181 protein-coding genes, 5 tRNA genes and 2 pseudogenes are annotated in these 205092 nt (G+C 67.1%); 95 read left to right on the top strand and 93 right to left on the bottom strand.

Features of this window, described 5'->3' with window-relative positions; genetic code table 11:
* The 3 genes from B0E52_RS15705 to B0E52_RS15695 all read right to left on the bottom strand — a co-directional run.
* A partial coding sequence (locus B0E52_RS15705; RefSeq protein WP_077485332.1) for a DEAD/DEAH box helicase occupies window positions 1-1531 on the bottom strand: 1531 nt, incomplete at its 3' end.
* On the bottom strand, window positions 1528-1827 hold the full coding sequence (locus tag B0E52_RS15700; protein ID WP_077485330.1) for a hypothetical protein: 300 nt from the start codon (window positions 1825-1827) through the stop codon (window positions 1528-1530). The genes B0E52_RS15700 and B0E52_RS15705, both read right to left, overlap by 4 nt.
* A gap of 833 nt (window positions 1828-2660) precedes the next feature.
* Window positions 2661-3377 (bottom strand): Crp/Fnr family transcriptional regulator, encoded by a 717-nt coding sequence (locus tag B0E52_RS15695; protein ID WP_077485329.1) that lies wholly within the window; start codon window positions 3375-3377, stop codon window positions 2661-2663.
* Between the two features lie 250 nt (window positions 3378-3627).
* Here B0E52_RS15695 and B0E52_RS15690 point away from each other — a divergent pair, with 250 nt between their 5' ends.
* The gene (locus tag B0E52_RS15690) at window positions 3628-3804 is read left to right on the top strand and encodes a CsbD family protein (protein ID WP_077485357.1); all 177 of its coding nucleotides are present in this window, start codon (window positions 3628-3630) and stop codon (window positions 3802-3804) included.
* A gap of 89 nt (window positions 3805-3893) precedes the next feature.
* Here B0E52_RS15690 and B0E52_RS15685 read toward each other — a convergent pair whose 3' ends face one another.
* Entirely contained in the window at window positions 3894-5195 is a 1302-nt protein-coding gene (locus tag B0E52_RS15685; RefSeq protein ID WP_077485327.1) for a sodium:proton antiporter, read from the bottom strand.
* On the bottom strand, window positions 5188-6471 hold the full coding sequence (locus B0E52_RS15680; RefSeq protein ID WP_077485326.1) for a fatty acid desaturase: 1284 nt from the start codon (window positions 6469-6471) through the stop codon (window positions 5188-5190). Before B0E52_RS15680 ends, B0E52_RS15685 begins: the two co-directional genes overlap by 8 nt.
* A gap of 376 nt (window positions 6472-6847) precedes the next feature.
* Between B0E52_RS15680 and B0E52_RS15675 the strand changes: the two genes are divergently transcribed.
* Entirely contained in the window at window positions 6848-7006 is a 159-nt protein-coding gene (locus B0E52_RS15675; protein WP_077485324.1) for a DUF3309 family protein, read from the top strand.
* A 600-nt stretch (window positions 7007-7606) separates the two neighbouring features.
* Here the strand turns inward: B0E52_RS15675 and B0E52_RS15670 are convergent.
* The 5 genes from B0E52_RS15670 to B0E52_RS15655 form a co-directional block, all read right to left on the bottom strand.
* Entirely contained in the window at window positions 7607-8014 is a 408-nt protein-coding gene (locus B0E52_RS15670) for a hypothetical protein (protein WP_077485356.1), read from the bottom strand.
* 395 nt (window positions 8015-8409) lie between these two features.
* Window positions 8410-9993 carry a phospholipase D family protein gene (locus tag B0E52_RS15665; RefSeq protein ID WP_077485323.1) on the bottom strand — a complete coding sequence of 528 codons (1584 nt, stop codon included), beginning with the start codon at window positions 9991-9993 and terminating at the stop codon, window positions 8410-8412.
* A gap of 162 nt (window positions 9994-10155) precedes the next feature.
* Window positions 10156-11442 carry a divalent metal cation transporter gene (locus B0E52_RS15660; protein WP_077485321.1) on the bottom strand — a complete coding sequence of 429 codons (1287 nt, stop codon included), beginning with the start codon at window positions 11440-11442 and terminating at the stop codon, window positions 10156-10158.
* A 140-nt stretch (window positions 11443-11582) separates the two neighbouring features.
* Complete coding sequence (locus B0E52_RS18450) at window positions 11583-11804, bottom strand: hypothetical protein (RefSeq protein WP_139351719.1); 222 nt, start codon at window positions 11802-11804, stop codon at window positions 11583-11585.
* Between the two features lie 208 nt (window positions 11805-12012).
* Complete coding sequence (locus tag B0E52_RS15655) at window positions 12013-12339, bottom strand: RcnB family protein (protein WP_077485354.1); 327 nt, start codon at window positions 12337-12339, stop codon at window positions 12013-12015.
* A 717-nt stretch (window positions 12340-13056) separates the two neighbouring features.
* On the opposite strand from B0E52_RS15655, the gene tkt reads away from it, so the two are divergent.
* The 12 genes and pseudogenes from tkt (at window position 13057) to B0E52_RS15595 (ending at window position 29149) form a co-directional block, all read left to right on the top strand.
* Window positions 13057-15117 (top strand): transketolase, encoded by a 2061-nt coding sequence (tkt, locus tag B0E52_RS15650; protein ID WP_077485319.1) that lies wholly within the window; start codon window positions 13057-13059, stop codon window positions 15115-15117.
* A 327-nt stretch (window positions 15118-15444) separates the two neighbouring features.
* The gene (locus B0E52_RS15645; RefSeq protein ID WP_077485353.1) at window positions 15445-16263 is read left to right on the top strand and encodes a PRC-barrel domain-containing protein; all 819 of its coding nucleotides are present in this window, start codon (window positions 15445-15447) and stop codon (window positions 16261-16263) included.
* Window positions 16264-16527: 264 nt separating this feature from the next.
* Window positions 16528-16947, top strand: a complete 420-nt coding sequence (locus B0E52_RS15640) for a hypothetical protein (RefSeq protein ID WP_077485318.1) — start codon at window positions 16528-16530, stop codon at window positions 16945-16947.
* Between the two features lies 1 nt (window position 16948).
* Window positions 16949-18436, top strand: coding sequence for an ATPase domain-containing protein (locus B0E52_RS15635; protein ID WP_077485316.1), 1488 nt, complete (start codon window positions 16949-16951; stop codon window positions 18434-18436).
* A gap of 19 nt (window positions 18437-18455) precedes the next feature.
* The gene (locus B0E52_RS15630) at window positions 18456-20000 is read left to right on the top strand and encodes a diguanylate cyclase (protein WP_168174206.1); all 1545 of its coding nucleotides are present in this window, start codon (window positions 18456-18458) and stop codon (window positions 19998-20000) included.
* 295 nt (window positions 20001-20295) lie between these two features.
* A pseudogene (locus B0E52_RS15625) lies at window positions 20296-21524 on the top strand (IS256 family transposase).
* Between the two features lie 333 nt (window positions 21525-21857).
* A complete protein-coding gene (locus tag B0E52_RS15620) occupies window positions 21858-24164 on the top strand; it encodes a cbb3-type cytochrome c oxidase subunit I (protein ID WP_077485313.1) in 2307 nt (768 codons plus the stop codon).
* Window positions 24165-24219: 55 nt separating this feature from the next.
* Window positions 24220-25059 carry a succinate dehydrogenase iron-sulfur subunit gene (locus B0E52_RS15615; RefSeq protein WP_077485311.1) on the top strand — a complete coding sequence of 280 codons (840 nt, stop codon included), beginning with the start codon at window positions 24220-24222 and terminating at the stop codon, window positions 25057-25059.
* Between the two features lie 6 nt (window positions 25060-25065).
* On the top strand, window positions 25066-25455 hold the full coding sequence (sdhC, locus tag B0E52_RS15610; protein ID WP_077485310.1) for a succinate dehydrogenase, cytochrome b556 subunit: 390 nt from the start codon (window positions 25066-25068) through the stop codon (window positions 25453-25455).
* 3 nt (window positions 25456-25458) lie between these two features.
* Window positions 25459-25881, top strand: coding sequence for a succinate dehydrogenase, hydrophobic membrane anchor protein (gene sdhD / locus B0E52_RS15605; RefSeq protein ID WP_077485308.1), 423 nt, complete (start codon window positions 25459-25461; stop codon window positions 25879-25881).
* A gap of 68 nt (window positions 25882-25949) precedes the next feature.
* The gene (locus tag B0E52_RS15600; protein WP_077485307.1) at window positions 25950-28760 is read left to right on the top strand and encodes an aconitate hydratase; all 2811 of its coding nucleotides are present in this window, start codon (window positions 25950-25952) and stop codon (window positions 28758-28760) included.
* A gap of 86 nt (window positions 28761-28846) precedes the next feature.
* Entirely contained in the window at window positions 28847-29149 is a 303-nt protein-coding gene (locus tag B0E52_RS15595; protein ID WP_077485305.1) for a DUF3247 family protein, read from the top strand.
* 147 nt (window positions 29150-29296) lie between these two features.
* Here B0E52_RS15595 and B0E52_RS18445 read toward each other — a convergent pair whose 3' ends face one another.
* The 10 genes from B0E52_RS18445 to B0E52_RS18735 form a co-directional block, all read right to left on the bottom strand.
* Window positions 29297-29698 carry a hypothetical protein gene (locus B0E52_RS18445; protein ID WP_139351718.1) on the bottom strand — a complete coding sequence of 134 codons (402 nt, stop codon included), beginning with the start codon at window positions 29696-29698 and terminating at the stop codon, window positions 29297-29299.
* Window positions 29695-30354, bottom strand: coding sequence for a nitrous oxide reductase accessory protein NosL (locus tag B0E52_RS15590; protein ID WP_174575579.1), 660 nt, complete (start codon window positions 30352-30354; stop codon window positions 29695-29697). The genes B0E52_RS18445 and B0E52_RS15590 overlap by 4 nt, the downstream gene beginning before the upstream one ends.
* A 10-nt stretch (window positions 30355-30364) precedes the next feature.
* Entirely contained in the window at window positions 30365-31198 is an 834-nt protein-coding gene (locus B0E52_RS15585) for an ABC transporter permease subunit (protein WP_077485304.1), read from the bottom strand.
* The gene (locus B0E52_RS15580) at window positions 31195-32124 is read right to left on the bottom strand and encodes an ABC transporter ATP-binding protein (protein WP_077485302.1); all 930 of its coding nucleotides are present in this window, start codon (window positions 32122-32124) and stop codon (window positions 31195-31197) included. Before B0E52_RS15580 ends, B0E52_RS15585 begins: the two co-directional genes overlap by 4 nt.
* Complete coding sequence (locus B0E52_RS15575; RefSeq protein WP_077485301.1) at window positions 32121-33395, bottom strand: nitrous oxide reductase family maturation protein NosD; 1275 nt, start codon at window positions 33393-33395, stop codon at window positions 32121-32123. Before B0E52_RS15575 ends, B0E52_RS15580 begins: the two co-directional genes overlap by 4 nt.
* Before the next feature lie 47 nt (window positions 33396-33442).
* The gene (gene nosZ, locus B0E52_RS15570; protein ID WP_077485299.1) at window positions 33443-35386 is read right to left on the bottom strand and encodes a TAT-dependent nitrous-oxide reductase; all 1944 of its coding nucleotides are present in this window, start codon (window positions 35384-35386) and stop codon (window positions 33443-33445) included.
* A gap of 6 nt (window positions 35387-35392) precedes the next feature.
* Window positions 35393-37606: a NosR/NirI family protein gene (locus tag B0E52_RS15565; RefSeq protein WP_077485297.1), complete on the bottom strand. Its 2214-nt coding sequence runs from the start codon at window positions 37604-37606 to the stop codon at window positions 35393-35395.
* Complete coding sequence (locus B0E52_RS15560) at window positions 37603-38670, bottom strand: FAD:protein FMN transferase (RefSeq protein ID WP_077485295.1); 1068 nt, start codon at window positions 38668-38670, stop codon at window positions 37603-37605. Before B0E52_RS15560 ends, B0E52_RS15565 begins: the two co-directional genes overlap by 4 nt.
* Before the next feature lie 46 nt (window positions 38671-38716).
* The gene (locus B0E52_RS15555) at window positions 38717-39781 is read right to left on the bottom strand and encodes an NAD(P)/FAD-dependent oxidoreductase (protein WP_077485293.1); all 1065 of its coding nucleotides are present in this window, start codon (window positions 39779-39781) and stop codon (window positions 38717-38719) included.
* A 222-nt stretch (window positions 39782-40003) separates the two neighbouring features.
* A complete protein-coding gene (locus B0E52_RS18735) occupies window positions 40004-40273 on the bottom strand; it encodes a hypothetical protein (protein ID WP_254426831.1) in 270 nt (89 codons plus the stop codon).
* Between B0E52_RS18735 and B0E52_RS18730 the strand changes: the two are divergent.
* Window positions 40194-40373: pseudogene (locus B0E52_RS18730) on the top strand (zinc-finger domain-containing protein); the annotation flags it as partial. The gene B0E52_RS18735 and the pseudogene B0E52_RS18730 sit on opposite strands and share 80 nt — an antisense overlap.
* A 459-nt stretch (window positions 40374-40832) precedes the next feature.
* On the opposite strand, the gene B0E52_RS15545 reads toward B0E52_RS18730, so the two are convergent.
* Complete coding sequence (locus tag B0E52_RS15545) at window positions 40833-42002, bottom strand: acetate/propionate family kinase (protein WP_077485291.1); 1170 nt, start codon at window positions 42000-42002, stop codon at window positions 40833-40835.
* Window positions 42003-42218: 216 nt separating this feature from the next.
* Here B0E52_RS15545 and B0E52_RS15540 point away from each other — a divergent pair, with 216 nt between their 5' ends.
* On the top strand, window positions 42219-44621 hold the full coding sequence (locus B0E52_RS15540) for a phosphoketolase family protein (protein ID WP_077485289.1): 2403 nt from the start codon (window positions 42219-42221) through the stop codon (window positions 44619-44621).
* 8 nt (window positions 44622-44629) lie between these two features.
* Here the strand turns inward: B0E52_RS15540 and B0E52_RS15535 are convergent, their stop codons facing one another.
* Window positions 44630-45841 (bottom strand): hypothetical protein, encoded by a 1212-nt coding sequence (locus tag B0E52_RS15535; RefSeq protein ID WP_168174205.1) that lies wholly within the window; start codon window positions 45839-45841, stop codon window positions 44630-44632.
* A gap of 62 nt (window positions 45842-45903) precedes the next feature.
* Between B0E52_RS15535 and B0E52_RS15530 the strand changes: the two genes are divergently transcribed.
* Window positions 45904-46626 (top strand): cyclic nucleotide-binding domain-containing protein, encoded by a 723-nt coding sequence (locus tag B0E52_RS15530; RefSeq protein ID WP_077485285.1) that lies wholly within the window; start codon window positions 45904-45906, stop codon window positions 46624-46626.
* Window positions 46627-46632: 6 nt separating this feature from the next.
* Here the strand turns inward: B0E52_RS15530 and B0E52_RS15525 are convergent, their stop codons facing one another.
* Entirely contained in the window at window positions 46633-48678 is a 2046-nt protein-coding gene (locus B0E52_RS15525; protein WP_077485284.1) for a PAS domain S-box protein, read from the bottom strand.
* Window positions 48679-49398 (bottom strand): response regulator, encoded by a 720-nt coding sequence (locus B0E52_RS15520; RefSeq protein WP_077485282.1) that lies wholly within the window; start codon window positions 49396-49398, stop codon window positions 48679-48681. It lies immediately after the preceding gene.
* A gap of 383 nt (window positions 49399-49781) precedes the next feature.
* Here B0E52_RS15520 and B0E52_RS15515 point away from each other — a divergent pair, with 383 nt between their 5' ends.
* The 3 genes from B0E52_RS15515 to cydX are packed head-to-tail and all read left to right on the top strand — an operon-like array spanning window position 49782 to window position 51981.
* Window positions 49782-50234 (top strand): universal stress protein, encoded by a 453-nt coding sequence (locus tag B0E52_RS15515; RefSeq protein ID WP_168174204.1) that lies wholly within the window; start codon window positions 49782-49784, stop codon window positions 50232-50234.
* 44 nt (window positions 50235-50278) lie between these two features.
* Window positions 50279-51826 (top strand): cytochrome ubiquinol oxidase subunit I, encoded by a 1548-nt coding sequence (locus tag B0E52_RS15510; RefSeq protein ID WP_077485279.1) that lies wholly within the window; start codon window positions 50279-50281, stop codon window positions 51824-51826.
* 29 nt (window positions 51827-51855) lie between these two features.
* Window positions 51856-51981, top strand: coding sequence for a cytochrome bd-I oxidase subunit CydX (gene cydX / locus B0E52_RS15505; RefSeq protein ID WP_077485277.1), 126 nt, complete (start codon window positions 51856-51858; stop codon window positions 51979-51981).
* A gap of 132 nt (window positions 51982-52113) precedes the next feature.
* On the opposite strand, the gene B0E52_RS15500 is transcribed toward cydX, so the two are convergent.
* Window positions 52114-52698, bottom strand: a complete 585-nt coding sequence (locus tag B0E52_RS15500; RefSeq protein WP_254426830.1) for a universal stress protein — start codon at window positions 52696-52698, stop codon at window positions 52114-52116.
* A gap of 284 nt (window positions 52699-52982) precedes the next feature.
* Between B0E52_RS15500 and B0E52_RS15495 the strand changes: the two genes are divergently transcribed.
* Window positions 52983-53171, top strand: a complete 189-nt coding sequence (locus B0E52_RS15495) for a hypothetical protein (RefSeq protein ID WP_077485274.1) — start codon at window positions 52983-52985, stop codon at window positions 53169-53171.
* Between the two features lie 40 nt (window positions 53172-53211).
* The gene (locus B0E52_RS15490; RefSeq protein WP_077485273.1) at window positions 53212-53649 is read left to right on the top strand and encodes a universal stress protein; all 438 of its coding nucleotides are present in this window, start codon (window positions 53212-53214) and stop codon (window positions 53647-53649) included.
* Between the two features lie 26 nt (window positions 53650-53675).
* On the opposite strand, the gene B0E52_RS15485 is transcribed toward B0E52_RS15490, so the two are convergent.
* Window positions 53676-54566 carry a universal stress protein gene (locus B0E52_RS15485; RefSeq protein WP_254426828.1) on the bottom strand — a complete coding sequence of 297 codons (891 nt, stop codon included), beginning with the start codon at window positions 54564-54566 and terminating at the stop codon, window positions 53676-53678.
* Window positions 54567-54592: 26 nt separating this feature from the next.
* On the bottom strand, window positions 54593-55165 hold the full coding sequence (locus tag B0E52_RS15480) for a GNAT family N-acetyltransferase (protein WP_077485271.1): 573 nt from the start codon (window positions 55163-55165) through the stop codon (window positions 54593-54595).
* Between the two features lie 223 nt (window positions 55166-55388).
* Here B0E52_RS15480 and B0E52_RS15475 point away from each other — a divergent pair, with 223 nt between their 5' ends.
* The 4 genes from B0E52_RS15475 to B0E52_RS15460 all read left to right on the top strand — a co-directional run bounded on the left by B0E52_RS15475 (window position 55389) and on the right by B0E52_RS15460 (window position 59493).
* Complete coding sequence (locus tag B0E52_RS15475; protein WP_168174203.1) at window positions 55389-56192, top strand: universal stress protein; 804 nt, start codon at window positions 55389-55391, stop codon at window positions 56190-56192.
* Window positions 56193-56502: 310 nt separating this feature from the next.
* Window positions 56503-57909, top strand: coding sequence for a bifunctional enoyl-CoA hydratase/phosphate acetyltransferase (locus B0E52_RS15470; RefSeq protein ID WP_077485268.1), 1407 nt, complete (start codon window positions 56503-56505; stop codon window positions 57907-57909).
* Between the two features lie 32 nt (window positions 57910-57941).
* Complete coding sequence (locus tag B0E52_RS15465; protein WP_077485267.1) at window positions 57942-58187, top strand: hypothetical protein; 246 nt, start codon at window positions 57942-57944, stop codon at window positions 58185-58187.
* A gap of 268 nt (window positions 58188-58455) precedes the next feature.
* Entirely contained in the window at window positions 58456-59493 is a 1038-nt protein-coding gene (locus B0E52_RS15460; protein ID WP_077485266.1) for a zinc-dependent alcohol dehydrogenase family protein, read from the top strand.
* Between the two features lie 187 nt (window positions 59494-59680).
* On the opposite strand, the gene B0E52_RS15455 is transcribed toward B0E52_RS15460, so the two are convergent.
* The 5 genes from B0E52_RS15455 to mgtA form a co-directional block, all read right to left on the bottom strand.
* Window positions 59681-60160: a host attachment protein gene (locus B0E52_RS15455; RefSeq protein WP_168174202.1), complete on the bottom strand. Its 480-nt coding sequence runs from the start codon at window positions 60158-60160 to the stop codon at window positions 59681-59683.
* Between the two features lie 35 nt (window positions 60161-60195).
* Entirely contained in the window at window positions 60196-61023 is an 828-nt protein-coding gene (locus tag B0E52_RS15450; protein WP_077485263.1) for a universal stress protein, read from the bottom strand.
* A gap of 302 nt (window positions 61024-61325) precedes the next feature.
* Window positions 61326-61979 (bottom strand): nitroreductase family protein, encoded by a 654-nt coding sequence (locus tag B0E52_RS15445; protein WP_077485262.1) that lies wholly within the window; start codon window positions 61977-61979, stop codon window positions 61326-61328.
* Window positions 61980-62090: 111 nt separating this feature from the next.
* Window positions 62091-62741 (bottom strand): BON domain-containing protein, encoded by a 651-nt coding sequence (locus tag B0E52_RS15440; RefSeq protein ID WP_077485261.1) that lies wholly within the window; start codon window positions 62739-62741, stop codon window positions 62091-62093.
* An 81-nt stretch (window positions 62742-62822) separates the two neighbouring features.
* Window positions 62823-65390, bottom strand: coding sequence for a magnesium-translocating P-type ATPase (gene mgtA / locus B0E52_RS15435; protein ID WP_077485259.1), 2568 nt, complete (start codon window positions 65388-65390; stop codon window positions 62823-62825).
* Between the two features lie 166 nt (window positions 65391-65556).
* On the opposite strand from mgtA, the gene B0E52_RS15430 reads away from it, so the two are divergent.
* The 4 genes from B0E52_RS15430 to polX are packed head-to-tail and all read left to right on the top strand — an operon-like array spanning window position 65557 to window position 69636.
* The gene (locus tag B0E52_RS15430) at window positions 65557-66000 is read left to right on the top strand and encodes an Hsp20/alpha crystallin family protein (protein ID WP_077485258.1); all 444 of its coding nucleotides are present in this window, start codon (window positions 65557-65559) and stop codon (window positions 65998-66000) included.
* A gap of 60 nt (window positions 66001-66060) precedes the next feature.
* Window positions 66061-66885 carry a universal stress protein gene (locus tag B0E52_RS15425; protein ID WP_077485256.1) on the top strand — a complete coding sequence of 275 codons (825 nt, stop codon included), beginning with the start codon at window positions 66061-66063 and terminating at the stop codon, window positions 66883-66885.
* Between the two features lie 27 nt (window positions 66886-66912).
* The gene (locus B0E52_RS15420; protein WP_077485254.1) at window positions 66913-67896 is read left to right on the top strand and encodes a zinc-dependent alcohol dehydrogenase family protein; all 984 of its coding nucleotides are present in this window, start codon (window positions 66913-66915) and stop codon (window positions 67894-67896) included.
* A gap of 21 nt (window positions 67897-67917) precedes the next feature.
* A complete protein-coding gene (gene polX, locus B0E52_RS15415) occupies window positions 67918-69636 on the top strand; it encodes a DNA polymerase/3'-5' exonuclease PolX (protein WP_077485253.1) in 1719 nt (572 codons plus the stop codon).
* A gap of 45 nt (window positions 69637-69681) precedes the next feature.
* Here the strand turns inward: polX and B0E52_RS15410 are convergent, their stop codons facing one another.
* The 3 genes from B0E52_RS15410 to B0E52_RS15400 all read right to left on the bottom strand — a co-directional run bounded on the left by B0E52_RS15410 (window position 69682) and on the right by B0E52_RS15400 (window position 75410).
* A complete protein-coding gene (locus B0E52_RS15410; protein WP_077485348.1) occupies window positions 69682-72000 on the bottom strand; it encodes a heavy metal translocating P-type ATPase in 2319 nt (772 codons plus the stop codon).
* A gap of 118 nt (window positions 72001-72118) precedes the next feature.
* Complete coding sequence (locus B0E52_RS15405) at window positions 72119-73417, bottom strand: cytochrome C (protein WP_254426827.1); 1299 nt, start codon at window positions 73415-73417, stop codon at window positions 72119-72121.
* A 568-nt stretch (window positions 73418-73985) separates the two neighbouring features.
* Entirely contained in the window at window positions 73986-75410 is a 1425-nt protein-coding gene (locus B0E52_RS15400) for a PLP-dependent aminotransferase family protein (RefSeq protein ID WP_077485250.1), read from the bottom strand.
* Window positions 75411-75516: 106 nt separating this feature from the next.
* On the opposite strand from B0E52_RS15400, the gene B0E52_RS15395 reads away from it, so the two are divergent.
* From B0E52_RS15395 to B0E52_RS15310, 18 genes are all read left to right on the top strand, one after another.
* Window positions 75517-76419 carry a DMT family transporter gene (locus B0E52_RS15395; RefSeq protein ID WP_077485248.1) on the top strand — a complete coding sequence of 301 codons (903 nt, stop codon included), beginning with the start codon at window positions 75517-75519 and terminating at the stop codon, window positions 76417-76419.
* 62 nt (window positions 76420-76481) lie between these two features.
* Window positions 76482-77108 (top strand): hypothetical protein, encoded by a 627-nt coding sequence (locus tag B0E52_RS15390; protein WP_077485247.1) that lies wholly within the window; start codon window positions 76482-76484, stop codon window positions 77106-77108.
* 507 nt (window positions 77109-77615) lie between these two features.
* The gene (gene rimP / locus B0E52_RS15385; protein ID WP_077485347.1) at window positions 77616-78155 is read left to right on the top strand and encodes a ribosome maturation factor RimP; all 540 of its coding nucleotides are present in this window, start codon (window positions 77616-77618) and stop codon (window positions 78153-78155) included.
* A gap of 236 nt (window positions 78156-78391) precedes the next feature.
* Window positions 78392-79897 (top strand): transcription termination factor NusA, encoded by a 1506-nt coding sequence (gene nusA / locus B0E52_RS15380; RefSeq protein WP_077485245.1) that lies wholly within the window; start codon window positions 78392-78394, stop codon window positions 79895-79897.
* 126 nt (window positions 79898-80023) lie between these two features.
* The gene (gene infB, locus B0E52_RS15375) at window positions 80024-82804 is read left to right on the top strand and encodes a translation initiation factor IF-2 (protein ID WP_077485244.1); all 2781 of its coding nucleotides are present in this window, start codon (window positions 80024-80026) and stop codon (window positions 82802-82804) included.
* 208 nt (window positions 82805-83012) lie between these two features.
* Window positions 83013-83384, top strand: coding sequence for a 30S ribosome-binding factor RbfA (gene rbfA / locus B0E52_RS15370; protein WP_077485242.1), 372 nt, complete (start codon window positions 83013-83015; stop codon window positions 83382-83384).
* Between the two features lie 10 nt (window positions 83385-83394).
* The gene (gene truB, locus B0E52_RS15365; RefSeq protein WP_077485241.1) at window positions 83395-84324 is read left to right on the top strand and encodes a tRNA pseudouridine(55) synthase TruB; all 930 of its coding nucleotides are present in this window, start codon (window positions 83395-83397) and stop codon (window positions 84322-84324) included.
* Between the two features lie 166 nt (window positions 84325-84490).
* The gene (rpsO, locus tag B0E52_RS15360) at window positions 84491-84760 is read left to right on the top strand and encodes a 30S ribosomal protein S15 (protein WP_077485239.1); all 270 of its coding nucleotides are present in this window, start codon (window positions 84491-84493) and stop codon (window positions 84758-84760) included.
* 135 nt (window positions 84761-84895) lie between these two features.
* Window positions 84896-87001 carry a polyribonucleotide nucleotidyltransferase gene (gene pnp, locus B0E52_RS15355; RefSeq protein WP_077485237.1) on the top strand — a complete coding sequence of 702 codons (2106 nt, stop codon included), beginning with the start codon at window positions 84896-84898 and terminating at the stop codon, window positions 86999-87001.
* A gap of 105 nt (window positions 87002-87106) precedes the next feature.
* Window positions 87107-88102: a poly(R)-hydroxyalkanoic acid synthase subunit PhaE gene (locus B0E52_RS15350; protein WP_077485236.1), complete on the top strand. Its 996-nt coding sequence runs from the start codon at window positions 87107-87109 to the stop codon at window positions 88100-88102.
* 11 nt (window positions 88103-88113) lie between these two features.
* Entirely contained in the window at window positions 88114-89181 is a 1068-nt protein-coding gene (locus B0E52_RS15345) for a class III poly(R)-hydroxyalkanoic acid synthase subunit PhaC (protein WP_077485234.1), read from the top strand.
* A 24-nt stretch (window positions 89182-89205) separates the two neighbouring features.
* Window positions 89206-89391: a PspC domain-containing protein gene (locus tag B0E52_RS15340; protein WP_077485233.1), complete on the top strand. Its 186-nt coding sequence runs from the start codon at window positions 89206-89208 to the stop codon at window positions 89389-89391.
* 29 nt (window positions 89392-89420) lie between these two features.
* Window positions 89421-90434, top strand: a complete 1014-nt coding sequence (mtnA, locus tag B0E52_RS15335; RefSeq protein WP_077485231.1) for an S-methyl-5-thioribose-1-phosphate isomerase — start codon at window positions 89421-89423, stop codon at window positions 90432-90434.
* A 211-nt stretch (window positions 90435-90645) separates the two neighbouring features.
* Window positions 90646-93255 carry a DNA gyrase subunit A gene (gene gyrA, locus B0E52_RS15330; RefSeq protein WP_077485229.1) on the top strand — a complete coding sequence of 870 codons (2610 nt, stop codon included), beginning with the start codon at window positions 90646-90648 and terminating at the stop codon, window positions 93253-93255.
* Window positions 93256-93440: 185 nt separating this feature from the next.
* On the top strand, window positions 93441-94460 hold the full coding sequence (locus B0E52_RS15325; protein WP_168174201.1) for a DUF535 family protein: 1020 nt from the start codon (window positions 93441-93443) through the stop codon (window positions 94458-94460).
* A complete protein-coding gene (locus B0E52_RS15320; RefSeq protein ID WP_077485226.1) occupies window positions 94457-95011 on the top strand; it encodes a sigma-70 family RNA polymerase sigma factor in 555 nt (184 codons plus the stop codon). Before B0E52_RS15325 ends, B0E52_RS15320 begins: the two co-directional genes overlap by 4 nt.
* On the top strand, window positions 95011-96024 hold the full coding sequence (locus tag B0E52_RS15315) for a FecR domain-containing protein (RefSeq protein ID WP_077485225.1): 1014 nt from the start codon (window positions 95011-95013) through the stop codon (window positions 96022-96024). The genes B0E52_RS15320 and B0E52_RS15315 overlap by 1 nt, the downstream gene beginning before the upstream one ends.
* A gap of 94 nt (window positions 96025-96118) precedes the next feature.
* Window positions 96119-98515, top strand: a complete 2397-nt coding sequence (locus tag B0E52_RS15310) for a TonB-dependent siderophore receptor (RefSeq protein WP_139351716.1) — start codon at window positions 96119-96121, stop codon at window positions 98513-98515.
* A gap of 27 nt (window positions 98516-98542) precedes the next feature.
* Here the strand turns inward: B0E52_RS15310 and B0E52_RS15305 are convergent, their stop codons facing one another.
* Together B0E52_RS15305 and B0E52_RS15300 are read right to left on the bottom strand one after the other, a co-directional pair.
* Window positions 98543-98956 (bottom strand): DoxX family protein, encoded by a 414-nt coding sequence (locus B0E52_RS15305; protein WP_077485223.1) that lies wholly within the window; start codon window positions 98954-98956, stop codon window positions 98543-98545.
* Between the two features lie 107 nt (window positions 98957-99063).
* Window positions 99064-99549: a peroxiredoxin gene (locus B0E52_RS15300; protein ID WP_077485221.1), complete on the bottom strand. Its 486-nt coding sequence runs from the start codon at window positions 99547-99549 to the stop codon at window positions 99064-99066.
* Window positions 99550-99674: 125 nt separating this feature from the next.
* Here B0E52_RS15300 and B0E52_RS15295 point away from each other — a divergent pair, with 125 nt between their 5' ends.
* Together B0E52_RS15295 and B0E52_RS15290 are read left to right on the top strand one after the other, a co-directional pair.
* The gene (locus tag B0E52_RS15295) at window positions 99675-100118 is read left to right on the top strand and encodes an Hsp20/alpha crystallin family protein (RefSeq protein ID WP_077485219.1); all 444 of its coding nucleotides are present in this window, start codon (window positions 99675-99677) and stop codon (window positions 100116-100118) included.
* A 102-nt stretch (window positions 100119-100220) separates the two neighbouring features.
* Window positions 100221-101129 (top strand): J domain-containing protein, encoded by a 909-nt coding sequence (locus tag B0E52_RS15290; protein WP_077485344.1) that lies wholly within the window; start codon window positions 100221-100223, stop codon window positions 101127-101129.
* A 73-nt stretch (window positions 101130-101202) separates the two neighbouring features.
* On the opposite strand, the gene pilH is transcribed toward B0E52_RS15290, so the two are convergent.
* From pilH to B0E52_RS15245, 9 genes are all read right to left on the bottom strand, one after another.
* Window positions 101203-101568, bottom strand: coding sequence for a twitching motility response regulator PilH (gene pilH, locus B0E52_RS15285; protein WP_077485217.1), 366 nt, complete (start codon window positions 101566-101568; stop codon window positions 101203-101205).
* Between the two features lie 69 nt (window positions 101569-101637).
* Window positions 101638-102633, bottom strand: coding sequence for an acryloyl-CoA reductase (locus tag B0E52_RS15280; RefSeq protein ID WP_077485215.1), 996 nt, complete (start codon window positions 102631-102633; stop codon window positions 101638-101640).
* A 14-nt stretch (window positions 102634-102647) separates the two neighbouring features.
* Complete coding sequence (locus B0E52_RS15275) at window positions 102648-103244, bottom strand: TIGR00730 family Rossman fold protein (RefSeq protein WP_077485213.1); 597 nt, start codon at window positions 103242-103244, stop codon at window positions 102648-102650.
* A gap of 292 nt (window positions 103245-103536) precedes the next feature.
* Window positions 103537-104961 (bottom strand): dihydrolipoyl dehydrogenase, encoded by a 1425-nt coding sequence (gene lpdA / locus B0E52_RS15270; RefSeq protein ID WP_077485211.1) that lies wholly within the window; start codon window positions 104959-104961, stop codon window positions 103537-103539.
* Between the two features lie 137 nt (window positions 104962-105098).
* Complete coding sequence (gene odhB, locus B0E52_RS15265; protein WP_077485209.1) at window positions 105099-106283, bottom strand: 2-oxoglutarate dehydrogenase complex dihydrolipoyllysine-residue succinyltransferase; 1185 nt, start codon at window positions 106281-106283, stop codon at window positions 105099-105101.
* A gap of 82 nt (window positions 106284-106365) precedes the next feature.
* Complete coding sequence (locus B0E52_RS15260; protein ID WP_077485207.1) at window positions 106366-109203, bottom strand: 2-oxoglutarate dehydrogenase E1 component; 2838 nt, start codon at window positions 109201-109203, stop codon at window positions 106366-106368.
* A gap of 399 nt (window positions 109204-109602) precedes the next feature.
* Window positions 109603-110112, bottom strand: coding sequence for a hypothetical protein (locus B0E52_RS15255; protein ID WP_254426826.1), 510 nt, complete (start codon window positions 110110-110112; stop codon window positions 109603-109605).
* Window positions 110109-111317: a cupin domain-containing protein gene (locus B0E52_RS15250; RefSeq protein ID WP_077485205.1), complete on the bottom strand. Its 1209-nt coding sequence runs from the start codon at window positions 111315-111317 to the stop codon at window positions 110109-110111. Before B0E52_RS15250 ends, B0E52_RS15255 begins: the two co-directional genes overlap by 4 nt.
* 160 nt (window positions 111318-111477) lie before the next feature.
* A complete protein-coding gene (locus B0E52_RS15245) occupies window positions 111478-112227 on the bottom strand; it encodes a sulfite exporter TauE/SafE family protein (protein WP_077485203.1) in 750 nt (249 codons plus the stop codon).
* A 158-nt stretch (window positions 112228-112385) separates the two neighbouring features.
* Between B0E52_RS15245 and B0E52_RS15240 the strand changes: the two genes are divergently transcribed.
* From B0E52_RS15240 to B0E52_RS15230, 3 genes are all read left to right on the top strand, one after another.
* A complete protein-coding gene (locus B0E52_RS15240) occupies window positions 112386-114209 on the top strand; it encodes an assimilatory sulfite reductase (NADPH) flavoprotein subunit (protein WP_254426825.1) in 1824 nt (607 codons plus the stop codon).
* Window positions 114210-114296: 87 nt separating this feature from the next.
* Window positions 114297-115982 (top strand): assimilatory sulfite reductase (NADPH) hemoprotein subunit, encoded by a 1686-nt coding sequence (cysI, locus tag B0E52_RS15235; RefSeq protein ID WP_077485199.1) that lies wholly within the window; start codon window positions 114297-114299, stop codon window positions 115980-115982.
* A complete protein-coding gene (locus B0E52_RS15230) occupies window positions 115979-116716 on the top strand; it encodes a phosphoadenylyl-sulfate reductase (RefSeq protein WP_077485197.1) in 738 nt (245 codons plus the stop codon). The genes cysI and B0E52_RS15230 overlap by 4 nt, the downstream gene beginning before the upstream one ends.
* A 201-nt stretch (window positions 116717-116917) precedes the next feature.
* Here B0E52_RS15230 and B0E52_RS15225 read toward each other — a convergent pair whose 3' ends face one another.
* Window positions 116918-117901, bottom strand: a complete 984-nt coding sequence (locus tag B0E52_RS15225) for a LysR substrate-binding domain-containing protein (RefSeq protein ID WP_077485196.1) — start codon at window positions 117899-117901, stop codon at window positions 116918-116920.
* 456 nt (window positions 117902-118357) lie between these two features.
* Between B0E52_RS15225 and cysG the strand changes: the two genes are divergently transcribed.
* Window positions 118358-119836, top strand: a complete 1479-nt coding sequence (gene cysG / locus B0E52_RS15220) for a siroheme synthase CysG (RefSeq protein ID WP_217316702.1) — start codon at window positions 118358-118360, stop codon at window positions 119834-119836.
* A 175-nt stretch (window positions 119837-120011) separates the two neighbouring features.
* Window positions 120012-120953, top strand: coding sequence for a cysteine synthase A (gene cysK, locus B0E52_RS15215; RefSeq protein ID WP_077485193.1), 942 nt, complete (start codon window positions 120012-120014; stop codon window positions 120951-120953).
* Between the two features lie 71 nt (window positions 120954-121024).
* Here cysK and B0E52_RS18440 read toward each other — a convergent pair whose 3' ends face one another.
* The gene (locus B0E52_RS18440) at window positions 121025-121687 is read right to left on the bottom strand and encodes a hypothetical protein (RefSeq protein WP_139351715.1); all 663 of its coding nucleotides are present in this window, start codon (window positions 121685-121687) and stop codon (window positions 121025-121027) included.
* A 100-nt stretch (window positions 121688-121787) separates the two neighbouring features.
* Window positions 121788-122171 (bottom strand): helix-turn-helix domain-containing protein, encoded by a 384-nt coding sequence (locus B0E52_RS15210; RefSeq protein ID WP_077485191.1) that lies wholly within the window; start codon window positions 122169-122171, stop codon window positions 121788-121790.
* A 173-nt stretch (window positions 122172-122344) separates the two neighbouring features.
* Between B0E52_RS15210 and gstA the strand changes: the two genes are divergently transcribed.
* Window positions 122345-122962, top strand: coding sequence for a glutathione transferase GstA (gene gstA / locus B0E52_RS15205; protein WP_077485190.1), 618 nt, complete (start codon window positions 122345-122347; stop codon window positions 122960-122962).
* Window positions 122963-123020: 58 nt separating this feature from the next.
* Here gstA and B0E52_RS15200 read toward each other — a convergent pair whose 3' ends face one another.
* Together B0E52_RS15200 and purB are read right to left on the bottom strand one after the other, a co-directional pair.
* Window positions 123021-123827, bottom strand: a complete 807-nt coding sequence (locus B0E52_RS15200; protein ID WP_077485188.1) for a TIGR04325 family methyltransferase — start codon at window positions 123825-123827, stop codon at window positions 123021-123023.
* A gap of 96 nt (window positions 123828-123923) precedes the next feature.
* On the bottom strand, window positions 123924-125291 hold the full coding sequence (gene purB, locus B0E52_RS15195; RefSeq protein ID WP_077485187.1) for an adenylosuccinate lyase: 1368 nt from the start codon (window positions 125289-125291) through the stop codon (window positions 123924-123926).
* A 251-nt stretch (window positions 125292-125542) separates the two neighbouring features.
* Here purB and B0E52_RS15190 point away from each other — a divergent pair, with 251 nt between their 5' ends.
* Window positions 125543-126925, top strand: coding sequence for a class II fumarate hydratase (locus B0E52_RS15190; RefSeq protein ID WP_077485185.1), 1383 nt, complete (start codon window positions 125543-125545; stop codon window positions 126923-126925).
* Window positions 126926-126951: 26 nt separating this feature from the next.
* Here the strand turns inward: B0E52_RS15190 and B0E52_RS15185 are convergent, their stop codons facing one another.
* The 10 genes from B0E52_RS15185 to B0E52_RS15140 are packed head-to-tail and all read right to left on the bottom strand — an operon-like array spanning window position 126952 to window position 133091.
* Entirely contained in the window at window positions 126952-127365 is a 414-nt protein-coding gene (locus B0E52_RS15185) for a DUF6326 family protein (protein WP_077485184.1), read from the bottom strand.
* A 55-nt stretch (window positions 127366-127420) separates the two neighbouring features.
* Entirely contained in the window at window positions 127421-128131 is a 711-nt protein-coding gene (locus tag B0E52_RS15180; protein ID WP_077485182.1) for a DUF4386 domain-containing protein, read from the bottom strand.
* A gap of 37 nt (window positions 128132-128168) precedes the next feature.
* Window positions 128169-128555 carry a PDZ domain-containing protein gene (locus B0E52_RS15175; protein ID WP_077485181.1) on the bottom strand — a complete coding sequence of 129 codons (387 nt, stop codon included), beginning with the start codon at window positions 128553-128555 and terminating at the stop codon, window positions 128169-128171.
* Window positions 128556-128586: 31 nt separating this feature from the next.
* Window positions 128587-129126 (bottom strand): DUF2884 family protein, encoded by a 540-nt coding sequence (locus B0E52_RS15170; RefSeq protein WP_077485179.1) that lies wholly within the window; start codon window positions 129124-129126, stop codon window positions 128587-128589.
* Window positions 129127-129149: 23 nt separating this feature from the next.
* Window positions 129150-129713 carry a DUF2884 family protein gene (locus tag B0E52_RS15165; RefSeq protein WP_077485178.1) on the bottom strand — a complete coding sequence of 188 codons (564 nt, stop codon included), beginning with the start codon at window positions 129711-129713 and terminating at the stop codon, window positions 129150-129152.
* A gap of 33 nt (window positions 129714-129746) precedes the next feature.
* Window positions 129747-130457, bottom strand: a complete 711-nt coding sequence (locus B0E52_RS15160) for a hypothetical protein (protein ID WP_077485176.1) — start codon at window positions 130455-130457, stop codon at window positions 129747-129749.
* 32 nt (window positions 130458-130489) lie between these two features.
* Complete coding sequence (locus B0E52_RS15155) at window positions 130490-131467, bottom strand: hypothetical protein (RefSeq protein ID WP_254426824.1); 978 nt, start codon at window positions 131465-131467, stop codon at window positions 130490-130492.
* Window positions 131464-132333 carry an ABC transporter ATP-binding protein gene (locus B0E52_RS15150; RefSeq protein ID WP_077485173.1) on the bottom strand — a complete coding sequence of 290 codons (870 nt, stop codon included), beginning with the start codon at window positions 132331-132333 and terminating at the stop codon, window positions 131464-131466. Before B0E52_RS15150 ends, B0E52_RS15155 begins: the two co-directional genes overlap by 4 nt.
* On the bottom strand, window positions 132330-132704 hold the full coding sequence (locus tag B0E52_RS15145) for a GntR family transcriptional regulator (protein WP_077485172.1): 375 nt from the start codon (window positions 132702-132704) through the stop codon (window positions 132330-132332). Before B0E52_RS15145 ends, B0E52_RS15150 begins: the two co-directional genes overlap by 4 nt.
* 3 nt (window positions 132705-132707) lie before the next feature.
* The gene (locus B0E52_RS15140; RefSeq protein WP_254426823.1) at window positions 132708-133091 is read right to left on the bottom strand and encodes a hypothetical protein; all 384 of its coding nucleotides are present in this window, start codon (window positions 133089-133091) and stop codon (window positions 132708-132710) included.
* A gap of 227 nt (window positions 133092-133318) precedes the next feature.
* Between B0E52_RS15140 and B0E52_RS15135 the strand changes: the two genes are divergently transcribed.
* From B0E52_RS15135 to B0E52_RS15120, 4 genes are all read left to right on the top strand, one after another.
* Window positions 133319-134284 (top strand): LysR substrate-binding domain-containing protein, encoded by a 966-nt coding sequence (locus B0E52_RS15135; protein WP_077485170.1) that lies wholly within the window; start codon window positions 133319-133321, stop codon window positions 134282-134284.
* A gap of 41 nt (window positions 134285-134325) precedes the next feature.
* Window positions 134326-135471, top strand: coding sequence for a pyridoxal phosphate-dependent aminotransferase (locus B0E52_RS15130; protein ID WP_077485169.1), 1146 nt, complete (start codon window positions 134326-134328; stop codon window positions 135469-135471).
* Between the two features lie 2 nt (window positions 135472-135473).
* Entirely contained in the window at window positions 135474-136271 is a 798-nt protein-coding gene (locus tag B0E52_RS15125; RefSeq protein WP_174575580.1) for an amidohydrolase, read from the top strand.
* 121 nt (window positions 136272-136392) lie between these two features.
* Entirely contained in the window at window positions 136393-137757 is a 1365-nt protein-coding gene (locus tag B0E52_RS15120) for an FAD-binding oxidoreductase (protein WP_077485166.1), read from the top strand.
* On the opposite strand, the gene B0E52_RS15115 is transcribed toward B0E52_RS15120, so the two are convergent.
* Window positions 137718-140237: a winged helix-turn-helix domain-containing protein gene (locus tag B0E52_RS15115; protein WP_077485164.1), complete on the bottom strand. Its 2520-nt coding sequence runs from the start codon at window positions 140235-140237 to the stop codon at window positions 137718-137720. The genes B0E52_RS15120 and B0E52_RS15115 overlap by 40 nt on opposite strands.
* Window positions 140238-140390: 153 nt before the next feature.
* Here B0E52_RS15115 and B0E52_RS15110 point away from each other — a divergent pair, with 153 nt between their 5' ends.
* Window positions 140391-140975 (top strand): hypothetical protein, encoded by a 585-nt coding sequence (locus B0E52_RS15110; RefSeq protein WP_077485162.1) that lies wholly within the window; start codon window positions 140391-140393, stop codon window positions 140973-140975.
* Window positions 140976-140988: 13 nt separating this feature from the next.
* On the opposite strand, the gene arsC is transcribed toward B0E52_RS15110, so the two are convergent.
* Genes arsC through B0E52_RS15090 form a run of 4 tightly spaced genes read right to left on the bottom strand, consistent with a single transcriptional unit; the run spans window position 140989 to window position 144600 of the window.
* Window positions 140989-141327, bottom strand: a complete 339-nt coding sequence (arsC, locus tag B0E52_RS15105) for an arsenate reductase (glutaredoxin) (RefSeq protein WP_077485161.1) — start codon at window positions 141325-141327, stop codon at window positions 140989-140991.
* 7 nt (window positions 141328-141334) lie between these two features.
* The gene (locus tag B0E52_RS15100; RefSeq protein WP_077485159.1) at window positions 141335-142765 is read right to left on the bottom strand and encodes a pseudouridine synthase; all 1431 of its coding nucleotides are present in this window, start codon (window positions 142763-142765) and stop codon (window positions 141335-141337) included.
* A 12-nt stretch (window positions 142766-142777) separates the two neighbouring features.
* Complete coding sequence (scpB, locus tag B0E52_RS15095; RefSeq protein WP_139351712.1) at window positions 142778-143623, bottom strand: SMC-Scp complex subunit ScpB; 846 nt, start codon at window positions 143621-143623, stop codon at window positions 142778-142780.
* A gap of 17 nt (window positions 143624-143640) precedes the next feature.
* A complete protein-coding gene (locus tag B0E52_RS15090) occupies window positions 143641-144600 on the bottom strand; it encodes a ScpA family protein (protein ID WP_077485157.1) in 960 nt (319 codons plus the stop codon).
* 720 nt (window positions 144601-145320) lie between these two features.
* On the opposite strand from B0E52_RS15090, the gene B0E52_RS15085 reads away from it, so the two are divergent.
* Window positions 145321-145683, top strand: a complete 363-nt coding sequence (locus B0E52_RS15085) for a PilZ domain-containing protein (protein ID WP_077485156.1) — start codon at window positions 145321-145323, stop codon at window positions 145681-145683.
* Between the two features lie 60 nt (window positions 145684-145743).
* Here the strand turns inward: B0E52_RS15085 and B0E52_RS15080 are convergent, their stop codons facing one another.
* Window positions 145744-147435, bottom strand: a complete 1692-nt coding sequence (locus B0E52_RS15080; RefSeq protein ID WP_077485339.1) for a long-chain-fatty-acid--CoA ligase — start codon at window positions 147433-147435, stop codon at window positions 145744-145746.
* Between the two features lie 167 nt (window positions 147436-147602).
* On the bottom strand, window positions 147603-150353 hold the full coding sequence (gene acnA, locus B0E52_RS15075) for an aconitate hydratase AcnA (protein WP_077485154.1): 2751 nt from the start codon (window positions 150351-150353) through the stop codon (window positions 147603-147605).
* Between the two features lie 204 nt (window positions 150354-150557).
* Between acnA and B0E52_RS15070 the strand changes: the two genes are divergently transcribed.
* The 3 genes from B0E52_RS15070 to B0E52_RS15060 are packed head-to-tail and all read left to right on the top strand — an operon-like array spanning window position 150558 to window position 152142.
* The gene (locus tag B0E52_RS15070) at window positions 150558-151463 is read left to right on the top strand and encodes a LysR family transcriptional regulator (protein WP_077485153.1); all 906 of its coding nucleotides are present in this window, start codon (window positions 150558-150560) and stop codon (window positions 151461-151463) included.
* Between the two features lie 38 nt (window positions 151464-151501).
* Entirely contained in the window at window positions 151502-151750 is a 249-nt protein-coding gene (locus B0E52_RS15065) for an AbrB/MazE/SpoVT family DNA-binding domain-containing protein (protein ID WP_077485151.1), read from the top strand.
* Window positions 151747-152142: a type II toxin-antitoxin system VapC family toxin gene (locus tag B0E52_RS15060; RefSeq protein WP_077485149.1), complete on the top strand. Its 396-nt coding sequence runs from the start codon at window positions 151747-151749 to the stop codon at window positions 152140-152142. Before B0E52_RS15065 ends, B0E52_RS15060 begins: the two co-directional genes overlap by 4 nt.
* 64 nt (window positions 152143-152206) lie before the next feature.
* On the opposite strand, the gene hflD is transcribed toward B0E52_RS15060, so the two are convergent.
* From hflD to B0E52_RS15045, 3 genes are read right to left on the bottom strand one after another with little or no spacing between them, the layout of a single operon-like run.
* Complete coding sequence (hflD, locus tag B0E52_RS15055; RefSeq protein ID WP_077485148.1) at window positions 152207-152830, bottom strand: high frequency lysogenization protein HflD; 624 nt, start codon at window positions 152828-152830, stop codon at window positions 152207-152209.
* A 20-nt stretch (window positions 152831-152850) separates the two neighbouring features.
* Window positions 152851-153963 carry a tRNA 2-thiouridine(34) synthase MnmA gene (gene mnmA, locus B0E52_RS15050; protein ID WP_077485146.1) on the bottom strand — a complete coding sequence of 371 codons (1113 nt, stop codon included), beginning with the start codon at window positions 153961-153963 and terminating at the stop codon, window positions 152851-152853.
* On the bottom strand, window positions 153960-154445 hold the full coding sequence (locus tag B0E52_RS15045) for an NUDIX hydrolase (protein WP_077485145.1): 486 nt from the start codon (window positions 154443-154445) through the stop codon (window positions 153960-153962). Before B0E52_RS15045 ends, mnmA begins: the two co-directional genes overlap by 4 nt.
* 115 nt (window positions 154446-154560) lie before the next feature.
* On the opposite strand from B0E52_RS15045, the gene clpS reads away from it, so the two are divergent.
* Complete coding sequence (clpS, locus tag B0E52_RS15040) at window positions 154561-154887, top strand: ATP-dependent Clp protease adapter ClpS (RefSeq protein ID WP_077485143.1); 327 nt, start codon at window positions 154561-154563, stop codon at window positions 154885-154887.
* A 64-nt stretch (window positions 154888-154951) separates the two neighbouring features.
* Complete coding sequence (clpA, locus tag B0E52_RS15035) at window positions 154952-157225, top strand: ATP-dependent Clp protease ATP-binding subunit ClpA (protein WP_077485142.1); 2274 nt, start codon at window positions 154952-154954, stop codon at window positions 157223-157225.
* 75 nt (window positions 157226-157300) lie between these two features.
* Here the strand turns inward: clpA and infA are convergent, their stop codons facing one another.
* Together infA and B0E52_RS15025 are read right to left on the bottom strand one after the other, a co-directional pair.
* A complete protein-coding gene (gene infA, locus B0E52_RS15030; RefSeq protein ID WP_077485337.1) occupies window positions 157301-157519 on the bottom strand; it encodes a translation initiation factor IF-1 in 219 nt (72 codons plus the stop codon).
* Between the two features lie 82 nt (window positions 157520-157601).
* Window positions 157602-157877: a polyhydroxyalkanoic acid system family protein gene (locus B0E52_RS15025; RefSeq protein WP_077485140.1), complete on the bottom strand. Its 276-nt coding sequence runs from the start codon at window positions 157875-157877 to the stop codon at window positions 157602-157604.
* Window positions 157878-158012: 135 nt separating this feature from the next.
* On the opposite strand from B0E52_RS15025, the gene B0E52_RS15020 reads away from it, so the two are divergent.
* The 6 genes from B0E52_RS15020 (at window position 158013) to B0E52_RS14995 (ending at window position 163743) form a co-directional block, all read left to right on the top strand.
* Window positions 158013-158780, top strand: coding sequence for an FHA domain-containing protein (locus B0E52_RS15020; protein WP_077485138.1), 768 nt, complete (start codon window positions 158013-158015; stop codon window positions 158778-158780).
* 64 nt (window positions 158781-158844) lie between these two features.
* Complete coding sequence (gene serC / locus B0E52_RS15015; RefSeq protein WP_077485335.1) at window positions 158845-159930, top strand: 3-phosphoserine/phosphohydroxythreonine transaminase; 1086 nt, start codon at window positions 158845-158847, stop codon at window positions 159928-159930.
* Between the two features lie 49 nt (window positions 159931-159979).
* Window positions 159980-161068 carry a prephenate dehydratase gene (gene pheA / locus B0E52_RS15010; RefSeq protein ID WP_077485137.1) on the top strand — a complete coding sequence of 363 codons (1089 nt, stop codon included), beginning with the start codon at window positions 159980-159982 and terminating at the stop codon, window positions 161066-161068.
* Window positions 161065-162375: a 3-phosphoshikimate 1-carboxyvinyltransferase gene (gene aroA / locus B0E52_RS15005; protein ID WP_077485135.1), complete on the top strand. Its 1311-nt coding sequence runs from the start codon at window positions 161065-161067 to the stop codon at window positions 162373-162375. The genes pheA and aroA overlap by 4 nt, the downstream gene beginning before the upstream one ends.
* Window positions 162376-162496: 121 nt before the next feature.
* Window positions 162497-163270, top strand: coding sequence for a 3-deoxy-manno-octulosonate cytidylyltransferase (gene kdsB / locus B0E52_RS15000; protein ID WP_077485133.1), 774 nt, complete (start codon window positions 162497-162499; stop codon window positions 163268-163270).
* The gene (locus B0E52_RS14995; protein ID WP_077485132.1) at window positions 163267-163743 is read left to right on the top strand and encodes a low molecular weight protein-tyrosine-phosphatase; all 477 of its coding nucleotides are present in this window, start codon (window positions 163267-163269) and stop codon (window positions 163741-163743) included. Before kdsB ends, B0E52_RS14995 begins: the two co-directional genes overlap by 4 nt.
* Before the next feature lie 7 nt (window positions 163744-163750).
* Here B0E52_RS14995 and B0E52_RS14990 read toward each other — a convergent pair whose 3' ends face one another.
* A complete protein-coding gene (locus B0E52_RS14990; protein ID WP_139351711.1) occupies window positions 163751-163957 on the bottom strand; it encodes a hypothetical protein in 207 nt (68 codons plus the stop codon).
* A 28-nt stretch (window positions 163958-163985) separates the two neighbouring features.
* Between B0E52_RS14990 and uvrC the strand changes: the two genes are divergently transcribed.
* The 7 genes from uvrC to B0E52_RS14955 all read left to right on the top strand — a co-directional run bounded on the left by uvrC (window position 163986) and on the right by B0E52_RS14955 (window position 167567).
* Window positions 163986-165812, top strand: a complete 1827-nt coding sequence (gene uvrC / locus B0E52_RS14985) for an excinuclease ABC subunit UvrC (RefSeq protein ID WP_077485129.1) — start codon at window positions 163986-163988, stop codon at window positions 165810-165812.
* A gap of 60 nt (window positions 165813-165872) precedes the next feature.
* Window positions 165873-166481 carry a CDP-diacylglycerol--glycerol-3-phosphate 3-phosphatidyltransferase gene (gene pgsA / locus B0E52_RS14980; protein WP_077485127.1) on the top strand — a complete coding sequence of 203 codons (609 nt, stop codon included), beginning with the start codon at window positions 165873-165875 and terminating at the stop codon, window positions 166479-166481.
* 59 nt (window positions 166482-166540) lie between these two features.
* Window positions 166541-166616 (top strand) — tRNA-Gly (locus B0E52_RS14975).
* Between the two features lie 115 nt (window positions 166617-166731).
* Window positions 166732-166807: transfer RNA gene (locus tag B0E52_RS14970), tRNA-Gly, on the top strand.
* Between the two features lie 81 nt (window positions 166808-166888).
* A tRNA-Cys gene (locus B0E52_RS14965) sits at window positions 166889-166962 on the top strand.
* Between the two features lie 133 nt (window positions 166963-167095).
* Window positions 167096-167182, top strand: a tRNA-Leu gene (locus B0E52_RS14960).
* Between the two features lie 199 nt (window positions 167183-167381).
* Window positions 167382-167567 (top strand): hypothetical protein, encoded by a 186-nt coding sequence (locus B0E52_RS14955; protein ID WP_077485126.1) that lies wholly within the window; start codon window positions 167382-167384, stop codon window positions 167565-167567.
* A 158-nt stretch (window positions 167568-167725) separates the two neighbouring features.
* Here the strand turns inward: B0E52_RS14955 and B0E52_RS14950 are convergent, their stop codons facing one another.
* Window positions 167726-168064, bottom strand: a complete 339-nt coding sequence (locus B0E52_RS14950; protein WP_139351710.1) for a hypothetical protein — start codon at window positions 168062-168064, stop codon at window positions 167726-167728.
* 29 nt (window positions 168065-168093) lie between these two features.
* Here B0E52_RS14950 and B0E52_RS14945 point away from each other — a divergent pair, with 29 nt between their 5' ends.
* Window positions 168094-169290 carry a serine hydrolase domain-containing protein gene (locus tag B0E52_RS14945; RefSeq protein WP_077485123.1) on the top strand — a complete coding sequence of 399 codons (1197 nt, stop codon included), beginning with the start codon at window positions 168094-168096 and terminating at the stop codon, window positions 169288-169290.
* A gap of 95 nt (window positions 169291-169385) precedes the next feature.
* On the opposite strand, the gene B0E52_RS14940 is transcribed toward B0E52_RS14945, so the two are convergent.
* Together B0E52_RS14940 and B0E52_RS14935 are read right to left on the bottom strand one after the other, a co-directional pair.
* Window positions 169386-169892, bottom strand: coding sequence for a PepSY domain-containing protein (locus B0E52_RS14940; protein WP_077485121.1), 507 nt, complete (start codon window positions 169890-169892; stop codon window positions 169386-169388).
* A gap of 222 nt (window positions 169893-170114) precedes the next feature.
* Window positions 170115-171881, bottom strand: coding sequence for an ABC transporter transmembrane domain-containing protein (locus B0E52_RS14935; RefSeq protein ID WP_077485119.1), 1767 nt, complete (start codon window positions 171879-171881; stop codon window positions 170115-170117).
* A gap of 174 nt (window positions 171882-172055) precedes the next feature.
* Here B0E52_RS14935 and B0E52_RS14930 point away from each other — a divergent pair, with 174 nt between their 5' ends.
* A complete protein-coding gene (locus tag B0E52_RS14930) occupies window positions 172056-173459 on the top strand; it encodes an alkaline phosphatase family protein (protein ID WP_077485117.1) in 1404 nt (467 codons plus the stop codon).
* Window positions 173460-173494: 35 nt separating this feature from the next.
* Here B0E52_RS14930 and B0E52_RS14925 read toward each other — a convergent pair whose 3' ends face one another.
* Together B0E52_RS14925 and B0E52_RS14920 are read right to left on the bottom strand one after the other, a co-directional pair.
* On the bottom strand, window positions 173495-174598 hold the full coding sequence (locus tag B0E52_RS14925; protein WP_077485115.1) for an acyltransferase: 1104 nt from the start codon (window positions 174596-174598) through the stop codon (window positions 173495-173497).
* A gap of 114 nt (window positions 174599-174712) precedes the next feature.
* Window positions 174713-175309 (bottom strand): YigZ family protein, encoded by a 597-nt coding sequence (locus B0E52_RS14920; RefSeq protein WP_077485113.1) that lies wholly within the window; start codon window positions 175307-175309, stop codon window positions 174713-174715.
* An 81-nt stretch (window positions 175310-175390) separates the two neighbouring features.
* On the opposite strand from B0E52_RS14920, the gene B0E52_RS14915 reads away from it, so the two are divergent.
* Together B0E52_RS14915 and B0E52_RS14910 are read left to right on the top strand one after the other, a co-directional pair.
* Window positions 175391-176149 carry a YdcF family protein gene (locus tag B0E52_RS14915; RefSeq protein ID WP_077485111.1) on the top strand — a complete coding sequence of 253 codons (759 nt, stop codon included), beginning with the start codon at window positions 175391-175393 and terminating at the stop codon, window positions 176147-176149.
* A gap of 50 nt (window positions 176150-176199) precedes the next feature.
* A complete protein-coding gene (locus tag B0E52_RS14910) occupies window positions 176200-176967 on the top strand; it encodes a YdcF family protein (protein WP_217316701.1) in 768 nt (255 codons plus the stop codon).
* Between the two features lie 33 nt (window positions 176968-177000).
* On the opposite strand, the gene B0E52_RS14905 is transcribed toward B0E52_RS14910, so the two are convergent.
* The 7 genes from B0E52_RS14905 to B0E52_RS14875 form a co-directional block, all read right to left on the bottom strand.
* On the bottom strand, window positions 177001-178428 hold the full coding sequence (locus B0E52_RS14905) for an aldehyde dehydrogenase family protein (protein WP_077485107.1): 1428 nt from the start codon (window positions 178426-178428) through the stop codon (window positions 177001-177003).
* A gap of 13 nt (window positions 178429-178441) precedes the next feature.
* The gene (locus B0E52_RS14900) at window positions 178442-180085 is read right to left on the bottom strand and encodes an acetolactate synthase large subunit (protein WP_077485106.1); all 1644 of its coding nucleotides are present in this window, start codon (window positions 180083-180085) and stop codon (window positions 178442-178444) included.
* 115 nt (window positions 180086-180200) lie between these two features.
* Entirely contained in the window at window positions 180201-180494 is a 294-nt protein-coding gene (locus B0E52_RS14895) for a type II toxin-antitoxin system RelE/ParE family toxin (RefSeq protein ID WP_077485104.1), read from the bottom strand.
* Between the two features lie 2 nt (window positions 180495-180496).
* Window positions 180497-180781: a CopG family transcriptional regulator gene (locus B0E52_RS14890; protein WP_077485103.1), complete on the bottom strand. Its 285-nt coding sequence runs from the start codon at window positions 180779-180781 to the stop codon at window positions 180497-180499.
* A gap of 173 nt (window positions 180782-180954) precedes the next feature.
* A complete protein-coding gene (locus B0E52_RS14885) occupies window positions 180955-182244 on the bottom strand; it encodes an MFS transporter (RefSeq protein WP_077485101.1) in 1290 nt (429 codons plus the stop codon).
* 100 nt (window positions 182245-182344) lie between these two features.
* Window positions 182345-183718 carry an exodeoxyribonuclease VII large subunit gene (gene xseA / locus B0E52_RS14880; RefSeq protein WP_077485100.1) on the bottom strand — a complete coding sequence of 458 codons (1374 nt, stop codon included), beginning with the start codon at window positions 183716-183718 and terminating at the stop codon, window positions 182345-182347.
* 92 nt (window positions 183719-183810) lie between these two features.
* Window positions 183811-185244, bottom strand: coding sequence for a phospholipase D-like domain-containing protein (locus B0E52_RS14875; protein WP_077485098.1), 1434 nt, complete (start codon window positions 185242-185244; stop codon window positions 183811-183813).
* A 118-nt stretch (window positions 185245-185362) separates the two neighbouring features.
* Between B0E52_RS14875 and ispG the strand changes: the two genes are divergently transcribed.
* On the top strand, window positions 185363-186622 hold the full coding sequence (ispG, locus tag B0E52_RS14870) for a flavodoxin-dependent (E)-4-hydroxy-3-methylbut-2-enyl-diphosphate synthase (RefSeq protein WP_077485096.1): 1260 nt from the start codon (window positions 185363-185365) through the stop codon (window positions 186620-186622).
* A 97-nt stretch (window positions 186623-186719) separates the two neighbouring features.
* Window positions 186720-187532 carry an HD domain-containing phosphohydrolase gene (locus tag B0E52_RS14865; protein WP_254426822.1) on the top strand — a complete coding sequence of 271 codons (813 nt, stop codon included), beginning with the start codon at window positions 186720-186722 and terminating at the stop codon, window positions 187530-187532.
* Here the strand turns inward: B0E52_RS14865 and aat are convergent.
* The 3 genes from aat to trxB are packed head-to-tail and all read right to left on the bottom strand — an operon-like array spanning window position 187517 to window position 190402.
* Window positions 187517-188254: a leucyl/phenylalanyl-tRNA--protein transferase gene (gene aat / locus B0E52_RS14860; RefSeq protein ID WP_077485092.1), complete on the bottom strand. Its 738-nt coding sequence runs from the start codon at window positions 188252-188254 to the stop codon at window positions 187517-187519. The genes B0E52_RS14865 and aat overlap by 16 nt on opposite strands.
* On the bottom strand, window positions 188251-189396 hold the full coding sequence (locus B0E52_RS14855) for a GNAT family N-acetyltransferase (RefSeq protein WP_174575578.1): 1146 nt from the start codon (window positions 189394-189396) through the stop codon (window positions 188251-188253). The genes aat and B0E52_RS14855 overlap by 4 nt, the downstream gene beginning before the upstream one ends.
* A 40-nt stretch (window positions 189397-189436) precedes the next feature.
* Window positions 189437-190402 carry a thioredoxin-disulfide reductase gene (gene trxB / locus B0E52_RS14850; RefSeq protein ID WP_077485088.1) on the bottom strand — a complete coding sequence of 322 codons (966 nt, stop codon included), beginning with the start codon at window positions 190400-190402 and terminating at the stop codon, window positions 189437-189439.
* 217 nt (window positions 190403-190619) lie between these two features.
* Between trxB and B0E52_RS14845 the strand changes: the two genes are divergently transcribed.
* Window positions 190620-192947 carry a DNA translocase FtsK gene (locus tag B0E52_RS14845; protein WP_077485086.1) on the top strand — a complete coding sequence of 776 codons (2328 nt, stop codon included), beginning with the start codon at window positions 190620-190622 and terminating at the stop codon, window positions 192945-192947.
* 12 nt (window positions 192948-192959) lie between these two features.
* On the opposite strand, the gene alr is transcribed toward B0E52_RS14845, so the two are convergent.
* Both alr and B0E52_RS14835 read right to left on the bottom strand, forming a co-directional pair.
* The gene (gene alr, locus B0E52_RS14840; protein WP_077485084.1) at window positions 192960-194036 is read right to left on the bottom strand and encodes an alanine racemase; all 1077 of its coding nucleotides are present in this window, start codon (window positions 194034-194036) and stop codon (window positions 192960-192962) included.
* Window positions 194036-195307 (bottom strand): D-amino acid dehydrogenase, encoded by a 1272-nt coding sequence (locus tag B0E52_RS14835; RefSeq protein ID WP_077485082.1) that lies wholly within the window; start codon window positions 195305-195307, stop codon window positions 194036-194038. The genes alr and B0E52_RS14835 overlap by 1 nt, the downstream gene beginning before the upstream one ends.
* 146 nt (window positions 195308-195453) lie before the next feature.
* Here B0E52_RS14835 and B0E52_RS14830 point away from each other — a divergent pair, with 146 nt between their 5' ends.
* The 3 genes from B0E52_RS14830 (at window position 195454) to B0E52_RS14820 (ending at window position 197416) form a co-directional block, all read left to right on the top strand.
* Window positions 195454-195933: an AsnC family transcriptional regulator gene (locus tag B0E52_RS14830; protein WP_077485080.1), complete on the top strand. Its 480-nt coding sequence runs from the start codon at window positions 195454-195456 to the stop codon at window positions 195931-195933.
* 112 nt (window positions 195934-196045) lie between these two features.
* Complete coding sequence (lolA, locus tag B0E52_RS14825) at window positions 196046-196708, top strand: outer membrane lipoprotein chaperone LolA (protein ID WP_077485078.1); 663 nt, start codon at window positions 196046-196048, stop codon at window positions 196706-196708.
* Between the two features lie 18 nt (window positions 196709-196726).
* Window positions 196727-197416, top strand: a complete 690-nt coding sequence (locus tag B0E52_RS14820; RefSeq protein WP_077485076.1) for a YoaK family protein — start codon at window positions 196727-196729, stop codon at window positions 197414-197416.
* 13 nt (window positions 197417-197429) lie between these two features.
* Here B0E52_RS14820 and B0E52_RS14815 read toward each other — a convergent pair whose 3' ends face one another.
* A complete protein-coding gene (locus B0E52_RS14815) occupies window positions 197430-200441 on the bottom strand; it encodes a ligand-binding sensor domain-containing diguanylate cyclase (protein ID WP_077485074.1) in 3012 nt (1003 codons plus the stop codon).
* A gap of 193 nt (window positions 200442-200634) precedes the next feature.
* Between B0E52_RS14815 and B0E52_RS14810 the strand changes: the two genes are divergently transcribed.
* From B0E52_RS14810 to B0E52_RS14795, 4 genes are all read left to right on the top strand, one after another.
* Window positions 200635-201972: a replication-associated recombination protein A gene (locus tag B0E52_RS14810; protein ID WP_077485333.1), complete on the top strand. Its 1338-nt coding sequence runs from the start codon at window positions 200635-200637 to the stop codon at window positions 201970-201972.
* A gap of 168 nt (window positions 201973-202140) precedes the next feature.
* Window positions 202141-203421, top strand: a complete 1281-nt coding sequence (gene serS / locus B0E52_RS14805) for a serine--tRNA ligase (protein ID WP_077485072.1) — start codon at window positions 202141-202143, stop codon at window positions 203419-203421.
* Window positions 203418-203795 (top strand): LrgA, encoded by a 378-nt coding sequence (locus tag B0E52_RS14800; protein ID WP_077485070.1) that lies wholly within the window; start codon window positions 203418-203420, stop codon window positions 203793-203795. The genes serS and B0E52_RS14800 overlap by 4 nt, the downstream gene beginning before the upstream one ends.
* A gap of 205 nt (window positions 203796-204000) precedes the next feature.
* Window positions 204001-204090, top strand: a tRNA-Ser gene (locus B0E52_RS14795).
* Window positions 204091-204340: 250 nt separating this feature from the next.
* Here the strand turns inward: B0E52_RS14795 and B0E52_RS14790 are convergent.
* Window positions 204341-204955 carry a hypothetical protein gene (locus B0E52_RS14790; protein WP_139351709.1) on the bottom strand — a complete coding sequence of 205 codons (615 nt, stop codon included), beginning with the start codon at window positions 204953-204955 and terminating at the stop codon, window positions 204341-204343.
* Window positions 204956-205092: the final 137 nt, after the last annotated feature.

Raw genomic sequence — 205092 nt, 5'->3', positions numbered from 1 at the left:
GGGCGACGTACGCCGTCTCGCGGATACGCCGTAGACCTGACCGCTCGGCGAAGTGACGGAAGTCGCCCATCGCACGGAGAGTGGCGGAGACCGCGACCGCGCCGAAGGCCTTCCGCCACACGACGTTCGCGAGCCACGCCGATGCGTCCACCGGGGACGCGTGGACCTCCACGACGCCCTGCGGGTCGCGGGTGAGCCAGCGCGCCACCGGTGCGTCAGCCTTGTCGTCGTCAAAGGAAAGCAGAGCAAGGGTGTCATGGCAGGACTGCAGCCAGGCCGATGCGTCGCCCAGCTCGCGTACGATGCGCGCCACCATCCCAGACCCCGCCCCCGCCGGCGGCTCCTTCGTCAGCTTCTCCTTCTCTCGCTCCACCTGGTCCAGCAGCACCTTCGCGCGGGAGGCGCCCAGCTCAAGATCCGAGCGCAGCCCGTCCAAGGAATGCGCGTGGAGGCGCGCTGAGGTCGCTGCGCCGAAGACGCGCCCGTACCGGCGTCCCGCCGCGACGCTGGCCTCGCTCGCCGGGAGGAGGGGAGTGATCACGCGGCCCAGTGCGTCCAAGACGGACGCGACGTCGCGCTCCGCTTCGGTCAGCCGGTCGAGGGCCGACGCACCCAGCACCTTCGCCCGTACGCCGCCGGCACGCTGGATGACCTCCATCGTCGCCTTCAACCGCTTGGCGTGTCCGCCTATGACGACACCGTCCGCCTGCGCCTCCACCGCCACGTCGGGCAGGTGGTGCGCCTCGTCCACGACAAGAATCGACTCGTCCAGGGGAGGAAGGATGGCACCGCCACCACCCTCCCGCTGGTCGGCCAGCAGCATCGCGTGGTTCACGACGACGACGTCGCTGTCGCGGATGGACCGGCGAGCGCGTAGGAGGCCGCAGCCGGTCGCGAACGGACAGCCGGCGCCGGCGCCGGCGCAGCCCTTCGACGTCGTGGTGAGCAACGGTCGCAGCCGGACGGAGAGGGGGCGCTGCCAGGTGTCGAGGTCGCCGTCCCACTCGCGGTCCTTCCGCGAAGCCCACGGTGCTCCTACCGCTTCTCGCTCCTCTGCTGTCGGCTTGAAGGGCCACTGCCCGCCGACGGTGGAGTCGCCGCCGAGGTCGAGGCCGAGCTGGTCCGGGTCCTCGCCGGACAACGAGGCGAGGTTGCGGTCGCAGAGGTACCGGCCGCGTCCTTTGACGATCGCCGTACGGACGGGAGTCGCGCCGAGACTGGCGATCGCGGTGAGGTCGTTCGCGAGCTGCTGTTGGAGCGCGACGGTGGCCGTACTGACGATGAGCGTCCTGCCGTGATGCTGAGCCGCAACGAGACCGGCGATGAGGTAGGCGATGCTCTTGCCGATCCCCGTAGGACCTTCGAGGGCGATCAGCCGTACGGCGTCCTCGTCCTCCGGTTCCAGTGCCCGCGCGATCGCGTAGATGGCGCGGTCCTGCTCTCGCCGCCGCTGGAATCCGGGCTTGCCGGACGCCAGCGTGGTGAGCCATTGCTTGATCCCGTTTACCGTACGACCGCTGAGGTTGCTCATGCGACGAGGATCGCCTGCGCGTGGCGGTGCTTGGCCAGGATCGGGCGAGGCAGCGGTACGCGGTCCGCCGGGGTGCCCTCCGCGGCCCACTGCTTCTCCATCGCCTGGCGAAGCCTGACCTGTGCCGGCATCAGCGGGCGCAAACCCGCCTGCATCAGAGCGCACGCGTCGTACTGGCCGGCGCGGTTCAGGGCCGCCTCCGGGTCGCGCGCGAACTCCTCGACCGTGACGCCCAGCTCTTCGAGATACGCAGCCTTGTAGACGCCGGGGAACGGATTGACGACGGTGGTGGTCATGGCGGACTCCTTGTCCTTTGGGTGACTTCACCCCTTCGATACCACTATCCGTCGTACGCGCAAGACCTCTACCCGATCCCCCTATCTCGGGTGACATCGCGGGCTTTGTGTCTCTACTTGGGCGCCTATTATCTACATAGATAGGCGCCCAAGTAGACGCGCGCAGGGTACTTGGGCGCCTATGTACTGGCGCCTTCCCCACCGTTGCGTTGATGGCCGCTTGGATGCCATAGCGCTACCCGTGATCGCGTGAGCTCGCGGCGCCGCATGCGCGGAACCCGACGTTGTCGGCGGCGGCGCTCCGTGCACGCGATAGCCCCTTCCTGGATACATGGGAAGGGCGCGTCGCCGGCAGTCAGCGGCCCACGACGAATCGGCTGTTGCGGGCCGGTGCGTGCGATCCACGCCGGAAAATGACTCCCGGTGGCGGCGCGGGACCATGAAATTTGCCGTTCTGCGCTTTCGTGCACCGCCGTGCTTCCGTGTGCATCCATCTGCATTCTCCTGCGTTTCCCGCGCACGCGGTTCTACACGATGTGCATCGATGTGCTTCTCCGTGCCATGTCCTGCATTTTCCGCCGCGATGTGCACTCTTCTGCGTTTGCATGCGTTCGCCTGCTTTTTTCTCGACCCGCGCGGCGATGGAGAGATGCGTCGTTGTGCATCGACATGCCTTTTCAACACACATGCGTTTTCGTGCATTCGGCGTGCACCCGAATGCGTCTCGAAGCTGGCGTTGAGTCACGATCCTATGGCTGTCGGTGATTAGCGACCGTTATCGGGGGTAACCTGAGTACGGATTTTCGGCTAATCAAGCGGTTGACTATGGTTAGTCACGGTGGCGGTTGTGGAAGCAGGCGGTCGTACTCTTTCTTGACCACGGCATAGCATTCGCAAGTGCGCTGCTCGAGTCCGGCGCGATCAATGACCGTGATGTGGCCGCGCTGGTAGCGGATCAACCCGGCTTGCTGCAGGTTGCCGGCGGCTTCAGTGACGCCCTCGCGGCGCACGCCAAGCATGTTGGCGATCAGTTCTTGTGTCATCGCCAACTCTTCGGAATTCAGCCGATCCAGGCTCAGCAGCAGCCACCGGCAGAGTTGCTGATCCAACGAGTGATGGCGGTTGCATACCGCCGTCTGGGACATCTGAGTGATCAGGGCTTGCGTGTAGCGCAGCAGCAAGTGGAGGACGGGGCCGGCACGATTAAATTCCTGCAGCATCAGGTCCGACTTGAGGCGGAATCCCTGGCCAGCGCTCTGTACCAGTGCGCGGCTTGGCGTCGACTCGCCGCCCATGAACAGCGAGATGCCGACGATGCCTTCGTTGCCGACGACCGCGATCTCGGCGGAGGCGCCGTCTTCCATCACGTACAACAGCGAGACGATCGAGGTCGTTGGAAAGTACACGTGGCTCAAACGACTGCCGGACTCGTAGAGCACCTTGCCGAGTGGCATGTTCACGGGCTCGAGGTGCGGCAACCAGCGTCCCCATTCGGCTTGGGGCAGAGCGGCGAGAAGTCGATTCCGTCGCGGATCGGAAGCTTCAACCATGGCTTTCCTCTATCGTTCCGGAAGTGAATTTCGGCGTCCCTTGGCGACGCAACTATTGGTACGGCCAAGTATGCCACCGGAAGAGGCGACGCTGTTGACGCGGGCTACCCCGGAGTCTCGCGCTCAGTACGGAAGCACGCCGGACATCATATCGGCGCCGACGTATGTGTGCCGTCGTACAGAGACGGGGCTGTTATGCGCGTAGGTTAGTCATGTCATTGAGGTCGCAATCCCGCGATGGGAGATGATCATGGACAAGAATCGCATCGAAGGTACCAAGCACGAAATCAAGGGTGCAGTGAAGGAGGCCGCAGGAAAAGTCACCGGCAATCCGGTGAAAGAGGCTTCCGGCCAAGCCGAGAAACAGGTTGGCAAGTTCCAGAAGGAAGTGGGCAAGAGCCGCGACGACTACAAGAAGCACACGTGAGCCATGGCCGGCGGCAGGCCATGTCTCCGCCGCCCATGAGTCCGCTGTAACAAACGGAAGCCCCCGGGACGGACCCCAGGGGCTTTCGCTTATGTCCCGGCATCATCGCCCAAGGGTCTCATATACCAGCGCATCAACGGCCGCATCGACGCACCGTGCACCAGGATGGAGACTGCCACGCAGACCAAGGTGAGCGTGACCAGTTTCTGTGCGAGCGGACCGTTCACCCCATGCCGGATCGCGAACAACAGATAGAACACGGAGCCGATCCCGCGAATGCCGAACCAGCCGATCATGGCGCGTTGGGGCAGGCCTGCGGATCTCCCGAGGGTGCCGGCGAACACGGCTGCCGGCCGTATCACCATGAACAGCAGCGGGATGAACCACCACAGGTCGCGCCACGGGGTCATGTAGGGGAGCATCGCGCCGACGAGCAGCACCATGGTCAGTTCGGCGAGCTTTTCCAGCTGGGCGTTGAAGCCGCGCACGGCATGCGTCATCGTCGCGCTCGCGTGGTGGGACGCACCGTAGGCATGCCGGTGGAACGGAGGGACCGTACCGAGCGACGTCGCCCCGGCCTGCGGATGTTCCTTCACCCGTTGCAGCGCCAGGCCTGCGGCGAATACGGCCAGAAACCCCGATGCGTGGCAAAGCTGCGCCACGCCATAGGTCACCGCGACGATACCCAGCGACACGAACTCGTCGAGCCCGGTCGCCTGTCCATGGCGCGTGCGCAGGTGCACGAGCAGCTTGCCGATCGCGGCGCTCAGCAGCGCACCAATGCCGAGCCCGCCCACGGTGGCCCACAACACGTCTATCGCCCACCAGTGCCATCCGTACGCACCGAGGGCATGCAGGCCCAACAAGCCGAGGCCAAGCAGCACGAAAGGGAAGGCGGTGCCGTCGTTCAATGCACCCTCGCCGGCAAGGCTGAAGCGGAGGCCATCGGGATTTGTTCCGCGCTCCGTTTTGACCCCCGAGGCAAGCACGGGATCGGTAGGTGCCAGGATGCCACCTAGCAACACCGCGCCACCCAACGAGAGCCCCAGTCCCCAGACCCCCGCCGCAGCGATGAGCCCGACCGTGATCGTCATGGAGACGAAGGCCAGTCGCAACGACAGTATCCAGCGTCGGTCGAGCAACGGCACCTCCATCCTCAGACCGACAGTAAACAGCGAGATGAGTAGCGCCATCTCGGCAATCCGCCCCAGCAGGTCCGGGTTGCTGCGTGGATCGGGTGCTATCAGGCCAAGCCAGGCAGGCCCCATGGCGTAGCCGATGACGAGATAAACCATCGCGCTGCTGAGCAGGATGCGGGCGAGCAGCGACCCGGTCAGCACCATGGCAATGAGCAACACGCCGAGCAGGAGCGACCACAACGGGTCAGACATGCGGATCCCGCCGTTGGCGGACGGCCGCGTCGCCCGTCGGGCGATGGATGGACGGGAAAACGATGTCGGCAGCTCCGGCTTGAGAACCTGGCACGGCCATGTTGGCGCCCATGGAGAGGGCGAACCCCTGCAGCGCGTCGATGCCGCTGGCTCCGGCCGCACGCACCCATTGCATCATCGACTCCGCCACATGGTCCGCACAGCGGCTTTCCATCAACGCGGCAAGCTGTGTTCGGAACCGGCAGATGGTGCGCAGGCGCGGCCGGGCATCGATCCACGCATCAAGGCGCCTCCGCTCGTCCGTCGACAGCCAGCGGCCGCCGTCGGCCAGCGCATGGCGCAGTCGTATCGAAAGTGACGGTGTGTGGCGATCCCTGTACCGGACTTCCTCGCGCACGACCGGCAAGGTGACCTTGCGGAAGAATTCCGTCATGACTTTCACCCGTGGCGCCAATGTCACCGGTTGTGCCTTGCGAATGGCCAGGTGGTTCGTCATGTTTGCCTGTTCGACGACGGCGATGCGCTTGACCTCCGCGAGCCCGAGTCTGGAAAGGGCCTGGATGACGAACCATCCCAGATCGAATTCGAAGCGGCGTACCGAGAACTTCGCCGAACCGGGAAAGGCGTGATGGTTGTTGTGCAGCTCCTCGCCACCGACCCAGATGCCCAGCGGCACGACGTTGGTGGACTTGTCCGCAGTCTCGAAATTGCGATAACCCCACCAATGGCCGATGCCATTGACCACGCCGGCGGCCCAGAAGGGAATCCACATCATCTGGACTGCCCATATCGCCATGCCGCCGACGCCGAACAGAGCCACGCTGATGAACGCCAGCAGCGTCGGACCCCAATTGCAGTGAGGCGTGTACACGTGGCGTTCGATCCAGTCATCTGGCGTGCCACGGCCGTACTTGGCCAGCAGCTTTCCGTCGTGGCGTGCCGCGGTATAAAGCTCGCTGCCTTCCCACAGCAACCGGCGGATGCCGACGATGTAAGGGCTGTGCGGGTCTTGCGCGGTATCGGCGTGCGCATGGTGCTTCCGATGCACGGCAACCCATTCGCGGGTGACCACCGCGGTGGTCAACCAGCTCCAGAAACGGAAGAAATGCGCGAGCGCGGGATGGAAATCGACCGAGCGGTGTGTTTGGCTGCGATGCAGATACAGGGTCACGGTGAATATGGTGAGCTGCGTCGTCACCAGCAGATAAAGCAGCACTGTCGTCGGCCCTGCGTGGAGCAGACCGTACGAAGCCGTGTCTAGCAGGTCGTCGAACATGAGGCTTTCTTATGGGGTCGGTGTGTCTTCTGCTGCGCCACCACAGGGCGGACGAGGCGGAGCAGCCGATGGTGCATCGGGCCGCGAAAAGCTCCTGGTCTTCAAGCGCACGGGGCGACCGATGCTTTCATCCCGATGCACTGGCGCAAGGTCATGATGCAGCGGGTGGTGTACGCCGTCTGTACCCGACCGCACACAGTCCATGGTGCCCATTGTCAAGGCTTCTCCGGAAGCCCCGACGTTCGTTATCGAACAGATATCGATCCACCACTTGGATAATGTGATTTGCGGCAAGGCACGCATGAAGAATCCTGCCATCCGAGGTCGAGGTTTCCGAGGTGCAGTGCTTGCTTCACCGATCCCAAGGAGAATCGAAATGACCATTGGCACCATTATTCTGGTGGTACTCGTCCTGCTGCTGATCGGCGCGATCCCACGTTGGTCGTACAACCGGCAATGGGGCTACGGTCCAACCGGTGGCCTGGGTCTCATCGTGCTTATCGTCGTCGTATTGATCTTGATGGGGCGAATCTAGCGTCTACGGGCCCGGGACTCGGCTTCACCGGCCATGTCCGCCGGAACTGCATGCACGAAGCACGCGCACAGGCAACGAAAGGACGGTATCGATCATCGACTGCTCCGTACGCCATATGCGCGTGCCAGCATGGGGGGCTGAGAGGTGACAGCAGGAATCCTTGCAGCCGGTTGCCGAGGGACTACCGCGCTGGTCGCTGGCCGCTGTCGCGGGAGGAGCGCAACAGGGCGGGATCGGCAGTCCCATAAGCCGGCGCCAACGAGCGCTCGACCGATCGAATCGGCACGCCTCCAGCGGAGAGGCGTCTAAGTTCGGCTCGCAGCGACTCGTTTTCCTGCATGAGTTGTTCATTGTGTTGCAGAAGAATGTCGAAGTCCCGTTCGAGACGGCTGTCGCCGTTGCAGGTTGTAGTCATGGCTTTTCCCGATAATCCGCACGGATGTAGAAAGACGGACACTGCGAAGCATGCGAACCGAATGCCGGAAGTAGCAGATGGTCACTGGTTGTCGATTGCCGCGTCTGCCCCCGGGCATCAAACCCTGGACATGGGCGACGCTGCCGTGGCCATTCCTGCATGCCACCAGAGCCGCCGCAGTTCCGTCACTTTGTCCGCGAGAGCGTGACCTCTCCGACGTCGACGCCAAGATCGATGCCTTTACCGGTGCCGGACAGCGCAAGGGAAACATCTCCCTTGGTGAGCACCTGCGCCTCGCTTGCGTTGCCGGCTCCCGCATGAGCTTCGGCGTCACCGTAGTGGCCGAGAATCTCCGATATCGAATGCACGTCGGTGAAACGGCCCGTTCCGTCGTCGATACGGGACTTGCCAACCGTCAGGCCACCGCCCCTGGCGACAATCTTGACGTGCATGGACTGGCCATCCCGGCAGGTGACGAAGCCGCGTCCCTCCGACTGCTTGTAGACAAGCGACCAGGTTGAAAGAGAGAACTGCATCGTGCAGTCCAGGTCGGCGGAATGTTGGGCGCGCGCCAGACCTGGATGAACGGCCATGGCCGTGACGATCAAAACCGAATTCAATGCGAGAAGATGGCGTTTCATGAGATGTGTCCTTTGTCTGCGTTGTCACTTGCCACGCCCATGCGCACGGAAGTGGTGACAGGGGGCGTTGGGTGGATGTCTGAACCGGGCCACTTTTGTGGCATTCCGGTCACTGGAGGTGCCTGTCCCGGGCGAACCGCCCGAGCTTTGGAGATTGTCGCGAAGTCGCGCCGAGAGCAGCGAGTGCACACAGGCATCATCGAATATCCCGTGCCGGCTGTATGTACGATGCGACACACAACATTTGCGGGGGCAGATACGCGATGTGGCGGGGCGGGCGAACCGATTGTGGATAGTGCGGCGGAGCCTGCCTGGTCCCCCGATTCGTTCTCGTCAGCCTTCTCTTCTCAGAGCATGCCCTCGATCGGCAACAGCCGGAGCGCCCATACTTCCAGCCGACGCATCATGCTGACGCCGGGATCGCGGTCGTAACTTACCGGCTTGCCGTCGTCGCTCGCCAGCCATCGCATCCGGCCGGCGTGCGGCAGGCCTCTCGCGACCAGGATCACCCGATAGGCGTTCGCCGGCCGGGTGGCGTTGTCGAAGAACTGCTTCACCGCGGCCGCCAATGCCGGGCTGTCGACGATGATGCCCATCTCGGTGTTCAGCAGCTTCGAGCGCTGGTCCATGTTCATCGAACCGATGAAGGTTTGTTGCCGGTCCACCACGATCGCCTTGGCATGCAGGCTGACGCCGGACGAGGTGCCCTTGGCGGTTGCCGGTTGCGGCGCGCCGACGGCGGGACGCAGTTCCCACAGCTGCACGCCGCCTTCCAGCAGTGCGCGCCGATGCCGTGAATAGCCTGCATGCACGGCCGGCTCGTCGGTGGAGGCGAGCGAATTGGTGAGTACCTTTACCGTCACGCCGCGTGCTACCAGGCCGACGAGATAACGCACGTCCTGCTTGCTGGGCACGAAGTACGGCGAGACCAGCAGCAGTTCGTGTTGCGCCCGGTCGGTCATCGCCCGGATCTGGGGGGCGATGCGCAGCGCCGGGTTGTCCTGATGTGGTTCGATCTTGGCCGGCTGGTCGGCGACCAGCCTCGCCGGCCCCCAGAACCACGCACCATGGCGGTCGCCCGAAGGGCCGTCGGGATAATCCTGCGCCGCCGCCTGCGCGTAATCCGTTTGCGCGAAGTGGCGTGCGTCGCGCCCGAGGTTGGCACGCAGTTGCGCCAGGTCGTAGTGGTTGGCACGCTTGCCGCGGAACGCCGTGACTGGGTAGGCGGCGGGGCAGTTCCAGTATTCGTCGAACGCGCGCGAGGCTTCCTTCACCACCGGCCCGATCGCGATCAGGTCGAGGTCGCGGAAGTCGGTGGTGCGGTCGACGCTGAAATAGTCGTCGCCGATGTTGCGGCCACCGACGATCGCCACGTTGTTGTCCACGATGAACGACTTGTTGTGCATGCGGTGGTTGAGCCGGCTCGGCGAGAACAGCAGCTGCACGGTCTTGGACAGCAGCGAGGGCTTGCGCGTGTGGAAGGGGTTGAACAGGCGCACCTTGAAGTTCGGGCTCGCGTTCAGCGCATCGAGCATGCCGACCTCGTGGCTCACGTTGATGTCGTCGATCAGCAGGCGCACGCGCACGCCGCGATCCGCCGCGGCCAGCAGGTGCTGCGCCACCAGCCGGCCGGTCGCGTCGTTCTTGAAGATGTAGTACTGCAGATCGACCGCGTGCTTGGCCTCGTCGATCAGCGCCACGCGGCTCATCAGCGCATTGGTGCCGTCGGTCATCAGGCGGAAGCCGGACTGCTGCGGATGCTGGTCCGCCGCGGCATGCACGTAGCGCGCGCTGGGCGTGCTGGTGGTCGGCGGCAAGGCATGCGACGGACGCTTCACGAAATCGGTGCGCAATGCCGAGCAGCCGCCGAGCGCCAGCCCGAGCAGCGCCAGCGCCGCGCAAGCGTTCGTACGTCGCAGCCAGACGTTCATGGGGTTGCCGCCGACGCGAAACGGAATCCAGGCGCCTTGCCTCGTTCCGCGTCCATGCCACTGGAGCGCCCGGATCAGGACGCCGGTCCGGTGGTGGAATCCCACCCGGACTCCCCGACTGTGCGCTGCGTGCCGTCAATATGGCGCGACAGCGGATGCTGCTCACTTGCCCCAGGTGACGAACATCACCGCCGCCGCGGCCGCCATCACCGCGGTGGCGAGCCAGCCGAACAGTTTCAGTGTCCAGTGCATGGTGAACGTGCCCATCACCTTGCGCCGCGAGCCCATCAGCATCATCACGACCATCAGTGGCGCTGCTACCACGCCGTTGATCACCGCACTCCAGTAAAGCGCCTTCACTGGATCGATCGACGTGAGATTGAGCGCCATGCCGGCGAGGCTGGCCACCACCAGTACGGCGTAGAAGAATTTCGCTTGGTGCAACTTGTGCTCCAGCCCGGAGCGCTGGCCGAACGCGCCGGCGGCTGCGTAGGCGGTGGCGCCGGCCAGCACCGGCACCGCCAGCAAGCCGGTGCCGATGATGCCCGCCGCGAACAGCGCGAACGCCAGCTTGCCCGCCAACGGCCGCAGCGCCTCGGCCGCCTCGGCGGAGGAAGTGATGTCGGTCTTGCCATGCGCGTGCAGCACCACCGCGGCGGTGAGGATGATGAAGAACGCGATCAGGTTCGAGAACAGCATGCCCACCGTGGTATCCACGCCGATCCGGCGCAGCGCGCCGGTGCCCTGCCAAGGCGTGTGCTTCAGTGCCTTGCGGCCACTGCCAACGCCCATCTCCTCCACCTCCTGCGACGCCTGCCAGCAAAAGAGATAAGGGCTGATCGTGGTGCCGAGCAGGGCCACCACGCCGACTGCGTACTTGGCGTTCCAGGTGATCGGCGGCATCACGATGCTCCTGAACACCGCTGTCCACGGCACGTGGATCACCATCACCGTGCCCACGTAGGCGAACAGGCTCAACGTGAGCACTTTCAGGATCGGCGAGTAGCGCGAGAACGGCATGAACAGCTGCAGCCCCAGCGACACCACGGCAAAGCACAGCGTGTAAAGCAGGGTCGGGCCGCCGATCAGCAGCTTCAGCGCCGCGCCCATGGCGCCGATATCCGCCGCCAGGTTGATCACGTTCGCCACCACGAGCGAGACCACCAGCGCATAACCCAGCGGGCGGGGGTAGTACTTGCGGATGCCGTCCATCAGACCCCGACCGGTGACCCGGCCGATGCCGGCGCTGACGCCTTGAATCGCGATCATCAGCGGCATGGTCAGCAAGATGCACCATAGCGTGCCGTAGCCGAACGCGGCGCCGAGCTGCGAATACGTGGCGATGCCGCTGGGGTCGTCGTCGGCGGCCCCGGTGATCAGGCCCGCGCTGAAGCGGCGCCACAGCGGCACGGCCGACTTGCCTTCCCCTGCGGGTGACTGTTCGACCATGGCCTTTGCTTTCGATAGGAGCCTGTTCAATAGCTCCCCGCAGCCCGTTTGGGGATCATCGGCAGGCTCCGGGTGCCTCCGCTCTTACGCCAGCGCTCGGTGTTGGTCTTCGGCGGATTTGCCGAAAGCCCGGCCTGCCATCATGCCTTCGCCGCCGGGGGCGTCTGATGCCGCCATGTTCCGCCTTCGTCAACAAAGCTGCCCGCCGCCTGGGAAAGGCTCCATGAGGCGAGCGCTTCGACGGTCAGGCTTATGGTTTTCTCGCAAGGCCGGGATGGATCGTTCGTGGCTGCGCGGGATTGCAAGTCGGATCCGGAGATGACGGCGCGTACACCGCCATCGTGCAAAATCATGGACTTCAAGAAGCACTCCTCTGGTGGAGCATGACACTGCTGTGGCCGGCATTATGCGTGTGCGCAGGCCCATTCACGAGGTTCGATTTCTCTCACCGGCCAACACTGAATGACCGGCATGATCTTGGTATCCAAATGTCTCTTGCAGAAAGATTGGGCGATCCAAGGCATGCACGGGGTCGCCTTTTTCATGTGATAGCTCGCCACCTATGGTGGATCAATGACTCAGGAGAATGCTGCTGATCACGCCGGTGGTCACGACAACGAGCAGGAAATCGCCATTGTCGCTGCGCACCCAATGGTATCCATGCGGCGGCTCGCGCAGGTGCTCGGAACGCCAGTCCGATACGACATAGCGGTTGTTGCGATAGTCATTGGGCATGACCCCGCCTTTCCTGTACCAGCCCTCGTGCGTGCCCCGGCCATGCATGACCGAACTGTTCTGGCGATGGCCGTTGTTGTCGTGGTCATGGGATTGGGATGCCATTGCCACATTGGTCATCAACAGGGGCGCGCAAATGGCCATGGCCAATTTCGTTTTCATGACGTACTCCTTCGTGAATGCCATGTTTGCGGGAATGCCGCAAACGGTGACAGTGGCATATGTCTGCGTACGTGCTGTCCAGCGGCAGATCGTTTCGAAGGCACGGCAACTGCAAGACGGTTATTGCATTGCATCGACCTGATGCACCTGGGCAAGATGGCGGCACGGCATCGATTTGCCGCCGTTGTTTTCGACCCGATCGCCGCGGTTGGTTTGAGCGGGTCGAGTATCGGGCCACGGCCATTTACGCAGAAAATCCGCGGATGATCCGTTCGGTCGCGCACAGACGACCAGAGTGTGCGCGGTGCAGTTTGGGCCGCCGAGTTCGGAACCGCCTTGCGCGGGATTGCGCGGTACTTAGGCTCTTGGCCGTGTTTGCGCACCCATCCTGCAACATCGGGGTGACGGCACCACGGACGCAAGTCTTCATCGAGTCGACTGGTCCGCCACCAAGGCAGCGGCCCGTCGCGCTGCCTCCGCCGCAGCACAGGGCCGCGGGCAGGCCTGCGGGAAGGTCGACGGGCATGGCCGATCACGCGCCGACCGGCGGCATCAAGGCGGCTTCCGCCAGTGGCATGTTTGTCGCACGGCTGCCCGGTGTCGGGAACATCGATCTGGGCCGGGATCTTCCACAGCCAGGCGCATCTTGCAGGCGATCTCCAAGGAAGCGCAGCACGCTGCCCGCGCGGCCGCGCCCCCTCCACCAGGAAGCAAGCCATGTCCGATGAACTCGACCAACAATGCGTCAATACCATCCGCTTCCTGTCTGTGGACATGGTGCAGAAGGCCGACAGCGGTCATCCGGGCCTGCCGCTGGACGCGGCGCCGATGGCGTACGCGCTGTGGACGCGCTGGCTGAAATACAACCCGCATAACCCGGACTGGATCGACCGCGACCGCTTCGTGCTTTCGGCCGGCCATGGCTCGGCGCTGCTCTACAGCCTGCTGCACCTGACCGGCTACGCGCTTTCGCTGGACGACATCAAGCAGTTCCGCCAATGGGGCAGCAAGGCGCCCGGGCATCCCGAGCGCGGCCACACACCGGGCGTGGAAACCACCACCGGGCCGCTGGGGCAGGGCATGGCCAACGCGGCCGGCATGGCGATGGGCGAGGCCCAACTGGCGGCGCGCTACAACCGGCCCGGCCATGCGGTGATCGACCACTACACCTACGCTCTCGTCAGCGACGGCGACCTGATGGAAGGCGTGGCCTCCGAAGCTGCCTCGCTGGCCGGGCACCTGCAACTGGGCAAGCTCACCTGCCTGTACGACGACAACTACGTGACCCTGTCCGCCGGCACCGACATCACCTTCTCCGAGGACCGCGCCGGGCGCTTCGAAGCCTATGGCTGGCACACGATAATGGTGAGGGACGGCAACGACCTCGCCGCGATCGACGCCGCCCTGAAGGCCGCTCGCGCGGAAACAGCACGGCCTTCGCTGGTCCTGGTGCGCACGCATCTCGGTTACGGCTCGCCCGAGCAGGACAGCTTCAAGGCACATGGCTCGCCGCTTGGCGTGGACGACGTGCGCGCGACCAAGCAGAAGCTTGGCTGGCCCCCCGAGCCGGCTTTCCTGATTCCCGATGCGGCACTCGCCCATTTCCGCGAGGCGTTGCAGCGCGGTGCGCAGGACGAAGCGGCCTGGGACGAGCGCATGGCCGCCTATGCCAAGGCCTTCCCCGAGCTGGCGCGCGAGCTGCAGGGCCGCCTGCGCGGTGAGCTGCCTGCGGGCTGGGACGCGAAGGCACCTGTGTTTCCCGCTGATGCCAAGGGGTTGGCCACGCGCGATGCCTCGGGCAAGATGATGAATGCCATCGCACCGTCGCTGCCCGCGCTGTGCGGTGGCTCAGCCGATCTCGATCCATCCACCAAGACCGCGTTGAAGGGGCAGGGCGATTTCAACCCACCGCCATCGCAAGGCGAAGATCAGCAAGGCTCCAGCGGCGGCGGCTGGAGCCGTGCCGGGCGCAATCTGCATTTCGGCGTGCGCGAGCACGCGATGGGCGCCATCGCCAATGGCCTGGCCGCACACGGCGGCTTCATCCCGTTCACCGCGACCTTCCTGATCTTCTCCGACTACATGCGCCCGCCGATGCGCCTGGCCGCATTGATGGGCCTGCACGTCGTCAATGTGTTCACCCACGACAGCATCGCGCTGGGCGAGGACGGCCCCACGCACCAGCCGGTGGAACAGCTGGCGAACCTGCGCGCGATTCCCAAGCTCATCGTGATCCGGCCCTGCGACGCCAATGAAACCGCCGTGGCCTGGAAGGTGGCGGTGGAAACGCGCGATCACCCGGTGGTGCTGGTGCTGACGCGGCAGGCGCTGCCCACGCTCGACCGCACACGCTGCGCGGCGGCGGACGGCCTGCGCCACGGTGCCTACGTGCTAAGCGATGCGCCCGACGGCAAGCCGAACCTGATCCTGATCGCCAGCGGTTCCGAGGTGAGCCTGATCGTGGCCGCGTCGGAACGCCTGCAGGCGCAGGGCATCGCCGTGCGCTGCGTGTCGATGCCGAGCTGGGAGCTGTTCGAGGCGCTGCCGCAGGCCGCGCGCGACGCGGTGCTGCCGCCATCCGTCGGCGCGCGGCTGGCAGTGGAGCTGGGTGTGCGGCAAGGCTGGGAACGCTACATCGGCGCGCACGGCGATATGCTCGGCGTGGAACGCTTCGGCGCCTCCGCACCGGCCGACGTTCTGCTGCGCGAATACGGGTTCACCGTCGACAACGTCTGCAAGCGAGCCGAGGCGTTGCTGGCCCGAAACGCATTGCGCTGAAGCCGGGAAGGATGAATCCGGGAAGGGAGCGTGCCGCCACCTCGCCGAAGCTTCCGGAGAGTTGGCTGGTGCGCGGCAAGGCTTTCATCACGGCCCTGCGTGCGCTGTCGCACCGACCGGGGGAGGGGCTGCAGGTCACTCTGGGACGAGGCTTGGAAGGACAGGCCAACGCGCTGGCGGAAATCGCGACTCGATCCGGGTCTCCATGGCCTGTCATGCCAGCTGCCAAGCCGGGGAGGTTTTCCACCGGAACATCGCCGTCGCCCGGACGCTCCACCTTCTTGAAGGCGCCGACGTCTGTCGGTGCTGGCCACGCAGGAGAAACACATGTTGCGCAGCATGAACGACCTGGAAAGCTACGCCATCCGTGCAACGGACGGCGACCTTGGCCATGTCAAGGATTTCTATTTCGACGACCGGGCATGGGTGATCCGTTATCTGGTGGTGGACACCGGCAACTGGCTCTCGAACCGGAAGGTGTTGATCTCGCCCATCGCGGTCGATCGCCCCGACTGGGCCGGCAAAGTGCTGCCGGTGTCGATCACCAAGGAACAGGTGCGGAACAGCCCCGGCATCGATACCGACAAGCCCGTTTCGCGGCAGCATGAAATGGACCATCTCGGCTATTTCGGCTACCCGTATTACTGGGGTGGCAGCGGGCTATGGGGAATGGGCGCACACCCGTCCTCGATGAGGACGATGGCTCATGACAGACCAGGTAGCGGCCGGGACGAACCGCGCGACAGAACAGGGTCCGGATCCGCGCTGGATAACAATGATCCACACCTGCGCAGTTGCCAGGAGATACTGGGTTATCACATCAAGGCGACCGACGGCGACATCGGTCACGTGCAAGGCCTGCTCGTCGAAGAAGACACGTGGGCCATCCGATACATCGTCGTGGAGACGAGTCACTGGTGGAGCGGGCACCTGGTTCTGATCGCGCCGGAATGGATCCGGCACGTGAGCTGGGCGGAGAACACGGTTGCCGTCAATCTCCGCCGTCAGGCGGTGAAGGGTGCACCACCGTACGACTCGGCCGTGGAACTGGACCGCATGCTGGAGATGGACATCTACAGGCACTATGGGCGCAACGGGTATTGGGCGGAGCACGAGGAACCCGAGTTCATGATATCCAAGCGATAGCTCCGCGACAGGCTGCAGCGCGCTGCGCAGCCTGCTGATCGGGAGGCAGGCGCCGTCAGGATGCGTGTGCAGAAGTTTTCTGAGACACGTGCCGGAGCGATGGCGACCGGCATGGGTCCTCCGGTTCGCTTGGCCATTTGACCCCGAGCGAGTACGCAAAGCGAGGCCAGAATCCATTTCACGTCGTTTGCCGGTGCCCATCGTTGCCAACAAGGGCGATGTAGACTGCGCAAGCCTGTACCTGCGGACACTCACGGATCACCGATGCAAGCTGAAGCGCAAGGGATCCAGCCGATGTTTGCGCATCTCGCAACCGAGAGCGCCGATGCCGTACGGATTGCGGAGATAGCCGTCTCAATCTGGGATGACGTGGGCGACGCATTGGCGCCGATCATCGGCCAGTCCGGTGTCGACGCGCTGATCAAGCGCAGTATTTATCTGACGCGTACCGCGCACCCATGCCTGCAGGCCATCAACGAGAACGCGTTGCCCCTCGATGGCTTGTCGGCATTAGGGGCGGTGCTGGCGCAACAGGACCGCATTGAAGCGATCGCGGTGAATGCTGCGCTACTGCAGAACTTCCATAAAGTACTGATCACACTGATTGGCGCATCGCTCACCGAACGACTGCTGCGTCCCGTATGGGAAACCCCACGAGCGGTGATGCCGCGCAGGAAAACATGACATGACCACTGCCAAAGCCACCATCAACCGGCTGCGCACCGGCGTGCCCGGACTGGACGAGGTGCTTGGCGGCGGCCTGCCGGAGTTCTCGTTCAATGTCATCGCAGGGCCACCCGGCTGCGGCAAGACCACGCTGGCACACCAGATGATGTTTGCGCTGGCCACGCCTGCACGTCCGGCGCTGTACTTCACCGTGCTGGGCGAGCCGCCGCTGAAGATGCTGCGCTACCAGCAGCAGTTCGACTTTTTCGACAACGACAAAGTCAATCACACGATCCACTTCGTCAATCTTGCCGAAGAGACCGCCACCGGTGACCTGACCCGGGTACTTGCGCGGATCGTCGCCGAGGTCGAAGCGCACGGGCCTGCCCTGGTGTTTGTCGACTCGTTCCGCTCGGTGATCCTGGCCGGGCAGGGCGGTGGCACGGAATTCATCAGCCTGCAGCAGTTCGTGCAGCAACTGGGCATGCTGATGACCAGCTGGCAAGCGACCACCTTCCTCATCGGGGAGTACTTCAGCGACAGCGACCCCAGTCCGATATTCACCGTGGCCGATGGTCTGATCTGGTTGCGCCAGAGCGTTCAGCGCAATTCGATGGTGCGCAAGCTCGACATCCTGAAGATGCGCGGCCAGTCCACGCTGCCGGGTTTGCATACGTTCCGCATCGGCATGGCGGGCCTGCAGGTGTTTGCGCCGCCACCGGTGGCCGACGTGTCGGCGAATCTTTCAAATCCGCCGTTCACTGAACGACTGTCGATGGGCGTGCCCGGACTCGACGCGATGATGGGTGGCGGCCTGCCGCGTGGCTATTCGTTGCTGGTGGCCGGGCCGTCCGGGTCGGGCAAAAGCATCCTGGCGGCGGCATTCCTGGTCGAAGGTGGCCGCCGGGGCGAAACCGGCGTGATTGCCGCCTTCGAGCAGCGCGCCACGCAGTCGCGCGGCCAGCAAGTAGCCGAATTGATCGAAAGCGGCCGTATCGGCGTGGTCGACACCAGCGCACCGGGCCTGTCGGTGGATGAGGTCGCCATGGTGCTCACCGCCGAAGTGCGGCGGCTCAAGGCCAGTCGTGTGGTGATCGACTCGCTGTCGGGCTTTGAACTCTCGTTGGCGCCCACTTTCCGCGAGGACTTCCGCGAAGCACTGGCGCGAATGGTGTCCGCGTTGGCCAGCACCGGCGTCACCGTGCTGATGACCTCCGAGCTTGAGGACCGCTACACCGAACTGCGCTTCAGCCCCTACGGCACGGCTTTCCTGACCGACGCAATCGTCGTTCAGCGCTACATCGAGGTGGAGAGCCGATTGCAGCGCATGATGGCGGTGCTCAAAGTCCGCGCCAGCATGCACTCGACCGAATTGCGCTTGTTCCACATCGACGACGACGGCATCAAGATCGACCAGATGCTGACCAACTACGAAGGCCTACTGGGTAGCAGCCCCACGCGCAGCCAGCCTGGATCTCGGCAGCGAAGCGGCCCTGACGATGGTTGAGCGCCGCGCCAGCACTGCCATGACCGACCAGGCAAAACCGACCGAGGCTGCCACGAAACACGCGCTGGCATTGCTTGAAAAGAAGGCGGCCCGGCTGCGCCACGAACTGGTGGAACTGCGGCGGAAACTTTCTCATGCGCGCCACTCTCTCAGTGAGAGCCACGCCATCCAATTGCAGGAAGCCAACCAGGAACTGGTGCTGGCGGCATTGCATGCTGACGATATCGCAGCCATGGCCGTTGCCGACCTGGCTACCTTGACCGCGGCCTTCCAGCGCGATGTCGTGACCGGGACGCTCAACCGTGCCTTCATGCTGGATCGGCTGGAACGTGCCCTGCTCATGGCCCGACGCGACGGGCGGCGCCTGGCGCTGGTGTTTATCGATCTCGATCATTTCAAGCCCATCAATGACCTCCTCGGGCACGCGGTTGGCGACGAAGTACTGCAAATCGTGGCGCGTTCGCTGCAATCGGTGCTGCGCGAATCGGATTCCGTGTGCCGCTATGGTGGCGACGAATTTCTGGTGCTGCTGCCGGCGATCGCGGCGCCCGCCGATGCAGAGCGGATCGCCGCCGAGATGCTGATGGCGCTCAGGACGCCTGTCAGCGTAGGGGGCGAGATACTGAAGCTTTCGGCAAGTCTGGGCATCAGCATCTACCCGGATGACGGTGAAGACTCGGTTACCCTCATCAAGCACGCCGATGCTGCCATGTACCGTCGCAAGCGCGCCGGGTTCGGCGATTTCCACCCCCACTTGGGAGCATGGCCTCAGGAGCCAACCCCATCGCTGCAGGATCTGCGTGAGGCCAACGCACAACTAGTGCTGGCCGCATTGAAAGCACAGGAATCCGCGGCGGATGCGACCGAAGCGCACCGCCAGCAGTTGAAGCACATGGCGATCGTGGCGCATGAATTGCGCAATCCGCTGACTCCGCTGCGCATCGCCGCCGGCCTGCTGATCAACCGCAACAGCACCGGCGAAATTCCGGTCGAGCGGCTTCAAGTGATCATCAATGGCCAGGTCACCTGCATGACCCGATTGATCGACGACCTGCTCGACGCCTCGCGCCTGAGTACCAGCACGCTGCGAATCGAGCGCAGCGACATCGATCTGGGCAGTATTCTCAACCAGGTGGCGGCGTCATGCCGGCCTGGCATGGAGCTTCGTCAGCAGCATTTCAGCATGTGTATACGGCCGGAGCCGATCCGCATGTTCGGCGACCCGATGCGGTTGGCGCAGATCTTCAGCAACCTGCTGGACAATGCCAGCAAGTACACGCCCGAGAAAGGCGAGATCGCGCTTGAGCTGGTGCTACTGGATACCTGTGCCGTGATCACCGTGCGCGACAACGGTATCGGCATTTCTGCCGAGGCTCTGCCGACGATATTCGACCTGTTTGTACAGGACGCCGACGCGTTGCCGCATTCCAGCGGTGGCCTTGGGGTCGGCCTGTCGGTGGTGCGTGATCTGGTGCGGGCACATGGGGGCAGCGTGGTTGCGCACAGCGCTGGTCGAGGTCGCGGTAGCGATTTCGTGGTAACTCTGCCTCTATCAGGCTGTTAGGAGCATCGTCCAGGAGCGTGTGCAGAATCTTGTGTAACCCAACAGAAGGTTGATCAGGCCGGGTTATCGGGGCTAGCGCGGAGCGGCTCCGACCCTATGCGGGCAGGTGGTCGACGCATCGTATCGAACGCTTTTTCGGGCAGGTGGCTTGCAGTGGAAACGACAGCGCAACCGCTCGACAAGACGTCGGCGCGGCTGACACGCGATCTGAACGATGCACTGCATAGAGGGGCGTGTCCTAGATTTTGTGTAAACGGGTCGCAGGCAGGAGACTGCCGCCAGACCCGGAGACACCATGAGCCCACGCAAGCACGATGTACCCGACGAGCTGCTTAGCCGTCTGTTGGCCAACTACCAGAAACCCGAAGACCTGATCGGCGAGAACGGCCTGCTCAAGCAGCTGACCAAGCTGCTGGTCGAGAAGGCCCTGGATGCAGAGATGACCGAGCACCTCGGTCACGAGAAGCACGAGCCGGTGGCCAACGCCGCCGGCAACACCCGCAACGGCCGCAGCCGCAAGACGCTCAAGGGCGAGTTCGGCGAACTGCCCATCGAGATCCCCCGCGACCGCGACGGCACCTTCGAGCCGAAGCTGGTCCCCAAGCACCAGACCCGCTGGACCGGCTTCGACGACAAGATCCTGTCGCTGTACGCCCGCGGCCTGACGGTGCGCGAGATCCAGGCGCACCTGGAAGAGATGTACGGCGCCGAGGTATCGCCCAGCCTGATCTCCTCGGTGACCGATGCCGTGGTCGACGAGGTGAAGACCTGGCAGAGCCGGCCGCTGGATCCGGTGTACCCGATCGTCTACCTCGACTGTATCCATGTGAAGGTGCGCGAGGGCGCGGTGCGGGTGAAGGCGGTCTACCTGGCCATCGGCATCACCACGGCCGGCGAGAAGGAGGTGCTGGGCTTGTGGCTGGCCCAGACCGAGGGCGCGAAGTTCTGGATGCAGGTGGTGACGGAGCTGCGCAACCGCGGCGTGCAGGACATCTTCATCGCCTGCGTCGACGGCCTGAAGGGCTTTCCCGAAGCGATCGAGGCGGTGTTCCCGCAGACGACGCGGTGCAACTGTGCATCGTGCACATGGTGGGGCACAGTCTGAACTGCGTGTCGTGGAAGCGGCGACCGGAGGTGGCGGCCGACCTCAAGCGCATCTACACCTGCGCCACCGCCGAGGAGGCCGAACTGCGGCTCGCCGAGTTCGAGGCGCGGTGGGACGAGGAGTATCCGCCGATCGGCCAGTCATGGCGGCGCAACTGGCCGCGGCTGGTCCCGTTCTTCGACTACCCGCCGGAGATCCGCAAGGTGATCTACACCACCAACGCCATCGAGTCGGTCAACTACGGACTGCGCAGGCTGACCAAGCACCGCGGTGCGTTCCCCAGCGACGAGGCGCTGATGAAACTGCTGTATCTCGCCCTGCGCAACATCAGCAAGCGGTGGACGTTGCCCATCCGCGATTGGAAGGCCGCGCTCAACCGCTTTACCATCCAGTTCGAGGACCGCATGCCTCAGCTGTAAACCCAATCCCGTTTACACAAAATTCTGCACACGCTCAGATGCCCTGGCGCGGGCCGTCGCCCTCTGCAAGCCTTGCCCCGAGCCGATCCTGCGCGCCGCGAGCAATTATCTCGGCTGGGGATCGACGCTAATCAGGTAGGGAATTTGTCGACTCACTTGTAGAAAATGATGTATACCAGACGCCGGCTTTGTTCGACTGCAGAAGTCGGCACGGATCGTCGGGCTCTCGTACCCACCTTATTGGGCGAACTGAAATGGGACGCCTCGTGGTTGATGGTTTTGTTTTCGGCATGTCGCGGCTTCCGGTGTTTCGGTTTGCCTTGGAGATGAGCGATGAATGAAGCAGCACAACCCTTGACCGAAGACGATTCCGAACTTTCACCGTGGTGGTTGCGAACGGTGGCGATCGTGATGATGATCGGCTTTGCCGGATTGCTGGCCATCACCTCGCTAGCCTACCGCAATGCGCCGCCGATCCCCTCGCAGGTGGTGGACGCTCAGGGCAGACTGCTGTTCAGCGGCGACGATATCCGTGCCGGTCAGGCGGTCTTTCTCAAATACGGCCTGATGGACAACGGCAGCATCTGGGGACATGGCGCGTATCTCGGACCGGACTATTCCGCCGAAGCGCTGCATCGTCTCGGTGAGGACACCGCCGAGGCCATGGCCGGCAAGCAGTATGGCAAACCCGTGGGCGCGCTGGATGCGCAGCAACGGGCAGCAGTGCATGCGGAAACGACGGTGACCCTGAAAACCAACCGTTACGATGGGCAGAGCGGCGTGTTGCGCCTTATCGAGCCCGAGGCGGTCGCCTACCGGCAGCAGATCGGCTACTGGGCGAACTACTTCAAGGATCCGACCAGGAATGGCGGGCTCAAGCCGAATCTGATCAGCGATTCCACCGAGCTGCACCAGTTCACCGCTTTCGTGACCTGGGCTGCGTGGGCTTCGGTGGCGACGCGGCCGGGTACGGATGCGTCGTACACCAACAATTTTCCCTACGACCCCAGCGTGGGCAATGTCGCCACCGGCAGTGCGCTGCTGTGGAGCGCGCTGAGCCTGCTGGTGCTGCTGGCCGGCATCGCGACCGTGCTGCTGGCGTTCGGCAAGTTCGATTACCTGGGATGGATCAGCCGCGGTCACCATGTGCATCCGCAGTTGCTGCCGGGACAATCGAGTCCGGGTCAGCGTGCGCTAGTGAAGTTCTTTGTCGTGGTGGCCTTGCTATTTCTGATGCAGACGCTGGTCGGCGGTGGCGTGGCGCATTTCCGCGCGGACCCGGGCAGTTTCTATGGCTTCCAGCTGGAGAACATCTTCCCCAGCAATCTCCTGCGTACTTGGCATTTGCAGACTGCGATCTTCTGGATCGCCACCGCCTACGTCGCTGCCGCCTTGTTCCTTGGCCGCTCCCTGCGCGCGCCGGATGACGAGCCGCGCTGGCTGGCCGGTTGGGTGCACGTGTTGTTTGCGGCCTTCGTGGTGGTGATCGGCGGCAGCCTGCTCGGCGTCTGGGCCGGCATCGAACAGAAGCTGGGCAACTGGTGGTTCTGGCTCGGTGACCAGGGCTGGGAGTACCTCGAGCTTGGCCGGATCTGGCAGTACCTGCTGGTGGTCGGCCTGCTGGTCTGGTTTGCCATCCTCTGGGTGCTCGCGCGTCCGCGCGCGGTGGCCAATCCGGCGGCACGACCGCTGGCGAAAATGTTCATGTTCGCGGCCGTCGCCATCCCGGTGTTCTACGTGCCGGCGTTGTTCTTCGGCGCCAAGACGAATTACACGGTGGTCGATACTTGGCGTTTCTGGATCATCCATTTGTGGGTCGAGGGTTTCTTTGAATTCTTCGCCACCACGGTGGTGGCGCTGACCTTTTATCAACTGGGCCTGACCCAGCGCAACGTAGCGTTGAGGGTGATCTACCTGGACGCGATCCTGTATTTCCTCGGCGGCCTGATTGGCACCGGGCACCATTGGTATTTCACCGGGCACACCAATTTCAACATGGCGCTGTCGGCCCTGTTCTCGGTTCTTGAGGTCGTTCCGCTGACCTTGCTGACGTTGGATGCCTGGGATTTCGTACGGACCACCCGCGGCGATTGCGAGATTTGCGGCAAAGCAGTCGCGGTGCCGCACAAGTGGGCGTTCTACTTCCTGATGGCGGTAGGTTTCTGGAACTTCGTCGGTGCCGGCATGTTCGGCTTCTTCATCAACCTGCCGATCGTCAGCTATTACGAGGTGGGCACCCAAGTCACACCGACCCATGGCCATGCCGCGCTGATGGGGGTGTTCGGCATGCTGGCCATTGCCCTGATGGTGTTCTGCCTGCGCCAGGCCAGCAGCGATGCGCGTTGGCCTGGAATCGAGAAGTATGTCAGGGTGGCGTTCTGGGGTAGCAATGTTGGGCTCGCGATGATGTTGGTGCTGAGCCTGTTTCCGAGCGGTGTGCTTCAGCTCTGGGACGTGGTGCAGCATGGTTACTGGCATGCACGCAGCGTCGAGTACATGAGCATGCCGCGCTCGCACGTGATCGAATGGATGCGGTTGCCTGGCGATCTGGTCTTCATTATCTTCGGCGCGGTTCCGCTGGTAATCGCGTCGACCAAGGGCTATCTGGGTATGCGTGCGGAAACTGCAGTGGGCCACTGAAACGCGCCGCTCCAGCGTTATAGCAGCACAGGTTTGATCATTGGAGGGAGGTGTCATGTTGATCAAAAACTCCAAGCAGATCTCGAGCTGGCGTCTTCCCAAACGTTTTCCAGTACCAGGAAACCTTGGTACATCCCCCACGTCGCGTATCGAAGAGGGTCGAGTCTGGCCCGAACCGACAAATGCGACGCGGGTCAAGCGTCTACGTATTTATCGTTACGATCCAGGCTCCGACCGCGGTCCCCATATCGACACCTATACCATCGATCGCGACAAATGCGGGCCGATGCTTCTAGATGCGCTGATCAAGATCAAGAACGAGGTCGACCCCACGCTCACGTTCCGCCGCTCCTGCCGGGAAGGCATTTGCGGTTCCTGCGCGATGAATATCGATGGCACCAATTGGCTCGCCTGCATCCGCTCACTGGACGAAATCAGCGATCCGGCGACGGTGTATCCGCTCAACAACATGGACGTGGTCAAGGACCTGGTCGGTGACCAGAGCCACGCATTGGCCCAGTACACCTCCATCAAGCCCTGGTTGCGAAGCAACACGCCACCGCCGACAAGCGAGCGTCTGCAATCGCCGGAGGAGCGCAAGAAACTCGATGGCGATTACGAGTGCATCCTTTGCTTCTGTTGCACCTCTGGCTGTCCCAGCCACTGGTGGAACGGCGATCGATTTCTGGGACCGGCCGTGTTGTTGCAGGCGCATCGTTGGCTGGTGGACAGCCGTGACGACGCGACCGAAGAGCGGCTGGACGATCTCGAGGATCCGTTCAAGTTGTATCGCTGCCACACCATCCTTAACTGTACGCGCACCTGCCCCAAAGGCCTGAACCCCGGCAAGAAAATTGCCGAGATCAAGCTGATGATGCAGCAGCGCTGCGGGTGACCGGCCGTGGCTATCCGTCCCCGCCCGCGATCACCCGATGTGCAGATCTACCGGCCGCAACTGACCTCGGTACTTTCAATCACCCACCGCGCCAGTGGCGTCTGGCTGGCGCTGGGCGCGTTTGCACTAGTCGGTTGGCTGATCGCCGTGGTCCAAGGTGGCCACACGTATGCGACGCTGGAAAGCTTAATGGGTTCGTGGATCGGACATGTCCTGCTGTTCAGCTGGACGCTTGCGCTGTTCTATCACCTGTGCAACGGCATCCGCCACCTGGCCTGGGACCTGGATTACGGGTTCGAATTGCGCAACATCTATCTCAGCGGCTGGTGTGTGGTGATGACTAGTGTGCTGCTGACCGGGGCCACCTGGGCAATAGCCTTGAGCATGGGGGCCTAGCACATGTCGGAATGGAAGCGACATGGCCCGCTGCAGCGCAGCGCCCCAGGCGATCGCGCCACGGCGCTGCACCGGGCCATTGGTCTTGGCTCGGCCAAGACCGGCGCCTCGCACTGGTGGCTGCAGCGGGCCACGGCGGTTGCGCTGATCCCGTTGCTCATATGGTTTCTGGCCGCGCTGATCAGCCATACCCGCGCCGGTCACGCCGAACTCGTGGCCTGGCTCGCGCGACCAGTGACGTCGGTGCCGATGATCCTGCTGCTGGTGGCGCTGTTTCAGCACCTGCGCTTGGGTCTGCAGGTCATCGTCGAAGACTATATGCATGCCGATCGCGTCAGGTTCGTCGTGGTGGCCGCCATTCACGGCATCTGTTACGCGCTAATGTCGGTCGGCATTTTCGCCGTGCTATTGATTAGTCTGCGCTGAATCCGATCGCGGACGCGCTCGTATTCAACACGGCACCTTAGTCGGCATTCACTTCTCGGGACCGACTCATGACCAACAACGGTTTCGCCACCCGCGACCGACTTGATGTCGATGGCGTCAGCTATGTCATCCATCGGCTGGAACGCATCAAAGGCGCACAGCGGCTGCCGTACAGTCTGAAGGTGTTGTTGGAAAACCTGCTGCGCAACGAGGATGGCCGCCTTGTAACGGCCAAGCAGATCGAGGCACTCGCCGGCTGGCATCCTGCCGCCGAGCCGACGCAGGAGATCCAGTACACACCAGCACGCGTACTGATGCAGGATTTCACCGGCGTGCCCTGCGTGGTTGACCTGGTGGCCATGCGCGATGCGATCATCGCACTGGGCGGCGACCCGCAATGCATCAATCCACTGGTGCCCAGTGAGCTGGTCATCGATCACTCCGTCATCGCCGACGTGTTCGGCAGTGCCGATGCCTTCGCCACCAATGCCCAACTGGAATTCCAGCGCAACATCGAGCGCTATCAACTGCTGCGTTGGGCACAGCAGGCATTCAACAATTTCAAGGTGGTGCCGCCGGACACCGGCATCTGCCACCAGGTCAATCTGGAATACCTGTCGCGCGTCGTATTCACCCGCGAAGGGCCCGACGGAATGATGGCCTATCCCGATACGCTGGTCGGCACCGACTCGCACACGCCAATGGTCAACGGATTGGGTGTGCTTGGCTGGGGCGTCGGCGGTATCGAAGCCGAGGCCGCGATGCTGGGCCAACCGATGAGCATGCTGATTCCGCAGGTGGTCGGGCTCAAGCTGACCGGCGAGTTTCCGCCCGGCACGACCGCTACCGACTTGGTGCTCACCGTGGCCGAGCTGCTGCGCAAGACCGGTGTGGTCGGCAAGTTCGTCGATTTCTACGGCCCAGGCGTGGCGCGTATTCCGCTGGCCAACCGCGCTACGCTGGGCAACATGAGCCCGGAATACGGCGCGACCTGCGCGATTTTTCCGATCGACGAGGAGACGCTTTCCTATTTGCGCCTGACCGGTCGCCCCGAGCATCAGGTGCGTCTGGTCGAGGCCTATGCCAAGGCGCAAGGCATGTGGCACGACCCTGACAACGAGCCGGAGTTCTCGCAAACCCTGGAGCTGGATCTGGGATCGCTGGAACCCTCCATCGCCGGTCCCAAGCGTCCACAGGATCGTATCCCGGTGCGCATCGCCCCGAGTGCCGTCGGCGCATTGCTGGGCGGACAGCCCTATGAGAAGGCAATCCTGGGATGCCTGGACGAAGGCATTGACGAAACGTTCCCTGCCAGCGACCCGGTTTCCATTGCCAGGGACTGCAACACCGAACCTCCGCGGGTGCCGGGCCATTGCGACATGGCCCATGACTGGCCGCATGCGCCGGTGGACATCACCCTAGCCGACGGCACCCCTGCCAAGGTCGACAACGGCCACGTCGTCATCGCTGCCATCACCTCGTGCACCAACACCTCCAATCCGCTGGTCATGATCGGTGCCGGCCTGCTGGCCAAACACGCAGTGGAAAAAGGCTTGACACGCAAGCCGTGGGTCAAGACGTCGCTGGCACCGGGCTCGCGCGTGGTGACCGACTATTATGACCGGGCGGGGCTCACGTCATACCTGGACCAGCTCGGCTTCAACCTCGTCGGCTACGGCTGCACCACCTGCATCGGCAATTCGGGGCCGCTGATTCCGGAAGTCGCTGTGGCCGTGGACGAACACCAGCTCAACGTCAGCGCCGTGCTCTCGGGCAATCGCAACTTCGAGGGCCGCATTCACCCGCAGACCCAGATGAACTTCCTGGCCTCGCCGATGCTGGTGGTCGCCTATGCACTGGTCGGCACCATGCACGCAAACCTGTTGAAGGAGCCGCTGGGCGCAGGCAGCGACGGCAAGCCGGTGTACCTGCGCGACATCTGGCCATCGATCGACGAGATCAAGAAGGTCATCGATGCTTGCGTACAGGCGGAGATGTTCACCAAGGGCTACGCCGACGTATTTGCCGGCGACGAAAATTGGCGCAGCCTGGAGGTCCCCGAAGGCGACGCGTTCGAATGGAGCGGTGATTCCACCTACGTGCGCCAGCCGCCGTATTTCGATGGCGTCGGCCGCAAGATCCAGCCACTGACGGACATCACGGGCGCGCGCGTGCTGGCCAAACTGGGCGATTCGGTGACCACCGACCACATCAGCCCGGCCGGTGCGATTAAGGTCGACTCGCCCGCGGGCAAGTACCTCATCGACCATGGCATCGAGCGCAAGGACTTCAACTCCTACGGCTCACGTCGCGGCAACCACGAGGTGATGATTCGCGGCACCTTCGCCAACATCCGCCTGCGCAACCAGTTGGCGCCTGGCACCGAGGGTGGCTTTACTCGTGACTTCACGCAAGATGATGCACCGGTAAGCAGCATCTACGACGCGTCGGTCAACTACATCAAGGCGGGTACGCCGCTAGTCATCCTGACCGGCAAGGAATACGGCTCCGGTTCGTCGCGCGACTGGGCCGCCAAAGGTACTGCGCTGCTGGGTGTACGCGTGGTGATTGCCCAGTCCTACGAGCGCATCCACCGCTCTAACCTAATAGGCATGGGCGTGCTGCCGTTGCAGTACAAGGCCGGCGACAGCGCAGACTCACTGGGCCTGACCGGCGAGGAAAGCTTCGACATCAGTGGCCTTGCCGCCAAGGGCGTACCTCCACACGAAGTGCATGTGCGCGCCACCGACGGACAAGGCAAGGTGACGAAATTCAGTGCCACCGTGCGCATCGATACACCCGTCGAGGCTGAGTACTACTGCCATGGCGGCATCCTGCCGTACATGCTGCGCCAGCTGCTCGACGACGCGCAGAAGTGAGTGCTCTATATCGTCGTGCTGCGCTTGATGCTGGCAACTGGTGCCCACCTTGATGCATTGGTTTCTTTCAGTTGAAGGGTCGAATCATGAGCAAACAAGCCCCTCGAATCTGCACCACTGACGCTGACGTTGGGCGGTTGGAAACACTGATCTCGCAACTTCCCGCGCACGGTCGCGTTGTACTGTCATTACGCAACGGCACAACGTACACCGGCGTCGTCAAGGTGCGCGCCAGTACGCAAGTGTTTCGCGATCCCCAAGGCGAAGAAGGAATCAACGCCGTCATTACCCTGGAGAGTCCAGCCGCACCGCATGGCGCCTGGAATCTGTGGTTGGACCAGGTCGAGCACGTCGAGCATCTTGATTCCGGACTGGGTGGCGAAAACTGATGGCAACGACTGACTGTTCCGCCCTTGCAGCCACGCTAGCAGGCTGTCGGTTGAGGCAATCGAACACCACCGCGCTGCACCCAACGCGTGCCTTGGAGAAGGCCCGATCCGAACAGCCCACACGCGTACGATGGTACCTTGAGCTGGTCAAATAGATCGCCCCGTGCCGCCTCGATCGGCGGAGATGCAAACGTCTGCCATCATCGTGGCGTGTAGACGTGGTGCGTTGAGCTTGCGGTTGCGCGTGAAGGCGCCGAGCTGGAGACGAAACGGGGCGATGAACTCCAGATCGAACAGTGCCGAAGAGTTTATCTGTGTGTCCTCGCATTCGATCACTACCGCATCGGTGATTTCCAGTCCGCCGTGTTTCACTGCCGCCGCGTGGCGGCGCTGCCGAATGACGCTCAGGTGCGTCGGGGCTTGGTGCCGCCAAATAGCCGTTCGCAGGCAACCCTTGACGAGCCCGAGTGCTGGCTCAGTACCAGCACGAGTAATGCGACCCGATGCGAAGTACTGTTCAGTTGGAACATGCTGAGAATTCCCGGTCATGGAAGTGGCTGGACTGACTGGCCCTGCGGTGCAGGCGAATCCAGTGATTGCGGCGCGGCCGTTAGCCCCGTGGATGCCGTGGGCCTAGCCAGGCACTGCAGCGGGCCATGGGCGCCAGCGGCCGCCTTGGCGGGACAGCGGTAATCCAGCGCGGCCACCAGCGCGGGAGTGACCTCGTCGAAGCCGAGCACGGCGCCGCCGTGTTCGTGCACGAAAGCCGCCGCTGCCACGCGTGTGGCGAATGGCGCCAGGGTTGGGCCCATCGAACCGGGCAGCGGCTGCCAGACCGCATAGAAAGCACGGCGCGCGTCGATGAAGCTGGCCGCGGCGTGGCTGGGCTGCTGCCAGTCGATATGCGCGCTGTCCTGCACGAACAGCGCCTGCAGCGAGGCCTGATTTTCAGGCTGCAGCACGTAGGCGAAGAAGTCGCGGGTGGAGTCGAACATCAGCGGCTTGGTGCGGCCGGCCACCCAGGCTTCCGCCCGCGGCCCTGGCGAACTGTCCAGGTACATGCCGCATACGGCGCAGGTGTCGTCCGGATGGGTGTCGACCGCTTGCCGGGCGGGGGTGCGGTCGACACCGCAACCAGTGAGCAGGGCCAGCGCGAGGGCCGGTGTCGCCAGCCAGCCGGAGCGGAGTGGGGAACGGGTGCACATGCGTTTCTCCTCAGATTTCCTTGCGCCGGAATGCAAGCATCGCCCCGGCGAACGGCAGCACCGCCCAGGCCAACAGCACCAGGCACAGTAGCAGCGGCGAGTAGCCGTGGTGGGCGGTCATGCCGGTCAGCAGGTCGTTGCCGGCACCGTCGCCCAGAGCGGTGAGGTTGACCAGCCGGAACACATCGACCGGGTTGAGCAGCAACAGGTACGGATACATCGCCCGTTCGACCGGGTTGCCGCCGCTGACCACCAGCAACGCCAGCAGCGCCAGGTCGAACAGCACCACGCTGAGCAGCCAGCCGATCAGCGCCAGGCCGGCGGCGCGCGACTTGTCGACGGTCAGCACGCTGATCAGGCAGGCCAGCCCGACGAAGCAGGCGCCCAGCAGCGAGGCGCTGAGGATGAAGCGGCCGATGTGCAGCCACGCCTGCAGCGTCTGCGCGGGCGGCTGCATCAGTTGCATGATCGCCACCGCCAGGCCGAAGCCGAGCAGGGTGGCTACGGCCAGTGCGCCGCAGTGGCCGAGGAACTTGCCGGCGACCAGCTGGCCGCGCGCCAGCGGATAGCTGAGCATCAGCAGCAGGGTGCCGTCGTCGCGCTCGCCGACGATGGCGTCGTAGGCGATCAGCAGGCCGATCAGCGGGATCACGAAGGCGCCCAGCGTGGTCAGGCTGGCCAGCGTGGCGTCGAACGAGGTGAAGCCGACCCGGCCGGCGGCGGCGCTGCCGAACCAGGCGATGCCCAGTGCCAGCAGCGCGAACAGTATCGTGAGCGCCACCGTCCAGCGGTTGCGGAAGTCGTCGCGGAACTCCTTCCGGGCGACGATGAGGATGGTGTTCATGCGCAGGCCTCCGCGGCGGACCGCTGACCGGCGCCGAGCCAGTCGTAGAGCTGCGCCAGCGTGGGCTCGCGCACGTCGAGGTCGGCCACCGCGGGATCGGCGAGCAGTTCGCGCAGCACGGGCAGCTTGCCGGCCCGCGGCACCTGCAGCTCCAGCCGACCGTCGGGCCGCCGCTGCGCGGGTAGGCCGCGCGCGTCCAGCCGGGCCAGCAGTTCGCCGGCGGCGTCACCGCGCGGGTGCAGCAGCACGCGGGCGGGCAGTGCGGCCTGCTCGCCCAGCGCGTCGAGGCTGCCGGCGGCGAGCAGCCGGCCCTGGCGCAGGATCAACGCGCCGTCGATGTGCGGCTCCAGCTCGGCGAGCAGGTGCGAGGAAATCAGCACGCAGCGGCCGTCCGCGCGCAGCTCGCCGACGATGCGGTACAGCTCGCGGGTGGCCTGCGGGTCGAGGCCGGTGGTCGGTTCGTCCAGCAGCACCAGTTCCGGCGAGCCGAGCAGGGCCTGCGCCAGGCCGAGGCGTTGCCGCATGCCCTTGGAGTACGTGCCGATGCGCCGGTCGGCGGCGTGGGCCAGGCCGACGCGCTCCAGCAGCGCCTGCGTCTGGCCGCGCGGCGCCTGCTTCAGCCGGGCCAGGTAGTCGAGCAGCTCGCGCCCGCTCAGGCTGGCGTAGAAGGTGGCGCTCTCGGGCAGGTAGCCGATGCGCCGGCGCAGCGCGTGCGCGCGCCACGGCGACTGGCCGAGCACGTCTAGGCGGCCGCCGCTGGGGGCGATCAGGCCCAGGATCAGCTTGATCAGGGTCGACTTGCCGGCGCCGTTGTGGCCGAGCAGGCCGATCACCCGGCCGCGCGGCACGCAGGCGCTGACGCCGTCGAGCGCGGCGAGCGTGCCGTAGCGCTTGGCCAGCGCCTCGCATGCAATCGCGTGGTTCATGGATCGACTCCGTAGGGGGCCGGGGCGCGCATCAGCGGGTGGCTGTCCTGCACCGCGGCCGGGGTGAATACCGGGAAGGCGCGCTGCACGTAGCGCAGCAGCAGGATCGACGGACTGGACATCAGGCTTCGCGCGGCCGGGTATTTCCACAGCAGCACGTCGACGCTGTCGTTGGGCCGGAACGGCACGTCGCCGATGCCGTCGCCGTCCAGGTCCCACCCGAGGTAATCGCTCCAGAAGTTGCCGCGCCCGCGCTCGGACCATTCCTGGGCGAGGTTCTGCGCGTACTTGACCTGCACGCGGTTGTCGATGAAGCGGTTGTTCCAGACCCGGTTGTGCTCCGAGCCCGCGGTCACGTGGATGCCGATCTGCGAGTCGGCGACCAGATTGTCGTGGATCGCATTGAACTGCGACAGGTAGACGAACAGGCCCTTGCCCTCGCCGCCGTCGATGGACTGGCCGTCGCCGCCGCGCTGGCCGGCGACTCCGCGCACCAAGTTGCCGGCGATCTCGCTGTAGGAAATGTAGTTGAACAGGAACCCGTAGGCCTGGTCGCCGTCACTGGTGTTGCCGATCACGTGCAAGTGGTCGGAAGCCATCAGCGCGTAGCCGGCGAGGTTGTTGCGGCTCGCGTTGCCGGTCAGCCGATTGCGGTGCGAGTACATGTAGTGGACGCCGTAGCGCACGTCGTGCACCGTGTTGCGGGCAATCGTGTTCTGCGTGCTGACATAGACGTAGATGCCGTCGCGCGACCAGCCGACGTCGTTGTCTTCGATGGTGCAGCCGGTGTCGTTCCACAGGTGGATGCCGTCGCCGCGGTCGGCCACGCGCAGGCGGCGGATGCCGCGCACGGTGTTGTGCCGCACCTGCACGTCGGAGGCTCCGTCGAGGTAGATGCCGAAGAGGCTGTCCTCGACCGTGCTGCCCGCGATGAGTACGTCGTGCGCGCTGCGCTCGACGTAGATGCCGGCATTCATCGCGGTGAGGTCGGTGCCGCTGGCGCGCACGTCGAGATTGCGCACCGTGACATGGTCGGCGCCGATGCGCAGCACGTCGCCGCGGCCGTCGCCATCGAGGATCGCGCCGGGTCGCCCTTCCAGGACCAGGGGCTTGTCCACGCGCAGGTGGACATGATGCACGCCGGCGGGCACCTCGATCACCGCGCCGGGCGCGGCCGCCGCCACGCGCGCGGTCAGGTCGTCGGCGGCGCGCGTGCAAGGAGCCACCAGTACGGCGGCCAGGGTCAGGATGGACAGGCGGGCGGCGGACATGGCTGCGCGTGCCGCGCCGTCGCGGGAGGCGACGGCGCGGCCTGGCCTCAGGCTTCCACCAGCATGCGTCCCTGCATCTCCATGTGCATGGCATGGCAGAAGAACGTGCAGTAGTACCAGTACACGCCGGCCTTGTCGGCGGTGAAGGTCACCGAGGAGGTGGCACCCGGGCTGATCTCCATGTTGATGCCGTAGTTGGCGATGCAGAAGCCATGAGTCACGTCCTCCACGGCATCGATGTTGGTCACCGTCACGGTGACCTCGTCGCCCTTCTTCACCTTGAAGTTGTTGATGCCGTAGATCGGCGCAGCCGAGGTCATGTAGACGTACACCTTGCGCCCTTCGCGGATCACCTTGCTGTCGGCCAGCACGTTGATGCCGTGGCGCTTGGCCATGGCTATGGCGTCGGCGAAGTAGGGATCGTCGCGGTCCCAGACGTGCTTGACCTTGTCGATCAGCAGCCGGCGGTGCAACAGCACCACGTCGTGCGGCTCGGAGTAGACCGGGCCATCGGCGACCAGCCTCATGGTGTCGCCGGAGATGTCGATCAGCTGGTCGTTGTCCGGGTGCAGCGGGCCGACGGGCAGAAAGCGATCCTTGGAGAACTTGTTCAGCGAGAGCAGCCATTTGCCGTCGGCGTCGCGGGTTTCGCCCATCGATGTGTGGCAGTGCCCGGGCTGGTAGGCCACGTCGATCTTCTGGCGCAGGTAGTTGACCTTCTTGCCGTTGTACGCAGCGATCGCGTCGGCGATGTTCCACTTGGCGATCTGGCTGTCGATGAACAGGGTGGTGTAGGCGTTGCCGCGGCCGTCGTAGGCGGTGTGCAGCGGGCCCAGGCCGATCTCCGGTTCGGCGACCACGGCATCGCGCGGGTCCTTCAGCTTGCCGGCGAAGCAGTCGTCGATGCGGCTCCACTCCATCACCGACACCGTGGGCGACAGCTTGCCGTTGGCCACCACGTACTTGCCGTCCGGGCTGGCGTTGATGCCGTGCGGGTTCTTCGGGATCGGGATGTAGAGCGTCAGCGGCGAGCCGTGCCGGCCATCGACCACGGGCACCTTGGAATCGCCGATGGTCTTGAACTGGCCCGCCTTCACCGCGGCCTCGATGCGCGGAATGTTGAAGACCACCACCCAGTCGCGCTCGGCCTGCATGGTGGCCGACAGGTCCATCCCCTTTTCGCTGTTGTAGCAGGTGGAGATCGCGTACTTGCCGGCGTAGTCGGCCTCGGTGTTGTCGAGGTTGCCGTCCACCAGCACCTGCCAGGCCACTTCCATGGTGTCGCCGTCGATCGCGCTGAACATGGTCTGGTACTTGTCGACATCCTCCAGCGCGTGACCGTCGTTGGGGGCCGGGGCGAGGAACTCGCCGTTGGCGAACACGTAGCCGGTGCGCGGCGCGCGCTGCACGCGCAGGCCATGGATCGCCTGCACGTTGGGCACGTCGATGATGCGGTCGGTGCGCATCACGTCGCAGCGTATGCGCGCCACGCGCGTATGCGCCTTGTCGTTGATGAACACGTAGCGGCCGTCGTAGTGGCCGTCGGTCTGGCTCATGTGCGGGTGGTGGCAATCGCCGCCAGGCGGGAAGTTCGGCCCGAGCACGCGTTTGCTCTCGTTGGTGATGCCCCAGCCGATGGTGAAGTCAGGGTTGAACACCGGAATGCGTATCAGCTCACGCATCGACGGTATGCCGTACAGGCGGACTTCGCCGGATTGGCCGCCGCTCCAGAAACCGTAGTACTCGTCGAGCTGGCCGGGCGGTACCTGGTCGCTGGCGAGTTCCTTCGCGTCGGCAGCCGTGCCTGCCGCGGCGGAGGCCGCCCCCTTGCCGGCGGTGGCGCCCTGTTTGCCGCAGGCCGACAGGGTGAGCCCGGCCGCGCCGGCCAGGCCGGCGAGCGCGCTGTTCTTCATGAATTGCCGCCGCGCCGGCTGGCCGGGCGCTTCGGCCGGGTCAGGCTGGCGGGATGCGTGGTCGGTTTCGTCGTGCATGGCTGATCATCCGTTGGTGGGGATTGTTGGAGTGGTGCCCGGGCGGTCCCCCGCAGGGGGCGTGCCGGAGAGCACCACCGGCGTGGGCAACGGGCGCGCCGCGCGCTCGCGCTTCTTGCGGCGTTCGACCAGTGGCGGGCACTTGTGGTCGTTGGCGTAGGTCACCTGGCAGTCCAGGCAGTAATGGCATTCGTTGAAGTTGATCTGGCCGATCTGATTGATCGCGCGCACCTCGCACTCGTTGGCGCAGATCTGGCAGGGGCGGCCGCATTCCTTGCGCCGGCGCAGCCATTCGAACAGGTGGAAACGGCCGGACACCGCCAGCCCCGCACCCAGCGGGCACACGTAGCGGCAATAGAACTTGTTGTTGAACGCCGACACCGCGACCAGTGCGACGGCATAGAGCACGAAGCCCCACGAGCGTGCGAAGTGCAGGGTGATGGCGGTCTTGAACGGCTCCACCTCGGCGTAGTGCTCGGCGGTGGCCACCGATTGCAGCGAGATGCCGAACAGCACCAGCAGGATGATGTACTTGATCGCCCACAGGCGTTCGTGCACGTACGGCGGGAACTCGAACTGCGCCACCTTGAACCGGCGGGCGAGCTTGTTCACCAGCACCTGCAACGCACCGAACGGGCACAGCCAGCCGCAGTAGACGCCGCGCCCGAGCAGCAGCAGCGTGGCGGCCACGAACACCCACAGGATGAACACCAGGGGATCCATCAGGAACGTAGACCACTGGAAGCTGTTCAGCACCGAGTGGATGAAGGTGAAGATGTTCACCACCGAGAGCTGCGCGAGGCTGTACCAGCCGATGTACACCAGGGTGTAGACGAGGAAGCCCACGCGGATGCGCTCGAGCAGGTGCGGGTACCGCACCAGCCAGTCCTGGAAGGCGAGGATCAAGGTGAGCGTGCCGAGTCCGGCGAGCAGCAGGGCGATGTCGAGCTTGCGGCCCAGCCAGACCTGCTCCCACAGCGCCTTGGGCGTGGCCGACCGGTCGCCGCCGCCGGCGGACGCCGGGGCCGTGGTGTACCCCGGCGGCATGCGGTAGTCGGTGGTGAAGGTGTGGTAGATGCTCTGCAGCGGGCCGATCTGGCGGTTCACCATCAGTTGCAGCGTCCAGGGCCGCACGGCGTCGAAGCCGCTGGCTGCCACGGCGTGGCGCACGATGAAGATCGCCTGCTCGGCGAAGTCCGGCTTGCCGGCGAGCGGGCTGCCGCCCATCTGCACCAGGTCGGTGTCGTGGAACAGCACCAGCCGCCCGTCCTGGATCAGGTGCACGCGGTCGAAGATGCCGCCGCGCACGTAACCCAGGCCCTTGAAGGAATAGATGCCGTTGGCCATCACCGCCACTGCGGTGTCGCCCTGGCCGAGGCGCTTCATCAGGTCCGCGTAGGCGGCCTCGCCGAGCAGGTTGCGGCCCACCGTGGGCGGCGTGACGTCGGCGAACCACAGGTCGATGAAATTGTCCGCGCCATGCCCGGCGGGCGGCGGCGCGGTGGGGTCGTCCACCAGGCCGCTTTCCGGCTGCCCCTGGAAGGCGTCGGCCACCTGCTGGCGGGTGAGGTGGAGGTGGCCGATGGCGCCGTTCGCCACGAGCGCGGGCCAGTCCGCGCGCTGGTAACGGTCGCGGCGCACGGTGACCTCGCTGCCGGCCTCGTCGCCGCCGGCGCCGGCGATGATGTGGCGCGAGGCGGCCACCTTCAGCGCGGCGTTCAAGATCGTCTCGTTGGCGACCATCGAGGTCACCGTGGCGCTGGAGATGGCGTCGATGTGGGTGCCGCCACCGCCGCCGTTGCCGACCACGATCTGGTCGTCCACGTGGTGGCCGATGTAGCGATCCACGAAGTCGTAGAGCTTCTGCACCGGAATGCCGACCAGGAGGATCGGTTCCTCCTGGTGCAGCACGCGCGCGGAGCGGATCGCGCCGTCGGCGCCGATGGCGACGAGGATGTTGATCGGCTTGCCGGAATACGCCGGCACCGGCGCCACCATCACCGTCTCGAAGGCGTAGCCGACGACCTTGTCGCCCTGGTACACCGCCGCGGCGGGCGGATTGCCCTCGACGTCGCCGAAACGGGTCGCTTCGGGGAAGGCCTTGCGCAGTTCGGGATACTGGCCGTCGATGCCGGCGAACGCGGGCAGCGACGCCACGGCCAGCAGGCCGGCGAGGGCGCCCAGGCGCAGCCAGGAGCGCAGCCAGCGCGGCGCGTTCATGCGACCTGCGCCTCCCCGGCGATCAGCGGCAACGCCCGCGAGCGCCAGCGCCGCGCGCCGTCGCGCGAGATCGCCAGCCACTGCAGATCCTGCGCGGCCGCCTGTTCGGCCACCTGCGGCAGCGCCAGCGAGAAGGCCGCCGTGCTCATGCCGTCGGCGAGCACGGAGCGCACTGCCATCATCGTGACGCTGGCGTAGGCCTGCGGCGAGAAGCCGGAGCGCGGATCGACGATGTGGAACAGGCGGCGATCGGCGGAGAAGAAGATGCGGTAGTTGCCCGAGGTGGAGAGCGCGGCGTTGCGCACCTGCACCACCGCGGCCACGCGGCCGGTGTCCCGCGGATCGACGATGCCGACGTTCCAGTGCCGGTTCGGGTCGCTGCCGCTGAAGGCGTGCACGTCGCCGCCGGCATCCACGAGGCCGTACTCGATGCCGTGCGCCTTGAGCGCGGCCACGCCCTGATCCACCACGTAGCCCTTGGCGATGCCGTCCAGGGTGACCGCCATGCCGGGCTTGCCGAGGCGGACGCCGAGCGCGTCCATCTGGATCGCGCGGTAATCGACCAGTCGCTCGCGTTGCCCGATACGCGCGTCTACTCGGCCGTCCAGACGGCTGATGCCGCGCAGCGTCTCGAAGTAGCGCAGCACCGGCAGCACACTTGCGTCGAACGCGCCCTGCGTCCGCTGCGACAGCGCCATGGCCTCGCGCAGCACCGCGTGCAGGTGATGGGGCACTACGTGCAGCTGGCCGTCGCGGTTGAGGCGCGCGAGCGGGCTGGCCGGATCGAAGCGGGTCAGCTCGGCGGCGGCCATGGCCATGCGCGCAAACGCCGCCTCGATGGCGAGGCCGGCGGCTTCCCGGTCGTCGGCAAGGCAGGCGACGGAGACCGAGGTGCCCATCAGCGTGCGCTCGCGCCGCACCTGCCAGAGGTTCGCCTTGAGCCGGGCCAGCGTCCAGCCGCCGCCGGCCAGTAGCCCGCCGGCCAAGGCGAGCCGGCCGGTCCGTTGCAGCCAGCGCCGGCGCTCGGGTGAGCGCAGGTCGCCGGGATCGAAGGAGCGTTGCATGGAATGACTCCCGTGGCGGTAGGCGTGACGAAGGCGGTGCGCGTTTTCAGGCCAAGGCAACGGCCTCCCGTGGCGGCGGATGCCCGACGGCGTCGCGCACGCCCAGGCGCCGTTGCAACGCCGGGCTGGTGGTCGTGTACTGCAGGTTCGCCTTGTCGCCAGGATGCAGATGCGCGTGCACGGCGAACGCGCACAGCGCTGTCTCGTGGAAACCAGAGAGGATCAGCTTCTTCTTGCCCGGGTACGTGTTGATGTCGCCCACGGCGAAGACGCCGGGCACGGAGGTCTGGAACGTCGACGGGTCCACCGCCAGCTGCTGGCGTTCCAGAGCCAGCCCCCAGTCGGCGATCGGCCCCAGCGCGGGATGCAGGCCCCAGAACACCAGCAGGTGCGAGGACTCGATGCGCTGGACCATGCCGCTGCGCGTGCGCACGCGCACCTGCGCAAGCGCCCCGTCGGCCGTCTCCAGGCCCACGATGTCGCCTTCGCACAGCTGCATGCGGCCGTCGTCGCACAGCGCCTGCATGCGCGCCACGCTGGCCGGCGCCGCGCGGAAGCTGGACGAGCGGTGCACCAGCACCAGGCTGCGCGCGTGGTCGACCAGGGTCAGTGCCCAGTCCAGCGCCGCATCGCCGCCGCCGGCGATCACGATGTCCCGGCCGTCGAACACCGCCGGCTGCGTCACCTTGTAGTGCAGCGTGCGGCCCACCAGCGGTGCGGCTTCCGGCAGGTCGAGCGTGCGCGGCGCGAACGCGCCCAGGCCGCCGGCGACGATCACCGCGCCGGCGTCGAACGCCAGTCCGTCGCTGGTGCGCAGTCCGAACCGGCCGTTCGCCATGCGCTCCAGCGCGCTCACGGTGTGACCCAGGTGGAACTGCGGCGCGAAAGGGTGGATCTGCCGCTGCAGGCGATCGATCAACTCGCGCCCGCTGCACACTGGCACCGCCGGGATGTCGTAGATGGGCTTGTCCGGGTACAGCTCCACGCATTGCCCGCCGGCGTGTGGAACGGCATCGACCACGTGTGCATCCAGCCCCAGCAGTCCCAACTCGAAAACCTGGAACAGGCCAACTGGGCCAGCCCCGATGATGACGGTGTCGCAGCTGATCATGGATACATCCGCAGTGTGGACGGCGCGGATCATGTGCGCACACAAGAGCAGTGTTCTTGACTTCGGTCAGTCTTGTCCGTGGGGGATGTGTGGTCGAACGCCACAGGCGTGGCTGGGACCATTGCAGCATGGACATCCCGCGAGGGGCTCAGAGATCGCACGCGGGCGGCGCGTCAGCATGTGTCGCACGCTACCCCTTGTGTACCCACAAATCGATTCAGATCAGCGTGCTGTCATCCCTCGTACCGCGATTTCTCTCTGGTCAGTTTGCTGCTGCTGATCTGGATCAGAGCATTCGAGCTCGACGTGTAAGACGCTTCGTGCGTCAAAGAAACTCATCATGGGGTCCGTTATGACTTTGTCGCCAACGAACATTGCAACTACCGCAAACACGACTGCTGGCGACATTACCTTGGTGCCAGACTCCTTGAGCAATTCATCAACCGCACCAGTTGAAGTGGAGTGGTCTGAATTGCCGCTGTGCTGCCCCACGCCGGATTCGCCGCTGTGGAATAGTCATCCTCGCATCTACCTGCCCATCCAGGATTGCGGGCGCGTGCGCTGCCCCTATTGCAGCACTGTCTACGTGCTACGACCTGCCGAGTCGGATGTCCCTCCACCGCATGGCACTAGCTGGCTTGTCGAGGAGCGTTACTACGAAGCGTTGGCGATATCGAATGCGAGGAAACAGGGGTAACCGTGTGGCGGATTCAACTTTGAAGTGCAGCACTCCAACCGATGGAGTGGCGCAGTTGCTCACCGCCGACGCAGCAAAATAACTGAAGCTTCTCGCAGCTGGCGTTGAGTACGCGATCCAAGTACCCGCATGGCAGCCGGTGACTAAGCCGCGTTATCGAGGACAGGGCGGACCTGCGCTCGCTGGTTTAAACGATGGGGCCCATCGCAAACCAAGGCTCAGCCAAAGATTTCCATCCTGGTTGAGAGGTCAGATCACCGTCTCAAAGAGCGAGCCGATACGGTTTTCGCCAGAATCAGGACGGACCACTCGCAAAGAAAGCATCTGGGAAGCTGTGTCGCCGGCCTCCCGTCCTCAGCAAAGCAGGACTCGGCGTACTGCACGCGCGATCACGATCTCCTCGTTCGTCGGAATCACGTACACCCGGACGGAGGCGTCTTCCCGATCGATGCGTCGCGCATGCCGCAAGTTGGCATCCTCGTCGAGCGTGAGGCCGAGCCAGGCCAGTCGATCACAGATGCGCCGTCGCATGCCCGAGGCGTGTTCGCCGATGCCGCCGGTGAAGACCAGCGCTTGCAGGCCGTCGAGCAGCGGCGCCTGTGCAGCGATGGTGCAGGCAGCACGCTCGGCAAACATGTCCAAGGCTTCGCGTGCGCGTGGGTCGTCACTGGCTTCCAACACCTGCACGTCATCGCTGATCCCGGACACGCCCAGCAGGCCGGAGCGGTTGCCCAGCAGGTCCGCCAGCTCCTGCACGCCCATCCGTTGTTCCTGCAAAAGATGCAGCAGCACGCCCGGATCGATTGCGCCGCAGCGCGTCCCCATCATCAGGCCATCGAGCGGTGTCAGGCCCATGCTGGTCGCGACGCTGCGCAGGTCGCGCATGGCGCACACGCTGGCGCCATGGCCGAGATGCGCCACCACCACCTTGTCGTGCGCTGCGCTACCGGCAATGACCGACAGCACGCTCGCGACATATTCATAGGAGATTCCGTGGAAGCCGATGCGCACGATGCCGGCCTCGCTCATGGCACGCGGCAGGGCGTACCACTGTGAAAGCTTCGGCTGGGTGCGATGGAAGGCTGTGTCGAAACAGGCAATCTGCGGTGTACCTGGCAGCCGCATGCTCATGCTGCGGATCACGGCGATCGCGGCCGGCTGGTGTGCAGGCGCCAATGGCATCAGCGCCTCCAGTCCGGCCAGCACGGCTGCATCGATGCGCACGGGCCGATCGAATCGCGTGCCGCCGTGCACCACGCGATGGCCAGCCGCGACGATGTGCAGGTCCGGGCAATGCCGTTGCAGGATATCGAGCAGCCAGTGCGCGGCTTCCTCGATATTTGCGATTGCCGGTGTCACAGGCGTATCCGGGCGAATGCCCACGGGCATCTCGAACGTCGCGCGGGCATCGCACCCGATGCCGGTGACGCCGGCACGCAGGACGGGATCGAGCGTGGTGGCGTCGAAAGCAGCCAGCTTGAGGCTGGACGATCCGACGTTCAGGGCGAGGATGGCTTCCTTCATGGTCGAACCTTCCGGGTCGTGGGCACCGTCGCCGCGCGCGGCAACGCATCGGGTGACGAATCGTGCCGCTGGTAGCAGCCAGCCGAGCGATGGTGGAATTTTCGGCCAGCCTGCGTCATTCGCCTGCAACGGCGTTGATCGAGATCAACTGGGAGGGGATGGCCGCATGCTGATATCCGTTCGCCGTCGCTGGGGCGGAACGGGACACGGCGAGCCATGAACTTGAAAACCGGAGTCCGTCGCGACGTGGTCGATCCACAGGTCCTGCGGGGCATCGACGCTTGGTGGCGTGCGGCCAATTACCTGTCGGTCGGCCAGATCTACCTGCGCGCCAACCCGTTGTTGCGCGAGCCGCTGAAGCTGGAGCACGTCAAGCACACGCTGGTCGGCCACTGGGGGACGACGCCCGGGCAGAATTTCATCTACGCGCACCTCAACCGGGCGATCCGGCAGCACAAGCTCGACATGATCTATCTCTCCGGTCCCGGACACGGCGGACCGGCGGTGGTTGCCAATGCCTACCTGGACGGTACGTACAGCGAGCTCTATCCGGAGATCAGTGAAGACGAGGCGGGCCTGCAGCGCCTGTTCAAGCAGTTCTCCTTCCCTGGCGGAATCGCCAGCCACGCTTCGCCTGAGTGCCCTGGCTCGATCCACGAAGGCGGCGAGCTCGGCTATTCGTTGAGCCATGCCTTCGGTGCGGTGTTCGACAACCCGGGCCTGATCGCCGCTTGCGTGATCGGCGACGGCGAGGCCGAGACCGGCGCGCTGGCCACGTCCTGGCACGGCAACAAGTTCCTGAACCCCGTCAGCGACGGGACGGTGCTGCCGATCCTGCACCTGAACGGCTACAAGATCGCCAATCCCACCGTGTTGGCGCGGATTCCTCGCCGCGAGCTGTCGCAATTCCTGCGCGGCTGCGGCTGGAAGCCGTACTTCGTGCGCGGTCGCCACCCCGCGTCCATGCATCGGATGATGGCGGCGGCGCTCGATGCGGTTTGCGCCGACATCCGGCGGATCCGGCACGTGGCGCGCGACGGGAGGAGCCATGCTCGACCGGCATGGCCCATGATCGTGCTCGAGTCGCCGAAGGGCTGGACCGGTCCACGGATCGTCGACGGCAAGCCGGTCGAGGGCACGTTCCGCGCGCACCAGGTGCCGTTGCCGGTGTCCGCCGCCACGCCGCAGCACCTCACGGCGCTGGAGGCATGGCTGCGCAGCTATCGACCCGACGAACTGTTCGACGCCCGCGGCCGGCTGCGCGCCGAGCTGCGCAGGCTCGCGCCGCGCGGGGAACGGCGCATGAGCGCCAGCCCGCATGCCAACGGCGGTCTGCTGTTGCACGACCTACGCATGCCCGATTTCCGCAAGCATGCCGCGGTGGTGGCCGAGCCGGGCGTGGCTGGCATTGGCGATACCCACGTGCTCGGCGGCTTTCTGCGCGAGGTGATCCGCGCCAACCGGGACCAGGGCAATTTCCGCATCTTCGGGCCTGACGAAACGATCTCGAACGGTCTGGAGGCCGCGTTCGAGGTGACGAATCGCCAATGGGAGGCCGAGACCCGGCCGACCGACGAATTCCTGGCCCGCGATGGCCGCGTGCTGGAGGTGCTGAGCGAACACCAGTGCCAGGGTTGGCTGGAGGGTTACCTGCTGACCGGCCGCCATGGCGTGTTCAACTGCTACGAGGCATTCATTCACATCGTGGATTCGATGTTCAACCAGCATGCCAAGTGGCTGAAGATGACTTCGCGCATCCCTTGGCGGCGGCCGATCGCCTCGCTCAACTACCTGCTCGCCTCACACGTGTGGCGGCAGGACCACAACGGCTTCACCCACCAGGACCCCGGCTTCATCGACCACGTGGTCAACAAGAAGGCGGAGATCGTGCGGGTCTACCTGCCGCCGGACGCCAATTGCCTGCTCTCGGTGATGGATCACTGCCTGCGCAGCCGCCACTACGTGAACGTGGTGGTCGCCGGCAAGCATCCCGCGCCGCAGTGGCTGGGCATCGAGGCTGCCGTCGAGCATTGCAGTCGCGGCATCGGCATCTGGCCATGGGCCAGCAACGACCAGGACGGCGAGTCTGACGTGGTGATGGCCTGTGCAGGCGACGTGCCGACCCTGGAGACGCTGGCTGCCGTATCCATCCTTCGCTACCACCTCCCGGAGCTGAAGATCCGGGTCGTCAACGTCGTGGACCTGATGAAACTGGAGTCACCTAGCCTGCACCCGCATGGTCTCGGCGACGGCGATTTCGATCGGCTGTTCACCGCTGACCGGCCGGTGATCTTCGCCTACCACGGCTACCCCGCGCTGATCCATCGCCTGACTTACCGGCGGCGCAACCACGACAACCTGCACGTGCATGGGTACAAGGAAGAGGGGGCGATCACCACCCCGTTCGACATGACGGTGCTGAACGGGCTGGATCGCTTCCACCTGGTGATGGATGCGATCGAGCGCTTGCCCGGGCTCGCCTCGCGGACCGTCTACCTCAAACAGAAACTGCTGGACAAGCTGACCGAGCACCGCCGCTACATCTGCGAGCACGGCATGGACCTGCCGGAAGTGCGCGAATGGGCATGGGCGTCTCCCGAGGCGGGCATATTGCGCTGAGCGCAGCGCTACTGGATCGCCTGCAACTCCGCCGAGCTGCGCCAGGTTGGTTCGCCGAGGCCATGCTGAGCTGTCAGTTTCCTGGCCTCCAGCCGTTGCGATTCTTCGGGTTGACGCACCGTCAGCAGCGGGTAGGCGATGGGGATGTCCATCCAAGGTTGCAGCGCGGCGCGCATCGCGAGCTGCGCGAACCACGACTGGTGTTCCAGCGTGTCCGGCCGCTCGCCAGGGCGGCCGATGTGGCCGCGCAGCAGGTTCAGCGCGTAGCCGGAGGAGCGTATCGTGCGTCGCCCGTCGGCCGCCTCGATCGCATGCGCATGGTTCTCGCCGAGCAGCGGGTCGACGGCGTCGGCCACGTCGTTGGCCAGCAGTGCAAGCCGGGGCTGCGAGGTGATCGCAGTCAGCTGCATGTGGCGCAGGCCGTGCCGGGCGGCATCCTTCAGCAGGTCCCGCGGTGCGTCGCGCAGCATCGCGCGCGCGATGAGCCCGCGTGCGTCGCGCTTGCAGGCTCCCCGCGACGCGGCGAGCGCGATGCTGCCGCCCAGGCAGCCCTCCGCAAGCGCTCGTGCCAGCGCCGCTGCCTGTGCGCGCCCCGCATCGCTGTCGTACTCCAGCCCGAGCAGGGCGAGTGCGTCGGCGACGCCGACGATGCCGATTCGGAACCGTGTCGCCACATGGCCGGCCAGCAGCGCGGCGTTGTCGAGGGCCCGCACAGCGAGGGCCGCGCAATCGGCCAGCGCAGCGAAGTCGATGGTCGCGCGCGGCGCGCCTTCCGGCGATACGAAGCACGCCGCGTTCAGCACGGCGTGCAGCACATCGCCGTGCCAGCCGGACCGGCCGGTGCCGATCTTCGCCAGCACGCGCTCGTCAGGCAGCAATCGCCAGCTGGCCAAGGCGTCCATGAAGCGCACCTGCCATGTCGCTTCTTCATGGCTGGGCTCCGCCGACGCCAGCGTGCTGACTACCCGCCACCAGGTGTCCTCGATGGAAACATCGCGCAGCACGCTGCGCTCGCGCCAACGGAACCAAGCATCCCAGGCTTCGACGGCGGCGAGGTCGATGAACGGGGACAACCGGCGTGGCTCGATCATGGGCGGGAAGGCAGCTGAGCTGTGTCGACTATCCCGGACCGCCGCCCGGGCGAATTGACGCGCATCAAGCCGGCGTGCCGCGATGGCGCCGCTGTTACGCACTGTTACCAAGCGTTGCCCGGCCGACATCCTGTGGTTGCGGTCGCGCCCTAGCTTTGGCGTCGAACGCAACCACACAACGGGAGTACGGCATGGACACCTCGTTCGCACCGCTCGCGCCTGAAGCCACGAATCCGCAATCGTTCCGGCACGAAGCGCCGCTCGAGCTGGATATCGCCGAGTTGCAGCGGCACATGGTCGTGACACGCCGGAAGGTGAGGGCGGGCCAATACCTGTACCGCAACGGCCAGCCATTCCGCGCGTTGCATTTCGTGCATGCGGGGTTCCTGAAGACCTGCGAGTTGTCCGAGGATGGCCGCGAGCAGGTGACCGGATTCAGGATGCGCGGCGACCTGCTCGGCGTCGAGTCCATCGGCCTGAGCGTGCACACCTGCGATGCCGTCGCGCTGGACGATGCCGAGATCTGGGAACTGCCGTATCCGCCGGTGCTGGATGCGTTGCGTCACATCCCCGAGCTGCAGGTTCGCCTGGCGGCGGCGCTGGCCGAGGAAATCCGCCGCGACCGCGTCTGGATGTTGACGATTGGAACCCTGCCGGCCGAGCAGCGCGTGGCGGCGTTCCTGCTGGACATTGCCGCCCGCCTCGCCCGCCTCGGCTTCAGTGCCCGCCACTTCATCCTGCGGATGGGGCGGGCGGATATCGCGAGTTTCCTGGCGCTGAAGCACGAAACCGTGACCCGGGCGCTGTCGCACCTGGAGCGGCTCCAGTACATCTCGGTGCTTCGCCGCGAAGTGAAGTTGCTGGATGTGCCCAAGTTGCGCGCCTGCGTCGGCACGCCCTGCACGATCCAGTGAGCGGCTTCACGCGTCATCCAGCACCCGGCGCACGGCCTCGACCAGTTGCTCCCGCCGGTAGGGCTTGCGCAACAGCTCGAATGGCGTGGTCGGGCCCTCCGCTCCACCCTGTCGCCCCCGGTAACCGGACGTGAGCAGCACCGCGAGCCCGGGCCGGAGGCGGCGCGCCTCGTGTGCGAGTTCCACGCCATTCATGCCGCTGCCCAGCATCACGTCGGAGAACAGCAGGTCCACGCCGGGATTCCCGGTGAGCAGATCCAGCGCCTCGCGGGCGCTGCCCGCCGGGATGACCTGGTAGCCGAACGCCCCCAGAAGCCGAACCGCGACGGTGCGCACGTCCGTTTCGTCCTCGACGACCAGGATGGTGGCGCACTTTTCGGGCAGTTCGTCACGCGGCGGCTTCGCTCCCACCGCCGTGGCGCCCGGCACGCTTGCGACGGGCAGCAACAGTTCGATGTGAGTGCCGTAGCCGAGCCGGCTGTCGATCGACAGGCTGCCGCCGGACTGGGTCACGAAGCCGTACACCATGCTGAGGCCGAGGCCGCTGCCCTTGCCGGCGTCCTTGGTGGTGAAGAACGGCTCCAGCGCATGCGCCAGCACCTCCGGCGCCATGCCCGTGCCGGTGTCGCTGATGTCGAATGCCACATAGCGGCCCGGCGGGAGTTTCCATCCGTTGGACGCGTCCTCGACCACGGTTTCGCGCACGGCGATGTGCAGGCGTCCTCCGCGCGGCATTGCATCACGAGCATTCAGCGCGAGATTGACCAGGGCCGTATCCAGCTCGTTCGCGTCCGCGTACACGTCCGGCACGTCCGCCTCGCACGCGATTTCGATTGCGATGGCCTCGCCGAGCGTGCGCCTGAGCATGTGCCCGAGTTCCTCCAGCAGCGGCTTGGGCACGACCGCGCGGGGCTGCAGCGACTGCCGGCGCGCGAACGCGAGCAGCCGGCGGGTCAGGTCGGAACCGCGGTCCACCGCGCGCAGTGCGCCATCGCTGATTTCCAGCAGTTCCGGGCGATCGGCCAGACCGGCTTCGAGCAGCTGGAGATTGCCCGAAATCACCGTCAGCAGGTTGTTGAAGTCGTGCGCGACACCGCCGGTAAGCTGGCCGATCGCGTCGAGCCGTTGGGCATGCGCCAGTTGCTCCTCGCTGCGACTGCGTTGCACGGCCGCCGCCAGCAGATTGGCGACCGACTGCAGGAAGCTGAGCCGATCGTGGTCGAAACCGGCCGCTTTCGAGTCGAGCGCGACCAGCACACCCAGCGGCTCGTAGCGGCCAAACAGCGGCACCATCGCAACGTCATGAAAGCCGACCCCGGCCAACTTGGCGAGAATGCCGCCCAGTTCCCCGTCACGCAGCGTGTCGGCCGTGACCGCATGACGGCCCCCGGTCCCGAAGGCGCCACGAATGAGGTCGGTCTGGCCGAAGATGGACACGATCGCCTGCGTGGCCTGTCCATGCAATCCGGTAGCGGCGCGGACGCGCAGCGCGTTGCCGTGCCAGTCGGTGGAGAAGATGGCCACGGCCTGCACCTCCAGGGCGGCCGCGACGAGTTCCGGTATCCGGCGGATCGCAAGTTCGTAGTCCGGTGATTCCAGCGCGAGCCGGCCGATCTGCGCGAGGAAGTTGTCGCGCCGCGCGCGCGCGAGGGCCTGCCGCACCCGCCGCGTCTCGGAGATGTCGCGCACCGAGGCGATCGCGACAGCACCGATTTCGGTGGCAATCGGGCTCAGGCCGATCTCGACCGGAAACGACTCGCCACCGCGCCGCACGCCCATCAGCTCGTAGCCGATGCCCATTGGACGCACACGGGGGGTGGCCATGAAATCGTGGCGATGCATGCGGTGGGCGTGCCGCAGGGGTTCCGGCAGCAGTGCCTCCAGGGTCAACCCGAGCAGCATCGCATCCTCGTAGCCGAACATGCGTCCCGCCTGCGCGTTGGCGAGCACGATGGCGCCTTCCTGGTTCACGGCGATCATCGCGTCGGGGGAGATCCCGAACCAGGTATGCAGCATCGCCAGGCTGATGATGGCGGGAGGTGGGGCGTCCATTCATCGCCCCCTTTGAACGCGGGCCGCGAAAAGGTAGCCGGCGCCGCGCACCGACTTGATCAGTTCGGGAGCCGTCGCATCCGGCTCGATCTTGCGGCGCAGGCGCGCGATCTGCACGTCGATGGCGCGGTCGAACGGACCGGCGTTGCGGCCGTGGATGCGCTCCATCAGGTCGTCGCGCGACAGCACCCGATTGGGGTGTTCGACGAACACGCGCAGCAGCTCGTACTCGCCGGTGGTCAGCGCGATCGCGTCGCCGCGGTCGTTGCGCAGCGTGCGCTCCAGCGGGTGCAGACAGTAGCCGGCGAACTGGAACGTCGCCTCGGCGGTTTCCGCGGTGGCCATCGCTGGGACGCTTCGTCGCAGCACGCTGCGCACGCGCGCGAGCAGCTCCCGCAGATCGAACGGCTTGGTGACGTAGTCGTCGGCCCCCAGTTCCAGGCCAACCACGCGGTCCACCGATTCGCCACGGCCGGTGATGATGATGAGCGCGCCGTTCCAGTTCCGGCGCAACTGGCGGGTCAACTCGAGACCGTCCTCGCCGGGCAGGCCGAGGTCCAGCAGCACCAGGTCGGCAGGCTTGCGCGCCAGCGCGGCATGCATCCCCGCACCATCGGCCGCCGTGCTGACCTCGAAGCCCTGGCCCGCGAAATAGCGGCGCAGCAGGTCCAGCACGCCGGCATCGTCGTCAACGACCAGCAGATGCAAGGGCTCTGGCATGGCGTTCGTGGTGTGCAGGGATAGGGGCCCGAAAGCTTATCGCAACGCAACAGCCTGCGCGCGCACCGGCTACGCAGACCTTTCCGGATCGGAGTTGACATGCATCAAGAGGCTACATCGGCCGCGCGGGATAGTGACGCTCGCCGGCCAGGCCGGAATCCATGCACGGGCAAGCGCTTCGAGGCAGTTGCGTGGCAGGTGGGAGGACGCGCCGAGGGCGCGGCCTCGCAGCCTGGATCGGACTTGCGGAGGTCGACAGGTGTGACGGCGAGGAAATCGCCAGGCCGCATCAGATGCCCCGAGGCGGTGGACCGGACGACGTTGCGGGATGCATGCGTCCCCTTACCGAGCAGGGACCGCGATCCAGGGAAGAATCGCGGTCCATGGATCCGACCGACATGTTCAAGCACATCCTGGTTCCTGTCGACAACGACGCGGGTACGCACCGGGCCATCGAGCAGGCCATCGCACTGGCGCAAGGCGCCGGAGCGCGCGTCACCGGCCTGCACGTGATGATGGAATTCAACTCCATCGGCATCGTCGAGGAACTGATCGAGCCGCCTCAGGATCAATTGCGGCAGTTGGCCAGGGCATATGCCGACGAGCTGTTCTCGCCGCTTGTGCACGAGGCCGAGTGTGCCGGGGTGGCATGCGAAACGATCGCAGTGCAGGGCGATCAGCCCTGGAAGACGATCGTCGCGAAGGCCGCGGAGTCAGGCTGCGACCTGATCGTGATGGCATCGCACGGCAGGCACGGCATCGCGAAATTCATGCTCGGCAGCGAGACGCAGCAAGTGCTGACGCATACCGGAATTCCTGTACTGGTAGTGCATTGAGCGACCAGTGATGCGGTCGTGGCCAAGATGCGGAGCAAGCCAACATGATCGAACTTTCCTCGTTCCATGCTTCGGCGCTGTGGTCCCACATCGTCGCCTGCTATGCCGCCACCTTGCTGCCGCTGGTCGTCGGCCTGCCGCCCATCATCGCGATCATGGAAAGCGTGTACGTGATGACCGAACGGGAGATCTGGCGACAGATCGCCCGCTACTGGGGCAGGCTGTTCGGCATCGCGCTGCTGATGTGGGCGATCGGGTCGATTGTGTTGATCATCCTGTATGCCGCGGATCCCGGCCGGTTCACCCGACACCTGCACGGGATCCCGGGGTTGGCGTTGACCCTGCTCATGACGCCGCTGGTGTTTGGTGGTGGCGTGTTCCTCTGGCGCCTTTACACCGACTGGCTGGGCCTGGGGCGACTGCAGCATCTGCTCATCACCTGGCTGTGGATGCTGCTTTCGACCTTGTCGGCGCTCAAGATCGCGATCGGCTACGGCTTGATGGACAACCCCTCCGGTGCGTACCTCGATCCCGGCACCCTGCAAGTCTGGATCCATGACGTGCCGTTGGCGCTGCTCAACCCCGCCGCGCAGACTCGATTCGTGCATCTCGTCGGCTCCAGTTACCTCGTGGCGGCGACGCTGGTGCTGTCGGCCTCGGCGTGGTACTTGCTGCGTGGTCGCAACGTGCAGATCGCCCGCCGCTCGATGACCGTCGCGGCCAGCTTCGGTCTGGCCGCGGCGCTCTCACTGGCCGTGCTCGGCGACCGGGACGGCTATGCCGGTTCGCCAGGTCAGCAGATGCGCATTGCCGCGATCGCGGGCGAATGGCATGTGCAGCCGGCTCCAGCCCCGTTCGTGCTTTTTGGGATACCCGACCCGGACAGCCGCACGACTCGCGTCGCATGGCGCATGCCTTGGCTGCTGGGACTGGGCGCGATGCATTCGTGGCGCAAGCCGGTGGCGGGGCTGGACGAGCTTGAGGCAGCGAACGTGGAGCGCATCCGCCGCGGCCTCGCGGAATTCATGGCGCTGGACAACAAGGAAGCTTCCTCGCGCGCAGCAGGGTCCAACGCCGCCAAGGTCGGTGCCAACCCCGACCTTGGCTATGGATTGTTGCTGTTGCGTCACGTGCGAAATCCATTGCAGCGTAATGGTGACGAGATGACCGCCGCGGCCCGCGACACGATCCCGGACGTACCGCTGCTGTTCTGGGCTTTCCGGGCCATGGCGCTGCTGGGCGCATACGGCATCGTCCTGTTCGGCGTGGCGTTCTGGCTGGCGTCGAGACGTCAGCTGGACCGCCGCGGTTTTCTGCGCCTGGCGGCCTGGAGCCTGCCGGTACCGTGGGTGGCGGGGGCGCTGGGTTGGCTGGTGAGCGAAGCGGGCCGTGGCCCGTGGCTGATCGACGGACTGCTGCCCATCACCGAAATCCAGGCGACGGCATCGGAGATGGCCGTCGCCGCTATCGCGTACACGGCCATCGCCGGCCTCTTCGCGGCTGGTGCGATCCTGTCGATACGCCTCGTTCGCCTGGGCCCGGATGGACTGAAGATCTGGCCGGTGGACTCCGATGCGACGAAAAAGTACTGATCCCGTCCGGTCGACGAGGAGGATGAACAATGTGGTATTTCGCATGGTTTCTCGGCGTCGGCCTCGCCTGCGCGTTCGGCATCCTCAACGCGATGTGGTTCGAGCTGCATGCCGTCGATGAGCGCGACTGGGCCGCGGTCGCCAATGACTATTGAGCCGGCCAGCGCTCGCGGGACACGCCTGCGGGGGCCGGGGCAGAGCAGGGTAAGGCAGGCGCGGACATCGCCGGCACCGGCTGCCAGGCAGTGCCGACGTTGCGACCCGTGACCGCGGAACGGTCGGCCGCGTTACCGGCAAACCAGCACCGGCACCCGGCTTCCCGCCAGCACCTTCTGCGTCTCGCTGCCGAGGATGAGCCGGTCCAGCCCGTGCCGGCCGTGCGAGGCCATCACGATCAGGTCGCAGTGATGCTCATCGACCGCTTTCAGGATGGCGTCGTGGGGCTGCTCGCCGAAGGCGAAGTGGCTTTCGCAGGACACTCCAGCTTCCCTTGCCAGCGCCTTGGCCGTGTCCAGGTAACGCGATGCAATCTGCGGTGCCTCCTGGCTGTAGCGCAGTTCCGCGGCGGCGAGGAATTCGGTCATGTAGGCGATGGTATTGAAGGGCGGTACCGCATGCAGCGCCACGACCGTGCTGCCAAGAGGCTTGGCCAATTCCAGCCCGATGCGGAAGGCGTGCAACGACAGCTCCGAACCGTCGATGGGCAGCAGGATGCGATGGAACGGTGCCTTCGGCGACGCGACGGCAGGCTCGGGGCGGGTGGAAATTCGGGACGTCATGGACAGGTCTCCAGTGTGATCACGTTCCGCACGCGAGTGCGTGCATCCCACTCGCATGTTGGAACACGTGTCTTCCGGTGTATTGAGCGACATCAAGTCGGCCGCTGCCGGGCATGCCCCGCATCCGGTTGACTAGGATCAACATGCCCGTGTCGCGACCCGCCTAGCCTGAAATCCCGGGATGAGGAGTGCAGCACCATGGTCGCATCGCATCGGCCAGCAACGAAGAGATGCGTGATGGAAGGCATGCGGTGCTTCCGCTGCGGATGCCTCCACCGGCTGCACGCATGGCTTGCGTGCAAAGCCTGCGCTCCGTTGCCGATACTGGCGCGAGGCGAAACGCGGAGGCCAGCCGAGATCCATCGGCAGGACGTGCGATGAAAACCTCATCGGCTCCGCCGGCGTTCTCTCCACTTTCCGTCTGCCTGCTGGTGGTGGCTGCGGCCAGTGCCTTGTTCAGCCTGGTCAGGGACGAATTTCCCACCCTCTGGACGGGTGCGGCATGGGTCTGCGGGATCAGCGTGCTGACACTGGTGGGCAGCCTGATGCGCGACGCACGCAGGTGATGCAAGGCCCGACAGGCTTCCAACTCGAACAATACAGACCATGTTCAAGAACATCCTGCTTCCAGTCGACGATTCGGAACCCTCCCTGCATGCGGCCCGCCTCGGCATCGCGCTGGCCGGGCAGCTCGGCGCGGCAGTGCATGCGCACCACGTGCTGGCGCCGCTGGCAGCCGTGGCCTACCTGTCCGACCTGATCCGGAGCGCGCCGGACGACTACCGGCGCGAGGCCATCGACCGGGCGCAGCGGTATATCGGTGCGGTCCGCGCGCTGGCCGAGGAGGCCGGCGTACCGTTCGAAGGCAGCTACGAATTCGACCATCACCCCAGCAATTCCATCATCGGCGCCGTCAGGCAATACGGTTGCGACCTGATCGTGATGGGCAGCCATGGCCGCACCGGCCTGGACCGCCTGCTGATCGGCAGCGAGACCAGCCGGGTGCTGGGCTGCGCCGATATCCCGGTGATGGTCTGTCGTTGACGTACAGGTGTTGCGGCGCCGCCGGTTCAGTGCTGCATGAACACCGGCATGTCCGCATTCGCCATGACATGCCGCGTCGCCCCTCCCAGCAAGCGCTCGCGGATGCGTGAGCGCCCGTAGGCTCCCATTACCAGCAGGTCGGCGCGCAGCACATGCGCATGGCGTAGCAGGGCAAGGCCCGCTTCGTCGGGGGGCACCTGGATGTGGTGGAGTTTCGCTGCGACGCCGTGCCGCACGAGGTAGGCGAACGGATCGGGCTCGGCCACGCCTGTGCTGTGCTCATCGGGCGTGCGCAGCTCGCCGTTGACGAGAACCACCTGTCGGGCGAGCCGCAGCAGGGGCAGGGCGCTGCACAAGGCGCGGGTCGATTCGAAGCTGCCGTTCCAGCCGATCACGATGCGGTCGAACGCCAGGCTGCCGCTCCAGCGCGGCGGCAGCAGGATGCAGGGCAACCGGGCGCTCAGCAGCCCTTCGGCGAGTACGTCGAAAATGTGCGCCGCGTCGACGATGTCGCGTTCGATCACGGCAAGGTCGTGCCACGCTCCGAGATGACGGAGCGTGGGGGCTATCGGTGTGCGTGTCACGGCCCAGGACGCATGGGCCACGCCGCGCTCCAAGGCGAACTGGGCGAACGCGAGCGACTCGTCGGGCCGCTCGTACTCCGATTCGCCCGGTGGCTCCGCAATCGCTGGGGCCGACTCGGCGGGGCGCTGCTCACGCAGATCGACCGGCACGTAGCAGGCGGTGAGGTCCGCATTCCAGCGCGAGGCGATCTCCACTGCGGCCAGCAACGCCGGGCTCCACGGCCCGCTGGAAGTCACCAGTGCCAGCACGTCGCGAAAGCCCAGGGTCGGAGTCGCCGCTTGTTGCGACGAGGCCCGGGGGACCGCACGGGATTCATCGATGAGCATGATCATGCCTCCCGCATCCGGAGCCGGATGCGTCACAGCGCGAGCGAATAGACCACCGTCTTCGGGTCCTCCGGATACGGCTCGCAGGTGAAACCGAGGTAATGGGCCAACTCGCGCATCGGTTCGTTGCCGACATCGTCGATCGAGAACATGCGGGCAAGCTTCTGCTTGCGGGCGACATCGATGAGATGCTGCATCAGCAGCACGGCCAGGCCGCGGTGACGCCAGTCGTCGGCGACGGTGACGGCGCATTCGCATTGGCGATCGTCGCCAGTGGTGGAATAGCGGCTGATGCCCACCTCGCGCAGTTCGCCATCGTCGTGCGCAAAGGCCGCGAAAGCCATGTCGTGCACGTAGTCGACGTGCATCAGGTGGTCGAGCATGGCCTTGTCGGGTACCTTGAAATCGCCCAGGAAGCGGAAGCGCCGCGCCTCGGGCGAGAGACGCCGGATGAGCGCCTCTTCCATGGCGCGGTCCTCGAGCCGAAGCGGGCGCACCAGCACGCGAGTGCCGTCGCGCAGGGATTCGATCCAGTGATCGCCTTCGAGGGCGGCAGGTGCCGCTCCGGCGGTAGCGTTGCCTGATGAATCAGTCGTGGTTGTCATGGTGATGGCCTCGCTGGTAGGGCGGAACGCCCGCGATGGCGGGGTTCCACGAGCTTTCTAGCGAACCGGTGGCGTCGCCACTTGATGACGATCAACTCAAGCGGAGATGGCACGGTGCGCAAGCATTCCAGCCGGCACCCGGCCGCTTCGGTTGATTTGCATCAACACCGGGCGAAGGGCGCCTGCGCGAGCATGCGCTCATGCAAGGCCACCGGACGCCTCCATGTTCGAGATCCTCGTCAATGTCGAAGAGATGGTGGACAGCAGTCCGGTTGTGCAGGTCGGCCTCGCCCTGGCCGGTCGCCACGACGCCTACGTGACGGGTCTGCACATCGTGGGAGTCTTCCCCTCATCGATGTATCTGCCCGACATCATGACCGAGCTGGTCACCGAGGAATACCAGGCCAGGCAATGCGACGCCTGGTGGACGGAGCAGCGCCGCAAGCATGGGCTGAGGGGCGCCTGGGAAGTGATCCGCGGCGTCTACGTGTCCGCGCTGGCACGCCGTTCCTGCATGGCCGACATCACGGTGAGCCGGCTGTCGCCGTCGCATCCGTCGCATCTGGTCGGGATGGACGATGTCACCAGGGTGCTGTTCTCGGCCGCATCGCCGATGCTGCTGGTGCCGCCCGACTGGGATGGCCATTTCAACCCGGAACGGATCCTGGTGGCCTGGAACAGCACCCAGGAATCGATGCGCGCGCTGCGCGCCGCGCTGCCGTTGCTGCGCGAGGCCGGGATGGTGCGCCTGATCGACGGCGCGCAGGACACGCTCCCCGGCATTGCGCCACCGCCGCTGCCAGTGCGCGACTGGCTGGTCCGGCAAGGCGTGTCCCTGCAATCGATCCATCCGTTCCCCGACGCGAGCGACGTCGGCGAGGAACTGCTCAGCCATGCCTATGCAATGCATGCTGACCTGCTGGTGATGGGTGCGTGGGGGCATTCGCGGATCGGCGAGCTGATCCTGGGCGGCACCACCCGCCATGTGCTGGAGCACGCCAGGCTGCCGCTGCTGCTGGCGCATTGAGGCGCGCGCAGGTTTGCTCCGACATGCCGCATCCGTAGATTTCGGGTTCGCCGACCGCGACATCCGCCGCCCGTGCCGCCAATCTCGCCAGCACGCCCACGACGACACCCGGGCGAGCATCGCAATTGACTTGCCTCAAATCCACAGTGCCGCTTGCTGTCTAGAGTGCCGACATGGAGAACGCAGCGATACCGGTGACCGGTCCATGCAAGACCTTCGACGAAGGAAACGCCTGCATCGCCGCAGCCGCGTTGATGACTGGCGGCCATGTCGCGATGAATGGCGCCGACACGCGTATCCGGGAACTGCCATGAATGCCGTCACTGCGGATGCTCCCGCATGCGTGGAAAACCGGACCTTCGACGAGATCCGGATCGGCGACAGCGCGCATCTCACGCGCACGCTGACCCAGCGGGACATCGACTTGTTCGCCGCGATGTCCGGTGACGCGAATCCGGCCGAAGAGGCGCCGGACCCTGCGCGCAGCGAGCTGTTCCATCACGTCGTGGCGCACGGCATGTGGAGCGGCGCACTGATTTCGGCCGTACTGGGCACCCGGCTGCCGGGGCCAGGCACGATCCAACTGTCGCAGGACCTGCACTTCCATGCACCGGTCAACCTAGGCGACACCATCGACGTGAGCGTGACCGTCAGCGGCAAGGAGCCGCTGGACCGGCGCGTGCGCTTCCATTGCCGCGTGCGCAACCAGCTCGGCGTGGACGTGGTCCTCGGCGAGGCGGAAGTGCAGGCGCCGGCCGAGAAGATCCGCTGCGCGCCGGCCGATCTGCCCGCGGTCCAGGTCGCCGGCCACCGGCGTTTCCGGCAGTTGCGCGCGCGGGTTGCGGGCAACCCGGTGTTGCCCACGGCGATCGTCCATCCTTGTGACGCGGCTTCGATCACGGCCGCGGTCGAGGCCGCGTCACAAGGGTTGATCGAGCCCGTACTGATCGGGCCGACCGCCAGGATCAGGGCCACTGCTCGGCAGGCTGCCCTGGACATCGCGCCGTACCGGCTGGTCGATACGCCGCACAGCCACGCCGCCGCCGCACAGGCGGTGGCCATGGTGAGCGACGGGGAGGTGCGGCTGCTGATGAAAGGCTCGCTGCATACGGACGAGCTGATGCACGCGGTGCTGGCCAACGCCGGCCTGCGCACGGGTCGCCGACTCAGCCACGTTTACGTGATGGACGTGCCCAGCTACGAGCGGCTGCTGCTGGTCACCGATGCGGCCATCAACATCGCACCCTCACTGGTCGACAAGCGCGACATCATCCAGAACGCGATCGACCTGGCGCGCGTGCTCGGCATTGCCACACCCAGGGTGGCCGTGCTGTCGGCGGTGGAAACGGTGAACCCGGCGATGCCTTCCACCCTGGATGCCGCGGCGCTGTGCAAGATGGCCGAGCGCGGCCAGATCACCGGCGGCATCGTCGATGGTCCGCTGGGCTTCGACAACGCGATCAGCCCGCTGGCGGCGCGGGAGAAAGGCATTCGTTCCGCCGTGGCCGGCAGCGCCGACATCCTGGTCGTGCCCGACCTGGAGTCGGGCAACATGCTCGCCAAGCAGCTGACGTTCCTCGCCGGTGCCGACGCCGCCGGCGTGGTGATGGGCGCGCGGGTGCCGATCATCCTCACCAGCCGCGCCGACACGCCGCGCACGCGCATCGCCTCGTGCGTGGTGGCGGTCCTGCTGGCGCAGGCGAAGCAGACAGGCTAGGCGGACAACGGATCATGCCATTGGAGCCAGCCATGAGTGCGTCGGCCCACGATGTCGCTACCTGTCCCGACTCCGGCGCAGCCTTTGCGTCGCTTGCGTCCTGCACGCCGTTCGCGCTGTTCGCACTGCTGGGCGCGCCAGTCGCATGGTGGTCGGACGCGATGTTCGGTTTCTGCGGTGCGCTTGTCGACGTGACGGTCAGCGCGATGACCTATCCGTACGAACTGCCCGGACCAGACGTGGCAATGCCGCAGGAGCAGCACTGTCCGCCTGGGTGATGGCGCAGGGGCGTGCTCCCGTCACCCGGGCCGCCGACGTCCAGCACCCGCGCGACGAGCCCCGATGCGCACCGAAGCATGACAGCCCCGTTTTCCGGGAGTCGGTTGATCTGGCTCAAGCCCGTCGTCGTTTGGCGGTGTTCAACTGCGTTCCGCACCGGGTTCGCCCGCATCCGGAGCGATACGCAGGCAGACGCGGGCGGGGCGGGAGCGCGGAAGCCCGCGTCCAGGCACCGCCGCTCGGCTCAACACTCGATGGAGACTCCCGATGAAAGCACTCGTCTATCAGGGACCTGGCAAGAAGGCTCTGGAAGATCGCCCCTTGCCGGAAATCACAGACCCCGGCGACGCCATCGTGAAGATCGTCAAGACGACGATCTGCGGCACGGATCTGCACATCCTGAAGGGCGACGTGCCCACCTGCACGCCCGGCCGCATCCTGGGCCATGAAGGTGTGGGCGTGGTCGAAAAGGTGGGGACGGCCGTCGCCGCGTTCCGTCCGGGCGACCGCGTGCTGATTTCCTGCATCTCGTCCTGCGGCAGATGCGACTACTGCCGCAAGGGCATGTATTCGCACTGCACCACGGGTGGATGGATCCTGGGGAACCGGATCGACGGCACGCAGGCCGAGTACGTGCGCATTCCCTACGCGGACACCAGCCTCTACCACATTCCCGCCGGTGCCGACGAGGAGGCGCTGGTGATGCTGAGCGACATCCTGCCGACCGGATTCGAGTGCGGCGTGCTCAATGGCAAGGTCCAGCCCGGCTCCACCGTCGCCATCGTCGGCGCCGGCCCGATCGGGCTGGCCGCCCTGCTGACCGCGCAGTTCTACTCGCCTGCACAGATCATCATGATCGACCTGGACGACAACCGCCTGGCCGTGGCGAAGCGCTTCGGCGCGACCTCGACCATCAACAGCCGCGACGGCGGCGTGGCGGAAAAACTCCGTCAGCTGACTGGGAGTGCCGGTGCGGATACCGCGATCGAGGCTGTCGGCGTGCCGGCCACGTTCGAGCTGTGCGAAGAACTGGTGGCGCCGGGCGGCATCATCGCGAACATCGGCGTGCATGGCACCAAGGTTGACCTGCATCTGGAAAGCCTGTGGGACAGGAACATCGCCATCACCACGCGCCTGGTGGATACCGCGACCACGCCCATGCTGCTGAAGACGGTGCAGGCGGGGAAAATCGACCCCGCCCGGCTGATCACGCACCGCTTCAAGCTCGCCGCGATCGACGACGCCTACGACACCTTCGGCCATGCCGCCAGGACCCATGCGCTGAAGGTCATCATCGAGGCATGAAGCTGGGGAAAAGGGCGGTCGTTCATCCCCTCGCGTCCGGTTCCATCGCGCCATCGCCGGTTTCCGCGCCATCGCAATCCGGCGAGGCGTCCTCCGGGCGAAGTCCGGCGTCGCGAACCCGCCGTCGGGCAGATTGGCGCCCTGGGACACGAATTGCACGATGCCTGCCCGCCGGCTTGGCTGGGCCTCATCTGTCCGAGCGTACGGCCTTCGCGGGAAACGCACGCGGAAAAGCCTCACGGAGATGCCCGATCAGCGCTTCGGTCGGCAGTGCGGCGAGATCGCTGCCCAGCTCGCCTGCCACGCCGGCGGCGGCAGGGTCACCAAGCTGGCCGCGCAGGACGCCCAGGAAACGCGGCGGCGCCACGAGGAACAGGCGTTCGTACCGGTGACGTGCGTTTGCTTCGAGCAAGTCGGCGACCAGCATGCGCGCAAACGCTCGCGTGCTCTTGTCCCGGCGGCTCGCATGGGGCTCGATCACGTGCCTCGCCGGATCGATGCTGTCGTGCGTGCGAGGTACGGTGCGGCCCGAACCGCCCCGCGCGGGGAGACCGCGCAAATCGGAGTTGGAGTAGCCGGCCAGTTCCGTCCACGTGCAGGGCGTACCGGACGCTTCGAACAGGCGGCCGCGCGCGGCATCGCTTACAAGAATCCATGCGGTTGACATGATCGACCTCCAGGCGGGCAATACGAACTGATGCCTCAATGGCGCATGAAAACCGGCATGTCGATGCGCTCGAGCACGTCGCGCGTCGCGCCACCGAGCACCCATTCGCTGAAACGGGTGTGCCCGTAGGCTCCCATGACCAGCATGTCGGCCCCCGCCTGTTTCGCTGCGTGCAGCAGCAGGGTTCCCACGGAATCCCCGGGCTTCGAAAGAAACATGGTCTCGCTGTGGATGCCGCGTCTGGCCAGGTACCCGGCGAGCCCGAACGGCGGCTTCCAGTCCTCCAGGCTGGCCGACAGCGGCTGTCCGCCATCGAGAATCGTCACCCTGCGGGCACGGCGCAGCAGGGGAAGGGCCGCGTGCGTCGCGCGAATGGCTTCGAGGGAGCCGTTCCAGGCGATGGCCATGCCATCCGGCAGGCTCTCCCCGACATGACCTTCGGGCACGACGATGCACGGAAGCCCGGCACCAAGGACCATGCCGCCCACCGCGGACGCGGAACCCCAGGGCGTCTGCAGCGTCCGGCCGACGACCAGTGCGTCATGCCAGCTGCCCGCAAGATTCAGGGCACGGGGAACCTCTTCCTCCGCGACCTGCCAGGCCACCCTGGTCGCGCCGCACGCACGCGCAAAGGCCTCGAAGGACGGGCCGCTGGCGACGGCATCTTCCTCGAGCTGGCGCGTGACGTTGAGCAGATCGGCCATCAAATCCGGCGTGTCATAGGGAGACGACATCAGGCTGGGGACGGGGCACGCATGGATCCCCGTCACGTGGCCGTCGAACGCCGCGGCCAGCCGGGCGGCGTAAGCCGCACTAGCCGGCCAGTCCTCGCAACTTTCGCAGTAGGCAAGCAGGTCGTGCATGGGAGCCTCGCTTCGAACCGGGAGTAGACGGGTGTTTCGCGTCGCGCGGCGATGCGTGCCGCTCACCGGCTGTCGCGCCAGGTTGCCGGCCCACCTCGCCGCGCGGCGGCTGAAGGACACGCTATGCCTCCATGCGGATGCCCTTGTTGATGGAAATCAACATGAGCGAACGGGCAGGGAACCGCATTGCTCACGGGCGGAGTGGCGCTCCGGGAGCCGGCGCGCAGGCCATCCATTCCCGACGGCCCAGGATGCCCGGGCACGCCTCGGATGCGGGCTGGACCGGGCGTTGCGCAGTTGGCTCAGATCTCCTCCCGGTACCCCACGGATTGCGCGAACAGCACACGCTGCTCCTGCCGCAGCCCGAGCCGCAGCGCCAGCGCGTCCCGATCGCAGTTGTGGAACCAGGCGGCCAGTCCTTCGGCCGCGCAGTACAGGTAGACGTTGGCGGCGACCATGCCGGCATCGACGTAGTAGTAGGACTTCTGCGTCTCCGGGTCCTGCAGGCCAGGCTCCAGGAACCCGGTGGAGTGCGTCAGGCGATGGATGTCCGCCACGTAGATCAGATGCACGGGCATGTCGGGATTGGCGCTGCGTTGCCCCGGCGTCAGGGCGTATCCGCGCAGATCGCCGGTCGCCACCTGGACCAGCTCGTGCGCCGGCGCGTCGTAGCGGTAGGCACCATCGCGCATGGCGACATGGAGGTCGATTTCCTGCGAGTTGCTGGCCGAGGCCGCGGTACGCCCGGGCCGCCCGAACGGTCCCTCTGGGCGGTTCACGCCACAGGCGGCCCACAGCAGGTCCGCAAGGAGCTGCCGCGACAGAGGCTTGGCGCAGATCGTGCGGCAGGTGCGCCGCTGCTCCAGTGCCGCGGTGATGGAGACAGTGCAGGCACCGGAGGGAGCAGGTAGCTTGATCGTCTGCTGGACCGGCGGCGAATTCGGATAGGCAGCCATGATCCGTTTCTCCCGTGGCAGGTGAGGCGCAGGGTTCGCGGGTTGGTCCAATGCGCCGGCTGGCGAAGCTGAAGTGATCACGCCGCTTTCTGCATGCCGACGCCGGAACCCTCAGTGGAAGATCAGGTTGTCCTCGACCACGCGGACGCCCGGGGCCGACCAGACGGCCCGCTCCACCGCCTGCATCTCGCTCCAGTTGTCGACGTGCCCATCGATGCGAACCGTGCCATCGGCCCGTACGTCCACGTGCACGGCTCCCGCCTCGATCTCCGCGTGCCGTTTCAGCGCTTCCTGGATGCGCTGCTTCAAGTCGCGTGCCTGCACTTCCGTGGGCAGCTTGATGTTGTTCGTGACGCCCGTGACGCCACCGAGCTTGCGCACCTCGTTTTCGGCAGCACGGCGCTGGAAGTTCCAGTTCACGCTGCCGGACAGGGTGACCCAGCCGCGGGATACCTGCACGCGGAGGTCGCGGCTGGGGATCGCCGTGTTCCATGCGAGGATGCTCAGAGCCCGCTGCGCGATCTCGTCGTCGTTCTGCTTCTTGTCGCTGGCCAGGCGGACCTCGATCTCCTGGGCGATGCCCCTGACGCCCCTTACCCGCCAGGCCGCACGCTCCGCCGCCGTCTTCTGTACATAGTCGGCGACATGCCCGCTGAGGGTAACGACGCCGTCCTCCGCCGCTACGCCGATGTCGGCGGCATCGATGCTCGGCTCGAATTCCAGTTCGTCGATGACGAGCTGGCGCAGTTCTTTGTCGGTCATGGGCGTTCTCCATCCAGGGGAACCCATTCCACAGGAGGCAACGGCCCGGCCATTGATCCGCATCAACAAAACCGCGGAAAGCTATGGAGGCATGTACCGGCCAGGTGCCTGCCCGGCGGCATCATCCCTGAAGAAGCGGCGCTTCACGAGTTCCACCAGCAGCAGGTAGGTGATGGTGGCGACGGCGAGGAACGCGAAAAACACCGGGGGCACGGGAACGAATCCGAAATCGGTACCGAGGGGCGTGAAGGGCAGCGCGATGCCGGCGATCACCACGGCGAGCACACTCGCGACCAGCGTCTTGCTGGGGCGGCTGCGCAAGGGGTTTCCCGTTGTGCGTATCACGAACAGCACAAGTGCCTGCGTAGCCAGCGACTCGATGAACCAGCCGGTATGAAACTCGGCTTCGGATGCGTGCAGCAAGGCGAGCAGCATGTAGAAGGTGAGAAAATCGTACAGGGAGCTGATCGGCCCTACCCCCAGCATGAAGCGCCGAATCAGGCGGATGTCCCAGCGACGCGGCGCCTGCAGCTGAGAGGCATCCACGTTGTCGCCCGGAATGGTGATCTGCGCGATGTCGTACATGAAATTGTTGAGCAGGATCTGGGTCGGCAGCATCGGCAGGAACGGAAGCACGAGGGATGCTGCCGCCATGCTGAGCATGTTGCCGAAGTTGGAACTGGTGCCCATCAGCAAATACTTGGTGACATTGGCAAACGCGCGACGCCCTTCGATCACGCCGGCGTGCAAGGCACCCAGATCGCGCTGGCCGAGTACGATGTCGGCCGCTTCGCGCGCCACGTCCACCGCATTTGCCACCGAAATACCCACATCGGCCGCGTGCAGCGAAGGCGCGTCGTTGATGCCGTCGCCGAGAAAGCCCACTACGTAACGGCGGTTCTTCAGCGCCAGCACGATCCGGTGCTTCTGGGCCGGATTGAGTCGCGCGAAGACGCTTGCACGCTCGGCCACTATGCCCAGGGCGTCCTGGTCAAGTTGCTCCACCTGGGTACCGGTAACGACCTCGCGCGTGTCCAGTCCAACCTGTTCGCAGACATGGCGGACGACAAATTCGTTGTCGCCGGAGAGAATCTTCACCGCGATGCCGTCGCGCACCAGCGCGCGCAGGGAATCAGCCGCGTCGGGGAGCACCGGATCAGCGAACACGATGAATCCGGCGAGAACCAGGTCGTCCTCGTCGGCTGTCGTGTAGCGGGATTTCCGATCCACGCTGCGGTAGGCCACCGCCAGCACGCGCATGCCCTGCCTGGCATAGGAGTCGCAGATGCGGGCAATGTCTTTCAGCTCGTCGCCGCCGAGCTTGTGGTTGGAGCCATCCACTTCGCACGATGCGCACCGCGGGATCACGAATTCCGGCGCTCCCTTCGAAACCAGCAGGATCTCGTCCCCGTGTTCGGCGACCACGCTCAAGCGGCGCCGCTCGAAATCGAAGGGAATCTCGTCGAGCTTGCGGAAACCCTCTTGCGCGGATGCGCAATCGCGCAGGATGGCCTCGTCCAGCGGGCTGCGTATGCCCGTCTGGAGCGAACTGTTCAGATGCGCCAGGCCCTCCGTTCGCGGCGATGGCTTGCCGAGCGGATCGACAGCTTCGAAAACCTCGGTTTCGTTGCGCGTGAGCGTACCGGTCTTGTCGCTGAGCAGCACGGTCATGCTGCCGAAGTCCTCGATCGCCGCGAGGTGCTTGACCACCACGCGGTGGCGGGACATGCGCATCGCGCCGCGGGCCAGCGTGACCGTGGTGATCATCGGCATGAACTCGGGGGTCAGCCCGACCGCCAGTGCCAGCGCGAACAGCAAGGTTTCCAGCAGCGGGCGGTGAAACACGATGCCGGCAAGCAGCACCACCAGCACCAGTCCGAAGACGGTACGCATGATCAGGCGTGCAAAGCCGGCCAATCCGCGTTCGAATTCGGTGGGAGGTGGACGCTCGGACAGGCGCGCAGCCACGTCGCCGAAGGCGGTATCGCTGCCGGTCGCCAGCACGATGGCCGTGGCGGTGCCGGCGGCTACCGAGGTGCCGAGGAACACCAGGTGTTGCGCGTCGGCGCCCGTCGACCCGTGCGGCTCCTCGCAGGCGTCCTTTTCCGCCGGTGCGGATTCGCCGGTCAGAGCCGACTGCTGGACGTGCAACTCGCGGGCCTCCAGCAATCGTGCATCCGCAGGTACGCGGTCACCAGCCATGAGACGGATTACGTCACCGGGCACCAGTTCGCGCCTCGGCACATCGCACCAGATTCCGTCGCGAAGAACCCGAGCGATGGGAGCAATCTCTTGCCGCAACCGTTCCGCCGCCAGCTTCGATCGATAGCTGAGTGTGTAGTTGAGCGTGATGCTCATCAGCACGATCGCCACGATGATCGCCGCGCCAGCGCGATCACCGAGAAATCCCGAGACCGCGGCCGCCGCCAGCAGCATCAGGACCAGCGGATTTCCGAACAGCTCGACCAGGGCAGCGAAATGGCCGGCGCGTTCATTGCCATCGGCCTCGTTGGGTCCGTGCGCGGCCAGGCGACGCAAGGCTTCGGCCTGGGGCAATCCATCCCGGGTGCTGCCGAGCCGATCGAACAGGCGCGCCTGCGGAACCAGGGCGAGATCGGTCGCGGCGGATGTGTGCGAAACATCATTCATGGTCAGGTGGAACCATGCCGCGGAAGCGCACGAGCATGTTGACCCCGGTCAAGACGAAGCGGCGGCGATGCGAAGTGCAGTTGACATGCGTCAACAGGGGGCGTGAATACCGACGTAGCGTATCGATGCGCTCCCACGCGCGTGTTCGAAACTCGAGGAGTTCACCATGACTGCCATCACACGCTTCATTCCGTTCCGGAGCCCCGCAAGGTTCGAGACGTCGGCATCGCTCGACGATCTGCTGCGCAATTTCGGCCTCGGCCCGTTGTGGAACCAGCCCGAATTCACCGCCGACATGCGGGTGGACATCACCGAAGGCGAGGACGCCTTCCACCTGCGTGCCGATATTCCCGGCCTGGACAAGGACGACATCGACGTGTCCGTGGAAGGAAACCACGTCGCGATCAGCGCGGAAACGAAGCGCGAGAAGGAAAGGAAGGGCGAAAAGGAGCTCGTCGTCGAAAGGTCGTGGGAAAAGGCCTACCGGGCCTTCACGCTGCCTGCAGAAATCGACGGGAGCCGCACCGAGGCGCGCTACGACAAGGGCGTGCTCTCGCTGACACTGCCCAAGAAGGCGAACGGAAGCGCGCGCAAGATCGCCGTGGGCTGAGCCGGGTCGGGACCTCGGGCTGCCGTCGAAACCCGCGTCCCCTTTGGTGGAAGTACCTCCATGAAAGACATCCTCATCCACGCCAGGGATTACCGGGATCACACGCCGGCGAGCCTGTTCGGCGTGCGACTCGCGGCAACGCTGGGAGCATCGGTCACCGCGGTCTACACCTGCCCGCATCCCATGCACTACATACCGGGCTTTGACCCGCCGATGACGACGGCGTACGTGGAAAGCGCACTCGAACTCGTGAAGGAGGCGGTCCAGGCCCGGTCGTCGCTCCAGGCATGGGCGGCGTCGCTGGGCGCCCCACAGTTCGACTGGGTTGTTGCGCAAGGGAGGACTTCCGATGCGCTGTTGCAGGCGATCACGCGGCACGATCTGCTGGTGCTCGACCATCCCTTGAATGACCGGGACTCGCCGTGGGACCTGCCGGACCTGATCCTCAAGTCGGGCATGCCGTGCATCGTCCTGCCCCGCGAGGAAATCCTGCCCGACCGGCAGATTCGGCGCGTGGCGGTTGCCTGGAACAGCTCGCCCGAGGCGATGCGGGCGATCCATGCGGCACAACCCCTGTTGCGGGGCAAGGAAGTCCTGCTGTTGTGGGGGGCGGCGGAGCGCGACACCGGCTACGGCGTGGAATGGGATCCGCCCTTCAGCATCTCCCAATACCTGCAGCGCCATGGCATCGAGGCCGAGGAACGCACGATCACCGCCGGGCACGACGATGTGGGCTCGGTGTTGCTGGACGCATCGATGAAGTTCGGCGCCGACCTGCTCGTGATGGGCGCCTACGGACGCAACCGCTTCAGCGAGTGGTGGCTGGGCGGCGCCACGCGGCATGTGCTGGCGTGGGCGGACATTCCAGTGCTGTTCCGGCACTGACGCCAGCGCGAACAGAGGCGGCAACCCATGCGCGCGATGGTGCTGGAAGCGGTCGGTGCGCCGCTGGTACTGAAGACGCTGGCGACGCCCGCCGTGCGGCGGGATGAAGTGCTGCTGCGCGTCGAAGCCTGCGGCGTTTGCCGCACCGATTTGCATGTCGTGTCCGGGGAGCTGCCGCGGATTCGGCCACCACTCATACCGGGACACGAGATCGTCGGCATCGTGGAGGCGGTGGGCGAGGAGGTCGGCACGCTCGCGCCGGGGGCGCGGGTGGGCGTGCCGTGGCTCGGCGGCAGCTGCGGCGAATGCGCGTACTGCAAGGCGGATCGCGAGAATCTTTGCGATCATCCCGAGTTCACCGGGTACACCCGTCCCGGGGGCTTTGCCAGCCATGTGACGGCGCGTGCGGCGTACTGCGTCCGCTTGCGCGACGGTGCCGACGCCGTGGCCACCGCGCCGCTGCTGTGCGCGGGCCTGATCGGCTGGCGTTGCCTGCAGCGCTGCGGCGACGGGCGGCGCATCGGACTGTACGGCTTCGGCGCCGCCGCGCACATCATCACGCAGGTGGCGATCCGGCAGGGGCGCGAGGTGTACGCCTTCACCCGACCGGGTGACTCGATCGCGCAGTCGTTCGCCCGCTCGCTGGGTGCCGCATGGGCGGGCGATTCGGATGCGCCGCCGCCCCAGCAGCTGGATGCGGCGATCCTCTTCGCGCCGGTCGGCGCCCTCGTCCCGATGGCGCTGAGGGCGGTCCGGAAGGGCGGGCGCGTGGTGTGCGGCGGCATCCACATGTCCGACATCCCGGCCTTTCCGTACCGCCTGCTGTGGGAGGAACGCGAGATCGTTTCGGTCGCGAATCTCACCCGCCGCGACGCACACGACTTCCTTGCGCTGGCGGCAACCATCGATATCCGCACCGCGGCACGGCCCTATCCGCTGGAGCAGGCGAACCGGGCGCTGGCGGACCTGCGCGAGGGCCGGCTCAGTGGCGCGGCGGTGCTGGTTCCCTGATCACCGGGCGGAGACACGGACATGGCTGCCAGCAACGCGGACATCGCCGAACTCTTCAGCCGCTATGCGGACCTGCTGGAGATCCAGGGCGCCAATCCGTTCCGCGTGCGCGCTTACCGCAATGCCGCGCGCGTGGTGGCGGATTCGGGACGGAGCATGTCCGACCGGATGGCCGCCGGGGAGGCGCTCGACGACTTGCCCGGCATAGGCAAGGACCTCGCGGCGAAAATCGGCACGATCGTGCGCACCGGTGCGCTGCCGCAGCTCGCCGAGCTGGAAACCCGCGTGCCGCGTGCGCTGGGCGAGCTCATGAACCTGCCGGGATTGGGCCCGAAACGGGTGAAGTCGCTGTATCGCGAACTCGGCATCCGCAATCGGGAGGACCTGCAGCGCGCGATACGCTCCGGCGCGCTGCGTTCGCTGCACGGTTTCGGACCGAAGACCACGGCACGCATCGCCGCGGCCATCGAGCGTCGCGCCGTCGCGCCGCAGCGCTACCGGCTCGTCGACGCGGAGCAGGCCGCCGCGCCGTTGCTCGCCTGCCTCGGCGCCATGCCCGGTGTCGAGACGGTGGAGGTGGCGGGAAGTCTGCGCCGCCGTCGCGACATGGTGGGCGACATCGACATCCTGGTCACTGCACGTCGCGGAGCACCGGTGACGCATGCGTTCACCCGTCATGACGCGGTGGCCAGCGTGCTGGCCGTGGGCGCCACACGGGCCTCGGTACAACTGCACAACGGCATGCAGGTCGATCTGCGGCTGGTGCCGGCGGCGAGCCACGGCGCCGCCTTGCATTACTTCACGGGCTCCAAGCCGCATGTCGTCGCGGTGCGCGGGATCGCGGTGGCGAAGGGGCTCAAGATCAACGAATACGGCGTGTACCGCGGCGGCAGGCGCATCGCCGGGCGCACCGAAGACGAAGTGTTCGCCGCCGTGGGACTGCCGTTCATCCCGCCCGAGCTGCGCGAGAACCGCGGCGAAATCGAAGCCGCGGCGGACGGCCGGCTGCCGACGCTGGTCGAGCTGGGCGACGTTCGCGGCGACCTGCATGCCCACACCGTGGCCAGCGACGGGCACGATTCGCTGCAGGCCATGGCCGATGCCGCCCGCGCACTCGGCTACGACTATCTCGCGATCACCGACCATTCGCGGCGGGTGCGCGTGGCGCATGGCCTCGATACCCGGGACCTGCGCGCCCAGTTCGCCGAAATCGATCGGCTCAACGCCGGTTTCCGCGGTTTCCGGCTGCTCAAGAGCGCCGAGGTCGACATCCTCGGCGACGGTCACCTGGACCTGCCCGATGCCGTGCTGTCCGAAATGGATGTCGTCGTCGTCGCGGCGCATTACCAGCTCGGCTTGCCGGCCGGAAAACAGACCGCGCGCATCCTCAGGGCGCTAGACAACCGGCGGGTGCAGATCCTGGCGCATCCCACCACCCGGCTCGTCAACCAACGGCCGGAGTTTGCCGCTCACATGGAAAGCATTTTCGCCGCCGCCGCCGAACGCGGCGTGGCCATGGAGATCAACGCGCAGCCGGATCGCCTGGACCTCGACGATGTCCACGCGCGCGCCGCCCGCGCGGCAGGCTGCAAGCTGGTGGTTTCCACCGATGCACACGCCGCTGCCGGGCTTGCGAACATGCGCCATGGCGTGGACCAGGCACGGCGCGCCTGGCTCGCCGCATCCGACGTGTTGAATACGCTGCCCCTGGAAAGACTGCTGCGGGCACTGCGGCGCTGACGGCGGACGCGGCGCAGGGTCGCCCGGATTGTGGCCGGAGCCGCTTCAGGCTGCCTCGGACATCCCGTGATAGATCTCTTCTTCCTGGGCGAAATGCAACCTCAGGATGGCGTCCAGGCCGTACAGCGTCCGCTGCAGATCCTGCACGACTTCGGCTGGCAGTGGGCCACGCGGCAGATCTTCGGTCATGTGGTGGAACAGGTGACCCAGCCGGTGTATCTCGCGATGCGTGCGGCTCAGCGGAGCCAGCGGATCGTCGCCGCCAAGCATGGGCTCCAGTCGCGGATACAGGTTTTTTTCGTCGTCGCGCTCGTGGGGAAGCAGCTTGTTTCTCAGCAAGGCATCCAGCTCGGCCAGTTCGGCATGGATGGCCGCTTCGGGAAGCACGGGCAGGTGGTCGGCACAGGCACGGATGCGGTCAAGCACGGGACCGAGTTCATGGTGTTCGGCGGCCAGGCGGGCGCCTTCGGATGCACCCAGCCGTCCTCGCGCTTCGCCGAACGGAGTGGTCCGCAGCACGCGCAGCGCATTGAGGATCACGGCCGCGTCGATGCCCTCCTGCAGAATGGCCCCGGTCACCGGCGGGAGATAGCCCAGCGCCGCGAACAGCATGGCGACCAGCGACATCCCCATTCCTGCGAGCACGCTTTCCATGGCGATCCGCCTGGTGCGGCGGGCGATGGCCAGTGCTTCGGCCAGGCGATCCAACCGGTCGACCAGCAGCACGATGCCGGCTGCCTCGGAAGAAGCGGCGGCGCCGCGGGCGCCCATCGCTACGCCGACGTCGGCGGCGGCGAGCGCGGGCGCGTCGTTGATGCCGTCGCCGACCATGATCGTGGCGCTCGTCCGCTTGGCCGCCTCGATCGCGGACAGCTTGTCGCCCGGCGCCTGGTCCGCCAGGACTTCATCCACGCCGAGCGCTTCCCCGATGAACTCGGCGATCTCGCCGTGATCCCCCGTCAACATCACGATGCGCCGGATCCCGGCACGCCGAAGCAGCCGGATCGCCCGCGGCGTGTCCAGCCGTATCTCATCGCCGAGGAGCAGGGCGCCCGTCAGGACGCCATCCACGGCGACGAACACCCCAGTGGCACCCTCGCGGCGCATGCGCTTGCGCAGCAGTTCGGCCCAATCCGAGGACGGCGCGAACCGCGAGACGAAGCCGTGGCTGCCGATGGCGACGCGGCGGCCGTCGATCGTCCCCGCCAGGCCCGCGCCATGCTCTTCCTGCACGTCGGTAGGTTTCGACAAGCCGAGCCCGCGTTGCCTCGCAAACGACACGATGGCCGCTGCAAGCACATGCTGGGACACCTGCTCGACGGACGCCGCCAGGCGCAGCAGCTCGTCCGGATCAATGGAATCGACGGTCTCGATGGCGGTCAGGCGGGCGTGCCCGGCCGTCAGCGTCCCCGTCTTGTCGAAGAAAAGCGTATCGCCCCGGGCCAGTCCTTCGAGGACGCCACCCCCCTTGACCAGCACGCCTCGCGACGCGCATCGCGACATGCCGGAAACGATCGCGACAGGCACGGCGAGGATCAGCGGGCAGGGCGTGGCGACGACCAGCACTGCCAGGGCGCGAACGGGATCGCCCGTCAGCGCCCATGCGGAGGCCGCCAGCACGAGCGCCACCGGAAGGAACAGCAGCGCGTAGCGGTCGGCCAGGCGCGCGGAGGGCGCCTTCGCCTGCTGCGCGGACTCGACCAGTCTGACGATGCCGGCGAACGTGCCGTCGGCCGCCGAGGTCGTGGCCAGGAGATCGAAGGGGCCGCTGGCATTGAGCACGCCGCTGCGCACCAGCTCGCCCTGAAGCCGCCGGACGGGCAGCGACTCGCCGGTGAGGGCCGATTCGTCAAGCACGGCCGCCGCGGACTCGACCAGGCCGTCGACGGGCACGACCTCCCCGCTGCGGACGAGCAGGCGGTCACCCGGCGACACCTGTTCCACGGGAACCTGCACGAGCTCGCTGCCCAGGTAGCGGTTGGCCGACCTCGGGGCGCGATCCAGCAAGGCGGACATTTCCCGCCGTGCCCTGCCTTCGGCGTAGTCCTCCAGTGCCCTCCCGCCGGCGAACATAAGGGCGACGACGACGGCCGCAAGCGTTTCGCCAAGGACCATCGCGCCGACGACGGCAAGCAGTGCGATGACATCGACCCCGGCATCGCGCCGCATCAGCCGGACAGCACTCGCGATGCCTATCGACACGGCCACGGGGAATGCGCCGATCATCCATACGAAACCGGCGACCGCCTCGTGGCCGAGGAAGCGCGCGACCAGGCCGAGCAGCAGCGTCGACGCGCTGACGGCGACCAGCACGCGGTTGACCACATGGCCGGAACCGGCAGGTGGCCCGTGCACCGCTCCCATCATCCGCTCCGCCGGGCGCGGGCGACCACAACCCGTTGCCGCCGCGGGCCCGTCGCGCGGGGAGGGCGCCGGGCCGGCCTCACCGATCCGCGCGAGTCACCGGCGGGCATGCGCGGCACTACAGCGACACCCACGCAAAGAGGTATAACGTGTCGTTGTCCGATGCCCGCCGGCCCGCGCCATCGATGTTGGTGACCAAGCCGCTGAAGCGCGTGTACCAGGTGTATTGCAGGCCGAGGCGGACATTGGCAAACGGCTGCATCCACGAATCCGCCTTGCCGAACGGGTTCCAGTCCAGCTCGACGACGCTGCCCCGCGTGTCGGGACGGCCGTCGTTGCCGTACAGCGCCAGGTCGCGGCTGCCATCGTCGGCGAATTCTCCCAGCGTGATGCCCCAGGTATTGCGGTACCAGTAGCTGGCATTGAGGTTCAGTGCGCGCAGGCTGTCGTGCAGATTCGAGGAAATTCCGGCGGCATAGGTGGCGTCGAGGCGCTGCCGTTCGGTGAGGTACAGGCCGTTGAAGGTCACGGTGTGCTTGTCGCCGCCCTGCAACACGTAGCTCGCATCGACACCCAGGTCGGTGAACTTGTCGCTGGGGCCAGCCAACGCCACCGCATCACCCTGCATATTGGCGCCCGCCAGCCCGCGGGCCGCATGGAAGCCGAAGGCGCCGATCTGCGCGTTGCCGCCGGCGAGGTTCCACGTGTAGGCGAGCCGTGCATAGGGAGCGACGCCACTCAGCCGTCCGCTGAAGTCCGCGTTCACGTCGCGCAGAAAGGCCGGCGACAGCGAGCGATAGCCGCCTGCCTCCAGATAGAGTCCTCCATCGATCTGCGCATAGGCATTCAGGCCGACGACCTGCCCGGCCAGCCCGCCCATCAGGATGGGCGCCGCCGGGGCGCCGGGGACGAGGTCGGGCGCCATGTACGGGAACTGCCACGATGGTGCCGTGTTGAAGACGTCGGTCACGCTGGGATTGTTATTGAGCGAGATGCCCCACACCACGTTGTGGCCCCATGCGGCGGAGCTGCGGGCGTAGCGCAGGTCGCTGTTGTCCCAGCCCAGCAGTCCGCCATTCTCCGAATAGGTCGCCTGTGCCATCACGCCGAGGTGGTCGGTGATGCGGCCGCCGACGAAAACCGAGGCCTGCTGCAGTTCGGTGTTGTCATTGGTGCCGAAACCCTTGGCGGGTGGAGCGGTCTGCGCCTTGCGAGTGCTCGAGTACGTCTCCACCAGCATCAGCGACAGCGGCACATTGTCCTTGTCGCCGGCGGAGAGCGTGTACCCAAGCAACTTGAACTGGCGCCCGAACGCCGTCAGCTGTGGCCCGAAGCCACCGACATGGCAAGCCGTGCAGGGCGCGTGCGTCTGCCGGGCGAACGCGGGTATTGCCTGGGCACTGGGCGAAACGCTCACGAGGGCAAGCAGTCCGGTGGCGAGCGCCAAGATGCGGAGCACCTGCCTGTGAAACCAAGGGTGACGAACAGCGCAACGGGTAGCCATGACATCCTCCACTGCGACTGGGTTCCGGAGGCGACATGGTGCGGTCCCCGGTGCACGCTTGATTGCAGCGTGGCATGCGCCGGTGTGAGGGCATTTGATGCTTGTCAAATGAAACGCAGCAGGCGCACGGCGCTAAACGGTATGCAACAGCGACCCGCCTCTCAGTGGCAGGCAGAGGTGTTGAGCCAGTCGGCCATATCCGCGCAGAGGCCGGGGCCAAATATATGGACCTTGGGTAGGGTGATTAGGAAGGGTTATCGGGGGTAGGGAAGGGTCTAGCCTGCGCTTTCTGTGATGGCTGGAAGGCTTCCGATTCAGCGAGGCCTCTCTCGGATTTGCATATACCGGGCACGCCGATGTACGTGCGTTCAGGCCGACAGCTATGACCCGACTTGCCCAGATTCGGTTGTGGAAGCAAGAGGGCATTGTCCAATTGGGCGTTGGTGCCAACTAAACAATTTCCGATCCTCGACGCGGCATGCTACGGAGCCTTGACCTTCGACCCACCGAGCCTGGCCACCAACGTGCCCAGTTCCTTCATAGCCCGGTCCAGTCGCACATCCCACACCAGGCCGCAACTGAGCCTCACGTAATCGACATAGTCCCCCCGGCTGGAGAACAACACACCAGGCGAGATGCGGATCCCCTTCGCCAAGGCCGCCTTGAACAAGGTGCGGCTATCGCCGGACTCAGTCAGTTGCGCCCACAGCGACATGCCTCCCTGTGGTTCGCACACGCGCGTATCGACGGGCCAGTAACGCGCGATCGCTTCCAACAGGCGCTGCCCGTTGTCTGCCAGCGTTCGGCGAAGGCGGCGAAGATGCCGCTCCAGATCGTGGCGCTGCAGATAGTCCGACATGGCCAGCTGGGTAAGGCTGGTGCCTCCCATGGTGGAGAAGAACTTGGCGCGCACCAAAGCGTCTGTCCATAGGCTGCCCGCCAGCCAACCGAGGCGCAGACCAGGCGCCAGCATCTTGGAAAACGAGCCGCAGCTGATCACGATGCCGCGGGTGTCCCACCGGCGAAGCAGTGACGGGCGCTGTCCGGACCAGGCCAGCTCGCCATAGATATCGTCCTCAATGATGATGACGCCGTGCCGGGCGCAGCTGCTCACCAAGGTTTGCTTGTCGGCGTCGCTCGTCAGGCTGCCCAGTGGGTTGTTGAAGTTCGGCACCAGAACGGCCGCGCGCACCGCATTCTGCTCCAGCAGGTGGTCCAGACGAGCTACATCGATGCCACGACCCGGCAGGTTGGGAATTTCCAGCACCTTCAGATGCAATGCGGCGACGGTCTGAAGGATGCCGTGGTAAGTCGGCGTCTCTACCAGCACCACGTCGCCCGGAGAAGTCGTCACGCGCAACGCCAGGTTGATGGCTTCCATCGCGCCGGCGGTGATCACGATTTCCTCGGGCGATACCGGCACACCTACCTGGGCATAACGCTGGGCGATCAGGCGCCGCAACGCCAGGTGGCCTTGGGCCGGCGCGTAGTCGAACACCGCCGCGGGCGCACGGCGCAGGCAGCGCGACACCGATGCGATTAGCGCGCCTTGCGGCAGCAGTTCGAAGGCCGGTGTTGCACTGTGCAGCGGTAACAGGGCACCGTGCGCACCTACTTCCGTGGCATCGAGCAATGCGGGGTTCTTGACTTCGCCTGGTGCGCGGTTCCTTGCGGGCCGCGGTGCCGGCGGCAGCGTCGTCGATGCACGGACGAAATACCCTGAGCGCGGCCGCGCGACGACCAGGCCTTCGCGCTCCAGTTGCAGGTAAGCCTGGACCGCCGTGGCGACTCCGACACCGTGTCCCTGCGCCAGGTGCCGAATCGATGGCAGGCGCTCGCCTGCCCGCAGCGTGCCGTGAGCGATTTGCGTGCGCAGAGCTGTCGCAACGCGTTCATAGAGAAGCAAGGGGACACCCCATCTGTACTTGTCTATTTCGATTCTATCTGAATCTGTATCTGCCGCATCGAAGGTCCTACGCTGCCTTTCATCGCTCCGGAAGATCCAGCCGACCATGGTTCCCTCATCCCGGTCCAACGAAACGCGCGGTGTCGTCCTGCAACTGGTGTTCGCCGAGTGCCTCATCGGCTCGGTGGGCGTGTTCGTGCATGAAAGCCACCAGGACGCGGTTACCGCAGTGTTCTACCGCTGCCTGTTTGGCGGCTTGTTCTTGCTCGGCTGGGGGCTGGCCAAGGGCTATTTGCGGGGACTGTGGCGCGAGCGTGCGCTACTCCGTGGCGCGGTGCTGAGCGGGGTGCTGCTGGTACTCAATTGGGTGGCATTCTTCGGCGGCATGGCGTGCTCGTCGATCGGTGTCGCCACATTGATCTATCAGTGCTACCCGTTCGTGATGCTGGTCCTGGCCGCGCTGGTGCAGGGCGAACGTACGCCGCCGGCCGAGCTGGCGTGGACCGCGCTCGCCTTCGTTGGCGTGGTCTGCACCAGCGACCCTGTTCACCTGTTCCGCGATGCCGAATCGTCCTATCTCATCGGCGTCGGGTTGGCATTCCTGGCAGCGCTGCTATGTGGCGCATCGCTGCTGATGTCGCGCCAAGTCGGCAAGGAGCGTCCGTTCGCGCTGGTCTTGATCCAGTGCTGGGTTGGCGTTGCCATGCTCGCCGGATTCAGCAGCAGCAGCGTGTTCCACTTGGGACTTCACTGGGTGTGGTTGCTGGGCCTTGGGGTGATCCATAGCGGCATCGTATACGTGCTGTTCTATTCCACTTACCCGCGCCTGCCGGTGGCGACCATTGCCGTCGTGTCGTTTATCTATCCGCTGGTGGCGCTGCTGCTGGATTACTTGCTGTACGGGCATCGCCTTGCGGTGGTCCAGGTGACGGGTGTCCTGCTGATCGTGCTGGGCACGCTGGGCGTGAACCTCAAGTGGCGGCCTGGCTTCGCATGGAAAGCGACATGATCGGATCGTAGCCGCACCTGCCTGCGCGTTTTCAAATACCCACGTTGCAAGAGAGCTATCTGATGATGCATCGCACGCTTGGCTTCGCCGCAACCCTGTCGCTGTTATTGTCCGCAACGAACGCGATGGCGGACACGTTGCCCATGGATATTCCGCAGCTCGACCGGAACCAGGAAATGACCATGGCACTCAGCGCCGCACCGCCGGAGTTGCAGGCGGACGCCGGTGTCTACGTGCTGGAGCATTCCGGATTTGTCCTGGTCCGCGCCAGCCACAACGGATTCAACTGCCTCGTCGAACGCGACAGTCACGTGACCGCCCCGGTGTGTTATGACGCCGAGGGCTCGCGCACCACCCTCCAGGCAAGTCTCGAACGCGCGCGCATCATGGCGAGTGGTACGGTTGGCCCGGATGTCGATCGTATGATCGACGCCGAATATCCCGCCGGGCGTTTGCAGCCACCCGCAAAGCCCGGCATCGCCTATATGCTCTCTCACGACTTCGTACGGCTGGACCCGAAAACGGGGAAGGCGACGGTCCTGTATCCACCTCACGTGATGGTATATGCACCGTTCTTGCGAAACGAAGACATCGGCGTCCCGAAGCAGTTCGTTCGCAGCACCACCCACGTATGGGTGGAGGCTTCTGGCAAACCGGACGCGTGCCTCGTCTTTGCGAGTGCTCACTGAGCCTCTTTGAGCACGGATGAACGGCGTAACCTGATCCAGCAGCGGGGCCGGCTGCTGGATCAGGGTAAAGCGATTAGCCTGTGTTATCGAGGGTAAGGTAGTACGTAAGGACGCGAGCCGGGACATTGTTTCCACGGTTCTGAGCACAATCGATAGCCGTCAGCCGCGGCACCAAGCCTACCTAGGGCGTGTCTCACACCGCGCGATTGCACGGAATCCTAGGTGCGTGTAGACTTTGTCGACTGATAGCGGGAAACGAGGACACGCAGCGGTTCTGTCAGATAAAGACCGATGCGCGCCCCCGCTACCAGATCTTTCTTGGACAAGAAAGCCTCCTCGTGAGGCTTTTTTGTTGGGCGCAGGATGCGCCGCGTCTGTTTCGGCCTGATGCCGCGCGGACGCCGGAGGAGCTGCCTGGAGTCGGTACATCGGCGAGGACGCTCCGGCACGGAGCAGGGAATGGGCCGCCAGTGCCCATTTTTTGTTTTTGCGACCTGGAAATGCATGATGGATACGCACGCACTCGCACAACGCTTCAGCACCGTCCTGTCCGATCTCGGGCTGGTGTGCTTGGGCGTGGAATTCACGCCGTCGCAGGGGCAGAGTACCCTGCGGGTCTACCTGGACCTTCCCGAAGGCGCGGCTGCTGCCGAAGGCGAGCGGCGCGAGGTGGGCATCGAGGATTGCGAAGCGGCCAGTCGCGAGCTTTCCGCGCTGCTGGACGTGGAGGATCCGATCCCCGGCCACTACGTGCTGGAGGTCTCCTCGCCCGGGATCGATCGTCCGCTGTTCACCGCCGCGCAGTTCGCACGGGTGGCGGGGCAGGAGGTGAAGCTGCTGCTGCGCGCGCCGCTGGAAGGGCGTCGCCGCCTGCGCGGCAAGCTGCTGTCGGTGGAAGGCGAGCGCATCTCGCTGGAAGCCGAAGGCAAGCTGTTCGTCTTCGAACATGCCCAGGTGGAAAGCGCACGGCTGGTGCCGGACTGGATGGCGCTGGGCTACGCACCCAAGCCCAAGCCCGGCAAGGGCCCCGGCAAGAAGAAAGTCTGAGTCGTCCCGTTCAACCATGCGATCATGGACGGTCGCAGTACAAAGCCAGGTCATGGACGAACGGATACCGAAAAGTGCAGCCATGGATGGCTGCTTCCTGATCTTCGCGCTCACGGATGAACGCAAAAATATAGAAAGTGCAGCCAGGGATGGTTGTTTCTTGATCTCGGCGTTCAAGGACGAACGCAAGCCAAGTTACCGATCGGTCGCCGTGCGGCGCCCATGGAGTTGTTGCAATGAGCAAAGAGCTTTTGCTGGTGGTCGACGCGGTTGCCAACGAGAAGGGCGTGCCGCGCGAGGTGATCTTCGAGGCGATGGAGGCCGCGCTGGCCTCGGCGGCCAAGAAGCGCTATCCGGACGAGGAGCCGGATATCCGCGTGTCCATCGACCATGACACCGGCGAGTACGAGACTTTCCGCCGCTGGGAAATCATCGCCGACGACGGCGAGATGGAGTCGCCGTTCTACCAGCTGCGCCTGATGGACGCGCTGGACGAGCGCGCCGACGCCCAGGTGGGCGAGTACATCGAGACGCAGATCGAGAACGCCGAATTCGGCCGCATCGCCGCGCAGGCCGCCAAGCAGGTGATCGTGCAGCGCGTGCGCGAGGCCGAGCGCCAGCAGGTGGTGGACGCCTACAAGGACCGCGTGGGCGAGCTGATCACCGGCATCGTCAAGCGCGTGGAGCGCGGCAACATCTACCTCGACCTGGGCGGCAACGCCGAGGCCTTCATCCCGCGCGACAAGACCATTCCGCGCGAGTCGGTGCGCGTGGGCGACCGCGTGCGCGGCTACCTGTTCGAAGTGAAGTCCGAAGTGCGCGGGCCGCAGCTGTTCGTGTCGCGCGCCGCACCGGAGTTCATGATCGAGCTGTTCAAGCTGGAAGTGCCGGAAGTCGGCCAGGGCCTGGTCGAGATCAAGGGCTGTGCCCGCGATCCGGGCGACCGCGCCAAGATCGCCGTGGTGGCCCACGACAGCCGCACCGATCCGATCGGCGCCTGCATCGGCATGCGTGGTTCGCGCGTGCAGGCGGTGTCCAACGACCTCAACGGCGAGCGTGTGGACATCATCCTGTGGCACGAGAACCAGGCCCAGTTCGTCATCAACGCGATGGCGCCGGCCGAGGTGCAGTCCATCATCATGGACGAGGAAAAGCACTCGATGGACATCGCGGTGGCCGAGGACAAGCTGTCCCAGGCGATCGGCCGCGGCGGCCAGAACGTGCGCCTCGCCAGCAAGCTCACCGGCTGGCAGCTCAACGTGATGACCCAGGACCAGGTCGCCGCCAAGAGCGAGGCCGAGCAGGAGGCCGCGCGCCAGCTGTTCATGGACAAGCTGGAAGTGGACCAGGAGATCGCGAACATCCTGGTGCAGGAAGGCTTCTCCAGCGTCGAGGAAATCGCCTACGTGCCGAGCGCCGAGCTGCTGGCGGTCGAGGGCTTCGACGAGGATATCGTTGAGGAACTGCGCGCCCGCGCCCGCGATGCGCTGCTCACCGAGGCGCTGGCCGTCGAGGAAACCATCGACGAGCACCAGCCCAGCGAGGAGCTGCTGGAGCTGAACGGCATGGACGAGACCACGGCCTACGCGCTGGCGGCCCGCGGCGTGGTGACGGTCGACGATCTCGCCGACCAGGCGGTGGACGACCTGATCGACATCGAAGGCATGACCGAGGAACGCGCCGCGGCGCTGATCATGGCGGCGCGCGCACCGATGATCGAGCAACTGGAGAAGGGCGGCTAACCGCGAACGGCCGCGCCCTGGATGGGCGCGCCGAGGAAGGCCACGGGCCTTCCACCAGGGACGGCGGTGTACGTGCAGGCGAAGCCGCACGGACGACAAGCGCGGGAACGGCGGAGAAAGAACACGATGTCGGATGTCACGATCAAACAACTCGCCCAGGTGCTGGGCATGCCGGTCGACAAGCTGCTGGGGCAGCTTGGCGAGGCCGGCATGAAATTCTCCGACCAGGAGCAGGTCATCAGCAGCACCGAGAAGGTGAAGCTGTTGGGCTTCCTGCGCCGCACCCACGGCAAGAACGAGCCGGTCGCGGAGACCACCGACAGCGCCCCGCGCCAGATCACGCTGAAGCGGCGCACGGTCGGCGAACTGAAGGTTTCCACGCCCGGCGGCCGCGGTGCCGCGGCCACGGCGAAGACGGTCAACGTCGAGGTGCGCGCCAAGCGCACCTATGTCAAGCGCAGCGTGATCGCCGAAGAGGCCAGCGCCGAGCCCGAGCGCGAGGAGGCCGTGCGCAAGCTGGCCGAGTCGCGCGAGCAGCGCGCGCAGGAAGAACAGGGTCGCCGCGAGGTCGAGCTGCGCAAGCACGAAGCGCAGCAGCGCGAGCAGGAAGCGCAGCAGCGCGCGCATGAAGAGGCCGAGGAGCGCCGCCGCCAGGCCGAAGTCGAGGCTGCCTCCGCCGCTGAATCCGACTCCGCGGGCGAGCCCGAAGAGTTCGTCGAGTCGGCGCAGGAAGCGGCCGAGCCGGTCGCGGCCGGCGACGCCGCCGAGCCGGCGCAGCCCGCGGTACAGCGCCTCGATACGCGCGGTCTCGGCATGATCGTTCCGCAGGTACACGAGCCGCGCAAGCGCGAAAAGCTGGTCAAACCGGCACCCGCGCCTGCCCCGGCGCCCGCGCCGGCGCGTCCGGCGGCCGCTGCCGCCGGTGACAGTGCGCGCGGCAAGGCCCGTCATGGTGGCGGTCGCGACCGCGACGATGCGCCGGGCGGCAAGCGCTTCGCCTCCGGCGAACTGCACCTGAGCGAAGCCGATCGCGCACGCCGTTCCAGCGGCAAGCGCGGCAAGCCCGGCCGGGGTGCCGTGCGCGAGGCCGTGCGCGGTTCGGCTGCGAGTGGTGCGCATGGCTTCACCCGGCCCACCGCCGCCGTCGTGCGCGACGTCGTCGTGGGCGATGCCAACGTGGTCGCCGAGTTGGCGCAGAAGATGGCGGTCAAGGGTTCGGAGGTGGTCAAGGCGCTGTTCAAGATGGGCGTGATGGCCACCATCAACCAGACCATCGACCACGACACCGCCGTGCTGGTGGTGGAGGAGCTCGGCCACAACGTGGTCGAGGCCAATGCCAACGACGCCGAGGCCGCGCTGGCCGCACACACCCAGAGCGCCGAGCTGGAAGGCGAGAAGAAGCCGCGTCCGCCGGTGGTCACCATCATGGGCCACGTCGACCACGGCAAGACCTCGCTGCTGGACTACATCCGCCGCACCAAGGTCGCCTCGGGCGAGGCCGGCGGCATTACCCAGCACATCGGCGCCTACCATGTGGACACGCCGAAGGGCGTGATCACTTTCCTCGATACCCCGGGCCACGCCGCGTTCACCTCGATGCGTGCCCGCGGCGCCCAGTCCACCGACATCGTGGTGCTGGTGGTGGCCGCCGACGACGGCGTGATGCCGCAGACGGCGGAAGCCGTGCAGCACGCGCGCGCCGCCAAGGTGCCGCTGATCGTCGCGATCAACAAGATGGACAAGTCCGACGCGAATCCGGACCACGTCAAGCAGGGCCTCGGCAATCTCGAGGTCATCCCGGAAGAGTGGGGCGGCGACACGCCGTTCGTGCCGTTGTCGGCGAAGACCGGCATGGGCATCGACGCCCTGCTCGACGCGATCTCGGTGCAGGCCGAGGTGATGGAGCTGACCGCCGTCGAGGACGGCCCGGCCTCCGGCGTGGTGATCGAATCGAGCCTCGACCGCGGTCGTGGTCCGGTCGCCACCGTGCTGGTGCAGCAGGGCACGCTCAAGCGCGGCGACTTCGTGGTTTGCGGCATCGAGTTCGGTCGCATGCGTGCGCTGGTCGACGAGACCGGCAAGACCGTGCAGGAAGCCGGCCCGTCGATCCCGGTGCAGATCCTCGGTCTGTCCGGCGTGCCGGAATCCGGCGACGACTTCGTGGTGGTGGCCGACGAGCGGCTGGCCCGTGAAGTGGCGGCGGAGCGCGCGCAGAAGCGCCGCGACACGCGCATGGTCAGCAAGGCGAACCGGCTGGAAGACATCATCGCCCAGATGGGTCAGGGTGCCGCCATGCAGACCCTCAACATCCTGGTCAAGGCCGACGTGCAGGGCTCGGTGCAGGCGCTGCGCGAGTCGCTCAGCGCGATCGGCAACGAGAACGTGAAGGTCAACGTGATCGCGGCCGGTGTCGGCGGCATCACCGAATCCGACGCCACCCTGGCGGCGGCCTCCAAGGCGCTGGTGATCGGCTTCAACGTGCGTGCCGATGCCTCGGCACGCAAGGTGATCGATACCGCCGGTTTGGACGTGCGTTATTTCTCGATCATCTACGACGTGATCGACCAGGTGAAGCAGGCGGCGTCCGGCCTGCTCGGCGTTGAGATCCGCGAGGAGATCATCGGCATCGCCCAGGTGCGCGACGTGTTCCGCAGCTCCAAGTTCGGTGCGGTCGCCGGCTGCATGGTCACCGAAGGCCACGTCAAGCGCAGCAAGCCGATCCGCGTGCTGCGCGACAACACCGTGGTGTTCGAGGGCGAGCTGGAATCGCTGCGCCGCTTCAAGGACCTCGTCGACGAGGTGCGCAGCGGCATGGAATGCGGCATCGCCGTGAAGCAGTACAACGACGTCAAGGTCGGCGACCAGATCGAGTGCTTCGAACGCATCGAAGTCGCCCGCACGCTTTGACGCCGCAAGCCTTGGCGCCTTTGGCGCCAAGGCTTGCGCGGCCCATGGATGGGCCGCTCGTTGGGCCATGGCTTTCGCCATGGCCCAACGGAGGCAAACCCGGCTTGCCGGGTTTGCCGAGTCGGTCGACCTGCAGGACTGCACGTCGATCGACATGGGTAACGCAGCTCTTGCTCTCCGCTTTTCGACACGGATTCCGACACCCTTCATGCCCTCCCGCGACTTCAAACGTACCGACCGCGTAGGCGCCGAACTGCGCCGCGAAATCGGCCTGCTGGTGCACGCCGCGGTGCGCGACCACGGCCTGCCGTCGTGCAGCGTGTCGGACGTGGAGGTGAGCCGCGACCTCGATTTCGCCGCGGTGTGGGTGACCGCGCTGCTGCCGGATCAATCGTTGGCGGCGGTGAAGGCACTGAACACGCTGGCCGGCGAGTTCCGCCGTGCCTTGTCGCGCAGCATGCGGCTGCGCCGCGTGCCGGAACTGCGCTTCAAGTACGACGACTCCGTGGACAAGGGCGAACGCATCGATGCGCTGCTGCGCGATGCGGGCGACGTGGCGTCGTCGGACGACGAGCCGTAATCCGAGCTCCATGCCCCGCGAACGCAAGCTGCCCCGCATCGCCTGGCGCGATCTGCACGGCATCGTGCTGCTCGACAAGCCCGCCGGCCTGAGTTCCAACCAGGCCTTGCAGGAGGTGCGCCGGCTGTTCCGCGCCGCCAAGGGCGGCCATACCGGCGCGCTCGATCCCATGGCCACGGGCCTGCTGCCATTGTGCTTCGGCGAAGCCACCAAGCTGGCCGGCAACCTGCTCGGTGCGCGCAAGGCCTACCGGGCCGAATGCCGGCTGGGCGTCACCACGACCACGGCCGATCGCGAGGGCGAGGTCGTGCGCGAGCGGCCGGTGCCCGCGCTGGACGATGCGGCGATCGAGGCGGCACTGGCGCCTCTGCGCGGTCGCATCGTGCAGGTGCCGCCGGCCTACTCGGCGCTGAAGCAGGGTGGTGAACGCTTGTACCTGAAGGCGCGCCGTGGCGAGGCGGTGGAGGCGCCGCCGAGGGAAGTGGAGGTGTACCGGCTGGAACTGCTTTCGCGCACGACGGACAGCCTGGTGTTCGAAGTGGAATGCGGTTCGGGGACCTATGTGCGCTCGCTGGCTGTCGATCTGGGCGAGGCGCTGGGCTGCGGCGCCCATCTCACCGCCTTGCGGCGACTGTGGGTGGAGCCGTTTAGCGAGCCGCACATGGTCACGCTGGCCGAACTGGAGCAGGCGGCCGGGCAGGGCGACGAGACCCTGCTGGCCTGGCTGCTGCCGGTGGCGGCGGGTCTGGCCGACTGGCCGGGACTGCAGCTGGACGAGGTGCAGAGCCAGGCGATCGCCCGCGGCCAGCCTATCGTGGTGGCCGGGGCCAGCGGCTGTCATGTCGCGTTCGCCAGCGACGGCGCCCTGCTGGCGCTCGTGGAACTGGATGCGGAGGGGCGCAGCCGCATCCTGCGCGGTTTCAACCTGCCGCCACCGTGAATCGGCCCCGATTTGCCTGCCATTGCCCTTGTTGCAGGGGTAGGGCGCGGCTAGAATAAGCAAGTTATTCCAGTACTTTCATCCAACAGGCGAAGCTTGCGTGTGCGCCGCCACAGCGGTGCACACGCAAGCTTCGCATCGCATTTTCAAGGAAACAGGTATCACCATGTCTCTTACCGCAGAACAGACCGGCAAGATCATCACTGACTTCGGCCGCGTGGCGAACGACACCGGCTCCACCGAAGTGCAGGTGGCGCTGCTGTCCGCCCGCATCGACCACCTCACCGACCACTTCAAGTCGCACAAGCAGGACCACCACTCCCGCCGCGGCTTGCTGAAGCTGGTGAATCGCCGCAAGAGCCTGCTCGCCTACCTCAAGGACCGCGACCTGGCCCGTTACCAGAGCCTGATCGAGCGTCTCGGCCTCCGTCGTTGATTTTCGCGTTCGACCCGAACGCGAAAGTCACAAAGCGGCCATCCGTGGCCGCACTTCAAGGTTTCTGCGTTCGTCCGTGAACGCGAAGATCGAAAAGCGGCCATTCGTGGCCGCACTCCTTACAGGACAGAGCCCGTGGCGAAAGTAACCAAGTCATTCCAGTACGGTAAACACGAAGTCACGCTGGAGACGGGCGAAATCGCCCGCCAGGCGTCCGGCGCGGTGATGGTCAGCATGGGGGGCACCGTGGTGCTGGTCACCGCGGTGGCTGCGGCCAAGGCGAAGGAAGGCCAGGACTTCTTCCCGCTCACCGTGGACTACGTCGAGAAGTTCTACTCGGCCGGCCGCATCCCCGGCGGCTTCTTCAAGCGCGAAGGCCGTCCGACCGAGAAGGAGACGCTGACCTCGCGCCTGATCGACCGTCCGGTGCGCCCGCTGTTCCCGGAGGACTTCAAGAACGAAGTCCAGGTGATCGCCCAGGTCGTTTCGCTGAACCCCGAGATCGACGGCGACATCCCGGCGCTGATCGGCGCGTCCGCCGCGCTGAGCCTTGCCGGCATCCCGTTCAAGGGTCCGATCGGCGCCGCCCGCGTCGGTTACGCGAATGGCCAGTACCTGCTGAACCCGACCGCCACCGAACTGGCCGGCTCGCAGCTGGACCTGGTCGTCGCCGGTACCGCCGGTGCGGTGCTGATGGTGGAGTCCGAGGCCGAGCTGCTGTCCGAGGACGTGATGCTCGGCGCCGTGGTGTTCGGCCACCAGCAGATGCAGGTCGCGATCCGCGCGATCGCCGAGCTGGCCACCGAAGCCAGCCGCCCCTCGATGGATTGGCAGCCGCCGGCCCGCAACGAGTCGCTGGTCGCCGCCCTCAAGGGCGCCGTGGGCGACAAGCTCGGCGCCGCCTTCCAGGTGCGCGACAAGCTGCAGCGCCGCGACGCGATCGCCGCGATCAAGGCCGACGTGCTCGCATCGCTGAAGGATGAAGCCGAAGCCAAGGGCTGGGACAAGGCCGAACTCGCCAAGGAGTTCGGCGAGCTCGAGTACCACACCTTGCGCGACAGCGTGCTGAAGACCAAGGTGCGCATCGACGGCCGCCAACTGGACGACGTGCGCGCGATCACCGCCCGCGTGGGCGTGCTGCCGCGCACTCATGGTTCGGCGCTGTTCACCCGCGGCGAGACGCAGGCGCTGGTCACGGTCACCCTGGGCACCACGCGCGACGCGCAGATCATCGACGCGCCGGCCGGCGAGTCGAAGGACCCGTTCCTGTTCCACTACAACTTCCCGCCGTTCTCGGTGGGCGAGGCCGGCCGCTTCGGCGCGCCGAAGCGTCGCGAAATCGGCCACGGCCGCCTTGCCAAGCGCGGCGTGCAGGCGGTCAAGCCCTCGCTGGAGTCGTTCCCCTACGTCCTGCGCGTGGTCTCGGAAATCACCGAGTCCAACGGTTCGTCGTCGATGGCCTCGGTGTGCGGTTCCTCGCTGGCGATGATGGATGCCGGCGTGCCGCTGAAGGCGCCGGTGGCCGGCATCGCGATGGGTCTGGTGAAGGAAGGCAACGACTTCGTCGTGCTGTCCGACATCCTGGGCGACGAGGATCACCTCGGCGACATGGACTTCAAGGTGGCCGGTTCGTCCGAGGGCATCAGCGCCCTGCAGATGGACATCAAGATCGACGGCATCACCGAGGAGATCATGAAGGTGGCGCTGGCCCAGGCCAAGCGTGGCCGCCTGCACATCCTCGGCGAGATGGCCAAGGCGCTGAGCACTGCGCGCACCGAGATGAGCGAGTACGCGCCGCGCCTGATCACCATCAAGATCCACCCCGACAAGATCCGCGAAGTCATCGGCAAGGGCGGCGCCACCATCCGCTCGATCACCGAAGAGACCGGCGCCACCATCGACATCAACGACGACGGCACCGTGATCATCGCCTCGGTCAACCGCGACGCGGGCGAGGCGGCGAAGAAGCGCATCGAGCAGATCGTCTCCGACGTCGAGCCGGGCCGCATCTACGAGGGCAAGGTCGCCAAGCTGATGGACTTCGGCGCGTTCGTCACCATCATGCCGGGCAAGGACGGCCTGGTGCACGTGTCGCAGATCTCCAACGAGCGCGTCGAGAAGGTTTCCGACAAGCTCAAGGAAGGCGACATCGTCAAGGTCAAGGTGCTGGAAGTGGACAAGCAGGGCCGCATCCGCCTGTCCATGAAGGCGGTGGCCGAAGGCGAGGGCAGCGACGCCTGAGCCTGGGCATCAGGCCGCAACTGCGAGGCCCGGCCATGCCGGGCCTCGTTCGTTTCGTGCAACACGCTTTTGCTACGATGCATGCGTGGCAGACGAGGACGCGCGATGAACGGACAGGCAGGCGATTTCATCAAGGACTGGCAGGTGCTCGCCCAGCAATCCTGGGATGCGTGGCTGCGCCAGTTGCAACCGCCACCCGCTGCTGCGCCGCCACCGGCCGGCAACGAGGCACTGGAGCGTACGCTGGCCGGCCTCAGGGGCTGCTTCGACTGGATGCAGGGCGTGGCGGCGGCCGGTGCCAGCCAGCCCGGCGCGGACTGGCAGAGCCTGCTGCGTGCCTGGGCGGGTTCCGGCAACCAGCCATTCACCCAGGCCTTCAACGGCATCGACAACACCGCCGCGCAGGGTTTCGTGCAGCAGTGGCAGGCCTGGCTGCAGTCGATGCAAGCCGGCGGTTTCGCCATGCCGACGGCGGCGAACGGCCCGGTGCCGGCGTTCGGCCTGCATCGCGAACAGCTGATGCAGCAGCAGGAGCTGGCGGCGGCGATCCAGGCGGCGCTGGAAGCGAACGCGCGTTACCAGGCGCTGATCCAGCAGGCGAATACGCAGGGGCTGGAGCGCCTGCAGGCGCGGCTGGTACAGCGCGATGCGGCCAGTCCGCCGATCGAGTCGCTGAAGGCGCTGTACGACCTGTGGGTGGACGCGGCCGAAGAGGCTTATGCCGAGATCGCGTTGTCCGACGAGTTCCGCGCGGCCTACGGCGAGATGGTCAACACCCAGATGCGCGTGCGCCAGTTGCAGCAGCGGCAGACCGGCCAGCTGTGTCGCGAGCTGGGCGTGCCCACCCGTGAGGAGGTCTCGGCGCTGGGCGAACGCCTGCAACAGCTGCGCCGCGACCTGCGCAAGCAGGGCAGTGGCGCATTCGCCGATGAAGTCCTCGAGCTGCGACGCGAAGTGGCAGCCTTGAAGCGCGAACTCGCTGCGCTTGCGGCAGGGCCGGCCGAACCGAAACCGAAAACTCCGGCCAAGCGTTCAGCCGCCACGAAGGCGCCCGCGCGCGGCAAGCCGGCATCGTCCGCCAGCACACCCCGCAAGCGCTGACAGGAGCGCCGATGGACACTCCACTTCATCTCGATCCGGCCCGGCTGATGCAGGAAATCGGCGCGTTCCAGCGCAAGCTCAGCGCCGGCATGGGCCAGTTGCGCGGCATGAGTGAACCCGGCTATGCCAACACGCCGCGCGAACTGGTGTACGCCGAGGACAAGCTGAAGCTGTGGCACATGCAGGGCGATCGCGCGCCCACCGCGCGGACGCCCACGCTGATCGTCTATGCGCTGGTCAACACGGTGTGGATGACCGACCTGCAACCCGACCGCTCGCTGGTGCGCAACCTGCTCGCGCAGGGCGAGGACGTCTATCTCATCGACTGGGGTTATCCCGACGGCGCCGACCGCTGGTTGACCTTGGACGACTACCTCAACGGCTATCTCGATCGCTGCGTGGATACGGTGCGCGAGCGCCATGGCCTGGACGCGATCAATCTGCTCGGCATCTGCCAGGGCGGGGCGTTCTCGTTGTGCTATGGCGCGATGCATCCGGACAAGGTGAAGAACCTCGTCACCATGGTGACGCCGGTGGATTTCCAGACGCCGGACAACATGCTCTCGCACTGGTGCCGCGAGCTGGACGTGGACCTGTTCGTCGACACGCTCGGCAACGTGCCGGCGATGCTGATGAACTGGGTCTACCTCACGCTGAAGCCGGTGCGCTTGAACCAGCAGAAGTACGTGGGACTGGTCGACATTCTGGACAAGCCCGTCGAGCTGGAGAACTTCCTGCGCATGGAGCGCTGGATTTTCGATTCGCCTGACCAGGCCGGCGAGACCTTCCGCCAGTTCGTCAAGGATTTCTACCAGGGCAACAAGCTGGTGAAGGGCGGCCTCGTCATCGGCGGTCGCGAAGTGGATCTGCGCAAGCTCGAACTGCCGATCCTCAACATCTACGCCGAGCAGGACCACCTGGTGCCGCCCGACGCATCGCGCGCGCTGGGGCGGCGCGCAGGCAGCACCGACTACACCGAACTGGCGTTCAAGGGTGGCCACATCGGCATCTACGTCTCCGGCCGCGCCCAGCGCGAAGTGCCGCCGGCGATCCACCAGTGGTTGCGTGCGCGCGACTGACCTTCTTCCGACAGGATTCACAGCATGGAAAAACGTCTCTGCCGTTCCCGCCAGAACCGTCAATTGGCCGGTGTCTGTGGCGGCATCGCCGAATACCTTGGCTGGGACCCGACGCTGGTGCGGGTGGCATGGATCATCCTCACCTTGCTGGGCGGATCGGGCATCCTGATCTACCTGATTCTTTGGCTGGTGATGCCGGAATCGCCCTGATTTCTCCGTTTCACGATACGAAGCTTCCGATGGATTACGACCGTTACGACCGCATCCGCGCCGTGCAATGGCGCGGCGATCACCTGCATTTGCTGGATCAGCGCCTGCTGCCGCAGGAGGAACGCTGGATAGCCTGCCGCGATGCCGCCGAAGTGACCCGGGCCATCCGCGACCTCGTCGTGCGTGGCGCGCCGGCGATCGGCATCGCCGCGGCATGGGGCGTGGTGCTGGCGGCGCAGCAGGGTGCCTCACTCGATGCCGCGCTGGCGACGCTGCGCGCGGCGCGGCCCACCGCGGTGAACCTGATGTGGGCGCTGGATCGCATGAAGGCGCGCATCGCCGCGGGTGCGGACGCCACGGCGCTGGAGCGCGAGGCGCAGGCGATCCAGAACGAGGATCTGGCCGCGAACCGTCAGATGGGCGAACTCGGTGCGGCGCTGATCGCGTCGGGCTCGGGCGTGCTCACCCACTGCAACACCGGCTCGCTGGCCACCGCGGGCTTCGGCACCGCGCTGGGCGTGATCCGCGCCGGTGTGGCGCAGGGACGCATCGCGCAGGTGTACGCGGGCGAGACGCGGCCGTGGCAGCAGGGCGCGCGGCTCACCATGTACGAACTGGTGCGCGACGGGATTCCCGCGAAACTGATCGCCGACTCGGCTGCCGCGCACCTGATGAAGTCGGGCGCGGTGCAGTGGGTGATCGTGGGCGCCGACCGCATTGCCGCCAACGGCGACACCGCGAACAAGATCGGCACCTACCAGCTGGCGATCGCCGCGAAGCACCACGGCGTGAAGTTCATGGTGGTGGCGCCGTCGTCCACGGTGGACATGGCCACCGCTTCGGGCGAAGCGATCGAGATCGAGCTGCGCGACCCGACCGAGCTGCTGGGCATCGGCGGCCGGCGTGTGGTGGTCGAGGGTGCAGAGGCGTGGAATCCGGTATTCGACGTGACGCCGGCGAGCTTGATCGACGCCGTCGTCACCGAACGCGGGGTGATCGCGCGGCCGGATGCGGCTTCGATGCGGGCGCTGTTCGGCGCCTGAAAGCGGCGTGCGCGACGCGCTGGCGAACGGCGCGTCGCGGCACTTGGCCGAGAGTGCGCGGCCATCGCGCAAGATATTGAAACGCAATGAGTAATTTCCACCTTTCGCGAGGCGCGAAAGGTGTGACCGTGTTACACTTGTCGGGTTGATTTTCGCGTGTCCGCGAGCACGGCGCGACGCGTTCCTCCTCGTTCAACAGGGAAGCCGATTGATGGCAGAACTCGCCAAAGAAATCATCCGCGTCAACATCGAAGACGAGATGCGCCAGAGCTATCTCGACTACGCGATGAGCGTGATCGTGGGCCGCGCGCTGCCGGACGTGCGCGACGGCCTGAAGCCGGTGCATCGCCGCGTGCTGTTCGCGATGAACGAGCTGGGCAACGCCTGGAACAAGCCTTACAAGAAGTCGGCCCGCGTGGTCGGCGACGTGATCGGTAAATACCACCCGCACGGCGACGCGTCGGTGTACGACGCAATCGTGCGCATGGCCCAGCCGTTCTCGCTGCGCTACATGCTGGTCGACGGCCAAGGCAACTTCGGTTCGGTCGACGGCGACAACGCGGCGGCGATGCGTTACACCGAAGTGCGCATGTCGCGCCTCACCCACGAACTGCTTGCCGACATCGACAAGGAAACCGTCGACTTCGGCCCGAACTACGACGAGAGCGAGCACGAGCCGCTGGTACTGCCGACGCGCGTGCCGAACCTGCTGGTGAACGGCTCGGCCGGCATCGCGGTGGGCATGGCCACCAACGTGCCGCCGCACAATCTCAACGAAGTGGTGGCTGCGACCATCGCGCTGATCGACGAGCCGACGCTGTCGATCGCTGACCTGATGCACTACATACCGGGGCCGGATTTCCCCACCGCCGGCATCATCAACGGCTCGTCCGGCATCGTCGAGGCCTACCGCACCGGTCGCGGCCGCATCCTGGTACGCGCGAAGACCGAGATCGAGACCGAGAGCAACGGCCGGGAGACGATCCTCGTCCACGAACTGCCGTATCAGGTGAACAAGGCGCGGCTGATCGAGAAGATCGCCGAGCTGGTCAAGGAAAAGAAGCTCGAGGGCATCAGCGAGCTGCGCGACGAGTCCGACAAGGACGGCATGCGCATCGTCATCGAGATCCGCAAGGACGCGATGGCCGACGTGGTGTTGAACAACCTGTTCCAGCAAACCCAGCTGCAGGTGACGTTCGGCATCAACATGGTGGCGCTGTTGGACGGCCAGCCGCGGTTGCTCAACCTCAAGGACATCCTCGAGGCCTTCATCCGCCACCGCCGCGAGGTGGTGACCCGCCGCACCATCTTCGAGCTGCGCAAGGCACGCGCCCGCGCGCACATCCTGGAAGGCCTGACCGTCGCGCTCGCGAACATCGACGAGATGATCGAGTTGATCAGGAATTCGGCCTCGCCGCAGGAGGCGCGCGAACGCATGCTGGCACGCAAGTGGCAGCCGGGCATGGTGGGTGCGCTGCTTGCCGCCGCTGGTGCCGAGGCGTCGCGGCCGGAGGACATGGACCCGCGCGACGGCCTCAAGGCCGAGGGTTACCAGCTGTCCGAGGTGCAGGCGCAGGAAATCCTCGCGATGCGCCTGCATCGCCTGACCGGCCTGGAGCAGGAAAAGCTCTCCGACGAATACCGCGAGATCCTCGCCGTCATCCGCGGCCTGATCGAGATTCTGGAGAACCCGGAGCGCCTGCTCGCGGTGATCCGCGAGGAACTGGAGGCGGTCAAGAACGAATTCGGCGATGCGCGCCGCACCGAGATCCAGCACTCGCAGGAAGATCTCAACGTGCTCGACCTGATCGCGCCGGAAGACATGGTGGTCACGCTGTCGCACACCGGCTACGTCAAGCGCCAGCCGGCCAGCGCGTATCGCGCGCAGAAGCGCGGCGGCAAGGGCCGCTCGGCCTCGGCGCTGAAGGACGAGGACGTGGTCGAGCAGCTGTGGGTGGTGAACACCCACGACACGTTGCTCACCTTCACCAGCACCGGCCGCGTGTACTGGCTCAAGGTCTACCAGATGCCGGAGGCGGGTGCGGGGGCGCGCGGCAAGCCGATCATCAACCTGTTGCCGCTGGCCGCGGGCGAGAAGGTGCAGGCGGTCCTGCCGGTACGCGAGTACAGCGACGATTGCTACGTGTTCTTCGCCACCAGGCACGGCACGGTGAAGAAGACTCCGCTCACCGAGTTCGCGTTCCAGCTGCAGAAGGGCAAGCAGGCGATCAAGCTGGACGAGGGCGACGCGCTGGTCAACGTCGAGCTCACCGACGGCAACAGCGACATCCTGCTGTTCGCCTCCAACGGCAAGACGGTGCGCTTCGACGAGAACACCGTGCGCTCGATGGGCCGCACCGCCACCGGCGTGCGCGGCATGCGTCTGGCCGAGGGCGAGGAAGTGGTCTCGCTGATCGTGGCGGCCGAAGGTGACATTCTCACCGCCACCGCGCGCGGCTACGGCAAGCGCACCCAGCTCGACGAGTTCCCGAAGAAGGGTCGCGGCACCCAGGGCGTGATCGGCATCCAGTGCTCCGAACGCAACGGCGCGCTGGTCGCCGCGGTGCAGGTCACCGAGGCACACGAGCTGATGCTGATCTCCGACAAGGGCACCTTGGTGCGTACCCGCGTGGCCGAGGTGTCGCAGCTCAGCCGCAACACCCAGGGCGTCACCCTGATCCGCCTGCCGGCCGAGGAAGCGCTGGTCAGCGTGGTGCGGCTGGAGGCCGAAGAGGACAACGGCGAGGAGGCCGGATCGGCGGCTGGCGATGTGTCGCCCGAAGGTGGTGCGGCGCCGGACGCGGGCACGGACGAAACCTGATCCGCGCCTGACGTTGCACGATGAAAAGCCCCGGCCTGGTCCGGGGCTTCTCGCATGCGGGGCACGCGACGGGCGCGCCGCCGTTTCAATTTCCCGGGCCGCAAACGTCCTGCAGCTGATGTGATCGCTGCGAGCCGACGACCTTGAACGAAATGGAACACTCCCTGCACGGTATGGCCGACGCCATGCGCCTGGCCGTTCGGCCGGCGCCGCGGCACGCAGTCGAACCCACATCGACGGCGATGCACTTCCTGCGCTCGCTGCGCGGCCGCCACGACTGGCGCGGCGACGCGGGCAAGCGGGCGCTGATGGCGGCCAAGTACCTCGCCCGCTGCCTGCTGGTGCTGCGGGAACAGGCGGACTACCTCGCCTTCGTCGAGGGCAACCCTTTGCTGCGCACGTTCCGGCGCCGCGATCCGCGCATGCAGGAGCGCCACTTCCACCGCTACCTCAACCTGGGCTGGAATCGCCACCAGCGCCTGCGGGCGATCCGCCAGCATTACCGCCATGTGCTCGCGGCGATGCCGGCGCCGCTGTTCCGCGCGGTCTACGCGGAGGGCGGTGCGCCGCTGGGCCTGCTGACGTTGAAAGACGGCAGCCGGCTGATCCTCAGCCTGCGGCCGCCGATCTTCCTCGGCTGCGAGGGCGAGCTCGGCATCCAGCTCAGCGACGAACGCTGCCATCCGCTGTACCGCATCGTGGTCACGGTGACCGATGAGCGCACGCTGGCGATCGGCTGCATCCAGGGGCCGGACGGCAGCGAGGCCCGCGACGCGGTGCGCGAGCTCACGCGCCAGCTGCACGGCCTGCGTCCGAAGTGCCTGATGCTGGCGTTGGCCTGCGCGCTGGCGCGACACTGGGGCCTCGCGCGAGTGCTGGCAGTCGGCAATGCGGCCCATCCCTTGCGCAATGCGCGCCGCCGCTTCGTGGCGGATTACGATGCGTTCTGGCAGGAGCAGCAGGGCCGGGCGGTCGACGGCGGCTGGTACGAGTTGCCGCTGGAGCCGGAGCGCAAGACCGCGGCGGAGGTGCCCAGCCAGCACCGTTCCGCGTTCCGCAAGCGCGAAGCGCTGCGCACGGAGGCCGAGCACCTGCTGATCGCGGCGCTGGGCGCGTTGCCGGAACACCATCGGCAGCGCGCGCAAGGAACCGGATTGCCGAGCACCCGTCACCTGTTCCAGGGAGTCTGTGCGGAAGCCTCATGAACCAGCGCAATCCCATCGACGAGATCGCGACACTGCCGGGGCATGCGACCCGGGTGGCCGCGCTGTTCCGCGAGCACAACCGCGCGCTGCTGGCCTTCCTGCAATGCCGGCTCGGTTCGCTGGCCGACGCGCAGGAGCTGGCGCAGGAAGCCTACGTGCGCATGCTCACGCTGGAGCATCCCGAGCAGATCGATTCGCTGCGCGCCTTCCTGTTCCGCATCGCGGCGAACCTCGCGGTGGACCGCCTGCGCATGCGCAAGTTGCGCGAGGCGCCACCCATGGATGAAGTCATGGAGCCGACGCCGGAACTGCACCTCGCGCCGGTGCCCGAACGTCAGGTGGCGGCGGCCGAACAGTGGCGCGAACTACAGGCGGCGCTGCGCGAACTGCCGCCCAAGACCAGCCGCGCCTTCGTGCTGCACGCGATCGAGGGGCGCGATTTCGAAACGATCGCGCAATCCATGAAACTCAGCGCCCGCATGGTGCGCTACCACGTCACCCGTGCGCTGGCGCATTGCCGCGCGCGCGTGGAAGAACGAGAGATGCCGTGATGGCCCACACCCCCAAACATGCCGACGAACAACTGCTGCTCGCCGCCGCCGACTGGTGGACGCGCCTGCGCGATCCGCACGGTGCCGAGGCCACCATGGATCAATGGCTGGACTGGACGGCGCAGGACGAGCGCCATCTCGCGGCCTTCGAATATGTCAGCGCGTTCGGCGAGCGGCTGGGCACGCTGGATGCGACCGCGCGCCGCCGGCTGCTGGACGAGTTCGCACCTGCCGTTGCGCCGCGCCGGCGCAACTGGCTGCCGCTGGCGGCGGCGGCGGCCGTGCTGGCGCTGGCGCTCGGCATCGGCTTCCTGCTGTGGGATCGGCTCGCGGGTGGTGTTGGCGCGCCGGTGACCTATGCGAGCGCCACCGGGCAGAACCGCGACATCGTGCTGGCGGATGGCAGCCAGGTGACATTGGGCGGCGCCAGCCGCGTCAGCGTGCGCTTCAGCCGGGGCGAGCGCCAGGTGGCACTGGAGGCGGGCGAGGCATATTTCCAGGTCGTGCACGACGCACAGCGCCCGTTCGAGGTTGCCGCCGGCGACATCACGGTGCGCGACATCGGCACCGCCTTCGACGTGCGCCGCACCGGCGGCCGGGTGGCAGTGGCCGTCACCCAAGGTCAGGTGCGGGTCGCCGAACCGGGCGATGCGTCGACGCCGGGCCGCAACCTCGACGCGGCGGCCGGCCAGCGCGTGGCCTGGGATCCGGCCGCGCGCATGCTGAGCCTGGGCACGGTCACGCCGGAGCAGGCGATCGGCTGGCGCAGCGACCGGCTGGAATTCGTCGACGAACCGCTGGCGGTGGTGATCGCCAACGTCAACCGTTACAGCCGCCGGCCGGTACGGATGGACGGCGCCAGCCTGGGCGGTCTCAGCTTCACCGGCACGGTCCGCACCGACGAGATCGACGGCTGGCTGCGCGCCTTGCCCCAGGTATTCCCGCTGCAGGTGCAGATGGGCGAGCACGCGGTGACGCTATCCGCGAACGGACAGGCATCGCAGCAACGTTGACCGCTACCGGCGTCTGCGCGGCGGAGGCGCCCCCGCTGCATTCGGCCCCGACGCATGCCACACTTGTCGCTTTCGCCCGGGACAAGCGGATGCCATGAGCCGGTTCGCCCTGCTGCCAGCCATCGGTGGGCTGCTGCCGATGGTCGCATTCGGTGCCGCGGCCGCGCCGGGCCATGCCGTCGCTGCGGCCGCGCTGCATTTCGCGATACCGCCGCAGGCGCTTTCCACCGCGCTGATCGCGTTCGGCCGGCAGGCGAACGTGCAGGTGCTCACAGCGGGCGGGCGGGTCGATGCCGTGCGTTCCCGCGGGGTCAGCGGCGACTGCACGGCGGCGGTGGCGCTCGATCGCTTGCTGGCGGGCACCGGGCTGGATTACCGCTTTGTCGATGCCGGCACGGTGGTGGTGAAGCCGCTGCCGAGCGGCGCGAACGGGGCCGGACCGGCCGGGGCATCCGCCGCGCAAGCCGATGTCCGGCAGCTGGCGCCGGTGGTCGCCACCGGTGTGGTCGACGAGGGCGGCTACCTGGTCGACATCGCCAGCGGCGCCACGCGCATCGACACCGACCTGCTCGAACTGCCGGCCTCGGTCAGCGAGGTGCCGCACGCGCTGCTGGATTCGCAGCAGGCCCGCAGCGTGGCCGACGCCGTGCGCAACGTGGCCGGCGTGCAATACCTGGACGGCGCGGACGCGCTGCCGGTGTTCCTGGTGCGCGGCTTCCAGGTCGGCAACGGCATGATCGACGGCCTGCCGAACAGCATCGTCTCCTACGGCGACTTCCCGCCGCTGATCGGCATCGAGCGCGTCGAGGTGCTGAAGGGGCCGCAGGCGATCATCGGCGACGCCTCGGTCAGCAACAATTTCGGCGGCCTGATCAACCTGGTGATGAAGCAGCCGACGGCGCTGCCGGTGCGCCGGCTCGAATTCGCGCTGGGCCAGTACGGCGACAGCCAGTTGGGCGTCGACCTGGGCGGCGTGCTGGGCAAGAGCGGGCACTGGACGTATCGCCTGGTCGCCTCCGGAGAGTATGCCGACCGCAGCCGCCAGGGCCGGCGCGGCCAGCGCAGCGGCTACCTGGCGCCGTCGATCGGCTGGCGCGACGAGACGAACAAGCTGGTGGTTTCCGCCGAGCGCATCGTGCGGCGCGAGCCGATTCCGGACTATGCGGTGATGCCGGGCGGCAGCCTGTCCAGCGCGACGCCGCCGGGCCTGATGATCGGCAACCCGGGCGACCATTCGCTGTTCCGCACCACGCGGCTGTCGTATGCGTTCGAGCACCGCTTCGATACGATCTGGACGTTCCGCAGCCGCGGCCAGTACGTGCGCCAGGGTTCCGCGGTGCAGGAATGGAACCTCGCCGGCTTCTCGCCGAACGGCGATGCGCAGGCGCTGGCCGAACGGTTCCGTTACGGCGATGCGTTCTACACCGTGCAGAACGACGTGGTGGGGCGTTTCGGCAGCGGTACGGTCCGGCATGTGCTGGTCGCGGGCTTCGATTATTCGCGGGCACAGTCCGGCAGTCTCGACGACGTGTTCGGCACGCCCGCGCAAGCCGTGTACAACCTGTATGCCAGTCCGCCGCTGCCATCGGTCGCGTCGGTGACCGGCCCGGGCAACGGCTTCGACATGCACTTTCCCGGCGATCCCTGGTCGATCGACCACGCACTGTTCCTGCAGGACCAGATTGCGCTGGGCGAGCGCTGGAACGCCCTGCTGGCCTTGCGGCGCACCACCTACGAGCTCACGACCCAGGATGCCAATGGCAATCCTACGACCCAGCACAAGTCGCAATGGGTGCCGAACGCCGGGCTGCTGTACAAACTCACGCCGCTGCTGTCGCTGTATGCCAGCGCCACCAGCGGCTTCCAGGCCGACGAAGTGCTGGGCAAGAACGGCCAGCCGCTGCTGCCCTCGCACTCACGCCAGCTGGAGACGGGGGCGAAGCTGATGCTGTTCGACCAGCGCGCCATGCTCACCGTGGCGGCCTACCGCATCATGCTCGACCACAGCACGGACCTCAGCTCGTCCAAGCCACCGTATTTCGGCATTCCCGGCCCGGGGCAGACCAACCGCGGCATCGAGCTGGAGTTCAACGGCCGACCCGCGCCGGGGCTGGACCTCAGCGCCGCCTGGAGCGACGCGATGGTGCGCAACCACGACGGCTCGCAGCCCACCGGCACGCCGCGGCAGCGCTTCAACCTGTGGGCCAGCTACCGCATCCAGCGCGGGTCGCTGCGCGGCTGGGGCATCGCCGGCGGCGTGCTGGCGCGCAGCGCGAGCCGCGGCCAGCTGTCGGACGGTTCGGCGTATTTCGCGATACCGGGGCAGGCCCGCGTGGATGCGAACCTTTCGTACCAGGCTGCGCGCTGGAGCATGACGCTGGGCGTGCGCAACCTGTTCGACCGCAACCTGCACGATGTCCAGTTCGACGAAACCTTCGTGCCGCTGCACCGCGGGCGCAGCGTGCTGCTGAGCGGCAGCCGGGATTTCTGAGCGCTCCACGGCGGCCGCGTGCAGCGTTTACCGGCGGTCGATCGAATACCTTCCGGGGCCGGTGAGGCAAAGCAGCAACAGGCCGCCGATGATCGAGAGGTTCTTGTAGAAGTTGATCATGTTGGCCATGTGCTCGGCGCCGGTCATCGTCCAGTAGTGGTGCCCGATCAGCGCGGTGCCCAGCGTGTACAAGGCCAGCAGCAGCGCCAGCGGCCGCGTCCAGAAACCGAGCACGATCGCCAGGCCCACGAAGAACTCCATCAGGATGACCACGGCCGCGGCCACTGCGGGCAGCGGCAGGCCCTCGGCCGCCATGTAGGCGCTGGTGCCGCCGAAATCGGTGAGCTTTTCCCAGCCGAACAGCACGAACAGCAGCATCATCAGGATGCGGGCGACCAGCAGCAGCGTGTCCCGCTGGCTTTCGAGCAAGGCGTAGCGCATGGCGATTCCCCTCGAACGACGGATGGCGCGGCAGGCGAGGCGGGCCGCGGTCGGCCCGGCATCGGCGCGACGCGCCGGACTATACGCCGTTGCCCGGGCGGCCTGGTTCAGCCGGCCAGCGCCGCCAGCATCGCCTCCGCGCTGGAGACGCGGAACTCGCCCGGCGCCTCGACATGCAGCTGGCGCACCACGCCATCCTCCGCGTACAGCGCGAAGCGGCGCGCACGCAGGCCCATGCCGTAGGCGCTGCCGTCCCGTTCCAGGCCCAGCGCGCGGGTGAATTCGGCGTTGCCGTCGGCGAGCAGCTGCAGGCCGGGCGGCACGTTTTGGGCGGCGGCCCAGGCCTGCATCACGTAGGCGTCGTTGACGGCAACGCAGAACACGTCGACACCTCGGGCCTGGAATTCCCCGACATGCTGCACATAGCCCGGCAGGTGCTTCTCCGAACAGGTCGGGGTGAAGGCGCCGGGCACGGCGAACAGCACCGCCTTGCGGCCGGCGAACAGTGCACCGGTGCGGGCGGGTTCGATGCGGCCGTCGGCAATGGTCTTGATCTCGATGTCGGGCAGTGGCTGGCCGATCTGGATGCTCATGGCGTGCTCCCTGAAGCAGTGGCAACCCGCCGATGCTAGCTGCAATGACCTTGAATCGCCGCCCGCTGCACCTATTTCTGTCGGCAGGCGGCAGCGTGCCGCAATCCATGCTGAGGAGTTTCCCGATGAGCCTGAACCATCATGTGATGTGGGGTCTGCCGCGCGACGCGCAGGCGTTTCGCCATGCGTTCGACCGTTTCGCGGAGTCCGACGGCAGCCAGCCGACCGGCACGGCGTCGTGGGCACCGCGCGTCGACATCCGCGAGGAAGACGGGCGCTTCGTCATCCGCGCCGACGTCCCCGGCGTCGATCCCGCGGCGATCGAGGTGAACATGGACCGCAACGTGCTGTCGATCAGCGGCGAGCGCGCGGCCGAGCCGGCCGATGCGTCCGGCCGCTTCTCGCGGCAGGAGCGGTCGCACGGTCCGTTCCATCGCCGCTTCGCGCTGCCCGACAGCGTCGACGCCGAGCACATCACCGCCAGCAACCGGCATGGCGTGCTGGAGATCCTGATACCGAAGAAGGCCGAGAGCGCGCCGCGCCGCATCGTGATCGACACGGCCCACTGACCACGCCTGCGGCTTGCAGGCGCGACCCGCGGCGGACGATGATCCGCCGTGGGCCGTTTGGCGTGATGCGGCCGCTACGCGGCTTGGGCCCAAGGAGTGTCGGTGGAATTCAAAGACTATTACGAGATCCTCGGCGTGAAGCCCGAGGCCAGCGAGGCGGAGATCAAGACCGCCTATCGAAAGCTGGCGCGCAAGTACCACCCGGACAAGAACAAGGAAGCCGGCGCCGAGGAGAAGTTCAAGGCCGCCAACGAGGCGCAGGAAGTGCTGCTGGACGCCGAGAAGCGTCGTTCCTACGACCAGTTGCGCGCCGGCGGCTACCGCGGTGGCGAGCAGTTCCGGCCGCCACCGGGCTGGGGCCAGGGACATGGGCAGCATGCCGATTTCGGTGGCGACGGCGACTTCAGCGATTTCTTCGAGAGCCTGTTCGGCCGTGCCGCCGGCGGCGGGCATGGCCAGCGCGGCCAGCCGCGCGCGCGGCGCGGACACGACGTGCAGGCCAGGGTGGAGATCGACCTGCAGACTGCGTTCGACGGCGGCCGCACCCGGCTGTCGCTGCACGACGGCCGCGGCGAGGAGCGCGTGCTGGAAGTGAAGATCCCCGCCGGCATCCAGCCGGGGCAGGTGATCCGGCTGGCGGGGCAGGGCCATCCCGGCGGCCACGGCGGCCCGAGCGGCGACCTGCTGCTGGAAGTGGGCATACGCGACGACGCCCGCTTCAAGCTGGAAGGCCACAACGTGCTGCACGTGTTGCCGGTCAGCCCGTGGGAAGCGGCGCTGGGCGCCACGGTGCCGGTGCCGACCCTGGCCGGCACGGTGGACCTGCGCATTCCGGCCGGCTCGCAGTCGGGGCGCAAGCTGCGCCTGAAGGGGCGCGGCATGCCGGGCGCGCATCCGGGCGACCAACTGGTGGAGCTGTCGATCCGCGTGCCCGCCACGAGCAGCGACGAGCAGCGTGCGGCCTGGGAGGCGCTGCGCGCGCAGTTCGCGGAGTACGATCCGCGCCACTGAGCGTGGTCGGCAGGCATCAACGAAGAACGGCGCCGCGAGGCGCCGTTCTTCGTTGATGCCTGCGGAACCCGACTCAGGCCGGCAGCAATTCCTTCAGCGTGGCCACCAGTTCCTCTTCCTTGATCGGCTTGGTGACGTAGGCGCGCGCGCCCTGGCGCATGCCCCACACCTTGTCCGTTTCCTGGTCCTTGGTGGTCACCAGCACCACCGGGATATGCGCCGTGCTGGCGTCCTTGCTGATCGTGCGGGTGGCCTGGAAGCCGTTGAGGTTCGGCATCACCACGTCCATCAGGATCAGGTCGGGGATCTCGCGCTTGGCCACCTCGACGCCGGCGGCGCCGTCCTCGGCGGTGAGGGCCTCGTGGCCGAGCTTCTCGACGATGCGCTTCAGGCCCAGGAGCTGCGACGGCGAATCGTCGACGATCAGGATGCGTGCCATAAGGTGGGTGTCCCCTTGTTGTTTCGGTGGATTCTATGCCTGCGGCGCGGTGCTTCCAAGCCGCAGGCCTCAGTTTGCGGCGATGCGCACCACGGTGCGGCCGAAGGAGTCCCCGGCCAGCATGCGGCCGAATACCCCGGGCAGCTCGTCCAGCGTCGCCTCGCGGGTGGCGATGCGCTCCAGGTGGCGCGGTTTCCAATCGCCGGAGAGCTTCTCCCAGACGCGCTCGCGCAGGGCGCGCGCGGTGCCGGCCGAGGCCACGCCGAGCAGGTTCACGCCACGGATGATGAAGGGCATCACCGTGCCGTCGAAGGCGATGCCGCCGGCGTTGCCGCAGATCGCCACGTTGCCATAGGGGGCGATCAGCGGCAGCAGGCCGGCCAGCATGGCGCCGCCCACGTTGTCCAGCGCGCCCCCGAAGCGGGTCGAGTCCATCGGCTTGCCGCTGAAGGCAAGCGCATGGCGGTCGATGCATTCGGCGGCGCCCAGCGACCTCAGGAAATCGAAGTGGTCGGCCTTGCCGCTGATCGCATGCACCGCGTAGCCGGCACGGCTGTAGATGTCGATCGCGAGCTGGCCCACGCCGCCGCTGGCGCCGGTGACGGCGATAGCGCCCAGCGCGGGCGTCTGGCCGTTGTCCTGCATGTGCAGCAGGCCCAGCGCCGCGGTGAAGCCTGCGGTGCCCAGGATCATGCTCTCGCGCAGCGAAAGACCTTGCGGCAGCGGGATCGTCCAGCGCGCGTCCAGCCGCGCGTATTCGGCGTAGCCGCCGTCGCGCGTCTCGGACAGGCCGCTGCCGGTGCACAGCACCGCGTCGCCTTCCTTGAACTTCGGATCGGTGGAAGCGACCACGTGGCCGGCCACGTCGATGCCGCCGTTGAGCGGGTACTGGCGCAGGATGCGGCCCTTGCCGCTGCCGGCCAGCGCGTCCTTGTAGTTCACCGAGGACCAAGCCACCTTGATCAGCACTTCGCCGGCCGACAGCGCGTCGGTGTCCATGCGCTCGATGCCGGCGCGATGGCCGGCGGCGTCGTGGTGGATGCGGAAGGCGCGAAAGCTGGTCATGTCGATTCCTCGGCTCAGGCCCTGACGCTGGCCGGCCCGATCACGCGGGACGCGCTGCCGCCGTCGTAGGTGCCCATCCAGTCGAACAGCGCGGCCATCGAGTCGCCGAACCACACGCTGTCGCGCTGGCCGGGCCGCACGAAACCCTCGTCGACCATGTGGTCCATCATCGTGCGCAGGTCGTGGTAGTAGCCGCGCACGTCGAGGAAGGCGCAGGGGTAGCGGTGCAGGCCGAGCTGGGCCCAGGTCAGCATCTCGAACATCTCGTCCATGGTGCCGAAGCCGCCGGGCAGGGCGACGAAGGCGTCGGACAATTCGTACATGCGCGTCTTGCGCTGGTGCATCGTTTCGACCACCACCAGCTCGCTCAGGTCCGGATGCGCCACCTCGAGCTCCACCAGCTGGCGCGGAATCACCCCGACCACCCTGCCGCCACCAGCCAACACGGCGTCGGCCACTGTGCCCATCAGGCCGACTTTGCCGCCGCCGTAGACCAGCGCGATGCCGCGCCTGGCCATCTCCGCGCCAAAGGCGCGCGCCTGTTCGGCGTATTCGGGGTGCCTGCCGGCGCTGGAGCCGCAGTAGACGCAAAGGGAGGTGGGTTGGGTCATGGCGATCAGCTCGCTTTTCGCTCGTCATTCCGGCGCAGGCTGGAGGTGTTTTTCAACAGCCGGAGGCTGGTCATCCAGTTTCAATACGCTGTGCAAAGCGCTCAAAAAGACTTTGTGTCCTTCGGACGCGTCATTTGAACTGGATGACCAGCTTCGCTGTTGTGAAGCTCCTCCGGCCTGCGCCGGAATGACGGCAGTGAATGCAAGCGGCCCGCCATGTTTCCACGAGCGGACCGCTCGATCCCGGATCAACGCACATCCCTGCGCTGTCCGGGATGAGGTCATCCTGCCCTCAGTTGCCCTTGTGGATGGCGCGCTTGTCCACCGACAGCGCGGCCTCATGCACGGCTTCCGACAGGGTCGGGTGCGCATGGACGATGCGGGCGAGGTCCTCGGACGAACCCTTGAACTCCATCGCCACCACGCACTCGGCGATCAGCTCGGAGACGCCCGGGCCGACCATGTGCACGCCGAGGATGCGGTCGGTTTCGGCGTGGGCGAGCATCTTCACCTGGCCGACCGCCTCGTTCATCGCGACGGCGCGGCCGATGGCGGCGAACGGGAAGCTGCCGACCTTATACGGGATGCCGGCGTCCTTCAGTTCCTTCTCGGTCTTGCCGGCCCAGGCGATTTCCGGCTCGGTGTAGATCACCCACGGAATCGTGTCGAAGTTGACGTGGCCGGCCTTGCCGGCGATCCACTCGGCCACCGCCACGCCTTCCTCGGAACCCTTGTGCGCCAGCATCGGGCCGCGCACGGCATCGCCGATCGCCCACACGCCATCGACGCCGGTGTGGTTGTGTTCGTCGACCACGATGCGGCCGCGCTCATCCAGCTTCACGCCGGTGTCGTCGGCCAGCAGGCCGGAGGTGTAGGCGCGACGGCCCACGGCGACCAGCAGCTTGTCGACGACGAGTTCGTGCGCGCCATCCTTGTCCTCGTAGGTGAGGGTAACCTCATTCTTCTTGATCTCGGCCTTGGTCAGCTTGGCGCCGAGCTTGATCGTCAGGCCCTGCTTGGCGAACTCGCGGGCGGCCACCTTGGCCACGTCGGCATCGGCGACGGAGAGGAAGTCCGGCAGCGCCTCGAGGATGGTGACGTCGGCGCCGAGGCGCTTCCACACGCTGCCCAGTTCCAGGCCGATCACGCCGGCACCGATCACGCCGAGGCGCTTCGGCACCTCGGCGAGGTCGAGCGCGCCGGCGTTGTCGAGGATCATCTTGTTGTCGAACTTCGCGAACGGCAGCTCGATCGGCACCGAGCCGGAAGCGAGGATCACATTGGTCGCGCTGATCGTCTGCTTGGCGCCGTCGGGACCGGTGATCTCGACGTTGTTGCCCTTCAACAGCTTGCCGGTGCCGAAGTACGGCGTGATCTTGTTCGCCTTGAACAGCTGCGCCACGCCGCCGGTGAACTGCTTGACGATCTTGTCCTTGCGGCCGATGAAGGTCGGCACGTCGATGCGCGCGTTGTCGGCGCTGATGCCGTGCACGTCGAAGTTGTGGGTGAGGTTGTGGAACTGGCGCGAGGAGTCGAGCAGCGCCTTGGACGGGATGCAGCCCACGTTGAGGCAGGTGCCACCGAGTGCCTGCTTGCCGTCCTTGCCGGCGAACGCGTCCACGCAGGCGGTCTTCAGGCCCATCTGTGCGGCGCGGATCGCGGCCACATAGCCGGCCGGGCCGGCGCCGATGACGATGACGTCGAATTTGTCGCTCATGTCGTTTCTCGCTTTGTCCCTCTCCGGTCGGGAGAGGGTGCCCAAGGGGCGGGTGAGGGTACGTGCGGAGCGAGGCGTTGCGGCGATGCCGGACCCTCACCCCAACCCCTCTCCCGACGGGAGAGGGGCTCGAGGGCTCAGATGCCCAATAGCATCTTGTGCGGGTTCTCGAGCTGGTTCTTGATGTCGACCAGGAACAGCACCGCGTCCTTGCCGTCGATGATGCGGTGGTCGTAGCTGATCGCGATGTACATCATCGGCGCGGCGATCACCTGGCCGTTCTCGACGATCGCGCGCTCCTTGATCGTGTGCATGCCGAGGATCGCGCTCTGCGGCGGGTTCACGATCGGGGTGGAGAGCAGCGAGCCGAAAGTGCCGCCGTTGGTGATGGTGAAGGTGCCACCCTGCAGGTCTTCAAGGGTCAGCTTGCCGGCGCGCGCCTTCTGCGCGTAGTCGGCGATCGCCTTCTCGACGTCGGCGAAGCTCATGTTCTCCGCGTTGCGCAGCACCGGGGTCACCAAGCCCTTGTCGGTGGACACCGCGATCGAGATGTCCTGGTAGCCGTGATAGATGATGTCGTTGCCGTCGACCGAGGCGTTCACGACCGGGTAGCGCTTCAGCGCCTCGGCCACCGCCTTGACGAAGAAGCTCATGAAGCCCAGCTTGACGCCGTGTTCCTTCTGGAACTGCTCGCCGAGATCCTTGCGCATCTTGCTGACTGCGGCCAGGTTCACCTCGTTGAACGAAGTGAGCATGGCGATCGAGTTCTTCGACTGCATCAGGCGCTCGGCGATCTTGGCGCGCATGCGGGTCATCGGCACGCGTTCTTCCGGGCGTGCGCCAGGGCTGGGCTTCGCGGCCGGTGCGGCAGCCTTCGGCGTGCCCGCGTTGACCACGTCTTCCTTGATGATGCGGCCGTCGCGGCCGGTGCCGGCGATGGCGGAGGTGTCGACCTTGTTCTCGGTGGCGACGCGCTGCGCGGCGGGCGAGAGCTCGGCGGCGGCAGCCTTGGTCGCGGCCGGGGCGGGAGTAGCGGCGGCGGGCGTGGGGGCTCCGGCCGCCGGAGCCGGCGCGGCGGCCACGGCGCCTTCCTCGATCACCGCGATCACCTGCTGGCTCTTCACCGTGGCGCCGGTCTCCTGCCTGATCTCCTTGATCACGCCGTCGACCGGGGCCGGCACTTCCAGCACCACCTTGTCGGTTTCCAGGTCGACCAGGTTCTCGTCGCGCTTCACCGCATCGCCGGCCTTCTTGTGCCAGGTCGCGATGGTGGCGTCGGAGACCGACTCGGGCAGGACGGGGACTTTGACTTCGATGGACATGACGGACCCTTGGGGTTGGTGCGCTCGCCCTGGAGCGCAAGAATCGAAAGCGGCCATCCATGGCCACGCAATGCGTTGAAGCTTACTCCGCGGAGTGGTCGGTGCCGATCGGCGCGACCAGCGCCTGCTCGACCAGCGCGGCCTGCTCGGCGACGTGGGTGTTGAGGTGGCCGGCGGCCGGCGCCGGCGAGCGCGCGCGGCCGGCGTAGGAGAGGCTGTGCTTCGGGCCCGTGCAGGCCTGCAGGTGGTGGCGGATCTGGAACCAGGCGCCCTGGTTCATCGGCTCCTCCTGGCACCACACCACTTCCTTCGCGGCCGGGTACTTGTCCAGCTCGGCGGAGACCTCCGCGCGCGGGAACGGGTAGAGCTGCTCCACGCGCACGATCGCCACGTCGGCGAGGCCGCGCTTCTCGGCATCCTCCAGCAAGTCGTAGTAGACCTTGCCGGCGCACAGCACCACGCGCTTCACCTTCTTCGCGGCCAGCTCGCGGTGCTCGCCTATCACCAGCTGGAAGCTGCCGTTGGCCAGCTCGTCCAGCGTCGACACGGCCAGCTTGTGGCGCAACAGCGACTTCGGCGTCATCACGATCAGCGGCTTGCGCACGTCGCGCAGCATCTGCCGGCGGATCATGTGGAAATCCTGCGCCGGCGTGGTCGGCACGCAGACCTGCATGTTGTCGAACGCGCACAGCTGCAGGAAGCGCTCGAGGCGCGCGGAGGAGTGCTCCGGACCCTGGCCTTCGTAGCCGTGCGGCAGGAACAACGCCAGACCGCACAGGCGGTTCCACTTCGATTCGCCGGAACTGATGAACTGATCGATCACCACCTGGGCGCCGTTGGCGAAGTCGCCGAACTGGCCTTCCCAGATATTGAGCGTGTCGGGATCGGTGGTGGAGTGGCCGTATTCGAAGGCCATCACCGCTTCCTCGCTGAGCAGCGAGTCGATCACTTCCACGTTGGCGCCGTCGCGGATGGTGGCCAGCGGCATGAAGGTGCGGCCGTCCTTCTGGTCGTGCAGCACGGCGTGGCGATGGAAGAAGGTGCCGCGGCCGGAGTCCTGGCCCACCAGGCGCAGGTTGCTGCCGGCGTCGACCAGGCTGGCGTAGGCGAGGTTCTCGGCGAAGCCCCAGTCGCCGGCCTGCTCGCCGGCGGCCATCTTGCGGCGGTCGTCGTAGATCTTCGCCACGCGCGACTGCAAGGTGATGTCCTTGGGGATGTCCAGCAACTGCTTGGCCAGCTCCACCAGCCTCTTCTTCGGCAGCGTGGTGTCGGTCTGGTCGGACAGCTTGCCCTTGAGGAAGCGCGCCCAGTCGATGTGGATGTCGCGCTTCGGCGCCGGGTCCAGCTCGGTCATCGGCTTGCCCGCTTCCAGGCGGTCGCGGTAGGCGTCGAACTGCTTCTGCACGTCGCCGTCGGCGATCACGCCTTCGGCCACCAGCTGCTTGCCGTACAGCTCGCGGGCCGGCGGCAGCTTCTTGATGACCTGGTACATCACCGGCTGGGTGGCGGTGGGCTCGTCGGCCTCGTTGTGGCCATGGCGGCGGTAGCACACCAGGTCGATCACCACGTCCTTGCGGAAGGTCTTGCGGAAGTCGTAGGCGAGCCGGGTGGCCTCGATCACCGCCTCCGGATCGTCGCCGTTCACGTGCAGCACCGGCGCGTTGACCATCTTGGCCAGATCGGTGCAGTACATCGTGGAACGCGCGTCCTGCGGGTTCGACGTGGTGAAGCCCACCTGGTTGTTCACCACGATGTGCAGGCTGCCGCCGATCTTGAAGCCGCGGGCCTGCGACATCTGGAACAGTTCCATGTTCACGCCCTGGCCGGCCAGCGCGGCGTCGCCGTGGATCAGCACGGCCATCGACTGGGTCTGCGCGGTATCGCCGCGGCGGATCTGGCGCGCATGGACCGAGCCGGCCACCACCGGATTGACGATTTCCAGGTGCGAGGGATTGAACGCCAGCGCCACGTGGGTGCCGCCCTTGGGCGTCTTGACGTCGGCGGAGAAACCCATGTGGTACTTCACGTCGCCGGAGTGCGCGGGGTCGTCCGGATGCTCGAAGCGGCCCTCGAACTCGTCGAACAAGGTCTTCGGCGGCTTGCCCAGGATGTTGACCAGCACGTTGAGGCGGCCGCGGTGGGCCATGCCGATCACCAGCTCCTTGATGCCGTTGTCGCCGGCGGCGCGCACCACGTCGTCCAGCATCGGGATCAGGCTGTCGCCGCCTTCCAGCGAGAAGCGCTTCTGGCCGACGTACTTGGTGTGCAGGTAGCGCTCCAGGCCATCGGCGGCGGTGAGGCCGTCCAGCACGCGCCGCTTGCCGGCGGCGTCGAGGCCGGCGCTGCCATTGGCCTGCTCCAGCCGGGTGTAGATCCAGTTGCGCTGCGCGTGGTCGGAGATGTACATGAACTCCGCGCCGATGCTGCGCGTGTACACCTTCTTCAGGCGTGTCCACAGCTCGCGCAGCTTCAGGCGCTGGCCGCCGCCGGCATAGGTGCCGCAGTCGAACTCGGTGTCGAGGTCGGATTCGGACAGGCCGTGGAAGGCGAGGCCGAGGTCGGGAGCCTCCATCTTGTGCGCCAGACCGAGCGGATCGAGGTCGGCGGCGAGGTGGCCGCGTGAACGGTAGGCGGTCAGCAGGCGCAGCACGCCGGCCTGCTTGCGCGCGTGCTCGTCGCCGACCGGCGCGGCCGCCGCGACGTGGCGCTGCTTCTGTGCCGCCTCGATGCGCGCGATGGCGCCGCCGTGCGGGACGTCGCCGGCCTCGCGGCCCTTGAAGGTCTCGAAATACTTGCTCCACTCGGCGGACACCGACGCGGGGTCGGTCAGCCAGGCGTCGTACAGGGATTCGACGTAATCGGCGTTGCCGCCAGCGAGTTGGGAGGATTCGAAGAACTCGCGGATCAGGTTTGTACTCACGTCACCACCGGCAGGGGAAGGGAGGCTTGCGGCGATCCTTCGACAGCGCGGATCGCCGGCGAAAAATCCTGTTAATTATAGCCTTGGGCTGCTGCGCCGCGGCAACCCGGCCGAGTCCGGAATGGGGCTTCCTTAGCCGGAATTCACCCGGTCGGGAGACCGACTTTGGTCGCAACCGGCATGCGGCGACATTTCGGGAAGCTCTGGTTTTGTTCGCCATGACAGCGAAAGCCGGGATCCGGTGCCTGTAGACCATTGAGCGCAAAGGCACTGGGTGACCCGCTTCGGGCCGCGGCAAAGCTCCCCACGGGGACGGCGAGCATGAAGCCGATTGATTAGAGCTTCCTTATCCGGCGCCCGCGGCCTGCGCGCGGTCGCCGGCCGCGCGTTCAGCGACCGCTACAAATCCAGCGCCTGCAACTCGCCGGCGCGGGCGGAGCGCTCCCAGATCTCGTCGAACTGCTGTTGCAGCGGCGCCTGCGCGGCGCGGTCGGCGAGCGCCATGCGTCCCCGCGGCCGGCTGGCGTCGGGCAGGTAGAGATGGCCGCCGGTGTCGTTGACCAGCCACGCGCTGGCGTTCTGGCGATCCGCATCCTCGATCGGCGTACGGATGGCGATGGCGCTGGAGAGGCGCTGGAACAGCGCGATCAGCCGGTGGCCGTCGCGCAGCGCGCCGGCCGGCTCGTGCAACAGGATGCGGATCTCCGCGCGGCGGCCGGAGGTGGCGATGCGTTTCAGTTCGACCAGTTCCGCATCGTTGCCATAATCCTCGCGGCCCAGCAGAGGCAGGTGCAACGCCAGCCGGTGGCGCGCGGCGGCCAGCAACTGCAACCGTGCGGCGGCCAGTACCTCGCGGCCGTCGATCACGCGGCGCCCGGCGTCGTCGCTGTCAACGACCGGCGCGTTCACCGCCGGCGTGCCTTGCGCGCCACCAGATGGCCCTCGTTGACCAGCGCCAGCAGCAGGGCGAGGGCCGCGGCTGACGGCGCGGCATCGACGACGAGCTCGCGTTCGGCGCACAACTGCTTCGCGAGCGCGGGTGGTGCGGCCCACGGCTGGCCGTTTGCATACAGCGTGGCGCCGGAAGGGCCGCGGCTCCACGCCATGCGCGACCAGGGGTGGCGCAGCAGGCGCGCGCCGGCGGCGAGCTGCTTGCGCAAGGCGGCCTCGCTGACGGGACGGTCGGGTGTGGCTGGCGTATGCGCGTTGCGGTAGCGGGTGATGAAGCGGCCGAACCAGTCGCGCAGGCTGTCCTCGTCCAGCGCGGCGGCGAACGGCAGCGCCCGGCGCAGCCGCGCCAGCGCCGCCGCGTCGATCTCGCCGGGCGCCTTGGCCGGGGTGAGATCGGGGTCGGCGTAGCGCTGCTCTTCGTGCAGCCGTTCGGCGAGGTAATCGGCGAGGTCGCCGGTCAGCTCCGCCTGCGAGGGCGCGCGCATGCCCACCGAGATCGTCATGCAGGGTCCGCCGAAGGCCACGCCGTCGTGCGGCACGCCGGGCGGCAGGTAGAGCATGTCGCCCGGCTCCAGCAGCCATTCGTGGGTGGGCTCGAACTGCGCCAACTGCTTCAGCTCCACGTCGGGGCGGAAATCCTTCGGCGCGGCCGGGTCGGTGCTGATCGCCCAGTGCCGCTGGCCCAGGCCCTGCAGCAGGAACACGTCGTACTGGTCCACGTGCGCGCCCACGCCGCCGCCGGGTTCGGCGTAGGAAATCATGATGTCGTCCACCCGCCAGCTGGGCAGGAACGCGAACGACTCCAGCAGTGCGGCCACGTCGGCGTCCCACTTGTCCACGTCCTGCACCAGCAGCGTCCAGTTCGCGTCGCCGGTCTTCGCGAAGTCGGCCTCGCTGAGCGGGCCGCTCTTCACCTGCCAGCGCTCGCGCGCCTCGTCGTGGCGGATCAGCCGCGACAGCGCACCTTCCTCGCAGGCGAGACCGGCCAGGTCCTCGGGCTGGATCGGCGGCACGAAATCGGGAAAGGCGTTGCGTATCAGCAGCGGGTGCTTCTGCCAGTAGTCGCGCAGGAACTGCGCGGGCGGCATGCCCAGCGGCTGGCGGGCGGAGCCGCGGACTTCGATGGGCAACGAGGGTTTGCGGGGAGAGGGGGCGCGTTTCATGCGCACATTGTAGAGGGGAGGGGATGCTGCTTTCTCCCTCTCCCACTTGTGGACGCGGGGAAGGGCCATGGATGGCCCTGCTTTGAGGAGCGAGGAAGAGGGGCTGGGGGAGAGGGGGCCTTATCTGCCGATGGCAACAAGCAAACCGGCAAGCCGCCCCTCAATGCAACACGCGCACCGCGTTGTTGATGCCCAGCGCCAGCACCGCCAACCCGGCCAGCACGGTGGCAGCCCGCGCCGGGATGCGGCGTATGAAGAACGCGCCGAACGGCGCGGCGAGGATGCCGCCGGCGATCAGGCCGAGCACGGCGGTGACGTGGCCGGCACCGATGCCGAACAGGAACGCGACGCTGGCGGCGATGCTCACCACGCACTTGGCGAGGTGCACACTGCCGATCACCACGCGCGGCTGCAGGCCGCGGGCGAGCAGGGTGGTGGCGGTGAGCGCGCTCCAGCCGCCGCCGCCGACCGCGTCCAGGAACCCGGCGGCGGCCCCCAGGATCGGCGTGCCACGCGGCGGTTCGGTGCGCTCGCCGGCGCGTTTCGCGCCGCGCAGCAGCAGGAACAGGCCCATGCCGAGCAGGTAGGGCGTCAGCGCGATGCGCATCCACTGCGCTGGCAGGTGCACGGCCAGCCACACGCCGAGCAGGGCGCCGATCACGCCGGGAATCGCCAGCGCGAGGAACAGCCGCCGCCGCACGTTGCCGGCCGCGAGGTGGCTGAGCCCCGAGGCGCCGCAAGTGAAGGTCTCGGCGTAATGCACGCTGGCGCTGGCCATCACCGGCGGCATGCCCAGGCCCAGCAGCAGTCCGGCCGAGGTCACGCCATAGGCCATGCCCAGCGCGCCGTCCACCAGTTGTGCGAGGACACCCACGAGAGTGAAGGTGAGGAATTCCGGCAGGGCGCTCATCGGCACTCGCAGCGAGGTGGTTCGGGGATGTCAGCACGCGCACCGGCGCACCGGAAATGAGCGGCCCGCATAAGCACATGCCCACAAGTGTTTTCAGGTCGCAAGAGCGCGGAATTAGCATGGCCGCCAAGACGTATGGACGTCCAAAAGGAAAGGCCGTGAGCGCTGCCACCCGACCGATATTGCCGACGCCCGGCCTGGCCGCGGAGCGGCTGACGCTGCTGCACCGGTTGACCGAAGGCCTGCCGCCGGCGGACCTGTACTGGATTTCGGCGTGGAGTGCCGCGCTCGCGGCGCAGGCCACGCGCGTCGCGCTGCCGACCATCGCGCCGGCAGCCGAAGCGCCGAACGCAGCGGCGACCGAGCGGCTGACCGTGCTCTACGGCAGCCAGACCGGCAACTCGCGCCGGGTCGCCGAGCGGCTGGCCGAGCGCGCCACCGCGGCGGGGCTGAGCGTGCGCATCCTGCGCACCGGCGCCTATGCCGTGCGCGAACTGGCGCAGGAGCGGCACCTGGCCTTGGTTATCAGCAGCCAGGGCGACGGCGATCCGCCGGACGACGCGCTGGGCTTCGTCGAGTTCCTGAGCGGCAAGCGTGCGCCGAAGCTGCCGCAGCTGAAGTTCGCCGTGCTGGGCCTGGGCGATTCCAGCTACCCGCAGTATTGCGCGGTGAGCCGCCGGCTCGATACGCGCTTCGCCGAGCTGGGTGCGCAGCGTTTCGCCGAACTCGGTGAGGCCGATGTGGATTTCGAGGCGCCCAGTGCGAGCTGGAGCGAGGGTGTGCTGGCCAAGGCGCGCGAGGCGTTGGGTGCGCCGGCCATGGCGAACGTGCGCCCGGTGGCGCTGCACGCGGTGAACAGCGCGCTGCACGACCGCGAGAATCCGTTCGCCGCCGAGGTGCTGGAGAACCAGCGCATCGTCTCGCGCGACAGCGCCCGCGAAGTGCGCCATCTGGAACTTTCTCTGCAAGGTTCGGGCTTGCGTTACGAGCCGGGCGACGCGCTGGGCGTGTGGCCGCGCAACCCGCCCGTGCTGGTGGATGAATGGCTGCGCCAGCTGCATCTGGACGGCGAGCAGGAAGTGGCGCACGACGGCCGGCGCCTGCCGCTGCGGCGCTGGCTCAGCCACGAGCGCGAACTGACGCGGCTGAGCCGTCCGCTGCTGGCCGCGCATGCTGCCGCCAGCAATGACAAGGAACTCGCGCGCGTGCTGGAACCGGAGCAGCGCGAGGCACTGGCCCGCCTGCTCGACACCGACCAGCCCATCGACCTGCTGCGTCGCCATCCGGTGGGCTGGAACGCGGAGCAACTGGTCGCCGCGCTGCGCCCGCTCACGCCGCGCCTGTATTCCATCGCCTCCAGCCCGAAGGCGGTGGGCGAGGACGAGGTGCATCTCACGGTGGGCGTGGTGGACTACCACGCGCATGGCAGCGCCCATCTCGGCGCGGCCTCGGCGTTCCTCGCCGCCGCGGGTGACGAGACACGGGTACCGGTATTCGTGGAGGCCAACGAACGCTTCCGCCTGCCGGCCGACCCGTCGCGCGACATCATCATGATCGGCCCGGGTACCGGCGTGGCGCCGTTCCGCGCCTTCGTGCAGGAGCGCCAGGCCGTGGGCGCCGCGGGGCGCAACTGGCTGTTCTTCGGCAATCGCCATTTCGCGCAGGACTTCCTCTACCAGACCGAATGGCAGCAGGCGCTGCAGGACGGCGTCTTGCATCGCCTCGATCTCGCGTTCTCGCGTGATGGGGTCAGCAAGGTCTATGTACAGGATCGGATCAGGGAACACGGGCGCGAACTCTACGCCAGGTTGCGCGAGGGCGCATACCTCTACGTCTGCGGCGACGCGACGCACATGGCGAAGGACGTGCACGAGGCGCTGGTCGAGCTGGCCGTCGCCCATGGCGGGTTGAGTGCCGAGGATGCCCGTGCCTGGCTGACCGAACTGCTGCAGGAAGGGCGCTACGCCCGCGATGTTTATTGAGAAAAGCATCGCGGCTGGAGCTGCTCCTGCAATCCATGCGCCGTAGGAGCGGCTTCAGCCGCGACCCAGATGCTCCAGAGAATCCCCATGCCTTCCCATCTCGAACACATCAAGACCGCCAGCCGCTTCCTGCGCGGCAGCATCGCCGAGGGGCTGGCCGACCCGGTCACCGGCGCAATCAGCGAAGACGACAACAAGTTGCTGAAGTTCCACGGCAGCTACCAGCAGGACGACCGCGACATCCGCGACGAGCGCCGCCGGCAGAAGCTGGAGCCGGCCTACGCCTTCATGGTGCGTGCGCGCCTGCCGGGCGGGGTGATGACGCCGGCGCAGTGGCTGGCCTTCGACCGGATCGCCAGCGACTACGCCTCCAGCGGCCTGCGCATCACCACGCGGCAGACCTTCCAGTGGCACGGCATCATCAAGCGCAACCTCAAGCCCACCATCGCCGCGATCGACGCTGCGCTGGCCAGCACCATCGCCGCCTGCGGCGACGTCAACCGCAACGTGGTGTGCAACACCAATCCGGTGCAGTCGCAGGCGCATGCGGCGGCCTACGATTGGGCGGCGCGGCTGTCCGAACACCTGAAGCCGAAGACGCGCGCCTACCACGAGCTCTGGCTGGACGGCGAGAAGCTGGTGGGCGAGGCCGCGGCGGCGGAAAACGAGCCGCTGTACGGCCCCACCTACCTGCCGCGCAAGTTCAAGATCGGCCTGGCGATCCCGCCGCTCAACGACATCGACGTGTTCGCGCAGGACCTGGGTCTGATCGCGATCCTCGAACGCGGCGAGCTGGCCGGTTTCAACGTGGCGATCGGCGGCGGCATGGGCGCCACCCATGGCGATCCGACCACCTATCCGCGCCTCGCCGACGTGATCGGCTTCGTGCCGCCCGAGCGCCTGCTCACGCTGGCCGAGGCCACCATCGCCGTGCAGCGCGACTGGGGCGACCGCGAGGAGCGCAAGCACGCGCGCTTCAAGTACACCATCGACACGCACGGGCTGGACAAGGTCAAGGCGGAGATCGAACAGCGCGCGGGCTTCGCGCTGGAACCGGCGCGGCCGTTCCGCTTCGACCACAACGGCGACCGCTACGGCTGGATCGAAGGCCACGACAGCCGCTGGCACCTCACCTTGCAGGTGGAGTCCGGCCGCCTGCTGGACGGCGACGAGGTGCGCTGGCTCAGCGGCATGCGCGAGATCGCGCGGGTGCACACCGGCGACATCCGGCTCACCTGCAACCAGAACCTGATCGTCGCGAACGTGGATGCGGCAGATCGCGCGCGCATCGACGCCATCGTGGTCGCGCACGGCATGGGCGGCTACCACCGCTACAGCGGCATCCGCCGCCACGCGATCGCCTGCGTGGCGCTGCCCACCTGCGGCCTGGCGATGGCCGAGAGCGAGCGCTATCTGCCGCAACTGCTGCCGAAATTGGAATCGCTGCTGGACACGCACGGCCTGCTCGACACGCCGATCCTGCTGCGCCTGTCCGGCTGCCCGAACGGCTGCTCGCGGCCCTACCTCGGCGAGATCGCCCTGGTCGGGCGCGCGATCGGCCGCTACGACCTGCGCCTGGGCGCGGATTTCCGCGGCCAGCGGCTCAACCAGGTCTATCGCGAGAACGTGGACGAGGCCGCGATCCTGGAGGCGCTGGATCGCCTGTTCGCGCGCTACGCCGGCGAGCGCGCATTGGGCGAGCACTTCGGCGACTTCCTGCTGCGCGTCGGCGTGCTCACGTCGAAAAAGATCGCATTGGAGGTCGTTGCATGAGCGCGCCCGTGCTTCCCGCCGACGGCAACGATGTCGAGGCGCTGCTCGCACTCAACCACTGGCTGGCCGGGTGCGACGCCGAGGCACGCGTGCGCTGGATGCTGGCGCACGTGCCGGGCGCGCACGCGCTGTCCTCCAGCTTCGGTGCGCAGGCGGCGGTGTCGCTGCACCTGCTGGCCAGCCAGGCGCCGGACATCCCGGTGATCCTGATCGACACCGGCTACCTGTTCCCCGAGACCTACCAGTTCGTCGACACGCTGAGCGAACGGCTCGCGCTCAACCTCAAGGTCTACCGTCCCATCATCGGCCGCGCCTGGGCCGAGGCGCGCTACGGCAAGCTGTGGGAGCAGGGCATCGATGGGCTGGACCGCTACAACCGCATCCGCAAGGTGGAGCCGATGCAGCGCGCGCTGGCCGAACTGGGCGTGCACGGCTGGTTCGCCGGCCTGCGCCGCGACCAGTCGCGCAGCCGCCGCGCGATCGACTTCCTGGAATGGCGGCCAGCTGCCTCGGGCGCGGGCCGCTGGAAGTTGCACCCGATCGCCGACTGGAGCGACCGCGACGTGGGCCGCTACCTGCAACAGCACGCCTTGCCCTACCACCCGCTGTGGGAGCAGGGCTACATCTCCATCGGCGACACCCACACCACGCAACGCTGGGAGCCGGGCATGGATGCCGAGGACACCCGTTTCTTCGGGCTCAAGCGCGAGTGCGGCCTGCACGAGCTGCCGTGACCGCGCTTTCTCCCTCTCTCCAGCAACTCCGTGGCTGGGCAGGGACGCCACGTACGTCGTGCCGCTTTTCTCCCTCTCCCCCAACGGCTTCGCCGTTGGGGGAGAGGGTTGGGGTGAGGGGGGGGATGAACGTTCAAAAAGCCATCGCGCACAGAGCCTGCCCCGGATTTGATCCGGGGGTGCGCTTCTACACGGCTTCGGTTAAGCGACTGCCTGGCGCTCGCGCCAGTGCGGCACGCGCGGCGGCGTCTCCGGCACGATGCCCAGGGTGAGCAGGCGGCGCACGTCGTTGCGGTCCAGGTGCGGCGCGAACTGCGCAATCCATTCCAGCGTGTAGTCGCGCAGCACGCTGTCCTTGCGCAGCACGATCCAGGTGGTGCACAGCGGCAGCAGCGCGTCGGCCTGGATCACGCGCAGGTCGGTGTCCTCGCCCGGCTGCAGCGCCATCTCGGCCAGCACGCCGATGCCGAGTCCGGCGCGCACATAGGTCTTGATGAGGTCGGCGTCGGCGGCGGTCATCGCGATCTGCGGTGCGAGCCCGGCGGCGGCGAAGACGCGGCGCAGCGAGGATTCCGGCCGCTTCGAGGAGTCGTAGCTCACCAGCGGCTGCGCGGCCAGCTCGGCCAGCGTGGGCGTGCGGCCCAGCGTGGCCAAAGGGTGATCCTGCGGCGCCAGCACCACCCGGCTCCAGCGGTAGGCGGGCAGGGCGACACCGCCGGCCGGCGCCGCACCCGAGGTGCTGACCACGGCGAGGTCGACGCGACCGCTGTCCAGCAGGGCCAGCACCTCGGCGTCGCCGCTGGGCTGCAGGTGCACGCTGACCTGCGGGTAGCGCCGGTTCAGCGCGGCGATCGAGCCGGGCAGGGCGAAGCGCGCCTGGGTGTGCGTGGTGGCGATGCGCAACTCACCGTGCGCCTCGTTGCGCAGGTTCGCGGCGATCGAGCGGATGTTCAGCGCCTCGGCTAGGATCAGCCGCGCCCGCTCGATCACCCGCACGCCGGCGTCGGTGATCGTGTCCAGGCTCTTGCCCTTGCGGATGAACAGTTGCAGGCCGAGCTCGTCCTCCAGCTGCTTGAGCTGCTTGCTCACCCCGGGCTGGGTGGCATGCACGTGTTCGGCGGCGGCGGTGATGTTGAGGCGGCAGTCGGCGATGGCGACGAGGTAACGGAGTTGGGTCAGGGTCATGGCGATCCAGGGAGTCAGGACGATGGGAGATGTGGCGTGGCATGGGATTGCGCACGCATACATCGCATCGTCCGGGTCCGCATGAGGCGGACGCTGGATGGGTTGTGTTGGGCATGGATGCTGACCATGCCGGCGAGTGTATATGCATTTTTGTTCGGACGTCTATACGGATAGACGTTCATAAGATCGCGATGCTCAGAGGAGAAAATTGGTGTGGCGCCAGGTGGTGCTCCCCTCTCCCTCCGGGAGAGGGGTTGGGGGAGAGGGTTCGGACTTGCCGTGGCGCTTCGCTCCGCCCGAACCCTCTCCCGGCTACCGCCACCCTCTCCCGGAGGGAGAGGGGAGGAAGTCACATTCGCGGATTCATGCCGCACCGGCATATGCCCCCGCGAGAAAGTCATTTCCGCCGGCATGGCGCGGTGCGTAGCGTGGCTCGTCCCCAGGCCGCGCCGTCGAATCCCCGCCATGAAGCTGTATCCGCTGTTCGCCGATCTTTCCCGCCGCGCCGTGCTGGTGGTGGGTGGCGGTGCCGTGGCCGAGCGCAAGGCCGCCGCCCTGCTGGCGGCGGGGGCGCAGGTGACCGTGGGCGCGCCGGAACTGACGCCGCAACTCGCGCGCTGGGCGCGGCAAGGGCGCATCGCGCATCGCGCCGGCGAGTTCGCGCCGGGCTGGCTGGACTACGCGTGGCTGGTGGTGGCGGCCACCGCCGACGGCGCGCTGAATGCCCGCGTCGCCGAGCTGGCCGGCCTGCAGCGCATCTTTGTCAACGTGGTGGACGATGCGGAGCTGTCCAGTTTCCAGGTGCCGGCGGTGATCGATCGCGCGCCGCTGGTGGTGGCGATCTCCAGCGGCGGCGCGGCGCCGATGCTGGCGAGGCTCGTGCGTGAGCGGCTGGAAGCCTTGCTCGATCACTCGCTGGGTCCGCTGGCCCTGCTGGCGGCGCGATTGCGCAAGCGCATTCGCCGCCGCTTCCCCGACATGGCGGCGCGGCGCCGCTACTACACGGAACTCTTCGATGGCCCGGTGGCCGCGCTGCTGCGCAATGGCCAGGCCAAGCAGGCGGCGGAGGCGGCCGATCAGGCCTTGCGGTCGGCCGCCACCGCAACGACCGGCTCGGTGGTGCTGGTGGGCGCCGGTCCCGGCGATCCCGGCCTGCTGACCCTGCGCGGCCTGCGCGCACTGAACGAGGCCGACGTGATCCTGCACGACCGCCTGGTGAGCGCCGAGGTGCTGGAACTGGCGCGCCGCGATGCCGAGCGCATCGAGGTGGGCAAGCAGGCCGGCAAGCATCACGCCACCCAGGACGAAATCCATGCGCTGCTGCTGGAGCACGCGCGTGCCGGCCGCCGCGTGGTGCGGCTGAAGGGCGGCGACTCGTTCGTGTTCGGCCGTGGCGGCGAGGAGCTGGAATTCCTGCGCGAGCACGGCATTCCCTATGAAGTGGTGCCCGGCGTCACCGCTGCACTGGCCTGCGCCGCGCATGCCGGCGTGCCGCTGACCCATCGCGATCACGCGCAATCGGTGCGCTTCGTCACCGCGCACTGCCGCGATTCGCTGGACACGCTGGACTGGCGCGCGCTGGCGCAGGAGCGGCAGACCCTGGCGGTGTACATGGGCGTGGCAGGCCTCGACAGCCTGCGCGAACGCCTGCTGGCGCATGGCCGCGCCGCGAGCACGCCGTTTGCCCTGGTCGAGAACGGCACGCGCGCGAACCAGCGCGTGGTCACCGGCACCCTGGCCAACCTGCCCGAACGCGCCGCCGCGCATGCCGTGCGCTCGCCCGCGCTGCTGATCCTGGGCGAGGTGGCCGCGCTGGCCGACCGGCTGGCCTGGTTCGGTGCGCCGCCGCTGGGCGAAGCCGTCGCCGCCGTGCGGCGGCTCAAGCCGTCGTGGCCGCCGCGCGAAGCCGCCGCCCCTTTGCGCCGCCTCGCCTGATCGAAGAACTGCACCCTCCCCTGCGTTGCAGAGGAGGGCCGGGGTGGGGTGCTTCAACTGCCAGCACCGAGCCCCCTCCCGACCTCGCCCTGCACGCAGGGGAGGCAAGCTGGAACACATCGCCTTAGCAAACCCGCACATATGATCGCGTGCGGCCATCGTCCGGAGCCCCGCCATGATTTACGACAGCATCCTCGGCACCATCGGCAATACGCCCATCGTGCGCCTCAACCGCCTCGCCCCGAAGCACGTCGAGCTGTACGTGAAGGTGGAGGCGTTCAACCCCGCGGGTTCGGTGAAGGATCGCCTCGCACTGGCGATCATCCTCGACGCCGAGCAGCGCGGCACGCTCAAGCCCGGCCAGACCGTGATCGAGGCCACCTCGGGCAATACCGGCGTGGCGCTGGCCGCGATCTGCGCGGCGCGCGGCTACCCCTTCGTGGCGGTGATGAGCGACTCGTTCTCGGTCGAGCGGCGCAAGCTGATCCGCGCCTACGGCGGCAAGGTGGTGCTTACTCCCGCCGCCGCGCGCGGCACCGGCATGGTGCAGGTGGCGGAAGAGCTGGCGCGCAAGCACGGCTGGTTCCTCGCCCGCCAGTTCGAGAACCCGGCCAACCCGGCCTACCACCGCCAGACCACCGCGCCGGAAATCCTGCGCGACTTCGCCGGCCGCCGCCTCGACTACTTCGTCAGCGGCTGGGGCACCGGCGGCACGCTCACCGGCGTGGGCGAGGTGCTCAAGGTGGCGCGGCCGGAAGTGAAGGTGATCGCCACCGAGCCGGCCGGCGCCTCGCTGCTCGGCGGCAAGGAGTGGGCGCCGCACAAGATCCAGGGCTGGACCCCCGACTTCGTGCCCGCCGTGCTCAACCGCAAGGTCGTCGACCAGCTGGTGACGGTGGACGACACCGTGGCCCGCGACACCTCGCGCGCGCTGGCGCAGAAGGAGGGCATCTTCACCGGCATTTCCTCGGGCGCCACGTTGGCCGCCGCGCTAGCCGTGGCGAAGACCGCGCCGGAAGGCTCTGTGTTGTTGGCGATGTTGCCGGATACCGGCGAACGCTATCTGTCGACCTTCCTGTTCGAAGGCGTCAACGAGGGGTCGGATGAGGTGGAGTGAGAGGATGCCGATTTAACGTCGAAGCTAAGCGGGGCGCATTACGCGCGTTTGCTTGGCTCGTCGTGGGGGCATCACCATGTGGAAACGTTATTTGAAAGCGCCAAGATGAAGTTTGGGAAAACCTTGGCCAGACTCAGGCGATTCTTGACTTCAGTGTCGTAACCGTTAATCTTTGCCTCATCGAATGAGGCTCCTACATACAGCGCATTTTGTGTGAAAGATGTGGCTACGGCAATGGTAATTTTTGAGAGGTGACTTAAGTTATTGTAGGACTTCTCAGCCTCGGCAAGTTTGATTATGGCATCTTTGCGAATGCCAAGAATCTTCTGGTGCTTCTGGAGATCTCTTACGGCGTTTTTGGTTGAGTATTTATCATCAATGAACCGGTCAAGCGCATTTAGCGTCTTTCCAGAAAATAATAAGGCCATTGCAATTGATTCGACTGTTTGCCTCGACAAATTTCCGGCTGCGATGATGTGTCCAGACAAAAATAGCTTCATCGATTGGACATGAAGCATGATTGCGCAGTATGCAGCGTTTGCAACGAAGGCGACTTTATCATGTTTGTTAACTCCTTCTGCCAGTTTATGCCAGTCAACCATTGTGCGCGCCATTAGCTCTGAAAATTGGTTGGCTTGGGTGCTGTATCGGTCTATGTAGCTATGAATGACATTAGGATCCGAGGTGGTGATCTCGGCATAAATCATGTTTTTTGCTTGAATCAATGTTTCCATGCGATACCCCAAATGCAGGTTTTAAGTTGCACGCAATTGTTGGCGGATCCACTCGGCGGCTTGTTACGGACATCTGCAAGTCGCTAAATCAATCAAGCGTTCATCCCACCACGCGCGCCTTCTTCCCCAACGAAGCCCGTGAATCCCACTCCGCAATCAGCTTCTGCCCCACCCGCGCCAGCGCATTGATCGCGGGCAGCAGTTCCCGGCCCAGTTCGGTGAGCGCGTATTCGGCGGAGGGCGGCGAGGTGGCCAGCAGGCGGCGGCTTACGAGGCCGCGCGATTCCAGCTCGCGCAGGCGGGCGCTGAGCACGCGGGCGGAGATGCGCGGGATATCGTGGCGCAGTTCGCCGAAGCGGCGGGGTTCGCCGCTGAGATACCAGATCACGTTGGGCGCCCAGGCGCCGCGCAGCAGTGCCAGGCTTTCGGTGAGCGGGCAGGCGGGTGGCGGCACGACCTTGCTCTTGCGTACGGGGAGACCCATGGGATGGCTCGCTGCTGGCGTGGGCGGTGGTAACCGCGGGGTTACCGCATTCTGCGGCTGACGGGTGGGTACATGGTATCCAATGGTAACCATGGCGGCGTAGCATGCGGGGCTTGGATGCGCGGTTTCGATCGGAACGCATCCATTTTCCCGTCCCCACCCGGAGTCATCGCATGAAGCTTTACTACTCCCCCGGCGCCTGTTCGCTGTCCCCGCACATCGTGGCGCTCGAGGCCGGCATCCCGCTGCAATTGGAGAAGGTCGACGGCAAGGCCAAGCGCACCGAGAGCGGTGCGGATTTCTGGCTGGTCAATCCCAAGGGCTACGTGCCGGTGCTGGAGCTGGACAGCGGCGAAGTGCTGACCGAAGGCCCGGCGATCGTGCAGTACCTCGCCGACCAGAATCCGGCGAGCAAGCTGGCGCCCGCCAACGGCACGCTGCCGCGCTACCACCTGCAGGAGATGCTGGGCTACATCAACTCGGAAATCCACAAGAGCTACAGCCCGCTGTTCAAGCCCGACACGGCCGAGGCGACCCGCACCGAGCGCAAGGAATACCTGAAGCGCCGCTACCAGTTCATCGAGAACGTGCTGGCGAAGCAGCCGTTTCTGCTGGGCGATGTGTTCACCGCGGCCGACGCCTACCTGTTCACCGTGACCAACTGGGCGAAGCCCGTGGAGCTGGACCTCTCGGGCTTCCCGGCGCTGCTGGCGTTCCAGAAGCGCGTGGGCGAGCGCCCGGCGGTGCGCGCGGCGATGGAGGCCGAAGGTTTGCTCAAGGTCGGCGCTTAAAACAAAGGCGTTTCTCGAACGGCCGGCACCGCGCGTGCCGGCCGTTCGCGTGCCCGGCTCAGGTGGATGCGCGTTGCAGATAGAAGCCGCTGTAGCCGTCCACGTCACAATCGTCGTGAAAGGGGATGCGGCATTCGCGCTCGTCGTTGCGCCAAGCGTCCACCACGCGATAGCCCTGCCGCGCCATGGCTGCCACGAAGGCGGGGCGCGACTGTACGTGGTAAGGAACGCAGGCGAAGCCCATGTTCTGCAGGGTGTGGAAGTCGCACCTGTCGTGCATCGGCGTGGTGTTGACAATGACATGCGGCGGCGGCGAGGCCAGCGAGCCCAGCCAGTCGCCGAAGTCGTAGTCGAAGTACTGCATGGCGCCAAGCACCAGTAGCACGTCCTGGCCGTCGGCCGCCTGCCGGTCGTCGGCGAAGTCCAACTGGCCGCTGGCGTCGTGTTCGCGCGCCCACTCGCGCCCGGCGGCCACCGTGGTCGGCAGGTCGCTGACCAGCCAACGCAGGTCGGCTGGGTAGGGGCGGAAGCGCTGGAATGCGTAGTAGGCCACGCCGATGTGGCCGCCCAGGTCGAACACTCGGCGGTTGCCGACGTCCACCAGGCGTTCCAGCCAGTACAGCACCGGGTAGTCGCCGATCCACAACTCGCGGGTGCGGTCGCGGTATTGCCCAGCGGCTTCCGCCTGGTCGAAGTTGTCGAACGTCGGCGGCACCGCCGCCAGCGCCTCGGCATGGCTGGCGTAGATGCCCATGTAATGGTTGCCACGGCGTCGGCGTCGGAAGGCGCGCCGATACAGCAGCTTGGCCAGCGGGCGAAGCGCCGGCAGTTTCAGGGTTTCCACCGCAATACCGCGCAGGCTCATGGCTGGCTCCTTCGGGACGAGGGGCGAGTCGGGTCGTGCTGGCGGTTACACATACCACGCCGGAGGCGTCGGCGGCGATCCGGTGTGGTGGCGGCTTCAGATCTCCTTCGCCAACCCCTCGGCCAAGCCGATATAACCGCCCGGCGTGAGGTCCAGCAGTCGCTGCTTCGCCTCGGCGGGCAGTTCCAGCTGGCCGATGAATTCGCGCATCGATTCCCTGGTGATGCCCTGGCCGCGGGTCAGTGCCTTGAGCTGCTCGTAGGGCTGGGGCAGGCCGTAGCGGCGCATCACGGTCTGCACGGCCTCGGCCAGCACTTCCCAGCTGGCGTCGAGGTCGGCGGCGAGGCGCTCGGCATTGACGGTGAGCTTGCCCAGGCCCTTCTGCAGCGACTCCAGTGCCACCAGGGTGTGGCCGAACGCGGTGCCCAGCGCGCGCAGCACGGTGGAGTCGGTGAGGTCGCGCTGCCAGCGGCTGATCGGCAGCTTCTCGGCGAAGTGGCCGAGCAAGGCGTTGGCAAGGCCGAAGTTGCCCTCGGCGTTCTCGAAGTCGATCGGGTTGACCTTGTGCGGCATGGTGGAGGAGCCGACTTCGCCCTCCTTGAGCTTCTGCTTGAAGTAGCCCAGCGAGATGTAGCCCCACACGTCACGCGCCAGGTCGATCAGGATGGTGTTGGCACGGCGCACGGAGTCGCAGTATTCGGCCACGCCGTCGTGCGGCTCGATCTGGGTGGTGTAGGGGTTGTAGTCCAGGCCCAGGCTTTGCACGAAGCGCTGCGAGAACGCACGCCAGTCGATCTCGGGGTAGGTGATGGCGTGGGCGTTGTAGTTGCCCACCGCGCCGTTGATCTTGCCGGGAATTTCCAGCGCGGCGAGCTGCCCGCGCTGGCGTTCCAGGCGCGCCACCACGTTCGCCAGTTCCTTGCCCAGCGTGCTGGGCGAGGCGGTCTGGCCATGGGTGCGTGAGAGCATCGGCAGCGCGGCGTTCGCGTGCGCCAGCTCGCGCAGCCTGGCGATGATGCGGTCGAAGGCCGGCAGCAGCACCTGCTCGCGCGCGTCGCGCAGCATCAGCGCGTAGGAGAGGTTGTTGATGTCCTCGCTGGTGCAGGCGAAGTGCACGAATTCCTTCGCCTGGCCCAGTGCGGCATCGTTGCCGATGCGCTCCTTGATGAAGTACTCCACTGCCTTGACGTCGTGGTTGGTGGTGGCTTCGATCGCCTTGATGCGGGCGCCTTCCTCGATCGCGAAGCTGTCGGCGATGGTATGCAGCTGCTTGACCTGGGTGGTGGTGAACGGCGGCAGTTCCACGATGCCCGGCTCGGCGGCCAGCGCCAGCAGCCATTCGATCTCCACGTGTACGCGGCGGTGCATCAGGCCGAACTCGCTGAAGATCGGGCGCAGCGGCTCGACCTTGCCGGCATAACGGCCGTCCAGCGGCGACAGGGCAGTGAGGGCGTGGTTCGACATCGGGGCGTTCCGGCACGGGGAAACCGCCATTTTACATTGACGGCGGCACGATGCCCGGATGTCTATAGTGGCTTTTGGCTGTCATCCCGGCGCAGGCCGGGATCCAGTGAAGTATGCGTGCGCAGCACACGAATCGGGTTTGCGTGCTACGCACGAGTAATCAAACTGGATGACCAGCCTGCGGCTGTTGAAAAGCGCCTCCGGCCTTCGCCGGAATGACGAGCAAACAATCCATTCCCGCGAGAACCGACATGACCAACTTCCGCATCGAACACGACAGCATGGGCGAGCTCAAGGTGCCCGCCGACGCGCTGTACGGCGCGCAGACCCAGCGCGCGATCGACAATTTCCCGATTTCCGGCCTGCGCCTGCCGCGCGAGTTCATCCGCGCGCTGGGCCTGATCAAGGCCGCCGCCGCCGAGGCCAACCTCGGGCTGGGCTACCTGAAGAAGGGCCAGGCCACGGCCATCCGCAAGGCCGCGCTGGCGGTGGCGGGCGGCGAACACGATGCGCAGTTCCCCATCGACGTGTTCCAGACCGGCTCGGGCACCAGCACCAACATGAACGCGAACGAGGTGATCGCCCATCTCGCCGCGCGCGCCGGCGCCAAGGTGCACCCTAACGACCACGTCAACTACGGGCAGAGCTCGAACGACGTGATTCCCACCGCGATCCACGTCGGCGCCACGCTGATGGCGCACGAAGCTTTGCTGCCCGCGCTCAAGCACCTCAAGAAAACCATCGACCAGCGCGCGCGCCAACTGCGCAACGTGGCCAAGACCGGCCGCACCCACCTGATGGACGCGATGCCGGTCACCTTCGGCCAGGAGCTGTCCGGCTGGGCCGCGCAGATCGGCTCGGCCAGCGCACGCATCGAGGATGCGCTGAAGCGCATGCGCCGCCTGCCGCAGGGCGGCACCGCCGTGGGCACCGGCATCAATGCCGACCCGAGGTTCGGCGCGGCGGTGGCGCGCGAGCTGAAGAAGCTCACCGGCGTGCGTTTCGAGGCGATGGAAAGCCCGTTCGAGGGCATGGCCGCGCAGGACGATGCGGTGGAACTGTCCGGCCAGTTGAAAACCCTGGCCGTGGCGTTGATGAAGATCGCCAACGACCTGCGCTGGATGAACTCGGGGCCGCTGGCGGGGCTGGGCGAGATCGAGCTGCCCGCGCTGCAGCCCGGCTCTTCCATCATGCCCGGCAAGGTGAACCCGGTGATCCCCGAGGCGGTGGCGATGGTGGCCGCGCGGGTGATCGGCAACGACGCCGGCATCGCCGTGGCCGGCCAGTCCGGCAACTTCCAGCTCAACGTGATGCTGCCGCTGATCGCGCTCAACCTGCTCGAATCCATCGGCATCCTCGCCAACGTCTCGCGCCTGCTCGCCGACAAGAGCATCGCGGGCTTCGTCGTCAACAAGGCGCGGGTGAATCAGGCGCTGGCGCTGAACCCCATCCTGGTCACCGCGCTGAATCCGGTGATCGGCTACGAGAAGGGCGCGGCCACCGCGAAGCAGGCCTACAAGCAGCACCGCCCGATCATCGACGTGGCGCTGGAGACCACCGGGCTCACGAAGGCCGAGCTGGCGAAGTTGCTCGACCCGCTGGCGTTGACCAAGGGCGGCATCCACGGGGAGTGATGTCAGCCGTTTACGCAGTACCGCGCTCAGGCGGCTGCGCTGCTGCGCGGCCAGCGCCACGCGTACCAGACGGCCAGCAATTGCAGCACGACTTCGATCGCGGTCATTGCTTGGTAGAACAGCCACGTGCCGGGCATCAAGAAAATCAGGATGGCGGTATAGGCAACGCCAAGCACGATGTTGAACCAGCGGCTCAATACGGGTTTCAGCAACAGCGAAAGGACCGGCATCAGGCATGCGCCGACCGTCATCGCCATATAGCCCAACAGCAGGCCTTGCGTGGTTGGGCCGTCGAGCATGGACTTCAACGTGCCCGGGACATACATGCTGAAGTAGTCGTTGTAGATGTAGCAGAACATCACGGACGTCCACAGCGCGGCCAGCTTCAGCTGCACGGGGACATGCAAGTGTTCGAGCGGTGGTTTGGCGGTTGCGCTCAATCGAGTCTCCTTGCGAGTGGATGAGGAATGCACGGCATGTACGCGGGCAGCGCTTTCACGCATTGGCCGGTGAGGTCGGTGTGCGCCGGAAACCGCGACGCGCGCCCATCACCAGCAACCACAGCATGAACGCGACTTCGCCGAACTGGAGCGGAAAGGCGATGTTGGACAGAGTGTCCTCGAAGGATGGCAGCAGCACGCCCGCGATGCTCTGCGCCATGTAGGCGAGGCCATTGAAGAATAGCCACACGCCCAGCAGTCGGGGCAGAAAGCCCGATCGATACATCAGCAGCGCCAGCGGTATCAGCCACAATCCCCAGAAGGTTTCCGCGAACACAACGAACTGGCCATGCAGGTGCAGGAACAGCATCGCCAACGCATCGCGTTGAGGCTCGTTGAATGCGGCAAGGAAGCCTGCACCATGCGCAAGGGTCAACGCGGCCGCGTCGTTCAGAGCGTTGAAGAAATAGAACGGCGTATCCCAGACACCCAGCGCCACCATCACGGTGGCGAGTTTCCTGTCCACGCCGCTCAAGAGCCGGTAAAGCGCCAATGCGAGCAGGACACTGATGGTTCCGGTGAACAAGTCGCCGGCGATGCCGAGACGGAACAGCGTCTCATGCTCGGCGATGTTCGCGGCCGTGGCTGCGGCATTGCCATCCACGAACAGGACGTTCGGGACGTAGAGCAGGCGATACGGCGCGACCAGCACCACCAGCAGGTAGAGCGAGCCGGCCAGCCGTGCATTTCGATCATGACGGTTCATGCATGCTCCTTGCTGCAGGCAACCAAGCCTGTTCGTTTCAGGGTTGTGGATGCACGAGCGCGGCCAGTTCGCCGGCGGGCAGGGCGAGCTGCAGACCGTCTTGGCCGCGGCGCACGCTCAGCTTGCAGGCGGCTTGCGGGTGCGCGTTCGCATAGGTCATCAGGTCGACCACGTGCGCCACGGGTTGGCCATCGACGGCGGCGATCACGTCACCCGGTTTCATGCCGTCGCGGTCGGCGGGCTCGATGCGGGCGACACGGATGCCCTTGCCGTCGGGAGAGGTGAGGTCGAGCGCGCGGCCATCGGGAGAATGCCAGGTCAGCATGTCGCGCGTGCCGTGTATGTACACATAGAGGCCCGCGTACGCAGGCAGCGCGAAGGCGGTAGCAGCGGCGAGGGCGCCGAGCAGGATCAGGCGTCGCATGGGGCTATCTCCGAGGTGGCAAGGAAATGAATCAAGGCGTCGTCGGCGATGGGTTCGCCTTGGCGTCGCTCCGACAGTCATCAAGATCGGATGCGCCGACGATGGATGCGTAAGGCCTGAAGGCGTCCAGTTGCGCGGCGAGCTGGTCCTGGACTGCCTTGATCGCGGCGGCGTCCTTGCAGATGTCCTGGCTGAGGCTGGCTACGCGCCCGGAAACATCCGTGGTCGCTTTGTCAGTCGAGGATGAAGCCGTGGCCGTGACCGCCTTGGCGGCCATATCGAGACCAGCCTTGCCCATGGCGACGCCGGTTTCGTACACCGCATGCACGCTCTGGTAATACCGGACCAACAAGGCGCGCTCGGCCGGCGTGATGGCGATGCTCTTGCCGTTGACGACGAAGTTGCCATCGGCATGGATCACCGCCGTGGGCGCGCTGATGAGATGCAGGGTGACGGCATCGCCCTTCAGCGTGATGGCGCCGTTTTCCATGATGGTGTCGGGCACGTCGCAGGCGGTCACGGCGCAGACGAGTGCAGCGGCGGCGAGAGGTTTGAGCAGCTTGCCGTACATGGTTGTGGTTCCTTCCTTCGAGTTCAGTGCCCCGCCAGCGAACGGTTCGCCTCGTCCATCCCTTGCTTGCACTTCGCCACCTTGTCCTTGTCCAGCGTGGCGTAGGGGCGGAACGCCGCGACCTGGGCGGCGACGGCGTCCTGCGCGGCGCGCAGTTGCTCCAGGCCGTCGCAGATCGCGGCGGCCTGGGCGGTGACCTTGCCAGCCTGGGCCTGGATGTCCTTGCCGATCCGGTCGGTGTCTCCGTGCGCCAGTCCCGACATCACGCTGCCCACGGCCTGGCTAGCCAACGCGGCGCCGGCCTTGCCGGTGGCGATGCCCTCGCTGCGGATCTTGTAGACGCCCACGTAGTACTGCTTGAGCAGGTCGCGCTGGTCGGAGCTGAGCGTCACCGGCTTGCCGGCTATGCTGAGGTCGCCGTCGCCGCTGACGCGCGCCTCGGGCTGACCGGTGACGTGGATCACCGCCACGCCGTCGCGCAGCTGGATGTTGCCGTTGCCGCCGGCGATGGTGGTGCCGCTGTCACGGCCGCAGGCGGCGAGCAGGGCGAAAATCAGCAGAGCGCAGGCGAGGTGGTGCAGTTTCATCAGCTGGTTCCGTTGGCGTGTGGTGGGCACCGATCAGTCGGAGAATATGACGAAGCCCTTCTTCCCGTTGCTGTCGGCGATGTCCTTGCCGCAGTCGTCGACGTCCTTCTGGGTCATCGTGGCGTAGGGCTGGAACGCCGGCATGGCGGTGGCCAGTTTCTGCTGCGAGACGAGCAGGTCGGGCAGCTTCTTGCACAGGCGCAAGGCGGCGGCCTGGATCTTGTCAGTCTGCGGCTTGATGCTGGCCTCGATCTCCTTGTCGCTCTTGCCGGCGAGCGCGCCGAGGATCGCCTCGCGGGCAGCGCTGACGCCCAGGTCGGCGCCGCTCGCTCCGATATCCATGCCGGCCTCGGCGATGCCGATGACATGCTGGCGGTAATCCAGCAGCAGCGCATGCTGTTCCGCTGTGGCATCAACCTTCTTGCCCGCGATCAGCAGGTCGCCCCGCGGGGTGATCGCGGCCTTGGGACGGTCGTCGTGGCTGTCGTGCTCGCCCTTGCCGATGCGAACATTGGTGACGTCGAGGTCCTGGGTGACCAGCTCCTGCTTGGCCTTGTCGATGCCTTTCTGCACTTCCGCGGCAATGACCGATGGCGAGGTCTGCTGCCGGGCCTCCTGCATCGCCTTGGCCACGTCGCCGTTGGCGCTGGTGCCCGTGTCGCTCTGGCTGGACTGGCTGCAGGCCGTGAGCGGCAGCAGCAGGGCCAGCGCAAGGATGCTGCCGGTGAACGCGTTGCCTTTCATTGTTGTTCTCCCCGTTTGAGTGCGACTGGATATCAGTTGTCGTCGCGCCAGCGGCGCAGCCAGATCGCGCCGGCGAGCAGGGCCAAGCCGGCGACCGCGCCGATCCAGAAGCTGGGCGTGCCCATCACGCTGTAGGCGTTGGCGAGGCTCAGGAAGTCCATCGTGTGATCCACGGTGCCGCCCAGGTCGGCGTAATGCTGCGGGCCGATCCAGCCACCCGGGAACACGCTGAGCAGGATGCGGCCGCACACGTCGTGCCAGTACCAGTTACCGCCCATGATGCGGCCGCCGAGCAGGTTGAACCACCACAACACCAAGCCTACCGCCACCGGCAGCGCGACAGCCCACAGGAAGGGTTTGCTGCGCGCCCAGGCGGAGCAGAGCAGCAGCCAGCCGGTGGCCGGGAGTGCCCACAGCGTGTACAGCGGGATGGCGCCGATCAGGTTGGCGGTGACGCGGAAGGGGTGGGCATAGGTCAGCAATTGCCATACGCCGATGCCGTGGAAGGACAGCGTGACGGCGAACAGCAGCAACATGCCGATGCCGGTCAACACTCCGCAAATCACCGCGATCACCGGCGCCAGTATCGTGCCGGCCACGACCTTGGAAAGCACGGTGGCCGAGTCCGACAGGGGCAGCGATTTCCAGAACAGCAGACTGCGATCGCGACGATCGTCGTAAAGCGCGCCCAGGAAGTAGAAGAACACCACGAAGCCAAGCACGATGCTGACCAAGGCGCTGGTGGAGAACATCATGATGTCCAGGCCGGCGCCGATCTTGTTGGCATCGGCGCCGGTTAGCGCCCGGTCGAACAGATGCATGTTATTGCCGATGAAATTGGCGTGGCCATTGAAATGGCCGCCAAGCACCTCACCGGCGATGATGCCCATCAAGTTGAGCAGCAGGAACACACCGCCCACGATCACCGGCGTCCACAGGAAGCCGCCGCGGTGTTCCCAGAACTCGCGCTTCACCAGCCAGTACATTTCGTTCAGAGCCGGGGTTTTCATGCGTAGGTCCCTTTCATGGTGGCGACGAACAGGTCGCTGACGGACGGGCGGCGTATTTCGCCCAGCGCTTCCAGTTGCGCGCGCGCCACGCCGTCGAACAGGAAGATGCTCTTGCCGAACACCTGGCGCTCGTCGATGGGTTTCAGTGCACGGGCCTCGGCGGTGCGGTCGGCGCCCACCATCAGCTCGGCGAAACGCTCGCCCACCGCATCCATGTCGGCGTCCAGCACGATCCTGCCGTCGCGGATGAACATCAGGTCGGTGAGGATGTGCTCGACTTCCTCCACCTGGTGGGTGGTGACGATGATGGTCTTGTTCTCGTCGAAGTAATCTTCCAGCAGGCTCTGGTAGAACTGCTTGCGGTAGAGGATGTCCAGGCCCAGGGTGGGCTCGTCCAGCACCAGCAGGCGGGCGTCGATCGCCATCACCAGGGCCAGGTGCAGCTGCACGATCATGCCCTTCGACATCTGCTTGACGCGCTGTTCGGGCTGCAGCTTGGTGCGAGCGAGGAAGGCCTCGCACTTCTTGCGGTCGAAGCGCGGGTGCACGTTGGCGACGAAGTCCACCGCCTCGCGCACCCGGATCCAGCGTGGCAGCACCGCCACGTCGGCGATGAAGCAGACCTGCTCCATCAGCTTGCCGCGTTGCTTGCGCGGGTCCAGGCCCAGCACGGAGAGCTCGCCCTGGAAATCGGTGAGGCCGAGGATGGCCTTCAGCGCGGTGGTCTTGCCGGCGCCGTTCGGGCCGATCAGGCCCACGATGCGGCCAGGCTGGATCTCAAAGCTCACGTTATCCAGCGCGGCGGCGTTCTTGTAGCGCTTGCTGAGGCCGCGCGCCGAGACGACGGTGTTGGCGTTGGTACTCATGCGTGCTTCTCCGGCTCGGACGGCGCCTCGCGCAGCAGCGTCTTCAGGTCCAGGCCCAGCCGTTGCAGGCGGGCGTACAGCGCGGGCCATTCCTCGCGCAGGAAACGCTCACGCTCGGATTTCAAGAGTTCCTCACGTGCTCCTTCGATGACAAACATGCCCAAGCCCCTCCTTTTCTCAACCAAGCGTTCGTCGACCAGCTCCTGGTACGCCTTCGACACGGTCAGCGGATTGATCTGGAAATCCGCGGCCACCTGGCGCACCGACGGCAGCGGGTCGCCCTCGTTCAAGGCGCCATCCAGGATCATCGCCACCACGCGTTGGTGCAGCTGGCGATAGATCGGGATGCTGTCGTTCCAGGTGATGGTCATGGATTATTCCTTGCTGCTGGCGATGCCGGCCGTCGAAGAGCCAAACGAATAGTAGGGCATGGCCAGTTGCGCCCCGAGCCGCGCGGCACTGCCGCCGTCGGGCAAGGTGGCGATGCCCACTGCGGCGTGTTCCAGCAGCGTCGCGGCCTTCAGTTCGGCGGCCGTGGGAATCACCTCGACCGGCGCCAGGTTGGTCACGTGGATGCCGTTGATCCAGGCGACCTCGGGCGTGCGGATCGGCAGGTTCACCAGCGCCAGGGTCAGGCTGGTCATCACCACGGCGGCGGCGGTGGCGATCCAGCGCCGGGCCGGGATCAGGGTGGAGACGAAGACGTCGTCGGCAACGACGGCAGGGCGGTTCATGCTGGACTCGTGCTTCGCGTTCATGTCGGCTCTCCTCTAGTGAGCTCGTGGACCGGTGTTGTAGTGAACTATAACACTGAAACTTGACTCGTCAAGCGGAACCTGCCGGTTTGGCAACATGACTGATGGCAGGGGTGGCTTCGTCGAACCGAGGCGGAATCATCTGTCTGGAGGCCTGATCGCGATATATTCGGAACAATGCCCAGGCCCGACGCCCCGATCCGCGTCGTCGTTCGAAAGAGGAAACACTCATGACGCTATTGAGCGGCGCCTTGCAGGATCTCAATGACCTTTATTTCTTCGCGGCCGTGGTGGAGCACGGCGGCTTCTCCGCGGCGGGGCGGGCGCTGGGCGTGCCCAAGTCGCGGCTCAGCAAACGGGTGGCGCAGCTGGAGGACCGGCTCGGCGTGCGCCTGCTGCAACGGACCACCCGTCGCTTCGTGGTCACCGAGGTGGGCGAGCGCTTCTACGCGCATTGCCGCGCGGTGCTGGAGGAGGCGCGTGCCGCCCAGGAGGCGGTGGACGAGCTGCGTGCCGAGCCGCGCGGCGTGGTGCGCCTGAGCTGCCCGGTGTCGCTCACCCAGACCATCCTGGCCCACGTGCTGCCGGACTTCATGGCGCAATACCCGCGCTTGCAAGTGCGCGTGCTTTCCAGCGACCGCCGCGTGGACCTGCTCGGCGAGGGCTACGACGTGGCGATCCGCGTGCGCAGCAAGCTCGACACCGACACCAACATGGTGGTGCGCAGCTTCGGCCAGTCGCGCGTGCTGCCGGTGGCCAGCCCCGCATTGCTGGACGCGCTGGGGCGACCGGGCCATCCCGACGAGCTGGCCAAGCTGCCGGCGCTGTCGATGCAGGAACACGAAGGCCCGCAGACCTGGGAGCTGATCGACGCGGCGGGTGAGCGCGTCAGCGTGGAAGTGCAGGCGCGGCTGATCTGCGGCGACTTCGCGGTATTGCTGGAAGCGGCGCGCCGCGGCATCGGCGTGACCCTGCTGCCGGAGTTCGTCTGTGCGCCGGCGGTGGCCCGCGGCGAGCTGGAGGTGCTGCTGCCGGAGTGGAGCGCGCCGGAAGGCACCATGCACTTCATCTACCCCAGCCGCCGCGGCATGTTGCCGGGCGTGCGCGCGCTGGTGGACTTCCTCGCCGAGCGCCTGCCCGCGACCACCTTGCGCAAGCATGAGGAGTGCAGGAAGCGGGCGTTGCCGGAGTTGTGACGCATGCTAGGCTTTTGTTTGGACTTCCATACGGCAACGCGATGAAGATCGACACCAAGCTCCCCAAGGTCGGCACCACCATTTTCAGCGTGATGAGCCAGCTCGCGCTGCAGCACAAGGCGGTGAACCTAGGCCAGGGTTTCCCCGACTTCGAGCCGCCGCAGGGCTTGCGCGACGCGCTGGCGCGCGCGATGAACGAGGGCAGGAACCAGTACGCACCGATGCACGGCACTGCGCCGCTGCGCGAGCAGATCGCGGCGAAGACCGAGCGCATGTACGGCCATCGCCCCGACGCGGATGCCGAGATCACGGTGACTTCCGGCGCCACCGAGGCACTGTTCGCCGCCATCGCCTCGGTGGTGCGCGCGGGCGAGGAAGTGATCGTGTTCGATCCCGCGTACGACAGCTACGAGCCGGCGATCGAGCTGCAGGGTGCGAAGGCGGTGCACCTCCCGCTGATCGCGCCCACGTTTGCCGTCGACTGGCAGCGCGTGCGCGATGCGGTGACGCCGCGCACGCGCATGATCCTGATCAACAGCCCGCACAATCCGTCGGGCGCGGTGCTGTCGGCGGCCGATCTCGAGGAACTCGCCGCGATCGTGCGCGACACGGACATCGTGGTGCTGTCCGACGAGGTGTACGAGCACATCGTCTACGACGGCCGGCAGCACGAGAGCGTGCTGCGTCATCCGGAGCTGGCCGCGCGCAGCATCGTGATCTCCTCCTTCGGCAAGACCTACCACTGCACCGGCTGGAAACTGGGCTACGCGGTGGCGCCCAAGGCGCTCACGGCGGAATTCCGCAAGGTGCACCAGTACCTCACGTTCTGCAGCTTCCATCCCGCGCAGCATGCGTTCGCCGAATTCCTCGCCAGCGATCCGCAGCACTACCTGGAACTGCCCGCGTTCTATCAGGCCAAGCGCGACCGTTTCCGCGCGCTGCTCGCGTCCTCGCGCTTCAAGCTGCTGGACGTGCCGGGCGGCTACTTCCAGCTGGTGGACTACTCCGCGATCCGCGACCAGGACGATCTCGCCTTCAGCCGCTGGCTGGTGGAAGAGGGCGGCGTGGCGGCGATCCCGTTGTCGCCGTTCTGCGAAACCGCGCCGGGCACGCGCCTGCTGCGCCTGTGCTTCGCCAAGAGCGACGCCACCATGGAGGCGGCCGCCGAGCGGCTGTGCAAACTGTGAGTCTGCAACCGCTGACCGTCTCGCTGGTGCAGGGCGCGACACGCTGGCACGACGCGCCGGCGAACCGCGACTACTACGGCGCGCTGGCCCGCCGCGCGCGCGGCAGCGACCTGATCGTGTTGCCGGAAACCTTCCTCTCCGGCTTCAGCAACGATACCCGCGCCAGCGCCGACACGATGGACGGCGAGGGCGTGGCCTGGCTGCGCGCGCTGGCCGCCGACGTGGGCGCGGTGATCTGCGGCAGCCTCGCCATCCGCGAGGGCGACACCGTCTACAACCGCCTGTTGTGGATGCGCCCGGACGGCACGTTCGAGCAATACGACAAGCGCCACCTGTTCCGCATGGCCGGCGAGCACACCCGCTACGGTGGCGGCAGCGAGCGCTTGATCGTGGAGCTCAAGGGTTGGCGCATCCTGCCCCAGGTCTGCTACGACCTGCGCTTCCCGGTGTGGCTGCGCAACCGCCGGCTGACCAGTGCCGCGGGCGGCATGGACTACGACCTTGCGATCTTCGTGGCGAACTGGCCCGCGCCGCGCCGCCAGCCCTGGCGCACCTTGCTGCGCGCCCGTGCGATCGAGAACCTCGCCTGCGTGATCGGCGTGAACCGCGTGGGCGTGGACGGCAACGAGCTGCCTTATGCCGGCGACAGCGCGGTGATCGACCCGGTGGGCGAGCCGCTGGTGGAGTGCGGCGCGTTGGAGCAGGTCGCCACCGTTGCCCTCGACCCGGCGCCGCTGCTTGCCCATCGCGAACGTTTTCCGGCGTGGATGGATGCCGATGCGTTCACCTTGAACCCCTGACCCGCGCTGACTGCCTGGCCTCCAAACCCCAACAAATCCATCATGCTTGCGGCGGGCGACCGGTGCATGATGCTGGGCAGCCGGCGATGAGCCGCGTCATCAACGCGAAGGGGAAAGGGTCATGTCCAGCGAAATCGCCTGGCAGGAGCTGACCGGGGCCATGCGGGGCCGGGTGTTGCGACCCGGCAATGCGGATTACGAGCTGCGCAGGCGTGTGTGGAATGGCGCGATCGACCGCCGTCCGCTGGCCATCGCGCAATGCGCGGATGCCGACGATGTCCGCGTAGCGGTTGGTTTCGCGGCCGGCGCGGGCATACCGATGACGGTGCGCGGCGGTGGCCACAACGTGGCCGGACTGGCGGTGCGCGAGGAGGCGCTGATGCTGGACCTGGGGGCCATGAACCATGTCGAGGTGAACGCGCAGGAGCGCATCGTCCGCGCCGGTGGCGGCGCGCTGTGGCAGGACGTCGACGCGGCGACGCAGCCGCACGGCCTGGCCACCACAGGCGGCTTCGTATCTACCACCGGCGTAGGCGGCTACACCCTGGGCGGTGGCGTGGGCTGGCTGATGCGGCGTTGCGGCTTGGCCATCGACAACCTGATCGAGGCGGAAGTGGTGCTGGCGGACGGCAGGCGCGTGATCGCCAACGCACAGCAACATGCTGACCTGTTCTGGGCGTTGCGTGGTGGCGCAGGCGGTTTCGGCGTGGTGACGCGCTTCGATTACCGCTTGCATGCAGTGGGGGAGGTGCATGCCGGCGTGGTGTTCCACCCGGTGTCCGCCGCAGTGGAACTGCTGCGCGCCTTCCGCGCGTTCACGCCGACGGCGCCGGACGAGCTCACCGCGATGTTGGTGTTCACCACGGCGCCGCCGCTACCCTTCCTGCCGGCTGCGGTGCATGGACAACGCGTCATCGCGCTGGCGTGGTGCTGGAGCGGCGAGCCGGAACGGGGGGCGCGTGAAGTGGCGCCGCTGGCCGGCATTGGCCAGCCGTTGGGGAGGCACGACGGTGTGATGCCATACGCCGCGTGGCAGCAGACGTTCAACCCGTCGGCACCAGCGGGCGATCACTATTACTGGACGACCTCGCAGTTCGACACGTTCGACGACGCGTTGCTCGATGCGCTGGTGCCACTGGCCGTGACGCCACCCGATCCGCTCTGCGAGGTGCACGTGCACCATCTGGGCGGCCGGCCGGCCCGCGTCGCGGTCGACGCCACGGCCTTCGCGCATCGCGGTGCGGCGTTCTTCGTCAACGTGATCGGTCACACCGGCGCGGTGCAGCGCTATGCCGCCGTGCGCGACTGGACACGCGGTTTGCGCACCGCATTCGCGCCGCATGCATGTGACGGCGTGCAGCCGAACTTCGCCGGCGAGGCGGCAGATCTCGGGGCGCATGCGCACGATGCGCACACCCGTGCGCGACTCGCGGCGCTGCGCGCGCGCTATGACCCGGATGGCTTGCTGGCGCCGCTGCGCGGATAGGCGGGGGCAGCCGCTTCCAGCGACGCGCGCGCTTCGTCCACGATCCGTTCGAAGCGTGCGGCGGCGCCTTCATGCCAGGCCGCGTCGAAACCGCTGCCCAGTGCATCGCGCGCCTTGCGCTCGGCGATGCGCTGGGCCTTTTCCCAATGCGGAAACAGCGGTGCATTGGTCAGCCGGCGTATCTTGGCCGCGGCGGCAAGGAAGCGCGCCGCCCGCGCCGCATCGCCGCGTTCTCCGGCGACATAGGCCGCACCCTCCACGCAGCCTGCTGCGCCGCGCCAGTGCTGGATGCCGATGAACAGGTCGAGATCGTGCCGCCAGTCGCGCGCGGCGCCCTCGACATCGCCCAGATAGAAGCGCTGGAGTGCGAGGTTGATCAGCGTGTAGGCCCGCTGGAACACGGCGCTGCCGGGCGAAGGCACCAGTGCGAACGCCTCGCCGAGGCAGGCCTCTGCTTCGCGATGTTGCCCGCGGATGCCGAGGGCGATGCCGCGGCTCAGCATGGCCACCGAGCACAGCCAGTCGTCGTCCAGCGTCTGCGCTAGGGCCAACGACGCCGCGACGCAGGCTTCGGCGTCGTCGAAATCCCCGCACATGGCCCGTTCGCCGGCCAGCATCGCCTGGCCGACGCCGACCAGCCGCGTATCGCCCAGTTGCCCGGCCTGCAAGATGCCTTCGCGCAGGCATGCGCTGGATCGCTGGCGTACCGAGGAGTGGTGCAGCACGATGCCCAGCGCGATCAAGGCCATGGCGCGATGCCGGGTTGGCGACGCGGATTGATCCAGTGCCCGCTCCAGCCAGCGCGCGGCCTCGGCATAGTCGGTGCCCATGCGGAAATACCAGCCAAGGTTGCCGGCCAGCGCAAGCGCACGTTCGGCCAATGGCGGCCGTGCCAGCGCGTGGTCGAACGCGGCATGCAGGTTGGCCCATTCGCGCTTCACGCGATCCGCCCACCACTGCTGGTGCTCGCCCTGGATTTCAGCATCGACGCATTCGGTGAACCAGACGAAATGATCCAGGTGCGCGTCACGGACGCGTGTTTCGTCGCCGCTTTCGGCCAGCCGTTGCAGGGCGAACAGGCGCACGCTGTCGAGCAGGCGATAGCTGGGCGGGTTGGTGGAGACATCCACGCTGAGCAGGGATTTGTCGATCAGGCCGCCCAGCACGTCCAGTACTTCGTCGTCGTTGAGGCCGAAGACTGCGCCGACCGCGTTGGCGCCACCCAGCGTGCAGGGGCCGGCGAACACGCCAAGCGCGCCCAACAGGGCCTGCTCGCGTTCCGACAGCAGGCTGTAGCTCCATGCGATCAGTGCGTGCAGGGTCTGGTGGCGGTCGGGCCGCCTCGGATTGGCCTCGGCCAAGGCGAGCAGGTGCTTGTCCATGCGCGCCAGCAGTTGCTCCGGGCTGAGCAGGCGTAGCCGCGCGGCAGCGATTTCCAGCGACAGTGGCAGGCCATCCAGTTGCCGGCAGATGCCGGCGACGGCGGATGCGTTGGCGCACGTGAGCGCAAAAACCGAGGCGAATGCGCGCGAGCGTGCCAGCAGCAGCGCCACGGCCGGCACCTGCGCGAGCTGCGCGACCGCTTCGTCCGAACTCCATTCGCCCACGGCCGGCACGTCCAGCGGTGGCAGCCAGAGCAGCGCTTCGCCCACGGAGTTCAGGCGATGCTGGCTGGTCACCAGCACGTGCAGTTCGCCGCAGGCCGCCAACAGGGTCTCGACCACGCTGCCCAATGGCCCCGCCACGCGTTCGCCGTTGTCGAACAGCAACAGGGTTCGGCGCGATTGCAGCAGTTCGCACAGGCGCGCGAGCAACTCGTCGGCATGGGCGGTGGCGCGTATGTCGAACAGGTCGGCCAATCCGCGCGTCAGTGTGGCGGCATCGTTCGTGGCGCTGCAATCGAACAGCCACGCGCCATCGGGAAACTCCACGGCGGCGCGGCGCGCCACTTCCAGCGCAAGCTGGGTCTTGCCGATGCCGCCGGCGCCAGCCACGGTGACCAGCCGGTTCTCGCGCAGCAGTTGCCCGAGTTGCGCGATGTCGCGCTCGCGGCCGATCAGCGGTTCCGCGCGTTGCGGCAGGCGCGCGTGCGCGGGCGGCGCGAAACGCAGGGTGGGCGCTTTCGCCGCGGGCGGTTGATCTAGGGCGGCGATAAAGCGATAGCCCAGTCCGTGCACGGTCTGGATGCAGTGCGGGTGGTCGATGTCGTCGCCCAGCGCCTTGCGGAGTTGCGCCACGATGCGGTTGAGCGTGCCCGGCGTGACGCAGGTATGCCCCCAGACGGCATCGAGCAGGTCGTCGCGGCTGCGCAACTCGCCGGGATGGGCGAGGAATTCCAGCAGCACGGCGAAGGCCTTGGGTTCAATCGGAATTTCACGGCCGTCGCGCGTCAGGCAGTGCGCAGTCGCATCGATCACCACGTTCGCAAACGCGAACCGGCGGGGCGCATCCGCATGTGCGGCGATGCTGTCGTTCCCCATGTTGCAGAGCTCCGCTCGATCGGCTCCGCCGCCGCACGGCGGCAAAGTCTCGCGTTTTCCTCACCGAACCATCATGACCCCGCACCTGTCGCGGCGCAGTTTATACCCGGGCGCACCGAGGGTGCGCCGAATCGACCACTGGGAGGAAACGCCATGATTACCCGTCTGCACACCGTTGCCGCGCTGAGCGCGCTTGGACTGTCGATGCTGTTCTGCCACAACGCGGCTGCTTGCAGCCTCGGTGGTGCAGACGGCCCACTGCCGGCTGGCCTGTCCAACGCCATGGCCGCGAGCGCACTGGCGCCCGCCAGCGACTGGCACCAGACCGTGCCCGGCATGAGCAACCCCTGGCGTGCGCAGGAGCCGATCACCGGCATGTATCGCTTTACCTTCACGGCCGGCGGCAGCGTGGCCGACCAGGGTTTTACCACCTGGCACGCCGACGGCACCGAGATCATGAACTCTGGTCGCGCGCCGATGACGCAAAGCTTCTGCATGGGCGTGTGGACCCGGACAGGGGCCCAGACTTACCGGCTCAACCATTGGGCATTGAGCTGGGATGCGACCGGCAAGGTCTTCGTCGGGCCCGCCAACATCCGCGAATACGTCACGCTGAGCCGCGACGGCAACAGCTACGCCGGCACGTTCAAGCTGACCCAATACGATTCCAGCGGCAAGAACGTACTTGGCGTCGCCTCCGGCACGGTGGCGGCCACGCGCGTGACCGCCGACAACTGAGTGGCGTGGGCGATCAGAGTATTGCCAGCACCGCTTCCGGCGGTCGGCCGATCACGGCCTTGCCGTTGGCGACCACGATGGGGCGCTCGATCAGGATTGGATGAGCGGCCATGGCGGCAACCAGGGCCTCGTCGCCCATCGAAGGATCGGCGAGGCCAAGTTGCCGGTAGGCATCCTCGCCCGTGCGCAGCAGTTGTCGTGCAGACAGGCCAAGCAGTTCGAGCAGGCGCCCCAGCTCGGCGGCGTCGGGCGGCGTGTCGAGGTAGTTCACCACCTCGACGTCGCGGCCTTCCAGCAGCGCCAACGTGGCGCGCGACTTGCTGCAGCGGTTGTTGTGGTAGATGCGGATCATCCGGCGATCAGCGATTGCCGGAACGACCGCCGCCGCTGCCGCCGCGGCCGTGCGGACGATTGCCGCCGGGACGACCGCCGCCGTGCGCTGGACGATTGTTGCCCTGACCCTGCGGGCGACCGCGGCCGCCCGGGCGGTTGCCGCCGGGGCGGGCTTCGTTGCCATGGGCATGACCGCCGCCGTGGCCGCCCCCGAAACCGCCGTAGGGGCTGGCAGGCGCGAAGCCGGCGTGGCTGGTGCCGGTGCGGGCGCCGCCCGGCTTGCCACCACGACGCTGGCCCGGCGCACCACCCGCGCGAGGGGCGCCGTCGCGGCTGTCGCCGGCGAACCACGTGCGCACCGAGGGCAGTTCCTGGCCCGGCGCCACGCCGCGCTTGTTCTTCTTGCGGAGGCCGGCGCCCGGGCCGCGCTCGGGCCGCGCCACGTTGCCGTTCACTTCGCGGCCGGGCGCGCGCTGCTTCTGGCGGCCGCGCGGCGGCTCTTCGCGGATGCGGTCGTAGGCGCGCAGCTCGCGCGCTTCGTCGTGATGGGCGCTGCTCCAGCCGCCGGTGGCGCCGCTTTCGGGGCGGTACTCGGTGACGTTGCGGTTGGCGCGGCGCTGGTGCAGCACCGGGCTCAGGGTGAGCACGGGCTGCGGCGCGCCAAGGCCGGCGGTCTGGCGCAACTGCTTCACGGCTTCCTCGTCCAGCGTGGCGCAGTCGTCGCGGCGCAGGGTGCGTGGCAGCTCGATGCTGCCGTAGCGGATGCGCTTGAGGCGGCTGACCAGGAAGCCCTGCGAATCCCACAGCCGGCGCACTTCGCGGTTGCGGCCCTCACGGATCACCACGCGGAACCAGCTGTGGCTGCCGCCGCGGCTGATCACGGCGATCTCGTCGAAGCGGGCGGGGCCGTCTTCCAGTTCCACGCCGGCCTTGAGCTTCTCGATCACCTCGTCGGGCACTTCGCCGTGCACGCGGCAGAGGTATTCGCGCTCGATGCCGCTGCGCGGATGCATCAGCGCGTTGGCCAGCTCGCCGTCGGTGGTGAGCAGCAGCAGGCCGGTGGTGTTGATGTCGAGGCGACCCACGGCGACCCAGCGCGCGCCCTTCAGGCGCGGCAGCTGCTCGAACACGGTGGGGCGACCTTCGGGATCGTCGCGGGTGGTCAGCACGCCCTCGGGCTTGTGGTAGATCAGCACCTCGGCGTCGCCGCGGTTGTCGGTGGCGATCACGAACTGCTTGCCGTCGATCACCACGCGGTCGCCCGCGTGCACGCTGGTGCCGATGGTGGCCGGGCTGCCGTTGAGTTCGATCTCACCGGCCTGGATGCGCTGTTCCAGCATGCGGCGCGAGCCGAGGCCGGCGTTGGCGAGCACCTTGTGCAGGCGCTCCTCCAGCGGCGCGGCGTCGCTGGCCGGCGCGCGCTTGAGGGAAAGGGTGGATTTTTTCGGCGCAGTCATGCGCGTTGCTCCTCAGGAATTCTGTGCGGCTGTGTCGTCTTCGACATCCGCGGGGGCCGCTGCCTCGTCGGCAGTGGCGGGTTCGGGTTCGTTGTGCGTGCTCGCCTCGTCGGCGTCGGCGGCAGATGCGGCTGCCTCGGTGTCCGCTGCGGCAGCGTCGGCTTCGTGCTGCGGCACTTCATGCGTATTCGTTGCCGGAGCGGCTTCGGCGACTTCCGCCGCGGCATCCTCGGCCGGGACTTCCTCGCCGATCTCCTCGTCCGGATCGATCGGCAGGTCCTTGATCACGCGGGCAGGCAGCGGCGTCTGGTCGAAGCCCATCTGCGGGTCTTCCATGTCGCGGATCTCAGACAGCGGCGGCAACTGGTCCAGCGACTTCAGGTTGAAGTAGTCGAGGAAGGCGCGGGTGGTGCCGAACAGCGCGGGCTTGCCGGGCACGTCGCGGTAGCCGACCACGCGGATCCACTCGCGCTCCTCCAGCGTCTTGACGATGTTGCTGGACACCACCACGCCGCGGATCTGCTCGATCTCCGGGCGGGTGATCGGCTGGCGGTAGGCGATCAGCGCCAGTGTCTCCAGCAGGGCGCGCGAGTAGCGGCTGGGTTTCTCGGTCCACATCCGCGAGATCCACGGATGCACGTCCTGGCGCACCTGGTATCGGAAGCCGGAGGCGATCTCCTTGAGCTCCACGCCGCGGCCCTCGCAGTCGGCGGCGAGCGCTTCCAGCGCGCGGGCGATCTGCTCGTGGCCGACCTCGTCGGTTTCGGCGAACAGGTCGCCGAGCTGGGAGATGGTCATCGGCTGGCTGGCGGCGAGCAGGGCCGCTTCGACGATGGGTTTGAGTTGCTCGATCTGCATGGGCCTTCGGTGCCGATTCAGTGAGTGCCGCTGTTGCTGGCGTCCGTGGTCTCGAACGCCGATTCCTGTATGGCGGGATCGTCCGCTCCGTCGCCTTCCGCCGCGTCGGCGAGCGGTTCCTCGCCGTGTTCCACCCGCGCCTTCAGGTAGATCGGCGCCAGCGGGGCTTCCTGCACGATCTCGATCAACATTTCCTTGGCCAGCTCCAGCATGGCCAGGAAGGTGACCACCACGCCGAGCCGGCCTTCCCTGACGTCGAACAGCGTCTCGAAGCGGTGGAAGGCATGGCCTTCCAGCTTGCCCAGCAGCTCGCCCATGCGTTGGCGCACGCTGAGCGCCTCGCGTTTGATCGCGTGATGGCCGAACAGCTCGGCGCGGTGCAGCACGTCCTTCAGCGCCAGCAGCATTTCCTTGAGGTCCAGCGGCGGCGGCAGCTTGATCACGTTGCGCTCGCCGGTGTCGGCTTGCGCCGGCGCGGTGTCGCGCTCCATGCGGGGCAGCGCCTCGATGTCTTCGGCGGCCTTCTTGAAGCGTTCGTACTCCTGCAGGCGACGCACCAGTTCGGCGCGGGGATCTTCCTCGACGCCTTCCTCGGCGGGTGGCCTGGGCAGCAGCAGGCGCGACTTGATCTCGCCCAGGATCGCGGCCATCAGCAGGTACTCGGCGGCCAGTTCCAGCCGCATCGTCTCCCGCATCATGTCGATGTATTCCATGTACTGCCGGGTGATCTCGGCAATCGGAATGTCCAGGATGTCCAGGTTCTGCCGGCGGATCAGGTAGAGCAGCAGGTCCAGCGGACCCTCGAACGCCTCCAGGAACACTTCCAGCGCGTCCGGCGGGATGTACAGGTCCTGCGGCATCTGCAGCACCGGCTCGCCGCGCACGACCGCCAGCGGCATTTCCTGCTGCTGCGGAGGCGCCGCGTGGCTGTCCTGCGATACGACCGGGCTCTGCGGCCCGACTGGCTCGGTGCTCATCGATGCGTGTCGTTGGGCCGCCCCGCGGCCGGCAATGCGTCTGGATTCATCATGGGCGAAACGGTTGCCTCGCAGGACGATCCGGGCCAAACCCGTGCATGGATCGTGGCGCCGAGGCGGCACTTCGGTAAAGCGGTTTCGCACGATGCCTTGTGGACAATGTCCGGCTCCCTCTTGTCGCTGCCGGCGTGACGAAGCCGCGTGTCGCGGTTCGATCAGGCGTGCGGGCATTGCAGCCAAGTGCCGGCGTGGAACGCGGATCGCGTCTGGCGGGAACAAGGCGATGCGGTGACGAGAGCAACGTCACCGACAAGTTGGACGATCTGCCTGGGGCATCGGGTGGGCGCCTTCGCTGCGGCCGATCGACTGGTCGGCTTCTGATCGTGGCGCCACGCGTGGGTTACAGAGTAGCGACTGGCCGACGACAAGTCCAGCGCATGCATGGCGCGCGCACGCGAAACGGGCGGCCGGTCGGCGGGTACAATGCCGGGGTTGCACGCGGAGACGCGATGCGATCCGGCAAGCCGCAAGGTGACCCTGTGGGTCCGACACGGCGAGCAGGCGTCAGTCATCGCGGACGAAAACGCGTGCGAAAGGGCGCAGTGCGCGGCCATACGGGAGCTGGCACACGGCTTGCTTGGGTGTGATCGCGGACACAATGCGAAGTTGGGCCGCGGGGGCCGCCACGGCGGTGGGGAAGCAACACACAAGGAGCGCAGCATGGCGAAGGACGACAACAAGCTGAGTGGCGAATCCGAACGCCTGCGTCCGGCGCGCATGCAGATCGAGACGACCGTGCTGATGAGTCGCGGCGTCGAATCGCATCCCACCGAGCTGGTGGACATTTCCGCGACCGGTGCGCTGTTGCGCCGTCCGCTGGGCTGGGGCGGCGAGGTGGGCCAGACTTGGCTGTTGGACATGATCTTCGGCAGCGACCTGCACATCCATCTCGAAGCGCAGGTGGCGCGCGTCGCCGACCACCACATCGGCTTTTCCTACGTGTGCATCCCGGAGGACAAGCAGGTGCCGCTGTGGAACCTGCTGGGCGGTTACGCCGACATCCTGGAATCCTGGAAGAACTGAGCGCGCATCCACGGAGCCGGATGAATCGAAGGCCTCGCCACCGGCGGGGCCTTCGCCGTTTCAGTGGGCGCCAATCGCGGTTTTCTTTTCGTCGCGCAGCTCGCGCCGCAGGATCTTGCCCACGTTGCTTTTGGGCAGCGTGTCGCGGAACTCGATGAACTTGGGTCGCTTGTAGCCGGTGAGATTGTCGCGGCAGAACTGCTTGAGCGCATCCTCGGTGAGGCTCGGGTCCTTGCGCACCACGAACAGCTTCACCACTTCGCCGGAATGCTCGTCCGGCACGCCCACCGCGGCCACCTCGGCCACGCCGGGGTGCTGCATCACCGCGTCCTCGACCTCGTTCGGGTACACGTTGAAGCCGGACACCAGGATCATGTCCTTCTTGCGGTCGACGATATACACGTAGCCGTCGGCATCCATCTTCGCGATGTCGCCGGTGTGCAACCAGCCGTCGGCGCCCAGCACCTTGGCGGTCTCGTCGGGGCGGTTCCAGTAGCCTCGCATCACCTGCGGGCCCTTCACCATCAGCTCGCCCACTTCGCCGATCGGCAGCGGCTGGTTTTCTTCCGACCAGATCGCCACCTCCGTGCTGGGCAGTGGCAGGCCGATCGAGCCGTTGTAGTCCATGAGGTCGGTGGGGTTGATGCAGACACCTGGCGAGGTTTCGGTGAGGCCGTAGGCTTCCGACAAGGGGCGGCCGGTGACTTTCTTCCAGCGCTCGGCGACGGCGCGTTGCACGGCCATGCCGCCGCCCAGCGAGATCTTCAGGTGCGAGAAATCCAGTTCGGCGAAGCCGGGCGTGTTGAGCAGGCCGTTGAACAAGGTGTTGACCCCGGGCAGGATCGAGAAGGGAAGCTTCTTCAGTTCCTTGACGAAGCCGGGCATGTCGCGCGGGTTGGTGATCAGCACCGTGTGCGCACCCAACCGCGGGAACACCATGCCGCAGGCGGTCAGCGAGAAGATGTGGTACAGCGGCAGCGCGCCGATGGCGACTTCGCTGCCCGGCCGCAGTGCCTCGCCGATCCAGGCGCCGACCTGCAGCATGTTGGCGATCATGTTGGCGTGGGTCAGCATGGCGCCCTTGGCCACGCCGGTGGTGCCGCCGGTGTACTGCAGGAAGGCGATGTCGCCGTGGCCGAGCTCCACCGGCGTCAACGGATGCGCGGCGCCTTGCGCCAGTGCATCCCTGAAGCGCACCGCCCGCGGCAGCTGGTAGGCCGGCACCATCTTCTTGACGTGCTTGAGCACGAAGTTGACCAGCGCGCCCTTGGGGAAACCGAGCAGGTCGCCGATGCCGGTGGTGACGATGTGCTTCACGTCGGTCTCGGCCACCACCTGCTGCAGCGTGGCGGCGAAGTTGTCCAGCACCACGATGGCCTGGGCGCCGGAGTCTTCCAGCTGGTGCTTCAGCTCGCGCGCGGTGTACATCGGGTTGGTGTTGACCACCACCAGGCCGGCGCGCAGCGCGCCGTACAGGGCGATCGGGTACTGCAGCACGTTCGGCAGCATGATCGCGATGCGATCGCCCTTGCCGAGCTTGAGCACGCCGGTGAGGTAGCCCGCGAACTGGCGGCTGAGCGCGTCGATCTGGCCGTAGCTGAGCGCCTTGCCGAAATTGGCGAACGCGGCGTGGTCACGGAAACGCTGGAAGGATTCTTCCAGCACGGCCACCACCGAGGCGTAGGCATTCAGGTCGATCTCGGCGGGCACGCCTTGCGGATAGTGGTCCAGCCACGGACGCTCGTTGCTCATGTGCTTGTTCGACTCCTGAATCGTGGCCGCCAAGGCGAAGGATGGCGACGCCCCCGCAGGCATTGGAGCATGCGCGCGCGTATGCGGCAAGGCGCGGCGAGGCCGAAAAAAAACCGCCCCGAAGGATCGGGGCGGCTTGGGTTCCCCGCGTGTTGCGCGGGCTTGCGTCAGGCGGCTTTCTTGCCGGCCAGCTGGCGCAGCACGTACTGCAGGATGCCGCCGTGGCGGAAGAAGTCGCGCTCCTTCGGGGTGAGCAGCAGCACCTTCACTGTGAACTCCTTCTGCTTGCCGTCCTTGCCGGTGGCGAGCACCTTCGCTTCCTTCGATTCGCCGCCGGCCAGGCCGGTGATCTCGAAGCTCTCGTAGCCGTCGAGGCCCAGCGACTTCGCGCTCTCGCCGTCCTTGAACTGCAGCGGCAGCACGCCCATGCCGACCAGGTTGGAGCGGTGGATGCGCTCGAAGCTCTCGGCGATCACCGCCTTCACGCCCAGCAGCAAGGTGCCCTTGGCGGCCCAATCGCGGCTGGAGCCGGTGCCGTATTCCTTGCCGGCCAGCACGATCAGCGGGGTCTTCTCGGCCTTGTACTTCATCGCCGCGTCGTAGATCGCCATCTGCTCGCCCGAGGGCACGTGCCTGGTGTAGCCGCCTTCGACGCCGTCCAGCATCTGGTTCCGGATGCGGATGTTGGCGAAGGTGCCGCGCACCATCACGTCGTCGTTGCCGCGACGCGAACCGTAGGAGTTGAAGTCCTTCGGCTGCACACCCTTCTCGATCAGGAAACGGCCCGCCGGGCTGTCCTTCTTGATCGACCCGGCCGGCGAGATGTGGTCGGTGGTGATCGAGTCGCCGAACAGGCCCAGCACGCTGGCGCCATGGATGTCCTCGATCGTGCCGGCTTCCTTGCTCATGCCGTCGAAGTACGGCGGGTTCTTGATATAGGTGGAGTCGTCCCACTTGAACAACGCGCCGTCCGGCGAGGCGATCCGGTTCCAGCGGCTGTCGCCCTTGAACACGTCGGCGTAGTTCTTCTCGAACATGGCCGGGTTGATCGCGCCGGCGATGGTGTCGGAGATTTCCTTGTTGCTCGGCCAGATGTCCTTGAGGTACACCGGCTGGCCGTCGCTGCCGGTGCCGATCGCGTCCTTGGTCAGATCGATGTCCAGCGTGCCGGCCAGCGCGTAGGCCACCACCAGCGGCGGCGAAGCCAGGTAGTTCATCTTCACTTCCGGATGCACGCGGCCCTCGAAGTTGCGGTTGCCAGACAGCACCGACGCGACCGCGAGGTCACCTTCGCCGATGGCCTGGCTGATCTCGACCGGCAGCGGGCCGGAGTTGCCGATGCAGGTGGTGCAACCGTAGCCGACGATGTAGAAGCCGACCTTCTCCAGTTCCTTCAGCAGGCCGGTCTTTTCGAGGTAGTCGGAAACCACCAGCGAGCCCGGTCCGATCGAGGTCTTCACCCACGGCTGCGCCTTCAGGCCACGCGCGGCGGCCTTCTTCGCGACCAGGCCGGCAGCCAGCATCACGGCCGGGTTGGAGGTGTTGGTGCATGAGGTGATTGCGGCGATCACCACCGAGCCGTCACCGACCTTGAAGCTCTGGCCATCCTTTTCGACGCGCACGCCGCCGTTGGTGATCGCGTTGGCGGCATTGCCGATAGCGGTGGCACCGCCTTCGCTGGCGAAGTCGTCGGCAGCGCTGCTTTTCGTCTTGCGATTGGCCGTAAGTGAGCCGATCACGTCATGGAAGCTCTTCTGCACGGCTTCCAGCAGCACACGGTCCTGCGGGCGCTTCGGGCCGGCCAGCGACGGACGCACGTCGGCCAGGTCCAGTTCCAGCGTGCTGGTGAATGCCGGCTCGATCGAGTTCTCGTCATGCCACATGCCTTGTGCCTTGGCGTACGCCTCGACCAGCTTGATGTGCTCGGCGGTACGGCCGGACAGCTGCATGTAGTTCAACGCTTCCTGGTCGATCGGGAAGATGCCGCAGGTGGCACCGTATTCCGGCGCCATGTTGGCGATGGTGGCGCGATCGGCCAGCGGCAGGTGCTTCAGGCCGGTGCCGAAGAACTCGACGAACTTGCCCACCACGCCGAGCTTGCGCAGCATCTGGGTGACGGTGAGCACCAGGTCGGTGGCGGTGACGCCTTCGCCGAGCTTGCCGGTCAGCTTGAAGCCGACCACCTGCGGAATCAGCATGGAGGAGGGCTGGCCCAGCATCGCCGCCTCGGCCTCGATGCCGCCCACACCCCAGCCCAGCACGCCGAGACCGTTGATCATGGTGGTATGCGAGTCGGTGCCGAACACGGTATCCGGGTAGGTCCAGCTCTCGCCGTCGACCTCGGCGGTGAACACCACGCGAGCCAGATGCTCCAGGTTCACCTGGTGCACGATGCCGGTGCGCGGTGGCACCACCTTGAAGTTGTTGAACGCCTTCTGGCCCCAGCGCAGGAACGAATAGCGCTCCTGGTTGCGGTGGAACTCGATCTCGACGTTCTGCTCCAGCGCCGATTCCGAACCGTAGACGTCCACCTGCACCGAGTGGTCGATCACCAGTTCGGCCGGCGCCAGCGGATTGATCTGGTTCGCATCACCGCCCAGCTTCACCACGGCGTCGCGCATCGCGGCCAGGTCGACCACGCAGGGTACGCCGGTGAAGTCCTGCAACACCACGCGCGCGGGCATGAAGGCGATCTCGGTGTCGGGCTCTTTCTTCGCGTCCCACTTCGCCACCGCCTCGATCTCCTTCGCGGTGACGTTGACGCCGTCCTCGTGGCGCAGCAGGTTCTCCAGCAGGATCTTCATCGAGTAGGGCAGGCGCTTGATGTCGAAGCGCTGGCCCAGCTTGGCAAGGCTGGCGAAGCTGTACTTCCTGCCGTTGGCCTCGAAGGTGTCGCGTACCTGGAATGAATCTTTCATGGGAAGGCTCCTGGCGAAATCCTGCTGCTGGGATGGGTGAAGAGAGGCAACGGCCACGCTCGACCGGCAAAGATCGCAATTATCGCGCAAACGCCGTGTGATCGCTGCGGATCGGCCTGCGCTATTGCACGTCGGGGAGGCGGGCGGGCCGGATGCCATATAGCATGGGCGCCGGAACGATCCGGCACAAACGCATTTGATGACATGCAGCATTCGATGATTTCGACGGCGCTGGCGGCGGTTTCGCTGCGCGACCTCGCGCTGGTGCAGGCGGTGCATCGCCACGGCAGTTTCAACAGCGCGGCGCGGGCCATGCACATCAGCCCGTCCGGGTTGTCGCACCAGGTCCAGAAGGTGGAGCAGGCGCTGGGCGCGCCGTTGTTCGAGCGCGGCGGTCGCAAGGTGGTGCCCACCGCGGGTGGCCAGCGCCTGCTGGAACGCATCGACGCCGTGCTCGCCGCGGCCGAATTGCTGCAGCAAGCCGCCCGCGCCGGCGCGGTGGCGTTCGGCGGCGAGCTGCGGCTCGGCGTGCCGGCCTCGCTGGGCCCGTACCTGCTGCCGCACCTGATTGCGCCGTTCCCGCAGCATTTCCCCGGCGTGCGGCTGGGCATCTCCGAGGGCAAGCCACGCGGCCTGCTGCGCCGTCTGCACGAGGCCGAACTCGACGCCGTGCTGGCGCCGCTCGCCCCCTTGGCCAGCGGCATCGCGATGCAACCGCTGTTCTTCGAGCCGTGGGAAGCGATGCTGCGCGCCGATCACCCGCTGGCCGGCCGGCGCAGCGTGGCGCTGGAGCAACTCGAGGCGACCGACGCGATCCTGATGGCCGAGAGCCACGCCGGCGGCGACGGCCACGTGCAGGACGTGAGCCTGGAAAGCCTCGCCGCGCTGGTCAGCCTGCGCGGCGGCCACGCCCTGGTGCCTGCGCTGGCGCACGAGCGATTGGCCTCCAAGCCCGACATCGTGCTGGCGAAGATCAAGGGCCAGGCGCCAGGGCGCGAGATCGCGCTGTACTGGCGTGAGGCCACGCCGTGGGGCGCTGACCTTGCTGCCTTCGGCAAACTGTTGCGTGCGCTGGCGAAGCAGTTGCCGGGGTTGAAGTTGGTGAGCTGACGCCTTACCTTTAGGTAAGGAAGCAGGAGGAGAAGATCATGTCCACTGCCACTTTGACATCCAAGGGCCAAGTCACCATCCCTGCCGTGGTGCGCTCCGGTTTGGGAGTGGATACGGGTGATCGCATCGAGTTTCTGGAGATCGCGCCCGGGCGGTATGAAGTCATCGCTGCCACCTTGCCGGTGACTGCTTTGAAAGGCCTCGTCCCCAAGTCGGCGCGCGCGGTCAGCGTCGATGCGATGAATGCTGCCGTCCGTCAGCGGTCTGCCAAGACATTGGCGAAATGATCGGGCTCGACACCAATGTGCTGGTGCGCTACCTCACTCAGGATGACGCGAAGCAAGCCGCCGCCGCCGCGCGCCTGGTGGAGTCGCTGACGTCTGCCGAGCCCGGATTTGTTTCACACGTGGTGCTGGTCGAGTCGGCCTGGGTGCTGGAGTCCTGCTACGAGGCCGATGCTGCGCGTATCGCCACCGTGGTCGAAACCTTGTTGCGCTCGGAGTCGATCCGGGTCGAGCGTGCCGAAGTTGTCTGGCGCGCATTGCGGCGATTTCGTGACGGCAAGGGCGATTTTTCTGATGTTCTGGTGACCGAACTGGCTGCCGAGGCCGGTTGCGTTGCCGTCTACACTTTTGATCGTGGTGCGGTGAAGCGGTCAGGCATGACTTTGCTTGCATGATCCACGAGACGGATGGCCGACTGCGCGGGCATGACTGACGCCCGGACTGCGTGTCGAATCTTCCTCAGCGCCCGTCCAGCGTGGCCCCGGTGAGCAGTCCGCGCGCCAGCATGCTGCACTGCTTGCGAAACAGCAGCAGCTGCCACTGGCGGCCGCCGAGCTGGCGCCACAGCACCGCCGAGCGCACTGCCGCGAGCAGGTTGCTGCGCACCTTCTCGACGATGGCCGGCTGCTGCAGGTGCTGCGGGTTGCCGTTGACCATCACCCGCGGGCGCAGGGTGGACAGGGTGGAGGCGTACAGCTCGGCCAGCCGCGCGGTCACCTGGTTCGAGCCCTGGCCGAAATGCTCCACCTGGCGCTGGGTGGCGCGGATGCCCTGCTGCAGTTGGTCGAGTAGTTCCGGGCGGCCGGAGAGGCTGCGCTCCAGCCGCATCACGGTCATTGCCATGCGGGTCACCGCCATGTCCTCGCTGCTCTCGTCGAGCTGCGACACCAGGTTGCGCAGACCCAGCCGCACGCTGGCGATGTTGCCGTACACACCGACCACCGAAGGCGCGTCGATGCGGAACACGCTGGCGATGCTCGCGTCCATCGCGGTCTCGTCGCAGCGGCCCTGGTTGGCCAACTGCTGCACCAGCGCGCTGGCCTGGTAAAGCCCGGCCAGGGCCAGCACGCGTTCCTCGTTCATCGCAAAAGCGTCAAGCACCGTCAGTTCTCGTCATGGATGGGGGACAGGCCGCCGTACGGCGCGTCGGTGGCGGCGATCACCGCGCCGCCCAGGCAGGTCTCGCCGTCGTAGAACACCACCGATTGGCCGGGCGTCACGGCACGTTGCGGGGTGTCGAAGCGTACTTCAAGGCCGGCGTCCAGCACCCGCACCTCGCAGGCCTGGTCGGCCTGACGGTAGCGGGTCTTGGCGGTGCACCGGAAATGCGCGGCTGGCGCGTGGCCGGCCACCCAGGTCGGCGGCTCGCTGCGCAGCATGTGCGAGTCCAGCCAGTGGTTCGCGTTGCCCTGGGCCACATAGAGCCGGTTGGTCGCCACGTCCTTGCCCACCACGTACCACGGCTCGCCGCTGGCACCCTGGCGGCCGCCGATGCCCAGGCCGTTGCGCTGGCCCAGCGTGTAGTACATCGCGCCCTGGTGGTCGCCGACCAGCGCGCCGTCGGGCGTGCGCATCTCGCCGGGGCGGGCCGGGATGTACTGCGCCAGGAAGCCGCGGAAGTCGCGCTCGCCGATGAAGCAGATGCCGGTGGAATCCTTCTTTGCATGGGTAGGCAGGGCGGCCGCGCGGGCCAGCTCGCGCACCCGCGATTTCTCGATCTCGCCCACCGGGAACAGCGTGGCGGCCAATTGGGCCTGGCCCAGCGCATGCAGGAAATAGCTCTGGTCCTTGACCGCATCCACGGCACGCAGCAGGCGGTACTCGCCGTCGCGCAGGTCCACGCGGGCATAGTGGCCGGTGGCGATCTTCTCCGCGCCCAGCGCGCGCGCCTCGTCGAGGAAGGTCTTGAACTTGATCTCGCGGTTGCACAGCACGTCGGGGTTCGGCGTGCGGCCGGCGCGGTATTCGGCGAGGAAATGCTCGAACACGCCGTCCCAGTATTCGGTGGCGAAGTTGCGCGCGTGGAACGGGATGCCCAGCCGGCCGCACACGGCCACGGCGTCCTTGCGGTCGGCGTCGGCGGTGCAGGGGCCGTTGCGCTCGTCCTCTTCCCAGTTCTGCATGAACAGGCCTTCGACCGCATGGCCGGCCTGTTGCAGCAGCAGCGCCGCGACCGAGGAGTCGACGCCGCCGGAAATGCCCAGCATCACCTTCATAGCGTGGCGGGTTCCGGCAGCCAGTGCAGCGCATCCAGCGGGAAGCGGGCGCCGGCCAGCCAGGCATCGATGCTCTTCAGCACCAGCGGGCTGCGCAGGCGCTCGCCCAGCGCGGCGATCTCGGCGCGGCTCAGCCAAAGGGCGCGGCGGATGCCGGTATCCAGCGATCGCGACGGGTCATGGCTGAGCGGCTGCGCCGCGAAGCTGAAACGGATCACGCCCTCGCCGTGCTCGGTGCTGCGCCACTGGTGCACGCCGATCAGGTGGGTGGGCTGTACCGTCCAGCCGGTTTCCTCCAGCGTCTCGCGCACCGCCGCGTCGACCAGACGCTCGCGGTCTTCGAGGTGTCCGGCTGGCTGGTTGTAGGCGAGGCGGCCGGCTACGTCCTCCTCGACCATCAGGTAGCGCGCACCGTCGCTCACCACGCAGGCCACGGTGACGTGCGGGCGCCAGATGGCGTCGGTGGTGGCGGCAGGCGGCATGACGGGCGGGGACTGGAAAAGGCGTCATTGTGCCACTACCTGTCGTTGCGGTCGCCGCGAAGCGTGCAGGCGGCGCAGCGTATAATCGCAACCGTCGAAGGAACACCCGTCATCCATGGCCCACGAACACGAAAACGAACACGAAAGCGGCCACGGCCTGGCGGTGCAGACCGCGAAGCCCGAGGTCGCAAAGCCGCCGCTGTTCCAGGTAGTGCTGCTCAACGACGACTTTACGCCGATGGACTTCGTGGTCGAGGTGCTGCGCGGTTTCTTTGGCTTGGACCAGGAGCGTGCGGTGCAAGTGATGCTGCACGTGCATACCCGCGGCAAGGGCGTGTGCGGCGTGTTCACCCGCGAGGTGGCCGAGACCAAGGTCACCCAGGTCAACGAGTATTCACGCTCGCATCAGCATCCTCTGTTGTGCACTATGGAAAAGCTCTGAACACCCCCACTATGTAGCCATCGCGGCGAAGGCCGCCCATGCCATTGCAACGGAGACGGTCCGGATGTTCAGCAAGGATCTCGAAGTCACCATCGGCCAGTGCTACAAGCAGGCCCGCGAGCAGCGCCACGAGTTCATGACCGTGGAGCACCTGCTGCTCGCCCTCACCGGCAACCAGTCCGCCCTGGGCGCGCTGCGCGCCTGCGGCGTGGACCTGCCGCGGCTCACCCACGAGCTGGAAAAGGTCATCGCCGAGACCGTGCCGGTACTGCCGCACGGCGACGAGCGCGACACCCAGCCCACGCTGGGCTTCCAGCGCGTGCTGCAGCGCGCGGTCTACCACGTGCAGTCCTCCGGGCGGAAGGAGGTCACCGGCGCCAACGTGCTGGTGGCGATCTTCGGCGAGAAGGACTCCCACGCCGTGTACTTCCTGCACCAGCAGGAGATCACCCGGCTGGACGTGGTCAACTACATCTCGCACGGCATCGCCAAGGTGGGCGACGAGACCTCCACCGGCACGCCGGGCGGCGGCGAGCGCGAGAGCGAGGAAGGCGGCGAGGCCAAGGGCAATCCGCTCTCCGAATACGCCAGCAACCTCAACGAGCTGGCGCTGGAAGGCAAGATCGATCCGCTGATCGGCCGCGGCGACGAGATCGAGCGCACCGTCCAGGTGCTGTGCCGCCGCCGCAAGAACAACCCGCTCTACGTGGGTGACGCCGGCGTGGGCAAGACTGCGCTGGCCGAGGGCCTGGCCAAGCGCATCGTGGACGGCGAAGTGCCCGCGGTGCTGGAGAACGCCACGATCTGGGCGTTGGACCTGGGCGCGCTGGTGGCCGGCACCAAGTACCGCGGCGACTTCGAGAAGCGCCTGAAGGGCGTGATCGCCCAGCTGAAGAAGCAGCCGGGCTCGATCCTGTTCATCGACGAGATCCACACCATCATCGGCGCCGGTTCCGCCTCGGGCGGCACCATGGATGCCAGCAACCTGATCAAGCCGCTGCTGGCTTCCGGCGAGCTGCGCTGCATCGGTTCGACCACGTTCCAGGAATACCGCGGCGTGTTCGAGAAGGACCGCGCGCTGGCGCGGCGCTTCCAGAAGATCGACGTCGTCGAGCCTTCGGTGGCCGACAGCATCGAGATCCTCAAGGGCCTGCGTTCGCGCTTCGAGGAGCACCACAACGTCATCTACACCAACGAGTCGCTGAAGGCGGCGGTGGACCTGTCGGTGAAGCACATCCCCGACCGCTTGCTGCCGGACAAGGCGATCGACGTGATCGACGAGGCCGGCGCGCGCCAGCGCCTGCTGCCCGAAGACCAGCGCAGCGGCAAGGTGGACGTGCCCGAGGTGGAATACATCGTGGCCAAGATGGCGCGCATCCCCGCCAAGCAGGTTTCCGCGTCCGACCGCGACGTGCTGAAGAACCTGGAGCGCAACCTGAAGATGGTGGTGTTCGGCCAGGACACCGCGATCGAGGCGCTGGCCGCCTCGATCAAGATGGCGCGCTCCGGCCTGGCCGACCCGGCCAAGCCGATCGGCTGCTTCCTGCTGGCCGGCCCCACCGGCGTGGGCAAGACCGAGGTGACCCGCCAGCTCGGGCTGCAGCTTGGCATCGAGATGATCCGCTTCGACATGTCCGAATACATGGAGGCGCACTCGGTCTCCCGCCTGGTCGGCGCGCCCCCGGGCTACGTGGGTTTCGACCAGGGCGGACTGCTCACCGAAGCGGTGACCAAGCATCCGCACGCGGTGCTGCTGCTGGACGAGATCGAAAAGGCGCACCCGGATGTCTACAACATCCTGTTGCAGGTGATGGACCGCGGCGTGCTCACCGACACCAACGGGCGTGAGGCGAACTTCAAGAACGTGATCGTGGTGATGACCACCAACGCCGGCGCATCGCAGGCGGCGCGGCGCAGCATCGGCTTCGTGGCGCAGAGCCACCACACCGACGCGCTGGAGGTGATCCGCCGCAGCTTCACGCCGGAGTTCCGCAACCGACTGGATGCGATCATCCAGTTCAATGCGCTGGACTTCGAGCACATCCTGCGCGTGGTGGACAAGTTCCTGATCGAGCTGGAGGCCCAGCTGACCGAGAAGCGCGTCAGCCTGGACGTGGATGCCGAGGCGCGCCGCTGGCTGGCCGAGCACGGCTTCGACGCGCAGATGGGCGCCCGCCCGATGGCGCGGGTGATCCAGGAAAAGGTGAAGCGCGCGCTGGCCGACGAGTTGCTGTTCGGCAAGCTGGCCGAAGGCGGCAAGGTGAGGCTGGGCGTGAAGGACGGCGAGCTGGTGGTGGGCTGCGAGGCTGCCGAGAAGCTGCCGGCCGTGGTGGAGTGACCGCTGGCCGGCAACATCAGGTAACACAAAAGGCCGCGCGATGCGCGGCCTTTTCATGCCGATGCGGTTGCCGCCTTATTTCATGCGATAGGTGATCCGCCCCTTGCTCAGGTCGTACGGGGTCATCTCGATCTTGACCTTGTCGCCTGTGAGGATGCGGATGTAATGCTTGCGCATGCGCCCGGAGATGTGGGCGATGACCACGTGCCCGTTCTCCAGCTGCACGCGGAACATGGTATTGGGCAGGGTCTCCAGGACCGTGCCTTCCATTTCGATGACGTCGTCTTTGGCCATGTGGTCCGGATCGCGCGCGGCCGTGATGACCGCGTAAGCCGGCAAGTATGCCACGGTCGGGCGCTCGATCAAAATCAGGCCGTCAGGCGAAATGCTCGTCCAGCTTGCGCCGGATCTCCTGCTCGATCATGCCCTTGAGCGGGGACAGCAGCAGGCCCAGCTCGGCGCGCACTCGTATCGCATCGCTTTCCACGGCGATCTGGCCCTTCACGCCGGGACGGGAGAAGTGCAAGGTGTCGCCCTGCCAGCGGCCTTCGAGATCGAACTTCTCGTGCATGCGCGCAGCCACTTTCTCGACCACGGCGCGGGCTTCCGGCAGCGGCAGGCGATGGGGGCGGTGGATGTCGATGCTGGGCATGCGGAGCTCCGTCGGGGGCGGGCATGATAAGCCTTCGCGCGCTGCGATTCGACGTGGCGTGAATCGGTGCAAAAGCGTGAACGGGTGCTCAGGAATCGCATGATAGAGTGCCGTGGTCAATGGATTGGTACGGCAATGCGCATCGAGTTTTTCCATTCCGCCCGCGAAGATTTCCTGTGGGCCGAACCACAATTGCGGATAGGCAGTGCGGCGGACAACGACCTGGTGCTGTCGACGACGCAGGCCGCGCCAAGGCACCTGCGCATCGAGCAGGACAACCGTGGCTGGGTGCTGCAGGTGTTGCCCTCGGCCACCCGCGTGTACGTGAACGCGCGGCCGGTGCGCGAACGCGCCCTGCTGCGCCCCGGCGACATGCTGAGCGTGGGCGATTGCCGCATGCTGCTGCGCGCCGCCGTTTCGCCGGAGCAGCGCGAGGCGGCACCAGCCCCGGTGCAGGCGCGCTGCACCGCCGCCTTGCGTGCGCTGGCCGGTGCCCTCTCCGGGCGCGTGTTGCCGATTGGCGATGGCCTGGAACTGGGGCCATACGGCCGCTACCCGCTGGAACTGCCGCAGGGCGAGGTAGCCAGCCTGAAACTGGGTTGGCAGGACGATTGCCTGATGCTGGAAACGGCGCAGGCGTCGATGACTTATCCGCTGCGGCTGAACGGCGTGCCGGTGCAGCGCGTGGCGCTGCAGCCCGGCGACCAGCTGAGCCTGGGGCCGCACCGCTTCGTGCTGGATGCACCGGGCATGGAAGCGGAACCCGCGATCGTGCCGTCGGAACCGCCGACGTCGATCCTGCCCGAGGATGCTGCCGGCCCCCGCGGCGAGATGTGGTGGCTGATCGTCACTGCCGCGGTGCTGGCACTGGGCATCGCGCTGGTGCTGTGGATCCGGTTTTGAGCCATTGACGATTCCATGCTGCGGCGCGGCATAATGGGGCGAACGCAGCCACGGGGATAGCTTGGTGAGCCAGGTTTGGAATTTCAGTGCGGGTCCAGCGGCGCTGCCGCGCGAGGTGCTCGAGCGCGCGCAGCGCGAACTGCTGGACTGGGACGGCAGCGGCATGTCGGTGATGGAGCAGTCGCATCGCGGCAAGCGCTTCATCGCGATGGCGGCCCGCGCCGAGGCCGACCTGCGCGAACTGGCCGCGATCCCCGACGACTACGCCGTGCTGTTCCTGCAAGGCGGCGCCACTCAGCATTTCGCGCAGATTCCGATGAACCTGGCGGGCGAGGGCGACAGTGCCGACTACATCGTCAACGGCCACTGGGGCGCCAAGGCGGCCAGCGAGGCGACGCCCTATGTCAGGGTCAACGTGGCCGCCGACAGCAAGGCCGACGATTACCGCCGCCTGCCTCCGCGCGAGGCATGGAAGCTCGACCCGCGCGCAGCCTACGTGCACTACACGCCCAACGAAACCATCCACGGCGTGCAGCACCACGATATCCCCGACGTGGGCGAGGTGCCGCTGGTGGCGGATATGTCCTCCGACATCCTTTCGGCGCCGCTGGGCGTGCATCGTTTCGGCCTGATCTACGCCGGAGCGCAGAAGAACATCGGCCCTTCCGGCCTGGTGCTGATGATCGTTCGTCGCGATCTGCTGGCTCGTGCGACACGGCCGATGGCGAAGATTTTCCGCTATGCGGAGCATGCGGCGAACGACTCCATGCTCAACACGCCGAACACCTGGGGCTGGTACCTCGCCGGGCTCACCTTCGAGTGGCTGAAGGCGCAGGGTGGCCTCGCCGCCATCGGCGAGCGCAACCGCGTCAAGGCGGAACGCCTGTACGCGGCCATCGACGGCTCCGGCGGCTATTACCGCAACCCGGTCGACCCGGCCGCGCGCTCGCGCATGAACGTGCCGTTCACCCTGCACGACAGCGCGCTGGATGCGCTGTTCCTCGCCGAATCCGAGGCTGCCGGCCTGTTCGCGCTCAAGGGCCACAAGGCGCTGGGCGGCATGCGCGCCTCGCTCTACAACGCGGTGCCGCCGGAGGCGGTGGATGCGCTCGTGGCCTTCATGCGCGACTTCGCGGCGCGACACGGTTGAGCATTTCGGGCATCATGCATTTGGCCTTCTATCCATCCAGACATCCGACATGACCGACAGCAAGACCTCGCTGACCGACGTGCGCGAGCGCATCGACAGCATCGACCGGCAGATCCAGGAACTGATCTCCGAGCGCGCGAACTGGGCGCAGGAAGTGGCCCGGGTGAAGGGCGAGGGCCTGTCCGCGATCGACTACTACCGCCCCGAGCGCGAGGCGCACGTGCTGCGCATGGTGGTGGACCGCAACAAGGGACCGCTGCCGGATGCCGAGATGGTGCGGCTGTTCCGCGAGATCATGTCCTCGTGCCTGGCGCAGGAAGACCCGTTGAAGATCGGTTTCCTCGGTCCCGAAGGCACCTTCAGCGAGCAGGCGGTGCGCAAGCACTTCGGCCATGCCGCCTACGGCCTGCCGCTGGGCAGCATCGAGGAGGTATTCCAGGAAGTCGCCGCCGGGCATGCCGATTTCGGCGTGGTGCCGGTGGAGAACTCCGGGCAGGGCATGATCCAGGTGACGCTGGACATGTTCCTCACTTCCGATGCGCGCATCTGCGGCGAGGTCGAACTGCGCGTGCACCAGTGCCTGCACTCGATGGCCGGGCGGCTGGAGGACATCCGGCGCGTCTATGCCCACGCGCAGTCGCTGCAGCAATGCAAGACCTGGCTGCGCATGAACCTGCCGAACGTGGAATGCGAGGCGGTGGGCAGCAACGCGGAGGCCGCGCGGCTGGCGCGTCACGCCGATGACGCCGGCGCGATCGCCGGCGAAACCGCGGGCAAGGTCTATGGCCTGCAGACGCTGGCCAGCGGCATCGAAGACCGTGCCGACAACACCACCCGTTTCCTGGTGATCGGCCGCAGCCTGTTCCCACCCTCGGGCAACGACCGCACCTCGCTGCTGATCACGGTGAACGATCAACCGGGCGCGCTGTACCACGTGCTCAGCCCGTTCGCGCAGCACGGCGTGAGCCTCAACCGCATCGAATCGCGCCCGGCACACAGCGGCAAGTGGCAGTACGCGTTCTTCATCGACGTCTCCGGCCACATCCAGGACCAAGCCCTGCAGGCGGCGGTGAAGGAGATCGAGCAGTCGGTGGCGCAGCTGCGCGTGCTCGGCTCCTACCCGGTGGCGCTGCCTTGAGCGGGCGGCTGGACTGGCGCAGCGGCCCGGCCGGCCCGCTGCGGGGTAGCGTGGGCGTGCCGGGAGACAAGTCCGTTTCGCACCGCGCATTGATGTTTGGCGCGCTGGCCGACGGGGTGTCGCATATCCGCGGTTTCCTCGAAGGCGAGGACACCCGCGCCACCGCCGCCGTGTTGCAGCAGCTCGGTGTGCGCATCGAGACGCCGGCCGACGGCGAGCGCGTGGTGCACGGCGTGGGCCTGCACGGCCTGCGCGCCAGCGCGCAGGCGCTGGATTGCGGCAACGCGGGCACCGGCATGCGCCTGCTGGCCGGCCTGCTGGCCGGGCAGGCCTTCGACAGCACCCTGGTCGGCGACGCCTCGCTGTCGAAGCGGCCGATGCGCCGCGTCACCGATCCGCTGGCCGCGATGGGCGCGCGCATCGATACGCAGGATGGCCTGCCGCCGCTCGTCGTGCGCGGTGGCCAGCGCCTGCACGGCATCCGCTACGAATTGCCGGTGGCCAGCGCGCAGGTGAAGTCCGCGCTGCTGCTGGCCGGCCTGTATGCGGAAGGCGAGACCGAGGTGGTCGAGCCGCATCCCACCCGCGACTACACCGAGCGCATGCTGGCCGCGTTCGGCTGGCCGATCGCGTTCGAGCCGGGGCGCGCGAAGCTTTCCGGCGGACACACGCTGCACGCCACCGACGTGGACGTGCCGGCGGATTTCTCCTCGGCGGCGTTCTTCCTCGTCGCCGCAAGCATCGTGCCCGGCTCCGAGCTGCGCCTGCCGGCGGTGGGCCTCAACCCGCGTCGCACCGGCCTGCTCGAAGCGCTGCGCCTGATGGGCGCCGACATCCGCATCGACAATCCGCGCGAAAGCGGTGGCGAGCCGGTGGGCGACATCATGGTGCGTCACGCGCCGCTGCACGGCGTCGAATTGCCCGAGGCACTGGTGCCGGACATGATCGACGAATTCCCCGCGCTCTTCGTCGCTGCGGCAGTGGCCGAGGGCCGCACCGTCATCCATGGCGCCGCCGAGTTGCGCGTGAAGGAATCCGACCGCCTCGCCGCCATGGCCACGGGCCTGCGCGCCTTGGGCATCACGGTGGACGAAACGCCCGACGGCGCGACCATCCATGGCGGCACGCTGGCGGCCGGCACGGTGGAAAGCCTCACCGACCACCGCATCGCGATGAGCTTCGCGGTGGCTGGTCTGGTGGCACAGGCGTCGGTGCGCATCAACGACTGCCGCCACGTGGCCACCTCGTTCCCTGGTTTCATGGCGCTGGCCAACGGCTGTGGCTTCGCGCTGGATGTCGTGGACTGACCTGGATGCCTGCGCCCCTCTCCCATCGGGAGAGGGGTTGGGGTGAGGGTTCGGTCTTGCGATGACCTTCACGCGTCGGCAATTCCGGTAGAGTCGCAACCGGTTTTTGTCCGAGTCCGCCATGCCTACTGTCCCACCCTTCATCGTCGCCATTCCCGCCCGCTATGGCTCCACCCGCTTGCCGGCCAAGCCTCTGCGCGAGATCGCCGGCGTGCCCATGGTGGTGCGCGTGGCCCAGCGGGCCTTGCAGGCGGGCGCGGCGGCCGTGGTGGTGGCGACGGACGATGCGCGCATCGCCGATGCGCTGGCCGGGCAGGGCGTCAAGATCTGCATGACGCGCGCCGACCACGCCTCCGGCAGCGACCGTCTGGCCGAGTGCGCCGTGCTGTGCGGTTGGGCCGACGACGCCATCGTGGTTAACCTGCAGGGCGACGAGCCGTTCGCTCCGGCGGCGGGCATTCGCGAGGTGGCGCACGCATTGGCCGAGGACGACGCGCCGATGGCCACGTTGGCGACCCCGATCGCCGACGCGCACGAATTGTTCGATCCGAACGTCGTGAAGCTGGTGCGCGGCGCGAACGGGGGTGCGCTGTACTTCAGTCGCGCACCGTTGCCTTGGGCGCGCGACGCCTTCGCCGCGAACCGTGAGGTGCTGCCGGCCGGCGCGCCGTTTCTGCGCCACATCGGCATCTATGCCTACCGTGCGGGTTTCCTCGCGCAATACGCCCGACTGCCGCGCACGCCGCTGGAGCAGGCCGAGTCGCTGGAGCAGTTGCGCGTGCTGGAACATGGCCATGCCATCGCGGCGCGGCTCACGCCCGAGCCGTTCCCGCCCGGCATCGACACCGAGGCCGATCTCGCACGCGCCGAGCAGTGGTTGCTGGCGCAGGGATGATCGCGCGCCGCGTGCTGTTCGTCTGCCTCGGCAACATCTGCCGTTCGCCGCTGGCGGAGGCCGTGGCGCGCAAGCGTCTGGCCGACGCCGGGCTGGACGTGACCGTGGCCTCCTGCGGCACCGGCGGCTGGCATGCAGGCGAGGGCGCCGATCCACGCATGGTCGCGGCGGCGCGCGCCGCGGGCCATGACTTGTCGAAGCATCGTGCGCGCCAGCTGCGCGAGCGCGATTTCGCGGACTACGACCTGTTGCTGGCGATGGACCGCGACAACCTGCGTGGCTTGCGCCAGCTTGCCGGCACGCCCGAGCAGGTGGAGCGGACCGCGTTGTTCCTGGAGTGGACGGGTATGGCGCCGCCGGCGGATTTTCCCGATCCGTGGCATGGCGATGCGGCCGGTTTCACCGCGGCAGTGAAACTGGCCGAGCGTGGCGTCGCCGGCCTGGTCGAGCGCTTGCGCAACCTCAATCGCTGAAGGCCGCTCAGCGCCGCCGTCGCAGCTTCAGGATGAAGACGCCGAACAGAACCAGCCCGAGCAGCAGGCCGATGCCGGCGCCCCACAACGCGCCCGTATCGCCCCACAGCCAGTCGCCGACCAGCACGCCAAGCACGAACAATATCGGTATCGGCAGGCAGCCCATGCGCGTTTCCGTAAAGCCATCGACAGTGGCGTCGATGATACCGATCACGGCCACGCGAACCGGCTAAAATCCCCGCATGCCATCCGACACGCCGCTCGCCTTCGACGGCAAGGCCTTCGTCCGCACCCTGACCACCTCGCCCGGCGTCTACCGCTATTTCGACGCGGCCGGCGAACTCCTGTACGTGGGCAAGGCCGGCAACCTGAAGAAGCGCGTGGGCAGCTATTTCCTGAAGCCCCGGCTGGAGCCGCGCATCGCGGCGATGATCACGCAGATCGCCCGCTGCGACATCACCGTCACGCGCACCGAAGGCGAGGCGCTGCTGCTGGAATCGCAGCTGATCAAGTCGCTGAAGCCGCGCTACAACATCATGTTGCGCGACGACAAGAGCTACCCGTACATCTATCTGTCAGGCGGCGAGGACTATCCGCGATTGGCCTTCCACCGTGGTGCGAAGAATCTGCCAGGGCGCTATTTCGGACCGTATCCAAGCACCTTCGCGGTGCGCGAGAGCCTGGGTCTGATGCAGAAGCTGTTCAAGGTGCGCCAGTGCGAGGACAGCTACTTCCGCAACCGCTCGCGGCCCTGCCTGCAATACCAGATCGGCCGCTGCACCGCGCCCTGCGTGGGGCTGATCTCGAAGGAGGACTACGCCAACGACGTGCGCCACGCCGAGATGTTCCTGGAAGGCCGCAGCAGCGCGGTGATCGACGAGCTGGCCGCGGCGATGGAGCAGGCCAGCACAAAGCTGGACTTCGAGCGTGCCGCCGCGCTGCGCGACCAGGTGGCGGCCTTGCGCCAGCTGCAGGCGCAGCACCACGTGCAAGGCGCCAGCGCCGACATGGACGTGGTCGCCTGCCGCATCGAGGCCGGCATGGCTTGCGTCAGCGTGCTGTTCTTCCGTGACGGCATCAGCCTGGGCACGCGCGACTTCTTCCCGCGCCTGCCGCTGGATGCGGAGCCGGCCGACGTGCTGGCGCAGTTCGTGGCGCAGTACTACCTCGACCGCCCGGTGCCGCGCGAGCTGATCCTGGGCGAGGAGCTGCCCGAGCAGGCCGTGCTCGCCGAAGTGCTGACGGAACAGAGCGGCCACGCGGTGGAGCTGAAGAGCCGCGTGCGCGGCGAACGCGCGCGCTTCCTGCAGATGGCCGAGCGCAATGCGCAGGCCTCGCTGACCCAGCGCCTTGCCAGCCGGCAGACCCTGGGCACGCGCTTCGAGGACCTGCAGCGCCTGCTGGAATTGCCCGCACCGCCGCGGCGCCTCGAGTGCTTCGACATCAGCCACACCCGCGGCGAACTCACCGTGGCGTCCTGCGTGGTGTTCGGGCCGGAAGGGCCGGAGAAGTCGCATTACCGCCGCTTCAACATCAGTGGCATCACTCCCGGCGACGACTACGCGGCGATGCACCAGGCGCTGACCCGGCGTTTCCGCAAGCTCGCCGAAGGCGAGGGTGCGAAACCCGACGTGCTGCTGATCGACGGCGGCGGCGGCCAGGTGGCGCAGGCGCTGGAGGTGCTGCAGGAACTCGGCGTCACCGGCATCCACGTGGTCGGCGTGGCCAAGGGCCCGGCGCGGCGTGCGGGCGAGGAAACCCTGATCCTGGCCGACCAGGGACGCGAGATCCATCCCGGTCCGACCTCGCCGGCGTTGCATCTGGTGGCAGCGGTGCGCGACGAGTCGCACCGCTTCGCGATCAGCGGCCACCGCAAACGGCGCGAGAAGGCGCGCGAGCGCAGCGTGCTGGAAGACGTGCCCGGCGTGGGGGCGCGCCGCCGCAGCGCGTTGCTGAAGACCTTCGGCGGCCTGGCCGGCGTGGAGGCTGCCGGCGTGGAGGAATTGATGCGAGTGAAGGGCATCGACCGCGGCCTGGCCGAACGCATCTACGACGTGCTGCACGGCTGAAATTTCGCTGCGCCGTGACGCGGCGGCATGCGACACTGTGGCAAACCGACGGACCCCCGCATGCGCATCAACCTCCCCACCTGGCTGACCCTGTTCCGCGTGGCGCTGCTGCCGGTGATGGTGCTGGTGTTCTACCTGCCGTTCCACGGCCACAACATCACCGCCGCGATCGTGTTTGTGCTCGCCGCCGTCACCGACTGGCTGGACGGCTTCCTCGCGCGGCGCATGAACCTCACCTCGGCGTTCGGCGCCTTTCTCGACCCGGTGGCCGACAAGCTGATGGTGGCGGTGACCCTGTTCCTGCTGGTGGAGTCGCATCCGGAAGGATGGTCCAGCATCGTGATGGCGGTGACCGCAGCGGTGATCGTGGGACGCGAGATCAGCATTTCGGCGCTTCGCGAATGGATGGCCGAAGTCGGCATGCGCGCCACGGTCAAGGTGGCGTTCATCGGCAAGCTGAAGACGGTGATGCAGATCGTGGCGCTGGTGGTGCTGATCGTGCAACACGAGAAGGAGGCCACCGCGCTGCGCCTGTACCACATCGGCGAGGCGCTGCTGGTGATCGCCGGCGTGCTCACCATCTGGTCGGGCCTGTACTACCTGCACGCGGCGTGGCCCACCTTGCGCGGCGATGCGCCGCGGCAGCCAGACGCGCCGCACGACGGTTGAACGGCACGCGCGGGAAGCCTTGACGCGGCGTATCCGCGTATTAGAATGCGCGCTCCTCAGCGGGAATAGCTCAGTTGGTAGAGCACGACCTTGCCAAGGTCGGGGTCGCGAGTTCGAGTCTCGTTTCCCGCTCCAGATCCGCGCACGAAGCCCCGGTCCGCCGGGGCTTCGTCGTTTCCGGGCCCGCCATCCGGCGCGGGTCGAGGGCTTCACATCCGCCGTTGTTCTGCTACCATAGGCGGCTCCTCAAGCGGGAATAGCTCAGTTGGTAGAGCACGACCTTGCCAAGGTCGGGGTCGCGAGTTCGAGTCTCGTTTCCCGCTCCAGTTTTCCAGCAAAACCTCGCGTCGCCGGGGTTTTGTTTTATCGGCAGCCGATGATCCCCGTGGATCGCGACTGCGCCATCTGGCCGGGTGGCAGAGTGGTCATGCAGCGGACTGCAAATCCGCGTACGCCGGTTCGATTCCGACCTCGGCCTCCATAGTTCCGCTGGCTACTGCGCCAGCCAGAAGCCCGCCGCATGGCGGGTTTTTTGTGCGCGCATGTTTCGCGGCGGTCGCGCTCCGCGTGCGTGCTACGATCCGCGCCGCCTGCGCGCAGGCATTCCGCTCGTCGCCCGGGTGGCGAAACTGGTATACGCAAGGGACTTAAAATCCCTCGGCCTCGCGGCCATGCGGGTTCGATCCCCGCTCCGGGCACCAATGGAAACAATGGATTGCGAATGAATTTCGAGAGCGGGCGATTTGGTGTTGCGCGCTGTATCCGTCAGGTATCCGGTTGTGGCGGCGCGTTCTGTTGCATGGACACGGCGGCGATCAACGCGAACCGATGACGCTGCGCCATGCGATCGGCAGTTAGGGAGTATGGTGGCCAGACATTCCCTCACCATGAGCCGCCCGAATGAGCAAAACGCCCGAGATCCTGACTGCCGCCGATATCCACGCGGTGTACTCCAGCAAGAAAGTCGACTCCGTAGCCGAACATGCAACGCAGTTCCATTCGACGAAGCGCTTTGCGCGCGATCCCGCGCACACCGGCCAGGCGCCCTTGAACCCCAGGGACCACAAGGGCAGCCATCGCGGCTGATCGGCGGGGCATCCGATCAGCCCACCCCTGCGCGAACCGCAACGGCTCCACGATGATCTCGCGGCCGCTGTCCGGCAGGGCGCCAGCGTACCGCCAGGATCAAGTCGTCGTTTGTCCCCCTCGCGCGCCGAACGTGGGGTTGCCGATGGCGGCAAGGCTCACGTGAAAATCCAGCGGCTCGCGCCGGAACGTCTTCGCCAGTGGCAACGTGACGGGCATGAGCAGGCGCCGGGCATGCATGAGTGCCTGTGCAGCCTGCCCACCAGCGACAGCTTCGGCACGTTGTGACCGCCGCGATCGTTGGGGCCTTCCTGGCCGCCGAATGCAATCGTCAGCGGCATGATGTGCGGCATGCGTTCCTGCTTGAAGATGTCGAACACCACGCGTCCCGTGCCGGTGTAGTCGATCCATACCTTCGAGCTGTGCCCGGTGATCAGCTGGCCATGCGCAGCCCTCGCATGGGCGACCTGCGCCTGGTGGCGACCGTTTAGAATCATGGCTTCGCTGCCTTGCATCCCGTGCCGACATGCCCGCAAACCTCCGTACCTGCCTGTTCGCCATCGCCCTGTGCCTGGGTGCCTCGCTGCCTTCAGCCGCAGCCGATGCGGCCGAACCCACCATCGGCCAGCAGCTCGAAGGCGTGCTGTTCTGGCCGCAAGCCGAGCGCGATGCGCAGTTCCGGCGGATGTACGAGCGCTTTCCCAGCGACCGCGCGACGCATGGCACGCAGGTGCATGCGCTGCCAGCGGGCAAGCCGCTGGTGGTGGAAGGGAGCGATGAAGCCGCGCAACTGGCCGGCTACATGGCGAAGTACCACGTCGCCGGGGTGATGGTGCTGCAGGATGGCCGGGTGCGGCTGGAACGCTACGCGCTGGGTTTCGGGCCGACGCAGCGCTGGATCTCGTTCTCGGTGGCCAAGTCGGTGACTTCCGTGCTGCTGGGGATCGCCTTGCAGCAGGGCGATATCCGCAGCATGAACGACCGGCTCGGCCGCTACATCCCGGAACTGCGCGGCAGCGCGTATGCCGACGTCACGGTGGAGCAGCTGCTGACGATGACCTCCGGCGTGCGCTGGAACGAGGACTACGACGACGCGAAGTCGGACGTGGCGCAGATGTACCTCGGCGCCTGCGTAGACGGCGAGGCGCACGTGCTGTCCTACCTGAAGAAATTGCCGCGGCAATGGCCGGCCGGCACACACTGGAACTACAACACCGCGGAGACCGACCTGCTCGGCATCCTGGTGCAGCGGGCCACGCATCGCTCGCTGGCCGCCTACCTCTCCGAGACGGTCTGGAAGCCGTACGGCATGGCTTCCGACGCGTACTGGATCAAGGACGAGTGCGATGGCAGCGACACCGGCGGCAGCGGCCTCTCGGCCACGCTGGGCGATTACGCGCGGCTGGGGCAGTTCATGCTGGACGGCGGCCGCGTAGCCGGCAGGCCCGTGATCGCGAAGGCCTGGCTGGCCGGCGCCACGCGGCGGCACGCCGCCACCGGCGCGCCGGATCGCGGTTACGGTTTTCTGTGGTGGACCGACGCCGATGGCAGTTATGCCGCCATCGGCATCTTCGGACAGATGGTCTATGTCGATCCGGCCCGCAAGCTGGTGATCGCGCAGGTGGCCTCGTGGCCGGCGGCGACCTCGAAGGAACTGGTGGCCGGGCGGCGCGCGTTCGTGGCGGCGGTCAAGCGGGCGGTGGATGCGGAGCGGAAGCCGTAGTCCCGCCGCCACGTGGCTTTGTGCGAGCGCTCCTGAAACGATGACGCCCCGTCGCCGCGATTGAGCGGACTTGCACGTGGCGCACGGGAAGCGGATCAGCCGTGCGACTGGGCGACCACACTGCCGTCATCCGGATCGGCCAGCAGGTCGACGCTGTGGCCATGGGGCGATTTCGCCTCCGCACGCCACAGGCCGTGATCGAATTTCACATCCTTGACGTTCTGGTAGCCGGCCGCGGTCAGCCTTGCGCTGACCTCATCCTCGTTGAGCCGGGAGGGGGCGTCGGACGGATAGACCTTGCCGGAAACCGGCCCGACGGCAAGCTTGGCCCATTTCTTGTTGCCGCCGCGGGCCTTGGCGCGCCATACCCCATCCTTGAACTCCAGGCCTTTCACTTTCTGGTAGCCCGCGCTGGCGATAGCGCTCTTGATTGCCTCCTCGCTCATCGCACCGTTCGGTGGCTGCGTCGACCAGGAGGTCGTGGTCGTGGTCGTAGTGGTCCGGGTGGCAGTCGAAGATGTCGTCGGCAAGGACGTGGTTTGCGCGAAGACGGCGGCGCTGATCGACAACCCGACCAGCAGGGGAAGCAGGCGTTTGTCCATGGTGCACTCCTTCGTGGTGGGGACGAGTCGTGCCGGCAGGCGTATCCATGGTCCGGACGATCGCGAGCCGGCCCGGGCAGCACCGATGGGACCATCGCGTTCGGCAGGGCGACGTGAAAAAAAACCAGACGCAAAATGAACAGCGGGTTGCGGTTCAGTTGCCTCGCGCGACGGGCACGCATGGCGATGCCGCGCGCCGCGTGTGGGACCGGCCGTGTCTGCTCAGGCCACGAACTGCAGTCGCGCCAGCTCCGCGTATAGCCCACCCTCGGCCAGCAGGCTCTCGTGCGTGCCCTGCGCCACGATGCGGCCGCCGTCCAGCACCACGATGCGGTCGGCGCGCTGCACGGTGGCGAGTCGGTGGGCGATGACCAGCGTGGTACGGCCCTGTTCCAGCCGTGCGAGCGCCTGCTGGATCGCGGCTTCGGATTGCGCGTCCAGCGCGGAGGTGGCTTCGTCGAGCAGCAGCAGCGGTGCGTCGCGCAGGATCGCGCGGGCGATCGCGATGCGCTGGCGCTGGCCACCGGACAGGCGCACACCGCGTTCGCCGAGTTCCGCCGCATAGCCTTCGGGCAGCGCACGGATGAAGTCGTGCGCCTCGGCGGCGCGGGCGGCCTCGGTCACCTCGTCGTCGCCGGCGTCCTGGCGGCCGAAGCGGATGTTGTCGGCGGCGCTGCCGGCGAAGATCGCGGTCTCCTGCGGCACCAGCGCGATCGCGCCGCGCAGCTCAGGCAGCGCCAGTGCGCGCAGGTCGACGCCATCGAAGGTGATGCGGCCGGACTGCGGATCGTAGAAGCGCAGCAGCAGCGCCAGCACCGTGCTCTTGCCCGCACCGGAGGGGCCGACCAGGGCCACCGTCTCGCCGGGCTGGATGTCGAGGTTGAAGTCGTGCAGCGCCGGTGCGTCGGGGCGGGTGGGGTAGTGGAAGCGCACGTGCTCGAAGGAGAGCGCACCGCTCACCGGACGCGGCAGCACCTGCGGTTGTGGCGGACTGGCGATGTCGGCGTGCTCGGCGAACAGTTCGCCGATGCGTTCCATCGCGCCGGCCGCGCGCATCACGTCGCCCCACACTTCGGAAAGCCCCGCCACCGAGCCGGCGGCGAAGATCGCATACAGCACGAACTGGCCCAGCACGCCGGCGCTCAGCGTGCCGGCCAGCACGTCGCGCGCGCCGGCCCACAGCACCAGGGTGATCGCGCCGAAGAACAGCACGATTACCGCGGCAGTGAGCCACGCGCGCATGCCGATGCGCGAGCGTGCCGAGGCCAGCGCGCGGGTGATCGCGCCGGCGTAGCGCGTGCTTTCGATGTCCTCGCGCGCATAGGCCTTCACCGCGGGTGCGGCGTTGAGCGTCTCGTTGGCGATCGCCGCGGCATCGGCGAGGCGGTCCTGGCTGGCGCGCGACAGCTTCTGCACGCGGCGGCCGAACACGAGTATCGGCAGCATCACGGCCGGAATCACCAGTGCGGTGAGGCCGGCGAGGCGCGGGCTGGTCCAGATCATCATCGCGCTGGCGCCCAGCAGCATCACCACGCTGCGCAGTGCCACCGAGATGCCTGAGCCGATCAGCGCCTGCACCACCTCGGTGTCGGTGCCGAGGCGCGAGTTCAGCTCGCCCACGCGGCTCTTCTCGAAGAAGCCCACGTCCAGCCGGATCACGTGCGCGTAGAGCTGGCTGCGCAGCGAGGCCAGCGCGCGTTCGCCCAGCAGGGTGATGCAGAAGTAGCGTGCGGCCGTGGCGACGGCCAGTACCAGCGCCACCGCGAACAGGCCCAGGAAGGTGGCGTTGATCGCGGCGGGGTCGGTGTGCTCGAAACCGTGCTCGATGATCTGCCGCGCCGCCATCGGCAGCACCAGGGTGGCGGTGGACGAGATGCCCAGGAACAGCAGCCAGCCCGCGGCCAGTCGCCAATGCGGCTTGAGGAACGGCCACAGCTGGCGCAAGGCGCCGAGGCGGCGGGTCGAGCGGGGCTGCGCGGAGTCGCTCATGGAGTTCCGGAGGGGCTGGGCGGCGGGCCGCGATCCGTTCCAGATGGGGCCGGCAGCGGGCGATTCAATTCACCAGCGCGGCACTTGGCGACCGGCGACGGAATCCCGATAGTGGCGGCCGATCGTCCGCCGGGCGCTGGGCGTCGACTGTGGTGCCAAGGGGAGGGAACAGGCATGGCAGGCTTGAACGTCATCGAGCACTTCGTGGTGCTGATGCTGGAGAACCGCTCGTTCGACAACCTGTTCGGCAGGCTCTATCCGAAGAGCGCGGACTTCGACGGCTTGTCCGGGCAGGAGTCCAACCCGGATGGCAACGGCGCGCCGATCCCGGTCTGGACCTCGCCCATCCCGTGGCCGGACGGCAGCATGGTGTTGCCCAGGCCCGATCCGGGCGAATCGTTCGGCGACATCAACCAGCAGCTGTTCGGCGCGTCGCCGCCCGGTGCGCAGCCACCGGGCATGCAGGGCTTCGCGGTCAACTACGCGCGCAACGGTGGCGAGCCGCGCGACATCATGCACGGCTTCCTGCCCGGGCAGGTGCCGGCGCTCGCCGCACTGGCGCGCAACTACGCGGTCTGCGATGCGTGGTTCGCCTCCGCGCCATGCCAGACCTGGCCCAACCGCTTCTTCGTGCACACCGGCACGGCGCAAGGCTACGAGAACAACTCGCCGCCGCGTTTTCCCTACCTGATGCCGACGGTGTTCAACGCGCTCGACGGCGTGGCTCCCGACGGCTGGGCCGTGTACTACCACGACTTCGCGCAGTCGCTGACGCTGTCGCGGCTGTGGGGGCATCTGGATCACTTCCACCGGTTCGACGATTTCCTTGCCGACGCGGCGAATGGCAGCTTGCCCTCGTACAGCTTCATCGAGCCGCGTTACTTCGCCGACCAGGACTGGCCCAGCGACATGCATCCGCCGCACGACATCGGCTATGGCGATGCCCTGGTGGCGCAGGTGTACAACGCCTTGCTCGGTTCGCCGCAGTGGCCGTCGACGATGCTGGTGGTGACCTTCGACGAGCATGGCGGCTGCCACGACCACGTGCCGCCGCCCCTCGCGGTGTCGCCGGCCCCGGCGCAACCCGGGCAGGTGTTCGCCTTCGACCGGCTGGGCGTGCGCGTGCCGGCGGTGGTGGCTTCGCCGTGGGTACGCAAGGGCACGGTGTTCCGCGCCGGCTCCGGCCAGCCGTTCGACCACACGGCCATCATCAAGACCCTGCGCCTGCGCTACGGCATCGCCGCGCCGCTGACCGCACGCGATGCGGCCGCGCCCGACCTGGGCCAGGTGCTGACGCTGGATGCGCCCGAACCCGATCCGCGCGACCCGGTGGTAGCGCGCGTCATGGCCGCCGATCCCGTCGGCTTGCAGGCCGCGCGCAACGCGCCGCTCAACAGTTTCCAGCAGGCGATGCAGGGCGCCGCCAGCGTGCTGGCGCCGCTGGGTGCGGGCGTGTCCGTCGACGACCACCTGCGCAATCTGGCGAACGGTCAGGTGCCGGTGGCGCCGCCCCTGCAGAACGCGGCGCAAGCCGCGCAGCACATCAAGGGCGCGCTGCATGGCATGGGGCTGCCGTAGGCTGCTTCGATCCCGTTGCCGTGCGCGGCGCGAACTCAGGCCGATGCCGTTTGGGTTTCAGCGAGCGGGCGTACGCCGCCGCCGGCCAGTCGCGTGCGCAGTCGCAGGAACGGTCGCTCGATGGCGTAGTGCAGCAGCGCACCGGTGGCGGCGATCGCCAGCACGTACACGACGAAGGCGGCGGGCCCGTGCACCGCGGGCCAGTTCGACAATGCATCGTGCACCGCGTGCATGGCCAGCTTGTGGCTCAGGTAGAGGCTGTACGAGATGCCTGCGATCCAGCCCGCGCCGGGGATGCGCCAGCGGCCCAGCCAGCCGGCGGGGCCGGCCGCGGCGGCTACCAGCAAGGCCAGCCCCAGCGCGAGCAGCGGAAAGCCGAACACGCTGGCGGCGAACGCAGTCTTGTCGCGGAACAACCAGATGGCTGCGCCGACCACCAGCAGGCCCGCGACGGCGAGCGTGTTCGCGCGCCGCTGCGCGGCAGCCCACCAGCGCGGACGGTACGCCTGGATCGTCGCCAGCAGCACGCCGGCCAGCAGGCCGTCCAACCGCGTCCAGGTCGGGTAATAGATGCTTTCCAGCCAGTCCTTGCCGTGCAGCACGGCGTAGGCGCGCAGCCCCAAACCGGCCAGCACCACGAGCGCGACGGCGCCGATGACCCGCGCCCGCGACGCACGCCGCGCCAGCCACCATGCCAGCAGCGGAAACAGCAGGTAGAAGTGTTCCTCCACGCACAGCGACCACGCGTGCGAGAGCGCCTGGTTGTGCCGGTAGTCGATCAAGAGGTTCAGCGTGAACGTGAGGAACTGCCACGCCGGCTGCATGCCCGGCGCCTCGCGCCAGGCAGGAAATGACACATACACGGCCAGCACGACGAAAAATACCGGCAGGATGCGGAAGGCGCGGCGCAGGTAGAACGCGCCAAAGCGCAGCGGCTCGCCGCGGCTGAGCGGCGCCAGCAACTGGAAACCGATCAGATAACCGCTGAGCACGAAGAACAAGTCCACGCCCATCCAGCCGTAGTCGGCGACGGGCTGGAACAGCGGCGTACCGAGGCCGCCGATCATCCACGAGTGGAACAACATCACCCAGACGATGGCGATGGCGCGCAGCAGGTCGAGGCCGGGCAGGCGTGGCATGGGTTCCCCTTTGGATGTCGGCGCGTCGCGCGTGCGTGGTCGCGCAGTCTGCGCAACGCATCGGCGTTCCTCAAGCCCGGATCGTGGCGATTTGCTGGCGGTGCGGCAGGACGTTCAATCCATGCGACGAACCGCGACCCGGCCGCGGCTGAGGTCGGCGATGCGCGCCTCGGCCTCGGCGACGCGTTGCGCGGGCAGCTCGAATTCCATCGTCACGCCATCGGCACCGAACTGTTCGCGCGTGATTTCGGCCCCCAGTTCGCGCAGGCGCGCCTTGAGCAAGGGCAGTTCCGCGAAATCGCAGGTGAGGCCCAGCCGTGCCATCGCCACGATGGCCACGCGTTCGGCCCTGCGCAGGCATTCCGCCGCGGCGCCGCCGTAGGCGCGGGCCAGGCCGCCGGCGCCGAGCTTGATGCCGCCGTACCAGCGCGTCACCACCACCGCGACGCGGTCGCAGCCCTGGCCTTCGATCGCCTGCAGGATCGGCCGGCCCGCGGTGCCGCCGGGCTCGCCGTCGTCGTTGAAGCGGTAGTCCTGGCCGATGCGGTACGCCCAGCAACTGTGCGTGGCATCCGCCGTGGACACCGCGCGCACGAAGGCCAGCGCCTGCTCCGGCGAAGCCGCCGGCGCGGCCTGGGCCAGGAAGCGGCTTTTCTTGATGGACTCCTCGTGGCGACAGGCGGCGACGAGGGTGTGCAGCGGTGCATTCATGCGGTGCAGGGTAGGCGATGCACATCGGTGCGTCATGTCTTTGCAGTAGGCTGCCGGTTTGCGTGATGGGAACCGGCGCCGATGTCGCTGAATGTGCTGATCGTGCTGGTGCTGCTGGGGCTGGCCTTGCGCGCGTTGAAATGGCGGCGCACGGGCAAGGCTGCACTGGTGTTCGCCGTGTTGCTGTTCGTGGTGGAAGGTTGCGGCCTGTTGCCGGCGTGGCTGCTGGGCAGCCTGCAGGGGCCGTATGCGCAGCGCCCCGCGATTGCCTGGGCACCGCGCAACGCGATCGTGCTGCTGGGTGCCGGCGCGCAGCGCGCGGCGGATGGCACGGCGGAGCCGGGCGAACCCGCACACAGCCGCATCAACGAGGCGCTGGCGCTGTATCGCGAATGCAAGGCCAGCAGCAACGATTGCAAGCTGGAGGTGAGCGGCGGCGACGCCCGGCACATCGGCGAGTCGGAAGCCGCGGTATACGCCGCCGCGCTGGAACGCATGGGCGTGGCGGTCGCCGACCTGCTGCTGGAACCGCACAGCATGAATACCTGGCAGAACGCCAAGTTCAGCGCGCCGCTGTTGCGTGACTACGGCGCTCAGCGTGTGCTGCTGGTGTCCTCGGCCACGCACCTGCGCCGCGCCAGCCTGTATTTCGCGCACTTCGGCATCGCGACCACGCCGGTGCGCAGCGACTGGCTGAAGGAGCGCATGGACTGGTGGCCGCAGTCGTGGAATTTCGCGGTGACCGACCTGGCGCTGCACGAATACGTCGGCGTGCTGCGCTACCACGTCTACAACGCGATGGACTGGAACGCGCAGGAGACGGAGCCGGGCGCGCCGTAGCATGGCGATCCATCGGCATAATGGCGGCATCGCCCGTTGCTGGAGCAACCATGATCCTGCTTGCGCTGATCGTCCTGCTGGCTTGCGCCTGGCTGGCCGGGCGCCTGGGCCGGCGCCGGCTGCAGTTGGCCGGCGTGGCGCTGGCGGTGGTGGCCGTGTTCGCGATCGGCTGCGGCCCGGTGCCGAATCTGCTGCTGCGCGGCTGGCAGGCGCCGTATGCGCATCGCCCGGCGCTGGACTGGGCGTCCGGCAACGCGATCGTGCTGCTCACCGCCAACGCCAACAACCCGGCCGGCGGCACGCCGGAACCGGGCCAGGCCGGCTACGTGCGGGTGGCTGAAACGATGTCGTTGTACAACGCCTGCCGTGCCGCCGGCAGGCGTTGCAAGGTGCTGGTCAGCGGCGGGGACGCCTACGCCGTGGGCGAGCCGCTGGCGCAGGTCTACGGCAACGCGCTGGTGCGGCTCGGTTTGCCGGCGGCCGACATGGTGCTCGAATCGCGCAGCCGCACCACCTGGCAGAACGCCGAGTTCGCGCGCGCGCCGCTGGCGCGCATCGGCGCCCAGCGGGTTTGGCTGGTCAGCTCGGCGTTGCACCTGCGGCGCGCGGAGTTCGCGTTCCGACACTTCGGCATCTCGGTGACGCCGGTGCGCGCGGATTACGTGCGCAACGCGTGGTCGCTGCTGCCACTGGCCGGCAACCTCAGCCTCACCGATCATGCGCTGCACGAGTACGCCGGCATGGCCTTGTACCACTGGTATGCGTGGCGGCATCGCGCCGAAGCCTCGCCGGAAGCGGCCACGCTTCCCGCTAACTGATCGCCGGCGCAGCGGAGCAGTCGCGGCCGGGCTCTATCGCCGCACCACCATCAGGCGCAGCTCGCTCATGTCCTCGATCGCGTAGCGCACGCCCTCGCGGCCGAGGCCGGAGAGCTTCACGCCGCCGTAGGGCATGTTGTCCACGCGGAAGCTGGGGATGTCGTTCACCACCACGCCGCCTTGTTCCAGTTCGTCCCAGGCGCGCATCGCGTGCTCCAGGCGGTCGGTGAAGATGCCGGCCTGCAGGCCGTAGTCGGAGTCGTTGACCATCGCGATAGCCTCGTCGATGGTCTGGAACGGTGCGAGCAGGGCGAACGGGCCGAACGCCTCCATGCGATTCGCCTTGGCGTCGGCCGGCACGTGCTCCATCAGGGTGGCGTCCAGCATGTTGCCGCTGCGCTTGCCGCCGCAGAGGATCTTCCCGCCGGCCCGTTTCGCTTCCATGATCCAGCCGTGCAGGCGTTCGGCGGCGGCCTCGTCGATCATCGGGCCGAGAAACACGCTTTTGTCCTTGGGGTCGCCGGCCTTGAGCTTCTTCGTGGCCGCGACGAGCTTGCGCTTCAATGCGTCGTAGACGTCGGTGTGGGCATAGATGCGCTGCACGCCAATGCAACTCTGGCCGGACTGGTAGAACGCGCCGAAGAGCAGCCGCTCCACCACCTTGTCCAGCTTCGGCCCCTGGTCCGCGTCGACGATGCAGGCCGCGTTGCCGCCCAGTTCCAGCGTCACCTTCTTGTGCCCCGCGCGGGCCTTCAGGTCCCAGCCGATCTGCCCGCCGGTGAAGGAGAGCAGCTTGAAGCGTTCGTCCTCCACCAGCGGTGCGGCATGCGCACCGTCCAGCGTGAGGATGGAGAACGCGCCCCTCGGCAGGTCGGTCTCGGCCAACACTTCGCCGATGATCAGCGCGCCGATCGGGGTCTTCTCCGAGGGCTTCAGCACGAACGGACAGCCCGCTGCGATCGCCGGAGCCACCTTGTGCGCCACCAGGTTCAACGGGAAGTTGAACGGCGTGATGAAGGACACCGGCCCAAGCGGCACGCGCTTGGTGTAGCCGTGGTAGCCGTCCAGGCGCGCGGCGAGTTCCAGGTTGATCGTCTCGCCATTGATGCGCACGGATTCCTCGGCCGCGATGCGGAAGGTCTCGATCAGCCTTGTCACTTCTCCCGCCGCATCCTTGATCGGCTTGCCCGCCTCGATGCACAGCGCCTCGGCCAGCTCGTCACGGCGTGCGCTGAAGCGGTCTGCGCAGTGCTGCAGCACCGCCTGCCGCGCCCACGGCTTGAACTCGCGCATCGGCTTCGCTGCCTTCACCGCGGCGGCGATCGCCTTCTCGGTGACTTTTGCGTCGGGCATGGCCACGCGGGTGGCCAGTTTGCCGCTGTACTTGTCGTAGACGTCCAGCATCGCCTTCGACGTCTGTGGCTGGTTGGCGAGGTAGTAGGGATAGGTCTTGGCTAGCATGGGTTTCTCCGGATCAGACCGCCGCGCTCAGCTGGCGGATTTGTTCGTCGAGAATGCGATGGTTGTCGGAATAGTCGATGGCCAGGTCGATCAGGTGCACCCCGCCGGCGTCGAATGCCGCGCGCAGCGTGGGCAGGAAGGCATCGGCGCTGGCCGGACGGTGGCCGTGGGCGCCATGCGCCTCGGCGAACATGACGAAGTCGGGATTGCCGAACTGCATGCCGTAATCGGCAAAGCCCATGTCAGCCTGCTTCCAGCGGATCATGCCGTAGGCGTCGTCGCGCAGCAGCAGGATCACCAGGTCGAGCCTGAGGCGCACCGCGGTCTCCAGCTCCTGTGCATTCATCATGAAGCCGCCGTCGCCGCAGATCGCCAGCACCTTGCGGTGCGGATGCACCAGCTTCGCCGCCATCGCCGAGGGCAGGCCGGCGCCCATGGTCGCCAGCGCGTTGTCCAGCAGGATCGTGTTCGGCTGGCGGGCGCGGTAGTAGCGCGCGTACCACAGCTTGTACATGCCGTTGTCAAGGCACAGCACACTGTCGTCCGGCATGCAGGCGCGCGTGTCGGCGACGATGCGCACCGGATGCATCGGAAAGCGCGGGTCGTCGGCGTGTTCGTGCAGCTGCGCATGGAATGCCTTGCGCACCTTGTCGAAGTAGCCGAAATCCCAGTGCGGCTGTTTCTGCAGCGCGTCGGTGAGCCGCTCGATGGTGTGCGCGATGTCGCCAACCACCTCGATCTGCGGGAAGTACACCGCATCCACCTCGGCCGTGGCGAAGTTGATGTGGATCACCGTGCGCCGTCCCTTGTGCATGAAGAACGGCGGCTTCTCCACCACGTCATGGCCCGCGTTGACGATAACATCGGCGGCGTCGATCGCGCGGTGCACGAAATCGCCGTCGGACAGCGCGGCGTTGCCCAGCCACAGCGGGTGATCCTCGTCCACCACGCCCTTGCCCATCTGCGTGGTGAAGAACGGGATGCCCAGCTTGTCGATGAAGGCGCGCAGAGCCACCGCGGTGCGCTGGCGGTTCGCCGCCGCGCCGATCATCAGGATCGGATGCTTCGCCTGGCTGATCGCCTCGCCGGCCTGCACCAGCGCGGCGTCGTCGGGGGAGGGGCGGCGTGCGTATTCGGTGGGCAGCAGGATCGCGTCGTCCACCTCGTCGCGCGCGACGTCCTCGGGCAGTTCCAGATGCGCCGCGCCGGGGCGCTCCTCCTCGGCGCGACGGAACGCCTCGCGTATCCGCGCCGGGATCGTCGCGGCGGATACCAGCTGGCGCGTGTACTTGGTCAGCGGCTGCATCATGTCCACCACGTCCACCAGCTGGAACAGGCCCTGCTTGTGCAGGCGGATGGGTTTTTGCCCGGTGATCATCAGCATCGGCATCGCGCCGAGTTGCGCATAGGCCGCCGCGGTGACCAGGTTCGTCGCGCCCGGCCCCAGCGTGGACAACGCCACGCCGGCCTCGCCGGTGAGCCGGCCCCAGGTGGCCGCCATGAAGCCGGCGGCCTGCTCGTGGCGGGTGACGATCAGCTTGATCGAGGATTCGCGCAGCGCTTCGACCAGATCGAGATTCTCTTCGCCCGGCACGCCGAAGATGCAGCGCACGCCTTCGGCTTCCAGCGCCTTCACGAACAACGATGCGGCTTTCATGCACGACCTCCGTGGGAAGGCGGCAGGATGCGTGATGCTGCGTTCAGCGCGCGTGAGTGGGCGTCATGCGTTGCCCACGTGCGGTGGCAATGCGCCGCGGCGATGCAGCCAAGTGCTAACGCATGAACCCGGCTTCGCGCTGTGCACGCACGGCCAGCACGAACACGATGTCGAAGCTGTCCACGTAGCGGTACAGGGCCACATAGCCATGCTGGCCCTTGCCGATCACCAGCTCGCGCTTGCCGTTGTCGGCAGGTCGTCCGATCAGCGGGTTGGTTTCCAGCACGTCGATAGCGGCGGCAATCTCGCGCAGCCGGGCTTCGATGTGTGCGGCCTGGTGCGATACCAGATGATCGAGGATGCGCTCGAAGTCCTCGCCGACCTCGGGTGCGAGTTCGATGCGGGGCACCGTTATTTCGCGAGCTTGCGCGGGGAAGGGCGGCGCGTGGCGTTGCCGGCGGCTTTGCCTTCCAGATAGTCGCGCATCGTGTCCCACGGAATCGTTTTGCCGGTGGCGACGATGCGGGCGTAACGCTGTTCCGCCTCGGCGTCGAAGCCGGCGCGGCGCTCGGCAAGCTCGGCCTTCTCGGCGATGGCCTCGAGAATGAAACCATGCGGCGTGGTGCCCATCTGCTTCGCCGCGGCGGCCACACGGGATTTCAGGGCGTCGGGCAGGCGGATGGTCGTGGTGGTCATGGGAGGGCTTGGATGGTGGGCCTAGAGTGAATGTAGCACGGATGTGCTACGTCGAGGTCTGGTGGTGGAAGCTGTGTCCGCACCCATCTGAGCAGGTCCAACGGCCAGCTAGGAAGTGACCCGTTTTTGGTTCATGCGCGGCACCTGCTCGCTCAGCTTGCCGTTGCCAGGCGTCAATCGGTGAATGCGATCGTCGGATCCACCGATGCCGGCGGTCGATGCCGCCGTGCCCAATCGATCTGCGCCACCGGTCCGACGCCGAATATCCAGGCGATTGCTCCGAGCAGGCATACCGCCGCCGCGATCAGGAACGCGAGCAGGAAGTTGCCGGTGCGATCCACCAGCACGCCGGTCAGGAACGGCGCGACCAGTCCGGCGATGTTGCCGATGCCATTCTGGATGCCGACCCAGCGGCCGGCAGCGCTCGCGCCGGCAAGCGATTGGGCGACGGCATAGATGTTCGGGGAAATCAGCCCGAATGCAGCACATGCCAGCAAGAGCAGCAGCACCGAGGTTTCCGTGCCGGTCACGGCGCAACCGACGATGCACACCGCCGCCAGGCCGCAGCCTGCGCCCAGGAGCGATTTGCGCACTGTGGTGGGAGAGGCACCCGCGGCGATCTGGCGATCCGAGAACCAGCCGGTGAGCATGGTCGTCAATGCCATCAGCAGATAGGCGCTTCCGCCGATCGTCGCCATCTGCGTCATCGACCAGTGGCGTTCGTGCACCAGATAGTACGGAATCCACGACAACACGAAGTACCAGACATAGTTTGCGCAGAAATGTCCCAGGCTGGCGCCCCACAGCGATCGCTCGCATAGGATGGTTCGCGTGGCGGGCGGAATTCCGCCTGCTTCAGCGCGATGCTCGACGAGGCGGGACTGCGCGATTGCGAGCCACGGGATGATCCAGACCAGGCTGACCAGCCCGAAGCCGATGAAGAACGCACGCCATCCGTAGACCGCGATGAGCAGGCCGCCGAAGAAAATGCCGAACGCCGGGCCGCACGCCATGCCCGCCATGACCACGGAATTGGCCATGCCGCGCCGGGACTCCGGGAAACAACGCGCGATGATGATCGACGACGTCGGGAAGAAGACCGACTCGCCGATGCCCAGCAGCACTCGAAGCGCGACCAGGGTCGTGAACCCGTGCGCCAAGCCGGTGAACGCCATCGCGAGCGACCACACGATGAAACCAGCCAGCAGCACGTGGGCGGCACCGAAGCGATCCGCCAGCCAGCCCACCACGAACTGCATCGGCATGTAGGTGATGAAGAATGCCGTGAGCAGGAAACCGAGCTGCGTCGCCGAGAGGCCGAGCTCATCCTTGATCAGCGGCGCCGCGGTTGCCAGGTTGCCGCGGTCGATATAATTGATGAACACCGAGAGGGCGAGCAGGATCAGCGTCACAAGCAGCCAGCGCGGCATGCGCAGCGAGGGATCGGCAACGGTTCGGTGCATGCACCCTCCGTTACAGCTGATTCAAGCTGGATCGGGTGAGAACTCGTGCAGCGTACACCCATCGCCGACCCCACCGTTCAAAAAACGTGGTCAGGCTCACTTATCCGTTTGGCTTCGAAGGCTTGTGCTTATCTGCCAGCAACGGCAACTCCCCATCTGCCAGCCGCGCGCGCAACGCGGTGCCGGGTTCGACGCCCTGCACCGAACGCAGCACCTTGCCCTCGTTATCGAACAGGATCGCGTAGCCACGCTCCAGTGTGGCCAGTGGACTAACCGCATGCAGGGTGCGGGCGGCTTGTTGCAGTGCCTGACGTTCGCGTTCCAGCGTGCGCGTGATGGCCTGACGCAGGCGTTGCGATTGGGTGGCGAGGCCTTGCTTGAGCAGCGCCAGGCGCTGCTGCGGGTGACGCGCCAGCAGGCGCGCATGCAGGCGATCCAGCCTTGTGCGTTCACCTTGCCGGCGTTCGCGCAGCACGGCGCGCAGGCGGTGTTGCAGGTGGGCGAGGCGTTCGCGGTCGCGCGCCAGCCGTGCCTGCGGGCGTTGTGCCTGCAGGCGCGCGAGTTGGTGGTCGACACGTTGGCCCAGCGCCTGCAAGCGGTGCTGTTGCAGCGTGGCAAGGCGTTGCTGCAGTTGGCGCAGGTGGCGCAGCGTGGTCTGCGCGTCGGGCACCAGCAGTTCGGCGGCGGCCGAGGGCGTGGGGGCGCGCAGGTCGGCGACGAAGTCGGCGATGCTGAAGTCCACCTCGTGGCCTACCGCGGTCACCACCGGGATGGCGCAGGCGTGGATCGCGCGGGCCACGGCTTCGTCGTTGAATGCCCACAGGTCTTCCAGCGAACCGCCGCCGCGGGTGACGAGCAGCACGTCGTGGCGTGCGGCGAGCGAGGCCTTGTCGAGCATGGCCACGATGGCGGGCGGGGCCTCGCGGCCCTGCACCGGCACCGGCAGCACTTCCACTTCGGCCAGCGGCCAGCGGCGCGACAGCACGCTCAGCACGTCGCGGATCGCCGCGCCGGTGGCCGAGGTGATCACGCCGATGCGCCGTGCGTAGCGGGGCAGCGGGCGTTTGCGCGCGGGGTCGAACAGGCCTTCGGCGTCGAGCTTGGCCTTCAGTTGCTCGAACGCGCGTTGCAGCGCGCCTTCGCCGGCCGGTTCCATGGATTCGGCCACCAGCTGGAATTCGCCGCGCGGCTCGTACAGTCCCACCCGTGCGCGCAGCAGCACCTGCATGCCATCGGCGGGCTTGAAGCGCAGTGCCGCGTTCTTCGGGCGGAACATCGCGCAGCGCACCTGGGCGCCGCCGTCCTTCAACGTGAAATACAGATGCCCCGAGGCGGGACGCGCCACGTTGGACAACTCGCCCTCGATCCATACCAGCGGCAACGCGTCTTCCAGCAGCCCGCGCACCAGCCGGTTCAGTGTGCTGGGGGTGAGGATGTGGCGGGGTGGGGCAGCGTGGTCGTCGGGTGCGTGCATGAGAGCGCGAGCCTAGCACGTCTGACACTGGCCGCAGAGGCTTGTATAACAGTGGCTTGGCGGATGTTGTGCAGGTGATGCCTGATGTACCGTCAGTCGTCGGGATCGGGCTTGCGACGCCGTTCGCGCCAGGCGCGGATGGCGAGGTTCAGCGCCAGCCACGCGCAGATCACGCCCAGCGGCCAAGCCAGCACGGCGGGCCACCGCCACGCCAGCACGGCGAGCAGCAGCAGGGCCAGCGCGCCCAGCGCCAGCGGGCCGGCATCGGCGCGGCCCAGCACGCGTTGGTCGATCAGCGCCGCGCCCATGCGGTTGGCGAGGCGGACCGCGCCGGTGGCAGCGCGGCTGGAGCTGCCGCCGTCGTGATGGGCGCGCGGTGGGCGTTCGCTGGCGCCGCGCAGCTTGTCGCGACGATGACGGCGCGGGCTCAGCACGATCTCGGTAGCGTGGCCCAGGTCTTGTTCGTACTGCGCGGCGAGTCGCGCGGCGAAGCCGGCGTCCTCGATCGCCACATCGATCTCGCGGTTGCTCAGCCAGCTGGCGAGATTCAAGTTGGACGAGCCCACCCGCGCCCACTGGCCGTCGGCCACCGCCGTCTTGGCGTGCAGCATCGAGCCGTTCCACTCGAACACGCGGATGCCGGCCTGGAGCAGCGGCCGGTAGCCCGAGCGCGACAGGCTGGCCACCATGGGAATGTCGCTGGTGCCCGGCACTAGCAGGCGCACGTCCACGCCGTCGCGCGCGGCGGCCGTCAGCGCCTGCACATAGGGTGCGGTGCCCACGAAGTAGGCGTCGGTGAGCCACAGCGTCTTGCGTGCCAGTGCGGCGATCATCTGGTCGAGCCGGTAGATGCCGGCGCTGGCGGGTTGCGTCGCGATCAGGCGCAGCGCCACGTTGCCGCCCGCGCTGTCGCCGGTCGCCGCGAAGGGCGGCAGTTCGGCACCGGTCTCGGCCCAGCTCTGCGCGAATGCGGCTTGCATCTCCGCCACCACCGGGCCGCGCAGCGCCACGCCGGTGTCGCGCCACGGCGGCACGCCGCGTCGCGCGTCGCCCAGCCATTTCGCGCTGATGCACACGCCGGAGAGAAAACCCTGCGTGCCGTCCGCCACCAGCAGCTTGCGGTGGTCGCGGCTGATCCAGCCGAACGGCTGGCCCAGTTGCGGCGGATTGAAGATGCGCACCTCGCCGCCGGCGGCGCGCAGCGGTTGCCAGAAGGTGTGGCCGGACTGGCCGAGGCAGCCCATCCAGTCGGCCACCACGGCCACGAACACGCCGGCGCGCGCGCGCTCGGCCAGCGCATCGCGGAACGCGCGGCCGACTGCGTCGTCGCGGATGATGTAGTTCTCCAGCAGCACGCAGCGCTGCGCGCCACGGATCGCGGCCAGCCAGGACGCGAAATGCGCCTCGCCATCGATCAGCAGCTCCACCGTATTGCCGCCCAGCAGCGGTGCGCCAGCGCTGCGGCTCAGCGCCTGTTCGGCGAGCAGGCGGGTGGCGGGGGACGACAACGGCGAGGTCGCGGGCATGGCGGGCAGTGTGCCATGCCATGCACATTCGCCGGTTTTCGCCTTGCGGTCATGGACGTTCCGTTATGCTTGTCGCCTGCGCCGCGACGTCGCGCGGCAGTCTTTTCCGGTTGCCTGCATGAACGAATCCTCTACCCCGAAACCGCGCGCGGCCGAGCCGATGGCGCGTCGTCCCAGCGTTGGGGTGCAGATTGGCAAGGTGTTGGTGGGCGGCGGCGCACCCATCGTGGTGCAGTCGATGACGAACACCGACACCGAAGATCCGGTCAGCACCGCGAAGCAGATCGCCGAGCTGGCCCGCGCGGGTTCGGAAATCGTGCGCATCACGGTGAACACGCCGGCGGCGGCAGCGGCGGTGCCGCGTATCGCCGAGCGGCTGGCGATGATGGGCGTGGACGTGCCGATCGTCGGCGACTTCCATTACAACGGCCACCAGCTGCTGGAAGCCGAACCGGCCTGCGCCGAGGTGCTGGCGAAGTACCGCATCAACCCCGGCAACGTGGGCTTCGGCAAGAAGAAGGACGCGCAGTTCGGCGCGATCATCGAGAAGGCGATCCAGTACGGCAAGCCGGTGCGCATCGGTGCGAACTGGGGTTCGCTGGACCAGGCGATGGTCGCCACGCTGATGGACGAGAACCACACCCGCGCCGAACCGTGGGATGCCAGCCACGTGGCGCGCGAGGCGCTGATCCGCTCGGCGCTGGATTCGGCAGTGCTGGCGGAGAAGATCGGCTTGCCGCGCGAGCGCATCATCCTGTCGTGCAAGGTGTCCGGCGTGCAGGAGCTGATCGCGGTGTACCGCGACATCGCCACGCGCTGCGACTACGCGCTGCACCTGGGCCTCACCGAAGCCGGCATGGGCTCCAAGGGCATCACCGCGTCGAGCGCAGCTCTCGCCGTGTTGTTGCAGGAAGGCATCGGCGACACCATCCGCATCTCGCTCACGCCCGAACCGGGCGCCTCGCGCACCGGCGAGGTGATCGTGGCGCAGGAACTGCTGCAGACCATGGGCCTGCGTTCGTTCACGCCGCTGGTCACCGCCTGCCCGGGTTGCGGCCGCACCACCAGCGAGTTCTTCCAGGAGCTGGCCAAGACCGTGCAGGAGCACGTGCGCGAAAACATGCCGATGTGGCGGGTGAAGTACGACGGCGTGGAGAACATGACGCTGGCGGTGATGGGCTGCGTGGTGAACGGGCCGGGCGAATCCAAGCACGCGAACATCGGTATCTCGCTGCCGGGGAACGGCGAGGCGCCGGCGGCACCGGTGTTCATCGACGGCGAGAAGGCGATGACCTTGCGCGGCGAGCACATCGCCAGCGAGTTCGTGGGCATCCTCGACGACTACGTGGCGCGCAAGTACTCTGCGCGCGGCGGGTGAGACATCCATCGCAGGGTCGGTAGTCGCGCCTCGACGACCGTGCCGGGGCGTGGCGGAATAGACACTTCAACAGGCCGGGGGAATCGCAGCCATGCGGATGAGTCCGCCACTGCGCATCGCGGGTGTGTACGTGTTGTTCGCGGCGATCTGGATCTGGTGCTCCGACCGCGCGCTGGACGCGCTGGTGCCGGATGCGAACCTGCGCATGGAGTTGCAGACACTGAAGGGCTGGATCTTCGTGCTGGTCACCGGTGCGATGCTGTACTGGATGATCCGGAAGGACGTGCAACGGCTGCAGCTAGGCAACCGTCGACTGCGCCAGGGGCGCGAACAGGCGTTGCGCGTGCTGGTGACGGCGATGGACGTGCGCCACCAGGAGACCGGCCATCACTCCGAACGCGTGGCGCGCATGGCTACCGAGCTGGCGCGGTTGGACGGCGTGCGCGGCCGCGCGCTGGACGAGCTGCGGCTGGGTGCGTTGCTGCACGACATCGGCAAGCTGGCGCTGCCGGACACGATCCTCACCAAGCCCGGCCCGTTGGACGAGGGCGAGATTGCGCTGATGCGCCAGCACCCGTGGATCGGCCACGAGCTGCTGCAGCAAGTGGATTTCCTGCGCGGCTCCAGCGCGGTGCCGTATGGCCATCATGAGCGCTGGGACGGCAGCGGTTACCCGCAGGGCTTGCGCGGCGAGGCGATTCCGCTGGCCGCCCGCATCTTCAGCGTGATCGACGTGTGGGATGCGCTGATTACCGAGCGCGCGTACAAGCCGGCATGGCCGGAAGCGCGGGTGCTCGACTACCTGCGCGAGGTCGCCGGTAGCCAGCTCGACCCGCGGCTGGTCGAGCTGTTCCTCGCCCATTACGGGGCGCTGAAGCAGGCGGCGGCGCCGGCTCAGCAGGCCGCCTGAGTCGCGCCCGGCTGGGACTGCAGTGCCGCGGCGTCGGCCCAGCTACCCACGCGGCCGGGCAGCGCGGCAAGACGCGTGGCCTCATGCAGATAGCGTTCGCGTGGGATTTCCTCGGCACCCAGGCCCAGGGTGTGTGCATTCGCCACCTGCGCGTCGATCAGCGGCCAACCCCATTGCCGCAGCAGGTCGGCCAGCGCCATCAGGGCGAGCTTGGAGCCGCCGCTCTCGGCACTGAACATCGACTCGCCGCAGAACAGCTGGCCGACGGCCAGGCCGTAGACACCGCCGACCAGCCGCGTGCCGTCCCACACCTCGACACTATGCGCGTGGCCGAGCCGGTGCAGCGCGACGTAGGCATCGATCATCTCGGGCAGGATCCAGGTGCCGGCATGGCCGTCGCGTGGCGCGGCGCAGGCGTGGATCACCGCCTCGAACGCGCGATCCACGGTCACCCGCCAGGACTTGCCGCGCAGTTGCCGGCGCAGGCTGCGGTTGATGCGCAGCGTGCCGGTGCGGAACACGCAGCGCGGATCGGGCGACCACCACAGGATCGGTTCCTCGTCGCCATACCACGGGAAGATGCCTTGGCCATAGGCGGCCAGCAGGCGCGCGGGCGCGAGGTCGCCGCCGAAGGCGAGCAGGCCGTTCGGTTCGCACAGCGCAGTGCGCGGATCGGGGAAGCGCTCGGGTGTGGCGGGATCGAGCTCGGGCAGGCGGATCATCGCGCATCGCCTTGCGCATACGGGCTGTGTGCAGCCAGCTCCCGCGCGTAGTCGTCCATCGATTCGGCTTCGTGCTGCAACGCCTCGCGCACGGCCGCACGGAAACCCTCGTGCAGCAGCAGGTGCCGCGAGTGCGTGCGCACGGGCAGGAAGCCGCGTGCCAGCTTGTGCTCGCCCTGCGCGCCGGGTTCGAAGCGCTGCAGGCCCCGTTCGATCGCGTGCTCGATGCCGCGGTAGTAGCACAGCTCGAAATGCAGGCCGGGCGTTTCGATGCGGCTGCCCCAGTAGCGGCCGTACAGCACGCCGTCGCCTTCGAGGAACAGCGCCATCGCGGCGATGCCGTCCGCGTCTCGGGCCAGCGCCAGTTGCGCCAGGCCGCCGAGCCGGCGGAAGAACCCAGGCGTCAACGCGGCGTGGTTGCCCTTGGCGTCGAACGTGGCGAGGTAGAGCGCATGCACCGCGTCCCATTCGGCCGCGTCCAGCGTGTCGCCGCCGCGCCATTCCACACGCAGTCCGCCGGCGGCGACGCGGGCGCGTTCGTGACGGATGTTCGCGCGCTTCTTGTGGTTGAGCGCGGCGAGGAAATCGTCGAAGTCGCGCCAACCCCGGTTGTGCCAGTGGAACTGCACGTCGGAGCGGGCCAGCCAGTCCGCGCCGAACAAGGCGGCCTCGTCATCGCACAGGAAATTCGCGTGCACCGAGGACAGATTCAGGCGTTCCGCCTCGCGGCGCAGTGCCGCGACCAGCGCGCGCTGCAGCGTGGCGTCGCCGCGGGCGAGCAGGCGCGGGCCGGGGATCGGCGAGTAGGGCACGCCGCATAGCAGCTTGGGGTAGTAGTCGCCGCCGGCGCGCTCCCAGGCGGCGGCCCAGCTCCAGTCGAACACGAACTCGCCGTGCGAATTGCCCTTGAGGTACAGCGGCGCGGCGGCGCGCAGCCGGCCGTGTTCGTACAGGCCGAGGTGATGCGCCTGCCAGCCCCAGGCCGGGCGCACGCAGCCGCTGTCTTCCAGTGCGTGCAGGAACGCGTGCGTGACGAAGGGATTGCCGTCGGGACGCAGCGCATCCCAGTCGGCGGCCGGGATGTCGGCAATGTTCTCGTGGAAGCGCGCTTCGATCACGGCATGATGATGCCAGCTATCCATGGCGCCGCTCCGGCGTACCAGAGCGGCGGGGCGTCCTGCATCAGCCCGCCGGCTTCTGCTGGTCCAGCCAGCGCTCGGCGTCCAGCGCGGCCATGCAGCCGAAGCCGGCCGAGGTGATCGCCTGGCGGTAGACGTGGTCGGCCACGTCGCCGGCGGCGAACACGCCGGGCACCGAGGTCAGCGTGGCCATGCCGCTCTGGCCGCTGTGGATCCGGATGTAGCCGTCGTGCATGTCGAGCTGGCCTTCGAAGATGCCGGTGTTCGGCGTGTGGCCGATCGCCACGAAGAAGCCGGTGGCGGCGATGTCGCGGGTGGCGCCGGAGTTGACGTCCTTCACGCGCACGCCGGTGACGCCGGAGTCGTCGCCCAGCACTTCGTCCACGCTGTGGTTCCACACCAGCTCGATCTTGCCGGCGGCGGCCTTCTCGAACAGCTTGTCCTGCATGATCTTCTCCGCGCGCAGCTTGTCGCGGCGATGCACCAGGTAGACCTTGCTGCAGATGTTGGCCAGGTACAGCGCTTCCTCCACCGCGGTGTTGCCGCCGCCGATCACCACCACCTCCTGCTCGCGGAAGAAGAAGCCGTCGCAGGTGGCGCAGGCGGACACGCCCTTGCCCTTGAACTTCTCCTCGCTGGCGATGCCGAGGTACTTCGCGGTGGCGCCGGTGGACACGATCAGCGCATCGGCGGTGTATTCGCCGGAGTCGCCCTTGAGCCGGAACGGGCGCTGCTTCAGGTCCACGGTGTGGATGTGGTCGAAGATCATCTCGGTGTGGAAGCGCTCGGCGTGCTCGGCCATGCGCTGCATCAGCGCCGGGCCCTGCAGGCCCTCCACGTCGCCCGGCCAGTTGTCCACGTCGGTGGTGGTCATCAGCTGGCCGCCCTGTTGCAGGCCGGTGATCATGGTCGGCTTGAGGTTGGCGCGCGCGGCGTACACCGCGGCGGTGTAGCCGGCCGGGCCGGAGCCGAGGATCAGCAGGCGGGTGTGCTTGGGGGTGGCGGTCATGCGCGGGTTCCTCAGGGTGGCTGGCGGTTTGCGTGGCTATTCGCCACGACCGCCACGAAGGTTGCATCATCGGGGATGCCGATCCGCAAGGATGGGGAAGGCAGGCGGCCGATTCAAGCCGTGGGGGCAGATTCCGCGGCTGCGGATCGGCCAGCTATGGAAGCCCGCGCCGCCTGTGTAGACTTGCCGGGAATACGGCAACAGGAAGCCCCCACCGGTGGCGCGCAGCGCAAACGTCAAACAGAAAACGGAACGCACTCCGCTCAGCGACGAGCTGAAGCGTCGCCTGCGCGAAGCGGGTGCCTTGGTGCTGCTGCCGCTGGCGCTGTACCTACTGGTCTGCCTGTTCAGCTACGACGCCCAGGATCCGAGCTGGTCGCATGTCGGCGCGGCGGCGCACGTGCACAACCTCGGTGGCACGGTGGGCGCCTACGTCGCCGACTTGCTGCGCTACCTGTTCGGCGGCGTGGCCTATTGCTTCCCGCTGCTGCTGCTGCTGCTGGGCGTGCAGGTGCTGCGCCAGCGCGGCGTGCAGCCGGTGCACCCCTGGGAATCCTCGCTGCGCCTGATCGGCGCGGTGTTCTTCTTCATCACCGCACCGGGCCTGAGCTGGCTCAACTTTCCGCAGAGCACGATGGAGCCGCAAGGCGCCGGCGGCGTGATCGGCAGCGCGGTGGCGCATGGCCTGCTTGCCGCGTTCGGCGAGAAGGGCGCACCGTTGCTGCTGCTGGCGCTGTTTCTGGTGGCGGTGACGCTGGCCACCGGGTTGTCCTGGTTCAAACTGATGGACTGGACCGGGCAGGCCACGCTGCGTGCGGTCGAGTGGCTGCGCGGCAAGCTGCGCGCGGCGCCCGATGCGCTCAAGGCGCAGCAGGCGCGCGCCGAGCGCGAGACGGCGAAGAAGGTCGAGGCGGTGAAGCAGGCCAAGCGCGAGCCGGTGCGCATCGAGACACCGCCCGCGCCGGTGGCCAAGAGCGAGCGCGCGAAGCTGGAGACGCAGATCCCGCTGTTCACCGGCGCCTCCGCGCCCGGCGAGCTGCCGCCGCTGTCGCTGCTGGACGAGGCGCCGGAGCAGGGGCCGGGCTACTCGGAGGAAACCCTGGAAGTGCTGTCGCGCCAGGTCGAGCTGAAGCTCAAGGATTTCCGCATCGAGGCCAAGGTGGTCGGCGTCTACCCCGGCCCGGTGATCACCCGCTTCGAGCTGGAGCCGGCCGCCGGCGTGCGCGGCTCGCAGGTGTCCAGCCTGGACAAGGACATCGCGCGCGGGCTCTCCGTGGTCAGCGTGCGCGTGGTCGACGTGATCCCCGGCAAGAACGTGATCGGCCTGGAGATCCCCAACACCCGCAAGCAGATCGTGTACCTCTCCGAGATCCTGCGCTCGGACCGCTACGACCAGACCAAGTCGCCGCTGGCGCTGGCGCTGGGCAAGGACATCGGCGGCAAGCCCGTGGTGGTGGATCTCGCCAAGATGCCGCACCTGCTGGTGGCCGGCACCACCGGCTCGGGCAAGTCGGTGGCGGTCAACGCGATGGTGCTTTCGCTGCTGTACAAGGCCAGCCCGAAAGACGTGCGGATGATCATGATCGACCCGAAGATGCTGGAACTCAGCGTCTACGAGGGCATCCCGCACCTGCTGGCGCCGGTGGTCACCGACATGAAGGAGGCCGCCAACGCGCTGCGCTGGTGCGTCGCCGAGATGGAGCGCCGCTACAAGCTGATGGCCGCGGTGGGCGTGCGCAACCTGGGCGGCTTCAACAAGAAGGTGAAGGACGCCGAGAACGCCGGCCAGCCGCTGCTGGACCCGCTGTTCCGGCCGAACCCCGAGATGCCGAACCTCGCCGCGGAGCCGCTGGAACCGCTGCCCTACATCGTGATCATCATCGACGAGTTCGCCGACATGATGATGATCGTGGGCAAGAAGGTGGAGGAGCTGATCGCCCGCCTCGCCCAGAAGGCGCGCGCCGCCGGCGTGCACCTTGTGCTGGCCACCCAGCGCCCGTCGGTGGACGTGATCACCGGCCTGATCAAGGCGAACATCCCCACCCGCATCGCATTCCAGGTATCGAGCAAGATCGACTCGCGCACGATCCTCGACCAGTCCGGTGCGGAAGCCTTGCTCGGCCACGGCGACATGCTCTACCTGCCGCCCGGCACCGCCACGCCCGAGCGCGTGCACGGCGCCTTCGTGGACGACCACGAGGTGCACAACGTGGTGAACTGGCTGAAGGCGCAGGGCGCACCGCAGTACATCGAGGGCGTGCTGGAGGAAGTGCAGGCCACCAGCGACGGCAAGTTCATCAACGACGCCGGCCTGCCGCAGGAAGGCGAAGAAGGCGGCGACGCCGACTCCCAGCTTTACGACAAGGCCGTGGCCATCGTCACCCAGACGCGGCGCGCCTCGATCTCGGGCGTGCAGCGCCACCTGCGCATCGGCTACAACCGCGCCGCGCGCCTGATCGAGCAGATGGAGCAGGACGGCGTGGTCAGCGCCCCGCAGCACAACGGCAACCGTGAAGTGCTGGCACCACCACCGCCCAGGGATTGACCCGCGTGCCGATCAGCCGTTGACGTAGCGGCGCGGCACGCGCTTCAGCGCGCACAGCAACCGGTAGGCGCTGGTGTTGCACAGCGGCGCCAGCGCCGGCACGCGCGGCGTGTCACCCCACAGTTGCACCAGGCTGCCCACGCCGGCCTGCGGATGGTCGGTGAGCTCGACGGTGAGCATGTCCATCGAGACGCGCCCGATGGTGTGGCCGGGCTGGCCGTCGATCAGCACCGGCGTGCCGTTGGGGGCGTATTGCGGGTAACCGTCGGCATAGCCCATCGCCACCACGCCGACGCGGGTGGGGCGCTGGGCGACGAAGCGGGCGCCGTAGCCCACCGGTTCGCCCACGGCGATCTCGCGCACCAGGAACACGCGCGACTGCAGCGTCATCACCGCGCGCAGCTCGTCGGCGTGCTCGTGGGGCTGCCCATGCAGCGGATCGGCGCCGTACAGCATCAGCCCCGGGCGCGCCCAGTCGTTGCGCAGTTGCGGCCAGCCCAGCGCGGCGGCCGAGTTGCACAGGCTGGTTTCGCCGGCGAGGCCGGCGGTAGCGCGGCGGAAGTTGTCCAGTTGCTCCAGCGTGCGCGGGCTGTCCAGCTCGTCGGCGCGCGCGAGGTGGCTCATCAGCACCAGCGGCGCCACGTTCGGCCGCGCGGAGAGGCGTGCGTGCGCGGCGCGGAAATCCTCGGGCGACAGTCCCAGCCGGTGCATGCCGCTGTCCAGCATCAGCCAGATGTGCAGGGTGGCGTGGATCTCGAACGCGAGCACCGCTTCGAGCTGTTCGGGCGAGGCCACCGCGATCCACAGGTCGTGCTCGACGACCAGCGGCAGTTCGTCGGCATCGAAGCAGCCTTCCATCAGCAGGATCGGCGCGGCGATGCCGGCGCCACGCAGTTCCAGCGCCTCCTCGATGCAGGCCACGCCGAAGCCGTCGGCCTCGGCTTCCAGCGCACGTGCACAGGCCACCGCGCCGTGGCCGTAGGCGTCGGCCTTGACGATCGCCAGCGCCTTGCCGCCGCCCAGCTTCTTCGCCAGCCGGTAGTTGTGGCGCAGCGCGGCCAGGTCGATCAGGGCTTGCGCGGGCCGCATCAGTGCCGCCCCGCTTGGCCGAGGTAGCGGAAGATGTCCAGGCCTTCGGGGTCGATCGCCGGGGTCCTGCCGGCGATCAGGTCGGTGAGGTAGCGGCCCGAGCCGGCGGCCATGGTCCAGCCCAGCGTGCCGTGGCCGGTGTTGAGGTAGAGGTTGCGGTACGGCGTGGCGCCCACCACCGGCGTGCCGTCCGGCGTGGCCGGGCGCAGGCCGGTCCAGAACATGGCGCGGGCGAGGTCGCCGCCGCGCGGGTAGAGGTCGTTCACCACCTTTTCCAGGGTGGCGCGCCGGCGCGGGTTCAGCGAGCGGTCGTAGCCGACCACCTCGGCCATGCCGCCGACGCGGATGCGGTCGTCGAAACGGGTGACCGCGATCTTGTAGCTCTCGTCCAGGATGGTGGAGGTCGGTGCGCCGTCCGGGTCGGTGATCGGCACGGTCAGCGAATAGCCCTTGAGCGGGTACACCGGCAGGCGCAGGCCCAGCGGCGCGAGCAGTTGCGGCGACCAGCTGCCCAGCGCGACCACGTAGGCGTCGGCGCTTTCCAGCCGGTCGCCGATGCGCACGCCGGCGATGCGCTCGCCGTCGCGCTGCAGGCCACCCACTTCCTGGCCGTAGCGGAACTCGACGCCGGCCGCGGCGGCCAGCGCCGCCAGCTTGCGCGTGAACAGCTGGCAGTCGCCGGTCTGGTCCATCGGCAGGCGCAGCGCGCCGACCAGCTTGTCGACGGTGGCCGCCAGCGCCGGTTCGGCCTTGACGATGCCGGCGCGGTCCAGCACCTCGTAGGGCACGCCGTACTCGCGCAGCACCTCGATGTCGTGGGCCGCCGCATCGAGCTGCTGCCGGGTGCGGAACAGCTGCGTGGTGCCGAGCTGGCGCCCCTCGTAGTCGATGCCGGTGGCGCGGCTCAGCTCGTTGATGCAGTCGCGGCTGTAGTCGGACAGGCGCACCATGCGCGCCTTGTTGACGGCGTAGCGGGCGGCGCTGCAGTTGCGCAGCATCTGCCACAGCCAGCGGTACTGGTCCGGGTTCGCGGTGGGGCGGATCGACAGCGGCGCATGCGCCTCGAACAGCCACTTGATCGCCTTCAGCGGCACGCCGGGCGCGGCCCATGGCGAGGTGTAGCCGAACGACAGCTGGCCGGCATTGGCGAAACTGGTCTCCAGCGCCGGGCCGGCCTCGCGGTCCAGCACGGTCACCTCGTGTCCGGCCTGGCGCAGGTACCACGCGTTGGTCACGCCGATCACGCCGCTGCCGAGCATCAGTATCCGCATCGTTTCCTCCTGGCCAGATTCCCTGCGCCAAGCGCTGCGCAGCGGATGAATCGCACAGTATATTCGCCGCCAAGTGGTGGTTTTTCCCGTGTTGGACGAAAATGGCGGGAGATTTTCCCGTTACGACCCGCCGGAGCCAGAGCCCCATGCCGTCCCGACCCCGCGAACTGGACAAGATCGACCGGAAAATCCTGAAGATCCTGCAGCAGGAGGGGCGGATTTCCTTCACCGAGCTGGGCGAGCGCGTCGGCCTGTCCACCACGCCGTGCACCGAGCGCGTGCGCCGGCTGGAGCGCGAGCAGGTGATCACCGGCTACTACGCCCGGCTGGACCCGCAGTACGTCAAGGCCGGGCTGCTGGTGTTCGTGGAGATCAGCCTTGCCTACAAGTCCGGCGACATCTTCGAGGAGTTCCGCCGCGCCGCGCTGCGCCTGCCCAACGTGCTCGAATGCCACCTGGTGTCCGGCGACTTCGACTACCTGATCAAGGCGCGCATCAGCGAGATGGCTTCCTATCGCAAGCTGCTCGGCAGCACCTTGCTGACCTTGCCGCACGTGCGCGAATCCAAGAGCTACATCGTGATGGAAGAGGTCAAGGAGACGCTGTGCCTGCCGGTGAACGAGTGAGAGCCTGCTCATGATCTCCCGGGCCATGGGGAGATCGTGAACAGGCTCTGAGGGTGCGTGTTAAGCGTGCAGCGGCGACAATGGCACCCATCGTCACGTCGCGGGGAATCCGATGAAACGTTTCAAGCTTGCACTGGCCGCGTTCGCGCTGCTGTCGCTGGGCACCGCCGCCCAAGCCGCCACCGGCGCCGCGCGCACCCGGCTCGACGCCTTCGCCACCGGCCTGCATTCGCTCACCGGCGACTTCAGCCAGACCCTGGTCGACCCGAACGGCAACGCCGGCAAGACCAGCACCGGCACGCTGGCGCTGCAGGCGCCGCGGCAGTTCCGCTGGGAAACCACCGCGCCGTACAAGCAGACCATCGTGGCCGACGGCAGCCGGGTGTGGATGTACGACCCCGAGCTGGAGCAGGTCACCGTGCGCATCCAGTCCAGCGAGGAGGCGCACAGCCCGCTCACCGTGCTCACCGACCTCAAGCAGATGGACCGCGAGTTCAAGGTCAGCGAGCAGGGCGAGCGCGACGGCCTGGCCTGGCTGCGGCTCACCTCCACCGCGAAGGACCCGCAGTTCGCCTATGCGGATCTCGGCTTCGACGCAAATGGCCTCGCGCGGATGACGTTCAAGGACCAGCTCGGCTCCACCACCGACATCCGCTTCTCGCACTGGCAGCGCAACGTGGCGATCCCGCCTGCGGTGTTCACCTTCGTGCCGCCCAAGGGCGCCGACGTGATCGGCGACGCACCGGTGCTGCAGGTGCAGCCGTTGAAGAACTGACGCTGCGGAACTGACGCCATGCCGGTGCTGCGCCAATTGCCGCGCTGGGCCTGGTTCGGCACGGCCGTGCTGGCCTTCATCGCGGGCCAGGTCAATGCGGTGGGTTATCTCGGTTTCCGGCACGAGTCGATCAGCAACATGACCGGCAACACCAGCCTGCTCGGCGTCGCACTGGGCCAGGGCGAGCACGGCGAGGCGCTGCACTGGGCGCTGGCGATCGCGGCCTTCGTGCTCGGCGCCACGCTGAGCGGCATGATCGTGCAGCAGAGCACGCTGCAGCTGGGGCGGCGCTACGGCGTGGCGCTGGTGCTGGAGTCGGCGCTGCTGTTTGCCGCCGTGCCGCTGCTCGACGCGGCGAATTCGGCGGGGTTGTACCTGGCGTCGGTCGGCATGGGCCTGCAGAACGGCATGGTCAGTGCCTACAGCGGCGCGGTGATCCGCACCACCCACGTCACCGGCATCTTCACCGACCTTGGCATCTACCTCGGCCACTTGCTGCGCGGCCTGCCGGTGGATCGGCTGCGGTTGCGCGTCTGCACGCTGGTGGCGGCCAGCTTCATGCTTGGCAGCATCGTCGGCGCCGGCCTGTTCCGGCTGCTGCAACAGCGCAGCCTGCTGATCCCCGCCACGCTCACCGGGGTCTGCGGCCTGGGCTATGGCCTGTATCGCCAATACACGCTGAGCAGGGCGGGCCCGCCGGACGGCTGAACAAGCCGCGTGCTCAGACCGCCAACGTGCAGCAGTCGCGGCCGCGGTGCTTGGATTCGTACAGCGCCGCATCGGCGCGCGACAGCCACGAGGTCATGCCTTCGCCGGGCCGCAGCTCGGCGACGCCGATGCTCACCGTGATGGTGATCGCGCGACCTTCGTGCCAGGTGCGCGTGCCGCGCAGCGCGACGCGGATCCGCTCGGCGATCTCCATGGCCTTGGCGCCGGAGTTGTTCGGCAGGCACAGCACCAGTTCCTCGCCGCCGTAGCGGCCGACCAGGTCGCCGGCGCGCAACTGCTGGCAGATCACGCCGGCGGTGGCGCGCAGCACCGCGTCGCCGGCCAGGTGGCCGAACTCGTCGTTGACGCGCTTGAAGCGGTCCAGGTCGAGCAGGGCGATACAGGCCGGGGCCGTGTCGGCGTAGCGCCGCACGCCCTCGGCCAGTTCCAGGAAGCGGCGGCGGTTGCAGACGCCGGTCAGTTCGTCGGTGCCGGCCAGCAGGTCGAGGCGCCGGTTGGCGGCGATCAGCTCGCGGGTGTGCACGTCGATCTGCTTCTGCAGCTGCAAGGCACGGCGACGCAGGTAGATCGTGCGCATTTGCACCAGCAGCACCACCAGCGTCAGCAGCAGCACGACGGCCAGCAGGCGCGCCCACAGCGTCTCGTACCACAGCGGTGCCACGCTGATCGCCAGCGTGCTTTCGGCCGCGCGCGCGTGCAGGCCGCGCGGCACCGCACGCAGGTGCAGCACGTAGCGGCCGTGCGGCAGGTTGGTATAGATCGCGCTGGGCGTGCCGCCCTTGGGCACCTCGATCCAGCCGTCGTCGAAGCCGGCCATGCGGTAGCTGTAGGTGGTCTCCTGCGACCCCTGGAAGTCGAGCAGGGCGAAGTCCAGGCGCAGGCTGCGTTCGTGCGCGGACAGCGCCAGCGTGCCACGATCGCCGGGCAGCCGGCCGAACGGAAGCGGGTGCCCGTTCACCAGCACGTTGGTGATGCGCAGCGGCACTTGCGGGTCGTCGGGACCGCGCCACAGCGGGCGGACCACGGTGAGGCCGCCGAGGCCGCCGAACAGCAGGGTGCCGTCGGGCATGCGCGCGGCGGCGGCGTAGATGTAGCTGGAGATGTGCTGGCCGTCGCGCACGCCGAGGTTGCGGATGCGCAGGCTCTGTCCGCCGACCACCGAGATGCCGTTGGCGCTGCTCACCCACAGGTTGCCGTCGTCGTCGGGCAGCAGGGCGGTGATCTTGTCGCTGGCCAGCCCGGCGGCGGTGCCGAGGTGCTGGAATCGGTAAGGCGGGTCGTTGCCGTGCGGCAGCATGGCGAGGCCGCCCAGCGTGCCCGCCCACACGCGGCCGCGCGTATCGACGGCGATCGAGTCGACCAGGTTCTGGGGCAGGCTGGCGGCATCGCCTTCGTGCTGCACCAGGTTCACGAAACCGGTGGTTTGCAGCGGGTCGCGCGCCACGCTGATGCCGTTGTTGGTGGCGTACCAGACCGCCGTGCCCACGCGCACGATCTGCCGCACGGTGTCGCTGACCAGGCTGCCGGGTTGGCCGGCGACGTGGCGGTAGTGGACCAGCTGGCCGTTGCGCGAGTCATAGCGGAACACGCCGTTGTAGGTGCCGATCAGCATGTACGGTCCCATGCGCAGCAGGCTCAGCACCGGGCTGTCGCCCAGTGCAGGCAGGATCGCGTCGCGCACGGCCAGCGTGTCGGGATCGATCTGCGCCATGCCCTGGGTGCCGACCCAGATCGAGCCGTCCGGCGCCTCGGCCAGGCTCTGCACGTCGCGGCGCAGCTGCTTGCCGGTCAGCTTCAGGTGGCGCACGGTGCCGGTGAGCGGGTCGATGATGTCGATCTCGCCCGACGCCATGCCCAGCCAGATCCGGCCGCGCGCATCGACCAGGATGCTGCGTACGTTCGGGTTGGCCAGCGAGTGTGCGAGGTCGGACGAGGGCAGCATGGGGAACGCGATGTTCGCTCCGGCGTTGCTGCGCGCCGCCCCGAGATCGGTGGCGGCCCAGGCGTTGCCGGCGCGTCCCAGCAGCAGCGCGCGCACGGAATTGCCGGGCAGCGAGGAGGGCAGCGAGGTGTCGTGGTCGAGCACGCGCGTGTCGGCGTCGCCGGCGGTGTAGGTGACGATGCCGTCGCCGTCGGTGGCGATCCACATCCGGCCCGGCCGCACCTCCAGGAAGTCGCGCACGGTGGCCTGCCGTGCGGTGCCGTCGTAGCCGCTGAAGCCGGGGATGGTGCGCCAGCTACCGTTGGCCTCGCGGTAGATCGCGCCCATCTGCACGCTGCCCACCCACAGCCGTCCCTCGGCGTCTTCGCGCACCGCCCAGATCTCGTCGTGCAGCACCTGGTCGACCACGCCCGCGGGATGCTCCGGGCGTACGAACGCCTTGCTGCCGGCGTAGCGCACGAACAGACCCTTGTCGTTGCCCAGCCACAGGTTGCCGGCACGATCCTGGAATACGGCGAAGTTGCGCGGTGCGGCCGGTCCGGTGTCGACCGGCGCGATGCGGTCGCTGCCAAGGTCCAGGTGATCCAGCCCGCTGTCGGTGGCGATCCACACACCGCTGTCGCCGTCCGCCGCCAGCGCGTAGATCTTGCGATTGCCGGTGCCGCCGGGGCCGACCGGGTAGCTGCGGAAGCGGCCGGTCTGCGGGTCGAAGCGCGCCAGCCCACCCGCATTGGTGCCCACCAGCAGGCCGCCGTCCGGCAGCGCGAGCAAGCTGCGCACGTAGGTGTCGGGCAGGCCGGCGGCCGCGGCATCGGCCAGCTCGAACACCTGCACGCGGTAGCCGTCGTAGCGCACCAGGCCGCCCATGGTGCCGATCCACAGCAGGCCGTCGCGATCCTGCGCCAGCGCGGTGGTGATGGAATGCGGCAGGCCCTCGGCCATGCCCACGTCGTCGAACCACTGCCGTTCCAGCGGCAGCCAGCGGTCGGCGGCGGCCGTTGCCGCATGCAGCCGAGCGCACGGCAGCAGCATCAGCAGCAAGGCCAGCAGGGCCGCGCGCATGCCGGCAGCCCGCCTCAAGCGCAGCGCTCCGCCACGCCGCCACGCGTTCGGCGATGGCGGTGCAGGCCAAGCTGGCGGTGGATTCCCCCGGACATGCGCGGCTCCTTGCGTGGTGCGCCGTTCCCGGCGACATGATAACTGGCGGGGCGCTTTCCCGGGGCGGGGCAGGGTCGCACGCCGTATCATGGAGACCATGCCCCGCAACCCCTTCCAGCCGGCGAGCTCCCTGTTCGCCGAACCCGAGGCGCTGAAGCCGCTGGCCGAGCGCATGCGCCCGCGCAACCTCGACGAGATCGTGGGTCAGCGCCGCCTGGTGGCGCCGGACCGCGCCCTGCGCCGCGCCTTGGAGGCGGGCCGGCTGCACTCCATGGTGCTGTGGGGGCCGCCCGGCTGCGGCAAGACCACGCTGGCGCTGCTGGTGGCGCAGTACGCCGATGCCGATTTCAAGGCGATCTCGGCCGTGCTCTCCGGCCTGCCCGAGGTGCGCAAGGCGCTGGCCGAGGCCGAGGGCAACTTCGCCCAGGGTCGGCGCACCGTGCTGTTCGTGGACGAGGTGCACCGTTTCAACAAGACCCAGCAGGACGCCTTCCTGCCGCACATCGAACGCGGCGTGATCCTGTTCGTGGGTGCCACCACCGAGAACCCCTCGTTCGAACTGAACTCCGCGCTGCTCTCGCGCTGCCGCGTGCACGTGCTGGATGCGGTGTCGGCGGACGACATCGTCGCCGCGCTCAGGCGTGCCTTGGCGGACGTGGAACGCGGTCTCGGCGCGCAGCAACTCGATGTGGACGATGCCTCGCTGCAGCTGATCGCCCACGCCGCCGACGGCGACGTGCGCCGTGCGCTCACCTTGCTGGAAATCGCCGCCGAACTGGCCGAAGGCCAGCGCATCGACCAGGCCACGCTGGAACAGGTGCTGGCCGACCGCACCCGCCGCTTCGACAAGCAGGGCGAGCAGTTCTACGACCAGATCTCGGCGCTGCACAAATCCGTGCGCTCCTCCGACCCCGATGCCGCCGTGTACTGGCTGGCGCGCATGCTGGATGGCGGCTGCGACCCGCGCTACCTCGCCAGACGCATGACCCGCATGGCGGTGGAGGACGTGGGTCTGGCCGAACCGCGCGCCTGGCGCATGGCGCTGGACGCCTGGGACACCTACGAACGCCTCGGCAGCCCCGAGGGCGAACTGGGCCTGGCCCAGCTGGCGATCTGGCTGGCCGTGGCGCCCAAGAGCAACGCCGCCTACACGGCCTGGAACCAGGCCCGCGCCGCGGTGCGCGACACGGGCACGCTGGAGGTGCCCATGCACCTGCGCAACGCGCCCACCAAGCTGATGAAGGGCCTGGGCTACGGCAAGGGCTACCAGTACGACCACGACGCCGAGGGCGGCATCGCGCTGGACCAGCAATGCCTGCCCGACGCGCTGGACGGCACGGTGTTCTACGAGCCGGTCGAGCGCGGTCTGGAACTGCAGCTGCGCGAGAAGCTGCTGGCGCTGCGCGAGTCGAGGCGCAAGGCACGCGGCAAATGACTGGCTGACGCCCTCGTGGGTCGGGATTCATCCCGACTCGCCTGATGTGTCGGGCTGAAGCCCGACCCACGGCTGGCATCCGGGCGAGGCGTGGCAAGCCCTTGCATTGCGGCCACCCGCGCGCGGCGACGATAATTCACCGCTCCAACCCCGATCCGGACATCCTCCATGCTCGATCCCGCCCTGCTGCGTTCGCGCCTCGCCGAAACCGCAGCACGCCTCAAGGAAACCCGCGGCTTCGAGCTCGACGTGTCCGCGGTGGAGTCGCTCGAGGCCGAGCGCAAGCGGCTGTCCACCGAGACGCAGGAGCTGCAGAACCTGCGCAATACCCGCTCCAAGGCGATCGGCCAGGCCAAGGCCAAGGGCGAGGACGTCGCGCCGCTGATGGCCGAGGTCGCCGGCCTCGGCGACAAGCTCAAGGCCAACGAGGGCGCCTTGGCCGAAGTGCAGGCAAAGCTCGCCGACATCGCGCTGGGCATCCCCAACATCCCGCACGAGTCCGTGCCGCTGGGCAAGGACGAGACCGAGAACGCCGAACAGCTGCGCTGGGGCACGCCGCGCGCGTTCGACTTCGAGGTGAAGGACCACGTCGACCTCGGCGCCCGCCATGGCTGGCTGGACGCCGACGCCGGCGCCAGGCTCTCCGGCGCCCGCTTCACCGTGCTGCGCGGCCAGCTGGCGCGGCTGCACCGCGCGCTCGCGCAGTTCATGCTCGACCTGCAGACCGGCGAGCACGGCTACCTCGAATGCAACGTGCCGGTGGTCGTCAACGCCGAGAGCATGCTGGGCACCGGCCAGCTGCCGAAATTCGAGGAGGACCTGTTCGCCACCCAGGTGGGCGAAAGCAAGCGCTACCTGATCCCCACCGCCGAGGTGTCGCTGACCAACCTGGTGCGCGACGCGATCCAGGACGCCGACGCGCTGCCGATGCGACTCACCGCGCACACGCTGTGCTTCCGCGCCGAGGCCGGCAGCTACGGCCGCGATACCCGCGGCATGATCCGCCAGCACCAGTTCGAGAAGATCGAGATGGTGCAGATTGCCCGCGCCAGCGAGTCCTACGCCCAGCTGGAGGAGATGGTCGGGCATGCCGAGGCCGTGCTGCGGAAGCTCGGCCTGCCGTACCGCAAGGTGCTGCTGTGCACCGGCGACATGGGCTTCGGCTCGGCCAAGACCTACGACCTCGAAGTGTGGCTGCCCAGCCAGAACACCTACCGTGAGATTTCCAGCTGCTCCAACTTCGAGGACTTCCAGGCGCGTCGCCTGCAGGCCCGCTGGCGCAACCCGGAAACCGGCAAACCCGAACTGGTGCACACGCTCAACGGCTCCGGCCTCGCCGTGGGCCGCACCCTGGTGGCGGTGATGGAGAACGGCCAGAACGCCGACGGCTCGATCACCGTGCCCGAAGCGCTGCGCCCGTACATGGGCGGCGCGGAGCGCATCGCGTGAACGCACCGGTCCAACGCGGCTGGGACAAGGTCGAGTACTGGAGCAGCTACTTCCTGCTGGCGGTGCTCGGCTCGGTGATCCTCACCCGCCTCGGCTTCGCCACCGTGTGGTCGGTGCCCACGCTGGACATCGTGCTGGGCAGCATCGCGCTGCTGCTGATCCTCGCCAGTCCCTGGATCGCCCGTCGCCGCCGCGCCTTGCGTATCGCGATCGTGGTCTACGCCGCCGCCACCCAGTTGGTGCCGATGTCGATCCGCCATCCCGCGATTCTGCTGCCGTTGCTCGGTGCGCTGATCCCGGTCGCGATCACGATCTGGGCGCTGGTCGCGCTGTCGCGCAAGGGGCGCGCGGGGCAGGGTACGGGGCGGACCTGATAGGATGCGCGTTGGCTGCAGCAGTCAGCTGGCGGAGCAATTCGGAGAGATGGCCGAGCGGTTCAAGGCAGCAGTCTTGACGCGAAGGCAGGATGCCAAAGTGGACAGCAGTGCAGCCGCTGGCCCCGAAGGGGCGGAGGGCAGGATGCCCGGAACCAAACTGCCGTAGTGGCGCGCGCGGCGTGCCTTGGCAGGAAGCGACAACGGAGAGATGGCCGAGTGGTTTAAGGCAGCAGTCTTGAAAACTGCCGTAGGTGCAAGCCTACCGTGGGTTCGAATCCCACTCTCTCCGCCATTTACGTAAATGGTCGAGCTGCTTCGTGGTTTCCATCGATTGATCATCTAGTTTTGCTGGCGGAGTTTAATTGCCTCCGTCCGCATATCGGTCCCGATACTTCTCGGTTAGGTCGGTATCACCTTCGGCAACGATCTTGGCCAGTTCGAAGCCGTCTTCGTCTTGCGGCTTGCGAAAGGTCGCTCGCATAGCCTTATGGATCTTCGTCCACCCACCCTCCCTGCATTCTTCTAATAGATCGCACAGGTGATTAATAATCAAGGGGTATCCTTGCCTTGTATAACTTCGCCTTCTCGTCCAGTTGCACTTTAAGATGCAAATAATCGTCCTTAGTGGACATGGAATAGAACTCCGAACGAAATTGAATGTAATCCTTCTCTCCAATCATGGGCCGAAGGATTTCGACGCTGCGAAGCGTCTTGCGTTCTATGCCTGTAGCAACTTCCAACTTGGAAATTCCAAGCATTGCAGTGAATACGATTGCAAAACAAAGAAAGGTATGGATGTTTACTACGATTCGAATCTTTCCAGGCTTCTCGGCGATGGACAAAATAATCCCGAATCCACGTCTGATGGATGGTGTTATGAGAATTATCACCCCCATAAAGAGAAACGTCATGATTATTAGTCCGGCGATTAGCGCGTCGCTGCTTGTGGAGCCCTTGGCGGCCAATGCATATATGGAGTCTTGATAGCTTTTGCTGAATCGAGAGACTGTTTCAACTATCGCTGAGGATGCGAAAGACAGCAATGGGGAAAGGACTTTCTCCCAAAGGCCACTCCCTAGCAGGCTGTTGAGAAGCACCGTCTCGCGCCACTCTCGATAGCCGCGATCTATGCATGACGGTCGTGATGGTGGGCGCATGGCGCGTTTTCCCGCCCTGCGGACGCACGTCTCCCACCGTTGCTCATGTCGGCGACGGTTCCCACCACTCGCCGATGCCACCGAGGCGGATCAGGTTGTAGGCGGCAAACGTCCAGGTCACCCAACCGCGCACTGCG

This window comes from Rhodanobacter sp. C06 (assembly GCF_002001105.1).
Taxonomy (GTDB): Bacteria; Pseudomonadota; Gammaproteobacteria; order Xanthomonadales; family Rhodanobacteraceae; genus Rhodanobacter_A.
This window is presented reverse-complemented; position numbering and strand designations above follow the sequence as displayed.

Bases quoted from the DNA above. Each gene is read 5' to 3' on its own strand.
- B0E52_RS15700 (WP_077485330.1), bottom strand. From the start codon at position 1,827: ATGACCACCACCGTCGTCAATCCGTTCCCCGGCGTCTACAAGGCTGCG.
- B0E52_RS15695 (WP_077485329.1), bottom strand. From the start codon at position 3,377: ATGGTTGAAGCTTCCGATCCGCGACGGAATCGACTTCTCGCCGCTCTG.
- B0E52_RS15690 (WP_077485357.1), top strand. From the start codon at position 3,628: ATGGACAAGAATCGCATCGAAGGTACCAAGCACGAAATCAAGGGTGCA.
- B0E52_RS15685 (WP_077485327.1), bottom strand. From the start codon at position 5,195: ATGTCTGACCCGTTGTGGTCGCTCCTGCTCGGCGTGTTGCTCATTGCC.
- B0E52_RS15680 (WP_077485326.1), bottom strand. From the start codon at position 6,471: ATGTTCGACGACCTGCTAGACACGGCTTCGTACGGTCTGCTCCACGCA.
- B0E52_RS15675 (WP_077485324.1), top strand. From the start codon at position 6,848: ATGACCATTGGCACCATTATTCTGGTGGTACTCGTCCTGCTGCTGATC.
- B0E52_RS15670 (WP_077485356.1), bottom strand. From the start codon at position 8,014: ATGGCCGTTCATCCAGGTCTGGCGCGCGCCCAACATTCCGCCGACCTG.
- B0E52_RS15665 (WP_077485323.1), bottom strand. From the start codon at position 9,993: ATGAACGTCTGGCTGCGACGTACGAACGCTTGCGCGGCGCTGGCGCTG.
- B0E52_RS15660 (WP_077485321.1), bottom strand. From the start codon at position 11,442: ATGGTCGAACAGTCACCCGCAGGGGAAGGCAAGTCGGCCGTGCCGCTG.
- B0E52_RS15655 (WP_077485354.1), bottom strand. From the start codon at position 12,339: ATGAAAACGAAATTGGCCATGGCCATTTGCGCGCCCCTGTTGATGACC.
- tkt (WP_077485319.1), top strand. From the start codon at position 13,057: ATGTCCGATGAACTCGACCAACAATGCGTCAATACCATCCGCTTCCTG.
- B0E52_RS15645 (WP_077485353.1), top strand. From the start codon at position 15,445: ATGTTGCGCAGCATGAACGACCTGGAAAGCTACGCCATCCGTGCAACG.
- B0E52_RS15640 (WP_077485318.1), top strand. From the start codon at position 16,528: ATGCAAGCTGAAGCGCAAGGGATCCAGCCGATGTTTGCGCATCTCGCA.
- B0E52_RS15635 (WP_077485316.1), top strand. From the start codon at position 16,949: ATGACCACTGCCAAAGCCACCATCAACCGGCTGCGCACCGGCGTGCCC.
- B0E52_RS15630 (WP_168174206.1), top strand. From the start codon at position 18,456: ATGACCGACCAGGCAAAACCGACCGAGGCTGCCACGAAACACGCGCTG.
- B0E52_RS15620 (WP_077485313.1), top strand. From the start codon at position 21,858: ATGAATGAAGCAGCACAACCCTTGACCGAAGACGATTCCGAACTTTCA.
- B0E52_RS15615 (WP_077485311.1), top strand. From the start codon at position 24,220: ATGTTGATCAAAAACTCCAAGCAGATCTCGAGCTGGCGTCTTCCCAAA.
- sdhD (WP_077485308.1), top strand. From the start codon at position 25,459: ATGTCGGAATGGAAGCGACATGGCCCGCTGCAGCGCAGCGCCCCAGGC.
- B0E52_RS15600 (WP_077485307.1), top strand. From the start codon at position 25,950: ATGACCAACAACGGTTTCGCCACCCGCGACCGACTTGATGTCGATGGC.
- B0E52_RS15595 (WP_077485305.1), top strand. From the start codon at position 28,847: ATGAGCAAACAAGCCCCTCGAATCTGCACCACTGACGCTGACGTTGGG.
- B0E52_RS18445 (WP_139351718.1), bottom strand. From the start codon at position 29,698: ATGACCGGGAATTCTCAGCATGTTCCAACTGAACAGTACTTCGCATCG.
- B0E52_RS15590 (WP_174575579.1), bottom strand. From the start codon at position 30,354: ATGTGCACCCGTTCCCCACTCCGCTCCGGCTGGCTGGCGACACCGGCC.
- B0E52_RS15585 (WP_077485304.1), bottom strand. From the start codon at position 31,198: ATGAACACCATCCTCATCGTCGCCCGGAAGGAGTTCCGCGACGACTTC.
- B0E52_RS15580 (WP_077485302.1), bottom strand. From the start codon at position 32,124: ATGAACCACGCGATTGCATGCGAGGCGCTGGCCAAGCGCTACGGCACG.
- B0E52_RS15575 (WP_077485301.1), bottom strand. From the start codon at position 33,395: ATGTCCGCCGCCCGCCTGTCCATCCTGACCCTGGCCGCCGTACTGGTG.
- nosZ (WP_077485299.1), bottom strand. From the start codon at position 35,386: ATGCACGACGAAACCGACCACGCATCCCGCCAGCCTGACCCGGCCGAA.
- B0E52_RS15565 (WP_077485297.1), bottom strand. From the start codon at position 37,606: ATGAACGCGCCGCGCTGGCTGCGCTCCTGGCTGCGCCTGGGCGCCCTC.
- B0E52_RS15560 (WP_077485295.1), bottom strand. From the start codon at position 38,670: ATGCAACGCTCCTTCGATCCCGGCGACCTGCGCTCACCCGAGCGCCGG.
- B0E52_RS15555 (WP_077485293.1), bottom strand. From the start codon at position 39,781: ATGATCAGCTGCGACACCGTCATCATCGGGGCTGGCCCAGTTGGCCTG.
- B0E52_RS15545 (WP_077485291.1), bottom strand. From the start codon at position 42,002: ATGAAGGAAGCCATCCTCGCCCTGAACGTCGGATCGTCCAGCCTCAAG.
- B0E52_RS15540 (WP_077485289.1), top strand. From the start codon at position 42,219: ATGAACTTGAAAACCGGAGTCCGTCGCGACGTGGTCGATCCACAGGTC.
- B0E52_RS15535 (WP_168174205.1), bottom strand. From the start codon at position 45,841: ATGTCGGCCGGGCAACGCTTGGTAACAGTGCGTAACAGCGGCGCCATC.
- B0E52_RS15530 (WP_077485285.1), top strand. From the start codon at position 45,904: ATGGACACCTCGTTCGCACCGCTCGCGCCTGAAGCCACGAATCCGCAA.
- B0E52_RS15525 (WP_077485284.1), bottom strand. From the start codon at position 48,678: ATGGACGCCCCACCTCCCGCCATCATCAGCCTGGCGATGCTGCATACC.
- B0E52_RS15520 (WP_077485282.1), bottom strand. From the start codon at position 49,398: ATGCCAGAGCCCTTGCATCTGCTGGTCGTTGACGACGATGCCGGCGTG.
- B0E52_RS15515 (WP_168174204.1), top strand. From the start codon at position 49,782: ATGGATCCGACCGACATGTTCAAGCACATCCTGGTTCCTGTCGACAAC.
- B0E52_RS15510 (WP_077485279.1), top strand. From the start codon at position 50,279: ATGATCGAACTTTCCTCGTTCCATGCTTCGGCGCTGTGGTCCCACATC.
- cydX (WP_077485277.1), top strand. From the start codon at position 51,856: ATGTGGTATTTCGCATGGTTTCTCGGCGTCGGCCTCGCCTGCGCGTTC.
- B0E52_RS15500 (WP_254426830.1), bottom strand. From the start codon at position 52,698: ATGTCGCTCAATACACCGGAAGACACGTGTTCCAACATGCGAGTGGGA.
- B0E52_RS15495 (WP_077485274.1), top strand. From the start codon at position 52,983: ATGAAAACCTCATCGGCTCCGCCGGCGTTCTCTCCACTTTCCGTCTGC.
- B0E52_RS15490 (WP_077485273.1), top strand. From the start codon at position 53,212: ATGTTCAAGAACATCCTGCTTCCAGTCGACGATTCGGAACCCTCCCTG.
- B0E52_RS15485 (WP_254426828.1), bottom strand. From the start codon at position 54,566: ATGATCATGCTCATCGATGAATCCCGTGCGGTCCCCCGGGCCTCGTCG.
- B0E52_RS15480 (WP_077485271.1), bottom strand. From the start codon at position 55,165: ATGACAACCACGACTGATTCATCAGGCAACGCTACCGCCGGAGCGGCA.
- B0E52_RS15475 (WP_168174203.1), top strand. From the start codon at position 55,389: ATGTTCGAGATCCTCGTCAATGTCGAAGAGATGGTGGACAGCAGTCCG.
- B0E52_RS15470 (WP_077485268.1), top strand. From the start codon at position 56,503: ATGAATGCCGTCACTGCGGATGCTCCCGCATGCGTGGAAAACCGGACC.
- B0E52_RS15465 (WP_077485267.1), top strand. From the start codon at position 57,942: ATGAGTGCGTCGGCCCACGATGTCGCTACCTGTCCCGACTCCGGCGCA.
- B0E52_RS15460 (WP_077485266.1), top strand. From the start codon at position 58,456: ATGAAAGCACTCGTCTATCAGGGACCTGGCAAGAAGGCTCTGGAAGAT.
- B0E52_RS15455 (WP_168174202.1), bottom strand. From the start codon at position 60,160: ATGTCAACCGCATGGATTCTTGTAAGCGATGCCGCGCGCGGCCGCCTG.
- B0E52_RS15450 (WP_077485263.1), bottom strand. From the start codon at position 61,023: ATGCACGACCTGCTTGCCTACTGCGAAAGTTGCGAGGACTGGCCGGCT.
- B0E52_RS15445 (WP_077485262.1), bottom strand. From the start codon at position 61,979: ATGGCTGCCTATCCGAATTCGCCGCCGGTCCAGCAGACGATCAAGCTA.
- B0E52_RS15440 (WP_077485261.1), bottom strand. From the start codon at position 62,741: ATGACCGACAAAGAACTGCGCCAGCTCGTCATCGACGAACTGGAATTC.
- mgtA (WP_077485259.1), bottom strand. From the start codon at position 65,390: ATGAATGATGTTTCGCACACATCCGCCGCGACCGATCTCGCCCTGGTT.
- B0E52_RS15430 (WP_077485258.1), top strand. From the start codon at position 65,557: ATGACTGCCATCACACGCTTCATTCCGTTCCGGAGCCCCGCAAGGTTC.
- B0E52_RS15425 (WP_077485256.1), top strand. From the start codon at position 66,061: ATGAAAGACATCCTCATCCACGCCAGGGATTACCGGGATCACACGCCG.
- B0E52_RS15420 (WP_077485254.1), top strand. From the start codon at position 66,913: ATGCGCGCGATGGTGCTGGAAGCGGTCGGTGCGCCGCTGGTACTGAAG.
- polX (WP_077485253.1), top strand. From the start codon at position 67,918: ATGGCTGCCAGCAACGCGGACATCGCCGAACTCTTCAGCCGCTATGCG.
- B0E52_RS15410 (WP_077485348.1), bottom strand. From the start codon at position 72,000: ATGGGAGCGGTGCACGGGCCACCTGCCGGTTCCGGCCATGTGGTCAAC.
- B0E52_RS15395 (WP_077485248.1), top strand. From the start codon at position 75,517: ATGGTTCCCTCATCCCGGTCCAACGAAACGCGCGGTGTCGTCCTGCAA.
- B0E52_RS15390 (WP_077485247.1), top strand. From the start codon at position 76,482: ATGATGCATCGCACGCTTGGCTTCGCCGCAACCCTGTCGCTGTTATTG.
- rimP (WP_077485347.1), top strand. From the start codon at position 77,616: ATGGATACGCACGCACTCGCACAACGCTTCAGCACCGTCCTGTCCGAT.
- nusA (WP_077485245.1), top strand. From the start codon at position 78,392: ATGAGCAAAGAGCTTTTGCTGGTGGTCGACGCGGTTGCCAACGAGAAG.
- infB (WP_077485244.1), top strand. From the start codon at position 80,024: ATGTCGGATGTCACGATCAAACAACTCGCCCAGGTGCTGGGCATGCCG.
- rbfA (WP_077485242.1), top strand. From the start codon at position 83,013: ATGCCCTCCCGCGACTTCAAACGTACCGACCGCGTAGGCGCCGAACTG.
- truB (WP_077485241.1), top strand. From the start codon at position 83,395: ATGCCCCGCGAACGCAAGCTGCCCCGCATCGCCTGGCGCGATCTGCAC.
- rpsO (WP_077485239.1), top strand. From the start codon at position 84,491: ATGTCTCTTACCGCAGAACAGACCGGCAAGATCATCACTGACTTCGGC.
- B0E52_RS15350 (WP_077485236.1), top strand. From the start codon at position 87,107: ATGAACGGACAGGCAGGCGATTTCATCAAGGACTGGCAGGTGCTCGCC.
- B0E52_RS15345 (WP_077485234.1), top strand. From the start codon at position 88,114: ATGGACACTCCACTTCATCTCGATCCGGCCCGGCTGATGCAGGAAATC.
- B0E52_RS15340 (WP_077485233.1), top strand. From the start codon at position 89,206: ATGGAAAAACGTCTCTGCCGTTCCCGCCAGAACCGTCAATTGGCCGGT.
- mtnA (WP_077485231.1), top strand. From the start codon at position 89,421: ATGGATTACGACCGTTACGACCGCATCCGCGCCGTGCAATGGCGCGGC.
- gyrA (WP_077485229.1), top strand. From the start codon at position 90,646: ATGGCAGAACTCGCCAAAGAAATCATCCGCGTCAACATCGAAGACGAG.
- B0E52_RS15325 (WP_168174201.1), top strand. From the start codon at position 93,441: ATGCGCCTGGCCGTTCGGCCGGCGCCGCGGCACGCAGTCGAACCCACA.
- B0E52_RS15320 (WP_077485226.1), top strand. From the start codon at position 94,457: ATGAACCAGCGCAATCCCATCGACGAGATCGCGACACTGCCGGGGCAT.
- B0E52_RS15315 (WP_077485225.1), top strand. From the start codon at position 95,011: ATGGCCCACACCCCCAAACATGCCGACGAACAACTGCTGCTCGCCGCC.
- B0E52_RS15310 (WP_139351716.1), top strand. From the start codon at position 96,119: ATGAGCCGGTTCGCCCTGCTGCCAGCCATCGGTGGGCTGCTGCCGATG.
- B0E52_RS15305 (WP_077485223.1), bottom strand. From the start codon at position 98,956: ATGCGCTACGCCTTGCTCGAAAGCCAGCGGGACACGCTGCTGCTGGTC.
- B0E52_RS15300 (WP_077485221.1), bottom strand. From the start codon at position 99,549: ATGAGCATCCAGATCGGCCAGCCACTGCCCGACATCGAGATCAAGACC.
- B0E52_RS15295 (WP_077485219.1), top strand. From the start codon at position 99,675: ATGAGCCTGAACCATCATGTGATGTGGGGTCTGCCGCGCGACGCGCAG.
- pilH (WP_077485217.1), bottom strand. From the start codon at position 101,568: ATGGCACGCATCCTGATCGTCGACGATTCGCCGTCGCAGCTCCTGGGC.
- B0E52_RS15280 (WP_077485215.1), bottom strand. From the start codon at position 102,633: ATGACCAGCTTTCGCGCCTTCCGCATCCACCACGACGCCGCCGGCCAT.
- B0E52_RS15275 (WP_077485213.1), bottom strand. From the start codon at position 103,244: ATGACCCAACCCACCTCCCTTTGCGTCTACTGCGGCTCCAGCGCCGGC.
- lpdA (WP_077485211.1), bottom strand. From the start codon at position 104,961: ATGAGCGACAAATTCGACGTCATCGTCATCGGCGCCGGCCCGGCCGGC.
- odhB (WP_077485209.1), bottom strand. From the start codon at position 106,283: ATGTCCATCGAAGTCAAAGTCCCCGTCCTGCCCGAGTCGGTCTCCGAC.
- B0E52_RS15250 (WP_077485205.1), bottom strand. From the start codon at position 111,317: ATGAAACGCGCCCCCTCTCCCCGCAAACCCTCGTTGCCCATCGAAGTC.
- B0E52_RS15245 (WP_077485203.1), bottom strand. From the start codon at position 112,227: ATGAGCGCCCTGCCGGAATTCCTCACCTTCACTCTCGTGGGTGTCCTC.
- cysI (WP_077485199.1), top strand. From the start codon at position 114,297: ATGCCTTCCCATCTCGAACACATCAAGACCGCCAGCCGCTTCCTGCGC.
- B0E52_RS15230 (WP_077485197.1), top strand. From the start codon at position 115,979: ATGAGCGCGCCCGTGCTTCCCGCCGACGGCAACGATGTCGAGGCGCTG.
- B0E52_RS15225 (WP_077485196.1), bottom strand. From the start codon at position 117,901: ATGACCCTGACCCAACTCCGTTACCTCGTCGCCATCGCCGACTGCCGC.
- cysK (WP_077485193.1), top strand. From the start codon at position 120,012: ATGATTTACGACAGCATCCTCGGCACCATCGGCAATACGCCCATCGTG.
- B0E52_RS18440 (WP_139351715.1), bottom strand. From the start codon at position 121,687: ATGGAAACATTGATTCAAGCAAAAAACATGATTTATGCCGAGATCACC.
- B0E52_RS15210 (WP_077485191.1), bottom strand. From the start codon at position 122,171: ATGGGTCTCCCCGTACGCAAGAGCAAGGTCGTGCCGCCACCCGCCTGC.
- gstA (WP_077485190.1), top strand. From the start codon at position 122,345: ATGAAGCTTTACTACTCCCCCGGCGCCTGTTCGCTGTCCCCGCACATC.
- B0E52_RS15200 (WP_077485188.1), bottom strand. From the start codon at position 123,827: ATGAGCCTGCGCGGTATTGCGGTGGAAACCCTGAAACTGCCGGCGCTT.
- purB (WP_077485187.1), bottom strand. From the start codon at position 125,291: ATGTCGAACCACGCCCTCACTGCCCTGTCGCCGCTGGACGGCCGTTAT.
- B0E52_RS15190 (WP_077485185.1), top strand. From the start codon at position 125,543: ATGACCAACTTCCGCATCGAACACGACAGCATGGGCGAGCTCAAGGTG.
- B0E52_RS15180 (WP_077485182.1), bottom strand. From the start codon at position 128,131: ATGAACCGTCATGATCGAAATGCACGGCTGGCCGGCTCGCTCTACCTG.
- B0E52_RS15175 (WP_077485181.1), bottom strand. From the start codon at position 128,555: ATGCGACGCCTGATCCTGCTCGGCGCCCTCGCCGCTGCTACCGCCTTC.
- B0E52_RS15170 (WP_077485179.1), bottom strand. From the start codon at position 129,126: ATGTACGGCAAGCTGCTCAAACCTCTCGCCGCCGCTGCACTCGTCTGC.
- B0E52_RS15165 (WP_077485178.1), bottom strand. From the start codon at position 129,713: ATGAAACTGCACCACCTCGCCTGCGCTCTGCTGATTTTCGCCCTGCTC.
- B0E52_RS15160 (WP_077485176.1), bottom strand. From the start codon at position 130,457: ATGAAAGGCAACGCGTTCACCGGCAGCATCCTTGCGCTGGCCCTGCTG.
- B0E52_RS15155 (WP_254426824.1), bottom strand. From the start codon at position 131,467: ATGAAAACCCCGGCTCTGAACGAAATGTACTGGCTGGTGAAGCGCGAG.
- B0E52_RS15150 (WP_077485173.1), bottom strand. From the start codon at position 132,333: ATGAGTACCAACGCCAACACCGTCGTCTCGGCGCGCGGCCTCAGCAAG.
- B0E52_RS15145 (WP_077485172.1), bottom strand. From the start codon at position 132,704: ATGACCATCACCTGGAACGACAGCATCCCGATCTATCGCCAGCTGCAC.
- B0E52_RS15140 (WP_254426823.1), bottom strand. From the start codon at position 133,091: ATGAACGCGAAGCACGAGTCCAGCATGAACCGCCCTGCCGTCGTTGCC.
- B0E52_RS15135 (WP_077485170.1), top strand. From the start codon at position 133,319: ATGACGCTATTGAGCGGCGCCTTGCAGGATCTCAATGACCTTTATTTC.
- B0E52_RS15130 (WP_077485169.1), top strand. From the start codon at position 134,326: ATGAAGATCGACACCAAGCTCCCCAAGGTCGGCACCACCATTTTCAGC.
- B0E52_RS15120 (WP_077485166.1), top strand. From the start codon at position 136,393: ATGTCCAGCGAAATCGCCTGGCAGGAGCTGACCGGGGCCATGCGGGGC.
- B0E52_RS15115 (WP_077485164.1), bottom strand. From the start codon at position 140,237: ATGGGGAACGACAGCATCGCCGCACATGCGGATGCGCCCCGCCGGTTC.
- B0E52_RS15110 (WP_077485162.1), top strand. From the start codon at position 140,391: ATGATTACCCGTCTGCACACCGTTGCCGCGCTGAGCGCGCTTGGACTG.
- arsC (WP_077485161.1), bottom strand. From the start codon at position 141,327: ATGATCCGCATCTACCACAACAACCGCTGCAGCAAGTCGCGCGCCACG.
- B0E52_RS15100 (WP_077485159.1), bottom strand. From the start codon at position 142,765: ATGACTGCGCCGAAAAAATCCACCCTTTCCCTCAAGCGCGCGCCGGCC.
- scpB (WP_139351712.1), bottom strand. From the start codon at position 143,623: ATGCAGATCGAGCAACTCAAACCCATCGTCGAAGCGGCCCTGCTCGCC.
- B0E52_RS15090 (WP_077485157.1), bottom strand. From the start codon at position 144,600: ATGAGCACCGAGCCAGTCGGGCCGCAGAGCCCGGTCGTATCGCAGGAC.
- B0E52_RS15085 (WP_077485156.1), top strand. From the start codon at position 145,321: ATGGCGAAGGACGACAACAAGCTGAGTGGCGAATCCGAACGCCTGCGT.
- B0E52_RS15080 (WP_077485339.1), bottom strand. From the start codon at position 147,435: ATGAGCAACGAGCGTCCGTGGCTGGACCACTATCCGCAAGGCGTGCCC.
- acnA (WP_077485154.1), bottom strand. From the start codon at position 150,353: ATGAAAGATTCATTCCAGGTACGCGACACCTTCGAGGCCAACGGCAGG.
- B0E52_RS15070 (WP_077485153.1), top strand. From the start codon at position 150,558: ATGCAGCATTCGATGATTTCGACGGCGCTGGCGGCGGTTTCGCTGCGC.
- B0E52_RS15065 (WP_077485151.1), top strand. From the start codon at position 151,502: ATGTCCACTGCCACTTTGACATCCAAGGGCCAAGTCACCATCCCTGCC.
- B0E52_RS15060 (WP_077485149.1), top strand. From the start codon at position 151,747: ATGATCGGGCTCGACACCAATGTGCTGGTGCGCTACCTCACTCAGGAT.
- hflD (WP_077485148.1), bottom strand. From the start codon at position 152,830: ATGAACGAGGAACGCGTGCTGGCCCTGGCCGGGCTTTACCAGGCCAGC.
- mnmA (WP_077485146.1), bottom strand. From the start codon at position 153,963: ATGAAGGTGATGCTGGGCATTTCCGGCGGCGTCGACTCCTCGGTCGCG.
- B0E52_RS15045 (WP_077485145.1), bottom strand. From the start codon at position 154,445: ATGCCGCCTGCCGCCACCACCGACGCCATCTGGCGCCCGCACGTCACC.
- clpS (WP_077485143.1), top strand. From the start codon at position 154,561: ATGGCCCACGAACACGAAAACGAACACGAAAGCGGCCACGGCCTGGCG.
- clpA (WP_077485142.1), top strand. From the start codon at position 154,952: ATGTTCAGCAAGGATCTCGAAGTCACCATCGGCCAGTGCTACAAGCAG.
- infA (WP_077485337.1), bottom strand. From the start codon at position 157,519: ATGGCCAAAGACGACGTCATCGAAATGGAAGGCACGGTCCTGGAGACC.
- B0E52_RS15025 (WP_077485140.1), bottom strand. From the start codon at position 157,877: ATGCCCAGCATCGACATCCACCGCCCCCATCGCCTGCCGCTGCCGGAA.
- B0E52_RS15020 (WP_077485138.1), top strand. From the start codon at position 158,013: ATGCGCATCGAGTTTTTCCATTCCGCCCGCGAAGATTTCCTGTGGGCC.
- pheA (WP_077485137.1), top strand. From the start codon at position 159,980: ATGACCGACAGCAAGACCTCGCTGACCGACGTGCGCGAGCGCATCGAC.
- kdsB (WP_077485133.1), top strand. From the start codon at position 162,497: ATGCCTACTGTCCCACCCTTCATCGTCGCCATTCCCGCCCGCTATGGC.
- B0E52_RS14995 (WP_077485132.1), top strand. From the start codon at position 163,267: ATGATCGCGCGCCGCGTGCTGTTCGTCTGCCTCGGCAACATCTGCCGT.
- uvrC (WP_077485129.1), top strand. From the start codon at position 163,986: ATGCCATCCGACACGCCGCTCGCCTTCGACGGCAAGGCCTTCGTCCGC.
- pgsA (WP_077485127.1), top strand. From the start codon at position 165,873: ATGCGCATCAACCTCCCCACCTGGCTGACCCTGTTCCGCGTGGCGCTG.
- B0E52_RS14955 (WP_077485126.1), top strand. From the start codon at position 167,382: ATGAGCAAAACGCCCGAGATCCTGACTGCCGCCGATATCCACGCGGTG.
- B0E52_RS14950 (WP_139351710.1), bottom strand. From the start codon at position 168,064: ATGATTCTAAACGGTCGCCACCAGGCGCAGGTCGCCCATGCGAGGGCT.
- B0E52_RS14945 (WP_077485123.1), top strand. From the start codon at position 168,094: ATGCCCGCAAACCTCCGTACCTGCCTGTTCGCCATCGCCCTGTGCCTG.
- B0E52_RS14940 (WP_077485121.1), bottom strand. From the start codon at position 169,892: ATGGACAAACGCCTGCTTCCCCTGCTGGTCGGGTTGTCGATCAGCGCC.
- B0E52_RS14935 (WP_077485119.1), bottom strand. From the start codon at position 171,881: ATGAGCGACTCCGCGCAGCCCCGCTCGACCCGCCGCCTCGGCGCCTTG.
- B0E52_RS14930 (WP_077485117.1), top strand. From the start codon at position 172,056: ATGGCAGGCTTGAACGTCATCGAGCACTTCGTGGTGCTGATGCTGGAG.
- B0E52_RS14925 (WP_077485115.1), bottom strand. From the start codon at position 174,598: ATGCCACGCCTGCCCGGCCTCGACCTGCTGCGCGCCATCGCCATCGTC.
- B0E52_RS14920 (WP_077485113.1), bottom strand. From the start codon at position 175,309: ATGAATGCACCGCTGCACACCCTCGTCGCCGCCTGTCGCCACGAGGAG.
- B0E52_RS14915 (WP_077485111.1), top strand. From the start codon at position 175,391: ATGTCGCTGAATGTGCTGATCGTGCTGGTGCTGCTGGGGCTGGCCTTG.
- B0E52_RS14910 (WP_217316701.1), top strand. From the start codon at position 176,200: ATGATCCTGCTTGCGCTGATCGTCCTGCTGGCTTGCGCCTGGCTGGCC.
- B0E52_RS14905 (WP_077485107.1), bottom strand. From the start codon at position 178,428: ATGCTAGCCAAGACCTATCCCTACTACCTCGCCAACCAGCCACAGACG.
- B0E52_RS14900 (WP_077485106.1), bottom strand. From the start codon at position 180,085: ATGAAAGCCGCATCGTTGTTCGTGAAGGCGCTGGAAGCCGAAGGCGTG.
- B0E52_RS14890 (WP_077485103.1), bottom strand. From the start codon at position 180,781: ATGACCACCACGACCATCCGCCTGCCCGACGCCCTGAAATCCCGTGTG.
- B0E52_RS14885 (WP_077485101.1), bottom strand. From the start codon at position 182,244: ATGCACCGAACCGTTGCCGATCCCTCGCTGCGCATGCCGCGCTGGCTG.
- xseA (WP_077485100.1), bottom strand. From the start codon at position 183,718: ATGCACGCACCCGACGACCACGCTGCCCCACCCCGCCACATCCTCACC.
- B0E52_RS14875 (WP_077485098.1), bottom strand. From the start codon at position 185,244: ATGCCCGCGACCTCGCCGTTGTCGTCCCCCGCCACCCGCCTGCTCGCC.
- ispG (WP_077485096.1), top strand. From the start codon at position 185,363: ATGAACGAATCCTCTACCCCGAAACCGCGCGCGGCCGAGCCGATGGCG.
- B0E52_RS14865 (WP_254426822.1), top strand. From the start codon at position 186,720: ATGAGTCCGCCACTGCGCATCGCGGGTGTGTACGTGTTGTTCGCGGCG.
- aat (WP_077485092.1), bottom strand. From the start codon at position 188,254: ATGATCCGCCTGCCCGAGCTCGATCCCGCCACACCCGAGCGCTTCCCC.
- B0E52_RS14855 (WP_174575578.1), bottom strand. From the start codon at position 189,396: ATGGATAGCTGGCATCATCATGCCGTGATCGAAGCGCGCTTCCACGAG.
- trxB (WP_077485088.1), bottom strand. From the start codon at position 190,402: ATGACCGCCACCCCCAAGCACACCCGCCTGCTGATCCTCGGCTCCGGC.
- alr (WP_077485084.1), bottom strand. From the start codon at position 194,036: ATGCGGCCCGCGCAAGCCCTGATCGACCTGGCCGCGCTGCGCCACAAC.
- B0E52_RS14835 (WP_077485082.1), bottom strand. From the start codon at position 195,307: ATGCGGATACTGATGCTCGGCAGCGGCGTGATCGGCGTGACCAACGCG.
- B0E52_RS14830 (WP_077485080.1), top strand. From the start codon at position 195,454: ATGCCGTCCCGACCCCGCGAACTGGACAAGATCGACCGGAAAATCCTG.
- lolA (WP_077485078.1), top strand. From the start codon at position 196,046: ATGAAACGTTTCAAGCTTGCACTGGCCGCGTTCGCGCTGCTGTCGCTG.
- B0E52_RS14820 (WP_077485076.1), top strand. From the start codon at position 196,727: ATGCCGGTGCTGCGCCAATTGCCGCGCTGGGCCTGGTTCGGCACGGCC.
- B0E52_RS14815 (WP_077485074.1), bottom strand. From the start codon at position 200,441: ATGCGCGCGGCCCTGCTGGCCTTGCTGCTGATGCTGCTGCCGTGCGCT.
- B0E52_RS14810 (WP_077485333.1), top strand. From the start codon at position 200,635: ATGCCCCGCAACCCCTTCCAGCCGGCGAGCTCCCTGTTCGCCGAACCC.
- serS (WP_077485072.1), top strand. From the start codon at position 202,141: ATGCTCGATCCCGCCCTGCTGCGTTCGCGCCTCGCCGAAACCGCAGCA.
- B0E52_RS14790 (WP_139351709.1), bottom strand. From the start codon at position 204,955: ATGCGCCCACCATCACGACCGTCATGCATAGATCGCGGCTATCGAGAG.